This window comes from Mesorhizobium sp. BR115XR7A (genome assembly GCF_020165315.1).
In the GTDB taxonomy this organism is placed as follows: domain Bacteria; phylum Pseudomonadota; class Alphaproteobacteria; order Rhizobiales; family Rhizobiaceae; genus Mesorhizobium; species Mesorhizobium australicum.
The window spans coordinates 55,855-282,237 of the sequence record NZ_JAIUHW010000009.1; the positions used below are offsets into that span (position 1 = coordinate 55,855).

Below are 226,383 nucleotides of genomic sequence, written 5' to 3' on the forward strand. Positions count from 1 at the left end.
CATGCTCGCCCGGCGCGATGTCCTGCGTGGCGCGACCGATCGCCTGAGCGTATTTGACCACGGCTTCACCCGCGGCAATCGGCTTGATCGCCACCTTGTGGCCGGGCTCGATGACGGTGGCAGCGAGCGCGCCACCCGGCAGCGCGGTGCCGATCTCGATGCGCCCATTGGCAACGGCGACATTGTCGGCGGGGGACAGAAGAATGGTATTCGAGACGTTCACGGGCGGTTTCCTGGGTGATCCTGGGATGCGCGGATTGACACGCGCCTGTTAAGAGTTAATGTCTTTTATCGTGAAAAAACAGTTTTGCGTCAATTGTTTTTTCACGGCGGTTCCGCCCTGGGTAAGTGGTGGCGCTGCAGACGATGGAACGTCATATTGCGCTTCAAGCCGGCCGCCGCAAGCGCTGGCGTGCAACGGGTCAGGGGATGTCGAAGAGCAACAACGTCTACAAGGACGCCTATAACCGTTGTCTGAGGCTGCTCGATGAGACGCGCAGCCTGCCCTCGGAACCGGAACTTGGCGCCTTGCTGGGAGTCAGCCGCACGACCGTGCGCAGCATCCTGGCGCGCATGGAAGAAACCGGGTTGATCGCCTGGAACAAGCGCGCCAAGACGGTGCTGCGCGACCCACGTGTGGATGATTTCTTTCCCGAGGAAGAGACCGACACGCTGGCCGAGATCATCGAACGGTCGTTCATGCGCAGGCTGCTGGCCGGCGGCGCCGAGGCCGGCATGCAGATCAACGAGCTCGAACTGGCGCGCGAGATCGGCGTCGGCACCACCAGCGTACGCGAGTTCCTGATCCGCTTCTCCCGCTTCGGCCTGATCGAAAAACGCCGCAACAGCCATTGGGTGCTGAAAGGCTTCACGCGGGCCTTCGCGCTGGAACTGACCGAGATCCGCGAAATGTTCGAATTGCGCTCGGCCGCCGCCTTCACGGCGCTGCCGCAGGACAGTCCGGTATGGAGCGATCTCGATCGGCTGGAAGGGGAACACCGCGTTCTGGCACGCGAGATCGCGACGCGTTTCAATGAGTTCTCGGAGCTGGACGAGCGCTTGCACCGGCTCATTCATCGCGCCTCACGCAACCGCTTCATCGTCGATTTCTACGACGTCATCGCCATGATCTTCCACTACCACTACCAGTGGAACAAGGCACAGGAACGCGAGCGCAACGAAGTCGCGATCGGCGAGCATCTGGCCTATATCGAGGCGCTCAAGTCGCGCGATCTCGGCAAGGTCGATGCCGCCTGCCGCAAGCACCTGAAGTCGGCCCGCCAGACATTGCTGACCTCCATCCCGGAAAGCCGGCCATCCCAAAAGAACTGATCCTGCCGTGTTGCCGCAGCATGGAATTGCCGATTTTCGACCTCTGGCTGCCGTGGTAGGGATAGTCATCGATCGTTTGAAGAGGCAAATGGTGAACCGCCGGGAGAGACGCTGGAGCATGCCGGTCGCGCTTGTCGCGGCCTGTCTGCTGTTGCTCCAGTCGACACTTGGTACGTTCGCCTTCAGCATCGGGCCTGATACCGCGCAGCTCGATGCCTTCGGCAACGTCATCTGTACCCACGATGGCGCCACACAGCTTCCCGGCGGCGACCAGCACCCGTCCCATCCGCCGGCCTGCTGCACACTCGGCTGCAGCATGTTTTCGCCGGCCTATGCGCCGCCGGCCGATGCCGGGCTTGCGCTTGCGTCCCTTTCCTTCGAGACCGTCGCCTTCGTCTTCCCGGCGACCACGCACCTCGACTTCGCCCGCGAACGCTCCCCATCGAACCCGCGCGCGCCGCCATTGGCGGCTTGAGCCTGCTTGCTTGCGGAACCTTTCGCGAGCGTACTCATCCAAGATCAAGCATTCGCGACCGGCGACGGCGCGATCATCACGTCATGGAGCAACCATGTCCCATTCTTTCCGTATATCGGCGGGCACTGTGTTCGGCCGCACCCTGTCTCGCTTCAAAGCCGATCTCGGCATTGCCGCGTTGGCCCTCGCGCTTGTCTTCCTGGGCGCCCAGGCCGTCCTGGCGCATGAGTTCAAGGTCGGCGATCTCGAAATCGAGCATCCCTGGTCGCGCGCCACGCCGGCCGGCGCCAAGGTGGCCGGCGGCTATTTCACCATCGTCAACAAGGGCAGTACACCGGACCGGCTGCTGTCGATTTCCTCCGACGTCTCGGAAAAGGCCGAGCTGCATCAAATGGGCGTCAAGGACGGCGTCATGACCATGCGGCCGGTGGATGGTGGCCTGGAAGTCCCGGCAGGCGGCAAGGTGGCGCTGGCGCCGGGAGGCTACCACCTGATGTTCATCGGCCTGAAGCGGCAACCCAAGCAGGGTGAAAAATTCGCCGCCACGCTGACCTTCGAGAAGGCCGGCACGGTCAATATCGAGTTCGCCGTCGAAGGGATGGGCGAAATGGGCGGCATGGACGACCACGCCAATTGATCGCGCCGATCACCAATTTTGAAATCAGAGGGACCATCATGAACAAATATCTTTTGGCGGCCGGAGCGTTTCTCGTGCTGGGGACAAATGCCGCCTTCGCGCACATCACGCTGGAGACCCAGGAGGCGGCAGTCGGCTCGACCTACAAGGCTGTGCTGCGCGTGCCGCATGGCTGCGACGGCAAGGCGACGACGGCCGTGCGCGTGCAGATCCCGGAAGGGGTGATCGCGGTGAAGCCGATGCCGAAGCCAGGCTGGACGCTGCAGGCCAAGAAGGGCAAATATGAAAAATCCTACCAGCTCTATGGTCAGGCGGTTGCCGATGGGGTCAAGGAAATCGACTGGAGCGGCGGCAATTTGCCGGATGAATTCTACGACGAGTTCGTCTTCCGCGCGACGCTGACGGCCGACCTGCCCGTCGGCCAGAAGCTGTACTTCCCGGTGGTGCAGGAATGCGGCGATGCCGCGGCCCGCTGGATCGAGATTCCGGCGGCCGGACAGGATGAGGACGCGCTGGAGAACCCGGCGCCCGGCATCAAGCTCACGCCGAAGAAATAGCTTTTCTCCCTGGCGCTCTGCCTGTCGGAGCGCCGCATCCCATGGCACGGCATGATCGCAATACCTTCCTGGATGGTCGATACGAACAGCAAGCTCGTCGGCTGGATTGCCGGCGGGCTGCTCGCCGCGGCCATGGCGCTCATCGTCATGGCCTCGACAAGCCAGGCCCTTGCCCATGCGGCGCTGATCAAGACCGATCCGGCCGACGGTGCGGTGCTGGCGCAGGCCCCGGCGCGGTTCTCGCTGACCTTCAGCGAGCCGGTCTCGCCGCTGGTGCTGACGTTGGTGATGCCCGACGGCACCCCGGTTCCGCTGACCGACTTCCGTCTCAGCGACCAGACGGTCGAGATCGACAATCCGCGGGCGCTCAAATCCGGCACGCATGTGCTGAGCTGGCGTGTCATTTCCGCCGACGGCCATCCGGTCGGCGGCTCGCTGCTGTTTTCCGTCGGCGCGCCAAGCGAGCCGCCGGCCGTCTCCGAGGCGATTGACTGGCCGCTGCGGTCGGCGATCTGGATCGGCAATGTTTTTCTCTACATGGGCCTTTTCTTCGGCATTGGCGGCGCGTTCGCCTTTGCCTGGCTGGCCGGGGATGGCCGTGCCGGCCGTCGCTTTGTCACGGCCGCGATCTTGTGCGGGCTGGTGGCGGCACCCTTGTCGCTGGGCTTTCAGGGTCTCGATGCGCTGGGGGCGCCGCTCTCCCATCTGGCGCAGCCGGTGATCTGGCGCACCGGGCTCGGCACCAGCTTCGGCTGGACGGTGCTGATCGCCCTGGTCGCCTTGGGACTTGGCCTGCTGTCGCTGGCCGGACCGCGCGCGGCCGCCAGGCCGCTTGCCCTTGCCGGACTGGCTGGCGTCGGCGTCGCACTCGCCGCCAGCGGCCATGCCAGTGCCGCCGAACCGCAATGGCTGACACGGCCGCTGGTCTTCGTGCATGGCGTCGGCATCGCTTTCTGGGCGGGCGCTTTGGTGCCGCTCGGTCTCGCGCTGAAACGTCAAGCGGCGGGCGCCGTCGAATTCCTGCACCACTTCTCATGGGCAATCCTGCCTGTGGTGGCCTTGCTTGCCGCGGCAGGCATCGTGCTGGCCGTGATCCAGGTGCAGATACCCTCGGCGCTGCTCGACACAGCCTATGGCCGGCTGCTGCTGGTCAAGCTCGTGCTGCTGGTCTTCCTGTTCACCCTTGCCGCAGTCAATCGCTGGAAGCTCACCGCTTCGGCCGAGGCGGGAGCGACCGAGGTGCAACGCAGGCTCACCCGCTCGGTCAGCGTCGAAGTGCTGATCGTGCTGGCGATCTTCGGAGTCGCCGCGGGCTGGCGCTTCACGCCGCCGCCACGAGCACTGGCGATCGCGGCGGCGCAGCCGGTTTCGGTCCACATCCATGCGCTGCAGGCGATGGCCGATCTCAGCATCACGCCAGGCCATGCGGGGCCGGTGGTCGCCTCGATGATCATCATGACCGGCGATTTCGGACCGCTCGACGCCAAGGAGGTGACGCTGGTGCTGTCGAAGCCCGATTCCGGCATCGAACCGCTGAAGCGCGCGGCGACCAGGCCCGGCGACGGCAGCTGGCGTGTCGACAACCTCATCATCCCGGTACCCGGCCGCTGGATGGTGCGCATAGACATCCTGGTCTCGGACTTCGAGATGGTGAAGATCGAGGCGCCGGTCGACATCAGACCGTAACGCCCCAGCCACACAATCGGGCGAGGCGGTTGACGCGGGCCTGAAGGGCCGTCAATCATTCAAGCAACAATGAGCGCAAGCTCGAAAACACCAGATCCGAAAGCAGGGAAGAAACGATGGAAAAAGCCGAAATCGGCCTGATCGGCCTTGGCACTATGGGCTCCAACCTGGCGCTGAACATCGCCGAGCACGGGCACCGCATCGCCGTCTTCAACCGCACAAGGGCACGCACCGACGCTTTCGTCGAGAATTCCGGTGCGCTCAGGGACATGGTCGTCCCCTGCTACAGCCTGGAGGAACTCGCCGCCGCGATCCGGCCGCCGCGTCCGATCATCATCATGGTGCTGGCCGGCAAGCCGGTCGACGAGCAGATCGAAGCGCTGCGTGGCGTGCTGTCCGACAACGATATCGTCATCGATGCCGGCAATGCCAATTTCCGCGATACGATGCGGCGCTTCTCCGAGCTCTCTGGCTCGGGTTTGACCTTCATCGGCATGGGTGTCTCCGGCGGTGAGGAGGGCGCGCGCCACGGACCCTCGATCATGGTCGGCGGCACGGAAGACTCCTGGAAGCGCGTCGAGAAGGTGCTGACCGCGATCTCCGCCAAGTTCAAGGAGGAACCTTGCGCCGCATGGCTCGGCACCGACGGCGCCGGGCATTTCGTCAAGACCATCCATAACGGCATCGAATATGCCGACATGCAGATGATCGCCGAAATCTACGGCATCCTGCGTGACGGCCTGGGCATGGGGCCGAAGGAGATCGCCACGGTATTTTCCAACTGGAACAAGGGCCGGCTCAATTCCTACCTGATCGAGATCACCGCCAAGGTGCTCGCCGCCGACGATCCGAAGACCGGCAAGCCGGTGGTCGACATCATCCTCGACCGCGCCGGCCAGAAGGGCACCGGCAAATGGTCCGTCATCGAGGCGCAGCAGCTCGGCATTCCGGCAACCGCGATCGAAGCGGCGGTGGCGGCGCGCGTGCTGTCGTCGATCAAGGACGAGCGGCAGGCGGCGGAAAAGGCCTATGGCAATATCGGCGTGACCAGGATTTCCGGCGACAAGGACGCGCTGCTGAAAGACCTCGAACTGGCGCTGTTCGCCGGCAAGATCGCCGCCTACGCGCAGGGCTTCGTGGTGATGAGCGGCGCTTCGAAGGAGTTCAACTGGAACCTGCCGATGCCGACGATCGCCAAGATCTGGCGCGCCGGCTGCATCATCCGCTCGCAGATGCTCGACACGATGGCCGAGGCTTTCAGTGGCGGCGCTTCGACCAACCTGCTGATGGCGCCTGCCTTCGTCGGCCTGATGCAGGAGGCGCATCCGTCGCTGCGGCGCGTCGTGGCGAGGGCTTCCGAAGCCGGCGCGCCGGTGCCTGCACTGTCTTCGGCTCTTGCCTATTTCGACAGCTACCGCCAGGGCCGCGGCACCTCGAACCTGATCCAGGCGCAGCGCGACTTCTTCGGGGCGCATGGTTTCGAGCGCATCGGCGAGCAGGGTGCGTTCCACGGACCGTGGGGCAGCGGCGCGGCTGGCTAGATCACGCTCATGGAGACATCCGGCTTAGCTTGGCTGCCGTGCCGGAATACTTATCGCTCCACATGCGGCTTCTCGATCCCGGGGATGCCGCCGACCTGTTGGGCAAGAAAATCGACCAGCAGCCGGACCCGGGCGATGCCCGCCCGTTCGGGGACGATCAGCATGCTGAGCGGAACCGAAGGCAGCGCATAGTCCGGCAGAATCGCTTCAAGCCGGCCGGACGCCAGGAGATCGCCGACAAGCCATTGGTGGGCGGGCGCAATGCCGCGCCCGGCGAGCAGGGCTTCGCGTGCGGCAAGCCCGTGGTCGACCCGGAGGCGCCCTGCAAACGGCACTGTATGGCGGTTGCCGTCTGGTCCTTGCAGCACAAGGGTGTCGCTGCCGGCAACGTTTGACATCCGGATACCTTCGTGATCGGCCAGGTCCCCGGGACCTTCAGGCCTGCCGCGTTCAGCGAGATAGTCGGGCGCCCCCACGAGCAGTCGCCGGGATTGGCCGAGCGCTCGCAATTTCATGGAACTGTCGGTGAGCGGGCCGAGACGAAGCGCGATGTCGACGCCTTCCATGACGAGGTCGATGCGTTCGTCGGTGAGGCTGAGATCGACGCCGATGTCGCGATAGCGGTCCTGAAACGCGAAGATAAGCCGGCTGACATGCAGCACCCCAATGGCGGCGGTGCAGGAGAGCCGGATCGTGCCCGCGGGCGCCGCGCGCGTGCCGCGAACCTCGTCGCCCGCCTGTTCGACAAGGCGCAGGATCTGCACGCTGTCTGCATAATAGCGGCTGCCCTCATCGGTCATCGTGACACGCCGGGTGGTCCTGCTGAGCAGGGCGACGCCGACGGCCTCCTCCAGTTCCCTCAAATGGCGCGTGACTGTCGACTGGCCGATCCCGAGTTCACGCGCGACCGCCGACAGACTGCCTCGTTCAGCAACGCGCACAAAGGTGCGCATGCGCTCGAGCGTGACAGCTGATTTATCCATTAATCGGCAGAATATTATGCATTCTCGACATGTAGCGGATGATGCGGCTGTTGGCTATCTCAGGGTCAATGTTTCCAACAGAGGATCGACGAATCATGAAAGTCCTACTTGTCTTTGCCCATCCCGAGCCACGGTCGCTCAACGGCACGCTGCGTGACGTCGCCGTCAAGGAACTCACAGCTCAAGGCCACGAGGTTCGGGTGTCCGACCTCTATGCGGACGGTTGGAAATCGGAGGTCGACCGCGCTGACTTCCCCGAGCTTTCGCCAGACGCGCGGCTGGTGCCGGTGGGGGCCTCCAAACAAGCATACGAGTCCAATGCTCTGACCGCAGACGTCAAGACCGAGATCGAGAAGCTGCTTTGGGCCGATGCGCTGATCCTGCAGTTTCCGCTGTGGTGGTTCACCATGCCGGCGATTTTGAAAGGCTGGGTCGATCGGGTCTTCGCCTACGGCTTCGCCTACGGCGTCGGCGAACATAGCGACAAGCGATGGGGTGACCGGTACGGCGAGGGCACACTCGCGGGCAAGCGAGCGATGCTGATTGTGACAGCCGGCGGCTGGGAGGATCATTACTCCCCGCGCGGCGTCAACGGACCGATCGACGACCTGCTGTTCCCGATCAATCACGGAATCCTCTATTATCCGGGCTACGACGTGCTTCCGCCGTTCGTGATGTACAGTGCGGACCGTCTCGATGCGGCGGGCTTCGAGCTTGTCGCCGAACGCCTGCGCGAACGGATGCGGACACTGGCGACCACGGCGCCCATTCCCTATCGGCGGCAGAATGGTGGCGATTATCTGATCCCGAGCATGCGGCTTCGTGCCGAACTAGCCGATCCGGGAGCAACCGGCTTCGGACTTCATGTGAACCGCGGGGCTACCGACCAGAACGGTTCCTGGTTTGACGGGATGCATGTGGACTTGCCCGATCAGATCCGGGCAGACGCTCAGTCAGAGCGCCGATAGGCCACGACGCCCTTCGGTTCGCTCAGGCTCTGCAGCGAGCCGGGCGCGGCGCCGCCGATCCAGCCGAGCACCGAGCGGGCGAGTTCGGACCCGGCCAGGCGGAAGTCTTCGTTGACGACCAGCAATTCATGCCTGAACAGATGCAGCAGTTCCGACGACTGCTTCGACACCACGTCTACGTCGCGGCCGAGCTTGAGGCCGGCGTCCTCGATGCCGGCGACGATGGCGAGGGTCGCGGCGGCGGCGCTGCTGACGATGCCGTCCGGCCTGATGTCGCGCCGCATCAGCTGCGCGGTCCTCCTCCTGATCTGTTCGATCGAGTGGTCGATCGAAACGGTGTTGAACGGTACCTCGCTGGCGCCGACTTCGCTCAGAGCGTCGGCAAAGCCGTCGACCGTGTGGCGGTAGTAGCTCAAACCCACCGGCGGCGTCACCAAAGCGAGCCGGCGGCGGCCCAGGCCGGCGAGATGGCGCACCGCCTCGGCCGCGAAGGCGTAATTGTCGAAATCATGATAGGGATGCACGAGCCCCATATCGGTGCGGCCGTGGGTCGCGAAGGGAATGCCGCGCTCCAGCATGTAGCGGGCCCGGGGATCGTTCGGCTGCGTGCGTGAAATGATGACGCCGTCGGCGGAACCGGTCTCCACGAGATAGCGCACCGGATCCAGCGGATCCTGCGAGCGCGAATAGGGCGTGACGATCAGGTGGTAGGGCGTGTCGGCGATGACTTCCGTGACGCCATAGATGATGTCGGAAACAAAGCTCATGAGTTCGTGCTCGGTGTTGAGCACGAGGCTGATGACATTGGTCTTGCCGGTCCTGAGGCGCACGCCGGCGCGGTTCGGCCGATAGCCGATCTGCTTGGCCACGAGCTGGACTCGGCGCCTAGTCTCGGCGCCGATCTCGGGCGCGTCCTTCAAGGCCCGCGAGACGGTGGTGACACCGAGCCCGGTCATGAAGGCAAGCGTCCTCAGCGTCGGCCGCTCCTGTGCCGTCGCCTCGTCACCCTTGGCCGTGCGCTGTCTGTTCATCCGTCCCGCCCATCAGGCGCATAGCAGCCGCCGGGCAGCCCGGCAATGTTGCGGCCGCTCCCCATGGCGCGTCACCTACAGTGGAAGTAGTATACTGAAACGTTACAGCTTGTCACGATCGGTGTAAACGGGCGCGGGCGGACGCAAAAAGACGCCGTCAAACCGCAGGCCGAAAAAACGTTGGGATTCAGAGGGAAGCGTACTCCTGGCAAGTTTCTTGCTGCTTTTGCCTAGAGAGCGGTGCAGTTTTGCATATTGCGCCGCACAACGCCGCAGCAGCGAGATGATTTTGTTCGCAGCTCGAAAAATGTCAAAGTGACACTTGCCGGAAGGGTTGCGTATGGTCTTCAATTGCCGTATCGAAAATCTGTAACGTTTCAGATTTCTGGGAGGAAGCCGAAATGCGATACAAATTCCTGACCGCTGCCTTTGCCGCGACGGTTACTTTCAACTTTGCCGGGCCGGCGGCCGCGACCGATCTGGAAGTCACCCATTGGTGGACCTCCGGCGGCGAGGCGGCGGCGGTCGCCGAACTCGCCAAGGCATTCGACGCCACCGGCAATCACTGGGTCGACGGCGCCATCGCCGGATCCGGCGGCACGGCGCGGCCGATCATGATCAGCCGCATCACCGGCGGCGATCCGATGGGGGCCACGCAGTTCAATCATGGCAGGCAAGCGGAAGAGCTGGTTCAGGCTGGCCTTATGCGCGACCTCACCGATGTCGCCACCAAGGGCAAGTGGACGGAAGTGGTACGGCCCAAGAGCCTGCTCGATTCTTGCACCATCGACGGCAAGATCTATTGCGTGCCGGTCAACATCCATTCCTGGCAGTGGCTGTGGCTGTCGAACGCGGCGTTCGAGAAGGCCGGCGTGCCGGTGCCGAAGAACTGGAACGAGTATGTGGCCGCCGCTCCGGCGCTGGAGAAGGCAGGCATCGTGCCGCTCGCGGTCGGTGGGCAGGCCTGGCAGGCATCGGGCGCCTTCGACGTGCTGCTTGCCGCGGTCGGCGGAACCGACACCTTCCTCAAGGTCTACAAGGACAAGGACGCCAAGTTCGCAGCCGGTCCCGAAGTCGCCAAGGTGTTCAAGGCGGCCGACGATGCACGCAAGATGGCCAAGAACACGAATGTGCAGGACTGGAACCAGGCCACCAACATGGTCATCACCGGCAAGGCCGGCGGCCAGATCATGGGTGACTGGGCGCAGGGCGAGTTCCAGGTCGCCGGCAAGACCGCCGGCAAGGACTACACCTGCCTTCCCGGCCTCGGCCTGAACGAGGTCATCGCAACGGGCGGCGACGCCTTCTATTTCCCGCTGCTCAAGGACGCCGACAAGGCCAAGGCGCAGGAGGTGCTGGCCGAGACGCTGCTCGATCCCAAGACCCAGGTCGCCTTCAACCTCAAGAAGGGCTCGCTGCCGGTGCGCGGCGACGTCGACCTCAACGCGGCCAATGACTGCATGAAAAAAGGCCTCGCCATCCTGGCCAAGGGCGCGGTCATCCCATGGACGGACCAGCTGCTCTCGCAGGACAGCCAGAAGCAGAAGGAGGACCTGTTCTCGGAGTTCTTCGCCAAGCCCGACATGAGCCTCGAAGAGGCGCAGAAGCGCTTCGCCGACATCATCGCTTCGGCTGATTGACGACCGACGAGCCGCCCGCTCCCGACCTTGCCAGACAGGGCCGGGAGCCAAGGCGTGCTGACTTTCCGCCCTTATCCGATCCAGCACGGCTGTACCGATGAGCAAGAGCGAACGCCCGAGCCAACTCTTCCGCAATCTCAACGCGAAGGTCGCTTCGATCCCGATGATCCTCACCGCAATGGTGGTCTTTGTCGGCGGCACCGCGTGGACGGTGCTCTATTCCTTCACCAATTCGAAGCTGCTGCCGCGGCTGAATTTCGTCGGGCTCGACCAGTATTACCGGCTGTGGGCGACGCCGCGCTGGCTGATTTCGATCGAGAACCTCTTGATCTACGGTGTGATCTCACTGGTGTTCTCGCTGGTGATCGGTTTTCTGCTGGCGGCCCTGCTCGACCAGAAGATCCGTTTCGAGGACACGTTCCGCACCATCTTCCTCTACCCCTTCGCGCTCTCCTTCATCGTCACCGGCCTTGTCTGGCAATGGCTGCTCAATCCGGATTTCGGCGTCCAGGGCGTGGTACGAAGCCTCGGCTGGGCCAGCTTCGATTTCAATCCGCTCTACAATTCCAGCATCGTCATCTACGGCATATCGATCGCGGCGCTTTGGCAAGGCACGGGGCTGATCATGTGCCTGATGCTGGCGGGCCTGCGCGGCATCGACGAGGACATCTGGAAGGCCGCACGGGTGGACGGGATTCCCATGTGGAAGACTTATCTGTTCATCATCATCCCGATGATGCGGCCGGTGTTCATCACCACGCTGGTGATCATCGCGTCGGGCATCGTCAAGGTCTATGACCTCGTCGTCGCGCAGACCAGCGGCGGGCCGGGCATCGCCTCCGAAGTGCCGGCCAAATACGTCTACGACTACATGTTCTTCGCCCAGAATCTCGGCCAGGGCTTTGCGGCCTCGACCATGATGCTGCTGTCGGTGATGATCGTCATCGTGCCGTGGGCCTATCTCGAATTCGGAGGCCGCAAGCGTGTCTGATCATGCCGTCTCCTTGTCCGCCACGTCGTCAAACCTCCGGGCTGGCGCCTCCGGCCCGAGCGGACCAAAGCCGCGGCACGTGTTCTCGCGCCGGAACATTTTCCTGTACGGCACGCTCATCGTGGTGGCGCTCTACTATCTCCTGCCGCTCTATGTGATGGTCGTCACCTCGCTGAAGGGCATGCCGGAGATCCGCCTCGGCAACATTTTCTCGCCGCCGCTCGAGATCACCTTCGAGCCCTGGGTCAAGGCGTGGTCGCAGGCCTGCACCGGACTCAATTGCGACGGGCTCTCGCGCGGGTTCTGGAATTCGGTGCGCATCACCGTTCCCTCGGTGATCCTGTCGATCGCAATCGCCTCGGTGAACGGCTACGCGCTGGCCAACTGGCGCTTCAAGGGCGCCGACACCTTCTTCGTCATCCTGATCGTCGGCGCCTTCATTCCCTACCAGGTGATGATCTATCCCATCGTCATCATCCTGCGCGAGATCGGCCTCTATGGCAGCCTTACCGGCCTGGTGATCGTGCATTCCATTTTCGGCATGCCGATCCTGACGCTTCTGTTCCGCAATTATTTCACCTCCATGCCGGAGGAACTGTTCCGGGCGGCGCGCGTCGATGGCGCCGGCTTCTGGGGCATCTACCTGCGCATCATGCTGCCGATGTCACTGCCGATCTTCGTCGTCGCCGTCATCCTGCAGGTGACCGGCATCTGGAACGACTTCCTGTTCGGCGTCGTCTACACCCGTCCCGACACCTATCCGATGACGGTGCAGCTCAACAACATCGTCAATTCGGTGCAAGGCGTGAAGGAATACAACGTCAACATGGCCGCCACCATCCTGACCGGGTTGGTGCCGCTGATCGTCTATTTCATTTCCGGCAAATTGTTCGTGCGCGGCATCGCCGCCGGCGCGGTGAAAGGGTGATGGCGATGGCGGCGAACGGCACCAGCGTTTCGATCCAGGACCTGTCGCTGAACTTCGGCGCGGTCTCGGTGCTGCAGACGCTCAATCTCGATGTCGCCGAAGGCGAGTTCATCGTGCTGCTCGGACCCTCCGGCTGCGGCAAGTCGACCTTGCTCAACTGCATCGCCGGCCTGCTCGACATTTCGGAAGGCCGCATCTTCATCAAGGGCAAGAACGTCACCTGGGAAGAGCCCAAGGACCGCGGCATCGGCATGGTCTTCCAGTCCTATGCGCTCTATCCGCAAATGACGGTGGAGAAGAACCTGTCCTTCGGGCTGCGTGTCGCCGGCATCGCCAAGGACGAGATCGCCAAGCGCATCGCGCGCGCCGCCGAGATCCTGCAGATCGAGCCGTTGCTGCAGCGCAAGCCGGCGGCCCTTTCCGGCGGCCAGCGCCAGCGCGTGGCGATCGGACGGGCGCTGGTGCGCGATGTCGACGTCTTCCTGTTCGACGAACCGCTGTCCAATCTCGATGCCAAGCTGCGTTCAGAGCTGCGCGTCGAGATCAAGCTTCTGCACCGCAAGCTGCAGAACACGATGATCTATGTCACCCACGACCAGATCGAGGCGATGACCCTGGCCGACCGCATCGCGGTGATGAAGGGCGGCGTCATCCAGCAGCTCGACGCGCCGCAGACCATCTACAACCGCCCGGTCAACCGGTTTGTCGCCGGCTTCCTCGGTTCGCCTGCGATGAATTTCGTCGAGGGGCAGCTGGAGACCGGCACGACGGCGGTGTTCAAGACCGGGGATTTGACCATACCGCTCGAGCGCTATGGCTTCGATGGCGCCGGCAACAAGAGCGGGCCTTGCGTGTTCGGGATTCGCCCCGAGCACGTTGCCTTTGGCGAGGCCGCGAATTCCATGCCCTTCGCCACCGATGCCGCCGTCGAGATCGTCGAGCCGATGGGCTCCGATACGCTGGTGTGGACGAAGCTCGGCGGCCGCATTTTTTCCTTCCGTGTCGAGGCGGAAAAAACGCTGCGCAATGGCGACCCGATCAGGATCGGCTTTGATCCTGCCCGCGCCTCGCTGTTCGATACTCCATCCGGCAACCGCATGTAGCTCCCAAGAAAACCATCCTCCCAAGGACAATCCCCAAGCAGAACGGACAAAGACGATGAACTGGTCATTCCAACTTTACAGCGCCCGCAATTTCTTGCCCTGGACCGATGTGCTCGAAATGCTCGGCAAGCTCGGCTATGCCGAGGTCGAAGGGTTCGGCGGCGTCTATGACGATCCCAAGGCCTTCCGCGCCGAGCTCGACAAGAACGGCCTTGCCATGCCGACCGGGCATTTTTCCATCGATGCGCTGGAGAATGATTTCGACGGCGTGCGCCGGATCGCCGAAACGCTCGGCGTCAAGCTTTTGATCTGTCCCTATCTGATGGCCGAGGACAGGCCATCCGACGCCGCCGGCTGGCGCGCCTTTGGCGAGCGCCTGGCCAAGGTCGGCGAGGTCGCGTCGAAGGCCGGCTATGGCTTCGCCTGGCACAACCATGATTTCGAGTTCAAGACACTCGCCGACGGCTCGGTGCCGCAGGACCATATCCTGTCGTCCGCGCCCAATATAGGCTGGGAAATGGACGTCGCCTGGGTAGTGCGCGGCGGCTCCGACCCGCTGCCCTGGATCGAAAAGCAGGGCCAGCGCATCGTCGCCGTCCATGTCAAGGACATGGCGAAGGCGGGCGAGGGGCTGGATGAGGATGGCTGGTCGGATGTCGGCCACGGCACGATCGATTGGGCCGGCCTGATCAAGGTGCTGCGGGCCAAGAGCGCGGCGAAATACTTTGTCATGGAACAGGACAATCCCAACGACATCGAGCGCTTCGCCCGCCGCTCGATCGCAACCGTCAAGAGCTACTAGGAACAACCACCATGGCAAAGAAGCTGGGTACTGGGAAATTGGGTGTTGGCGTCATCGGCTGCGGCAACATCTCGAAGGCGTATTTTTCGCTGGCGCCGTTGTTTCGCGGCATCGAGATGCGCGCCTGCGCCGACATCAACATGGACGCGGCCAGGGCGCGGGCGAAGGAATTCAAGCTGCGCGCCGAGACCGTCGAGGATCTGCTCAAGGCCGACGATATCGACATCATCGTCAACCTGACCATTCCGGCCGTGCATTACGAAGTCTCGAAGCAGGTGCTCGATGCCGGCAAGCATGTCTATTCCGAAAAGCCGTTCGTGCTGTCGCTCAAGGAGGGTCAGGACCTCAAGGCGCGGGCCCAGAAGAGGGGGCTGCGCATAGGCTCGGCGCCGGACACGTTCCTCGGCGGCGCGCACCAGCTGGTGCGCGAACTGATCGACGAGGGGAAGCTTGGCAAGATCACCAGCGGCACTTGCCACGTCATGGGCCACGGCATGGAGCATTGGCACCCCAATCCCGACTTCTTCTTCCAGCCCGGGGCGGGACCAGTGCTGGACATCGGACCGTACTACATCACCAATCTGATCCAGCTGATCGGGCCGGTGAAGCAGGTGGCGGCCTTCGCGACGACCCCGGCCAAGGAACGGACCATCAGCTCAAAGCCGCGCGCAGGCGAAAAAATCCCGGTCAACACGCCGACCACCATCCATGGCCTGCTGGAATTCGAGAACGGCGCCGTGGTCACGCTGAACACCAGCTGGGATGTGTGGGCTCACGGCCACGCGCCGATGGAACTCTATGGCGAGGGCGGGACGGTGTTCGTGCCGGATCCGAACTTCTTCGGCGGCGACGTGCGCTTCACCGAAGAAGGCAAGCCGGTCAAGAAGCTGCCGAAATGGAAGCATCCGCTTGGCGTTCCCAATGAGATGCATGGCCAAGGCATGATGGCCAATTACCGCACGGCGGGCCTGGCCGACATGGCGCTGGCGATCGCCGAAGGGCGGCCGCACCGCTGCTCGATGGAACTCGCGCTGCATGCCGTCGATGTCATGACCGGCCTCCTGCGCTCCGGCGAAACCGGCAAGTTCGTCGCCATGCAGACCACTTGCGAGCGTCCGGCCGCGCTTGGCGTCAAGCAGGCCAAGGAGCTGCTGGCCAAGAAGACGTAGTCGCATGGATTATCGATAATTTTGCCTTACCCCTCTCCCCGTTCCTCCGGGGAGGGGGTAAAGGATGGGGTACGGGCATGCTCATCGCCTCTGCGATGACGGTGCCCTGTCCGTTCAAATTCGAGGATTTCCCCATGCCCTATATCGCCGCTGAAAACCGCTACGAGAAAATGATCTACAACCGCTGCGGTCGGTCCGGCCTCAAGCTGCCGGCGATCTCGCTCGGGCTGTGGCACAATTTCGGCGACGACACGCCGCATCGGACCAAGCAGGCGATCGTGCGAAAGGCCTTCGATCTTGGCATCACCCATTTCGACCTCGCCAACAATTATGGGCCGCCGCCCGGCTCGGCCGAGACGGCTTTCGGCGAGATACTGCGTACTGATTTTGCCGCCTATCGCGACGAACTGATCATCTCGACCAAGGCCGGCTACGAAATGTGGGCCGGCCCCTACGGCGAATGGGGCGGGCGCAAATACATGCTGGCCAGCCTCGACCAGAGCCTGAAGCGGATGGGCCTCGACTATGTCGACATCTTCTATTCGCACCGCTTCGATCCCGATACGCCGCTCGAAGAAACCATGGGCGCGCTCGACCATGCGGTGCGTTCGGGCAAGGCGCTCTACGCCGGCATCTCGTCCTACAATTCGCAGCGCACCCGCGAGGCCGCCGACATATTGAGGCAACTCGGTACGCCCTGCGTCATCCATCAGCCGAGCTATTCGATGCTGAACCGCTGGGTCGAGGAGGACGGACTGCTCGACACGCTCGAGGGGCTCGGCGTCGGCTCCATCGTGTTCTCGCCGCTGGCGCAAGGCATGCTGACCGACAAATATCTCGGCGGCATTCCCGATGGCAGCCGGGCCTCCCAAGGCAAGTCGCTCAAGACAGCTTTCATCAACGACCGCACCATTGCCAACATCAAGGCGCTCAACGCGATCGCCGGCAAGCGCGGCCAGACGCTGGCCCAAATGGCCTTGGCCTGGGTGCTGCGCAGGGGCCGGGTTACCTCGGCGCTGATCGGCGCCAGCCGGCCCGAGCAGGTCGAGGATTGCGTCGGGGCGCTGAAGGTGCTCGACTTCAGCGACGCCGAACTGGCCGAAATCGATACATACGCGCGCGAGTCCGACATCAACCTGTGGGCTGCTTCCGCCGAGCGCAAAGGCCCGCCGAGGAAATAGCTGAAGCCGGCTAATGAAGGCTGGCGGAATTGCTCGCGCCGGCCTTCGCGGATGAAGTCAAGTCAGGGCGTGGCCGGCCTCCCTGAGGCGGCGTTGATCGCCGCATGGGTCGGCAGGCCAAAGGTGCCGGGCACACCCTTGGCTACCCTCGTCGAGATTTCTGCCAATATGCCCGCGCGTCATCGATCGGCCCGGGACAACAACAGAAGAGTAGCAAAGACGGCGGTTCGTCGCTATCTGAATGGGATCGGGCCGTTTGCACGCGCGGACAGCCCGCCAACGGCGCAGGACAAGTGGAACAGGACCATGGCGGCAAGGGATGTGCTGACGAAAAACCAGTTGTGCGTGCTCGAGAAACTCGAGATCGCCAGCGGGCCGCTCAGCGCCTACACCTTGCTCGATCAGCTTCGCGAGCGCGGTTTTCGCGCCCCATTGCAGGTCTATCGCGCGCTCGACACGCTGGTGAAATCAGGTTTCGTGCACCGGCTGGAAAGCATTAATTCCTTCGTCGCCTGCGCCGAGCCGCACGACCATAGCCACTCGATGACCGCCTTCGCCATATGCGATACTTGCGGGCAGGTGACCGAAATGTCCGATCACGACGTCGATCACCGGCTGAACGAATGGGTCAACTCGACCGGCTTCGCCGCCAAGAAGGCGGTGATCGAATTTCGCGGGACCTGCGCGAAATGTTTGGCGCAAGCGGCCTGAGGGCCTTCGCCAGCGCGTCAGTGTGCCTCGTCCCAGTTGCTGGCGGCCCGCGCGTCGACATGCAGCGGCACCGACATCGAGACCGCCGGCATCGCCGCGTTTTCCATGACATGGCGCACGACGGGGATCGTCGCCTCGACTTCGGCCTCGACCGTTTCGAAGATCAGTTCGTCATGCACCTGCAGGAGCATGCGGGCCGACAGCTTGGCCTTGTCCAAGGCTTCCTCCATGCGGATCATGGCGCGGCGGATGATGTCGGCGGCGGTGCCTTGCAGGCGGGCGTTGATCGAGGCGCGCTCGTTGAACGCGCGCAGCGACGGGTTCGAGGACCTGATGTCGGGATAGTGGATGCGGCGGCCGAAGATCGTTTCGACGAAGCCGTGCTCGCGGGCATAGGCCTTGGTCTCCTCGATATAATCGCGGATGCCGGGAAAGCGCTCGAAGTATTTCTTGATGTAGGCGCTCGCCTCCTCGCGCGGGATCGACAGCTGGTTGGCGAGACCGAAGGCCGAGATGCCATAGATGATGCCGAAATTGATCGCCTTGGCACGGCGGCGCACTTCCGACGGCATACCCTCCACGGGCACGTTGAACATTTCAGACGCTGTGATGGCGTGGATGTCGGCGCCATCCGCAAAGGCCTGCCGCAATTGCGGGATTTCAGCGACATGGGCGAGCACGCGCAGTTCGATCTGGCTGTAGTCGGCTGACACCAGCCGGAGGCTCTTGTCGGTGATGAAGGCGGTCCGGATCTTGCGGCCTTCAGCCGTGCGCACCGGAATGTTCTGCAGGTTCGGGTCGGAAGACGACAGACGGCCCGTCGTCGTCGCGGCGAGCGCGTAGGAGGTGTGGACGCGTTTCGTGTCGGGATTGACGAAGCCGGGCAGGGCGTCGGTGTAGGTCGATTTCAGCTTGGTCAGCTGGCGCCAATCGACGATCTTACGCGGCAGTTCGTGCCCTTCCGCGGCAAGGTCTTCGAGCAGCTGCGCCGAGGTCGACCACTGGCCGGTCTTGGTCTTGGAGCCGCCGGGCAGGCCCATGCGGCCGAACAATATGTCGCCGAGCTGCTTGGGCGAGCCGATGTTGATGCGCTCGCCGATGAGCAGGTAAATTTCTTCTTCGAGCCGGGCCGCACCTTGCGCCAGTTCCCCCGACAGCCGCGACAGGATCTGCCGGTCGACCGAAATGCCGCGCTGTTCCATGCGCGCCAGCACCGGCACCAGTGGCCGCTCCAGGCGTTCATAGACCGAGACCAGGCCCTTGGCGGCAAGCCGGGGCTTCAGCACCCGCCACAGCCGCAACGTCACGTCGGCATCCTCGGCGGCGTGAGCGGTCGCCCTGTCGATATCGACCTGGTCAAAACCGACAGAGTTCTTGCCGGAACCGGTCACGTCCTTGAGTTGAAGGGGTTTATGGCCAAGCCATTTGTCGGCAAGGGCATCCATGCCGTGGCCATGCGGCGTGCCGGCGTCGAGCACGTAGGAGATCAGCATGGTGTCGTCGAACGGCGCGACATCGATGCCATAGCGGCTCAGGATGACCAGATCGTATTTCAGGTTCTGCGCGATCTTCAGGACCGACCTGTCCTCGAACAGGGGTTTGAGGACCGCCAGAGCCTCGCGAAGCGGAACCTGGTTTTCGAGCGTGCCGCCGCCAAGCAGGTCGCCATTGCCGCTCTTATGGGCGAAGGGAATATAGCCGGCGCGGCCAGGCGCTGTGGCCATGGCCAAGCCGATCAGTTCGGCCTGCATCGGATCGGCCGAGGTGGCCCTGACGTCGAAGGCAGCGATACCGGCCTCCCGCGCCTCCGCGACCCAGGCTTTCAGCGTCGCGATATCGCGGATGCACTGATAGGCCGCGGTATCGATCTTGGCGGTCGCCGCTCTCTCCAGCCGCAATGCGGCCAGGAGGGAAGGGGTGTCACCTTGTTTTGGCGTCTCCGTCGCCTCGGTTTCAGCAACCTGCCTAGGCTCGGAGCCCGTCCCGTTCCGGGCAACGGGCGGTGTTCCGGCGCCGACATCGGGGCCATGTGCATTATCGGCGCGTTCGACGGGCACCGCGACGGCCTGGACGTCGCCGGCCTCGGTGCCGGTCGCTTCCGCCACACGGCGGGTCAGCGAGGTGAATTCCATGGTCTTGAGGAAGCCGATCAGCTTCGGTCCGTCGGGGGCATGCAGGACGAAATCGTCCAATCCTTCTGCCACCGGCACATCGTTCTTCAGCGTCACCAGCTGGCGCGAGATGCGCGCCTTGTCGGCGTTGGCGATGATCGATTCCCGCCTTTTCTCCTGCTTGATCTCGCCGGCGCGGGCGAGCAATCCGTCGAGGTCGCCGAACTGCTCGAGCAGTTGCGCCGCGGTCTTTGGCCCAATGCCGGGCACGCCAGGCACATTGTCGACGGAGTCGCCGGTCAGCGCCTGCAGGTCGATCATCTTTTCCGGCGGCACGCCCCATTTCTCGACGACTTCGGGGATGCCGATCTGCCGGTCCTTCATCGGGTCGTACATGCCGACCGTTTCGCCAACCAGCTGCATCAGGTCCTTGTCGGAGGAGATGATGGTGGTGTCGCCGCCGGCCTCGCAGGCCAGCCGGCAATAGGTGGCGATGAGATCGTCGGCCTCGAAGCCTTCCATCTCGACGCAGGGCAGGTTGAACGCCCTGGTAGCCTGGCGGATCAGGCCGAACTGCGGGATCAGATCCTCGGGCGGAGCCGAACGGTTGGCCTTGTATTCGGGATAAAGGTCGTTGCGGAAGGTTTTCGAGGAATAGTCGAAGATGACGGCGAAATGCGTCGGCACAATGCCCACATCGGTGTTGCGGGCGTCCTGCATCAGCTTCCACAGCATGTTGCAGAAGCCGGAAACGGCACCGACCGGCAGGCCGTCCGACTTGCGGGTCAGCGGCGGCAGCGCGTGATAGGCGCGGAAGATGTAGCCGGAGCCGTCGATGAGAAAGAGATGATCGCCTTTTTTCATGCGGGCAGGGATAGCGCGGCGCGATGGCTTGGTCCATGCCAAAGACAGCGCCAGATACAACACCCTGACAGATCGCGACCCTGACGGATCAAAGGCATACAGGCCCGCTCACGGGCACGTTACAAAAGTGTAACGTTGACGCCCTTGAATCGCCACGTTCACAGACCCAAATACACGTCATCGGCAGTTTTCGCCGAAGTCCGGAGCAAGGCCCGTCCCCCGCCTATACCGGACAATTGCGGCAGCCTATCCCCCCTCTCCGGGCTGCCGCATCGTTTCGAGTAAAAGGCCGCCGTGGTTCCCCCTCCACCACGGCGGCATTTTTTTGCCCGCGGCGGCCATCCGGGTCGTGGTCCAATCGTCCCGGGCTTTTCGTTTCGCCGCTCTGCCTTTACGGTTCCGACACTGAACCGAAAGGCTATTGCAAATGTCCGCAGTCTCCCCCGTCCTCGACCGTCTCGACAAGAATCTCGACCAGAGCCTGGAACGGCTCTTCGGCCTGCTCGGGATCAAGTCGATCTCCACCGATCCAGCCTACGCCGCCGACTGCCGCAAGGCGGCGGAATGGCTGGTGGCGGAACTCAAACTGATCGGCTTCGACGCCAGTGTGCGCGACACGCCCGGCCACCCCATGGTGGTTGCGCATCATGATGGGCCGGCTGGCGCGCCGCATGTGCTGTTCTACGGCCACTACGACGTGCAGCCGGTCGACCCGATCGAATTGTGGGAAAACGATCCCTTCGCCCCCGGGATCAAGGAGGTCGGACCTGGTCACAAGATCATCACCGGGCGCGGCTCGGCCGACGACAAGGGCCAGCTGATGACCTTCGTCGAGGCATGCCGTGCCTGGAAACAGGTGCACGGCAGCCTGCCGTGCCGGGTCACCATCCTGTTCGAAGGCGAGGAGGAATCCGGCTCGCCCTCGCTGAAGCCGTTCCTGGAGGCCAATGCCGAGGAGCTCAAGGCCGACTTCGCGCTGGTCTGCGATACCAGCATGTGGGACCGCGACACGCCGTCGATCTGCGTCGGGCTACGCGGTCTGGTCGGCGAGGAGATCACGGTGAAGGCCGCCGACCGCGATCTGCATTCGGGCCTGTATGGCGGGGCTGCCGCCAACCCGATCCGCATCCTAGCCAAGGTACTGGCCGACATCCACGACAAGGACGGCCATATCACCATCCCGGGCTTCTATGACGGCGTCGAGGAAACGCCCTCGCAGGTGCTGAAATCATGGGAGACGCTGGGCGAGACGGCCGAGACCTTCCTCGGGCCTGTCGGCTTGTCCATCCCATCGGGCGAAAAAGGCCGCTCGGTGCTGGAACTGACCTGGGCGCGACCCACCGCCGAATTCAACGGCATCATCGGCGGCTATACCGGCAAGGGTTTCAAGACCGTCATCGCGGCGGAAGCCTCGGCAAAGATCTCGTTCCGCCTCGTCCACAAGCAGGATCCGGCCAAGATCCGCGCGGCCTTCCAGAAATTCGTCAAGGAACGCATCCCGGCCGATTGTTCGGTCGAATTCCACGCCCATGGCGGCTCACCGGCAATCCAGCTCTCCTACGACTCGCCCTTCCTGGCCAAGGCCAAGACAGCGCTTTCCGACGAATGGCCAAAGCCCGCGGTGACGACCGGCAGCGGCGGCTCCATTCCGGTGATTGGCGACTTCCAGACCTATCTCGGCATGGAATCGCTGCTGGTCGGGTTCGGCCTCGATGACGACCGCATCCACTCGCCCAACGAGAAATACGAGCTCAGCTCCTTCCACAAGGGCCAACGCTCCTGGGCGCGCATTCTGGATGCGCTGACACGCTGAGCGCGGAAAACACGTTTTCTTGTTGATTTTTCACCGGATCGCGGCGAGGACGGGTAACGCCGCGCCCCGGAGAAAACGATGAGCGATATCCGCTTCCATAAAAACGATCTGCCCGACCTTTCGCATTACGATGTCGCGGCGGTGGCGATCGATACGGAAACGCTTGGCCTGAACCCGCACCGAGACCGGCTCTGCGTGGTGCAGATCTCGCCCGGCGACGGCAGCGCCGATGTCATCCAGATCGCGCCGGGCCAGAAGGAGGCACCGAACCTGGTCAAGCTGCTGGCAAACGACAGGGTGACCAAGCTGTTCCACTACGGTCGCTTCGACCTCGCCGTGCTCTACCATGCGTTTGGCGTGATGGCCGAGCCGGTGTTCTGCACCAAGATCGCCTCGCGGCTGACGCGCACTTACACCGACCGGCACGGGCTGAAGGACATCTGTTTCGAGCTTCTCGGCGTCGGTCTGTCCAAGGCGCAGCAATCGTCGGATTGGGCGGCCGAAACGCTGTCGCCCGAACAGCTCGAATACGCCGCCTCCGATGTGCTCTATCTGCATCGTTTGCGCGATGCGCTGGCGGGACGGCTGGCGCGCGAGGGCCGCACGAAGGAGGCGGACGCCTGTTTCCGCTTCCTGCCGACGCGGGCCAAGCTTGACCTGATGGGTTGGGACGAAGAGGATATCTTCGCTCACAGCTGAGAAAAGGGATGAGATGGCGGACAGAAAGCCGATATCGACCGCGCCGACCGATGGCTCCAAGGTCACCGTCACCTGGAAGGACAGCGACGGAGTCCTCAATGAATCCTTAGCGCAATACCGCGACGGCGGCTGGTGGGTCTACACCGACAGCCATACGCAGAAGAAGGTCGAGCCGACCAGCTGGCGGCCCGCTGCCAGCGACGACGACGACCAGTGAGCGCCGCTGGCGAGGCCGGCTGCTTTCGACTAGCCTGAAGCCGTTGATATCGGGGCCGATTCGGAGCCTTCCGCTCCGCACCCGCCCTCTTGCACGGAGGAACCCGCCATGGGCGTCGAAAGCCTTCTCGTCTTCATCCTCATCGGTGCCATCGCCGGCTGGCTCGCCGGTCTCATCGTTTCGGGTTTCGGCTTCGGCCTGATCGGCAACATCATCGTCGGCATTATCGGCGCGTTCATCGCCGGCTGGCTGTTTCCGCGCATCGGCTTCTCGATCGGTGGTGGCATCATCGCCTCCATAATCCACGCCACGATCGGCGCCATCATCCTTTTGGTTCTGGTCAGGGTGCTGAAACGAGCCTGAGGTTCGGCACGACAAAAGGCGCGCCATGAAGCAGAATACGCTCTATCTCATCATTGGCGCGCTCATCGTCGTGGTCGTCGCGCTGGGCGTCTACGTCTACCGCGAGCAGGCCAGGCCGAAAGGCGTCGAACTCAAGATCGACGACAAGGGCATTTCAATCCAGCAGAACTGAACCCGCCGGGATCCAGGAGCGTGACATGGGGGCTTCCGACGCGTGGCAGAGCGGAGAGCGGCCCAGGATCACCGTGGCGGAATGGGAGAGGCTGAACCGGCCGCCACGACGCGAGGCGTTGCTGCGCTATTACTGGCGGACTTTTCGCTTCCTGAGGACATCCGCGCCGGTCAGCGAATTGCAGGGACGACAGCAATCGTTCCGTGACGCGATCGTCGCCACCGTTGCCTTCAACCGGCCTGATGTGATCGCATGGCAGATCCACCTCGTGCGCAGACACCTGGCCGAGCACGAGAGCTATATCGTCTTCGACAACAGCAAGAAGGAGGAGGCGAGGGAAGCCATCCGCGACCTCTGCCTGCGCCAGCACGTCCCCTATGTAGCGTTGCCGAGAAACAGGCTGACGGTCAGCAGATCGCACGGCCAGGCGCTCAACTGGATCGTGCGCAATTTCATGACCGGCTTGGCCCCGAAGGTCTTCGGCTTCATCGACCATGACATCTTTCCGACGGAATCTTTTTCAATCCGCGACCGGCTGAAGGGCAAGAGCGTTTACGGCAGTGTCCGGCGCGACACTCCGACGCCGGGCGGCTGGTTCTTGTGGCCGGCCTTCTGTTTTTTCGACGGAAGCCTGTTGCGGCAGCGGCTGGATTTCGCGCCGAGCTACAAATTCCGTATGGACTCGGGTGGCGGCAACTGGCCGCTGCTCTACCGCACGATCGACCAGGCGCTGGTCAGATTTACCGAGAACAAGTTGCTGCGCTGCGGCGAGGGCGATGACGAGCACGAGGATTTCTTCATGTCGGTCGACGGCTGGCTGCATGTAACCAATGCCTCGAACTGGCGAAGGCAGCCGGTTGACAGGCGCGAACAACTTGTCGCCTTGTTGCGGCAAGCTGCGGGTCCTGACCAGCTGGATGTGAAGTTCGAGCCGATCTAGAAGGATCGGGGTCCGTCGACCGCTCGAACAATGTCGTTGCGGTCACCTGCGAGGAGCAGGCGCTGGCCTTCTATCCGTCGGCTTCGATTGTCGGAACGGCAAGCTCGGGGATCGAGCCAGGCTTGGCGCGCTTTTAAGCGCAGGCTAAGCGCCGGCCGTTTCCCGGTGGCGAACCGACAGTGTCGGAGAGAAGAGGATTAACAAATTCCTAACGGAATTCAGAGGTTTGGCCGAAGGCCTGCTTAACCCGCCCTTAAATCGCCGCATCTACTCTTCAACCCGAGCGCCATTGGCACCGGGGACATCAAGCGCAGCGCATGGCGAACCGCAGAGACAGTCGCATCGAGCCCAGCTTCGAGGGACCGCCGCGAGCGAGATCCCAGACGGGTCTTTCGGTGAGCGAGGAGGACCGCGTCGTGCCGAGCAACCGCAAAGCCTCCGCCAGACGCAAATCATCGAAGGCGAAATCGTCGCGGGGGAGGCGCGGCGGAGGCGGGCGCGGGCTGTTCGGCGTGCTCGGCCGGCTGTTCTACTGGTGCTTCGTGCTCGCCATCTGGGGCGGCATCGCGGTGGCCGGCGTCGTCATCTACTATGGCGCCAAGATGCCGGCGGCCACGACCTGGTCGATTCCCGATCGTGCGCCCAACATCAAGATCGTCTCGGCCGATGGGCAATTGCTGGCCAATCGCGGCATGAGCGGCGGTGAGGCGGTCGGCCTGCACGAAATGTCCCCCTATATCCCCGAGGCGGTGATCGCCATCGAGGACCGCCGTTTCTATTCGCATTTCGGTGTCGATCCGATCGGCCTGTCGCGCGCCATGGTCACCAACCTCATCGGCGGGCATTTCTCGCAAGGCGGTTCGACGCTGACGCAGCAATTGGCCAAGAACCTGTTCCTGACGCCGGATCGTACGCTGGAGCGTAAAGTGCAGGAGGTGCTGCTGGCCCTATGGCTCGAGCACAAGCACAGCAAGGACCAGATACTCGAAATGTACCTCAACCGGGTCTATTTCGGCTCCGGCGCCTATGGCGTCGAGGCGGCCTCGCGGCGCTATTTCGGCAAGAGCGCGCGCGACGTCACGCTGTCCGAAGCCGCCCTGCTTGCCGGCCTCTTGAAAGCGCCCTCGCGGCTGTCGCCGGCGCGCGATCCCAAGGCCGCCGAGGAGCGTTCGCAGCTGGTGCTCGGCGCCATGCGCGAGGAGGGCAAGATCAGCGAAAAGGAGCTGAAAACGGCGCTCAGCGCGCCGGCGACGCGCTCGCCATCCTACTGGACCGGTTCGGAAAACTATGTCGCCGACACCATCATGGAAGAATTGCCCGACCTGATCGGCGACGTGCGCGGCGATATCGTCATCGATTCTACCGTGGACCTGAACCTGCAGAAGCTCGCCGAAAAATCGATCCGCCGGCTGATCGACGACAGCGGCAAGAAGCTCAACGTCACCCAGGGCGCGCTGGTGTCGATCGACGATTCCGGCGCGGTACGCGCCATGGTCGGCGGCTACGACTATTCGACCAGCCAGTTCGACCGTGCCTCGGAGGCGCGCCGGCAGCCGGGCTCGGCGTTCAAGCCGTTTGTCTATATGGCGGCACTTGAGGCCGGCCGCACGCCTGACAGCATCCGCAACGATGCGCCGATCAAGATCGGCAACTGGACACCGGACAATTACGGCGGCAAGTACTTTGGCAAGGTCACCTTGGCGACAGCGCTGGCAAAATCGCTGAACTCGGTTGCCGCGCAGCTGACCATGGAAGTCGGCCCGAACGCGGTGGTGGAAGCCGCGCACCGCATGGGCATCCAGTCCGACCTGCAGGCCAACACCTCGATCGCGCTCGGCACCTCGGAAGTGACGCCACTGGAGCTGACTTCGGCCTATGTGCCCTTCGCCAATGGCGGCTACAAGCCGGACATCCATTTCATCCGCCGCGTGACGACGTCAGACGGCAAGGTGCTCTACGACAGCGCCGGCGGCAGCGCACCGCGCGTGATCAAGCCTGAGATCGTCGGCATGATGAATTCGATGATGACCGGCACGGTCGAGGTCGGCACCGCCAGGAAGGCGGCTTTCGCCTGGCCGTCGGCCGGCAAGACCGGCACCAGCCAGAATTCGCGCGACGCCTGGTTCGTCGGCTATACCGCCAATCTGACCACCGGCGTATGGTTCGGCAACGACGATGGCACGGCGATGAAGAAGGTCACCGGCGGCGCGCTGCCGGCGCAGGCCTGGCACGAGTTCATGGTCGCCGCGCATGAGGGCGTGCCCGTGCGGCCGCTGCCCGGCACCTGGAAATCGACGCCGGCCGACACCATCGTCCCCGACGAGATTCCCTCTGCCAGCAACAACCAGCCGGCACCGGTTCCGTCGGCGTCCGTCGGCCAGCAGCCGCCGGCCGCGCAGGCGACAGCACCGGCAACGCCGGTCCGTGCGGCGCGGCCTGCCCAGACCGTCGATGCCGATGGCTTCGATATGCCGGCGGATGACGGCACCACCGCTTCGGTCGGACATCCGGTGCCGCCAGGCAGCGTCGGCGGTCGGCTCAAGAAACGGCAGACGTCGATCCTGGATATCCTTGGCGGCGGCTGAGCAGCCGGCTGGCGGCGTCAATCCGCCTCTCGCCACCTCGGCGGCATTCGGCTACATGTCCAGCCCGGAGACCGCGACATGACCGAGACCGACACCAGAAAAACCATCGTGCTGACCGGCGCCAGCCGCGGTATCGGCCATGCCACTGTCAAGCGCTTTTCGCGCGAGGGCTGGCGCGTCATCACCTGCTCACGCCAGGCCTTTGCCGAGGATTGCCCGTGGCCAGCCGGTCCCGAGGATCACATCAAGGTCGACCTCGCCGATCAGGAAGATGTCGGTATTGCGGTCTCGGAAATCCGCCATCGGCTGGAATCCCATGGTGGCCAGTTACACGCGCTGGTCAACAATGCAGGCATTTCGCCCAAGCTCAAGGACGGCAACAGCCGCATGAACTCGATCGACACGCCGATGCATGTCTGGCGCGACGTGTTCCAGGTCAATTTCTTCGCGCCGATCATGCTGGCGCGCGGCCTGTTCAAGGAATTGGCGGCGGCCAAGGGATCGATCGTCAATGTGACGTCGATCGCCGGCACCCGCGTCCATCCCTTCGCCGGCACCGCCTATGCGACGTCGAAGGCCGCGCTCGGCTCGCTGACGCGCGAGATGGCGCATGATTTCGGCCCGCACGGCATCCGCGTCAACGCCATCGCGCCAGGCGAGATCGACACCGCGATCCTGTCGCCGGGCACGGAAAAAATCGTCGAGACCATCCCACTGCGGCGCCTGGGCACCACGGCTGAGGTGGCCGACATCATCTTCTTCCTGTGCTCGAGCCAAGCGTCCTACGTGACCGGCTCGGAAATCCACATCAATGGCGGCCAGCACGTGTGAACTGATCGAGCCAAGGCCCGCTCATCTGGCCAGGGTGACAACAGCCTTCGCAGTTCATTCGTGGCTTGATCAACGCGCCTGTGGGCAGCGCCGGCTCAGGCAGCGGACGGTTCAGCGACCCGCGGCTTTTGGCCAAGCACCTCTTCGACAATGCCGCGCGCGATCTCGCGTTCGCCCATGATCACCGTATCGGCGCCGAGCCCCTTGAGATGCTCGACCTCGGCGTCGGAATGGGCGCGGGCGACGACGTTGATATTGGGATTGGCGGCGCGTGCCCGCAGCACGATCTGGCCGGCCTCGAACGCGTTGGGAATCGCAAGGATCAGCCGCGTGGCGCCTTCGGGATTGGCGGCGGCGAAGACTTCGGCGTTGGCGGCGTTGCCGGCGACGGTTTCGATGCCGTCTGCTTTCAGCTTCGCCAGGGTCTTGTCGGCATCCTCGATGACCAGGAAAGGCCGTGCTGCTTCTTTCAACGCGGCGCCGACGAGGCCGCCGACGCGGCCGTAGCCGATCAGGATGGCATGACCGGTGAGCGCCGTCCTGGGTGGCGGGCCGTCTTCCTTTTTGGGCGCTACGGCGACCGAGGCGACATGGCCCGGTTCCGTCGCCGGGCCAACCGGCTTGGCGTCCGCCGGCGGCGCCGTCCTGGCGGCGCGGGCCTCGAGCCACGGCTTCATCCAGTCGATGGTCAGGAACATCAGCGGGTTGAGCACGATCGACAGGATGGCGCCGGCCAGGATGAGGTCCCGTCCCTGTTCGGGCAGAAGTTTCAGCCCGACGCCGAGTTCGGCCAGGATGAAGGAGAATTCGCCGATCTGGGCGAGGCTGGCCGAAATCATCAAGGCCGTGGCCAGCGGATAGCCGAAGGCGACGACGATGACGAACGCCGCCAGCGACTTGCCGATGACGATGATGGCCAGCGTCGCCAGGATCGGCAGGCCGTTGCTGAACAGGCTGAACGGGTCGAACAGCATGCCGACGGAGACGAAGAACAGCACCGAGAAAGCATCTCGCAGCGGCAGCGATTCTTCCGCGGCACGGTGGCTGAGCTCGGATTCGCTCATGATCATGCCGGCGAAGAAGGCGCCCAGCGCCAGCGAGACGCCGAACAGTTTTGCCGCGCCGAAGGCGACGCCGAGCGCTATTGCCAGCACCGAGAGGCGGAACAGTTCGCGCGACCCGGTATGGGCAACGTAGTGCAGGATCCAGGGAATGACCCTGCGGCCGACCACCAGCATGACGACGACGAAGGCGGCGACCTTCGCCAGCGTCATGCCGACGACACCCCAGATGCCGTAACTGGCCGGCAGCGCCAGCAGGCCGCTCGAATGGGCATCGGCCGGTTCTTGGCCGCCGAGTACGCCGGCAAGGGCCGGCAACAGCACCAGCGCCAGCACCATGGCCAGATCCTCGACGATAAGCCAGCCAACGGCGATGCGGCCGCGCTCGGTCTCGATCAAGCGGCGTTCCTGAAGCGCGCGCAGCAGCACCACGGTCGAGGCGACCGATAGCGCCAGGCCAAACACCACGCCCGCCCCCATCGACCAGCCGAGCATCCAGGACAGCCCGGCGCCGAGCGCCGTGGCAAAGCCGATCTGGACAATGGCGCCCGGCACGGCAATGGCGCGGACCGACAGAAGGTCCTTCAGCGAAAAATGCAGGCCGACGCCGAACATCAGGAGGATGACGCCGATTTCGGCCAATTCGTTGGCAAGGCCGGCGTCGGCGACAAAACCGGGTGTGTTCGGCCCAACCAGCACGCCGGCCACGAGATAGCCGACCAGTGGCGGAATGCGGAACCGATTGGCGAGGGCGCCGAAGACGAAAGCCAGCCCCAGACCGGCGACGATGGTGGCGATAAGGGGCGTGTCATGCGGCATTGTCTATGGAGCGCCTTTCAAGCCAGCGATGTCGGATATGCGCCGCCCTAAGCCGCCGCCTGTTTGCAATATGGTGGACGGGGTGTCGGCGATGCAACCCGCAAAGCCGCGAATCAACGTCGAGACGGCAAAAACCTGACCGGCAGCTGAGTGACTGCCGGTCAGGTGCTTGGGTCAGTGGCGACCGTGCTGCGACCCGATAGGCGCCTTCGCCGCGCGTGGTCAGGCTGCCTGCAGCAATGCCTCGATCTCGAAAATGGCGTGGTTGGTCATGGTCTTCGGGATTTCGGCCGTGACCTTGTCGCCAACCTCCTTATGCAGCTTCTTGCGCATCGCGCCGAGCACCATGGGCGGGGCGACAAGCACAAGACTGTCGAATGCACCCTCATGTGCAAGCTTGTAGAGGCGGGCGGCAATCTCCTCGGCGAAGCGTTCCTTGCCGATGCGATGCCAGTCGGTCTCCTCGACCGCGCTGCGATGCACGGATGGGCCGTCATTGTATCGACCGGGGCTGTCGCTTCCCTGTTCGCGTGTGGGCGGGTTCTCCTGTTCCATCACCTGCACGACTTCAAGGTTGGGAAACTTGGTGTCGCCGGCGTTCTTGAGCAGGAGCGCCTTTTCGCCGTCGGCCACCAAAACCCAAATGCCATGCTTCAGTTTGACCGTGTTCATAGGGACGCTCCTTGTTGAGTGGTGGCTATACCGGGAACGCATTTTGACCCGTCAACGTTCCCCCCGAACGGAGGACCGAGTGGCCGTGCAGGCAGGCGCTGAAGACGAAATCACCACCGGACGACTTTAATCTACTGAATTGGTAGAAATTAGAAAAAACTGTTTTGTGGGATAGGTAGCCGGCAGCTAAAAGTGCTTGAAATCAAGGCGCGTTTCAGCAGCCCGGGCGCTCCCGGTGCGTGGGCATGGAATATTTTTCTCCCGCCCTTCGCGGTTGCGGAAAAGCGATTGCCTGCCATCACCGGATGCGCGAGTGCTTTGCTTCTGCTTTTTTGCGCTTGGGCGTAAAACTGCGACCCTGTTCCCGGATCTGCTTTGTCATGTCGCAAGCCACCACCAAGCTCAACGCCTTCCCCGTCTTCATGCGGGTCGAGGGCGAAGCCGTGGCCATTGTCGGCGGCGGCGAGGAGGCTTTGGCCAAGGCGCGGCTGATCGCCCAGTCGAGCGCGGTCCTGCACATCATCGGTGGGGATGCCGAACCGGATCTGTTGGCCTTCATCGCCGAGACGGGCGCGAACCATATGCCCGGCGCGTATGATGCTTCGCAGCTTGAAGGCGCCGTGATGGTGTTTGCCGCCAGCGGCGACGAGGCGCTCGACCGTCGCGTCGCCGCCGACGCGCGCCGGCTGGGCATTCCCGTCAATGCCGTCGACCGGCCGGACCTCTGTGATTTCTTCACTCCGGCGCTGGTCAACCGCGCACCGGTCGCCGTGGCGATCGGTACCGAAGGCGCGGGCCCCGTGCTTGCCCAGATGCTGCGCAGCCGCATCGACCGCATGCTGTCGCCCTCGCTCGGGCCACTGGCAGCGCTTGCGGCGTCGTTCCGCAATGCCGCCGAGAGATTGCCCAGGGGCAATGTACGTCGCCGTTTCTGGAGCGACTTCTTCGGCGGAGCGCCAGCACGCGCCGTCGAGGCCGGCGAATTTTCACAGGCGCGCGAAGCCGCCACCGATCTGCTGTTGTCCGACGCGCCCATTCGCGGCCACATCGCCCTGGTGGGCGCCGGTCCCGGCGCCGAGGACCTCCTGACCCTGCGGGCGCATCGTCTGCTGATGGAGGCCGATGTCATCGTCCATGACGCGCTGGTGCCGGAGGCGGTCGTCGCCATGGGCCGCCGCGATGCCGAGCGCCTGCCGGTGGGAAAGCGCAAGGGCTGCCATACCAAGAGCCAGGCCGAAATCAATGCGTTGCTGGTGGATCTCGGTCGTCAGGGCAAGCGCGTCGTGCGGCTGAAATCGGGCGATCCGCTGGTGTTCGGCCGCGCCGGCGAGGAGATGGCCGCGCTTCGTGACGCCGGCATTGCCTATGAGGTGGTTCCAGGCGTCACAGCGGCCTTTGCCGCTGCCGCCGATTTCGAACTGCCGTTGACGCTGCGCGGCGTTTCCTCCTCGATGGTGTTCACCACCGGCCACGATCTCAAGGGCAATTCACTGCCGGATTGGGCCAAGCTCGCGATTTCCGGCGCTACCGTTGCCGTCTACATGGGCCGCTCGGTCGCGGCCGAAGTTGCCGGCCGGCTGATCGAGGCGGGCTTGTCGCCGGACACGGCGGTCGCCGTGGTCGAGAATGCCAGCCTGGCGAATCGCCGACGCTTCCACGGCACGCTTGCCGACCTGCCGTCGCTGGAAGCGCGCGCCGATCTGTCGGGCCCGGTCATGACCATCATCGGCGACGCCGTCGCCGGCGCCAATTTCGAGCGGTCTGAGCCGCTCGCGGCACACAGGCACGAGAGCGTGCCCGTAGCAGCCGCCGAGGGAGTTCAGCCATGAAGATACTGACCGCCAATCGCCTCGGCGACGGCATTGCCGTGTGGTACGCCGATAGCGGCTGGGCCGAGACGGTGGACCATGCGGACCCTGCCCACGACAAGGCGGCCGAGGATCGGCTGGAGGCGATCGGCGCCAAGGCCCATGCCGACAATGAAGTGGTCGACGTCAATCTGATCGACGCGGACATCGTCGACGGCGTTGTCGAGCCGGTGCGGCTGCGCGAGAAGATCCGCGCCGCTGGCCCGACCATCCGCAACGACCTCGGCAAGCAGGCCGAGCGGGCGGCATAGCCAGGACACCAGGTGAACGGGCGGACGCGCCCTGAAAGACGAAGCATGTACCGTTACGATGAGTTCGACCACGATTTTGTCCAGGCCCGCGTCGCCGAGTTCAGCGACCAGGTCGACCGCCGGCTGTCCGGCGAGATTACTGAGGACCAGTTCCGGCCGCTCCGGCTGATGAACGGCGTCTATCTGCAGCTGCACGCCTACATGCTGCGCATCGCGGTGCCCTACGGCACGCTGAACGGCAAGCAGTTGCGCATGCTCGGCCACATCGCCCGCAAATACGATAAGGGCTACGGCCATTTCACCACGCGCCAGAACATCCAGTTCAACTGGCCGGCGCTGTCGGACATTCCAGCGATTCTGGCGGACCTGGCCAGCGTGGAGATGCACGCCATCCAGACCAGCGGCAACTGCATCCGCAATGTCACCGCCGATCATTTTGCCGGGGCTGCCGCCGACGAGGTCGCCGATCCGCGTCCCTATGCGGAAATCCTGCGGCAGTGGTCCTCGGTGCATCCGGAATTCTCGTTCCTGCCGCGCAAGTTCAAGATCGCGGTGACGGGAGCCGAGCGCGATCGTGCCGCCATCCAGACGCACGATATCGGCCTGCACCTGAAGAAGAACGCCGCCGGCGAACTCGGCTTCGCCGTCTATGTCGGTGGTGGCCAGGGCCGCACGCCGATGGTGGCGAGGAAGATCCGCGACTTCTTGCCCGAAGCCGACCTTCTCTCCTACTGCACGGCGGTCCTGCGTGTTTACAATCTCTATGGCCGCCGCGACAACAAGTACAAGGCGCGCATCAAGATCCTGGTCCACGAGACCGGCGCCGAGGAAATCACCCGGCAGGTCGAGGCCGAGTGGCAGGAATTGAAGGACGCGGAGCTGAAGCTGCCCGAGGCGGACATCCGCGCGATCGAGGCCTATTTCGCACCGCCGGCGCTGACCGGGCGGCCGGACGGCGACGCTGCCGTCAAGGTGGCGCGGCTGGATTCCAAGGGCTTCTCGGACTGGCTCGACCAGAACGTGGTGACGCACCGCCACCCCGACTACGCGGCGGTGACGATCTCGCTCAAGGGTATCGGCGAGGTGCCGGGCGATGCGACCGACAGCCAGATGGAAGCGGTCGCGGACATTGCCGAGAAATATGCCTTCGACGAGCTTCGCGTCAGCCACGAGCAGAACCTGATCCTGCCGCATGTGGCGCGTGCCGACCTCAAGGCGGTCTATGACGCGCTGGTCGACATCGGGCTGGCGACGGCTAATTCCAACCTGATCTCGGACATCATCTCGTGCCCGGGCCTCGATTATTGCGCGCTGGCGACGGCACGCTCGATCCCGATCGCACAGGAAATCTCGCGCCGCTTCGCCTCGCTGGAGCGGCAGCGCGAGATCGGCGAATTGAAGCTGAAGATCTCCGGCTGCATCAATGCCTGCGGCCACCACCATGTCGGCCATATCGGCATCCTCGGTGTCGAGAAGAAGGGCTCCGAACTCTACCAGGTGACATTGGGCGGTTCGGCCGACGAGAACACTTCGGTCGGCGAGATCATCGGCCGTGGCTTCTCTTCGGAAGAAATCACCGACGCCATCGAGCAGATCGTCGACACCTATCTCGGCCTTCGGCTCAACCCGCAGGAAAAATTCATCGACGCCTACCGCCGTGTCGGTCCCGCGCCGTTCAAGGAGGCGCTCTATGCTGGCGAAGCCAAGGCCGCTTGACCATATTGCCGATGTCGATGACGGCATCGCCGCCAAAGCGGCGGGGTTTGACGCGCTCTACGGTCATCTCAGCCCGATCGAGATCATCGAACGATCGGCCAACGATCTGTTTCACGACGAGATCGCCGCCGTGTCTTCGTTCGGCGCGGATTCGGCAGTGCTGCTGCATATGATCGCCAAGATCGACCGCACGCTGCCGGTCATCTTCCTCGATACCGGCAAGCATTTCGAGGAGACGCTCGGCTATCGCGACGCGCTGGTCGCCGATTTCGGATTGACCAACATCCGGGTGATCAAGCCGGACGAAGCGGCGCTCGAACGGATCGACCCGACCGGCAATCTGCACCAGAACAACACCGATGCCTGCTGCGACGTGCGCAAGGTCGAGCCGCTGGCACGTGGCGTCGCACCCTTTCGCGCCTGGTTCACGGGCCGCAAACGCTTCCAGGCCTCGACACGGGCCGCACTTCCGGTGTTCGAGGCGGTCGGCCCTCGCATTCGCATCAATCCGCTGGCGCACTGGACGACGTCGGACCAGGCCGACTACATGCGCGCGCATGCGCTGCGCGAAAACCCACTGGTCGCCTATGGTTATCTGTCGATTGGCTGCTTTCCCTGCACGCAGCCGGTGCAGCCGGGTGAGGATGCGCGCAGCGGCCGCTGGGCCGGCCACGCCAAGACCGAGTGCGGCATTCACCTGTCGGGACTGGAAGTGTCGCTGACCGACGCATCACTATAAGGTATGTTGCCATTCAGGTGAGGCCGGGCTGCAAACGGCGGCTTCCTGCGCTTCCGGTGCTCACGGACTGCAAGTGCGTTCCGCTCCGGTTCTCGCAAGCCGCCGTTTTCGACACAGCCTGACCTGAATTTCAACACACGCTCGAGCTCTTCGAATTTTAGGAATTTTAATGACTGGACCGACGACACCGGAGACCCGGCTCTGGACCCCGGAGGGTTTTCGCGAGGACGAGTGGAGCCATGCCGAGAGCGCCGACGCGCTTTCCGGCAATGGCCGATTCATCCTGCCGCTGCAGGCGTTCCTCGATCTCGACCCGGAGGTGCGCCGCTCGGCGAAGGAGCGGCTCGGCGTCGTGCTGCAGCCCGGCGACCAGCTCGAGAAGATCGCCGACCTGCTCGACCAGCTATCGCTGGTGGCGCTGGCCTTCCCGGCTTTCGGCGACGGCCGCTCCTTCTCCAAGGGCGAACTGCTGCGCAGCCGTTATCATTTCACGGGCGCGCTGCGTGCCACCGGGCAGGTCTTGGTCGACCCGTTGCCGCACATGCTGCGGCTTGGCTTCGATGAATTCGAGATCTCGAATCCAGTGCTCTTGAAGCGTCTGGAAGAAGGCCGCACCGGCGGGTTGGGGCTTTATTACCAGCCGGCCGCCATAACGGAGACCAAGGGTCCGAAATATTCCTGGCGGCGCCTTCGCAACAGCTGACGCTTTTTCCAGCAAGGTCGAAGGCCTCTACTCCAAAAAACTGGTCGTACCAATTATGCGATTTGCGCTTTTCCTTCCGGCATCTTGCCCTTAGGATACCGCTGTTATTTCGCGACCCGAAATAAATGGCCACAAAGGGAGGAACCGGGAATGGCTGGCAAGAAGATATTGATGCTCGTTGGCGAGTTCAGCGAGGAATACGAGATTTTCGTCTTTGAACAGGCCATGCATGCCGTTGGCCATACAGTGCATGTCGTTTGCCCGGACAAGAAGGCGGGCGATGTGCTGAAGACATCGCTGCACGATTTCGAGGGCCACCAGACCTACACCGAGAAGCCCGGACACGATTACATTCTCAACAAGACGTTTTCCGAGGTGGATCCGGCCCAGTACGATGCCGTCTACGCGGCAGGCGGGCGTGGTCCCGAATACATCCGTATCGACAAGCGCGTGCAGGCGCTGGTGCGGCACTTCCACGAGACAGGCAAGCCGATCTTCACCATCTGCCATGGCGTGCAGATCCTGATCGCGGTCGACGGCGTGGTGCGGGGCAGGGAAGTGGCGGCGCTTCACTATTGCGAGCCGGAAGTCACGCTGGCCGGCGGCATCTATATCGACGTCGCGCCGAACGGGGCCCATGTCGACGGCAATCTCGTTTCGGCCAAGGGCTGGCCGGGCCTGTCCAATTTCATCCGCGAATGCCTGAAGGTGCTGGGCACGGAGATCCACCATGGCCAGATCCTGATGCGCGACGAGCGGCAAGCGGCCTGAGAAAGGTTGGGAAATACCGCCGCGCTGGCGCGGCGGTATGCTCTACGCCGCCATCCGCGCTTCGCGGAACGACACCAGTTTGTGGCTGCTTTCGTCCCACAAGGCCAGTTTGACGCAGCGCAGGCTCTCGAGGAGCGTGACGCGGCCGATGCCGCGCAACTCGGGATAATCCCGCAGCACTTCCTGCAGCCGGTAGCCGGGCACCTTGGCGGAGAGGTGGTGGACGTGGTGAACGCCGATATTGCCGGTGAACCAGTTCAGCACCGGCGGGAGGTCGTAATAGGACGAGCCATGCAGGGCGGCGCGCTGGAACTCCCATTCCTCATCCTTCGCCCATTCGGTCTCCTCGAACTGGTGCTGGACATAGAACAGCCAGATGCCGGCCGAACCGGCGAGAATGACGATCGGCAGATGGACGATCAGGAACGCGCCGGGGCCGATGACCCAGATGAGGATGGCCGCGGCAAGCGCGATGCCAAGATTGGTGGTCATTGACGACACCCAGGGCGTCAGGCCGCCGCGCATCATGCCGATAGGCAGCCTTTGCGAGAAGATGAACAGCCAGATCGGCCCCAGGCCGAACATCACCAGGGGATGACGGTAGAGGCGATAAGCCAGGCGACCCCGCCAGGACATCCGCCGGTATTCGGCGACGGTCAGTGTCCTAATGTCGCCCATGCCGCGTTCGTCGAGATTGCCGGCGCTGGCATGATGGGTGGCATGGGCACGCCGCCAGCAGTCGTAGGGGGTGAGCGTCAGGATTCCCAGCGCCCGGCCGATCCAGTCATCGGCAATGCGATTGGCAAAGAAGGAGCCATGGCCGCAATCGTGCTGGATCATGAAAATCCGCACCAGGAAGCCGGCCGCGGGCAGGATCAGCACCAGTCCCCACCAATGACCATAGGCATAGGCAGCGGAAGACAGAGCCCACAGCGTGGCGAAAGGAACGAGGGTGATGGCGAGTTCGAGTGTGCTACGCCGCCTGTCAGGCTTCTTGTAGCGCGCCAGGATCTTGAGCCAGGCACGCTTGCTGTTGGCAGCTGCCTCGGGGGAAATCATGTTCATCAGGAAGCATAGGCAGGGTGCGCCGCCACCGCAAGCCAGGGATCACGCAAAGTTACTGTGCGTAATTGTCGCGTAAGGTCCGGGCGATCCTACTGCCGTCGCCAGCCGGCGTCGCCATCCTCGACCCGGTCGAGATGCTCGAGCAATTGCTCAAATCTGTCCGGAATGTCGGGTTCGATGCGGAAGGCTGGCAAGGTGCGCAGAAAGCGCGTCACTGCCTCGGCGCCGAACTGGCGCCGAACCTCCGCAGCGAGCCTTTCTCCTTTTTCAAGCTTGTTGCGGGTCATCATTTCAAAAATCCTGCGTCGGCTCCGAAACTCCCCCAGCAGCGGAATGGTTCCCACATCACCGCCTCGTGGCAAGCAAAGCCGGCAAGTACGGTAAAATTTGAATTAAAATCGAAGCGTCCCCACCGTGCTTTCCTGGTCGGGTCGCAGGCGCCTGCGGTCGCTTTCCCCTTGATTTTTGGCCTGCGAACCTCGATATCGGGCACAAAATCCATGCCATTCGAGATGACGGGAAACGGCGATGAGCGACCAGGCAAAAGACGAACGCACGCCCAATGAAGCCGAGGCGGCCGAGGCCAATGCCGAGCGCACGGAAGGCAGCACCGATGGCGACTACGAAGCGCTTGTGCGGCTGCTGAAGGAAAATGAAGAGCTGAAGGACCGCGCGCTGCGGGTCGCGGCCGAGATGGAAAACCTGCGCCGCCGCACCGCGCGCGACGTGCATGACGCGCGCACTTATGCGGTGGCGAATTTCGCCCGCGACATGTTGTCCGTGTCGGACAATCTGCGCCGCGCCCTGGATGCCATTCCGGCCGAGGCCAAGGCATCGGGGGATGCCGGCTTCAAGGCGCTGATCGAAGGCGTCGACCTGACCGAGCGCGCCATGCTGTCGGCGCTGGAGCGGCATGGGGTCAAGAAACTCGCTCCCGAGGGCGAGAAGTTCGATCCCAATTTCCACCAGGCAATGTTTGAAGTGCCCAATCCCGATGTTCCGGCCAACACCGTGGTCCAGGTCGTGCAACCGGGCTATTCGATCGGCGAGCGGGTGCTGCGCCCGGCCATGGTCGGCGTCGCCAAGGGCGGTCCGAAAATCGCCGCCGACGCGCCGGTCGAGCCAGGGCCGGTCAATGAGCAGGCCGAGAAGGATGCGTGATTAGTGGGGTAGCGATAGAGAGTTGTGAGTAGCAGGGACCGGGCCGGGGAGGCGCCTGCTTCGCCAATTGCCATTCACTACTGACTGCTTCACTACTCACTCCATGAACCCGATCGCTCTCCTCGACTATGCCGGCGTTGCCGTCTTCGCGGCGACGGGGGCGTTGGCGGCGTCGCGCAAACAGCTCGACATTATCGGCTTCCTGTTCCTGGCCAGCGTCACCGGCATCGGCGGCGGCACGCTTCGCGACGTCATCCTCAATCTGCCGGTTTTCTGGGTCGCCAACTCCAGCTACGTGCTGATTTGCGCGGCGGCCGCTGTGCTGGTTTTCTTTGCCGCGCACCGTATCGAATCCCGCTGGAAATGGCTGCTCTGGCTCGACGCCATCGGGCTGGCCGCTTTTTCGGTGATGGGTGCGGCCAAGGGACTGGCCATTACCGGTTCGCCGGTCGTCTCCGTCATCACCGGCGTGCTCACCGCCACGTCCGGCGGTATCCTGCGCGATCTGCTGGCCGGCGAACCCTCGGTGCTGCTGAGGCCGGAAATCTATGTTACGGCCGCTCTCACGGGCGCTGCCATCTTCACGGCTGGCGACGTCACAGGATTGCCGCCGATCGTTTCAGAGCTGGCCGGCTTCGCCGCGGCGTTCGCGGTTCGCGGCGGCGCGCTCCGTTTCGGCTGGACCTTTCCAGCCTACAAGAGCCGGCCCGGCCGGCGGCCGGAAGACATTCCGTGAGGAGAGGGAGTAGGGGAGTGGTCAGTAGTCGCCGAAGCGCGAATCGTGTCGTCTTGACTACTGACTACTGCCTAATCGCTCACGCGGCGAAGCGCTGCGCTTCCCCGCCATAATAGTTGACGTAGCGGGCACCGATCTCCTTGACCGGCATCACGACGAAAATGTCGACCGTGGAGAATTCGCGGTCGATGACGCAACCATCGCCGATGCGAGCGCCGACCCGCAGATAGCCCTTGACCAGAGGCGGCATCGCCGCGATCGCCGCCTTGGTGTTGACCGCCTCGATTGGCATCAGGTCCATGGAGCAATAGCGCCCCGACACAGCGCGCACGTCCCAGGCCGAGTTGGTGCGGCAGTGATGGGCAAGATAGGTGAGCGCCTCCGCATGCGCGGCCGGCACGGTGCCATGGAACGAGGCGCAGCCGGTCATCACCCCGATCTCGTAGTGATTGATGTAGGCCCAGATGCCTTGCCATAGCGCTTCGATGGTGCGCTTCGAACGGTATTCCGGCAAGACGCAGGAACGGCCGAGTTCAAGGAAACGCTGGCTGGGATGGCGGGCGATGAGCTTGGTCAGCTCGAATTCGCCTTCGGAATAGAAGCCTCCGGCGGTTGCCGCGATTTCTTGCCGCAGCAACCGATAGGTGCCGACGATGCGACGGTGCTCAGGGCCGGAAAGCGTGGTGTCGAGGACGAGCAGATGGTCGCAGAGCGGGTCGAAGCGGTCGGCGTCGCGGCGGTCCTGCGCCTGGAACAGATCCTTCCTGGCGCCAAGCTCGTCATAGAATACACGGTAACGCACTTCCTGCGCGGCCGCGATCTCGGCCTCGTTGCGGGCGAGCCGCACTTCGAGATTGCCGATACGGCCGAGCGCCGCGCCCTTTATGACGGAATCGACATTACGTCCGGCGAGCAAGGCGCTGCTGGCGTTCGGCCGAGTGTCACATTCCGGCATAACTGTATGCACGAGTGATTCTCCTTCGAGCCATCCCTCTTGGCACGGGGATACGGTGTAGGTGCAACAGGATTGTGACAGTACCGTGATACGGCGTCGCGGGCAATACTTCGTCGGCTGGCGAAAACGGTCAACCGGCTACGTTGCGTCACAAGACCCCAGGCGCGTCGCGTTCGCGGGCGCCGAAAATGGGCTGGTTTTTGGCGGCCTTGACCAGCCACGCACCCGGAAAAAGCTGGCTCAAGCGGCGACCTGGCCCTCGACGGCACTGACCAGCGCATCGGGGTCGAGCGGCTTGGTGACGAAGCCGCTGGCGCCGTGGGCGAGCACCGCATGGCGGGTCTTTTCCTGGCTGTCGGCCGACAGCACCATGATCGGCACCGGCGGCACGGAGGCCTCCTCTTCATGGCGGCGGATCGCGGCAATGGCGTCCAGTCCGTCCATGACCGGCATATGAAGATCCATCAGCACCACGTCGAAGCGGTGCTTGTGGCCGGCACCGGTGACCGCCTCGACGGCGGCCTTGCCGTTGCCGACCACCTTGACGCGATGCCCGGCCTTCAACAGCGTCGCGCGGGCCAGCATGGCATTGATGTCGTTGTCCTCGGCGATCAGCACGGACAGGCCCTGCTGGCGTTCGCCTGAGGCACGAAGCGCCGGTGCGCGGCGTTTTTCCGGCTGCGGCTGGGCTAGGACCGGTGCGTGGCTGCTCAAAAGGACACGCAAAAGTGTTCCTCCGCGCACTGGCCGGGCAAGGAAAGTCGCGTAGCCGCTGGCACGAAACTCGCCCAGCATGCCGCGGTCGGTGGGTGCGATCAGCGTGACGGCTTCGCAATCGGAAAACCCATGCTGGCGAAGCCGCTTGAGCAGCCTTCCGTCACTCTCTTCCATGGCCGCGTCGACCAGAAGCACGTCGCAGCCGTCGGCAAAGGATGCGGCCTGAGCCACGGTGGTGGCGATTCCGGCCGCTCCGCCATTGGAGCGGATGGTGCGGGCGATGGCGTCGGCCTCGACGGTGTTCTTGGAGACGATCACGGCGCGTCGTCCGGCAAGCGCGTTCAACCGGCCCTGCGGCGGCTCGGTGGCTGATGTGGCGGGAATCTCGAAGACGAATTCCGATCCCTGGCCAAGCCGGCTGGAAACCGAAATCGTGCCGCCCATGGCGGCCACCAGGCGCTTGGAGATGGCAAGTCCCAGTCCAGCACCGCCATGCGTGCGCGTCGAGGTGCCGTCGGCCTGCTCGAACTCCTCGAAGATGCGCTCCATGTCCTCGTCGCGTAGGCCGGGACCGGTATCGGCGATGGTGAAGCAGATGCGGTCGCTGGTCTCGGTTCGGGCGCGCGCTACGCTGACCAGCACGCCGCCACTGTCGGTGAACTTGATGGCGTTGCCGATAAGGTTGAGCAGCACCTGCCTGACCCGGCCCGGATCGGCGGTGATCAATTGCGGCACATCCGGTTCGACATGGCAGCCAAGGCCAATGCTCTTGGCAAAGGCGCGCGCGGCCATCAATTCGATGATGTTGTCGGCGATCTCGCGCACCGACATGGGCTGCGGTTCGGGATCGAAGCGTCCGGCCTCGATCTTGGAATAGTCGAGCAGGTCCTCGATCAGGGCAAGCAAGGCGCTGGCCGAGGTCGAGATGGCGCCGACATAGGTCTGCTGCTCCGGCGAAAGGCTGGTGTCGGCGAGCAGCCTGGCCATGCCCATGATGCCGTTCATCGGCGTGCGGATCTCATGGCTGACGGTGGCGAGGAAGCGCGACTTGGCCTGGCTCGCGAATTCGGCCCGCTCGCGCGCGGTGATCATGGACGATTCTGCGCGCTTGCGTGCTGTGATGTCGCGGGCGATGGCTCGATGCGAAACGGCACCGCTGTCCTTTTCGCGCACCGACAGCTCGATCCAGGAGAACCAGCGCGGGCCCGTCGGCGTGCGGATGGCAACGTCGGTGGAACTCAGGCATTCATGATCCGAGAAAGCCGCATCGGGAACGATACCGACCTCGATGCCGAGTTCGGCCAACGTCTTGCCGGCAAGATCGCGCGGATCGGTTTCGACGAGGTCGGCGAACACCTTGTTGGCGTAGACGATGTAGCCGTCGCGGTCGCGATGGATGACGAGATCGCCGAGCGCGTCGATGAGACCGCGAAAGCGCTCCTCGCTTTCCTGCATCTCCCACATGCGGTCGGCCAGCGTCTCGATCTCGGCGCGGTTGCGGGCGGTGGTTTCGTCGAGCAGGACCGCGGTGCGGCGTACGCTGCGTCTGGCGCGCAGATGCATGGCCAGGCCAGCAAGGCCGGTTGCCAGCAAGGCAAGGCTGATGAAGACTGGCGCCCCGGTCAGGGATGAGAGGCCGGCCAGCAGCATGACGGCAACGAAGGTCAGGATCGGCAGGCCTTCGCGCTTGGCCGGTTGCTGATCAGGGACCAGCGGCGGCGCGGCGATAAACCGCCGCGCCGATACCGGCGGTTGCGCCGATGCCGCATCGATGTCGTCGCCGGCGTCGGCCTGTTGGCTGTCGGATTCCGCGATCATGCGAAATCCTTTGCCAGACAGAGATTATGGAAAATTGCGGGGGATCGTTCGAATTTTAGCGGATCGGGCGTTTTTGGCCCGGCGGCGACGGATTTGCCAGCCAATGTGGCAATTCCGCCCGGCGCCTGCCACCCCTGAGCCGGGTCACATGTCGACGACGACGCGGCCACGGATCTTGCCGTCGACGATGTCGTGTGCCGCACCGATGATGCCGTCGAAGCCGATGGTCGTGGACAGGCTGGCGAGCTTGTCCACATCGAGATCGGAGCCGATGCGCCGCCAGGCCTCGAGGCGCACGGCTTTCGGCGCCATCACCGAATCGATGCCGAGCAGGGAGACGCCGCGCAGGATGAAGGGGGCGACACTCGACGGAAGATCCATGCCGCCGGCCAGGCCGCAGGCCGCGACCGCGCCGCCATAGGAGGTCATCGACAGCACATTGGCCAGCGTGTGGCTGCCGACCGAATCGATGCCGCCGGCCCAGCGCTCCTTGGCCAACGGCTTGGCGGGTTGGTTGAGCGCGTCGCGCGATATCACCTCGGCGGCGCCGAGGTTGATCAGATAGGGGCTTTCGGCGTTGCGGCCGGTTGACGCGATGACATGGTAGCCGAGGCTGGACAGGATCGAGACCGCGACCGAACCGACGCCGCCGGCAGCACCCGTCACCACGACAGGTCCGCGCTCAGGCAGGATGCCGTGCCGCTCCAGCGCCATGACGCAGAGCATGGCCGTGTAGCCGGCGGTGCCGACCGCCATGGCATCATGCGCGCTCATGCCTTCCGGCAGGGGCACCAGCCAGTCGCCCTTGACGCGGGCGCGCCCGGCATAGGCGCCGAAATGGGTTTCGCCAACACCCCAGCCATTCAGGATGACCTTGTCGCCCTTGCGCCAGTCGGGATTGGAAGAAGAGATGACGGTGCCTGCAAGGTCGATGCCCGGCACCAGCGGCCATCGACGGATCACCGGCGCCTTGCCCGATATCGCCAGTCCATCCTTGTAGTTCACCGTCGTCGCCTCGACCGCGATGGTGACGTCGCCCTCCATCAGATCGGCGTCGGTGAGATCGGTCACGGCGACCGACTGTTTTTTCTCGGCATCGCGCGAAACGAGGATGGCTTTGAAGGTTTCGGTCATCTTTTTCTCCGCGAACTTGCTCGGCGTGACTGTGCGGCGATGGCCGCGCGGGGTCAATCCTCGGAAGGCTTGGCGTTCGGAGGCGTGGGTTCACGCCGCCAGCCGATGAGTTCGTCGAAGACGACCAGGGCCGCGCCCACCGAAATGAAGGCATCGGCAAGGTTGAAGACGGCGAAGGACCAGACCGGCGTGTGGAACAGGATGTAATCGATGACGTGGCTATAGACGGCGCGGTCGATCAGATTGCCCAGCGCGCCGCCGATGATCAGGGCAAAGCCGGTGCGGGCGATGACATGGCCCGATGGCGTGCGCGTGGCGAGGTAAAGCACGAAAGCGACGACCAGCACCGCGATGACAACCAGGCCGATGTCACCGAAGGAGGAGAACATCGAGAAGGCGATGCCGGTGTTGTAGGTGCGAAACAGCGCCAGGAAGGGCAGGAGGTCGAGCTTTTCCTGGAAGGGCAGTCCGGCTTCGACCCGCGTCTTTATCCACTGGTCGAGCGCGATGGCCACGATGACGAGCAGCGCGTAGGGAGACCATGATTTCACGATTGGGCAACCCTCATTGCTGGTCCGAAATTGGTTCGAGCTTCAGCGCGCCGCGCCGGATCTCGAACAGCATGATGCCGGTGGCGACCGCCAGATTGAGCGAATCGGCACGGCCCGCCTGCGGAATCCTGAGCAGCCTGTCGCAGCTTGCCGCCAGGCTTTCGGGCAGGCCCTGCTGCTCATTGCCCATCATCAGCAGCACCGGCCCGCGGGAAAAATCGACCGAGCGATAGTCGACCGCGCCTTTCAGATGCGTGCCGGCAACCAGCCCTGAAAAGCCGCCACGCCAGGCAAGGAATGCCTCCGTAGTTGCCTTGGCCACCGGGATGGCGAAGATCGACCCCATGGTGGCGCGCACCGTTTCCACCGAAAACGGATCGGTGGTGTCGCCGACCAGGATGACGCCCTTGGCGCCGACGGCATCGACGGTGCGGATGACGGTGCCGAGATTGCCGGGATCGCGCACCCGGTCGAGCGCCACCCAGACATCGCCATTGTCGGCACGGATGTCCTTCAGGGCCAGGAATTTCTGCGAGAAGACGCCGACCACCATTTGCGGATTGTCGCGGCGGGTGATGGCGACAAGCACCTTTTCCGATACTTCGAGCACGGTGCCCCCGGCGGCGACCGTGCGTGCCGCGACCTTTTCCACGGCCGCGTTGCCGCGTCCTGCCTTGGCGAAAACCAACGTCCTGATCTGCCAGCCCAAGTCGAGCGCATCGATGACCAGCTTCAGCCCCTCGGCCATGAAGGCGTTCTGCTGGTCGCGGAATTTCTTCAAGGCAAGTGCCTTGATGTCCTTGACCAGCGGATTGGCAAGGCTGGTGACTTCCTTCACCTGACCGGGCGCGCCGGCATGCCGTTCGTTCATGTCAGGCCACCCAGCGCGAAAACAGTGACGTCGAAAGCGCCCGGCCGGCGGACTTTTCACGGATGATCAGCTCACCCGATTCAACCTTGCCGCCCATGCCGGCGAACGTGTCGCGCACCAGAGCGTGGATGGCGAAGAAGGAGGCACGGATCGAATAGGCGGTCAGCACCACGGCAAGCGGTCTTGGGGTCAGGATCGAGCGACAGAGGTCCGTCAGATCGGGAAGATCTTCGAACAATTGCCAGACCTCGCCCTTGGGGCCGCGGCCATAGGCCGGCGGATCGAACAGGATGATGTCGTAGCGGCTGCCGCGACGCTCCTCGCGCTCGGCGAACTTGACCGCGTCGTCGACGATCCAGCGGATCGGCTTGCCGCCAAGTCCGGATATCTCCTGGTTTTCGCGAGCCCAGCCGATCGCCTTCTTCGAGGCGTCGACATGGGTGACCTCGGCGCCGGCGCGCGCCGCCACCAGCGAGGCAAGGCCGGTATAGCCGAACAGGTTGAGTACCTTGACTGGCCGCCTGGCGGCCGCGATCAGCCCGGCCATATGGTCCCAGTGCGACGCCTGCTCGGGAAAGACGCCGACATGGCGAAACGAGGTGAAGCGGCCGAGATAGTCGATGCCGTCATGCTTCATCGGCCAGGTTTCGCCGAGCGGCGTCCTGGGAAAACGCCAGCGACCGATGCCTTCCTCGTCGGTGTCACCGGTGAAGATCGCGTCGGCACGCTCCCAGTCCTTTGCCGGCAGAGCTTTCTGCCAGATCGCCTGGCCCTCGGGCCGCACGATGCGGTAGGGGCCATATTGTTCAAGCTTTTGTCCCGCGCCGCTGTCGAGCAGCGCGTAATCCGCGTTGGGTGCCACTTCGAGGATTACCGGAAGTTGCTCAGCGGGCAGGACGCCGTCGCGACGGGCAAGGTTGCGGGGCGTGGATTTCGGTGCGGGCTGGTCCGGCTTCAGGTCTTGCCGCGGCCTGAGCTCCGGCCTGGCCACGCCGCGGCCTTCCGGTGGACGCGATTGCGCGGCTTCGCCTTTACCCGGCTGGTGCGGGCGGCCGTCGCGGCGTTTGTCGCGAAAAGACTTCAAGAGACAGCTTCTCCGGCGGTTCGGCCCGCTTCTGCCACAGCTATGCCCATCTGCGCAACAAACCCGCGCGACATTGCGACTGCGCGATTGGGGCAATTGCGGCGATTGCGGATGGCTTAGCCGCCACGCCCGATCGAAAGCAGTGCGACAACCAGCGAAACGAAGCCGGCAGCCTTGGCCGCCGTGACGGCCATGTGGCCGGTTTCCCAGCGCAGCCGTATGGCGTCGAAATTGTCTGGAATCGGCCCTGGCACCCAGGTGGCGAGAACTTTATTGGCCGGTTTGACGAGAACGAACCAAAGTACGAGGGATAGCGCATACAGCAAGGTGGCGGCGAGTGCGAACCAGAACGCCGACCGATCTTGGCGCAGCAGCCACGCCAGCAGTCCCGGGCAGATGATTGCAGCGACATCCAGCGGCGCGCCAATGATTGCGAAGAGCAGGAACTGGCCGTTGAAAACGGTGGCCTCGCGCCAAAGCGCCGGGGACCATCGGGTGAGCCGGGGCACCGATTCCAGGACATGGGCGAAGGACGGCCCGAGGCTGAGCGCAGCGATCATGGTGGCCAAGACAGACCAGAACAGCAGGAAGCCATATAGTCGCATGACGCAACAACGGTTCCGGGCCGAAGCCGTTCCGAACGGCCGCACTTGCCATTGCCGCGGCCCCAGCCCTATCGTTTGGCACTCCGGCACTGCGGGCCGATTAGCGGGCAAGCGTTGGCCGACGGACAACTGGCCAATTAGGAACAGAAATGAGCGCGTATTGGATCGCCGTGGCGTCGGCCGAACATGTCCGGCGCGGCCGCAAGGGCGGCTTCATGCAGGTCAACCATGGCAAGGCGGCACCGCTGCGCCGCGTCAGGCCCGGTGATGGCATTGTCTATTATTCGCCGACCACGGTTTTGGGGGAGAAAGACGGTCTGCAGGCGTTCACGGCGATCGGCATGGTGCGGGAAGGAGACCCCTATCAAGGCGACATGGGCGGCGGCTTCACACCGTTCCGCCGCGATGTCGACTGGGCGCAGGCACAGGAAACGCCGATCAAGCCATTGCTTGAGAGGCTGGAGTTCACCTCAGGCAAATCGAACTGGGGTTACCCGTTGCGCTTTGGCTTGTTCCCGATCAGCGTGGCCGATTTCGCTTTGATCGCGCAGACGATGGGCGCCAAACTCGCTTCGACTAGCCCCTGAGCGCCTTGTAGACGGCAATGCCGGCGGCCAAGTCCTCCAGCGCGGCACCGACCGACTTGAACAGCGTAATCTCGTCCGGGCTGCCGCGACCTCCCTTTTGGCCGCGCGCCAGTTCGTGCAGGTCGGCGACGATGGCTTGTGGTTTCAGCACGCCTGAGGCCAGTGGCTGGACGATGTCGCCGGCTTCCTTGGTGGCGCCGGCACGGGTGTCGACATAGACGCGGGCGCGCATGATCGCGTCGTCATCGCTTTCGCGCATCGCAGGCGTAAAGCCGCCGACCAGGTCGACATGGGTTCCGGGCCGCAGCAACGTGCCCTTGATCAGAGGCGTGGTGGTGATTGTCGCCGAGGAGACGATGTCGGCCTGGCCAAGCTCGGCATCGAGATCGGTCGCGACGCTGGCCGCGAAGCCCTCGGCGCGCAGATCGGCCGCGACTTTCTCGGCGTTGGCCGGGGTGCGGTTCCAGATGCGGATGGTCTTGATTGGCCGCACGGCGCTGTGCGCCTTGGCCAGGAAGGGCGACAGCGCGCCGGCGCCGACCACGAGCAGCCGCGAGGCATCGTCGCGGGCGAGATAGGACGCCGCCAGCGCCGAGGCGCACGCCGTGCGCCACTGCGTCAGCCGCTGGCCGTCGATCAGGGCTTCCGGCTCGCCGGTGCTGCCATCGAGCAGGAGATAGAGCCCCATCACGGCGGGCTTGCCGACGGCGTTGTTGTCGGGCGAGACGGTGACGATCTTGACGCCGATATGGCCGCCGGCGGAACGGCCCGCGGCGTGAAAATCGGTCCATGCGGGCATCAGCAGCAAGGTCGACGCCGCGCCGTCAGGCCTTTCGACCGTGTGATGATGCCTGACCGGCTGCACCGCGCCCTCGCGAAATGCCGTGCGCAATGTCTCGACCAGTCCAGGAAAGGTCAGCGCACGATCGACCTCAGCGGCCGAAATGGTCAGCATGAAAAGCTCCGTGAAAAGAAACGCGCCGACCTGCGGCTCAATTGGTCGGCTTCGGCAACGCCGACCCTTGGGCCGGTGCTTGGGCTGATGCCTGCGGCACCGAGGGCGTGCGGCTGACTGCCTGGCGCAGGTTTTCGGCCTCGACACCGCGCTGGCGCGCCAGTTTGCGGTAGTGGCCCTGCTTCACCCATGTCGCCAGGCTGCCGACGACCATGCCGATGGCGAGCGCCAGGAACAGGAAGATGAACAGCGGCAAGGTGAGCGTCAGCTTCGGATTTCCGGGATTGAACGGGTCCAGCGTGAAGGCGACGAGTTCGCGGTTGGCGACTGCCAAAGCGATCAGGATGATCGCCAGGGGCACGAAGACCACGATGAGTATGAAGCGATTGAGCATGATGTTTTCCGTCGCAAGCGGGCCGATAAAGCCGTCCAGCGCTGACGCGCCTACTTGCCGCCGTTCAGCCTTTCACGCAACTCCTTGCCGGTCTTGAAGAACGGCACCCATTTCTCCTCGACCTCGACGGATTCGCCGGTGCGCGGGTTGCGGCCGGTGCGGGCAGGTCGGTTCTTCACCGAAAAAGCGCCGAAACCGCGCAATTCGACCCGGTTGCCCTCGGCAAGCGCGTCGGTGATTTCATCGAAGATCGCGCCGACGATGTTTTCGACGTCGCGCAGGAAAAGATGCGGATTGCGCGTGGCAATAATCTGCACAAGCTCGGACTTGATCATCAGACGGGTCCCCGTGAAAGCAGTTCGGCCAAAATTATCAGGATGATTTTATTTGCTTTTTCAGCTGTCCCAACGCGTCTCAAGGGTGCCAGACGGAAACGAGACCGTCAAGAAACAAGCGGTCGGCGCCAAGTTCATGGATCACGTCGCCGCCGGAGTCCGGCAGGCCGAGCGCGCCGGCGATCGTGCGTGCCATCGCCTTCGAGAACAGGAAACCGCCACGCCGTTCCGTGTCCTTCCAGTCGACCACCTTGAGCTTGGCATCGACACCCTTGGTCGCCAGCCAGTCGATCGCCACGGACTCGCCGCCGACGGCGTCGATCAGCCCGTTGGCAACACCCTGGCGGCCAGTGAAGATCGAACCGTCGGCCAGCGCCAGCGCCTGTTCGTGGGTCATCTTGCGACGTTCGGCGACGATGCCGACGAACCAGTCGTAGCTGTCCAGAATGAGCTTGCGGACCATGGCGCGCTCGTCGTCATTGGTCGGCTTGAAGGGCGAGGGTGAGGCTTTCAGCGGCGAGGACTTGACCTCCTCCAGCTTGACGCCGAGCTTGTCCATCAGGCCGCTGACGTCGGGATACTGGATCAGCACGCCGATCGAGCCGACGATCGAGGTCTTGCGGGCGACAATATGGTCGGCGGCACTGGCGATCATGTAACCCGCCGACGCGGCGAGCGTGCCGACCTCGGCCACGACAGGCTTGTCGGCGGCCAGCTTGCGCACCTCCTCGTAGATCGATTCCCCGCCGACGGTGGTGCCGCCAGGAGAATCGACCACAAGGATCACGCCTTTTACTTTCGGCGACTGGCGGATAGCCTCCAGCCGCTTGATCAGTTCGTCGTCCTCGGTGATGGTGCCTTCGATCCTGACCTTGGCGATGTGGTCGACGGCGGAGCCGCCGAAATCGTCGCCATAGAACCAGGCCGACACCGCAATCACCCCGAGCGCCACGATGCCGAAGGCCGCGACACGCCAGAAAGTCAGCTTGCGCCGCAAGCGGCGGCGGTCGATCAGGTCGTCGGCTCTCAATGCCATCGTCAGCCTCACAGTCATCGGGAAGAGACGCTTTTAGACCATGATGTCTTGATCGGGAAGCAGTTCCGTCCCGCACATGGCGCGGCAATCCGCGCGCGGCGGTCCGTGTTGTCTGTTTTGTGACTGGCCTGTGCGGGCGACGCAAGGTAAGTGGGAAGAACTTCGGTGGTGAAAAAAGACGCAAGGGCGTCTATTTCTGCTATGAAGCACTGGCTGTTGCGCTGACCCGGGTTTCGTTTGTGCACGGCAGCTGTCACATTTTTGCGGTTTTCGTCGGCTTGTGCTTGCGCGAGGGCGCTGGCGTCCCACCTATAGGCGGTGCTCCCGGGGCAGGGTTTTAGAAGAAAGCAGTCATGTTAGCGCGACCGAATGAACCGACCAGCCCGGAGACGGAGTTGGCTCCCCCGGCGGATGACTGGACGCGGGGCGAAGCTTTCGACCGCGCCCAGCGTCATTCACGCCGCGTGCGCGTGCTCAAATTCGCCGTGCCCTTGGCCGCGGCATTGATCGCCGTCGCCTTCCCAGTCTATTCCTACCTCGCCGCGCCCGTTTCCGTCGCGGTGCAGGCCGAAGGCACCGCCTTCTCGAACGGTAAGCTGGTGATGGCCAATCCCAAACTCAATGGTTTCACCAAGCAGAAGCAGCCCTATTCGATGACGGCGCTGCGCGCCATCCAGGATGTGAGCACGCAAGGCATCATCGAACTCGAAGGCATCGACGCCAAGGTGCCGATCGCCCCCGACAATGTCGCGGCGATTAAAGCCTCGCGCGGTACCTACGATCGCGACGGCAATACGATGAAGCTGAACAGCGACGTCACCATCAGCACCACCGACGGCATGCAGGCCAAGTTCAAATCCGTCTTCCTCGACATGGGCAAAGGCACTATGAAGACGGATGATCCCGTCGATGTCAGCCGTGGCGGGTCGCAGATCAGGGCGGATTCGATGTCGGTCCAGGACAATGGCAAGATCCTGGTGTTCGAGAACAAGGTTCGTGTCAACATCGATCCCGCCGTTCTGAAGGCGGCTGAGGCAAAGGGCGAAGAAGCGAATGTGGCTCAATAATTCGACACGGCTTGCGGCCGCAACTTCGGCGCTGTTCCTGCTCAGCCTGGCGCCGTCGCTGGCGCAGTCGGGAGCGGCCAGCCAGGTGTCGGGTCTCAAACTGGCCGGCGACAAGCCGATCCAGATCGAAAGCGACAAGCTGGAAGTCCACCAGGCCGACAGCGTCGCGATCTTCACCGGCAATGTCACCGTCGTCCAGGGGCCGACGCTGATGAAGGCCGGCAAGATGATGGTCTACTACGTCAAGGACCCCAATGCGGGCGCCAAGGGCGCCGAAGCCGCCGGGGCGGCAGCCATGACCGGCTCGGCCAACATCGATCACCTGGAGATCTCCGACAAGGTCTACATCAAGTCGGATCAGCAGGTCGCGACTGGCGATCAGGGCAGTTTCGACATGAAGAGCCAGGTGCTGGTGCTTTCGGGCAAAAAGGTCGTCCTTTCGCAAAACGACAATGTGCTGGTCGGCTGCAAGCTCACCGTGCAGATGAAAACCGGGCTGGCCCAGGTCGATCCATGTGCTGGGCAGCGTGTGCAGATGTCGATCACACCGCCGCCGAAATCGGGAGCGACGAACCCCTGATGGTCAGCCTGTCGTCGCTGACGGCGCGTCTTCCGGGACGGGCCGCAGGCAAGCTTTCGGCGCCGGCCACGGTCGACAAGGCGAAGTTCAAGGGAACCTTGATCGCCAAGGGTCTGACCAAGAGCTACAAGGGCCGCAAGGTCGTCAGCGGCGTCACGCTGGGCGTGCGCGCCGGCGAGGCCGTCGGGCTGCTCGGCCCCAACGGCGCCGGCAAGACGACCTGTTTCTACATGGTCACCGGCCTGGTGCCGGTGGATGAAGGCACGATCGAGATCGACGGCTTCGACGTCACCTCGATGCCGATGTATCGTCGCGCGCGCCTCGGCATCGGCTATCTGCCTCAGGAGGCCTCGATCTTTCGCGGCCTCAATGTCGAGCAGAACATCCGCGCCGTGCTCGAAGTGGTCGAAAAGGATCGCAAGATCCGCGAGCGCAACCTCGACGAACTGCTTGAGGAATTTCACATCAGCCATCTGCGCAAGGCGCCATCCATGTCGCTCTCGGGCGGCGAAAGGCGGCGCCTGGAAATCGCGCGCGCGCTGGCGACGCGCCCGGCCTACATGCTGCTCGACGAGCCCTTCGCCGGCATCGATCCGATCGCCGTCGCCGATATTCAGCAATTGGTGCGTCACCTGACGGCGCGCGGCATCGGGGTCCTCATCACCGACCACAATGTGCGTGAGACGCTCGGCCTGATCGACCGCGCCTACATCATCCACGCCGGCCAGGTGCTCACTCATGGCCGCGCCGACGAAGTGGTGGCAAATCCCGACGTGCGGCGGCTTTATCTCGGCGAGGGTTTTACGCTCTGAGCGTGAAATTTGTTTCCTGATACGATTTTTTGCGCGCCGGCGACCTGTTTTCCGCGATTTTGCTCCGGGATAACGCTCCGGTAAGCGGGTTTTGCTAGGCTTTGCCTTGACAAGCAAAAGCCGGGCCAGTTTCTATGGCCGGCCGTGAAATTGATTTCCGGAAGTTGGGGACGCGTAGAGGAGGCGTTTGAAACCGAACCATGGCATTGGCGGCCAAACTACAGCTCCGACAGTCGCAGTCGCTGGTGATGACGCCGCAGCTGATGCAGTCGATTCGGCTGCTGCAGTTCACCCATACCGAGTTAGAGCATTTCATCGACGAGGAGATCGAGCGCAACCCGCTTCTGGAGCGCGCCGAGCCGCAGGATGATGCCGCGAGCGACCAGGCGCAGAAGCTCGACGTAGAGCCGCAAGCGGCCGCCGATGGCGACTGGTTCGAGAACGAGGCGGGATGGAGTGCCGAAGCCATCTCGGAAAAGCTCGATACGTCCCTGGAAAACCTGTTTCCCGACGATCCCGGCACCAGCGAGCGGTTGGGCCCCGACCTGACGGCGCAATGGAAATCGGCTTCGGGCAGTGGAAGCTCCTCGTCCGAGGGGCTCGACGCCGGCGACATGGCTGCGAGCGGGATCACGCTGCGCGACCATGTCGGCGAGCAAGTCGCGCTCGCCTTCATCGATCCCGTCGCGCGGCTGATCGCCGGAGAACTTGCCGATGGGCTGGACGAGACCGGCTATGTCAGGGCCGACCTGGCGGAGATCGCCGCGCGGCTTGGCACCGACGAGGTGGCGGTGGGCGAGGTGCTGGCGGTTTGCCAGACCTTCGAGCCGGCCGGCCTGTTTGCCCGCGACCTCGCGGAATGCCTTTCGCTGCAGCTTGCCGTGCGTGACCGTCTCGATCCGGCCATGAAGGCCCTGGTCGCCAATCTCGAACTGCTGGCGCGCCGCGATTTCCAGACGCTGAAGCGGCTCTGCGGCGTCGACGAGGAGGATTTGCTGGACATGCTGGCCGAAATCCGGGCGCTCGACCCGCGGCCGGGCATGGCGTTTTCTGGCGGCGCCAGCGATGCGATCGTCGCCGATGTCGAGGTGCGGGCGGCCAATGACGGCAGCTGGACCGTCGAACTCAATGCCGAAACGCTGCCGCGCGTGCTCGTCGACCACATCTATTTCGCCCAGGTGTCGCCGCACGCGAAGAACCAGGCGGAAAAGGATTTCCTGGCCGAGTGCCTGCAGAACGCCAACTGGCTGACACGGAGCCTCGACCAGCGGGCCAAGACGATCCTCAAAGTGGCCTCGGAAATCGTGCGCCAGCAGGACGCCTTCCTGGTCCATGGCGTGCGCCAGCTGAAGCCACTCAACCTGCGCACGGTGGCAGACGCCATCGGCATGCACGAATCGACGGTCAGCCGGGTGACCGCCAACAAATACATGCTCACCCCGCGCGGCGTGTTCGAGCTGCGCTATTTCTTCACGGCCTCGATCGCGGCATCGGGTGGTGGCGATGCGCATTCCTCGGAAGCGGTGCGTGATCGCATCAAGCAAATGATCGACGAGGAGAAGCCCGTCGATGTGCTGTCGGACGATGCTATTGTCGACATGCTCAGGGAAAGCGGCGTCGATATCGCCCGGCGCACGGTCGCCAAGTACCGGGAGGGCATGAATATTCCCTCGTCGGTACAGCGCCGGCGCGAGAAACGGGCGCTCGCCAGCGCCGGCCGCTAGGCGTTCACGATTTCCACAGCTTTCAAGTTTCATTGACAAGCCACGGTGAAGTGGCTAGAAGCCCGCCCGCATGAGACGGGCTCGATGCCCGCTAGCGGATGGTCCGTCACGACAATGACCCGGGACGGTCAAGAAGGCGGCTTGTGATCAACCGGAAAGTTCGGATTTAAATCGGCGCGAGTGACGCCGCAAAGCTTGTGCGCACGGATCACGAGTATAAACTCGGGCCAGTTTGAAGCCTGAGCAAGGAAGGTCAGTTTTCAGATGAATCTGCGCATTTCGGGAAAGCACATGGATATCGGCGATGCGTTCCGTACACGCATCAACGATCGTGTCGGTGAAGCGATCGGCAAATATTTCGATCGCGGCTTCGCGGGGCATGTCACCGTCATCAAATCGGGCTCGCGCTATTCCGCGGATTGCATGATCCGGCTGGATTCCGGCGCCTCGCTGCAGGCCACCGGCGATGCCCAGGACCCGACACTCGCCTTCGAGGCCGCGGCCGATCGGCTGGAGACCCGGCTTCGGCGATACAAGCGCCGTTTGAAATCGCACAATTCAGGCAATGGCAACGGCGAGTTGACCGACATCGCTTACACGGTGATGGCACCGCTTGCCGATGACGATGAGGAAATCCCGGAGGATTTCGCACCGGCCATCGTCGCCGAATCGACCATGACGCTGAAGACCATGTCGGTGGCCTCGGCGGTCATCGAACTCGATACCAAGGACAGTCCCGTGCTTGTTTTCCGCAATGCCGGAACCGACCATCTCAACATCGTCTATCGCCGGCCCGACGGAAACATCGGCTGGATCGATCCGTCCACGACCAAAGTCGCACAGGGATAAAAGCCAGCCGCACGAGGGGTGGGGACTGGCGCGGCAGGCGAACAAGGATTTTCAAGCATGGATCTGAGCGATCTTATCAGCGTCCCGGCGATTTTGCCGGCGTTGAAGGCGAACTCCAAGAAGCAGCTACTGCAATTGCTGTCCGAGCGGGCAGCGACGATTTCGGGCATTCCGGAACGGGAGGTGTTCGACACCATCCTGCAGCGCGAGCGCCTGGGCTCGACCGGCGTCGGCAACGGCATCGCCATCCCGCACGGCAAGCTCGCCGGCGTGAAGCGCATCGCCGGCGTTTTCGCCCGGCTGGAGACGCCGGTCGATTTCGAATCACTGGATGACCAGCCGGTCGATCTGGTGTTCCTGCTGCTGGCGCCCGAAGGGGCGGGTGCCGATCATCTCAAGGCACTGTCGCGCATCGCGCGCGTGCTGCGCGACGCCGACACCGTGGCCAAGGTCAGGGGCACGCGCGACGCCGCGGCGATCCATGCGCTTTTGTCGGATACGCAGGCCTCGCACGCGGCCTGAAGCCATCTTTTTAAATATTGCACCAAGGGCCGCCATGAGCGGCCCTTTTCAGTTCAGCCAACCAATTGTCTTTAATGAATGGCGACGGTGGTCAGGTCGTTTTCCATGGCGCCGGCCAGCGCGCGGTCACGCGCGTCGGAAAGCAGGATCGGCTGGCCATTGGCTCCAAACAGGGCCCACAGCTCCATGCCGGGCGCGATTTCACCGATGTTGGGGAAGCGGCCGAGCAGTTCGTCGCTCGAGACCTTGCGCAGATAGGCGACAGAGCCTTCGCCGAGATGGGCGAATTCGCCGCTGGTCATGGTGATGGTTTCGTCAGTTCTGGTCATTTCAAGCCTCCTTGGCGCGAGGACGCCGCTCAAGGCCATCCCGCATGAGAGCCATCGGTAAAGATCAGTCTTTCACCGATATGTTTATTTTCCGTACCAGCCGTTCCGACTCCGGCCGATCAAGGTCGATCGACAAAAGGCCGTTCTTCAGCTCCGCCGCGATCACACGCATGCCGTCGGCCAGCACGAAGCAGCGCTGGAACTGGCGTGCGGCAATGCCGCGATGAAGGAATTCGCGCTCGGTATCGTCGGTCTGGCGACCGCGCACGACCAACTGGTTTTCCTCCGTTGTCACATCGAGATCGCTTTCGGCGAAACCGGCGACGGCAAGTGTAATGCGCAGCCTTTCGGCCTTGCCGTCGGCACCGCTCAGGCGCTCGATGTTGTAGGGAGGGTAGCTGTCACCGGACTTCGCCAGACGCTCCAGGGTCTTTTCCATGGCGTCGAAACCCAGGAGAAGCGGGCTGGAGAAAGGCGTCATTCGGCTCATGTTACACTGTCCTCTCAAGAGCGACATAAACTGGAAAAACCCAAATGGCATTTTTCCCGATGGCCTTGATATGGTCCGCCCCGCGACCAAGTTCAAGCCACCAAAAGACCCGCCCAAGGAGACCATGTCGCGGACCTACGGAAATAGCCCAGGATCAGGTCGTGGACTCACAGGAATAATCGACATGGCGCTTGAATCGACGCGCGGATGCAAGGAGAAGCGCGCAGGCCGGAACCGTCCCCCGTCAAGCGGTTCAGCAGCTTTGCAGCCGGTTGGCGTCTTTCGGGCGCAGGACCGGCCCGGTGAGCTGATGGCCAGCCAAACAAGGAATTGAAATGCCCCAACCACGCAAGATCATCATCGACACCGATCCCGGCCAGGACGACGCCATCGCCATTCTGCTGGCGCTTGGCAGTCCTGAACTGGAGATCGCCGGCATATCGGCCGTCGCCGGCAACGTGCCGCTGAAGCTCACCGAAAAGAACGCCCGCAAGATCTGCGAACTGGCCGGCCGGCCCGAAATCAAGGTCTACGCCGGCGCCATCCGTCCGTTGGCGCGCGAACTGGTCACGGCCGAGGAGGTCCATGGCAAGACCGGCTTGAACGGACCGGATTTGCCCGAACCGACAATGAAGCTGCAGGACCAGTACGCCGTCGATTTCATCGTCGAGACGCTGATGAAGGAGGAGAGCGGCACCATCACGCTCTGCCCGCTCGGGCCGCTCACCAATGTTGCGCTGGCGCTGATCCGAGAGCCCCGGATTGCGCCGCGCATCAAGGAAATCGTGCTGATGGGCGGTGGCTTCTTCGAGGGCGGCAACGTCACGCCCACGGCCGAATTCAACATCTATGTCGATCCGCATGCCGCCGACGTCGTCTTCCGGTCCGGCATCCCGATCGTGATGATGCCGCTCGATGTCACCCACAAGGCGCTGACCACGTCCAAGCGCATCGAGGCGTTCCGCAAGCTCGGCACCAAGGTCGGCATCGCCGCCGCCGAGATGTTGGAATTCTTCGAGCGCTATGACGAAGGCAAATACGGCACGGATGGAGGGCCGCTGCACGACCCCTGCGTCATCGCCTATCTCCTGAAGCCCGACCTGTTCAAAGGCCGCCATTGCAACGTCACCGTGGAAACCGCCTCCGAACTGACCATGGGCATGACCGTGGTCGACTGGTGGGGGGTCACCTCCAGGGAAAAGAACGCCATGGTGATGCGCGACATCGACCATGATGGGTTTTTCGCGCTGCTGGTGGAAAGGCTGGGGCGGCTTAACTGACGTTTGGAATCGCCGACAAGCGCGCGGTGTCACCGGCGCGCGTTGTCACCCATTGAGCAATCGATAGGTGTCGACGCCGCGCTTGTGGTGTTGACGTTCAATAGGAACGAGTGAGCCAACAAGATGCGGTCGCTCGACGTCGTCGTCGATCGAAATCCGCGTGTTGCCGTCATCAAGGCGCACGTCGTAGGTGTAGTATAGATTGTGACCTACCATGGCATACGGGCTGACAGGTTTCACTCTGATGTATTCTACCACGGCCATCACGCGTTGAGTGGTGACGACCGGATTGGCCTGGAGCCCTACAACCGCAATGGATTTCATCAGCGCAAAGGCGCAAAAGAAAGCGGTGCCGATCACTGCGTCGCTGTACTCGTATTGCCAAATAAGCAAGCGATCCCGAAAGGAAACGTTTGATTTGCGCATAGTGAAGAGTTGTGCAGCAGCGTACAATTCTTCAATATGTCTCCGCAAAAATTTATGGAGAAGGCGCTTTCGCCGTTACTTTGCCTTCGAAAACGCCAGCCACAGGCCGCCGCCGACCATGAAGCTGCCGCTGATCCGCGACAGGAGCTTGATGCGGCTGGCTGACAGCATGCGCCCGGCGCGGCCGGCGGCGAGCGCATAGGTCGAGTCCGACATGGCGGCGAAGATCATGGCGGTCAGGCCCATGATGACGATCTGCAGTGGGTAGTTGCCGGCGGGAGAGATGAACTGCGGAAAGAAGGCGCCGAAGAAGATCAGCGTCTTTGGATTGCTCAGCGCCACGGCCAAGCCCTGCAGGAAGAAGCCGCCGCGTGGTTTGCGGGCGGTTCCGTCGGCGTTCAGCGTGCCCTTCGAGCGGAACATCTGCACGCCCATCCAGATCAGGTAGGCCGCGCCGATCAGCCTGACCCACTCGAACCAGTGGCCCATGCCCGAAATCAGCGTGTTGAGGCCGATGCCGACGATGACGATCATGACTGCTAGGCCGGCTTGCGTGCCGGCGACATTAGCGAGACCGGCGCGAGTGCCGTGGCGGATGCTGTTGGCGATGATCAGCGTCACCGTCGGTCCCGGCACCAGTATGATGACGATGCAGGCAAGGACATAGGCGGCGTAGAGTTCCAACGACATGATTTTTCCTCGCAATGCCGCTATCGCGGCCTAGCATGCAACAATCAATGCATGACGGCGAGGACGACGCAAGCCGGCGCGCCGGTCTGGCTCAGGCTCCGGCGGGCCAGGGCAGCGTCGTCTCATAGGCAGCCGCAGCCTTCAGCACGGCGAGGTCGCCGCGTGGCCTGCCGACCAGCTGCATGCCCATCGGCCGGCCCCTGTCGTCGAAGCCGACGGGAACATTGACCGCCGGGCAACCGCCCAGGGTGGCGAAGGCCGAAACCTGCATCCAGCGATGATAGCTGTCCATTGCCCGCCCCCCGACCTCGCGCGGCCAATGGGTGCCGACATCGAACGGAAAGACCTGCGCGGTCGGCAGCGCGATGAGGTCGAAGCGGTCGAAGATCGACAGCAGCGTGCGGTACCAGGAGGTTCGGACGACCGAGGCCCCGCGTATCTGCGGCGCCGTCAGCCGCATCGCGTTTTCCACTTCCCATACGGCTTCCGGCTTCAGCAGGCCACGCCTGGCGGGGTCGTCATAGTGTACTTTCAGGGCGCAGCCGCTGCTGGCCTGGCGCAGCGTCACGAAGGCCTGCCAGAGTGCCTCGAAATCGAAATCCGGTCGCAAGGGCTCGGTCAGGAAAGATACATCCGTGAACCGTGCGAGTGCTGCCTCGCATAAGTCGAGGATGCCGGGCTCGATCGGCAGATGGCCGCCGAGATCGCCGAGCCAGGCGATACGGCCACCGGTCGCCGCCGTCGCCAGGCCTTCGAGGAAGGAGCCTTGCTTCTCATAGGAGAGAGGCGCCTGCGGATGGTAGCCGGCCTGCACGTCGAGCAAGAGCGCCATGTCGGCGACGTTGCGGCCCATCGGCCCCTCGACGCCCATCTGCGCGTGGAAGACCTCGAAGTCGGGACCGCTGGGCACGAGCCCCTGTGACGGCCGGAAACCGTAGACATTGTTCCAGGCCGCCGGGTTGCGCAGCGAGCCGCCGAAGTCGCTGCCATCGGCGACGGGCACCATGTCCAGCGCCAGCGCCACCGCCGCTCCGCCGCTTGAGCCGCCCGCGGTCAGCGCCGGATCGAAAGCGTTCAGCGTCGGCCCGAAAACATTGTTGTAGGTGTTGGAGCCGAGCCCGAATTCGGGAACGTTGGTCTTGCCGATGATGATGGCGCCGGTGTCGCGGATGCGTTCGACGAAGAAATCGTCTTCCCGCGGCACGAAATCGGCGAAGATCGGCGAGCCGAACGAGGTCCTGAGGCCGGTGGTCGAGGCAAGGTCCTTGATGGCGATGGGTAGGCCAAAGAGCGCGCCGGTGCCATCGGTCCGGCTGATATCGGCGGCATCGGCCTCGCGCAGTATGTCGGCACGGTCGCGCAACGAGACGATGGCGTTGACCAGCGGGTTGACCGCATCGATGCGATCGAGGAACGCCGTCACCACCTCGCGCACGGAGAGCTTCTTTCGGCGGATCGCGTCTGCAAGTTCGACAGCCGACAGGCGGCAGATGTCGCTGGCCGCCGGTACGGCATGCTTCGTGCGGGGACGCATCATTTCAACCGGCCTCTTGCAGCGCCTGGTCGACATCCTTGGCCAGTGGGATCGCCGGTTGGGCGCCGGGCTTAAGGCAAGCCAGCGAGCCGGCGGCGCCGGCACGCGCCAATGCCTGTTCGAGCGTGAGGCCCGACGACAGGCCGGCGGCGAAATAGCCGCAGAAAGTGTCGCCGGCCCCGACCGTGTCGACCGGCGTGATCTGCAAAGCAGGGAGGGTCAGGAATTCGCCTGGCGTTGCCGCCATCACGCCGTCGCCGCCGAGCGTGACGACGATGATGCGTCCAGTCTTGCTGGCATAGTCGCGCATGCGCGCTGCACGATCGCGGCCTTTCAGGGCAAGGGCTTCGCCATAGAGGTCGAATTCGGTTTCGTTCGCGACCGCATAGTCGGCCTTGCCGAGGAAGGCGGCTGCCCCGCCATGGAAAGGGGCCGTGTTGAGGACAGTGATCGCGCCGGCCACCCTTGCCTGGTCGAGGGCCGCATCGACCGTCGCGAGCGGAATCTCGTGCTGCAGCAGCACGACGTCGCCCTTTGTCAGAAAAGCCTTGGAGAGGTCGCCGGGCACCACGGAAGCGTTGGCGCCGGGCACCACGGCGATAATGTTTTCGCCGTCATCGCCGACCATGATCAGCGCCGTGCCGGTCGAGGCAAAGGTCTCTCCCACGCCCGACAGGTCGACCTTGGCCTCGCGCAGCAAAGCCAGTGCCTCGGGGGCGAAATTGTCCTTGCCAACGGCGCCGACCATGCGCACCTGAGCGCCGGCACGCGCGGCGGCGAGTGCCTGGTTGGCGCCCTTGCCGCCGGGGGCCGTCGTAAAGCTGGAACCGCTCACCGTCTCACCGGGGCTCGGCAAGCGGTCGACACTGGCGATAAGGTCGAGGTTGATCGAACCGACTACGATAATCAAGAAGTGCCTCCTGCTGATGCGCGGAAGCTATCCTGCCAAGCCGTTCGATGCCAGACCACGCGAATGGTCCAGCGTGATTTGCCGCGTCATTCACAAAGCACAGTGACGATGCCCTGATAGTTGCCGGCGGGAAAGATACCGCTCGACTTGGTGGCGGTGAGGTCGATCTGCATGGCGTGGGTGCCATTGGCGACCCTTTGCGGCACGCCCCCATTATTGTCGACCCCCGAGCCATCGAGGCGGAAGACCGAGGCGAAGGTCACGTTGGTGCCGCCGCCGCTCGGCGCGGACGAGAATGCGGCAGGCGCCGATGCTGAAACCGAATAGCAGTCCAGCAAATTGAGCAGCGAGCACAGCAGGGAACTTGCCACCACGGTGGCGCTGGCGCTTGATCCGCCTGCCTGCTTGGAGCCCAGTATGCCGATGGCCGGATTTGCGGTCATCGTGCCCGATGCCCCGACCATGATGGTGCAGGTGCCGATGATCGCGGCCTGCGCCGGAAGGCAGCAGCCGGCGAGCGCGGCCATCGCGAGCAGCGCGCGGCTATTTCTTCTTCTTTTTCTTGCCATCGCCGCTTCCGGTTCTGATGCTCCAGCCTTCGTTGGCCCATCCGGGTGACGCGGCCACGGGCGTAGGTGCGCTGGCGGCCACGCTCGCGGTCGGCCCGTCACCGCCCAGCCCCATCTTGAGGAGCTTCAGCTCCAGCTGCAGGCGCTCGACCTCAAGCTCGTAGAGGCGGCTGCAATCGACGCGCTTCGGCGTACGCCCGATCGGAATCACCACGCGGCCGTAGGTGGCGATGTCGTTGTTCGCCTGATTGTTGCCTCTGATGACGCCCAGGTCGAGATAGGCACCGGTGCCCGATACGGCGGAGCGGCAGGTGGTTCCGTCGGAAGCGTGGACCTCATCCTGCCCTTGCGGCAAGGTCACGCCGGGCAGGTTGAAGCCGCTCTCATTCTGATTGAGGTTGTAGACATCCTCGGCCAGAACCGGCGAGATCCCTGCCCAGGTTGCCGCAAACGCGACTGTCAGGACTTGCGGTGCCCAAAAAACTTTCCGCATATCTGTGCCCTTATCTGCGTCTGTTGATTGGGAAAGGGGATGCTCTCGGTACAGATACGCACTTTACGCTCGGCAGCGCCGCCGAAGGGCACGACCACAAGGACAGGACGGGAAGCCTGCGAGCCCAGTTGGAAAACGCTCGGAGAGATCTTGGCATCCACTGGCTGAAAATTCTGATCGTAGACGTGGATTTCGACCTTGATCTTCTGGCCGTAGGGATTGGCGGGAAACACGCGGATCGCGAAGGCGTCGGTGAAACTGTTGACCTCACCCCGCATCGGCGACATCGACTGGGCGTTGGCGGCAAGGGCCGGCAGGCCGACGGCCAGCGCCGCCGCCAGGATTCGTGCATGTTTCAAGGATCCCTCCTTCGCGACGGCTATTCGCAGCGCAGTGTTACCGTTGCCTGATAGTTTCCGGTGGCGAAGCGGTTGCTGCCGCCCTTGGTGCCAGCGAGATGGACCGAGACAAGGTCGGCGCCGGGGACAGCGAGGGCGGTGGCGGCCCCCGTTTCAGCGGTCGTGTGGGCGCCGCTGGCCGAATAGGTCGGTGTCCAGGTGGTGGCGGTGCTGTCGGCGGCGGGCACGGTGGTGAGGGTCACCGGATCGACGCTAAGTGAAACACCTCCGGTGGTGGTGAGCGTGACTGTTCCAGCCGAACCGCCGCTGTTGTGGGAGCTCAGCGACTGAAGGTCGGCGCTCACCGTCATGGTGCCGTTGGTGCCGACGACAAGCGTACAGGTCGCGGTGACCGTGCCATTGAAGATGACATTCTGCGTTGTGGCCATCGCCGCGTGGTCCAGGCACGTGACCAGCAAGGCTGCACCAAACACGGTGCGGAACAACTTCATCGAGATTCTCCTATTAAGTCGGATCGCCCGAATTAATATGGGTCATCATCGCTTTATCGTGGTTAATTTAGCGTAAACTTAAATAAGATATCGAAATAACGCTCGTGAAGAAACCGGCGGTTGTCCACGGTTGTATCCAGAAGTTCCAAAATCAAGCGCAATAATACTGCGTATTTCCAAATACTCATATATTTTCTGTGGCAGAAAGCAAAAATCGACATTTCACGACGAAATCTGCCCCGCCTCCCAGCCGAGGATGGCGCGCTTGCGGGTCAGGCCCCAGTGATAGCCGGTGAGATCGCCTGATTTGCCGATGGCGCGGTGGCAAGGCACCACGAAGGAGAGCGGGTTGGCGCCGTTGGCGGCGCCGACCGCGCGGCTGGCGCTCGGCGCACCGATGCTGGCCGCGATCGAGGAATAGGTACGGGCCTTGCCCATCGGAATCTGGAGCAGCGCCTCCCAGACGCGGACCTGGAAGTCGGTCCCGATCATGACGATATGAAGCGGCTGATCGGCGCGCCACAGCGTCGGCTCGAAGATGCGCGCGGCATAGGGCCCCGTCGCTTCCCTGTCCTCGATATAGAGCGCGTTCGGCCAGCGGCCTGACATATCGGCAAAAGCGGTGCGTTCCTCGCCTGCGTCGCAGAAGGCGAGGCCGGCAAGCCCGCGGTCGGTGGCCATGATCAGGGCAGTGCCGAACGGGGAGGTGTGATAGCCGTAGCGGATGGTGAGGCCGGCGCCGCGCGTCTTGTAGTCGCCCGGTGACATCGCCTCATGGGTGACGAACAGGTCGTGCAGCCGGCCGGGGCCGGACATGCCCAGTTCGAAGGAGGTTTCGAGCAGAGGCATGCCGGAATCGAGCAGCCTGCGCGCATGATCCAGCGTCACCGCCTGCAGGAAAGCCTTGGGCGACAGGCCGGCCCAGCGGGTGAAGAGTTTTTGCAAGCCGGTCGGCGTCTCGCCGACCTCCTCGGCCAGTTCTTCCAGCGATGGCTGGTCGCGATAGTCGAGACTGATCTTTTCGATGGCGCGGCGTACGATTTCGTAGTCGCTGCCCTCAGGCGTGATGTCCTTCTTGAGGACTGCCGTGTGTGTGCTCATGGACTGTCTCCTTGGGCTGGAATATCGCCCCTCGGGGCGCCGATCGCCACCCGAAACCTGCCTTCTTGCAGCACTTGCCCAGATAGACTCGGGATTCGAGCCAGGGAGCCGCTGATGGCTGGCGAAAAAGTCCATCTGACAGGGGCAAAAGAGAGCTTGCTCATGACACTCTACGGCAAGGCTTTCCCAACGGAAATTTCCTGGAATTGCTTTTAGCGCGCCTTGGCGGTCGCCAGCGCGCGCGAGAAGGCGGTGGCGAAGCTCTCGCGCGAATCGGGGTCGAGGAAGCCGCCGATCGGCACGTTCTGGCCTTGTGCTTCCACGGTCATTTTGGTGATGCCGATCTCGGCGTGCCGGGCGATCGAAAACCGTACCCAGAACGGATTGAAGCGATGCGCTTCCGACTTTCCCGAGGGGGCCGTCTTGCGAATGTCGAGGCTGGTGCGCGAGACCGACACTTCCTCGCGGGCGCGTGCAGCCCGGTAATTGACGCGGAAGGCGATGTAGACGGCCACCACGTCGAGGCCGAAGAAGCCGAACACCGGCCAGGCACCGCGCGACAGGAAAAACGCACCCGTCACCAACCAGCCGAACATCAGTGCGCCCATCAGGATCAGGAAGCCCGTCCTGCCCAGCGACCGGTGCGGGGTCAGCAACGCATGAAAGAAGGGCTCGTCAGCCTGAAACGAGGCGTTTGTGTCACTCATGACAGACTATTATAGGAGGGAAATGGCGCGTCCCAAGTCCAATGAGTCTTCCATGCCCGAAAAAGAGCTGCCGGCCGGACGGCGTGATGGCTCCAATGCCAAGCCGCGCCCTCGGCCGGCGCGGCGCTCGTCCCGCTACAGCCCGGCTGAAGTGCATGAGATTTTCCGGCGTTTTTCGGTGCAGCGGCCGGAGCCGAGGGGCGAACTCGAACACGTCAATGCCTTCACGCTGCTGGTGGCGGTGGTGCTTTCGGCGCAAGCGACCGATGCCGGTGTCAACAAGGCAACGCGGGCTCTGTTCAAGGTTGCGGACACGCCGCAAAAGATGCTGGCGCTCGGTGAAACCAAGGTCGGCGACCATATCAGGACCATCGGTCTCTGGCGCAACAAGGCCAAGAACGTCATCGCCCTATCGCAGGCGCTGATCCGCGACCATGGCGGCGAGGTGCCGGATGACCGCGATGAACTGGTCAATTTGCCCGGTGTCGGGCGCAAGACCGCCAATGTCGTGCTCAACATGGCCTTCGGCCAGCATACGATGGCGGTCGACACGCATATCTTGCGCATCGGCAACCGGCTTGGCCTGGCGCCCGGCAAGACGCCGGAACAGGTAGAGCAGGGGTTGTTGAAGATCATCCCGGACGAATATATGCGCCATGCGCATCACTGGCTGATCCTGCACGGACGCTATGTCTGCAAGGCGCGCAAGCCGGATTGCCCGGCCTGCGTCATTGCCGATATTTGCAAGGCAGAGGTGAAGACGACCAGCATTCCGGCGCCCCTGGTGCCGATCGCCCCGCTTGAAACTGTCGCCGCCGAAGATCAGGCGCCGTAGCCGCGCGCCATCGCCGCCGCGAACACCGGGATCAGGCTCGGCCGGACTATCAGAAGAACGACTATCTCGGCTGGATCGGCCGCGCCAAGCACCCGGATACCAGGTGAAAGCGGCTCGACCAGATGCTGGATGAATTGCAGCGTGGTGGTGTCTACATGAATATGGTCTGGCAGGCTGAAGTTCTGCTTCGATTACTAGGCCTTCCCTGGATGATGGCGCGTATCCCCCTGGCCCTTGCCCCGCACCAGCGATTTGCTAAGCGCTGAAGATCAGCGAGGCATATCGTCATGAAAAATCCGCACGGTGTTCCGGTCATCGAGACCCAGCGAACCATTCTAAGGGCGCACCAACTGGAGGATTTCCACGCCTATACCGCCATGTGGGCCGACCCCGTCGTCACCCGCTTCATCGGCGGCAAGCCGCGCACGCGTGAGGAAAGCTGGATGCGCTTCCTGCGCCATGCCGGCCTGTGGTCGCTGCTTGGCTACGGCTTCTGGGCCATCGAGGAGAAAGCGACCGGCCGTTTCATCGGTGAGGCCGGGTTCCACGATCTGAAGCGCGACATGGAGCCGTCGATCGAAGGCATTCCCGAGGCGGGGTGGGCGCTCGCACCGGCCGCGCACGGCGCCGGTCTTGCCACGGAGATCGTCAGTCGCGTGCATGGCTGGGGCGACGAGACGTTCGGAGGTGCCAGAACCGTCTGCATCATCGATCCCGAAAATTCGGCTTCGCTGAACGTCGCCAGGAAGTGCGGCTATATCGAGCTGACGCAGACCCTCTATCATGATGCGCCGACCATGCTGCTGGAGCGGCTGCCCTGAGGGGTGTCAGGCGAGGCGAGGGCGCCGACAATCACCCGGCCAGGCGCTACAAACGCGCAATCCGGACGGAAAACCGCTGCACACCTTGACCTGCCGCAGCCGGCCTTGGGGGCAGCTTCCCTACATGGGCGGCGAACGGAGGTTGGAGGCCTTTCCGACGCCATCACCGCGGGAGCTAGGGCAAAGCCGCCGTCGCGAGGCTCGCCTGCTCCAGCATGGAGGCATCCTCGCCGAAGGCGCGAGTGGCGCGGGCCGCCGCCTCGAGCAGCGGGCGCTTCATGCGCTCAAGGAAGGCAGCGTCGACGCGCGTGCTTGGACCAGCCAGCGTCAAGGCGCCAAGCAGCGCGTGTCCCGGCCCGAAAACCGGCGCCGAGACGCCTGCCGTTTCGGGGTCGCGGTCACCCACAGCGAGACAATTGCACGTTTTGCGAATGGTTTCGTAGGGTTCGCCCTGCTGTCCCGAAAACGCCGCCAGCACGCGCCCGCCCGAGCCGGCCAGCAGAGGCAATACGTCGCCTTCGCGTATCGTGTAGCGGATCGGATGCTTGGATTCGACCCGGTAAAGACAGGTGCGCACGTCTCCTGAGCGGACGTAGAAGGCAACACTCTCCCAACTTCGTTCGGAGAGATCGCGCATGATCGGCAACAGGATGTCCACCGCCACCACCGAACGCTGGTAAAGCGCGCCCAGCCGAAAGGCGGCGGGTCCGACGCGATAGCGCCCATCGTCCAGGCGCTCGAGCAGTTGCCCGCGCAACAGCGAATTGGCGAGCCGCAGGATCGTGCTTTTGTAAAGACCGGTGCGCATCGCGATTTCAGCAAGACTTAGCGAGCGTTCGGCCGTGCTGAAGGCATCGAGGATGGCGATCGCCCGGTCGAGTGCCGCAACACCTTCGACGGAGGTGCGCCGGATTTCCGCATCAGCCGAGTTGCCTGGTAGGTCCATTGCGGTTCCCAATTCGGTGAAGCCCGAGCGGAACCACTCTGTCGCGCGACCGGACCGTTCTGTCCAGCAGAATGTCGTTCCTGTTGACGGAACAAGGTAAAATCTGCTTGAACTTGATCACGGGTCTGTGAACAGGCGCGTTTTGGCAGGCACCGGAGGAGGTGTCGTGATCTGGAGGAATCCCATGCTGAACAGACGCAGATTTTTGATGAGTACGGCGGCGGCTGGCGCGGCCGGGCTGGTGGCATCGCATTTCTCACCCGCCTTCGCCGAAGGTGCGCCTCAAGTCCAGATCTTCGTGCCGGCGGCGCCCGGCGGCGGCTGGGACCAGACGGCGCGCACGATGGATCAGGTGCTGCGCGGCGAGAAGCTCATCTCCGGCTCGCAGATCACCAATGTCGGTGGTGCCGGCGGAACGGTAGGGCTGCCGCAGTTCATCAATCAGTGGAGCGGCAAAGGCAATGCGCTCATGGTCGCGGGCATGGTCATGGTGGGCGCCATCATCGCCAACAAGGCGGCCAACAACCTGACCCAAGTCACGCCCATCGCCCGTCTCACCGGGGAGTTCGAGGCGCTGGTGGTGCCGGCGGACTCGCCGTTCAAGACGGCCGCCGATTTCGTCGCGGCACTCAAGGCCGATCCGACGAAGGTTCCTGTCGCGGGCGGCTCGGCCGGTGGGTCCGACCACATCCTGTTCGGCCTGATCGCCAAGACGGTCGGCGTTCCGGCTCCCAGCCTCTCCTATGTACCGTTCGCGGGCGGCGGCGAAGCTCTGTCGGCATTGCTCGGCAACCAGGTGGCGGCCGGCATTTCCGGCTTCGGCGAGTTCTCCGAGCAAGTCAAGGCGGGCGCGCTCAGGCTGCTCGCCATTTCGGCCGACAAGCGTCAGGACGGCATCGACGCGCCGACGCTCAAGGAAGCCGGCATCGATGTGGAACTGTTCAACTGGCGCGGCGTCTTCGCGCCGCCCGGCATTTCCGACGCCGACAAGGCGGCGATGATCACGCTGGTCGAAACCATGGCCAAGAGCGATGCATGGGCGACCGAATGCAAGAACCGCAACTGGACGTCCATCCTGCTCACCGGCGACGACTATGCGAAATTCGTCACTGAGGATTCGGCTCGCATCGAGGCCATCCTCAAGGATCTCGGTCTCGCCTGATTTCCCCAAGGGGGCGGCTCGTGCCGCCTCCTCCTTTTCTCGACGCATCGATCGCATGCGGCCATGCAGCGTGAAGGTACGACGAAGCCGGCTGCTGGAGGCGGCTGTTTTGGCCACCAGATCGTAGCCATCCATAGCGGGGAGGACATTCATGAGCACCACCGACCAGCAGGCAGTGCCGCCGCGACTTGCCGTACCGGAATTGTTGATCGGCGTCGGCCTCCTGGCCTGCGCCGGGGCCGTCGCCTGGCAGACGCTGGCGATCCCGGTCTCGCCGCTCTATTCCAAGGTTGGTCCGACCGTCTTTCCCTATCTGACCATGGTCGGCCTGATTGTGCTTTCCCTGCTGCTCATCCTCGCCGCGCTTCGCGGCGGCTGGCAGCCGGAGGAGGAAAAGGAAACGCCGACCGACTGGAAGGCGATGGGCTTCGTCGTCATCGGTCTGCTGGCCAATCTTGTGCTCATCCAGCCGCTCGGTTTCACCGCCGCGTCGGTCATCATGTTCGTTCTCGTCTGCTACGGCTTCGGCAGCAGGCATACGCTGCGCGATGTGCTCACCGGCCTGGTGCTGGCGCTGGCTGCTTATTTCGGCTTTGCCAAGGCGCTCGGCGTCAACATCGGCGCTGGTGTCGTCGAGAACCAGCTGAACATGGTGATCGACGCGTTCACCAGCACGCTGGGAGGCTGACGCCATGGATACGCTCGGCCATCTCGCACACGGTTTCGCGGTCGCTTTCAGCCCGACCAATCTTTTGTGGTGCCTGCTCGGGACGACGCTTGGCACCGCCATCGGCGTGCTGCCTGGCCTTGGGCCAGCACTGACCATCGCGCTGCTCCTGCCGATCACCTATCAGGTGGCGCCGGAGGCGTCCTTCATCCTGTTCGCCGGTATCTATTACGGCGCCATGTATGGCGGCTCGACGACGTCGATCCTTCTCAACACGCCCGGCGAGAGCGCAACCATCGTGACGGCGCTGGAAGGCAACAAGATGGCCCGCTCCGGCCGCGGCGGCGCAGCACTCGCCACCTCGGCGATCGGCTCGTTCGTCGCCGGCACACTCGGCACGCTCGGCGTCGCCTTCCTGGCCCCGGTCGTGGTCAAGTTCGCGCTGGCCTTCGGCCCGGCGGAGTATTTCTCGCTGATGGTGCTGGCATTCATCACGGTTTCGGCGGTGCTTGGGTCGTCGTCGGTGCGGGGCCTGACCAGTCTGTTTGCCGGCTTTGTAATCGGGATGATCGGCGTCGATCTGCAGACGGGCCAGCCGCGCTTCACCTTCGGCATGACGGAATTGCTCGATGGCGTCGACGTCATCATCGCCGCCGTCGGCCTGTTCGCGGTTGGCGAGACGCTCTACATGGCCTCGCGCCGCTATGCCGGCAAGGACGAGATCGTGCCGCTAAAAGGCTCGCTCTACATGACGGCGGCCGAATGGGGCCGCTCGTGGAAGGCCTGGCTGCGGGGAGCGGCGATCGGCTTCCCAATCGGCGCCATGCCGGCCGGCGGCGCCGAGATCCCGACCTTCCTGTCCTATGCCATCGAAAAGAAACTGTCGAAGCACAAGCAGGAGTTCGGTACGGTCGGCGCCATCGAAGGCGTTGCAGGGCCGGAAGCCGCCAACAACGCGTCCGCCGCCGGCGTGCTGGTGCCGATGCTGACGCTTGGGCTGCCGACCTCGGCGACGGCGGCGATCATGCTCTCGGCCTTCCAGAGCTACGGCATCAATCCGGGGCCGTTGCTCCTGACGACACAAGCCGACCTTGTCTGGGGCCTGATCGCCAGCCTGTTCATCGCCAATGTCATCCTGGTCATCCTCAACCTGCCGCTGATCGGCCTGTGGGTGCGGCTGCTGAAGATCCCGGCGCCGCAGCTTTATGCGGGGATCCTGGTGTTCGCCACTGTCGGCACCTATGGCATCTCGCAGTCGCCGATCGATCTCGTCATCCTCTATCTCCTGGGCGCCGCGGGCTTCCTGATGCGGCGGTTCGATTTTCCGACCGCGCCCGTCATCATCGGCATGATCCTGGGACCGCTTGCCGAAACCCAGTTCCGCCGGGCGATGACCATCTCGAACGGCGACTGGTCGGTGTTCTACAAGCATCCGTTGTCGCTGACCCTGCTGACGCTCGCCTTCATCGGCCTGGTCGGGCCGCATGTCTGGGCCTTCATCGAAAACCGGCGGCGGCGCGGTCCCGAACATGTGCCGGGCGATGCCTGAGCGATCTGAAAAGATATGACAGACTTGCTTTCCGGTATCCGCGTCCTCGACCTGACCAATGTGCTCGCCGGGCCGTACTGTGCCTATCAGCTGGCCTTGCTGGGAGCCGACGTGATCAAGGTCGAGGGGCCGCAAGGCGGCGATCTGGCGCGCCAGCTCGGCGGCTCTCCAAAGCTCAACAATGCCGGCATGGGCGCATCCTTCCTGGCTCAGAACGCCGGCAAACGATCGGTCATGCTCGACCTCAAGAAGGACACGGATCGCGGGCGCTTCCTCGACTTGGTCGCCAGCGCCGATGCGCTGGTGGAGAATTTTCGGCCCGGCGTGATGAAACGCCTCGGGCTTGACTACGAGATGCTGAGGGCGGTCCGCCCGCGCCTCGTCTATTGCGCGATATCGGGTTTCGGGCAGAGCGGGCCGATGCGCGACAACCCGGCCTATGACCAGATCATCCAGGGTCTTTCCGGGATCATGAGCATAACCGGCACGCCGGAAACCGCGCCGCTGCGCGTCGGCTATCCCGTCGCCGACACGCTGGGAGGCTTGGTCGGCGCGTTCTCGATCGCCGCGGCGCTGGTCAGGCAGAAGACATCGGGCGAGGGCGCGTTCCTCGACGTGTCGATGCTCGAATGCACGCTTTCCGCGCTTGGCTGGCCTGTTTCCAATTACCTGACGGCAGGGGTCGATCCCAAGCCGATGGGCAATGAGAACATGACCGCGGCTCCCTCGGGTGCCTTCCGCACCGGCGACGGGCTCATCAACATCGCCGCCAACAAGCAGGAGCAGTTCGTGACGCTGTGCCGGCTGATCGGACGGCCGGAACTGGCGTCGGACCCGCGCTTTGCCGAGCGCGAGACCCGCAAGCAGAACCGTGCCGCGCTCAAGGTCGAGATCGAGGATGCTCTGGCAAGCGATCCGGCGGCAATTTGGGAAGAGACGCTCAACCGAGCCGGCGTGCCGGCGGGCCGGGTACTGACGATCCCGCAAGTGCTGACCGAACCACAAGTGCTCGAACGCCAGGTGACGGCTCGTTTCGAGGATGTGGCTGGCATGGATGGGCCGCTGACCGTCCTGCGCGGCGGGTTCATGGTAGACGGTACGGCACCGTTGCCGACGCGGCCGCCGCCTGTGCTGGGCGAGCACATGGACGAGGTGTTCGCCGGCCTGCCGCCGCGCGCCAAGGCAAAGGCCCTGACATGAGCGGCGTGGAGAAGAAAACAGGCCGCGCGCGCGGCGAGGAATGGTGGCAGACCGGCATCATCGAGATGAGCCCCGGTGTGATCCGGCTGCGCGGCTACGAGATCCAGGACCTGATCGGCCGCGTCAGCTTCCCGGCTGTCATCTGGCTGATGCTGCGTGGCGAATTGCCCAGCGAAGACGAGGCGGCACTGCTCGGCATTGCCTTGGGGGCGGCCGTCGACCACGGGCCACAGGCGCCGTCGATCGCCATCGCCCGCATGGCGGCCACCTGTGGCGTCGGCATCAACAGCGCCATGGCCTCGGCCATCAACGTGCTGGGCGACGTGCATGGTGGCGCCGGCGAGCAGGCGCTTTCCTTCTATGGCGATATTGCCGTGGCGCTTGATGGCGGCATGGGCCTCAACGAAGCGGTTTCGACACGTCTCGACCGGTTCTTCGGGCAGGAGAAGGGCTATGTGCCGGGGCTTGGCCATCGCTTCCATCCTGTCGATCCGCGCGCGCCGCGCCTGCTGGAACTGGTCAGAGATTTTGCCGCGCGTGGCGTGGTCAACGGCCGCTTTGCCGACATTGCCGAGGCGATCGAGGCCGACGTCGCGCGGCGCAAGGGCAAAAAAATCCCGCTCAACATCGATGGCGCCACCGCCGTCATCTATGGCGAACTCGGCTTTCCGCCGCCGCTGACGCGCGGACTCTTCGTGCTGTCGCGTTCCGTCGGCATCCTGGCGCATGCCTGGGAGCAATCTCAGCAGTCCGAGCGCAACAAGGGGCCGCTGCCGCGCGAATGGCTGTGGGCCTATAGCGGCCCGCCGGCACGGCCGCTTCCTGAAGATGAGGGCGCGGACAATTGAGGCTTATGCCTGCTCGAGCGGCGCGGGCCCGGGAAGCTTCAAGGTGTTCACCAGCGTCGAGAGATCGGGCTCGTCGATGAGCATCGCGGCGTCGGCCGGCGCCAGCCAGGCCCGCTGCCGCCGCTTGGCTTCCTGCCAATCGGCAAGCTCTTCCGTCACTTCCAGCAGAAACACGACGACGTCGACGCGGACAAAGCGGTTGGCCAAGCGTTTCCAGTAGGAATAGGTGCCCGCCGGCTGCTTCAGCGTCTTGCCGAGCACACCGGCTTCCTCCAGTGCCTCGATGGTGGCTGCCTTGCGTCCGCTCTTGCCTTTCATCGGCCATCCCTTGGGCACGATGAAGCGTCTCGTGGTTCTCGATGTGACCAGCATCACCTCGATGCCGCCATGCGCGTTCAGCCGGAAGGGGATCGCCGCCACCTGGCGGATCCTCTCGCCTTTCTCGGCTTGGCGTACGGCCTTTTTCTTGGTGGCTGCCATCTCGATAATCCAGTCGCTGCAATGCCCCTTAGCGTGCTGCGACGCCTTTGCAAAATCCAAACTGCCGCAGGGGCACCTGAAGTGCCCTATCATGTAAGTCGGCTAAATAAAAGAAGCTGCCGTTCGTCAGCGGCAGGTGCTCACGGCGGTGTTGCCGATTATCTGCGTCTGGCAGCTCGGCCTAACCTGCGGCACGACCGGCGGCGGTTGCTGGACGATGATGCGATCCTGGGCACGATACTGCTGTTGCTGCTGCTGAAACTGCTGCCGCTGAACCCGGTTTTGCAACGCCTGCAGATCGTTCTGCTGGATGACTGTGTTGTTTCTGACCGTGGGATTGAGCTCCTGCGCGGAAGCGGGCATCGCAAAGCCGGCGCAAACCGCTCCAGCCAGCACCACCAAGGTTGATATCATCGATGAACGACGCGCACACATCCATCTATTCCTGCAAAAAAATCTCATCACACCAGATATATAGGGCTTTTGCCCGACGATGCCATGCGAGAATGCCGATCACCCTCACACCAACCGCGCCCGCTCAAGGGCTGCCACCCGCGCTAGCTGCGTGTTTCCGGCAAGGAAGAAGGGTCGGTTGCCGGCTTCACTTTTTTCCACCAAGGAGTGGGAGATCGAAGCTGCTTCGGCGTGGCGGAGAATCTGCTCGCAACCCCGCATTGCACTTGACGGAAACGATCGATTCGCCGCTCTATCGGGTCGACGCTGCCTCGAGCTGAATGGCGTCAATGGCGTAGGCATGCCCGTCGGGTATAATGGCGCCTTCGAGGAAATGGTCAAACAGAATGCAGTCAGCGCGTCTCTCAAGGTCAGTTTCTGGCTCGAGGCGGAGCCGGGCGGGAGAGATCTTGATGAGGAAATACGCGTATATCGCAGCAGTGCTGGGTGCTGCCTGCATCGCAGGCCTGCCGGCCATGGCGGCGCAAACCAAGAGCGACAAGGTGGCGGCAACGCCCGCCGCAGCTGACGTGCCGCAACTGCCGGGTGGTGCTTCGGCCTTGTCCGAAACCCATGGCGACTGGACGGTCAATTGCCAGATATCGGGCACGAACAAGGTCTGCAGCCTGTCGCACCAGCAGTTCAACAAGCAAAGCAACCAACGGCTTTTGGCGATCGAGCTGTCGAGCAAGACCGGCGAGGATGCGACCGGAACGCTTGCCCTGCCTTTCGGTCTGGCGCTTGCCAAGGGTGTCGCGCTGACCATCGACGATCAGAAGCTCGACGGCAGCCTGCCGTTCAGCACCTGCCAGGTGGTCGGCTGCCTGGTGCCGGTGGCGTTCGATGCCAATGTCACGCCGCTGCTCAAGAACGGCACCACGCTCAAGATCGATGCGTTCGCGGCCGATACGGGGCAAGTCGTAAGCTTTTCCATCCCGCTCAATGGCTTCGGTGGTGCGCTTGCCCGCACGGCGGAGCTTTTGGCCAACTGACGGCTTGGCTCACCGCAAGCGACAGGATGTTGGCGGCAAACGCTTCCGCCGGCACTTGTCAGACGACGATGATTTTCAACCGCTCGGCGATGAGCGCGGCAAGCCGTGCCGCTACCTCGTCCTTGGTCATTTCAGGCCATTCCTCGACGCCGGCCTTCGACACGATCCGCACCCGGTTGCGATCACCCCCCATCACGCCTGAAGGACCGATGCCGCTTTGGTGCGACACATCGTTGGCGACGATGAGATCGGCCCCTTTCTTCGTGAGCTTGGCCTCGGCGTTGCGCAAGAGATCCTGCGTCTCGGCGGCAAAGCCGACGACCAGGCCTGGTCGCTGCTTGTGATGGCCGACACCCGCCAGGATGTCGGGGTTTTCGACCATGCGCAGCACCGGCGGGCCTTCGCCCGCGACCTTCTTGATCTTCTCACCGGCTGAATTCTCGGTCCGCCAGTCGGCAACGGCGGCGACGAACACCGCGGCGTCGGCGGGCAGAAGCTGTTCCACCGCGTCGCGCATCTCCTGCGCCCGTTCGACATGGAGGGTCTTCACTCCGGCCGGATCGGCGATGGTGACGGGACCGGAGACGAGGCGCACATCGGCGCCGAGCCTTGCCAATGCCGCGGCGATGGCGTGGCCCTGCTTGCCGGACGAGCGGTTCGCGATATAGCGCACCGGGTCGATCGGCTCGTGCGTCGGGCCTGACGTGACGATGATCTTGCGCCCCGCCAGTGGCCTGGGGCCGGCATCGAGCAGCGCCTCGACCGCGGCGACGATCTCAAGCGGTTCGGCCATGCGGCCTTCGCCGGCCTCATTGCTCTCAGCCATCTCACCCTTGGCGGGGCCCACGAAGGTGATGCCGTCCTTGCCCAAGCTCGCGCGGTTGCGGCGGGTGGCGGGATGCGACCACATCCTGGGGTTCATCGCCGGGGCCATCAGCACCGGCTTGTCGGTGGCGATGAGCACGGTCGAGGCCAGATCGCTGGCATGGCCATTGGCGAGCTTGGCCATCAGGTCGGCAGTGGCGGGCGCCACCACCAGGAGGTCCGCCTCGCGTGACAGCCTGATGTGGCCGACATCGTGCTCATCATTGCGGTCGAACAGGTCGATGAAGACATGGTCGGCGGAGAGCGCACCGACCGAAAGTGTGGTGACGAACTCCTGCGCCGCCGATGTCATGACGACGCGCACCGCCGCGCCGCGCTCGCGCAGCCGGCGAATGAGATCGAGCGCCTTGTAAGCGGCGATGCCGCCGCCGATTATAAGCAGGATGCGCTTGTTGGAAAGCGTGCCTCGCGGCAAGCTCTTGCCTGCTAATGCTGACGCCGGGGTCGGGGTGCCTTGCGAAGTGGCCAGTTTGTGCAGCGCTTTCTCGATCTGGTCGAGACGGCCAACAGGGCCGACCTGGCCGTCGACGGCGGCCCGGATCATCACCCGCGCCTGTTCTTCCATGGAGCGATCGTTTTCCGCCGCCAGGCGGCGCAGCAACTCCTTGACCTCATCGTCCAGGTTGCGGATCGTGATGCTGGCCATGTGATTGCACTCTACTCATCTTGCTTGATAGCGATGATAGCAACGCAATCAAATTGCTGCAAGCTACGGCGAACACGGCCCTAATGAAGCTTCCAGGCAATGTAGACCAGCGTCAGCGCGATCACCCACAATGCGACACGGCCGGAACGGCTGTAGCGCGCTTCGGCCTTGCCTATGGCGCGGGCAGTCGCCTCATCGAAGCGCAGGCCGTGCTCGGCCATCAGGTCGATCTCTCGCGACAACCGTTCCGTACGGGCCGCGAGTTCCGGCGCCTGGCGGATCAGCGCCAGCATCGCCTTGCCGCCGTCGCGCGCGTCGGCCAGCAGGCCGCGTGGCCCAAGGTTCCCGGCTATCCAGCCGCCGACCACCGGTTCGGCGGTCTTCCACATGTTGAAAGCCGGATCGAGCGTGCGCGCCACGCCCTCGACAACCACCATGGTCTTCTGCAGCAGGATCAATTCCGGCCGTGTCGCCATGTCGAAGAGTTCGGTCACCTCGAACAGCAGCGTCAGAAGCTTGGCCATCGAAATGGTTTCGGCGGGTTGGCCATGGATCGGCTCGCCGATGGCGCGGATCGCCTGCGCGAAGGCAGAGACATTGTGCTGGCGCGGCACATAGCCGGCCTCGAAATGCACCTCGGCGACGCGCAGATAGTCGCGTGTGATGAAGCCGTAGAGGATTTCCGCGAGGAAGCGGCGCTCCTTCTTGCCAAGGCGTCCGGCAATGCCGAGATCGACGGCAACGATGGTGCCGTTCGCCTCGACGAACAGATTGCCCGGATGCATGTCGGCGTGGAAGAAGCCGTCGCGCAGCGTATGGCGCAGGAAGGACTGGATGAGGTTGGTGGCGATTGCCTTCAGGTCATGGCCGGCGCTTTGCAGGCCGGCGATGTCGTTCATCTTGACGCCGTCGACCCATTCCATGGTCAGCACGTCGCGGCCGGTGCGTTCCCAGTCCACCGAAGGGACGCGAAAGCCAGGGTCTTCCCTGGTGCTTTGGCCAAGTTCCGAGAGCGCGGCCGCCTCGAGGCGCAGGTCCATCTCGATCCTGGTGGTCTGCGCCAGCGTCTCGGTCACCTCGACCGGCCTCAGCCGGCGCGACGACGGTATGTATTTCTCCTGCAGGCGGGCGGCGAGGAAATAGCTTTCGAGGTCCTGGAAGAAGCGGCGGCGCACGCCCGGCCGGATGACCTTGACCGCTACCTTCCTGGCGACGCCACCATCGACGGTTTCAGCGGCATGGACCTGGGCGATGGAAGCCGCGGCGACCGGGTCGCCGAACTGCTTGTAAAGATCGCCGAGTTTGCGCCCGAGCGAGGCTTCGACGGCGGCCACCGCTTCGGCCGTCGGGAAGGTGTGCATCTTGTCCTGCAGCATGGCGAGATCGAGCGCCATGTCGTTGCCGACGACATCGGGCCGCGTTGCCAGGAACTGACCAAGCTTGACGTAGGATGGGCCGAGCCGGACCACCGCCTTGGCCAGCCGATCGCTGCGCTCATAGGCGAGCGCGCGGCGGCGGGTGAACAGCCGCGCCAGCCGCCAGCCGAATTTCGGCAGGCCGGATAGTTCCTCGCCGGGCAAGGCGGCAACGACGCCCTCGCGCACCAGCACCCAACCGGCCCGTACGAGCCGGAACGCCGCGCTGACGGTGCTCATGGCCACGTCCGCCCTACCGGTTCATCGAACTGGCGCAAGGCTCGTCGCGTGAGGAAGATCGGCGACGGCTTCAAAGCTTCCAGCCCGAATGCAGGGCCGCTATGCCGCCGGAATAGTTGCGGAAGGAGACGCGGTCGAAGCCGGCCCGAGAAATCATCGCCGCGAAGTTTTGCTGATTGGGGAATTTTGCGATCGATTCGACCAGATAGGAATAGGGCTCGCCGTCCCCGGTGACCAACTTGCCGATCCTGGGGATGGCATTGAACGACCAGGCTTCGTAGACCTTGTCGAGCAGCGGCATCTCGACCTCGGAGAACTCCAGGCACAGGAGACGGCCGCCGGGCTTCAGCACGCGGAACGCCTCGCCCAGGGCCACGTCGATATGCGGGACATTGCGAATGCCGAATGCGATGGTGTAGGCGTCGAAACTGGCGTCGGGGAAGGGCAGTTCCTCGGCGTTGGCCTCGACGAAATCTGTGTTGCCGGACAATCCCTTCTTTTCGGCCCTGTCGCACCCGACGGCGAGCATCGAGCCATTGATGTCGAGCACGGTGGCATGGGCATGGCCATGGCTCGCATCGACGATGCGAAAGGCGATGTCGCCGGTACCGCCGGCAACATCGAGCACGCGCCAGCCCGCGCGCTTGGGCGGATTGAGCCAGGCGACCATGGCATCCTTCCACAGCCGGTGCAGGCCAGCAGACATCAAATCGTTCATCAGGTCGTAGCGGTCAGCGACCTTGTGGAAAACATCGTTGACCAGGGATTGCTTCTCGCCTTCCCCTACACGCTTGAAACCATAGGAGGTTTCCATGCCGCCGGCGGCCGTGGTTCTCTCAACTGACATTTTTTTGATCCGTCATAAAACCGGCGGGACCATAGCCGATCGATGATGCGGGCGCTATTGTTTAAGGCGCGGTGTTCAGCCGCGCTTCCAGGTGGTGGGTTTCAAGACCTGGACTGACCGACGGGATGTTTGAATGCCTCTGAAAGCGGAACTGCACTGCCACATCGAAGGGGCAGCGGCGCCCGATCTCGTCATCCGCCAGGCGCAGAAATACGGCAAGGACACCTCGCCTTATATCCAGAACGGTTCCTTCGTCTGGCACGATTTCACCTCCTTTCTCGCGGCCTATGACTTCTCCGCCGACCTGTTCCGGACCGAGGAGGATTATGCGCGGCTGGCCGACCACTATCTGACCAGTCTGGCCCGCGATGGCGCCATCTACTCCGAGGTATTCACCTCGCCGGACCACGCGGCGAAAGCCGGGCTGTCACCCAAGGCCTACACCGATGCGCTCGGCGAAGGCATGCTGCGCGCCAAGGCAAAAACCGGCATCGAGGGGCGCATGATCGTCACCGGCGTGCGCCATGTCGGTGTCGAGTCGATCGAGCGTGCGGCACGCTTCGCGGCGCGTTGCGGCCATCCGCTGGTCACCGGGTTCGGCGTCGCCGGCGATGAGCGCATGGGCGAGATGGAGGACTATGTCAGGGCTTTCGAGATCGCGCGCGAGGCCGGGCTCGGCATCACCGTCCATGCCGGCGAACTGACGGGCTGGGAAACCGTCCAGGCGGCACTCGACCATATCCGCCCGTCGCGCATCGGCCATGGCGTGCGCGCCATCGAAAACCCTGACCTTGTCCGGCGCATCGCCGACCAGGGTGTCGTGCTGGAATGCTGCCCCGGCTCCAATATCGCGCTCAAGGTGTTCGACAGTTTCGCCGACCATCCCTTTCCCGCCCTGCAGGCGGCCGGCTGCAAGGTGACGCTCAACTCCGACGACCCGCCCTATTTCTGGACCTCGCTGAAGCACGAATACGATATCGCCGCCGAACATTTCTCGATGAGCGAAAAGGCGCTTGCCGCTGTCACCAGAACAGCCATCGAAGCCGCCTTCGTCGACAGGAAGACCAAGACAGCGCTGCTCGGTCGGTTGGACGCGAAAGTTCGGTGAACAGTCAGTAGTCGGTAGTGACGGTGCACGCATCGAGCGGTTGAAGGCCGGCGCTTTCACTGACGCAGGGACTCGCAAATCGGCTCACTATTCACTACTCACTGTTCACCACTCACTATTCCGTCGGAGCACATCATGAAGGGCGTCACCGTCGTCGATCATCCGCTTGTCCAGCACAAGCTGACCATCATGCGCAAGAAGGAGACCTCGACGGCCGGCTTCCGGCGGTTGCTGCGTGAGATATCGCTGCTGCTCGGCTATGAGGTCACCCGCAATCTCGAACTGACGACGACAACGATCGAAACGCCTATGGAGACGATGGAGGCTCCGACGCTGGAGGGCAAGAAGCTGGTCTTCGCCTCGGTGCTGCGCGCCGGCAACGGCCTGCTCGAAGGTTTGCTCGACCTGGTGCCGGCGGCCCGCGTCGCCCATGTCGGCCTCTACCGCGATCATGAAACGCTGGAGGCCGTCGAGTATTTCTTCAAGGCGCCGAGCGACCTCGCCGACCGGCTGGTCATCGTCGTCGACCCGATGCTGGCGACAGCCAATTCGGCGATCGCGGCGATCGACAAGTTGAAAGAGCGCGGCGCCACCAACATCCGCTTCCTGTGCCTGCTGGCGGCGCCCGAAGGCATCGAGCGCTTTACCAAGGCGCATCCGGATGTTCCGGTCTTCACCGCGTCCATCGACCGCCAGCTCAACGAGAAGGGCTACATCATGCCCGGCCTTGGCGATGCCGGCGACCGCATGTACGGGACGAAGTAATACCCGAGCAATGTGCTTGGTATTTTTTACCAGGCGTTTACGCAAAGACGTGGTTCCGGCGCGCGTCAAAGCGGCAAACACCATCCGGCGCTAATGATCAGCTCTTCACAAAGGCCGATCCATGCTGCGCAAGCTTCTCATTCTCAGCGTCTTTGCCGGTGCGTCGGCATCGATCCCGGTCGTCTACCAGTCGAATCCGCGAATATTCGAAAACCTGCTGAAATCGGCGGTGACGGCCAAGCCAGCGGCCGAGACGCAACCGGATGTCAGCCTGGCCTCCGTTCCCGACAAGCCGGTAGCGCCGCTGCCGACCGGCCGGAAGGTCGTGGTCGCGGCGGACGGGCGCGGACACTTCTCGTCGACCTTCAGGCTCAACGGCCGTCAAGTCGACGGCATGATCGACACCGGTGCGACGCTGGTCGCGGTCAATATGTCGACGGCACGCCGGATCGGACTGTCGCTCAATCCCTCCGATTTCAGCCACGAAGTCAACACCGCCAACGGCACCATCAAGGCAGCCGTGGTGACGATTGATCGCTTGCAGATCGGCAGCATCAGCGTCGAGGGTGTGCAGGCGATCGTACTCGACGACAGGGCACTGCGCACCAACCTGATCGGCATGAGCTTTCTCAACAGACTCGGCAAATACCAGGCCGAAAACGGCACATTGCTGCTGGTTCAGTAGGTCCACTCAGCCACGCGGCAGAATCCGCCGGATGACCGACTTGTCGGCGGCCGGCTTCGAAGCACCGATCGCATACGCTGAAAGCACGGTCGCGGCTGCCGTCTCGGCATCTAACGGTGAGCGGGCGTGGATCAGAGCCAGCGCATCTCCGGCGTGTACTTCCGCGCCTATGGGCAGCAGCCTGGTGATGCCGACCGAGGGGTCGATCCTGTCCTCGGGCCGGGTGCGCCCGCCGCCCAGGCCGACGACCGCGAGACCGATGTCGCGGGTGGCGATGCCAGTGACGAACCCCTCCGACGTCGCCTTCACCGCGATTTCCGTTGCTGCTTCCGACAGATATTTCTCTGGCTTCTCGATGAAATCGGCGGGGCCGCCAAGCACCGTCACCATGCGCGCGAAGGTGGCGGCGGCGCGGCCGCTGGCGAGCGTCTCGGTGGCGCGGCGCATGCCGTCCTGGTTCGACGACACCAGTCCCGCCGACTGCAGCATTTCGGCGGCCAGCGCCAGCGTCACGTCCTCCAGCCGCCGGTCGCGCAGGCGGCCGGTCAGGAAATCGACGGCATTGCGCACCTCGACGGCATTGCCGGCGGCGGAGGCAAGCGGTTCGTTCATGCCGGTGATCAGTGCCGAGACTTTCAGTCCGGCGCCGCTGGCGACCTCGACGAGGCTGTTGGCAAGCGCGGTCGCATCCCGGGATTTCTCCATGAAGGCGCCATTGCCGACCTTGACGTCGAGCACCAGCGATTGCAGGCCCGCCGCGAGCTTCTTCGACAGGATCGATGCGGTGATCAGCGGCACGGACTCCACGGTTCCTGTCACGTCGCGGATGGCGTAGAGCCGGCGATCGGCAGGTGCCAGGTCGGCGGTCTGGCCGATGATGGCGCAGCCGGTTTCCAGCACGGCTTTGCGGAACAGCGTGATGTCGGGTTGGCTGATATAGCCGGGAATGGCATCCATCTTGTCCAGCGTGCCGCCGGTATGGCCGAGGCCACGGCCCGAGATCATCGGCACATAGGCACCGCAGGCGGCAACGATCGGCGCCAGCATCAGCGAGACATTGTCGCCGACACCGCCCGTCGAATGCTTGTCGGTGACAGGGCCTGGCAAATCCGACCAGTCGAGCACGTCGCCGGAATCGCGCATGGCCAGCGTCATCGCCACCGCCTCGTCGCGGTTCATGCCGTTGAAGAACACCGCCATGGCAAAGGCCGCGACCTGGCCGTCGGTGACGGTACCGGACGTCACGCCGTCGATGAAGGCGGCGATCTCGTGAGGCGCCAGCCTGTGGCCGTCGCGCTTGTGACGGATGATTTCCTGTGGAAGCATCAGCTCTCCAGCAGCCCGTCACGGAACACGCGCTGCAGCACCGTTGCCAGCCGCGATCCGCCAACCGGCGCCATGTCCTTGGTTTCCTGGTGCGAAAGCTCGGCTCCGGTCATGCCGGCGGCCAAATTGGTGATGACCGAACAGGCGGCGACGCGAAGGCCGAGGAAACGCGCGAGAATGACTTCCGGCACGGTCGACATGCCGACGGCGTTGGCGCCCATGATGCGCGCCATGCGGATTTCGGCCGGCGTCTCGAAGCAGGGGCCCGAGAACCACATGTAGACGCCCTTGTGAAGCGCAGTGCCGGTCGCCTTCGCCGCGCCTTCGATCGCGTCGCGAATGCCGGCATCATAAGCTTCGGTGAGGCCGACGAAACGGCGGTCGCTGGGCTCGCCGATCAGCGGGTTGGTGCCGGAGAAGTTGATATGATCGGTGAGCAGCATCACCGAACCCGGCGGCATATCCGGATCGACCGAGCCGGCCGCGTTGGTGAGGATCAGTTTCGTGATGCCGATGCCGGCGAGCACTTCCAGTACCGGACGCATCGCCGCGGCATTCCCATGCTCATAGTAGTGGGCGCGGCCGGACAGCATGAGCACCGGAACGCCGGCAAACAGCCCGGCGACCACTTGGCCGGCGTGGCCGCTGACACCGCTCCTGGGAAAGCCGGGCAGGTCGGCATAGGAGACGCGGATCGGATTCTCGATCCGGTCGACCAAGCCGCCCAGGCCCGAACCCAGCACAAGCGCGGTCGACGGCGCCAGGCCGTCCAGCCTTTCGATAAGGTGGTCGACCGTTTTTTGCGTCATATCAGCCAGCTCTTCATTTCAGAATGTCGCCGCGGAAGCCGTAGGGCAGCATGTCGCTCATGGTCACGGTTTCGGCCACGCCGGTGTTGTCGCAGAGATAGAGCTTCGTTTCCGGGCGGCAGAATTCGGCCAGTCGCTGGCGGCAGCCGCCGCAAGGCGAGCATTTGGCCATGCGTTCGGCAAGGACGGCGATTTCAACGATCTTGCCGCCGCCGCCCATGATATAATGGCCAAGCGCGGTGGTCTCGGCGCACCAGCCTTCCGGATAGGAGGCGACCTCGATGTTGGCGCCGGTGAAGACGCGTCCGTCCTCGGTGCGTATGGCGGCACCCACCGGGAACTTGGAATAAGGCGCATAAGCCTTGGCCATGGCAGCCTTGGCCGCTTCGAACAGATCATGCGACATTCAGGTGTTCTCTCCGATGATCATGTCCAAAACCCGGCGCTTCGTCTGCGCCGAACTGTCGACCGTTAGCGTTCCTTGACATAGGGCACGCCGCCGGCGCGCGGCGGGATGGCCTTGCCGATGAAGCCGGCAAGCAGGATGACGGTGAGGATATAGGGCAGGGCCTGCATGAACTGCACCGACACCTTGCCGACAATGGGCAGCGGCGTTCCCTGCAGGCGGATCGACGCCGCGTCGAGGAAGCCGAACAGCAGACAGGCGAACATGGCGTTGACCGGCTTCCATTTGGCGAAGATCAGCGCGGCCAGCGCGATGTAGCCCTTGCCCGCGGTCATGTCCTTCACGAAGCCGCCATTCTGCACCATAGAAAGATAGGCGCCTGCAAATCCGGTCAGGATGCCCGTGCAGATCAGCGCGCGATAGCGCAGCCAGGCGACCGAGATGCCGGCGGTGTCGACCGCGGCCGGATTCTCGCCGACCGCGCGCAGCCTGAGGCCAAAACGCGTGCGAAACAGCACCCACCAGGTGAACGGCACCATCGCAAAGGCGAAATAGACGAGGATCGAATGGCCGGAGATCAGTTCGGCATAGATCGGACCGATGATCGGCACGCCCCTGATTGCATCGGCGCCGGGCCAGATGATCGCCTCGAATCGTTCGCCCGGTTGCAGCGCCGGCGTGCGGCCACCCTGCTGGAACCATGCCTGGCCGAGAATGATGGTCGATCCGGCGGCGACGAAGTTGATCGCAACGCCCGAAACGATCTGGTTGCCGCGATGGGTGATCGAGGCAAAGCCGTGCACCAAAGCGAAGGCGACAGAGATCAGGATCGCCATGCCGAGACCGATAAGCGCCGAATGGAACACGGAGGCAGCGGCAGCACCCGCGAAGGCGCCGACCAGCATCTTGCCTTCGAGGCCGATGTCGAAAATGCCGGCCCGCTCCGAATAGAGGCCGGCGAGGCAGGCAAGCAGCAGCGGCACCGACAGGCGGATGGTAGAGTCCAGCACCTGGATGATCGCGTTGAAGATATCCATCTCAGGCGCCCTTCCCGTTGACAGCCTGCATGCCCACCGATTTCGGGCTGAACGAGGCGAACAGAGCCTGGATATAGGGCCTGAACATATGCTCCAGCGCGCCGGCGAAGAGGATGACCAACCCTTGAATGATGACGATCATGTCGCGGCTGATTGCCGGCATCTCGAAGGCGAGTTCGGCGCCGCCCTGGTAAAGCATGCCGAACAGGATCGCCGCCAGCACGATGCCGACCGGATGCAGGCGGCCCATCAGCGCCACGGCGATGCCGACGAAACCGGCGCCCGAAACGAAGTCGATCGCGACATTGTGCTGGTCGCCCATCACAGGGTTGAGCGCCATCATGCCGGCCAGCGCGCCCGAGATCATCATCGCTGTGATGATGATGCGGGTTTCCGAAATACCGGCATAGCGGGCCGCCTTCGGGCTGTGGCCATAGGTGCGCATCTCATAGCCGAGCTTGGTGCGCCAGATCAGCAGCCAGACCAGGAAAGCCATCACCAGCGCCAGCAGGAAACAGATGTTGAGCGGGGCCGAGCGGATCTTGGCGCCGAACAATTCGATGATCCAGTTCAGTTTCGGCAGCTCCGCACCGGCGAGGAAGTTGCGCGTCTGCGGCGCCTGCGACCCTGCCGGCTTCAGCGGACCGACCAGCAGGTAGACCATGATCGAGGCGGCGATGAAGTTGAACATGATTGTCGTGATGACGATGTGCGAGCCGCGCTTGGCCTGCAGGTAGGCGGGGATCAACGCCCACAATGCGCCCACGAGCGCCGAAGCGACGATTGCCAGCGGAAATGTCAGCCACCAGGGCAGTGTGCTGTCGAAGGAAAGGCAGACGATGGCGATGCCGAGGCCAGCGATGTAGGCCTGTCCCTCGGTACCGATGTTGAACAGGCCGCAATGCGCCGCCACCGCCACCGAAAGCCCGGTGAATATGAAGGTCGTGGCGTAGAAGAGGGTGAAAGCGATGCCGGTGCCCTTGCCGAAGGCGCCTTCGACCAGGATGACGGCGGCACGGAAGGGGTTTTCGCCGACGAGCATGACGACGAAGCCAGCGACGATGAAGGCGACCGACAGGTTGATCAGCGGGATCAGCCCGTAGTCGGCCCAGGCCGGCAATTTGGCGTAAGGCGTGCTCATTGCGCCGCCTCCCGATGCTCGACACCGGCCATCAGCAGGCCAAGCTCGCCTTCGGTCGCGTCGGGGCCGCGCTCGCCGACGACCCGGCCGGCAAACATCACCAGGATGCGGTCGGAGAGCGAGCGGATCTCGTCTAGCTCGACCGAGACCACCAGCACCGCCTTGCCCTGGTCGCGCATGGCGATCAGGCGCTTGTGGATGAACTCGATGGCGCCGACGTCGACGCCCCGCGTCGGCTGGCCGACGATCAGCACGCCGGGGTCCTGCTCGATTTCACGCGCGAGCACGATCTTCTGCTGGTTGCCGCCGGAAAAATTGGCCGTCTTCAGGCGCGGATTGCCGGGACGAATGTCGTATTTCTCGATCTTGTCCCTGGCATCGGCCATGATGGCATCGATGTTGAGAAACGGTCCCCTGAGGTAACGGGGATCGTCGTGGTAGCCGAGGATGGAATTCTCGTTCTCCTCGAAGGCCAGCACCAGCCCGACATGGTGGCGGTCTTCCGGTACGTGGGCGAGGCCACGGTCGCGCAATTCGCCGGGATCGGCCTTGCCGGTGAGATCGATCGGCTTGCCGTCGAGCGTCACGGAACCGGAAACGGCGTGCCTGATGCCGGAAATCGCCTCAAGCAACTCGGATTGCCCGTTGCCGGCAACGCCGGCGATGCCGACGATCTCGCCGGCGCGCAAATCGAAGGAGACGTCGTCGACCATGGTGACGCCACGGGAATCCCTGACCGTCAGGTTCTTGACCGCGAGCTTGACGGCACCGGCCTCGGCTTCGCCCTTTTCGACCCTCAAGAGGACACGCCGCCCGACCATCAGTTCGGCCAGTTCCTCGACGGTGGTTTTCCTGGTCTCCCGGGTCGCCACCATCGTGCCCTGACGCATCACCGACACGGTGTCGGTGATGGCCATGATCTCGCGCAGCTTGTGGGTGATCAGCACCACCGTCTTTCCCTGTTCCTTCAACTGCCTGAGGATGCGGAACAGGTGGTCGGCCTCGGCCGGCGTCAAAACGCCCGTCGGCTCGTCGAGGATCAGGATTTCGGCGCCGCGATAAAGCGCCTTCAGGATTTCCACACGCTGCTGCAGGCCGACCGGCAGTTCTTCGATGATCGCATCGGGATCGACGTCCAGCCCGTATTCGCGCTCCAGCCGGTCAAGCTCGGAGCGCGCCTTGGCGATGCTGCTCTTCAGAAGCGCATCGGTTTCGGCGCCGAGGATGATGTTCTCCAGCACCGAGAAATTGTCGACCAGCATGAAATGCTGGTGCACCATGCCGATGCCGAGCGCGATCGCGTCGTTGGGTGTCTTGATCGATGCCGGCTTGCCGCCGACGCGGATCTCGCCGCTGTCGGCCTGGTAGAAACCGTAGAGGATCGACATCAGCGTCGACTTGCCGGCGCCGTTCTCGCCGACGATGCCGTGGATGGTGCCGCGCGCGATCTCCAGATTGATGTCGCGGTTGGCGCGCACCGCGCCGAAACTCTTGTTGATGCCGATCAGTTCGATTGCGGCTTGCGCCATGCAGCCTGTCCCACTCTTATTTTTTTATCGCTTGGTCAAAACGCCTAGCATGGCGCTCCGCCCATGCCAATTGTCCGGAGCAGCATCCACTCTCGACAAATCCCCGCGCGCTTGTCAATTTCGAACGTGGCCGAAGCTCTCACATTCGCTACTATGGCGAGGTCGATTTGACGTTGCGGCGCAAGGTGTCGCGGTACAAACTGGGGACTTTGCATGATCATGCCCGCCGACCGGCTGACGACGCTGGAAATCCGCGCAGCGGAGCAGGAGAAGACCATCGAGGAACTGTCGGGCCAGATCGCCGAGCAGTGGAAGGTGATCGACCGCATGCAGCGCAAGCTTGATGCGCTGACAGACCGCTTCCTCGCGCTTGAAGAGCAGGCGGCACCGGATGTGCCGGTGACCAAGCCGCCACACTGGTGAGGAGAGGGGGAGGGCACGGATCATGGCCGGTGAGAGCGATCGTATCGCAAGGGCCGGCGACTATGTGCTGGGCCTGATGAACGATGCCGAGCGCGAGCGGGCCGAGCGCGATCTCGAGATCGACCCTGCGTTCCGCGACGCGGTGGTGCAGCTGGCCGAGCGCATGCATGTCTTCGATCGCGCCGAAAAACCAGCCGGCGTCAATCATTGGGAACTGGTTACGCAGCGACTCGCCGAATTGCCGCAGATGCGAGGCGTTGGCTTGGGCGGCAACGATGCCAAGTCGCCGACAGTGATCCGAAGCCTGTCCCGACAGCCGTACGGCGTTGGCGTGCATTCGCTCGGCGGTAGGCGTGGACTTGTCGTCATGGCCGGGCTGATTGCGGCCTTCGCGCTCGGCTATCTCCTGGGCACATTGTGATCGAGCCGGCGCGACATCAGCATCATCGTTTCGCCGTCCTGTTCGCACAGCTCGATCGCGTCCCAGCCGAGCGCCACGTAGAACTCGCGCGCTTGCCAAGTGTAGAGGTAGAGCGTCTCGACGCCGGCTGACGCCGCATGCGCTTCGATCGCCTTGACCAGCGCGGTGCCGGTTCCCTTGCCTCGATGGCCGGCATCGACGACAAGCCCGGCCAGCCACGGTGTCAGATCATGCGCCGGTTCCAGTTCGTGGCGGACCAGCAGGCAGGTGCCTATCGGCACATCGTTCACACGGGCAACCAGAGCCTTTTCGAGGCCGTCGCTGGTCAGCAGGTTGCGGAGCCCTGCCGCATCCTCTTCCAGCGTCCTTCCCGTGCCCTCGAAGAAGGCGGCAATCCGCAGTCGCGCGACGACTTCGATGTCATGCCCGCGGATGGGTTCGATCGTTGGCTGCATTCCTCGCTCCATGCCTGCTTCGTTCGATCGGCAAAAGCAAAACCGCCGGGCTTTCGCCCGGCGGTTGCAGATCATGGCCGTACGGTGCCGCCGATCAATAGGGGCAGGAGTTGTCGGCGGTGTAGTCGTGCACCTTGACAGTACCGGCGATGATGTCGGCCTTGGCTTTTTCGACGGCCGCCTTCATTTCGTCGGTCACCAGTGCCTTGTTGTTGTCGTCCATGGCGTAGTCGACGCCGCCTTCCTTGAGGCCGAGATTCTCGACGCCACCCTTGAAGGTGCCGTTCTTGCCATCCATGAAGGCGGTGTAGACGGCAACGTCGACGCGCTTCAGCATCGAGGTCAGCACCTTGCCGGGCTGCAGGCCGTTCTGGTTGGAATCGACGCCGATGCCGAGCTTGCCGGCATCGGCCGCCGCCTGCAGCACACCGACGCCGGTGCCGCCGGCGGCCGCGTAAACCACGTCGGCGCCCTGGTCGATCTGCGTCTTGGCGATCTCGCCACCCTTGGCCGGATCGTTCCACGCCGCCGGCGTATCGCCAGTCATGTTCTGGATGACGTCGGTCGCGCCAGCGGACTTGGCGCCGCCGACATAGCCGCATTCGAACTTGCGGATCAGCGGGATGTCCATGCCGCCGACGAAGGCAACCTTCTTCGACTTCGACGCCATCGCGGCCATGATGCCGACGAGATAGGAGCCTTCATTCTCCTTGAACACCAGCGAGCGGACATTGGGCAGGTCGACCGCATCGTCGATGATGGCGAAGTTGAGGTCCGGGTATTCGGCCGCGACCTTCTTCAGCGCATCCTCCCAGGCAAAGCCGGCCATGACGATCGGGTTGTGGCCGTCCTCGGCGAAGCGGCGCAGCGCCTGCTCGCGCTGCGAGGCATTGGACACTTCGAACTCGACATAGGCGACGCCGGTCTCGGTCTTGAATTTTTCGGCGCCATGGTAGGCAGCCTCATTGAAGGATTTGTCGAACTTGCCGCCCAGATCATAGAGGATGGCCGGCTGGACATCTGCGGCGAAAGCCGGAAGAACGATTGCGGTTGCGGCCAGAAGGCCGAGAACGATACGTTTCATGTGATCCACACCCTGTCGGTTATTTTTTCCGTTGCACACCGCCTGCTGCCCGGTTCTCCGGCAAGCAAACGACGTTAGCCAGGAGTGTATTGCCCTCCCGCTCCCGGGCAATCTGGCACGGCCCGAAACAAAATTCACGCGGAATTTTGACCTTTTGGAAAAGCGTGCCACGGGCAAGCCACGCCGCGATCCGATCTTGCGCGCAGCTTTCAGCAGCCGGCCGGAATGGTGCGGGAGATGGGTTCAGTTCGCGGCGAACTGTCCCGTGCGCCGCTGCCGCCGATAGCCGATGGCGTACAGCAGCAAGGCCAGCACCGCGAAGACGGCAAAGCCCGGCTGGTTGAGCACCCAGGCGATGACCGTGTCCCACAGCAGCGGACTGGCCTTGGCGCGCACGAAGGTTTCGAAGGCGGCCCGCGTGTCCGGCGAGACGGCCAGCCAACTGGCGTTGAGCGGGGTCAGCACAAGGGCCGAAGCCGCCACCGTGCGCGTCGTGTCGAGCACCGCCATGATGACGGAAACCGACAGCGCGACCATGGCCGCAAGACGAAAGACGAAGCGAAACATCAAGGCTCTCCCCCGGTTCCCCCTGGACGCTGACCAGAAGACCACCGGCACATGTCCGAAACAGAAATAGAATGCGTGCGGTTCAGCTGCAATCGCGATACGCGAATTTAAGGCCCGCGCTTTTCCTGGGCCCTATGCGACCGGCTCGCGCCTGGGGCGGTGAACGAGCCAGACGGCAAGAATGCCTCCGGCAATGGCGCCGACCACCAGCCCGGCCAATCCGATGAAGGCGGCAAAGTAGCCGCAGCCGCCCTCGAAGCAACTGACCTCGGCGACATCGGCGATCACCGAGCCAGCCAGGAAGCCGCCAACCGCGCCAATGATCGCGCCCAGGACGATGCCGAGCAAGGCAGCCACGATGGAAACGAAGACCGACGGCGCTTCGATCCGCGATCTGGCATAGACGCCCTCGGCGCCGGCCCCACGGCGCAGCAGATAGATGCAGAGCAGGCCGATGGCGATTTCGGCGCCGCCGATAAGCAGGCTCCTGGCGGAAAAGACGAAATCGGGCACGGCGAGCACATAGGCCTGCCTCGCCAGCACCCAGGCGATGGTCGCCACCTGCCAGATGATGAACTGGCGCGGGAAGCGCGCCGAGCGGCCAAAGGCAAGGCCGAGCAAATAAAGCCCCCACAGGATGGTGATGATGTCGACGGCAAGCCCGCCAAGGAGGAAATAGAAGATCCTGTCCGGCAGGCCGGAATTGCCGGTCAGCCACCAGGCCGAGGCCAGGCCGTAAACCGACCACGCCATGACGAAGATGAGCCAGCCCACCGGCACGTAGGACAGCCCGCTGTCCGGGCGCCCGGTTGGCGCCTGCCCCGGCATCCCGCCGCCCGGTTGTTCACTGCCTGATGTCATGCCCGGACGATGCCCCCCCGCAAAGCCTCCGTTTCACTCGACAGGTGGCCCGCGACGAAGTCAAGCGCGGCCGGCCTTGCCGGCCCGCCTGTGCACATCATTTGGGGCGTCGGCACCTTGAAACGGATGACGCCGCGCCCTCGCGAAGCGCTGTATGGCCGGCAAAGCGAATAGACTGTCGTTATGGCTTGGCATTCGGCGCGGGATCGACTAGATGAGCCCCGCGCCTGTTGCTTTGACGGCTCAGGTGCCGGGGAGAGGTGTCCGCTGGTTGGCGGCACCCATAGCGCGGAAATCGCTACTCCTCCCTGAAGGGACTGCATTGTCCCCAACCCGCGCGGCGAAACCGGCCGTCGCGAAAAATGCAAGGACGGAGAGGTGGCCGAGTGGTTGAAGGCGCACGCCTGGAAAGTGTGTTTACGGGAGACCGTAACGCGGGTTCGAATCCCGCTCTCTCCGCCAGTTTCCCTTTTCGCCGGGCGCTTCTGGGTGCAGTCTAGCATACTAGCATCTCGACTATCGAACCTTAATCCGTCTTCTCGCCGGTCCGACGGAGTAGCAGCCATGGCCGGTGGATCAGGATGCAAGATTTCCGGCGCACTCAGGCGTGCGTTCCGCAAACGGTCCTGTTTGCTCCGGAACCTCCCGGCTCGCGATGCGTTACCCGGCGTCTCATCATAGATCCCCGCCAGGATTTTCTCCGAGAACCCGCGTCCAATCAGGAGCCCGCTTCATGCATGACAAGCTGTTTCATTCGCCCGTCGCACTGACCGTCGGTCTCGGCTTCAAGCGCGAAATCGCCTCGCTGGCCGAAATGCACGATTTCCTGACCAACTGGACGACCTCCCGACGTGGTCCGCTTTATCGCAATGCCGTCGAGGCGTGCAGCCTGGCCCTGGAAGGCTGCATCACGAGGGACGAGGCGCGCCATGCGCTTGTTGAATTCGCGGAACCCACCGGTATTCTCTGGCCCGAGATCGAGCCGGTCATCGTGGCGCGGGCCGTCGCACGCGGCCATGGCGGCTACGCCGCCTGATCGTTCGAGCTGCCATCGCGATGGCCAGTTCGTACGGCCGCCCCCCCCCGAAAGCCCGGCTTGGCCGAGCCGGGCTTTTCCATTCCATCTTGCGGAGGGTCCGCAGATCAGGCCGCGGTCAATCGCACCAGCTCGACGAGATGACGAGCGATGCCTCGAAGACCTGGCGCCCGCTCTCGTCGCGCACCTTAACGGTAATGGCCGTTCGGTCATTCTCGATCATCTCGTCGCGAATGATGTCGGGCAGGATGAGGATTGCCTCGCGCCGCAGACGCTCGCGCGTGTCGAACACCTGACCATGGTCGTCCACCGTCAGGCCATCGCCATTGTAAAGGTCGAGAAAGTATCTGGGCATGATGCGGCCGGACCCCGAGCTGATGAAATTCCAAAAGAGACTGCTCGACAATTCGCGGGCTAAGCCGTTGTTCCATCAGAGATGATCTTCGTTGGCGAATAAGCGCCTTCTAACAAATGTTAATGCCCGCCAGCGCCCGAGGACATAGTGCTTCGGCAGCCGCCCCTTGCTTCGACAGAACAGTTGGCGATCGGCTCTGAGCCCTTTCGCTGGAGATAGCGGTGCTGGAATCCCTGTATCTGAATCTCGCCCAGCACGACGCGCTTTCCGATGCCGAAAAGGCGCTGCTGGCGGAAGCCATGACTTTCGAGCGGCATTTCGCGGTCGGCCAGGATATCGTCGCCTCGGGTGCGCGGCCGACCCATTCGACCCTGATCCTCGACGGATTGGCGGCGCGCTACAAGGTGCTCGAGAATGGCGGCCGGCAGTTCACCTCGCTGCAGGTACCTGGCGATTTCGTCGATCTCCACGCGTTCCTCCTGAAGACGATGGATCACGGCATCGTTGCCATGTCGCCCTGCCATGTCATGTTCGCCGATCACAGCCGGCTTCGTGCCATCACCGAGGAAGCGCCGCATCTGACGCGGCTGCTGTGGCTGGACACGCTGGTCGACGGCGCCATCCATCGCGAGTGGATCGTGGCGATGGGCCGCCGCTCCAAGACCTCACACCTGGCCCATCTCCTCTGTGAGCTTTTCGTACGGCTGCAGGTGGTGCAGCGCACCAACGGCATGAGCTTTCACCTGCCGCTCTCCCAGGCCGAGCTGGCCGATGTGCTCGGTCTTTCCGTCGTACACATGAACCGCGTCATCGGCGCCTTGCGCAAAGTCGGCGTCGTCACTTGGGCAAATCACACGGTGACCATCCTGGATTGGCACAGGCTCCAGGAAATCGCCGAGTTCGATCCGACCTATCTCAGCTTGACGCGGGAGCCGCGGTAGAGCGTTCCCAGCAAGGCCGCAAAGCGCGGCTGCATATCCTTCGCGGCAATCCGCGTCGAGGAGCTGCTCTTCGACGGTGAGCCGCGCCGGAAACCTTTATAGAATTCCTATTTCTTTCCCATCCGCCCCGTCTCGAACCTTTATGGCGATCGGGTCCATATTCACGTCGAGCAAAAGCCGTCGGACGCCGCCCAGTGCGGCGCGCCGTCTCACGGTATTGCCGACCTGTCTTTTGGCGGGCGAACAGTAGAACTGGAAGTAAGGAAAAGCACAATGGACATTATTGTTCTTGGGATCGGGGTTTTGTTCTTCGGCCTGTCCATCGTCTACGTCAAAACTTGCGACAGAATTTAAGCTGAAGGATCGAACCCATGCTTGTCGATTACATCCTCGGCGGTGGCGTGACCTTGTTCCTGCTCGCCTACCTCACCTACGCGCTCATTCGTCCAGAACGCTTCTGAAGGCACGGAAAGCCACAGCCATGACACTGAACGGATGGATACAGATCCTCCTCTATTGCGGGATCCTCGTTTTGCTGGTGAAGCCGCTTGGCTTCTACATGCACCGCGTCTTCAATGGCGATCGCACGCCGCTTTCGCCGATCCTCGGCCCGCTCGAGCGCGGGCTCTACCGCATTTGCGGAACCAGCGAGCGCGAGGAGCAGCACTGGACCACCTATGCGGTGGCTCTCCTGCTGTTCAACCTGGCGGGCTTCCTGGTGCTCTATGTCCTACAACGCCTGCAAGGCAGTCTGCCCTACAATCCGGCCGGCATGAGCGCGGTCGACCCAGCGCTCGCCTTCAACACCGCCGCCAGCTTCATGACCAACACCAACTGGCAGAACTACGGCGGTGAAAGCACGATGTCCTACCTCGTGCAGATGGCCGGGCTGACGGTCCAGAATTTCGTTTCGGCCGCCACCGGCATCGCCATTGCAATCGCGCTGATCCGCGGCTTCGCCCGCGCTTCCGGAAGATCGATCGGCAATTTCTGGGTCGATATAACGCGCGCCACGCTCTATGTGCTCTTGCCGCTCTGCGTCGTGCTCGCCCTGGTCTATGTCTGGCTCGGCATGCCGCAGACGCTGGGGCCTTACGTCGACGCCACGACGCTTGAGGGCGCCAAGCAGACCATCGCGCTGGGGCCGGTCGCCTCGCAGGTCGCCATCAAGATGCTCGGCACCAATGGCGGCGGTTTCTTCAATGCCAACGCGGCACATCCATTCGAGAATCCCGACGCCGTCTCCAACCTGATCCAGATGCTGTCGATCTTCGTCGTCGGCGCCGCATTGACCAACGTCTTCGGCCGCATGGTCGGCAACCAGCGCCAGGGCTGGGCGATCCTCGCCTCAATGGGCGTGCTGTTCATCGTTGGCGTCGCCGTCTGCTACTGGGCGGAAGCCGCGGGCAATCCGCTGGTGCATGCGCTGGGCATCGACGGCGGCAACATGGAAGGCAAGGAGACCCGCTTCGGCATCGCGCTCTCGGCTTTGTTCGCCGTCATCACGACGGCCGCTTCCTGCGGCGCGGTCAACGCCATGCACGATAGCTTCACCGCGCTCGGCGGCATGGTTCCGCTCATCAACATGCAACTCGGCGAGGTCATCGTCGGCGGCGTCGGCGCCGGCTTCTACGGCATGCTGATGTTCATCCTGATCGCCGTCTTCGTTGCCGGCCTGATGGTCGGCCGCACGCCCGAATATCTCGGCAAGAAGATCGAGGCGAAGGAGGTCAAGATGGCGATGCTGGCGATCCTATGCCTGCCGCTGGCGATGCTGATCTTCACGGCGATCGCGGTGGTGTTGCCGAGCGCGGTGGCGTCGATCGCCAATGGCGGGCCGCACGGCTTCTCCGAGATTCTCTACGCCTACACCTCGGCGGCGGCCAACAACGGTTCGGCTTTCGGCGGCCTCAGCGGCAACACGCCCTGGTACAACATCACGCTCGGCATCGGCATGCTGATGGGCCGCTTCCTGGTCATCATCCCGGCGCTTGCCATCGCCGGCGCGCTGGCGGCGAAGAAGACCGTCCCCGCCTCAGCCGGCACCTTCCCGACCGACGGCCCGCTGTTTGTCGGGCTGCTGGTCGGCGTCATCGTCATCGTCGGCGGCCTGACCTTCTTCCCGGCGCTCGCCGTCGGACCTGTCGTCGAGCACCTGGCGATGATCCATGGACAGACATTCTGAGGCAGACATGTCCTGGTTCAGCAACAAGCGCCGCAGTATCAGGCATCGGGCCAATCCGGGGAAGGAGGGGCTGCCGCCTCCCTTCCCGACCATGTCGACGTTTCTTGGGCTTGCCGCCGCCATGATCGCGCCTTGGCTGCTGGCCTACGGGCTTCCTCATCTTTTTTCGGTATCCGACCAATCGCCGCCGCACACCAACACTGAAGCCGGAGCTTCAAAATGAGCCAGTCAAAGTCAGCCAGCATCATGGATGCCGGCATCCTGTGGCCCGCCATCGGCGGCGCCTTCCGCAAACTCGATCCGCGCACGCTGGCCCGCAACCCGGTGATGTTCGTCGTCGCCGTCGTCTCGGCGCTGACATCGGTGCTGTTCGTCAAGGACCTCGTCACCGGCGGCGGTGATTTGCTGTTCACGCTGCAGATCATCATCTGGCTGTGGTTCACGGTGCTGTTCGCCAATTTCGCCGAAGCCGTCGCCGAAGGGCGCGGCAAGGCGCAGGCGGATTCGCTGCGCAAGGCTCGCACCGAAACCCAGGCCAAGCTTTTGACCGGCGAGCACCGCACCAGGTTCAAGCTGGTACCCGGCACCAGCCTGAAGGTCGGCGATATCGTTCTCGTCGAGGCCGGCGACATCATCCCGTCCGATGGCGAGGTGGTGGAAGGCGTCGCCTCGGTCAACGAGGCGGCGATAACAGGCGAATCCGCGCCGGTGATCCGCGAATCCGGCGGCGACCGATCGGCCGTCACCGGCGGCACGCAGGTGCTGTCGGACTGGATCCGCGTGCGCATCACCGCCGCCGCGGGCCACACATTCCTCGACCGCATGATCTCGCTGGTCGAAGGCGCCGAGCGCCAGAAGACGCCCAACGAGATCGCGCTCAACATCCTGCTCGTCGGCATGACGCTGATCTTCGTGCTGGCCACAGCGACCATCCCGAGCTTTGCCCACTACTCGGGTGGCTATATTTCGGTGACCGTGCTCGTCGCGCTGTTCGTGACGCTTATCCCGACCACGATCGGCGCGCTGCTGTCGGCCATCGGCATTGCCGGCATGGACCGGCTGGTGCGCTTCAATGTGCTGGCCATGTCGGGTCGCGCCGTCGAAGCCGCCGGCGACGTCGACACGCTGCTCCTCGACAAGACCGGCACCATCACGCTCGGCAATCGCCAGGCGACGGAATTCCGCCCGGTCAAGGGCGTCAGCGAGCAGGAACTGGCGGACGCGGCACAGCTTGCCTCGCTCGCCGACGAGACGCCGGAAGGCCGCTCGATCGTGGTGCTGGCCAAGGAGAAGTATGCCATCCGTGCCCGCGACATGGCGACATTGCATGCTACTTTCGTGCCCTTCACCGCGCAGACCCGCATGAGCGGCGTCGACATCGACGGTTCGTCGGTACGCAAGGGCGCAGTCGATTCCGTGCTCGCCCATGTCAGCCAGGCGACATCGGCCAGCCGCGCGACGCGCCCGAACAGCGACACGATCAGGGATTTGCAGGCGATCGCCGACGAGGTCGCGAAATCCGGCGGCACGCCGCTGGCGGTCGAGCGGGGCGGGCGCCTGCTGGGTATCGTGCACCTCAAGGACATCGTCAAAGGCGGCATCCGCGAGCGTTTCGCCGAGCTGCGCAAGATGGGCATCCGCACGGTCATGATCACCGGCGACAACCCGATGACAGCAGCCGCCATCGCGGCCGAAGCCGGCGTCGACGACTTCCTTGCCCAGGCGACACCGGAGGACAAGCTGAAGCTGATCCGCGACGAGCAGTCCAAGGGCAAACTGGTCGCCATGTGCGGCGACGGCACCAACGATGCGCCAGCCCTTGCGCAAGCCGATGTCGGCGTCGCCATGAACACCGGCACGGTCGCTGCTCGCGAGGCCGGCAATATGGTCGACCTCGACAGCGATCCGACCAAGCTTATCGAGATCGTCGAAATCGGCAAGGCGCTGTTGATGACCCGCGGCTCGCTGACTACCTTCTCGATCGCCAATGACGTGGCCAAGTATTTTGCCATCATCCCGGCCATGTTCGCCGTCTTCTACGTCGCGCCCGGCCAGACCACAGGTCCGCTGCAAGCGCTCAACATCATGCATCTGGCGACACCGCAGAGCGCCATCCTGTCGGCCATCATCTTCAACGCGCTGATCATCATCGCGCTGATCCCGCTGTCGCTGCGCGGTGTGAAGTACCGGGCGATCGGCGCGGGTGCGCTGCTCAGCCGCAACCTTCTCGTCTACGGTCTCGGCGGCATCGTCGTGCCGTTCGTCGGCATCAAGACAATCGACATGGCCGTCACCGCCCTTGGCCTTGCATAAGGATCATTCCGATGCTCAAGCAGATCAGACCCGCGATCATCATGATCGTTTTCTTCACCGTGCTGACCGGGCTCGTCTATCCCATCGGCATGACCGGCATCGCCCAGGCGCTGTTCCCGCGCCAGGCCAATGGCAGCCTGATCGAGAGGGGCGGCAAGGTGATCGGCTCCGAACTGATCGGCCAGGCTTTCGCCAGCGACACGTATTTCCACGGACGGCCGTCGGCTGCCGGCAACGGCTACGATGCCAGCGCCTCCGGCGGCTCCAACCTCGGTCCGACCAACCCGAAGCTGATCGAGCGCATCAAGGGCGACGCGGAAAAGCTGATGGCTGAGAACCCGGACCAGCCGGTGCCGATTGACCTGGTGACGACGTCCGGCAGCGGCCTTGATCCGCAGATCAGTCCCGAGGCCGCTTATTTCCAGGTTCCGCGCGTGGCCAAGGCAAGGCGCATCGACGAGGCCAAGGTCAAGGCGCTCGTCGACGGCCAGGTCGAGGACCGGGAATTGGGCGTGCTCGGCGAGCCGGCGGTTAATGTGCTGGCCCTCAACCTGGCGCTGGATGCCGCGAAGTAGGTGATGTCCGGCGCCGGGGATCGACACGGTCCCCGGCGCCATTCATGATCGGACCCGATGCCGGACGACAGAAGCTACGTCGAAAACAGACCATCTCCCGACGCGCTGCTAGAGCATGCCGTGCGGGAAGGGCGCGGCCGTCTGCGCATATTCCTGGGCGCGGCACCTGGTGTCGGCAAGACTTACGAGATGCTGATGTCGGGTCGTGCCAGGGTGGCCGACGGTGCCGACGTGGTGATCGGCGTGGTCGAGACGCATGGCCGCAAGGAAACACAGGCCCTGGTCGAGGGGTTTGAAGTCATTGCCCGCCGCAAGGTCGACTACAAGGGGCGCGTCCTCGACGAGATGGATATCGATGCCATCCTTGCCCGGCGTCCGGCGCTGGTCCTGGTCGACGAACTCGCCCACACCAACGCGCCCGGCAGCCGCCACCCCAAGCGCTATCTCGATGTCCAGGAAATCCTGGCTCGGGGCATAGACGTCTATACGACGCTGAACATCCAACATGTCGAAAGCCTGAACGACGTCGTCGCCCAGATTACCCGGGTCAGGGTGCGCGAGACGGTTCCAGACTCCATCATCGACCAGGCGGATGATGTCGAGATCATCGATCTGACGCCCGACGACCTGATCAAGCGGCTGGAGGAGGGCAAGGTCTATTTCCCCAATACCGCGCAGCGTGCCGTCGAGAACTATTTTTCGCCGGGCAATCTGACGGCGTTGCGGGAACTGGCGCTGCGCCGAACCGCCCAGCGCGTCGACGAGCAACTGCTCAACCACATGCAGTCCCACGCCATCCAGGGTCCATGGGCGGCGGGGGAGCGAGTTCTTGTCTGCGTCGATGCCCGTCCGGGTGGGGCAGCCCGCATTCGCTACGCACGCAGGCTGGCCGACAGGCTTCGTGCGCCATGGACGGCGCTTCATGTCGACACGCCTCGCTCCGCCGGCATGTCCGAGGACGACAAGGACAGGCTCGCCACACTGCTGCGCCTCGCCGAGCAGCTCGGTGCCGAGGTGACGACCATCCCTGGCCAGAGCGTCGCGCAGGACATCGTTCGCCATGCGACGGCCAACAATTTCACCCACATCGTGGTCGGCAGGCCGACCCGGTCGCGCTGGCGCGAACTGATCGAAGGGTCGCTCACCTACGATCTGATCCGCAATGCCGGGGACATCAGTGTCCATGTCATCTCGGGAACGGAGCGGGACATCGAAACGTCTTCCAGGAGAGTGAACGCGGCAGCCGAGGAAAGGCATTTTCAGGCCAAGCCGTATTTGCTCGCCACGGCTTACGTTGCCGGATCATTGGCCGTCAGCACTGCTCTCGACCAGTTCCTCGACGTTCGCAATCTGGCGATCGTCTTCCTGCTCTCCGTGCTGACATCGGCGGTGGCCGGTGGTCTCTGGCCGGCGCTTTACGCCTGTTTCCTCAGTGTCCTTGCCTTCAACTATTTTTTCCTCGAGCCACGCTACACGCTGACGATCCGCGATCCCGAGAGCATCGTCGCGATTGCCGTCTTCGCCGCCGTTGCCGTCATCGCCAGCAACCTGACGGCGCGCGTGCAGCGTCAGGCCGCCGCCGCCCGCTCGCGGGCGCGGGCAACCGAGGATATCTATCTGTTCTCCAAGAAGCTCGCAGGCGCCGGCACACTCGACGACGTGCTCTGGGCCACCGCCTTCCAGATCGCCTCGATGCTGAAGCTGCGCGTGGTGCTGCTGCTGCCGGAAGACGGCACGATCACCGTCAAGGCAGGCTATCCGCCCGACGACACGCTGGCCGAGGCCGACATTGCCGCCGCACGCTGGGCCTGGGAACACAACCGTGCCGCCGGACGCGGCGCCGACACGCTTCCTGGCGCCAAGCGCCTCTATCTTCCCTTGCGCACGGGACGCACCGCAATCGGCGTCGTCGGCCTCGACAATGACAAGCAGGGCCCGCTTCTGACGCCCGAGCAGCAGCGGCTGCTCGACGCGCTGGCCGATCAGGCGGCGGTGGCGATCGAACGCATCCAGCTCGTCGCCGATGTCGACCGCGCCAAGCTCGCGGCCGAAGCCGACCGGCTGCGCTCGGCGCTGCTGACCTCGATTTCGCATGACCTGAAAACGCCGCTCGCCGCCATCATGGGCGCGGCCGGCACGCTCAAGGAATTCGCGCCCGACCTCCCCGAGCAGGACAGGGCGGAGCTCCTGTCGACCGTGATCGACGAATCGGAGCGGCTGAACCGCTTCATCGCCAACCTGCTCGACATGACCAACATCGAATCCGGGGCGATGGAGCCGAACTACGCCCTCCATTATGTGGGCGATATCGTCGGCACGGCGCTCGACCGTGCCCGCAAGATCACCAGCGAGCACAAGATCGAGGTCGATATTCCGCCCAACCTGCCGATGCTGCGGCTCGATCCCGTGCTGTTCGAACAGGTCCTGTTCAACCTTCTCGACAATGCCTCGAAATATTCGCCGCCCGGCTCGACGATCCGCATCCAGGCCTGGGCGGACAATGGCTCCGTCATCGTGCGGATCATGGACGAGGGACCGGGCATTCCGGCGCAGGACCTGGAACGTGTCTTCGATACCTTCTACCGGGTGCGCAAGGGCGATCAGGTGCGCGCCGGCACCGGGCTCGGCCTGTCGATCTGCCGTGGCTTCGTCGAGGCGATGGGCGGCACGATCGCGGCCGCCAACCGGACCGACCGCCCCGGTGGCGCCTTCACCATCAGGATGCCGGTGCCGGCGCAGGCGCGCGATATCGGCAACCGCGGCGACGAGCCCGGCATGGATCGGCCTCGATGACCAATTCGAATGTCAGGATACTGGTTGTCGACGACGAGCCGCCGATCCGCAAGCTGCTGCGGGTCGGCCTCGCCAGCCAGGGCTATGCGGTCGGCGAGGCGCCGAACGCCAAGGCGGCGATCGAGCTCATGGTTCAGGAAAAGCCGGATCTCGTGCTGCTGGACCTCGGCCTGCCCGGCATGAGTGGCCACGAACTCCTGCGCAAATGGCGTGAGGAGGGCGTCGACGTTCCCGTCGTCATCCTCTCCAGCCGCACCGACGAGGCCGGCATCGTCAGCGCGCTCGAACTCGGCGCCGACGACTATGTCACCAAGCCGTTCGGCATGAACGAACTGGTGGCGCGCATCCGGGTGGCGCTGCGCCACAAGTTCCAGCAACAGGGTGAGAAGCCGGTATTCCAGAGCGGTGACCTCAGCGTCGATTTGGTCAAGCGCGTCGTCAAGGTCGAGGACAGGGAGGTGAAGCTCTCGCCGAAAGAGTACGACATACTGCGCATCCTGGTGCAGCATGCCGGCAAGGTGCTGACACACCACTTCATGCTGAAGCAGATCTGGGACGATTCGACCGACGTGCAGTACCTCAGGGTCTATGTCCGCCAGCTCAGGCAGAAGATCGAAAAAACCCCCGACCAGCCGCGCTACATCACCACCGAGACCGGTGTCGGCTATCGCCTGCGTGTCGAGTGAAATAGCCTGTCCGATAAACCTGCGTCAGCCGATCGCCTCCAGAGGCCGATTTGCCGCCGCCGATATCCGCAAGGCGGCGAGACAGCCCAGAATGCCGAGCGGCACGAAGGCAAGGAACAGCCAGCTCGCGACATTGGCCGCCGCGTCGTGATTCAGGCCTTGCGAAAAGCCGCTGGCATTGGCGACGATGCCGGCAATAGCGGCGCCCACGGCATAGCCGAGGCGCTGCATGGTCGGCACCGCCGCCGAGGCGATGGTCTGCTCGTCGTCCGGTGCGGAGGCGACGATGACGCGGGTCAGGAACGGCCAGGCAATGCCGAAGCCGCCGCCCTGCAGCAGGGCGCAGACCAGGATCAGCGGGATCGAGCCCAGCGGTATCGTGTAGGCGAAGCCGGCGATGCCCGCCGCGATCATCAGCGCGCCGCAGACGATGATCAGCCTTTCGTGTCGCGGCGGCGCGTTGGCGACGAGGATCGACAGGATCGACCAGGCGATCGATTCGGCGGCAATGATGTAGCCGGTGGTCAGCAGCGGAATGTCGTGCAGGCTGGTCAAGAGCAGCGGCCCGTAGACGCCGAAGGAGCAGGTCGCGATGGAAAAGGCGGCGACCATCGTCATGCCGGCGCCGACCGGCGTGCGCCAGGAGAACAGCCGCGCGGGGAACAGCCTGGAGCGCGGCTTCAGCGCATCGACGTAGAAAAACAGCGCGAGGCCCGTCAGGCTTAGCACGATCAGCAGCGAGGAACGCAACAGGGCGATGTCGACGCCGGCCGAGGCGATCAGCACCACGGCGACGGCAAGGCAGCCAAGCGCCACGAAAGGGAAGGGCGGCGCCTTGCCGGCACTCGTGCTGGGTTTCTTCGCCTCCGGCGTGTTGAGTACGAGGAAGCTTGCCAGCGCCATGGCGGTGCCGCCGAGTGTGAAGACGCCGAAGGCCCAGCGCCAGGACAGCAATTCGGTCATAACAGCGCCAAGCAACGGGCCGCTGAAAGCAGCAACGCCCCAGATAGCCGACATGATACCGAAAAGCTGCGGCCAGATGGCACGCGAAAACAGCCGCTCGACCGATACGAAGGCCAGCGACACCAGCGCGCCGCCGCCGAGGCCCTCGATCAAGCGGCCGGCAAGGAACAATTGCATTGAGGGCGAGGTGGCGCAGATCAGCGCCCCGGCGGCATAAAGCAGGGCCGCGACCACCATGTTGGTGCGCAGCGGAACATAACTCACCAGGCGTCCGGCGGCGGCACCGGCGACGATGGCGCCGAGTTCGTAGATCGCCAGGGACCAGCCGACGAGCTGTACGCCGGCCAGTTCGCCGACCATGGCCGGCATGACCGTCGCCACCATCGTCTCATTGGTGGCGTGCAGCAGGATGCCGAGGCTGATGAAGCAGAAGCGGGCGAGGTCGCCGCTTGCCCACAATGCGCGCCAGTCTACCTTGTTGCTGGTGATTTCAGTCATGTTCACCCCTGCCTTTGCCTATCTCGCTTGTAGCGCATGGTGCCAGAGGCCAGTGCGGGCTTCCGGCAGGACCATAAGGATCGACAGCGCCGTATCCAGGCGCTGTCTACCCAAGGGCAGGCCTCTAAAACCTCAAGCATGGTTGAGTTCAAGCGGCTTTTTTGCAGACGTTCGCGAAGCCTCTCAATTTCGTCATCTACGGGCGAAGCAGCCGCGTAGCGGCGTCGCGAAGACCCGAGGATCCTGTGTGTCGGTTCCTGTGTGTCGGTTCCGGTGTATGGTTTGAAGTGGGAAGGAGACCGAGTGGATCCTCGGGTCTGCGCCGCGTCGCTACGCTCCTAGCTCCGCCCGTGGATGACGAATCGCCGCGGAAACCGCCCTCATGGCCCAGTCAATTCTCGGTGCTGCGCAACTGGAACTGGCTGACGCCGATGGCGAGATTGATGCCGGTCTGCGTCTGCAGGCTGAGCGGCTGCAGGGTAAAGGCGTGCGAGGAGCCGCCGACCAGGAGATTGGCGCCGGCGCCGACGGCGGCGGTCACTTCGGCGCTGGCGCCGATATAGTCGCCCGCCAATGCACCCGGCGCGTAGATGTTCTTCAGCGGCGTCAGCACCAGCCAGCGCATCACCGCCTGCTTGGTCGTGCCGATGTCGAGGCCGTATTTGTTGACGGCGCCGAAATAGGCTTCCGGCGCGAAGCTCCTGTCGGCCGGGGTGAAGGTGCAGCTCAAATCCTTGCTCGAGCCGAAGATGAAGCCGGTGCCGCCCGATATGGCGCATTCAAGCGCACCGAGTTCGATACCCTGGTCCTGCGCTCGTGCGGCGCCCGCAAGCATGATCGTGGTCGCGGCAGCGGCGATGGCTGTCCTGAACATGGCGGTCCCCTCAAAATCAAACAGCGCGGAACCATACTATCTGGTTCCGCGCCGCAGGGTGAGGGGTCGTGGAGCGCGTGGCTCCGTGCAATCACTTGAGCGAGTGGATCAGCTCCAGCGAGGTGACGGCGACCGCCAGGTTGACGCCGGTCTGCGCCTGGACGCTGAGCGGCTCCAGCATGAAGGCGCTGTCGAAGCCGCCGACCAGCAGGTTGGCGCCGCCACCGGTGATGACGCTCGCCTCGGCGTTGACGCCGTAGTAGCTGCCGGCAAGGTCGCCCGCGTCACGGTCGCGGGTCGCGGCAAACACCGCCCAGACCAACTGGCCCTGGTGCGTCTTGCCGAGATCGACGCCGAGCTTCGAGATGACGCCGGTGTAAATTTCAGACGGCCCGTGATGATAGGGCCGGAACACACAGGACACGCCCTTGTTGGAGGTCACGAGATAGCCGGTGCCGCCATCGATGGTGCAGTCGAGCGTGCCGAGCTGCAACCTGCCGGCGCTGGCCGGGGCAGCGAACATAGTCGTTGCAAGGGCGGCGGCGCAGACGAGTTTCTTGATCATGGGAGGGTCCTTTCGCAATCAGTCTTCAGTAACGTCTCGAGCGCCGCGACCGTTCCGCCGAAAACTTGGCGCGAACAAGGCGAGGGTTAACGGCTTGTCGCGGGGGTTAATACAGGGTTGCCGGATTGGCGGCGATCTTCAACGCCGCGTGTCCTTTCGGATACGCACGATGCAGTGCGCACCTTGCCGTGGGCCTGATGAGCCGACGTCAGCTGACGCGGGCGAGGCCATCCTTGGCCGGCTGGTAGCTGGGGTTGAGGCGCACAGCCTCGCGATAGGCCTTCGCCGCCTTTGCCTTGTCGCCGCGCCGTTCGTAGATCAGCGCCTGGTTGGCCCAGGCCTCGGCGTTCTGGCCGTCGAGCTTGATGGCCATGTTGAAATCGGAGAAGGCGTTATCCTCGTCGCCGGTCGCCAGATAGGAGAGGCCGCGGCCGTTATAGGGCTCGGCGGCGTCAGGAGCCAGCGAGATGGCGGTCGAGAAATCCTCGATGGCGAATTTGTGCTGGCCCTGGCTCTGGTAGATCAGGCCGCGATTGTGATAGGCGCGGGCGTCCGTCGTGTCGAGCTGGATCGCCTTCTGGAAGTCGTTGAAGGCATCCTGGGTGCGGCCGGCCTTGCGGTAGAGATTGCCGCGGCCGATATAGGCGGCGTCGTAATTGCCGTTGATCTGGATTGAGCGATTGTAGTCGGCAAGGGCTGCTTCCTGGTTGCCGAGGAAACGCTGGATGAGGGCCCGGTTCGAATAGGCCTGGTAGAAATTCGGATTGAGCTGGATGGCCTGGTTGAAATCCTTGAGCGCCGCCTGGTACTGGCCGCCGCGGCCATAGGCCGAGCCGCGGACATTATAGCCTTCCGGATCCTGGGGATTGCGCTGGATGACCGCCGACAGTGAGGAGATGTTCTCGCTCGACCCTTGCGCCTTGTCGATGTTGTTGAATTCACCGGCCGGGCCCGATGTCTGGCAGCCGGCAAGCACCAGTCCAGAAAGCAGGGCCGCTGTCAGGGCGAAACCACGCAATGCGGTCCCGCGCTCCACGCTTGTTGCGTTCATGTCTGCCCTGTCCTCACTTGCGCCGTCGTTCAGGTCCGGTTCCCCCTCCGGGCCGGGTCACATCAAAATAAAAGGGTGGCGGCGATTCCGCATCGCGCCACCCTGGTATCCTTCGAAAAGGACGAAATATTGGCGATAATCAGCGCGGCGGACGCGCTGCACCGGCGGCACCGCCAGCAGCGACCGGACGTGGGGTCATTGGCAGCAGGCCTTCGCGCTGTGCGCGCTTGCGGGCCAGCTTGCGGGCGCGGCGAACGGCTTCGGCCTTTTCACGGGCGCGCTTCTCGGAAGGCTTCTCGTAGTGGCCGCGCATCTTCATTTCGCGGAAAATGCCTTCGCGCTGCATCTTCTTCTTCAGCGCGCGAAGCGCCTGATCAACGTTATTGTCGCGGACGAGTACCTGCACGGGCAATCCTGTCTTTCGGGTTTGATATCAACAGGCAAGCAGCCATAGCCGCAAGCCTCCGCGGCGCTCGACACCACGAATTGTGGCGGCTGATAGCAGAATCAAGCCTCGCTGTCCACAGTCGAAATGAGAGACGACAGCCAAATTGCCACGTCGCCTTGAGATAGTGTGCCCGTTACGCCGTCGCCAGGTGCAGCCGCTCGAAATCCTCGAAGAACTCACCGTAGTCGCAGGTGATCTCCTCGTCGACGGCGATATCCCGGGTCGCGGTCGCACCGCCATATTGCGAAAAGTCGGTGTTCGGTGTCGCCGAATGGTTCATGAAGCGGCCATTGTCGACCTCGTAGACCATGAAACCGGGCTTGTCCGGGCTCGGATAGGCATAGCGGTCGAGCAATTCCTTCAAGGGCTGGGGTGCGGCCTCATATTTGTCCATCGGAATCAGCCGGTCGAAATCCGGATCCAGGCGCCAGATCGAGGCGCCCTTCCGGATTGGTTCGGCGGCGAACATGCCGACGCCTTCGATTGCGCTCTGGGCGACATAGGTTCGGACCAGCATCATGGTTTCACAACCCGTCTTGGCAAGAAGACCCGTTTCGACAGGAAACGGAATCGCCAAATCGCGCCGAAAAAGCAAGAGCGGCGGCCTGCGTCACAACGACGAACAGGCAGTTCTCCGTAAAAATCCTTCACGTCCGGTTGATCGACACACCGCCATCGGCAAACAACGCGGTACCCGTGGTGAAGCTCGAGGCGTCAGAGGCAAGGTAAAGCGCCGAGCGGGCGATCTCTTGCGGCTGGGCCATGCGTTTCAGGGCATGGAGGCCCTCGACGAAGGCGCGGGCCTCGGGTGTGGTCGTCGTCGCACCCGGTGTGTCGGTGCCACCCGGCAGCAGCGCGTTGACGCGCAGTCCCTTCGGTCCATATTCGGCGGCCAACACCTGCGTCAAACCGATCAGGCCTGCCTTCGCGGCAGCGTAGGCGGCCATGCCGGGCATGCCGGCGGTGTAACCGACAAAGCTCGATGTGAAGATCAGCGAGCCGCCGCCGCGCTCCAGCATGGCCGGTATCTGATACTTCGCGCCGAGAAAGGCGCTGGTCAGGTTGGTATCCATCGTCCCGTGCCATGTCTGTGCCGACATGTCGGGGACGGAGCCCATCAGTCCGACGGAGCCGGCATTGTTCAACGCGATGTCGAGGCCGCCGAAGCTGCCGACCGCCAACTCGACGAGGGCTTTCGCATAGGTCTCGTCGGTGACATCTCCCGCGAGAGCGACGGCCGTGCCGCCGGCGTCCTCGATTTCGACTGCGAGTGCATCAAGCTCCGTTTGGCGGCGAGCGGAAATGACGAGCCTGGCGCCTTCCTCGGCGAACAGCTTTGCCGTGGCGCGGCCGATGCCGGAACTGGCACCGGTGACGATGGCGATCTTGTTGGCGAGTGCGAGCATGTTTGGCATCCTTGTCCTTCGCGCCAGCTTCGCCGGCGATCGGATGCTTGGTCGCAAATCGGCAGAACAGCAGCCACCCGAAAGCTGCAGAGATTCGCGCCACTACCGCCGCAGCAGCCATGCCAGACGATCCAGCGAGAACGCGTAGCTGATGACGATCAGCAAGGCCATGATGATGGCCGTAATGGTATGGCCCGCCAAATGGAAACCCGCGGCGCCGCCGAACAGGACGATGAATTCCAGCGCCAGCCTGACAGCGCCCGGTACAGGCACCGGTGCCCGGCCCGACCGGCTTGGATCGTTGAGGACCGCGAAGATACCCCATGCCGCGGCTGCGGCGAGCGGCAAGGCAATGGCGAGGACCCAACGCCACGCTTCGTCCGAAAGGCTCCAGCCTGCCATGCCGAGGCCGAGCAAGGCGGCAAGCTCCAGCAGGAAGCGCAATGTGAGATTCCACCATGCGTTGCCCATTATCATTCTCCGAATCCCAGCGCCGAGAAGTGTGACTGAAGGCAATCATCGGGGCCAGCCGGATAGCTCTTTTTCAGCGCGGCGCAAAACGGCAAGCGCCGTCGCAAACAGCGCAAGGGTGGCAGCGCTGTTTCGCTAGTGATACACCTCGCGCGCCGGGGCTTGATGATGAACGCCCGGCTGCCATTTGCGAGGCTGGAACGTGAAGAAATATTCGGTATTCGCCATCGCCCGCGAGGCCATGCGCGGCCACAAGGGCTGGGAGGAACAATGGTCCTCGCCGGAGCCGAAGAAGGAATACGACGTTATCATCGTCGGCGCCGGCGGCCATGGGCTGGCAACCGCCTATTACCTCGCGACCGTGCACGGCATCACCAATGTCGCGGTGCTGGAAAAGGGCTGGCTGGGCGGCGGCAATACCGGCCGCAACACCACCATCATCCGTTCCAACTATCTCTATGACGAGAGCGCCGGGATTTATGACCATGCGCTGAAGCTCTGGGACGGGCTCTCCCAGGAGCTCAACTACAACGTCATGTATTCGGCGCGTGGCGTCATGATGCTGGCGCACAATGTGCACGACATCCAGGTGCTGAAGCGCCATGTGCACGCCAACCGGCTCAACGGCATTGACAATGAATGGCTGACACCCGAGCAGGCGAAAGCATTCTGCCCGCCGCTCAACACCTCCAAGGACGCACGCTATCCGGTGGTCGGTGCGGCGCTGCAGCGTCGTGGCGGCACCGCGCGCCATGACGCGGTCGCCTGGGGTTATGCGCGCGGCGCCTCGGCGCGCGGCGTGCACATCATCCAGAACTGCGAGGTGACCGGCGTCAAGCGGGCCGCCAATGGCGCGGTGACGGGCGTCGACACGACGCGCGGCTTCATCGGCGCCAAGAAGGTTGGCGTCGTCGCCGCCGGACACTCCTCCGTCATCATGAACATGGCCGGCGTGCGCATGCCGCTGGAAAGCTATCCGCTGCAGGCGCTGGTGTCGGAGCCGATCAAGCCGGTCGTGCCTTGCGTTGTGATGTCGAACACGGTGCACGCCTATATCTCGCAGTCCGACAAGGGCGAACTGGTGATCGGCGCCGGCACCGACCAGTATGTCTCCTATTCGCAGACCGGTGGGCTGCACATTCTTCAGCATACGCTCGACGCCATCTGCGAAATGTTCCCGATCTTCACGCGCATGAAGATGCTGCGGTCGTGGGGCGGCATCGTCGACGTCACACCCGACCGCTCGCCGATCCTGGCCAAGACGCCGGTGCCCGGCCTTTACGTCAATTGCGGCTGGGGCACGGGCGGCTTCAAGGCGACGCCGGGGTCCGGGCATGTCTTTGCCCACACCATCGCCAAGGACGATCCGCACCCGATCAACGCGCCCTTCACCATCGAGCGCTTCCGCACAGGCCGCCTCATCGACGAGGCGGCGGCCGCGGCGGTGGCGCACTGATGATGATGGCCGAGGTGGCAGTCGCGGTGCCGCTGATGCTGGCGGGGGAACAGGGCATGTTCCATGTTCCGACGGCGCAGGAAGTGCGGCTGCAGCCGATCAGCCGTGCGGGAAACGAGACCGGCTGGCCGTTTTCTGTCGACGAGGGAATGCTCGCCTGCGTCTGGAGTGTCGGCCAGAAAGTGGTGATGTTCTTCGAAGGCAGGCCGCATGGGCTGGATGAAGACGAGGATTTCCAGCCGCGTGGCGTCATCGTTACGACAGATCCGATGCAGCTGACGCTCGGCAACATGGCCAACCGCGATCTGTTCAGCGCGGCGACGAGCGTCGAGGAGCGGCTGCGGCTCGTCGCTCCCTTCATGACCATGGGCCAGAAGCTTTGCGATCAACCGGCTGGCGCGCGCGTCGGCCACGGCGAATTGTAGGAACAAACACGATGCTTCTCATCCGCTGCCCCTATTGCGAGGAAGAGCGCCCGGAACTCGAATTCCGCAACGCCGGCGAGGCGCACATCGCACGCTCGGCCAACATATCAGGCGAGAGCGACGACGACTTCGAGAAGTTCTTCTTCATCCGCTCCAATCCAAAGGGCATTATCTATGAGCGCTGGCGCCACATGCATGGCTGCGCGCGCTTCTTCAACGCGGTGCGTGACACCGTCACTGACAAGTTCGTCATGACCTACAAGGCCGGCGAACCGAAACCCTCCAAGCTGCCCGGAGTAGCGAAATGAGCGGCGCGTTGCGCATTCCCGGCGCCGGACGCCTCAGCCAGGCCAAGACCGCGCGGTTCAGCTTCGACGGCCAGTCCTACGCGGGCATCGAGGGGGACACTCTGGCCTCGGCGCTGCTCGCCAATGGCGTGCATCTGGTCGGCCGATCGTTCAAGTACCACCGCCCGCGCGGCATCCTGTCGGCCGGCGCGGAGGAGCCGAACGCGCTGGTGCAGATCGTGCGCGACGACGCGCGCAAGACGCCGAACGTGCGCGCCACCGTGCAGGAGCTCTATGACGGGCTCGCCGCCAATTCGCAGAACCGCTGGCCGTCGCTGTCCTTCGATGTCAGCGCGGTCAACGACCTGGCCTCGCCGCTGTTCTCGGCCGGCTTCTACTACAAGACCTTCATGTGGCCGAAGGCGGCCTGGAAGAGCCTCTACGAACCCAAGATCCGCAAAGCCGCCGGCCTCGGTGTTTCGCCCGACAAACCCGATCCCGACCATTATTCGTCGCGCTACGCCCATTGCGACGTGCTGGTGCTGGGCGGCGGCGCGGCCGGCATCGCGGCGGCACTTGCCGCGGCGGAGACCGGCGTGCGCGTCATCCTGGCCGACGAGCAGGCCGAGTTCGGCGGCAGCCTGCGCTTCGAATCTGGTGCGAAGATCGACGGCCAGGACGGCTTTGCCTGGGCACAAGCGGCGATCGCCAGACTGAGCGCGATGGACAATGTCCGGGTGCTGCCGCGCACCACGGCGTTCGGCTATTACGCACAGAATTTCGTCGGTCTGGTCGAGCGCGTCAGCGATCACCTGAAGGTCCCCGGCCACGATCTGCCGCGCGAACGGCTCTGGCAGGTCCGCGCCAAGCGCGTGGTGCTGGCCTCCGGCGCCATCGAGCGTCACATGGTGTTTGCCAACAATGACAGGCCCGGCATCATGCTGGCGGGTGCGGCGCGCACCTTCCTCAACCATTATGGTGTCGCGGTTGGCCGGAATGTCGGCGTCTACACCGCCAACGATTCGGCTTACGGCGCCGCGATCGACCTGAAGAAGGCCGGCATCAACGTGGCGGCGATCGTCGATTTGCGTGACAACCCGACCGGCCCGGTGATCGATGAGGCCAGGGCCCTCGGCATCGAGATCAATTTCGGCCGTGCAGTGATCCGCGCCGGCGGCAAGCTACGCGTGTCGTCGATAACGGTGCAGCCGAAGAATGGCGGCGGCGAACGCACTATTCCCGTCGATGCGATCCTGATGTCCGCCGGCTGGACGCCGTCGGTGCATCTGTTCTCGCAATCGCGCGGCAAGGTTGCCTTCAACGACGAGACCAAGCGCTTCGTGCCTGGCACCTACGCGCAGGACTGCGTGTCGGTCGGCGCCTGCAACGGCACCGACGGCCTGACGGCGACCGTGGACGAGGCCTATGCGGCGGGCGCCAAGGCGGCGAAAGAAACAGGCGGCAAGGCGTCCAAGGGCGCCAAGCCGAAGGTCGAAGCCTCGGAAAGCTGGTCGCGCGGCATGCTGGGTGCTGGCCCCGGCGCCGGGCCGGACACGACGGTGAAAGCCTTCGTCGATTTCCAGAACGACGTGACCGCCAAGGACATCCGCCAGGCGGTGCATGAAGGCATGCGCTCGATCGAGCATGTCAAGCGCTTCACCACCAACGGCATGGCGACCGACCAGGGCAAGACCTCTAACATGCACGGACTGGCGATTGCCGCCGAAACGCTGGGCAAGCCGATCCCGGAAGTCGGCCTGACCACGTTCCGCGCGCCCTACACGCCTGTCACCTTCGGCGCGATCGTCAGCCACGCGCGTGGGCCGCTGTTCGACCCGACACGCAGAACCGCGATCCATCCCTGGGCCGAGGCGCAAGGCGCGGTGTTCGAGGATGTCGGCCAGTGGAAGCGCGCCTGGTACTTCCCCAAGGCAGGCGAGGACATGCATGCGGCGGTCGACCGCGAATGCGTCGCCGTCCGCAACCAGGCCGGCCTGTTCGATGCGTCGACGCTGGGCAAGATCGAAGTGGTCGGCCCCGACGCGGCGAAGTTCATGGAACTGCTCTACACCAATCCGTGGGAGAAGCTGGAGCCCGGCCGCTGCCGCTATGGCATCATGCTGCGCGAGGACGGCTTCATCTATGATGACGGCGTCGTCGGCAGGCTGGCGCCGGACCGCTTCCATGTAACGACGACGACGGGCGGCGCGCCGCGCGTCATGAACCACATGGAGGATTACCTCCAGACCGAGTTCCCGCATCTTAATGTCTGGCTGACCTCGATCACCGAGCAGTGGGCGGTCATTGCCGTCCAGGGGCCGAAGTCGCGCGAGATCATTGCGCCGCTGGTCGAAGGCATCGACATGTCCGACGAGGCGCTGCCGCACATGTCGGTGCGCGAGGGCAAGATCTGCGGCGTGCCGACGAGGCTGTTCCGCATGTCGTTCACCGGCGAGCGCGGTTTCGAGGTCAATGTGCCGGCCGACCATGGCCAGGCGGTCTGGGAAGCGTTGTGGGCCGAGGGCCAGAAGCATGGCGCCACCGCTTACGGCACCGAGGCGATGCACGTGCTGCGCGCCGAGAAGGGCTACATCATCGTAGGCCAGGATACGGACGGTACGGTGACGCCAAACGATGCCGGCCTGGACTGGGCGGTCGGCAAGAAGAAGGCCGATTTCGTCGGCATTCGCGGCCTGACGCGGCCTGATCTCGTCGCCAAGGGGCGCAAGCAACTGGTCGGCCTGAAGACCAAGGATCCAAAGGTGGTGCTGGAAGAAGGCGCGCAGATCGTCGAGGATCCCAAGCAGGCGATCCCGATGAAGATGCTCGGCCATGTCACGTCGAGCTATTGGTCGCAAAATTGCGGCCGTTCCATCGCGCTGGCGCTGGTCGCCGGCGGGCGTGACCGGATGGGCGACACGCTCTATGTGCCGATGCCGGACGGGGTGATCGAAGTGGAGGTTACCGGCATGGTGTTCTTCGACGAGACGGGAGGGCGCCTCAATGGCTAAGGCTGCTGCAAAGACGGCCACGATGGCTTCATCATCAGCAGAGCGGCGTCCGGCATTGGCCGGGCGCACTGTCTCCGCAACGAGTGTCAAGGTCGAAGTGCTGCCGCCGGCCGAGCGTATCTCTCTGCGCGCCCCGGAGGCTTCAGTCGCCGCTTTGTCGAAGGCGCTCGGCCTGACCTTGCCGAAGAAGCCGAAAACCTCGGCGTCGAAGGGCGGGCGTACGGCGTTGTGGCTTGGCCCGGACGAGTGGCTTGTCATCGACGAGGCCGGCAAGGACCCACTCGCCGATTGCGCAGGAGTTTCCGCCTTGCATTCGTCCGTCGGTATCTCGCATCGCAACATCGCGATTTTAGTCGCCGGTCCGGCGGCGGAAGCCGCGATCAATTCGGGCTGCCCGCAGGACCTGTCGCTCGGCGCCTTCCCGGTGGGCGCCGCTTCGCGCACCATTCTCGGCAAGGCCGAGATCGTGCTGCTGCGCACGGCCGACGAGGCCTTCCGGGTCGAGTGCTGGCGTTCCTTCTCGGACTATGTCTTTACTTTCCTGTCCGAGGGAGCCCGCGACGCCGCCGGCTGACCCCGGAACGTTTGCCGCCCGCGTCCGTTGAGCGGCGACAGTCGAGGGAGAGATGCCGATGCCGTCGAAGTCCGCGCCGAAATCGCCGAAAACCGCGGCGGTCCGTTCGCTCGAACATGAGCGGCATTACGAGGCCGACGCCGAAGAGGAACTTGAGGAAGGCCTCGAGGACACGTTCCCGGCCAGCGATCCCGTGTCGATTACCGGGTCGTCCATTCCTGGAGCACCGGCGAAACCCGGCAAGGCCAAGACCGTCCCCGGCCGCAAGACCCGCAAACCCTGATTTCAGAATTTTTGGCTGACGGCCTCTTCCCAAGACCTCCGTGGATGCGATATTCAAAGCGCTTTGGAGAGGAAAAATGCCTGTTAGAGCCGTTGTCTGGGGTGAAAACGTCCATGAACAGACCAATGCCGCCGTGCGCGACCTCTATCCGCTGGGTATGCATGGCACCATTGCCGCCGCACTCAACCAGGACAAGGGCGTCGAAGCGACCACCGCCACCTTACAGGAACCCGAGCATGGCCTGAGCGAGACGCGCCTAGCCGCCACCGACGTGCTTTTATGGTGGGGCCATGCCGCCCACGGCGAGGTCAAGGACGAGATCGTCGAGCGCGTGCAGAAGCGGGTCTGGGAAGGCATGGGGTTGATCGTGCTCCATTCCGGCCACTACTCGAAGATCTTCAAGCGGCTGATGGGCACGCCCTGTTCGCTGAAATGGCGTGAGGCGGGCGAGCGCGAGCGTGTCTGGGCGATCAACCGCGGCCACCCGATCGCGCAAGGCATCGGCGAATGCCTGGAGATCGGCGAGACGGAAATGTATGGTGAGCCGTTCGCGGTGCCGGAGCCGCTGGAGACGGTATTTATCTCCTGGTACGAAGGCGGCGAGGTGTTCCGATCGGGGCTGACCTATCAGCGCGGGGCGGGAAAAATCTTCTACTTCTCGCCGGGCCATGAGACCTATCCGATCTATCACAATGAAGGCGTTCAGCAGGTGCTGCGCAACGCCGTGCATTGGGCGCACAACCCGGCCCCGGCCTGGTCCGGCATCACCAATGCGCCAAACGTGTCGACGGACAAGGCCAAGGAGAAGATCGTCCAGAAAGGCCTGCGCCTGCATGCGGACGGTGACAGGGGACTGAGCTGATGCACCGCCTGCTTTTGCTCGGCACCGGTTGGATCGCGGCGCATCATATCGAGGAGTTCGGTCAGGTCCCGGGCTGCGCCATCGTCGCTTGCGTGGACCACCTGCCGGGCCGCGCGGCGGCGTTCGCAGCCGCCAACAAAATAGGCACTTTCTTTGAAAGCCTCGATGCGGCGATCGCTTGGGGTGAGTTCGATGCCGCCATCAACGCCACGCCCGACCAGGTTCACAAGGCGACGACGCTGGCCCTGCTGGCCGCCGGGAAACATGTGTTCTGCGAAAAGCCGCTGGCGCCGAACCACGCCGATGCGCTTGCGATGAGCGATGCCGCCGAGGCGGCCGGGCTCGTCAACATGGTCAACCTGACCTATCGCAACACTCCGGTGATCCAGGAGGCGCGGCGCATGGTGCAGGCCGGCGAGATCGGCGAGTTGCGCCATGTCGAGGCGGGCTACCGGCAAAGCTGGCTGGTCAGCAAGTTCTGGGGCGATTGGCGGATCGACGACAAATGGCTGTGGCGCCTGTCGGGCCGGCACGGTTCGACAGGTGTTTTGGGCGATGTCGGCATCCATATCCTCGACTTCGCGACCTATGGGGCGGCCGAGGATATCGTCAGCCTGCATGCCGATCTGGTGACGTTTCCGAAGGCGGAGGGCGACCGCATCGGCGACTATGTGCTCGACGTCAATGACAGCTTGGCGATAACGGCGCGGCTCGGTTCAGGCGCGCTGGCCACGATCATGGCCAGCCGCTACACGACAGGCCACGGCAATGATTTGTCGCTGGCCCTGCACGGTACCAAGGGCGCGATCAAGGTCGAGACCGACGGCAAGGTTTCGAAAGTGTCCGCTTGCCTGGGTGACGACGTCGATCAGCACCGTTGGCGGACGCTGACGCCTCCAGGCGTCAAGCACAACGCCCAGCGCTTTGTCGATGCGCTGGACACGGGACAGAACGGTGATCCGTCGTTCCGGCGGGCCGCCGACATGCAAAGGCTGATCGACGCCGCCTTCGAAAGTTCAGCGACCAAACTGCCGGTCTCGATCGGCTGAAATCACCATCCGGCCGGCTGAGCCGGCCCGAACCTACTTTCGAAAAATCTCAGTAGGCGCTCGGCATGATCCACGGGTTCACCGTGATGCCGAGCCGGGGACCCTTCCCGTCGGTCGTGGCTTCCGTGGAGGCCTCCTTGTCGACTGAGCCGGTCGAAGCGCAATCGAGCTTCATATTGGTCTTGGTGTCGACGCAGGTCGCGGCGGGAACGTGCTTGACCGCGTGGGTGGCGTTGGCGGCAAAGGCCGAGCCCGAAAGTGCCAGCACGGCGGCGAGGGTGAGGAGTGTCTTTTTCATGGTCTGTCTCCGGTTTCGGCGGGTGAATTTTTTCCGTACATGTACGTTATCTCGTACAGATACGTCCGTCGATCGCGAAGTTCAAGAAAAAATCGTACGCGTACGGTAGTTTTTTGTTAACCAAGAAAGTCGCCGCGGAAGGCTTGGAGGGGCGGTGCGGAATCTGGGAGAACAAAGGATATAGCGCTCAGCAGTTGACCGGTGTCTCGGTCAGTGGCGGCACATATTGCGTGCTGAGCGTGGCAAGGGTGAAGTCGCACATCCGCTTCACGAAAGCCTGCGGGTCGCCGAACGGGTAGAAGGGGAAGGTGATCAAAAGCGAGATCGTGCCATGGCCGACGGCCCACAATATGGTGGCGATGGCGCGTGGATCGCCATGCAATTTGCCGGCGGCGACACAGGCCTCGACCCTGCTGATCAGCGCCTTCATTGCGGGGTTGCTTTCCTCCATGTCCTCGTAGCTCCTGCCTTCCGGCAGCTTGGTCTTTTCGGTCATGAAGACGGTGCGGTATTCGTTGGGGTTGCCGAGCCCGAAGGCGGCATATTCGGTCATGACCGCCTGCAAGGCCTCGATCGGATCGTCGGACGGGTGCTCCTCGATGCGTCGGGCGAGCGTTTCGAACGCGTCCTCGGCCAGGGCGAACAGGATGTCCTGCTTGTCGGCGAAGTAGGAATAGACCGACATCGGCGCATAGCCGACCCGCTTGGCCAGCTTGCGGATGGTCAAGCCTTCATAGCCTTCTTCCTGGACGAGCTTGTGCGCGGCCGCGACAAGCTCCGAGCGCAGTTCGGCCTTTTGTTTCTCGCGGCGTTTCTGGACGCTCAGCGGCAAGTCTGTTGCCCTTGTCTGGTTGGTGCCTGGCTAAATTATATACGCTGTACGGAAACGGACAAGGGCGCCGCGGGTTCCCACGCGGCAGGCGTCAGATCGCGCCGACACCGCCATCGATGGCCAGCGCATGGCCGGTCATGAAGGAATTGGCCGGGTCGGCGGCAAACAGGATGGCCGTGGTGATCTCGTCGACTTCCGCCACGCGCTTCATCGGTATGCCACGGGTCAGCTCGGCCAACGCCTCTGCCTCCGGAATGCCGGAGACGCTCACGAAACCGTCTATCATGCCCGTTCTGGTGTGGGCGGGGCAGATGGCATTGATGCGCAGACCCTTGCTGGCATATTCGACCGCCGCCGACCGGGTCAGGCCGATCACGCCATGCTTGGCGGCTGCATAGACCGAAAGCTTCGGCGCGCCCGAAAGGCCGGCGGCCGAGGCAATGTTGACGATGGCGCCGCCCTTGCCGGTCGCCTTGAACTGCCGCTCCATTTGCGGGATCTGGTGCTTCATGGCGTAGAAGACGCCGAGCAGGTCGATCTCGAGCACCCGGCGGGCTTCGTCCGATGGAACCTGCGGCAGGCGCACGAAACTCTGAACGATGCCGGCATTGTTGACGGCGACATCCAGGCGGCCAAATTTTTCCAACGCCAGCGCCACCAGTGCTTCCGACAGTGCCTCCTCGGCAATGTTGCCTGCCAGCATCGCGGTCTCGGTATCGAGCGTCTCGGCGAAACTCATCAGGGCCGTTTCATCCAGGTCCGAGAGAACCAGCCGGGCGCCTTCGGCGGCAAAGCCCTTGGCGGCGCCACGGCCGAGGCCGCCGGCCGCGCCCGTGATCAGCACCGTGGTTCCATCAAAGCGGCCCATTGCTTAGTCTTCCTTGTCGATCAGCTCGGCGGCGAAGTGCGACAGCAGCTTCACCGCCTCGCCATAGGTCCTGGCTTTTTCCGGATTGGAAGCATTGCCGTCCAGCGCCCGCCTGTAGACACCCTGGCAGATTGCAGCCAGGCGGAAGAAGGAGAAGGCGAGGAAGAACGTCCAGTTGCCGATGCCGGCGAGGCCGCGCCGCCGGCAATAGGCAGCGACATAGTCTTCTTCCAAAGGCAGGCCGAGGGCCGGGCGATCGATGCCGCCAAGGCCGCGAAAGCCGGAGGCATGCGGCAGGCGCCATTGCATGCATTGATAGGCGATGTCGGCGAAGGGATGGCCCGATGTCGACAATTCCCAGTCCAGCACTGCCAGTACCCTCGGCTGGTCCGGTGCAAAGATCAGATTGTCCAACCGATAGTCGCCATGCACCAGCGATATCAGGCCGTCATCGACCGGCAGGTGGGTTTCCAGCCAGGCGATCAGCCGGTCCATGTCGGAAATGATACCGGTTTCGGAAGCACGGTACTGGCTGGTCCAGCGTGCCAGCTGCCGCTCGAAGTAATTGCCGGGGCGTCCGAAATCGCCAAGACCCACGGCCTCGACATCGACATCGTGCAGGGCGGCGAGCGTGGCGTTCATGGCGTCGTAGATCGCGGCGCGTTCCTCGTTGCCGTGCGTCTCCGGCAGTGCCGGATCCCAGAAGATGCGGCCGTCGAGGAAATCCATGACGTAAAACATGCGGCCGATGGGCGAATCCTCGGTCGACAGGTGCAGCATTTCGGGCACTGGTACGGCGGTGCCGGAAAGCGCCTTCATCACACGGAATTCGCGGTCTACCTGGTGAGCCGATTTCAGGAGTTGGCCTGGCGGCTTGGCGCGCAGCACGTAACGGCCGCTTGCCGCCGTCAGGAGATAGGTCGGGTTGGATTGGCCGGATTTGAATTTTTCGATGGCCGCGAGTCCGGAAAAACCCGGGATATGCGCGTCGAGGTAAGGCGCGAGCGTCGCCTGGTCGAGCGCGTTGGCGTCGTTCATGCTGTCTCGGGCTGGCGTTCAAGCAAGGTCAGCGTCAGCCAACGGGCGGTGAGCGCCGGTTTTTTGGAGCCTTCGATCTCGATGGTCACGTCGTGCGCCGTCTGCACCCAGCCCGACGGCCTGACCTTGACGTCGGCCAGCACGAAACGGGTGCGGATGCGCGCGCCGGTCTTCACCGGGGCGAGGAAGCGCAGCGAATCGAAACCGTGATTGACGCCCATCTTGCCGTTTTCCAGCGGCGGCATGGTCTCGAACGTCATCGCCGACAGCAGCGACAGCGACAGGAAGCCATGCGCGATGGTGCCGCCGAACGGCGTTTCGCGCTTGGCCCGCTCCGGATCGCAGTGGATGAACTGGTGGTCGTCGGTGGCGTCGGCGAACTGGTCGATCATGCGTTGCGTGACCACCCGCCAGGGCGAAACGCCGACCTCCTTGCCGACACTGGCCAGAAGCACATCGAGACTGATTGGTTCCACGCTCATGTCCTCCAGTTCACCTCCGGCTTCTGCGGCCGGCAAATGTTATTCCTTGAACAAGGTCAACCCATGCTGCACCGACTGTCCGCCGTCGATCGGCAGGATGGCGCCGGTGACATAGCTGCCTGCACGGCTGCACAAATAGAGCGTTGCGCCGGCAATGTCATCCGGTGTGCCGATGCGGCCGATCGGGACATGGCCGCCGACATGCCTGGCCTGCTCGTCCGTGCCGGTGGCAAATGCGGTCATACGGCTCTGGAAGGGACCGGGGGCAAAGGCGTTGACGGTGATGCGGCGGCCGGCGAATTCGAGCGCCAGCGTGCGTGTCAGGTGATGAACGGCCGCCTTGGAGGCGGTGTAGGAATAGGCGTCGTCGGCCAGCGGCTGCGTTCCCATCACCGAGCCCAGATTGATCACGCGGGCAGGATCTTCGTCGCTGGCGGCGGCATCGAGCAGCGGCAGCAATTCGCGTGTCAGATGGAAAACCGCGGTGACATTGACGCCGAACACCTTGGCCCATGCCGAATAAGGGAAGCTCTCCAGCGGCGCACCCCAGGACACGCCGGCATTGTTGATGAGGATATCGAGTTTGCCGGTGCGCGCCTTGACTTCGCCGACCAAGGCGGCAATGGCGGCCTCGCTGGAGACGTCGCCGGCAAAGCCTTCCGCTTGGCCCGAAGCGCCAAGCCCGTTCAACTCACTGGCCACCTTGATGCAGTCCTCGCCCTTGCGCGAGGCGATCATTACGCTGGCGCCGGCCTTGATCAGCGCGGTCGCCGCCATGCGGCCGATGCCGGTCGCGGCTCCCGTCACCAGCGCGGTCTTGCCGGTGACCGAAAACAGCTCGTCCAGATAGCTCATCACAATCCTCCGCACGGCCTGCGGGCAAACAGTTCGCGTTGACAAGGCTATCCGAAGTACGGTCATCCTTGCCACTGACAAAATGCCCGGCCTGCATGAAGGGTTAGCGACCGATGACGGAGATGAATCTCGGCATGACCGAGCGGTTGAAGCCGATCCACGCCCGCGTCGCGGCCATGGTGCGCGACGAGATCATGCCGCTCGACAAGGAATTCCTGAGCGAGGTCGGCAAGGCCGGCGACCGTTGGGTCTACAGCAAGCGCCAGGGGGAGATCCTTGAGGGGCTGAAGAAGACCGCACGGGAGCGCGGCCTGTGGAACTTCTGGCTGACCGGCTCGGAGCGCGGCTACGGCCTGTCCACCGTCGAATACGCCTATTTGGCCGAGGAGATGGGCAAGGCCCATCTGGGCGCCGAAACCTTCAACTGCTCGGCACCCGACACCGGCAACATGGAGGTTCTGGAACGCTACGGCTCGGCCGAGCACAAGCGGGAATGGCTCGAGCCGCTGCTGGACGGAAAGATCCGCTCGGCCTATCTCATGACGGAGCCGGACGTCGCCTCCTCCGACGCCACCAACATTTCCATGCGCTGCGAGCGGCAGGGCGGCGACTATCTGCTCAATGGCGAGAAATGGTGGGCGTCGGGTGCCGGTGACCCGCGCTGCGCCATTTACATCGTCATGGTGCGGACCGCCGGCGATGAAGAGCCACAGCACCGCCGCCATTCGATGATCCTGGTTCCCTCGGGCGCGAAGGGCGTAACCAAGGTCCGGGCGATGCAGGTCTATGGCGACGATGACGCGCCGCATGGCCACATGCATCTTCGCTTCGACAATGTGCGGATATCGACGTCGAACCTGATCCTCGGCGAGGGTAGGGGCTTCGAAATCGCGCAAGGCCGGCTCGGCCCCGGCCGCATCCATCACTGCATGCGCGCCATCGGCCAGGCCGAGATGGCGCTGGAGATGCTGTGCCAGCGTTCCCTACGCCGCGAGGCCTTCGGCCAGAAGCTGGCGAAACTCGGCGCCAATTTCGACATCGTTGCCGAATGTCGCATGGAGATCGAGATGGCCCGGCTGCTCTGCCTCAAGGCGGCATGGATGATCGATCAGGGCGACGCGCGGGCCGCGGCCCCCTGGATCAGCCAGACCAAGGTTATCGCGCCGCGCGTGGCGCTCAAGGTCACCGACGAGGCGGTGCAGATGTTCGGTGCCCAAGGCATCAGCCAGGATACGCCTCTCGCCCGCTCGTGGACGCATCTCAGGACGCTGCGCCTCGCCGACGGGCCGGATGCAGTGCATCGGCGGCAGGTGGCACGCATGGAGCTGAAGAAATACACGCACGAAAAGCTCTGAGCGCTGCCCGGCCGCGTTGCCGCCGACAAACAAGGAATACCGTCAATGACGATCCCCTCCGAAATGAAGGCGCTGCTCTTGGTCGGTGACGGCTATACGAGGACGCCGAGCGGCAGTGCGCTCGAGGCGATGGAGCCGTATCTCGAGCCGGGAAGCATCGGCGTGCCTGCGCCCGGACCTGGCCAAGTGCTGATCAAGGTCAGCCTCGCTTCGATCAATCCATCGGATGTCGCCTTCATCAAGGGCCAGTACGGCCAGCCGCGCGCCAAGGGCCGTCCGGCCGGCTTCGAGGGTGTCGGCACGGTCGTCGCGGGCAGCGAGGAGCCCTATCCCAAGAGCCTTGTCGGCAAGCGCGTCGCTTTCGCCACCGGTCTGAGCAATTGGGGGTCGTGGGCTGAATATGCCGTCGCCGAGGCGGCGGCCTGCATACCGCTTCTCGATACGGTTCGAGACGAGGATGGCGCCGCGATGATCGTCAATCCGCTGACCGCGATCGCCATGTTCGACATCGTCAAGCAGGAAGGCGAAAAGGCCTTCGTCATGACCGCCGGTGCGAGCCAGCTCTGCAAGCTGATCATCGGGCTGGCGAGGGAGGAAGGGTTTCGGCCTGTTGTCACGGTGCGCCGTGACGAGCAGATCGCGTTGCTGAAACAACTTGGAGCGGCGCATGTCCTCAACGAGAAGGCGCCTGATTTCGAGGCCACGCTGCGCGAGGTGATGAAGGCCGAACAGCCGCGCATCTTCCTCGATGCCGTCACCGGGCCGCTGGCGTCAGCCATCTTCAACGCGATGCCAAAAAGGGCGCGCTGGATCATCTACGGCCGGCTTGATCCCGAGGCAACGATCATCCGCGAGCCTGGCCAGCTGATCTTCCAGCACAAGCACATCGAAGGCTTCTGGCTGAGCGAGTGGATGCGGCAATCCAGGGATCGGCGAGGTCCGGCGGTCCTCGAGGCACAGAAGCGTTTTTCCGACGGACGCTGGTCGACCGACGTGACGGCGGTCATTCCGCTGGCCGAGGCAATGGCGCTAATGCCGGCGGAACTGGCCAAGCCCAACGGCAAGGTGTTCATCCGGCCCTGATGCCGTCTTATGCGGCGCCGGAAGGGCGATCGCAGGCTTTCTGGACGCTTTTTCCAGTTCGGTCGACCATCCTTGACGATCCCCGAAATTGATCGCCGCGTCTTTCGGCCCCTATGCCTCGTCGCTTTGTCCGTGATATGTCGCCGCCATCGAATGCCGGGACGGCGCCAAGGCTGAGGCGTCTTCCCCAATGGCGTGCGGGGTGAATTGATGACGATTTCCAAGCCGGTTTTCGATCGTTTGGGGCTGGGCATATGGATCGGGGCATTCCTGATCGTTCTCGGCCTGGTGCTATGGTCGCCCGGCACGCGCACGGTGACGCAGGCCTATGGATATGGCAGCGAAGCGTTCCTGACCGGGCGGCCGCTGTACAATCTTCAATCCGAGATGGGGTACCTGTATGCGCCAGCCTTCGCCGCGCTTTACCTGCCGGTGCTGAAGCTCGGACCCTATCTGGGCGGCGTGGTGTGGCATGTGGTGGGCTTCGCAGCGCTCACCTTCGCGGCGATGCGGCAAGTGCGCAAAATCGGCGGTGAGGAATTGCCATGGCTGCTTTCCTTCGGCCTCTTCCTTGCCCTGCCGATGGCACTGGGTGCGATCCGCAACGGCCAGGCGACGATCCTTTTGACCGCGGCCTGCTGGCTTCTGACCCTGTCGGCGCTCGAAGGGCGGCGCGCCGAAACCTTCTTCTGGGCTTCGGTCGCCATCATCGCCAAACCGACCGCGATCATCATGCTTTTGCTGGTGGGAGCCCTGCGCCTGCGGCTGATACCCGTGCTCGTGCTGGCAGTGCTGTTGGTACTGGCCATACCGTACGCGTTCGCGCCTGCCGGCTACCTCAACCAGCAGTACGGTGATTTCGCCCGCATGTTGACCTCCATGGCCGTCGACAAGTCCGGCCACTTTGTCCCTACCGACTTCACGGCGCCTTTCACCTCGGCCGGGCTGCCCATGCCTGAGTTCGCCGCCACGATCGTGCGCATCGTCGTGGCATTGCTTACGCTGTCGACCGTCCTCTGGTTCGACCGCAAGCTCCAGCCTGGAATAGCCGGACTGGCGATCTTCCTGGCGGCTGCCTTCTACATGTGCGTCTTCAATCCGCGTGTCGAGCCAAATACCTATGCCATGATCGCCGTGCCCGCCGGCCTCGCTATCGCCACACTGTGGCGGGAGGAGCGTGGCGGCGTCCTGGCCTCGGTGCTGTCGACGGTATTGTTCCTCACAGGTTTGACCAGCGTCGAGCGCCACATGCATGATTTCTTCTATCCTTGGTTCCGGCCGATCGCGGTCACCCTCATCGCCTGTTCGCTGATCTGGTGGTTCTGGGCCAAGGCGCGCGAAAAGATCGTGAGCGTCGGGCCCGTTGCACATGGCTGATCCGCGTCAAAAACTCGACATCGTGGCGCCCTTCTTCAACGAGGCGCAATCGGCGCCGGCCTTTGCCGCCCTGCTCGACAGGCTCGAGGAAGCGGTATCAAGCCGTTTCGGCATGGCCGTCCACAAGATCCTGGTCGACGACGGCAGCCTCGACGATGGCGCCAGGCGATTTTCGCAAGCCCTGTCGGGATCGTGGGAGATCGTTCGCCTCAGCCGCAATTTCGGCAAGGAGGTCGCGGTGCTCGCCGGCCTCGACCAGTCGCGGGGCGACATGGTGCTGATCATGGATTCGGATCTGCAGCATTCCATCGATATCAGCTTGAAGATGATCGCCGAGCTGGTGGAAAGCCCAGACATCGACGTCGTGTACGCGCAGAACGACCGCCGCGAGGCGAGCTGGCGGCGCAGCCAGCTGGCGCGTCTTTTCTACAGCCTGATCAACAGCAGCCAGCGTTTCGACATTCCGGAGAACGCCGGTGATTTTCGCGTCATGCGGGGTCCCGTGGTGCGTGCGCTGACCAGCCTGCGCGACAAGCGGCGCTTCAACAAGGGCCTGTTCGCCTGGGCCGGTTTCCGTCAGAAAGCCATACCCTATTCGCCGGAAAACCGCGCCATCGGCACGTCGAAATGGAGCCGGCTCAACCTGATCGCCTTTTCGCTGGAAGGGTTTACATCGTTTTCCGTCATTCCGCTGCGCATCATCAGCTTGAGCGGGATGCTGGCGGCGCTGGCGGGCGTCGTTTACGGCGCCAAAGTGTTCTTCGAGGTGATGTTCTACGGCGTTGCCGTGCCTGGTTACCCCAGCCTGATGGTCGCCGTCGTGCTGCTCGGCGGCCTCAACCTCACCTTGCTCGGCCTGATCGGCGAATATGTCTGGGTCACGCTGTCGGAGAGCAAGGACCGGCCGGTCTATCTGGTGCGCGATGTGGTGCTCAGCGAGACCGCTCGCGACAAGCCGCCGGGCGCGTCCCGCGGATGACGCGGCGCATTCGCCTGATCGCCGACGACTACGGGCTGGCACCAGGGGTTTGCGCCGGCATTCTCGACCTGCTCGACCGCAGACGCCTGACCGGCACCAGCTGCATGACCGGTTTTCCGGAATGGGCCGAGGCGGCGGCGCGCATAAAGCCGCTGCGCGGCCGCGCGGCGATCGGGCTGCACCTGACCCTTACGGACCAGCCAGCGGTCACAGGCAAATCGAGCCTGGCGCCCGGGGGCCGGTTGCCGCCGCTTCGTTCGCTGGCCCTGCCGGTCCTGCGCGGGCGGGTCGACGAGCGCGACGTCCATGCCGAACTCGACGCGCAATATAGCCGTTTCGTCGAGGCGCTGGGCCGCAAACCCGACTTCATCGACGGTCATCAGCACGTGCATTTCCTGCCTGTCGTGCGCGGCTGGCTGCGGACACGTTTTCCCGACACTGCCGGCAGGCCGGTGCTGCGAGGCGCTCCGGCGCTGAGCGATGCCGCCGCCGCACCGAAAATCGCGGCAATCGCTGCCGTGGCCGCCGGCTTCAACCAATCGATGCAGCGTGCCGGCTTTGCCGTTTTGAAGCCGCTCGCCGGCATCTATGACTGGCGGCAACCCGAAAAGTTCGCCCCCTTGCTGGAGGCTGCCGTCGAAGCGCTGTCGGACCGTGGGCTGTTCATGTGCCACCCCGGCCATGTCGACCAAACGCTGTGCGCGCGTGACCCGATGCAAGGCGTGCGCGAAGTGGAATTCGGCGTTCTGGCTTCGGATGTGTTCGGCGCGAGCCTGGCCCGAGCCGGTGTCGAGATCTTGGACGGCCGGGAATGAATGGCGTTCAGCCACGGCGTTCGACCGGCAGCAAGATCGTCCGTTTTGCGCTGGTCGGACTGGCAAATACGGCCATCGACCTTGCCGGTTTTTTCCTGCTGCTCAAGCTGCACGCCCCGCCGCTGTCCGCCAATGTCATCTCTTGGTCGATTGCCGTCGTCTTCTCTTTCGTGGCGAATGGCTTCTGGTCGTTCGAACGCAATCACGCCATTCGGCTGCATGATGCCTTCCTGCGCTTCGTCTCGGCTGGGGCGTTGATTTCGCTCGGCGTGTCCAGCCTGTCGATCGCACTCTTCGCCGGCATCGGCGGTGTGTGGCCGGCAAAGATCGGCGGGGTCATCGTGGCGGCCGTGCTGAACTTCCTTGCCGCGCGTTGGTCGATCGAGGGCCGGCTGCTGAAATAGGTATCTCTATTCCGCCGGTTCCACGTTGGTGTAGGCGGCTTCCTCGAGTTCGCGCTTCAGCCGTGCTTCCTCATGGGTCTTCGGCGTGACGAAGCGGCCAAGCAGGAGATAAGCGACCGGGGTCAGGAACAGTGTCGAGATGGTGGCCAGGCCAAGCCCGCCGACAATGACCCAGCCGAGCGCCACGCGTGCCTCGGCGCCCGCGCCGGCGGCCAGCACGAGCGGCACACCGCCAAGTATGGTGCAGATCATCGTCATCATCACCGGCCGCAGGCGGATGGTGGAAGCCTGCTCGATCGCTTCGCGCACGCCCAGGCCCCGATCTCGCAGCTGGTTGGCGAATTCGACGATCAGGATGCCGTTCTTGGCCATGACGCCGACCAGCAGCACCAGGCCGATCTGGCTGTAGGCGTTGAGGCTGGTGTCTGAAAGCAGCAGCGCGAAAATGGCGCAGGCAAGGCCGAGCGGCACCGTCGCCATGATCATGACGGCGCTGACGAAACTCTCGAACTGAGCGGCCAGCACCAGGAGGATGATGACCAGGGCGAAGCCGAAGATGGTGACCATGGCGCTGTTGGTTTCACCCAAAGTCGCTGCCTCGGCCAGGGGCAGGATGCGGCTTCCAGGCGGCAGGAGCGGCGTGGCGATCTGCTCGGCGCGTGTCAGCGCATCGCCAAGCGCGAAATTGCCAGAAAGGTTCGAGGTGATCGCCACCGAAGGCTGCTGCTGTTCGCGCGACAGCGACGGTGGTACGGCGCGCTCGGTCAGGGTGGCGATGGTCGACATCGGCACGAAGCGGCCATCCGCCGTCTTGAGGAACACATTTTCCAGATCGGTCGGATCGTTGATCGGATTGGTGGTCGAGACCAGTTTCACCCCGTAGCTGCGGTCGGCGATGTAGACATCGACGACGTCGTTGCCGTCGAGCATGGCTTGCATGGTGTTGGCGAGCCCCGTGATGTCGATGCCGAGATCGGAGGCGCGCTCACGATCTATCGCTACGGCCAGTTGCGGCTGCGTCGGGTCGATCGACAGGCGCGGCGTCTGAAAGCGCTCATCCTTCTGCATCTCGGCGATGATCTTGACCGCTGCATCGCCAAGCGCCTTCCGGTCGTTGCCAACCAGAGCGAATTGCAGGCCGTTGCCGGCGCCGCGGATGCCGAGACTGTTGGGTTGGACCGGGAAGATCCGCACGCTGGGCACCTGCCTGGTCAACTGACTGATCTCGGCCATGATCTCCTGCTGGCTGCGGCTGCGCTCGTCCCACGGCGCCAGCGTCATCACCATGAAGCCCGAATTGTAGGAACCGTTCTGGCCGGCGTTTTCGAAGGTCGAGCGGATCTCGCCGGAATCGCGCATCGGCTGGATCAGCCGCTCGATCTTCTGCATCTGCTGCGTCGTGTAGTCGAGACTGACGCCTTGCGGGGCGTTGATGCGCAACAGCACGGCGGCGCGGTCCTCGGTCGGCGTCAGTTCCTGGCGGATGGTGCCGAACAGCGCGAAGGCGACGCCGGCAAACAGCACCGCGACCAGAACCACGATCCAGGGCGCGTCGAGGCAAGCGTGCAGCGCGCGCTTGTAGCCGGCATTCAGGACGCCGCCGATGCGAGCGCCGATGCCTTGGCCGCCTTCGTGGTGAAGCGGCGCGCTGGTCAGCATGCGCGAGGCAAGCATCGGGCAAAGCGTCAGCGCGACCACGCAGGACAGAAGCACCGACATCGCAAGCACGAAACCGAATTCGCGGAACAGGCCGCCGGTCTGGCCGGGCAGGAACGAGATCGGCACGAAGACGGCGACAAGCGTCAGTGTCGTGGCGACGACGGCGAAGAACACTTCCTGCGCGCCGAGCACGGCCGCCGCACGCGGCCCCATGCCTTCATTGCGCCGTCGCACGATGTTTTCCAAGACGACGATGGCGTCGTCGACCACAAGGCCGGTGGCCAGCACCAAAGCGAGCAGCGTCAGGATGTTGACCGAGAAGCCGGCTAGATAGATGGCGGCGATGGTGCCGATCATGGCGACCGGCATCGACAGGCCGGGGATGAGCGTGGCGCGCCAGTCGAGCAGGAAGATGTAGATGACGATCAGCACCATGGTGACCGACAGGCCAAGCGCGATCTCGACCTCGTGCACCGCACCCTTGACGAAGACAGCGTCGTCGCTGGTGATCTTGATCGACATGCCCTTGGGCAGGTTCTCCTGCAGCTTGGCGACGGCGGCCTGGACGCCCGTCGAAATGTCCAGCGTGTTCGATTCCGCCTGGCGGATAATACCGAGGCCGATTCCGGTCTTGCCGTCCGAACGCAGCGTCGTCTGGCCAACATCGGGGCCGAGCGTGACGGTCGCGACATCGCGGATGCGCGTCGTGCCGCCGATGATGATGTTTTCGAATTCCTCGGGCGTCGTCACGTCGGCCGTGGTGCGGACGATCAGGTCCTGGTTGGTCGTTGTGATCGACCCGGCCGGGGAATCGAAGGCGACGGAGGCAAGCGCCGCCCGGAGGTCGGCGACCGTGAAGCCGAGGCTGGCGAGCTTGTTCTGGTCGACATCGATGCGAAAGATCTTGTCGCGGTCGCCATAGACCTGGACGTCGGCGACGCCGGGCACGGCGGCCAGTTCGTCCTCGATCTGGTCCTGGACCACCACCGTCATGTCCTGGATCGACATGGTGTCCGAAGTCACCGCCAGCCGCATCACCGCGTCGGAATTGGCATCGGCCTTGACGATGCGCGGCGGATCGGCGGTATCGGGCATCTGGTTGGCGACCCGGCCGACGGCATCACGCACATCCGAGGCGGCGACATTGAGATCGACACCGTCGTTGAATTCGATGGTGACGCGGCTCGAGCCGAAGGAGGAGGAAGACGAGATCGATTTGACGCCGGAGACACGAGCGACGGCGCCCTCGATCGTGTCGGTCAGTTCGCGGTCGACGGTTTCGGCGGCCGCGCCTTCGAAGGTCGTGGAGACCGTGACGACGGCGCGGTCGACGTCGGGCAATTCGCGGATTTCGACACCGTAGAAGGCAGCGAGGCCGGCAACGGCTATAAGGGTGTTCAGCACGAACGCCATGACCGGCCTGCGGATGAACAGTGCGGTGAAGCCGGTATCGCTGGCGGCGTTGACGGAGCCGGTCATGAGCCTTCCGCGGCGTTGGCGGCGCGCTGCTCCTGGCCCGCGATGCGAACCTCGCCGCCTTCGCTGACACTTTGGGTGCCTTCGGTGACCACCATGTCGCCGCTGTCGATCTCCGCGTCGATCAATACGGTCTCGGTGTTGCGCTGGATGATGCGCACCGGCACGCGCCTGGCCTTGCCGTCCTCGACTTGCCAGACATAGGCGCCGTCCGAACCCCAGAGGATCGCCAGCGGGCTGACGGCCGGATAGGTCTCGCCGGGGAATTTCATGGTGATGGAGAACGACATGCCGGCGCGCAGCGAATCGGCCGGATTGGCGATGGTGGCCTTGACCAGAAGTGTGCGGCTCTTTTCGTCGATATGATTGTCGATCGCCGAAACCGTGCCGGTGTACGCGTTGCTCGGATTGGCGATCGGCGTCGCCGTCAATTGCGCGCCGACCTTGACGGCGGCGGCGAAGCGCTCGGGTACCTGGAAATCGACCAGGATAGAGGACCGGTCGTCAAGCGTGGCGATCGCCGACTGGTTGGTGACGTAATTGCCGGCCGAGATCGGCAGGATGCCGACCGTGCCGGTGATCGGCGCCAGGATCGAGCGGCGCTGCAGTGCAAGCTCGGCATCCTGAAGCGCCAGCTTGGCGCCGGCCAGAACCACTTCGGCATCGGCGACCGCGACCGGTGTCGCCGCGTTGGAGGCACGCAGCGACTTGACGCGGTCGAGCTTGGACTGAGCATCCTGCAAGGCAAGCTTGGCGCGGTCCTGTGCGATGATCTCCGTCTCGGAATCGAGCGTTGCGATGATCTGTCCCTTGTCGACATGAGTGCCGGATTCGACCAGCAACTCGGCAAGACGGCCGGAACTGTAGGGATTGACGGTCACCGAGGCGTTGGCACGGCCGGTGCCGATCGCTTGCAGGCGGTCGTTTATGGTGGCCGTACCGGCAGGCAAGGCGACGACGTTGACCTGCCGGACTCCATTGCGATTGCCAGCCTGTTTCGCGCCGTCCGCACCGCTTCCGGCGGGAGGCGTTGCCGCGTAGGCCCAATCCATCCCCCAGCGCGCCAGCACTGCCGGCGCGCCTGGATAGAAGCCTGCCCAGGCGGCCGCGGCGGCGACCACGATCACAAGCGCAACGACAATTTGCTTCCAGGTCCGCATCGACACTCCGGTTTCAGAAATCGTCGGCCATTCGCAAAGGAACGGCACAGCGACGATGCGGGCGGGCGGCAAAAATCCGGCCACGCCACACCCCGATATCAGCGGTTTATGGCAATTATCACGCAATCGTGCACATTAAATCTCGGTAACGTGAAACCGAGACGGTCGCGAAGCCGATGCAGTGATCCGGAGGATTCTGCTTATCGCAGGCCTTCCATCTCGCGGATGCGCCGGGCGCCGTCGGCCTCAAGTTGCCTGGTGACGGCGCCGATCAGCGTTTCGGCGACGACGAAAAGTGCCGCCGAGGAATCCCATGCGGAAGGCACGGCGGTTCGTCCGGCGATGACATGGCGAGCAAAGCGGGCGATCGGCGACAGCCACTGGTCGGTGAACAGTACGATCTGAACGCCGCGCTGATGCGCCTTCTCGGCGAAGCGGACGAGGCTGTCCTGGTAGCGCCTGATGTCGAAGATCACCAGCACGTCGCGCTTGCCCATGTCAATCAGCCGGTCACGCCACATGCTCTCCTGGCCGGCGAGGTGAAAGACATCGGGCTGGATGACGGCGAGATGGGCGGCCATGTAGCGCGCCAGCGGGTCGGTAAAGCGGCCGCCGATCAGGAATGTCTTGCCACGCCGCTCGGCCAGCCTGGTGGCAATGTCGGCAAGCTGCTTGTCGGACAGGTGCCTGAAGGTCTCGCGCATATTGTCGAGCGTTGCTTCCAGCATGGGCGACACCGTGCCGCCACTAGGCGAGGGCGGGTTGAGCGTTCGTATCGCCGGCGATTGCAATTGCGCCGCCAGTTCATCCTGCAGGCTCGACTGGAACTCGGGGTAATTCTGGAAGCCCAGCCGGGCGACGAAACGCAGGATCGTCGGCGAGGAGACGCCGGCCGCGGATGAGAATTCGGCGACTGTCTTGAGGCCGATCATCGGATAGCTCGCGATCAGCGTCTGCGCTGCGCGCCGTTCGCCGGCGGGCATCGCGCCGATACGGTCGGCAATCAATTCGGCAATGTTGGAAATCATCTTTTCCCCACCCTTGGCCCGCCGACCGTCTTTTCCCCAGATCGCATTTGACAAAGCCAAACAAACTGTATGAAATCATCCACCGGGACGCAATGAAACAAAATACGTAACATACGATACAGCGCTCCCAGGGGACGGCAGGACTATGGAGACAGCGCGGCCCGCCAGCCTTGCATCGTCTGATACCGTAGGGGTGACGAACCCCGGCGGATCGAGCCCCTTCGTGCTGACCTGCGATCACGCTTCCAATTTCCTGCCGGCTGAATTCGGCACGCTCGGCCTCGCCGCCGACGACCTGTCGCGTCACATCGCCTGGGATCCCGGCGCACTGCCGGTTGCGCTGCGGATGGCGCAGGCGCTTGATGCGACGCTGGTCGAAAGCCGCATTTCGCGTCTCGTCATCGACTGCAACCGGCCGCTCGACGCGCCGGACCTTGTGCCGCCGGTCAGCGAAACCACTGCCATACCGGGCAATACCGGCTTGTCGGAAAAACAGCGCGCGGCGCGGGTCGCCCTGTCATGGCAACCGTTCCATGGCGCCATCGAGCGCATCGTCGAGGACCGGTTGGCGCGCGGCCAGGAGACCCGCCTGGTTTCCGTTCATTCCTTCACGCCGGTCTATAAAGGCCGCAATCGGCCCTGGCATATCGGCATCATCCATGACGATGATCGCCGGCTGGCGTCGCCGCTGATATCGGCGCTGCAACGGCTCTCAGGCATCACCGTCGGCATCAACGAACCCTATTCGCCGGCCGACCGCGTCTATTTCACGCTGGAACGGCATGCGCGCTCGCGCGGGCTACCCTGCGCGATGATCGAAATCCGCAACGATGAAATCTCCGGCGAAACCGGGCAGCGGAAATGGGCGGATATGCTCACGGGCATTTTTTCGGATCTGGAGCCAGAGGGCCAAGGGCTCTCGACGAAGCGCAGTCGGAAAGTCAGTTCAATCGGCCAGCTAAGAACCAATAGGGGAACTCTGACATGACAACACCTGATCACTCTGACAAGTCGGAGGACACAAAAATCCTCCACAGTATGGGCTACGCCCAAGAACTAGCGCGCCGCATGAGCGGCTTCTCCAACTTCGCCATTTCCTTCTCGATCATCTGCATTCTGGCGGGCGGCATTACGTCTTTCCCACTGGCCATGGCGACCGGCAGCGGTTTCGAGGCGACCATCGGCTGGGTCATCGGCGGCGTCTTTGCGCTCGTGGTCGCGGCGTCTCTCGGCCAGATTGGATCGGCCTATCCGACAGCCGGCGGCCTCTATCACTGGTCCTCGATCCTGGGCGGACGCGGCTGGGGCTGGGCCACGGCCTGGATCAACTTGCTCGGCCTGATCTTCGTCGTCGCTTCGGTGAATGTCGGCGTCTACCTGCTGTTTCAGGGGCTCGTTGCTGGCCCGATCTTCGGCTGGGACACATCGGCCTGGGGCTTCTGGCAACAGACGGCGGCAGTCGTCTTGATTACAGTTACCCAAGGTTTGTTCAATCATCTCGGCATCAAGACGACGACGATGTTGACCGATTTTTCCGGCTACCTCATCCTCGTTGTCGCGGTCGTGCTGACGCTGACATTCCTGATCTGGGGCGCGCATGGCTTCGATCTCGCGCGGCTGACGACTTTCGTCAACACGACCGGCGATCTCGGTGGTGGCTATGTTCCGACGGCCCGCACCGCACTCGTGGCCTTCCTGATTGGCCTTCTCTACCCGCTTTACACGATCACCGGCTTTGACGCCTCCGCGCATACCGCCGAGGAAACGCACAATGCCCGCGTCGCTGTGCCCAGAGGCATGATCCACGCGGTCCTCTGGTCTCTCGTCTTCGGTTTCGTCATGGCGGTCTCCTTCGTCCTTGCCAGCCCCGATCTCGTGGCGACCGCCAAGGACGGCGGCAATGCCTGGTTCAACCTGTTCAACAATCTGCCGGCGCCAACCTGGCTCAAGGCTCTGCTCGGCATCGCCATCGTGCTGTCGAACTATCTGTGCGCGCTAGCAGGGCTCACTTCGACCTCGCGCATGATCTTTGCCTTTTCGCGTGACGGAGGTCTGCCAGGGTCTTCTTTATGGAAGCAGGTTTCGCCGACCTGGCGCACGCCCGTTCCGGCCATCTGGCTCGGCGTCGTTCTGTCGATTGCCGCCACGCTCTATTCGCCGGCTTTCGCGGCGCTGGCAGCCGGCTGCGCACTCTTCCTCTACGTCTCCTACGCCATGCCGATCGCGGCCGGACTTCTTGCGGAAGGAAAGAGCTGGACCGAGTTCGGGCCATTCCGGCTCGGCATCTGGTCAAAGCCGTTCGCCGTCATCACCGTGCTTGGTGTTCTGGTGTTGATGTATGCCGGCATCCAACCGCCCTTCGACATCTTGATCAACTATGCGATCGGATTGATCGTTCTGCTTGTCGTTTTGTGGTTTGCCGTCGAGAACCGCCGCTTCCAGGGGCCGCCCATCGGCGAGACGGCAATCGCCAAGCGCAGGGCGATCATCGCAGCGGCCGAAAAGGCCGTCGGCGAATCCGCCTAAACAACCAATCAAGCCGTGGCGGGTTCGCTCGCCACGGTTTTTTGTTCTCGTTCAATATGACAAGCCCGAAACGCCAAGCACTGGAGTGCCAAAGGAATGGCCGGAAGTTTCTCGTTCGATCAGTTGAAGAAAGCGGTCTCCAGCGGCGAGATCGACACGGTGCTGGCATGCATTGTCGACATGCAGGGCCGGTTGGCGGGAAAGCGGTTCCTGGCGCAATACTTCGTCGATTCCGCGCATGACGAGACGCATGGCTGCAATTACCTGCTGGCGGCCGACATCGATATGGAGCCGGTGCCGGGCTACAAGGCGGCAAGCTGGTCGAAGGGCTATGGCGACTTCGTCATGAAGCCGGACCTGGCGACGCTGCGGCGCATTCCCTGGCTGGAAAAGACGGCGCTCGTCATTTGCGACGTGCTCGACCACCACACCCATGACGACCTGCCGCATTCGCCGCGCGCCATCCTGAAGAAGCAGGTCAAGCGGCTGAGCGAGCGCGGCTATATCGGCTATTTCGCTTCCGAGCTCGAATTCTATCTGTTTAACGAAACCTACGATTCCGCCCGCAAGAAGCATTGGCAGGGGCTCGATACAGCCTCGCCCTATATTGGCGACTACCAGATCGGCATCACCACCAAGGAAGAAGGCGTCATGCGCCGGCTTCGCAACGAGATGGAAGCCGCCGGTATTCCAATCGAGAATTCCAAGGGCGAGTGGGGTCCGGGCCAGGAAGAGATCAATGTGCGCTACGCCGAGGCGCTCGACATGGCCGACCGCCACGTCATCCTGAAGAACGGCGCCAAGGAGATTGCCGAGTCCGAAGGCAAGGCGATTTCCTTCATGTCCAAGTATAATTACGGTCTCGCCGGCAATTCGAGCCACATCCACAATTCGCTGTGGAGCGCGGACGGCAAGACGCCGCTGTTCTTCGACAGACAAGCCGACTGGACCTTGTCGACGCTCGGCCAGCAATGGGCGGCCGGGCAGCTGAAATACGCCAAGGAATTCACCTGGTTCCTGGCGCCCTACATCAATTCCTACAAGCGCTTCCAGGCCGGCACTTTCGCGCCGACCAAGATCATGTGGAGCGAAGACAACCGCACCGCGGGCTTCCGCCTGTGCGGCGAGGGCACCAAGGGCATCCGCATGGAATGCCGCATCGGCGGCGCCGACCTCAATCCCTATCTCGCCTTCGCGGCGCTGATCGCGGCCGGCCTCGCCGGTATCGACGAGAAGCTGGAATTGCAGAAGCCTTTCGTCGGCGACGCCTATCAGGCTTCTCGTTTGCCGGAAATTCCAAAGACGCTGCGCGATGCGACCGAGACGCTGGCGAAATCGAAGATGCTGAAACAGGCGCTCGGCGAGGATGTGCTCGAGCACTATGTCCACACAGCGAAGTGGGAGCAGTTCGAATACGATCGGCGTATCACGGATTGGGAACTGCACAGAGGGTTCGAGCGCTACTAAAGCTTTATGCAGCTTTATGTTGACAATGTAGTTAATGTAGCTCATATGAAGGCTGCAAGCTGCAATTGTTGGGGAGTTCGCAATGTCCAAATATGCGCCGCTGAAGGAATTTCTGGTCGCCCAGAATGCCGACCGTGTGCCTATGTCGTTCGATCAGATCGAAAGCGTGCTTAGTCTGCCGTTGCCGGCATCGAAGCGATACCCCGCGTGGTGGAGCAACAATCCGAGCAACAATCCCATGACCAGGGAGTGGCTCGAGGCCGGGTTCGAAACCGAATCCGTCAACGTAGGCGCTGGCAAGCTTGTCTTTCGCCGCGTTCGCAAGATGCCGACCGGTGACGCCGCACCCGCTGTGCGTACGCACCGTCACCCTGGATTTGGTTTCATGAAGGGCTTGATAGCAATCGAGGCCGGGTTTGATGTCACCAAACCGTTCGATGATGAGCCTTGGGATCGGGGTTATCTGGGCGGTGAAACTCAGGCGCAGCATGGTAAACACGTGATGCGCAAATGAGTGAAGAGCCGAGCCTGCTGCTGGACACGTGCGCGATGATCTTCATTGCAAACGACAGCAAAATCGACCCTCAGGCAAGTCAGGAGATTTCCGACGCGGCCTATGATGGCCGCCTCTATCTCTCGCCGATGTCAGCATGGGAGATCGGCATCGGTGTGGCCAAGGGCCGGCTCAACTTGCCCATAGCGCCGCTCGATTTCGTAGAGCGATTCATTGAGCGCATGTCCGCAAAACTCAGCGCGATTTCGCCGGCTATTCTGATCGCGTCCTCCAACTTGCCGGGTTCGCCCCATGGCGATCCTATGGATCGAATACTGATTGCCACTGCAAGGGCCTTGGACATGGTTCTTGTGACGCGAGACGAGCCCATCCTTCGCTACAGCCGCAACGGCCATCTGCGTACATTAGCCTGCTAAATGGAGCACCTTTTGGAAACCGTAAAACTCAAATCCCCCATCGACGGCTCGATCTATGCGGAGCGGCCGGTCGCTATCGACCAGGCGATCAACGCCGCGGTCGAGCGTGCCAAGGCGGCGCAGGAGAAGTGGGCGCAGACGCCGATCGTCGAGCGCGGCAAGTACATGCTGGCGATGCTGGAAGCACTGGTCGCGATGACCGACGAGATCGTGCCGGAGATCGCCTGGCAGATGGGGCGTCCCGTTCGTTATGGCGGCGAGTTCGGCGGCGTCAAGGAGCGTACCAACTACATGGTCGAGATCGCGGAAGCGGCGCTCAAGTCCGTGCCGGCCTCCAACCCGAAGGACGGCTTCCGGCGCTATGTGAAGAAGGATCCGCTTGGGGTGGTCATGGTGATCGCGCCATGGAACTATCCCTATCTGACAGCGGTCAACACCATCGTGCCGGCGCTGATGGCCGGCAACGCCGTCATCCTGAAACATGCCGCGCAGACGTTGCTGGTCGGCGAGCGCTTTCAACAGGCTTTCGACAAGGCCGGCCTGCCAAAGGGCGTGTTCCAGAATGTCGTGCTCAACCATGCACAGACGGAAAAACTGCTGGGTTCCGGCAAGATCGACCATGTCAATTTCACCGGCTCGGTCGCTGGCGGCCGTGCTATCGAAAAGGCGGCGGCAGGCACCTTCATGACGCTTGGGCTCGAACTCGGTGGCAAGGATCCGGCCTATGTGCTGCCCGACGCCAAGATGGACCATGCCGTGGCCAATCTGGTCGACGGCGCCTTCTTCAATTCCGGCCAGTGCTGCTGCGGCATCGAACGCGTCTATGTGCACGAAAAAGTCTATGACGAGTTCGTCGAAGGCTTCATCGCCGAGACCAGGAATTATGTCGTCGGCAATCCGCTGGAGCAGGCGACGACGATGGGACCGATGGCGCAGGCGCGCTTTGCCGACCTGATCCGCGAGCAGAAGGCCGAAGCGCTGCGCAAGGGTGCCAAGGCGCACATCAACATGAAGGTGGCTAACGACAAGGCCGGCTCGCCTTACCTGGCGCCGGAGGTGTTGACGCAAGTCGACCATCAGATGAGCGTCATGCGTGAGGAAAGCTTTGGCCCGATCGTCGGCATCATGAAGGCGCGCAACGATGAGGAGGCGATCGCTTTGATGAACGACAGCCCCTACGGGCTGACGGCCTCGATCTGGACGCGCGACACCGAGCATGCGGTGGCGATCGGCGACCGCGTCGAGACCGGCACGGTGTTCATGAACCGCTGCGACTATCTCGATCCCGCGCTGGTCTGGACCGGCGTCAAGGACACCGGCAAAGGCGTTGCCCTGTCGGCGCTGGGCTATGACAATCTGACCCGGCCGAAATCCTTCCATCTGCGTGAAGCCATCTAATTTTCGAAAGACAAAAATGTCCAAGCTCATCTCCAAATGGAACTACCCCACCACCGTTCGCTTCGGCGCCGGGCGCATCAAGGAACTGCCGGAGGTGCTCGCGGCCACCGGCATCAAGCGGCCGCTTTTCGTCACCGATCCGGGATTGGCGAAACTGCCGGTCGTCGCCTCGACGCTCAGGATTCTCGACGAGGCCAAGGTGCCCTATGGCGTGTTCTCCGAGGTGAAGCCGAACCCGGTCGAGTCCAACCTCACCGCCGGCATCGCGGTGTTCAAGAGGGGCAAGCATGACGGCGTCATCGCCTTCGGCGGCGGCTCGGCGCTCGACCTCGGCAAGCTGATCGCCTTCCAGGCCGGCCAAGTCAGGCCGGTCTGGGACTTCGAGGATGTCGGCGACTGGTGGACGCGCGCCAACTCCGACGCCATCGCGCCAATCATCGCTGTGCCGACCACCGCCGGCACCGGCTCGGAGGTCGGCCGCGCCGGCGTCATCACCAACGAGGAGACGCATACCAAGAAGGTCATTTTCCATCCGAAGTTGTTGCCGGCGATCGTCATCGCCGATCCGGAGCTTTCGGTCGGCATGCCTTCCTTCATCACCGCCGGCACCGGCATGGACGCGCTCGCCCATTGCCTCGAGGCCTATTGCGCGCCGGGCTACCATCCGATGGCCGACGGCATTGCCGTCGAAGGCATACGCCTGGTGTTCGAGAACCTGCCGAAGGCTTATGCCAATGGCAAAGATCTCGTCGCCCGCGCCCACATGATGAGCGCGGCCGCCATGGGCGCCGCGGCCTTCCAGAAGGGGCTGGGTGCCATCCACTCGCTGTCGCATCCGATCGGCGCGCTCTACGACACCCATCATGGCATGACCAATGCCGTGTTCATGCCATATGTGCTGGCCTTCAATCGCGACTCCATCGAGGAGCGTATCGCCCGGCTCGCCGCCTATTGCGGCATCAAGGGCGGTTTCGACGGCTTCGCCAAGGCTGTTATCAAGCTGCGCAAGGAGTTGAAGGTGCCGCACGCGCTGCCGGGCCTGATCAAGGGGCTCGACATGGACAAGAAGCGCAAGGGCCTGATCGCCGACATGGCGGTGGTCGATCCGACGGCCGGCGGCAACCCGGTCAAGCTGACCAAGAAGGCGGCGCTGACACTGCTCGAAAACGCCATCGCCGGGACGGTCTGAGGCCGGTTCCTGGATGCGGAAGTTGATCGGGAAACGAGGGGAAAGGAGAGGGGAAGGGGCGATATAGGGGCGGATTAATGATTAGCCGGAAAATTAAGTGATGGCTAATTGCTACAGTCCGTTAAAAAGAGTTAACTTTTCACGCTGCGAGGCGCCGGTTTCACAAAGCTTTCATCTGGCTGTCACACGAAAACGATACCGCATCGCAGACGTCCAACGGCGTCAGTTCAATGGAGAGAACACATGTTCAAATTCACGGGGAAAGTGCTTTCCCTTTCGGCCGCGACCCTGATGGTGTCGTCGGTGATTTCGTCCGCCGCTTCGATGGACGATCTCATCAAGGCCGCCAAGGCCGAAGGCCAGCTCACCACGATCGCCTTGCCGCATGACTGGTGCGGCTACGGCGACGTCATCGCCGGTTTCAAGGCGAAGTATCCGGAAATCACCGTCAACGAACTCAACCCCGACGCCGGCTCCGGCGACGAAGTCGAGGCGATCAAGGCCAACAAGGACAACAAGGGCCCGCAGGCTCCTGATGTCATCGACGTCGGCCTGTCCTTCGGCCCGACCGCCAAGGCCGATGGCCTGTTGATGCCATACAAGGTGTCGACCTGGGACTCGATCCCGGACAGCGCCAAGGATGCCGATGGCGCCTGGTACGGCGACTATTATGGCGTGCTGTCGTTCATGGTGAACAAGGACCTGATCAAGGAATCGCCGAAGGACTGGGCCGATCTCCTCAAGCCCGAATTCGCCAACGCGGTCGCCGTCGCCGGCGATCCGCGCGCTTCGAACCAGGCCATCCAGGCCGTCTACGCCGCGGGCCTTTCCGGTGGCGCGGCTGCTGGTGAAGCCGCTGGCACCGCCGGTCTCGACTTCTTCAAGAAGCTCAACGCCGCCGGCAATTTCGTGCCGGTCGTCGGCAAGCCGGCAACGCTTGCCCAGGGCCAGACCCCGATCCTGATCAACTGGGACTACAACGCGCTCGCCGGTCGCGACACGCTGAAGGGCAACCCGCCCGTCGACGTCATCGTGCCGAAGACCGGCGTTGTCGCCGGTGTTTACGTGCAGGCGATCAGCGCGTTCGCGCCGCATCCGAATGCAGCCAAGCTGTGGATGGAATATCTCTATTCCGACGAAGGCCAGGTCGGCTGGCTGAAGGGCTATTGCCACCCGATTCGCTTCAACGATCTGGCCAAGAACGGCAAGATCCCCGCGGACGTTCTGGCCAAGCTGCCGCCGGCGGAATCCTACGCCTCGGCCGCCTTCCCGACGCTCGACGAGCAGGGCAAGGCGAAGGAGACCATCAGCAAGAATTGGGACGCCGTTGTCGGCGCCAACGTCAAGTAAGGCTTGAAATCCACCGGGCGGCCGCGAGGCCGCCCGGTTTCCCCTCGAAGACGGTAGCCGGCGCATGACCGATCTTACGCTTTCAAATCAGTCCGTCACCACCAAGCCCGCGCCGCCGAACGAGGCGACCACTTTCCGCTTTCCGATGCAGTGGATTGGCGTGGCGCCTTTCTTCATCTTTGTCCTGATGTTCCTGATCCTGCCGACGATCTATCTCGTCCTGGGCGCTTTCCAGAATGGCGACGGTCAGCTGACGCTTGATAATATACTGCAGCTGGTCAGCGATCCCTCGATCAGCGCTTCCTACTGGGTTTCGATCAAGATCAGTTTCTGGTCGGCTGTCATCGGTGCCTTTGCCGGGCTCGCGATTGCCATCGCCATCGTGCGCGGCGGGCTTCCCAACTGGACCCGCTCGGCGACCCTGACTTTTTCGGGTGTCGCCTCGAATTTCGCCGGCTTGCCGCTGGCCTTCGCCTTCCTGGCGACCCTCGGCCGCGTCGGCATCGTCACAACGCTTCTGCGTGACGTTCTCAATGTCAACATATACGCGATGGGCTTCAATTTCCTCACGACATCGGGCCTGATCGCGGTCTATCTGTTCTTCCAGATTCCGCTGATGGTGGTCATTATCGTGCCGGCCATCGACGGCTTGAAGAAGGAATGGGGCGAGGCCGCCGCCACGCTCGGGGCCACCCAGTCGCAGTATTGGCGCATGGTGGTCATCCCGGTCTTGTGGCCGAGCTTCCTCGGCACCGTCATCCTGTTGTTCGCCAATTCCTTCGGCGCCATCGCCACGGCTTATGCGTTTGCCGGCCCGGCACTCAACATCGTTCCCATCAAGCTCTATTCGCAGATCAATGGCGACGTGCTGCACAACCCGCAACTTGGCTATGCCATCGCCTTCGGCATGATCGTCATCACGGGCTTGGCCAACGTCTTCTACATCTGGTTCCGGACCCGGTCCGAAAGGTGGCTCAAATGAAGTCGGGCAAATTCTGGGCCTGGGTCGTCTTCATTGTCGGCGCGGCCTATTTCTTCATTCCGCTGATGGCGACTGTCGAGTTCTCGTTGCGCATGCGGCGCGGCGTCCATTCCTTCGACGCCTACCAGATCGTGCTGGGCGACGCGCGCTTCCAGTCGACCTTCCTGTATTCGGTGGTCGCGGCCGTCTTCACCATCATCCTCGGCGTGCTGATCGTGGTTCCGGCCGCCTACTGGATCCGGCTGCGTCTGCCGCAGCTCAGGCCGATCGTCGAATTCATCACGCTGTTGCCGCTGGTCATTCCGGCCATCGTCATCGTGTTCGGCTATATCAGGATGTACGGCTCGAATTCCCCGCTGCCGTTCCTGGGCAGCAATATGGGTGCGAATGCGCTGCTGGTGATCGGCTATGCGACGCTGGCTCTGCCCTACATGTATCGCGCCGTCGATACGGGGCTGCGCACCATCGATGTGCGGACATTGACCGAAGCAGCGCAGATTCTGGGCGCCGGCTGGAGCACGATCATTGGCCGGGTGATCTTGCCTAATGTCCTGATCGCCGTGCTGTCGGGCGCCTTCCTGACCTTCGCCATCGTCATCGGCGAGTTCACCATGGCGAGCCTCCTCAACCGTCCGGCCTTTGGCCCGTATCTGCAAAACGTCGGCGCCAACCGCGCCTATGAACCGGCAGCCCTTGCCATCATCGCCTTCGCCATTACCTGGGGCTGCATGTCGCTCATCCAGATTCTGTCCCGCTTCGCGCCGAAATCGGCGAACCGCCCGAATTGACCTGAGAGAAAAAGCCATGGCCGAGCCATTCCTGTCCATCCAGCATGTGCGAAAGTCCTACGGGTCCAACACCGTGGTGCAGGATTTCAGCCTCGACGTCGAGCCGGGCGAGTTCGTCTCGTTCCTGGGGCCATCCGGATGCGGCAAGACGACGGTGCTGCGCATGGTCGCCGGCTTCGAGGAGCCGTCGGCCGGCAAGATCGTCGTCGCCGGCAAGGACATCACGCGGCTGAAGCCCAACCAGCGCAACGTCGGCATGGTGTTCCAGGCCTATGCGCTATTCCCGAACCTGACGGTGGCGCAGAACATCGCTTTCGGGTTGAAGGTTGCCGGCATGCCGAAGGCCGACGCGGACAAGCGCGTCGCCGAGATGCTCGACATGATCAGGCTGCCGCAGATGGCGGACCGCTATCCCTACCAGCTCTCCGGAGGCCAGCAGCAGCGCATCGCGCTGGCGCGTGCTATCGCGCCGAAACCAAAGCTCCTGCTGCTCGACGAGCCGCTGTCGGCGCTGGACGCCAAGGTGCGCGTGTCGCTGCGCGAAGAAATCCGCTCGATCCAGAAGAAGCTCGGCATCACCACCATCTTCGTGACCCATGACCAGGAAGAGGCGCTGTCGATCTCCGACCGCATCGCCGTCATGTATGGCGGCAAGGCCGAGCAGGTCGCGACGCCGTTCGAGATCTACAACCGGCCAGCGACCAAGTTCGTCGCCAATTTCGTCGGCACGCTGAACGTGCTCGAAGGCAAGGTCACCGACGCCGCCTCCGGCAAGGTGCAGGTCAACACGCAGGAAGTCTCGCTCAAGGGTAAGCTCAACGGCTCGAAGTCCGGCGACACGCTGTCTCTGGCGCTGCGACCCGAGGCGATTTCGCTCGGCCGCCAGCCCGGCCGCGACTCCAGCCTGACCGGAGAGATTTCCGAAGTGCACTTCCTCGGCTCGGTTATCCGGGTCCGTGTCGGCATCGGCGGCAACACGGTGTCGCTCGACACGTTCAACAACTCCGCCACCCCGCCGCCCGCAGTCGGGGAGAAGGCCGAGATTTCGTTCTCGTCGAGCGATATGCTGGTGCTGCACTAGGTAGTCCGCTGTCGGAAGGCGTCCCAAACGGGCGCGCTCCAGCCATTGGGATTTCTCATGCTGCCGGCGGCGACACGGCCCGTGCCAGAGATGTCCCTGTTGTTTCACGACCATGACTTTGGCACTGCCAATCGCCTCGTTCGGCGGCTACGATAGAGCATGGCTCTTTTCGAACTGACGCTTATCCTCCTGTTGATTGCAGTCGCGCTGACGGCGCTGTCGCGGCGGCTGCAAGTTCCTTATCCGTCGCTGCTGGCGCTGGCGGGCGCGGGCATCGCCTTCCTGCCCGGCATGCCCACCATCGAAATCGACCCGGAACTGGCGCTGGCCTTGTTCATCGCGCCGGTGCTGCTCGACGCCGCCTATGACACCTCGTTGCGCGATCTCAATCGCAACCGGCTGCCGCTCGCCCTGCTGGCCTTGGGGGCGGTCGTTTTCACCACCGCAGTGGTTGCGCTGCTCGGCTGGAAGATGGCAGGCCTGCCGATCGCCGCGGCCGTCGCCCTTGGCGCCATCGTAGCGCCGCCCGATGCCGTCGCGGCGTCGGCCGTGCTCGGACAATTCAAGGTGCCGCATCGCATCACCACCATCCTGCAAGGCGAGAGCCTGCTCAACGATGCAACCGCGCTGCTGATCTACCGTATCGCTGTCGCCGCCGCACTCGGTCCGTTCCTGTTGAGCAGCGCCGCGCCCATGGTCGTCCTGTCGACCGTTGGTAGCCTGGTGGCCGGCTATGTACTCGGTCGGCTGTCGCTTGCCACGCTGAGCCGCATCGAGGACGCGGCCAGCGGTACCGTGCTGCAGTTCGCCGGTACGTTCGGTGTCTGGATCCTGGCGGACAGGTTGGGTCTGTCGGCGATCATCACCATCGTCGTCTACGCCATGACCATCGCGCGGACCGCGCCACGCCGAATGTCGGCGAGAAAGCGTGTCAGTTCCTATTCGGTCTGGGAGACGGCGGTGTTCGTGCTCAACGTGCTGGCCTTCGTGCTGATGGGTCTGCAGGCGCGGTCGATCGTCGGACGGCTCGCCGGTACGGGAGAGCTCGACGCATTCGTCTTTGCCGCGGCTGTGCTGGCGGTCGTCATCGTTTCGCGCCTGATCTGGGTGCTGGGCTGCGGTGCAGTCATCAGGTGGTTTGCCCGCTTTGGCGGCGCCGAGCATCAGCCGGATACGCCGTCCTTTCGCGGCGGCGTGCTCATCGGCTGGTGCGGCATGCGGGGACTGGTAACCCTTGCCGCGGCATTCGCTTTGCCGGTCGAATTTCCTGCTCGCGACCCGATCGTGCTCGCCGCCTTCACGGTCGTGCTCGGCACCCTGGTGCTGCAAGGAATGAGCCTGAAGCCGCTGCTGCGCGTCCTGAAGCTGGATCCCGACGAAACGGTCGACCGGGAGGTAGCGAAGGCGCGCGTCGTGGTCATGCAGGCCGCGCTTGATGTATTGAGCGGCAAGACCTCGAGCGCCGCAGCCGCGGTGCGCGAGCAATATGCCGCCCAGCGCAAGATCGCCAAAAATCCCGAGGATGCCCAGGCCGCGACCGAATATGACAGGCTGCGTCTCTATGCCATCAAAAGCCAGCGCGATGCCCTGGAGGAGCTGCGCCGCAACGGCACCATCGGTGACGAAGCCTATCACCGTCTGGAGGAAGAGATCGACTGGACGGAACTTGCGGCATCGCCGGCAGGCCGGTTCCAGCCGCTGACCACCGACTAGCAGATACCGCGTCTCGGCCGCTGCCCTGCTGGCCCAAGCCCCGTCCGTCCTCCTGCACATTGCAAGCGATCGGCCGAACCGTTACTGCCAACATCGAAAAGTGAGCCGGATAAGCAATGAAGCTGGTCAGCTACAACATCCAGTACGGATTCGGCAGCGACGGGCGCTACGATCTTTCGCGTGCGGCACGCCTTGTCGCCGGCGCCGACATCATCGCCTTGCAGGAGGTCGAGCGGCACTGGCAGCGCAGCGATTTCGATGACCAGCCGGAGCTGCTTTCCCAATTGCTGCCTGGGTATTACTGGGTCTACGGCCCAGCCTTCGACATGGATGCGAGCGAGCTGCGCGACGGCCGTCTGGTCAATCGCCGCCGGCAGTTCGGCACCATGGTTATGTCGAAGCTGCCGATCGTCTGGTCGCGACTGCACGCGCTGCCGATGCGCCGCACGCTGCGGCCGCTCAACACCCGCAACGCCGCCCTCGAGTGCATGATCCGCACGCCGGCCGGGCCGGTCAGGGTGCTGTCGCTGCATCTCGCGCACATCGCGGCGGAAGAGCGGCTGGAGCAGATCGATTATCTCATGGCCGAGCATCGCCGGGCACCATCGGAAGGCGGACCGTGGAGCGGAGCGGACGATGAACCTTCGCGTAACTGGACACATGGGGAAGTCGAGCCGGAAAATCCGCTGGCGACGATCTGGATGGGCGATTTCAACATGGAACCCGGCAGCGCCGAATATCGCCGCATTGTCGGCAGCACGCCCTATCATCGGGGCGCTGCCTATCTCGACGGCTTCGTCGATGCCGCTTCTGTCGCCAGCGAGCCGGTAGCGGATTTCCATACGCATGAGAAGATCATCGACGGCAGGCTGGCAAAGCGCCGGCTTGACCATTGCTTCGTCGGCGGCATGTTGGCCGGGCGTGTGCGTTCGGTTGGATCAGACATGGGCGAGGTGGCTTCCGACCACTTCCCGGTCCGGGTCGACATCGATCTCGAGACGCCCTTCGGCTTGGGAGGTCGATGAGCTCCCCATGACGCTTTTCGTCTTCTTCGCGGTGCTTGCCGCGGCCGCCATGCACGCGATCTGGAACGCACTGGTCAAGGTGCATCTCGACCGTTTTCTGTCGATCACGCTGATGACGCTCGGCATGGGCACTGCTGCCATCGTCGTGCTGCCATTCGTCGAGATGCCGAAGGCGGAGGTCTGGCCCTACATCATCGCTTCGGTGATCTTCCACATGGGCTATCGCACCTTCCTGATCGGCGCCTACCAGGCCGGCGATTTCGCCCAGACCTACCCGCTGGCGCGTGGCACGGCACCCCTGCTGGCCGCGATTGGCGGCATGTTCGTCGTCGCCGAAGTGCCGGCGCCGCTTGCCATCCTTGGCATCCTGCTGTTGTCGGCCGGCACGCTGGTGATGTCGTTTCGCGGTGGCGCGCATCTGGAGAAGCTGAATCTGCGCGCGGTCGGCTATGCGCTGGGCACGTCGATCTTCATCGCCAGCTACACGCTGTCCGACGGCAGCGGCGCGCGGCTGGCGGCAACGGCGCAGAGCTATGCCGCCTGGCTGTTCATCTGCGATGCATTTGGGGCGCTGGTGCTGTGCCTCGTTTTCCGAGGGCCCAAGGCGCTGCCCGTTCTGGCGCGCGACTGGAAAACGGGACTGTTCACCGGTGTGCTTTCCGGCGCCGCCTACTGGATCGTCATGTGGGCGATGACCAAGGCGCCGATCGCCTCGGTGGCGTCGCTGCGCGAGACCTCGATCCTGTTTGCCATGATGATCTCGGTCTACGCCCTCGGCGAAAAGATGACAGGCTGGCGCGGCGCCGCCGCGCTCAGCATTGTTGCGGGCGTCATCGCGTTGAGGATGGGTTGACCTCTCAGCCGAGCACCGTCATTACCTGGCCGCGCCGCTCCGGACTGAAGCGGATGACGACGATGATGCAGACGGCGACCACGCCGGCAAAAAGCGCCAGCGCATAGCCATAGCTGCCGCCGGGGGCTTCGGCGATCCCGGCCTGATATGGACCGCCATAGGAAGCGGCGAGATTGCCGGCCTGGTAGATGAAGCCGGGCAAGGTGGCGCGCACCGCACCCGGCGAAAGCTCGTTGAGGTGGACCGGGATGACGCCCCAGGCGCCCTGGACCGCGACCTGCATGACGAAGGCGCCGATGGCCAGCATGAACGGCGTTGAACTGTAGGCCCATAGCGGGATCGCCGGCAGGGCGATGATGCAGGCGAGTGTAATGGCGTTGACGCGGCCGATCTTCTCTGACAGCGCACCGAATGCCAGGCCGCCGACGATGGCGCCGATGTTGGCAACGATGGTGATCCAGCTCACCGTATGCGGATCGAAGCTATGCTGCTTCTTCAAAAAGGTCGGGTAGAGATCCTGCGTGCCATGGCTGAAGAAGTTGAAGAACATCATCAGCACGACAGCATAGAGCGCGACGCCCCAGTGCTTCTGCAAGGTCTCCAGCATCCCCGGTCGAGCGGTTTTCTGTGCCTCGACGAAGGCAGGAGATTCCGGCACATGCGAGCGGATGAACAGGACGACCAGCGCCGGGACGAAGGAGAGCAGGAACATGGCGCGCCAGCCGATCGTGTAGCCGCCGATCGTCTGCTGGTAGAGCAGGCCATAGACCACCGCCGCCAGCAGGTAGCCGGCCGGATAGCCGCATTGCAGGATGCCCGAGACGATGCCGCGGGCGCTCGGCGGGACGGATTCCATGGCGAGTGAACTGCCGAGGCCCCATTCGCCGCCCATGGCGATGCCGAACAGCGCGCGCAGCGCCAGGAAGATGCCGAGATTGGGCGAGAAGGCGGCCAGCGCCCCGATCACCGAATAGCTGACGATGTTGAGCATGAGAATGGGCTTGCGCCCGTATTTGTCGGCTAGCATGCCAAAGAAGAACGCGCCGATGAAGCGCGTGGCCAAGGTCAGGAACAGTGCCTTTGACACTGCCGGGACATCCGTCTGGAATTCAGTCGCAATATCGGTGAGCAGGAATGTCAGAAGGAAGAAATCGAAAGCATCGAGCGTCCAGCCCAGGAATGAGGCCAGGACGGTTTTCTTCTGCTCGGTAGTGAGGTTCAAGGCGTCCTCCTTTTGCATCCCCAAAGGAACGATATGTCGCCCTGTCGGCAAAAGAGAACAGCGATCAGCCGGCTTTCGAAAGGCCGGCGGTCACTTTTTCGTAAGATCGAGATCGAAGACCATCAATCCGTCCGCGCCGCCTTCGAGAGCCGCGAGCAGCCGGGCGCCGGCACGCTGATGCGCCTCATGGACGAGATAGGCGTCGCGCGCCGCGGCATCGCGGAAATCGATGGTGAAGCCATAGGTGAACCCGCGCGCGAAAGGCTCTGGGCTGACATTGGTGCTGAACTGGACGGTGTCCATGCCTTCGACCACCTGTCGCAACGCCTCGAGGCCGGCGTGGATGGCCGTGCGCTCGGTCGACGACACATCGCTACGAAATCTGGCGAAAACGCAGTGCCTGATCATTTTACCACTCCCTAAGCAGCACGATTGCCGGAAAACACCGCCGGCGGCAGCGGCTCGCGGCCGAGGATCAGGTCGGCACCCTTTTCGCCGACCATGATCGTCGGCGCATTGGTGTTGGAGGAAGGCACGCGGGGCATCACAGACGCGTCGCAGACGCGCAGCCCCTCGATGCCGCGCAGTCTCAGGTCCGGCGTCACCACCGCCATCTCATCATGGCCCATGCGGCAGGTGCCGACAGGATGGTGATCGGTCTTGGAGGTGCGGCAGGCATAGTCGATCAGCTCATCGTCGCTGGCGAGCGACGGGCCGGGCAGCACCTCGCGCAGCACGTAAGGGGCAAGCGCCTTCTGCCGCATGATCTCGCGCGCCAGCCGCAGCCCTCTCAGCGACATGTCGCGGTCATAGGGATCGGACCAGTAGTTGGGGTCGATCAGCGGGTGGTCGGCGGGATCAGCGCTTTTCAGCCGCACCGTGCCGCGCGAGCGCGGGCGCAGGAAGGCCGAGTTCAAGGTGACGCCCGGGTTTTTCAGCTTCTCGACGCCAGCCTCGATGCCGGAGCCGAGGCCCAGATGGAACTGGATGTCCGGCGAGGCGGCGGTCGGGTCGGCGTACCAGAAGCCGCCGGTCTCGAACAGGCTGGACGCCACCGGCCCCTTCTTCAACAGCAGATATTGCAGGCCAGCCCAGGCCGTGCGGTGCAGCTTGGCGTAATTGTCGTAGGTGTGGTCGCCGGTGCATTCGGCGATGACGAACAGGTCGAGATGGTCCTGCATGTTGGAGCCGACGCCGGGCAGGTCATGCACGGGCGTGACGCCGACCGATTTCAGATGGTCGGCCGGGCCGATGCCCGACTGCATCAAAAGCTTAGGCGAACCGATGGCGCCGGACGAGACGATCACCTCGCGGTCGGCGCGCAGGATTTTTGTCTCGCCGCCCGGCCTGTCGACCACCTCGACGCCGATGGCGCGGCCGTTCTCGACGACGATGCGGGTGACCAGTACGTCTGTCCTGACGGTGAGGTTCTTGCGAGCGCGGATCGGCCTGAGATAGGCGACCGAGGCGGAGGAGCGCCGGGCATCCTTCTGGGTCAACTGGTAATAGCCGACGCCTTCTTGGGCAGCGCCGTTGAAGTCCGGATTGAAGGGAATGCCCATCTCCTGGCCGGCGCGGAAATAGGCTTCGCAGATCGGCAGCGGCGCAATCGGGTTCGAAACGCCGAGCGGGCCCTGGTCGCCGTGGAAATCGTTGGCGTAGCGCTGGTTGTTTTCGGCCCGTTTGAAATAGGGCAGCACGTCGCGGTAGCCCCAGCCGGCCAGCCCTTCCTCCTTCTCCCAGGCGTCGTAGTCGCGCGCATTACCGCGCGTGTAGATCTGGGCGTTGATTGAGGAGCCGCCGCCGACCACCTTGGCCTGCGTGTACCAGAAGACGCGGTCGTTCATGTTTCTCTGCGGCACCGTCGACCAGCCCCAGGACGCAATGCCCTTGGTCATCTTGGCAAAGCCCGCCGGCATGTGGATATAGGGATGCCAATCCTTGCCACCGGCTTCGAGCAGCAGCACGGAGTTGGAGGGATCCTCGCTCAGCCGGTTGGCCAGCACGCAGCCGGCAGGGCCGGCGCCCACGATGATGTAGTCGGTCATTGTCTCATCCACTCACAGCCGAGGCACGGAAAGCGCGCCGTCGACATTGATGATCGAACCGGTCGAAAAGCCCAGTCTCCCGGCAGCGAGCGCGGCCACCATGGCGCCGATGTCGGAAACTTCGCCCCAGCGTTTCGCCGGCACCAGGCCGCTGTCTATCAAAGCGTCGTATTTGGCGGTCACGCCCGCCGTCATGTCGGTGCGGATAATGCCCGGCCGCAGCTCGAACACGCCGATGTTTTCCGGGGCGAGCCTGAGCGCCAGATTCTTCACCCACATCGAAAGCCCTGCCTTCGATATGCAATATTCGGAGCGTTCCGGCGAGGCCATCTCGGCGCTGACCGAGGTGATGGTGATGATCGATTTCGCTTCATCGCTGGGCTGGCGGAGCATCGCCTTGGCGACCGCCTGGCTGAGAAAGACGGTGCCCCGCAGGTTGACGCCGATCGCGCGGTCGAAATTGTCGGGTTTGAGGTCGAGCAGGTCGCCCCGCACCACGGCGCCGACGCCGGCATTGTTGACCAGGCAATCGATGCGGCCGAAGGCGCGCATGGCGGTTTCGACCAAGGCGGCGTGGCTGGAAAGATCGGCGATGTCGCAGCTGACATAGGCGAATTTGGCGCCGCGTTTGGCGACGTCTTGCGCAAGCTCGTCAGCGGGTTTCGCGGCAACATCGGCGACAAGGATGTCAAAGCCGGCATCAGCGAGTGCCTGAGCGCAGGCAAGACCAATTCCGCGCGCGCCGCCGGTGACGATGGCTGCGGGGCGGGTCATCGGATACTCATCCTTATGTCAGCGCCGCCCCTCATCGCCCTGCCGGGCACTTCTCCCCGTATAGTGACGGGGAGAAGGACGCTGTTATCGCCTGCTTCACCATGCGCCAGCATTGCAGAAAAAGCGCCGAGATTGCGGCCAGCGTGCTTCTCCCCGTTTACGGGGAGAAGGTGCCGGCAGGCGGATGAGGGGCGGCGCTGACCGATCATGCGGCGAGGTCCGTTTTGCGAATGTGTTCGGCGACACGCAGCGCCTGGGCGGCGATCGACAGCGCCGGGTTCACGGCGGCCGAGTTCGGCAGAAAACCGGCGTCGACGACGAACAGGTTCCGGTGATCGAAGGCACGGCACAACGGATCGAGCGGCGACGTCGCCGGATCCTCTCCGATTTTCACCGTGCCGCACTGGTGCGAGGGCGTGCGTTTGTCGAAAGGGCGCGACAGCACCAGGGGATAACCGCAGGCGCGAAAATTCTCGCGCATCACCTTGGTCAGCCCGTCGAGCGACTGCATGTTGGAGCGCCGCCATTGCATGACGATGTCCTTGCCGTCGGCCATGATGCGGCTTTCGGGATCTGGCAGGTCCTCGCACATCAGGTACCAGTCGACCGCATGGCCGGCCATGAAATCGAGCGCGAATTTCGGCACTCGTTTCACATTGGCCTTGAGCATGTTGCCGTCGATCTTGCCGAGAAGCTGGACATTGCCGAGCGGTTTGCCGCCCTTGCCGTCGGAGAGGTAATAATCGTTGAGCATCAGCGTCTTCTGGTAGACGGCATCGTTCCGGCGGCGCGGATCGATCGCCAGCATGGCGCTCGAATTGTGGTTCATGAAGTTGCGGCCGACCTGGTCGGAGCGGTTGGCCAGGCCCTTGCCGCCCCCCTTGCCATTGCTGGGTGAGGGCGAGCGCAGCAGGATGACCGCTGAATTGACCGCGCCGGCCGACAGGATGACCAGTTTTGGCGACAGCTTTTTCAGCTCGCCGTTCTGGCGGTAATGAACCGCTGATACGGTTTTACCGTCCGGAGCAGTCTCGAGATATTCGACATGGGCGCCGGTTTCGAGCTTGATGTTAGGATCGTTCAGTGCCGCCGCCAGCGGTGCGGTCTGGGCGTCCATCTTTCCCTGGCCAGTGTTCGGAAAAGCGTCCCAGCCGGTCCTGCCTTCCCTGAGCCAGGTGTCGATATCGACGCCGAGCGGCAGCGAGGCCGGATGCAGGCCCAGCTCCTTGAGCTCGGCGCGGGCACGGGCGATCGGCGCCTCGTCGGGCACGGGCTTGTAGGCGTAGGGGATCGAGTGGAACGGCTCGGTCGGGTCCTCGCCAAGCGTGCCGCGGACGCGGAACAGTTGCTCAGCCTTGGAGTACCAAGGCTCGAATTCGTCATAGGAAAACGGCCAGGCCGGAGAGACGCCGCCGAAGTGCTCCATGGCGGAGAAATCCTCTTTGCGATAGCGGATCAGCACCGCGCCGAAGAATTTCGAATTGCCGCCTACATAGTAGTAATTGCCCGGGTTGAATGCGGCGCCACCGGCCTCACGCCACATCTCCTTCGGCCGGTAGTGGCCATCAACGAAAATCGAGCGCGTGTCGCGTGCATGCGGCGTTGCCGGCAGCGGCTCGCCGCGTTCCAGCATCAGGATCGAGGCGCCGCTGCCGGCTAAGCCGGAGGCGATCGTGGCGCCGCCGATGCCGGAGCCGATGATGACGATATCCGGGTTTGTCATGGCCTAAAGCGCGCCGCTTTTGAATGGACACATGCGACGCGCTTTAGGTCTATTGTCTTGATGCATGTCGTTGCCCCAAAACCGGACCCACTTTTGGGCGACGCACATCAGCGGATACGGCTCTCGGTCGCCGGATCGAAGAACACCGCCTTGGTCAGGTTGAAGGCGAGCGGCGTGTTGGTGCCGGGCTGGATGTTGGCATCTGCGCGCAGCCGCGCCACCACGCCTTTACCGCCGAGGTTGGTGACGGCGAAGGTATCGGAACCGGCCGGCTCCACAACCTCGATATGGCAATCGGCGGTGGCGATTTGCGAGGCGTTGCGCTCGGCGCCTTCCGGATCGGTGAGCGCCTCCGGACGAACGCCGAAGATGACCGGCTTGCCCTTGAACGCCGACAATCCGGCGGGGGCATTGGCCATCGGCAGAGTGATCGGCTGGCGTGCCTCGCGATCGAGCACGACGGCCAGGTCGCCGCCATTGCCGTCGATGGTCGCCGGGATCAGGTTCATCGCCGGCGAACCCATGAAGTCGGCGACGAAGACATTGCTGGGGTTGTTGTAGATCTCGGCCGGCGTGCCGAATTGCTGCACCTCGCCATCGCGCATGACGGCGATCTTGGTCGCCAGCGTCATCGCCTCGATCTGGTCGTGGGTGACATAGACGATGGTTGTGCCGGTGGTGGCATGCAGGCGCTTGATCTCGATGCGCATGTCGACGCGCAGCTTGGCGTCGAGATTGGACAGCGGCTCGTCGAACAGGAACAGCTTGGGGTCGCGCACCAGCGCCCGGCCCATGGCGACGCGCTGGCGCTGGCCGCCCGAAAGCTGGCTCGGCTTGCGGTTCAGCAGATGGCCGATCTGCAGCACCTTGGCCACCTTGTCGATCGCCTTCTGGCGTTCGTCGGCCGGCACGCCGCGCATCTCCATGCCGAAGGAGATGTTCCCGGCGACCGTCATGTTCGGGTAGAGCGCGTAGCTCTGGAATACCATGGCGATGTCGCGCTTGGACGGGTGCAGATCTGTGATGGTGCGGCCATCGACGCGGATATCGCCAGAGGTGATCGTCTCCAGTCCGGCGATGGTGTTGAGCAAGGTGGACTTGCCGCAGCCGGAAGGACCGACCAGCACCAGGAAGCCGCCCTTTTCCAGTTCGAGATTGATCCCCTTCAGGATCTCGACCTGGCCGAAACGCTTCCTCAGACCATCAATTTCCAGAAAAGCCATTGGGTTATCCTTTGACCGCGCCCGCCATCAGGCCACGCACGAAGTAGCGGCCGGCGAGCACGTAGACGAGAAGGGTGGGCAGTGCCGCGATCATCGCGGCCGCCATGTTGACGTTGTATTCGACGACGCCTGTCGAGGTGTTGACGACGTTGTTGAGCGCCACCGTCATTGGCATGGCGTCGCCGGTGCCGGCATAGGCGGAGGCGAACAGGAAGTCGTTCCAGATGTTCGTGAACTGGTAAATGACGGTGACGACGAAGATCGGCATCGAATTCGGCAGCATGATGCGCCGAAAGATCTGGAAGAAAGAGGCGCCGTCGACCTGCGCGGCCTTGACCAGTTCGGTCGGGAACGCCTCGTAATAGTTGCGGAAGAACAGCGTGGTGAAGCCGATGCCGTAGACGACGTGGACGAACACCAGGTTCACCGTCGGGTTGCCGAGGCCGAAGCTGGTTCCGACCGTGTTCTGCAGCGTCACGCCGAACCGTCCGAGACTGCCCAGGATCGTCGCCATCGGCAACAGTACCGACTGGAACGGGATGAAGCAGGCAAACAGCATCAACCCGAATACCAGGGTCGCGCCGCGAAAACGCCATTTGGTCAGCACGTAGCCATTGAGCGCGCCGAGCATGGTTGAGATCAGCACGGCCGGAACCACCATCTTGATGGAGTTCCAGAAATAGCCCTTGATGCCGGCGCAGGTGAGGCCGACGCAGGTCTCGCCCCAGGCCTTCAGCCAGGGATCGAAGGTCGGCGCCTTTGGCAGCGCCAGCATGTTGCCGTTCTGGATCTCGTCCATGGTCTTGAACGAGGTCACCAGCATGACGAACAGCGGCATCAGGTAGAACAGCGCGAACAGCGCCAGAAGCCCGTAGATGACGATGCGGTTGACGATCTTGACGTTCATGCCGCCGCTGGCCTGGCGGGCGGGAGTGGTCACGGCGCTCATCGCGACTTCTCCCTGAGTTCCGAATAGAGATAGGGCACGATGATGGCGACGATGGTCATCAGCATGATCACGGCGCTGGCCGAGCCGACGGCCATTTCGTTGCGCTTGAAGGTGTATTCATACATGAAGTTGGACGGCAACCAGGCCGAGCCGCCGGGGCCGCCGCTGGTCAGTGCCACGACCAGGTCGTAGGATTTGATGGCTAGGTGCGCGAGCACGATGAAGGCCGACAGGAAGATCGGCCGCAAGAGCGGAATGACGATGCGGCGATAGAGCTGGAAGGTGGTGGCGCCGTCGATCTGCGCCGCCTTCATGATCTCGCCGTCAATACCGCGCAGGCCGGCCAGGAACATCGCCATGATGAAGCCGGAGGCCTGCCAGACGCCGGCGATGACCACGGTGTAGATGACGAAATCCTTGTTCTTGATCCAGTCGAAATGGAAGCTCGTCCAGCCCCATTGATGCAGCGTCTGTTCGAGACCTAGGCCGGGGTCGAGGAACCATTTCCAGGCAACGCCGGTGACGATGAAGGAGAGCGCCATCGGATAGAGGTAGATGGGGCGCAAAACGCCTTCGCCGCGAATCTTCTGATCGAGCAGGATGGCCAGGAACAGGCCGAGCGCCAGGCAGATCAAGATGTAGAGAAAGCCGAAAATGCCCATATTGGTGATCGACGTGTACCAGCTCGATGGCGGGTCGGTGTCGAAGGTCCAGCCCCACAATCGCTGATAGGCGCGTGCGCCTGTTATGGCATAGGACGGGAAGGTCTTGGAGTTGGTGAAGGACAGATAGATCGTCCACAGGATGAAGCCGTAGACGAAGACGATGGTGATGGCGAAGCTCGGCGCCAGCACGATCTTGGGCAAGGCATCCTGCAGGCGCGAGCGCACCGAGGTGCGCGACCGCTCCGGCGTCAGCTTGATCTGGGTTGTCGCTACACTGCTCATGGGGTTCCTCCCGTCGGCATCCGGCCGATCGGCCTCACGGACCGGAAACCTTCCCCGCCGGAGCGGGGAAGGTGTTTGTGGCCGGCGCTTACTTGGCGTCGTCGATCGCCTTGACCAGTTCGGTCACGGCTTCGTCCGAGGTCTTGATCTGACCGTGGACAAACTTCGAGATGACGTCCTTGTAGGCATTGGCGACAGCCGGAGGCGCGCCATAGCCCTGGGCCAGCGAGCCGAACAGCGTGCCGCCTTCATTGGCCTTCTTCAGGTCGGCGATACCCTTCTTGCCGCAAGCGTCGAAGTCGGTGTCAGGCACGTCGGTGCGGGCCGGAACCGAACCCTTGACGACGTTGAAGGCCGACTGGAAGCTCTTCGACAAGGTGGCGGTGGCCAGAGCGATCTGGGCGGCCTTGCGGTCGTCCGGAACGTTGAACATGCCGAACATGTCGGAGTTGTAGATCACCGAGCCGTCGGTGCCCGGGAAGCGATAGCAGAGGAAGTCCGTACCCGGTGTCTTGTTGGCGGCGTGGAACTCGCCCTTGGCCCAGTCGCCCATGACCTGCACCAGCGCATCGCCCTTGATGACCATCGCGGTGGCCAAGTTCCAGTCGCGGCCAGAGAAGTTCGGGTCGACATAGGTGACGAGCTTGGCCAGATTGTCGAACGACTTCTTCATCGTGTCGGACTTGAGCGACGCGTCGTCGAGGTCGTTCATCGCCTTCTTGTAGAACTCAGGTCCGCCGGTCGACAGCACGACGGAATCGAACATGGTCGCTTCCTGCCAGTTCTGGCCACCAAGCGCGAGCGGGGTGACCCCAGCCGCCTTGGCCTTGTCGAGCAGGGCGATGAAATCGTCGAAGGTCTTAGGCTCGGTGCCGCCGATCTTGTCCATCACCGCCTTGTTGATCCACAGCCAGTTGACGGAGTGGACGTTGACCGGAGCGGCAACCCACTTGCCGTCATAGACGGAGAACTTCTGCAGCGCGGCCGGAACCGACTTGTCCCAGCCTTCCTTCTTCGCCGTCTCTGTGAGGTCGCCCATCACGCCGGCAGCGGCATAGTCGAGCACGGTGTAGCCGAGCATCTGCGAGGCGGTCGGATAGTTGCCGGCCGCGACCATCGCCTTCAGCGCGGTCATGGCGGCATCGCCGCCGCCGCCGGCCACGGGAACGTCCTTCCAGGCATAGCCTTCCTTGGCCAGATCGCCCTTGAGCACGTTGAGAGCAGCCGCTTCGCCGCCCGACGTCCACCAATGCAGCATCTGCACTTCCTTGACGTCCTCGGCATGGGCCGCGAAAGCCAGGCCCGAAGCGAGCGCCGTTCCGATAAGCAGTTTGCGCAACATGTACTTCCTCCCTTGTTGCATTACACGACCGGTGGCAGCCCACCGGGTTCTTCCCAACTCAGCCGACCCACCAACCGGTGCGCTGGCCGCGATGAAACTGGATTGTCTTTTCCTCGGTATAGTCCTCAACAGCGCGCTTGCCGAGTTCGCGGCCCAAGCCCGACTGCTTGTAGCCGCCGAACGGCAGTTCTGGATAACCTTCCATGAACGTGTTCACCCAGACAGTCCCCGAACGCACGCCCCGCGCCACCGACATGCAGGTGTCGATGCTGGCGCTCCACACACCCGCCGACAGACCATAGGGCGTGTTGTTGGCGATGCGCAACGCCTTTTCAATCGATTCAAAAGTCAGCACCGAGAGCACCGGCCCGAACACTTCCTCGCGCGCGACCGTCATGTTTTCGGTGACGTTGCGTAAGATCGTCGGATCGAGATATTGGCCGGCATTGGAAGGGCGTTGCCCGCCGCCGCTGTAGATACTGCCGCCTTCACTCGCGGCAGCCGCGACGTAACCCGTCACCTTGGCCAGATGGTCTGACGAAATCATCGCGCCGACCTTGGTTAGGTCGTCGAGCGGATCGCCCACGGTTACCCTGGCGGTCAATGCCTTCACGGCGCCCAGGAAGTCGTCGGCGATCGCCTCATGCACGATCAGCCGGCTGCCGGCATTGCAGCACTCGCCGGCGTTGAAGAAGCCGCCGAATACCGCGGCATCGGCAGCGGCTTTAAGATCGGCATCGGGGAAGACGATCTGGCCGTTCTTGCCGCCGAGTTCCATCGAAACTCTCTTAAGGGAATTCGAGGCCGCAGCCATGGTCATCTTGCCGACGCGGGTGGAACCGGTAAACGAAACCATCTCGACCAGCGGATGGCTGACCATCGGCGCGCCGACATCGGCGCCGAGACCTGCGAGGATGTTGACGACTCCAGCGGGAACGCCGGCTTCCAACAGGATATCGCCAAGCACGAAAGTCGAGGCCGACGTCATTTCGCTTGGCTTGACCACGGCCGTGCAGCCGGCGGCGAGCGCGAAAGGCAGTTTCTGGCTGACGATGAGGAAGGGGAAATTCCACGGCGTGATGATCGAGACGACGCCGATCGGCTCACGCAGGACGATGCCCAGCATGGCATCGCCAAGATTGGCGTAGCTTTCGCCGTGCAACGTTCGGGCCAGTGAGGCGGCATAGCGCCAGATGTCGACGGCGCCGCCGATTTCGGCGCGCGCCTGGGCGATCGGCTTGCCGGATTCCAGCGCATCGAGCCGGGCGATGTCTTCCAGCCGGATCTCGATCAGGTCGGCGGCCTTAAGCAGGATCGCGGCGCGTTCGGACGCTTGCATGCGCGGCCAGGGGCCGGTCTCGAAGGCCCTGTGCGCCGCCTGCACCGCGGCTTCCACTTCGGCGGCACCCGCCTGAGCATAGTGTGAAACCATGAAGCCGTGGCCGGGGCTCTTGCGTTCCAGCATGCGGCCATCGCGGGCATCGACATGCTTGCCGTCGATCAGAAGCTTGTATGCCTTGGGGGCCACGGAGGCCTCGGCAGGCATGGAAATCTTCAGAGGTGCATTCATGTGATTTCCACTCTGTCCTACGAACGCGAAAACACGGGCTTCTGCTTGGTCTTGAAGGAGCCCACGCCGGCCTTGAGATCGCCGGTGAGCGCCATGAAGCCGCTGGCCAAGGCTTCTGTCGCAGCGGCACTTTCCTCGCCTTCCGCCACCGCAATCATCAGCTTGGCGGCTTCGGTGGCCAGTGGTCCGCGTTCGGCGATTTTTTCAGCCCAGATCCTGGCTTCATCCGACGCCTTGCCGGTTTCGACGACGCGATCGACGACGCCTAGCGCAAGCGCTTCCGGCGCCAGAAAAATCTCGCCACCGACAGCCATGCGACGCACCGTCTGGGCGCCGAAGCGACGCACCGCGCGCTGCGTGCCGGACCAGCCGGGGACAACGCCGATCGAGGTCTCGGGGAAGCCGAGCTTCACCTGCGTTTCCGCGACGCGGAAATCACAAGCCACGGCCAGTTCCAGCCCGCCGCCGAGCGCATGACCGGACAGAACGGCGATGGTCGGTTGCCGCAGCCGCGCCAGCCGGTCGAAGACACGGTGGCCGTAGCGCACCCATTGCACCTGGAAATCGGCGGCACTCATGCTCCCCCAGGCCTCGACGTCGCCGCCGGCGCAAAATCCCTTGCCTTGGCCGCATATGAGGACGACGCGGACATGCTGAGCGCTTTCCGCCTCGTCCAGCGCCGCTTCCAGCGCGCGCAGCATCGGGATATCGAGCGCATTGAACTTTTCCGGACGGCGCAAGGTGACAATGCCGATCGCGCCATCCTGCTCGAAGGTGACGAGGCGCTCAGCCATGCGCGCCTCCGAGCGAGGCGCCGCCATTCAGCGACAGGCCGATCGGCCGATCCTGGTAGAGTGCCGCCGGCGTCACCTTGAGGTCGTTGGCTACGTTGAGCGGGATCTCGGCCTGCGCCAGCACATCGCGCTCGAGGTCGATGCCCGGCGCCAGTTCCATCACCATCAGCCCATCGGGCGTCAGCTTCATGACGCAGCGCTCGGTGACATAGGTGATGTCCTGTCCCTGCGCGACGGCGCGCTTGCCGGAGAAGGAGATGTGCTCGACCTCCTCGACGACTTTCTTGACCTTGCCTTCCGCGTCGATGCGGATGCCGCCATTGGCGAGCGACAGCTTTGCCCCGGCATTGAAGAAGCCGGAAAAAACGATCTTCTTCGCCCGTGACGTGATGTCGACGAAGCCGCCGGCGCCGGCGGTGACATGCGGCCGCGCCGAAAGCCTGGACACGTTGACCGAGCCGTGGCGGTCGATCTGCAGGAAGGAGAGCAGCGAAGCGTCGAAGCCACCGGCCTGGAAATAGATGAACTGGTGCGGCGAGGGCATGATCGCCTCGGCGTTGGAGGCGCAGCCGAACTTGAAGTCGAGCAACGGCACGCCGCCGACCGCGCCCTGTTCGATCAGCCAGGTGACCTTGCCGTGCTGGCCTTCTTCCAGAAGAATACGAGGCACGTTGGCCGAAATGCCGAAGCCGATGTTGACGGCCATGCCGTCGCGAAGCTCCATGGCGACCCGGCGCGCGATCACCTTTTGGACATTCATTTCGGCATTGCGGAAGCTCGACAGCGGCCGGAAGATCTCGCCGGAGATTGCGGGATCGTAGGGCGTCAGCGTCGTCTGCAACTGATCCGGCGCAATGACGATATGGTCGACCAGCACGCCCGGCACGCGCACATCATGCGGCTTCAACGTGCCGTTCTCGACGACGCGTTTGACCTGCGCGATGACGATGCCGCCATTGTTGCGGGCGGCGAGCGCCTGCTCCAGCCCGCCGAGATAGGCCCCCTCATGCTCGTAGGTAAGGTTGCCGCGCTCGTCAGCCGTGGTGGCACGGATGATCGAGACCTGCGGCACGATGGCGCGGAAATAGAGCCATTCTTCGCCGTCGAATTGCTGCACCGACACGATCGGCTCGGCGGCGGCGGCGTTCATGGCGCAGCCCTGGTGGCGCGGGTCGGCGAAAGTGTCGAGGCCGACCTTGGTCAGCACGCCCGGTCGCTTGGCGGCGGCCTCTCGGTGCATGTCGAACAGGATGCCGGACGGCACGTTATAGGCGGCAACCGCATTGTCGCCGATCATCTTCCAGATTTGCGGCGGCTCGGCGGAGGAGGGACCTGACGGATAGGAGCCGCACAGCGTACGCTTCAAGAGGCCGGGCTTCGCCAGATGATCGATTCCCTTGATGCCATACATGTCGCCGGCGGCGATCGGGTGCAGCGTGGTGATATCCTTCGGATGGCCCTCGCCATCGAAGCGTTCGCCGATCGCGGCGAGCACGGCGTCTGGACAGCCGAGGCCGCTCGACGAGGACACCGAGACGACCATGCCGTCCTTGATCAGGCTGGCGGCCTGCGCCGATGAGACGACCTTGCTCAATTCATGCTCCCGAGTTTCGGGTCGATCTTGACGGTCTTGCCGGAAGCCGCCGATTGCAATGCCGCCTCGGCCGCGGCGAGCGACCAGATGCCGTCTTCTCCGGTGGCGGAAGGCTGGCCCTCGCCACGGACCGCGGCATGGAACCCGCGTACCGACCTGGCGTATAGATCCTCGCGGTCGAAGCTCAACTGTTCTTCGCCGCTGGCGGTGCGCAGGAGGACCGAGCCGGCCGGCTTCTGCGTCATCACATCGCGGGCGATGAGCGAGCCCTGCGAGCCGTGCACCTCGAAGCCGGTGTCGGCAAACCTGGTGGTGAACCCCTCATGCGATTGCGCGATAAGGCCCGATTTGAAGCGCCAGACGCACATGGCGCCATCTTCCAGCCCGCTCCCGGCCATGCCTGCGGATTGCGTGAAAGCGGAAACCTCGACCGGATCGTCGCCAAGCACGAAGCGCAGCGTGTCTGCATCGTGCACGGTGATGTCGAGCACCACCCCGCCGCCCGCCTCGGGCCTGGCGATGCGCCAGCCCTGCAGGTTTTCGGGCAGGTAGACGGAATGGAAGACACGCGCGGCAATGGGGTTGCCGATGCGGCCCGCGGCAACGGCGTCGCGCATGGCACGGTGCGCGCCGGCATTGCGCAGATGATGATTGGTACCGAGCACGATGCCAGCCTCCTTGGCCGAAGCGACCATCTTGCGCGCGTCATCGCTGGTCAGCGCCAGCGGCTTCTCGCACAGCACATGCTTTCCCGCATTGGCGGCGGCCAGCGCCTGTTCGAAATGCAGTTCATTGGTGGTCGAGATGTAGACGGCGTCGATGTCGGATCCGAGCAAGGCGTCGAGATTCGATACGGCGGCTGGAATGCCATTTTCCCTTGCATAGGCCGTGGCGCGTTCCGCGCTGGAACTCATGACAGCCGCGATCTCGCCATCGGGTTGAGCGCGAATGGCATCGATCATGAATTGCCGGGCGATCGTGCTGGCGCCGATCAGCCCCCATTTGACGCTCATGTCGCGGTTCCCGCTGCCACGGGCCTTTTTCGCGTGCGGCGATCCGGGCCGCAGCTTTCCCTGACCACGAGATTGACGGCGCCGACATGATCCTCGGCCCGCGTGGTGCGCGACTGGATCATCTTGATCATGACGTGGGCCGCGCGTTCGCCGAGACCGGCGGAGTCCACCGCTACGCTGGTCAGCGGCGGCATATAATGTTCGGCCTCGACCACATCGTCGAAGCCGACGACAGCGAAATCCGCGCCCGGCTCAAGTCCGCGCTTGCGCAGCGCCAGCATGACGCCAAAGGCAACGGCATCGTTGAAGCACAGCGCCGCGGTCGGCGGCTCGGCCATTGCCAGCGACGTTTCCAGACAGGCCATGCCGCCCTTGCGGTTGGTCTCGCCCTCGATGATAAGCGCATCGCGGGCGTCGATGCCGAGCGTCTCGCAGGCCTCGCGAAAGCCGCCCAGGCGCTCATGATAAACGACGAGGTCGGACGAACCGCCGAAGAAGGCCAGGCGGCGATGCCCCTTGCCGACGAGATGCGAAGTCGCGAGATAGGCGCCCCGATGATTGTCGGGAGCAATCACCGGAATGCGGCTTTCAGGCAGCCGGCGCATGGCGAAGGCAATCGGCAGACCGGCTATTTCCAGCCGCCGGAACGCCCCTGGCGTCGTGCCGCGCGCCGGGGAAACGATGAGCCCGGCGACGCCCTGTTCCATCAGAGACTTCAGCACTTCTTCCTGGCGCACCGGATTTTCGGCAGTGTTGGCGATGAAGGGCACGATGCCGGCCGACTGGAAGACCCGCTCCATGCCGACCGCCATCTCGGCGAAGAACGGATTGGTGAGGTCGTTGATGACCATGCCGATGACGTTGGAGTGGGCCTTGCGCAGATTGGCGGCGCCGCGGTTATAGACATAGCCGACATCCTCGATCGCCTTGCGCACCTTGACCGCGGTTTCGGGGCGGATCAGGCCGCTGCCCTGGAGCACGAGCGACACCGTCGATTTGGACACGCCTGCTTCGCGGGCGATGTCGAAGATCGTCGCCTTCGGCCGGCTGGCCATCCAGATATCCTCCCCGGTTTTTTCAATCGAATTTATTGGAACGTTCTAATCCTTGCTCCGAGGATGAGTCAATCAGGATTTTTCTCTAGCAAGAGCAGCAGGTCATATGTGGTCAAACGATATGCTACCCAAGGGGTCGTTGTGTTGCAACGCAGCATCGCTGGCCGTCCATCTCAAACCTTAAAGGTTCTTGATTTATTGGAACGTTCCATTTAGGAGACACGAAAGGGAGAGATCCATGGACATTGCCTTGCCTGGCGAGGGTGGCCGCAGCACACCCTACGCGCTTGTCGGACAGCCGGTCCAGCCGGTGACCGGCGCGCGGTTTTCGCGCATCGCCTATGCCGCCGCGCATGTCGTCGCCGATCCGCTGGGAATGACAGATCCATGGTCGCGGCCCGTTGTCGATTGGGACAGGACGATGGCGTTTCGTCATCATCTATGGCGGCTCGGCTTCCGCATCGCCGAGGCAATGGACACGTCGCAGCGCGGCATGGGTTTCGATTGGACGAATGCGCAGGAATTGATCCGCCGTTCAATCGCGGAGGCGCGGACCGCCGCTGGCGCCGATCTCGCCTCGGGTGCGGGCACCGACCATCTGGCACCGTCGAAGGCCAGGACGGTCGACGACGTTGTCGCCGCCTATGAGGAGCAGTTCGCTTTCATCGAAGGCCAGGGCGGCAAGGCGATCATGATGGCCAGCCGCGCGCTGGCGGCCGTGGCGAAGGGGCCAGACGATTACGCCCTGGTTTACGACCGCATATTGGGCCAGGCCTCCGGCAAGGTCATCCTGCACTGGCTGGGCGACATGTTCGATCCGACCTTGAAAGGCTACTGGGGCAGTGACGATTTCGAGACCACGCTCGATACGGTGATCGCCATCATGGAGCGCAATGCTGGCAAGGTCGAAGGCATCAAGATATCGCTGCTCGACGCCGGCAAGGAAGTGGCGCTCAGGAACCGGCTGCCAGACGGCGTCATGATGTTCACCGGCGACGACTTCAATTATCCCGAGCTGATCGCCGGAGACGGCAAGCGGCACTCGCATGCGCTGCTCGGCATTTTCGACGCGATCGCACCGGCCGCCAATGCCGCGCTGGCGAAGCTGGCTGCCGGCGATCGTGCCGGCTACGACGCGTTGATGGCGCCGACCGTGCCGCTGTCACGAAAAATCTTCGAGGCGCCGACTGAATATTACAAGGCCGGCATTGTCTTCATGGCCTGGCTCAACGGCCACCAGGACCATTTCTCGATGGTCGGCGGCATGCAGTCGGCGCGCGGCATCCGCCATTATGCCGACGTCTTTCGCCTCGCCGACCAGGCAGGATTGCTGGCCGACCCCGACCTTGCCATTTCGCGGATGAAAAGCCTGTGTGCTGTCGCGGGGGCCTAAAACGCGTTTCGCGATCGGATCACCCGTCGTCCATTCCGGTGAGCGCCAAGACGCTCGCGTATTGATGCAAGGTCCGAATATCTGGGTTGGATGGTGGGCGTGACAGGGATTGAACCTGTGACCCCTGCAATGTCAATGCAGTGCTCTCCCGCTGAGCTACACGCCCATCCGAAGCCGCGCATACACCATTTTTGGTCAGGCGCGTCAATAGCAGGAAAAGAGGAAAAACACGTCGTCCCGCCGCGGCTGTGGACCGACGCCGGCGGCTTGCGAAAGGCGGTTCAAGCCGCCTGCAGCATCTTCTCGACCTCGTTGACCAGATCGCGCAGGTGGAAGGGCTTGGACAGCACCTTGGCGTCTTTCGGCGCCTTGGAATCCGGGTTCAGCGCGACGGCGGCAAAACCGGTGATGAACATGACCTTGAGATCGGGATCGATCTCGGTGGCGCGACGCGCCAGTTCGATGCCGTCCATCTCCGGCATGACGATGTCGGTCAGAAGCAGCGAGAACGGTTCCTCACGCAGCCGCTCATAGGCGCTGGCGCCGTTGTCGAAATCGCTGACCTGATAGCCGGCGCGCTCCAGCGCCTTGACGAGGAACCGACGCATATCGTCGTCGTCTTCCGCCAGAAGAATGCGTGCCATGTTATCCCGTCCGAATCACCCGCCGGAGACTGCCGTGGGGCAGGCCCGTTAACCATCCTGTATATGAGGAGGTGAGAGTAAACATCAAGTGAACGCGGACGCGCCTGACCCACATTTGCCCAGCGGCACGACCGCCGAAATGCTGGACATGCGGCCAGCAAGGTGGCAGTTTCATGCCATGATGCACTGGTGTTTTCGGGTTCGTTCAAATTGAAGACGGCAGCCGAGGATTTTTCGGTCTTTCCACCCTTCGAAATCCGGTCGGGCGCCGAGCAGCGCGTCCCCTTCCTTTTCAACTCGCCGCATAGCGGCCGCTACTATCCCGAACGCTTCCTTGCCATGGCAAGGCTCGATCGCAATGCGATCCGCCGCTCGGAGGATTGCTATGTCGACGAGTTGTTCGGCGGCGCCGTGGCGCTCGGCGCGCCGCTGCTGGCGGCGAATTTCCCGCGCGCCTATCTCGACGTCAACCGCGAGCCCTGGGAACTCGACCCGCGCATGTTCGCCGAGCCTGTGCCGTCCTTCTGCAACATCCGCTCCGCGCGCGTGGCCGGCGGGCTCGGCACCGTGCCGAAGCTGGTGGGCGAGGGGCTCGACATCTATTCGGGCCGCTTGCCGCTCGCCGAGGCGGTTGCCCGCATCGAGGCCGTCTACAAGCCCTATCACGAAACGCTGAAGCGGCTTTTGACCAGGACCCACGCCCGGTTCGGCTTTGCCGTGCTGATCGATTGCCATTCGATGCCGGCGAGCATCCGTGTCGGGGACAACGGGCTGCGGCCGGATTTCATCATCGGCGACCGTTTCGGCATCTCGGCCACCGCGGCCCTGACCGAAACCGCGATCGGCCTGTTGACCGCGATGGGCTATACGGTTGCCCACAACAAGCCTTACGCCGGCGGGTTCATCACCGAGCATTACGGCCGTCCGGCGCGTCATTTGCACGCGCTGCAGATCGAGGTCAATCGCGGGCTCTACATGAATGAGCGGACATTCGAGAAAGCCGCCGGCTTCGACGCGCTGGCCGACGACCTGACGCGGTTTTCAGCCGACCTGATGGCGATGCCGGACCATCATTTCATCGATCTGCCGCTGGCCGCGGAGTGAAGACCACGCCTTGTCTCATGCGTGCCACCGCCCAAGATTTTTTGTGTGCTTCTTTGGACGGCCCGCTCCAGGAGCGGCCGTGAAAAAAAGACCGCATCGTTTGCACGATACGGTCGAAGTCTAGGGAGGAAACGCCCAAGGAGGGCATGGACAGGAAACCCTGTCCGAGATTGAGGGTATTGTGCAGCGCACAAATGTCAAGCGACGTTTAGGCTTTTTTAATTCAGAGTGATGTGGAAATTGCGTTTCGATGACGTTGGAGTGACATTCCGGCAACAATTGTCGCGGCGGATAAATCGATAGACAAGCTTGTCTTGGCGGGGAAGTCGCGGCAAGCCCCGGCTCGGGCGCGCTGCAAAGCGGGAGAATCAGTTGGACATCAGCATCGATTTCATGCGCCGTATCGCGCAAGCGGCGGCGGCGGAGACCTTGCCGCGCTTCCGCGCCCAGGGCGCGGTCGCCAACAAGGAAAAAGGCAGTTTCGATCCGGTCACGGAGGCCGACCGCGAGGCCGAGCGCGCCATCAGGACGCTGATATCGGCCGAGTATCCCGACCACGGCATCCTGGGCGAAGAGCATGGCAGCGAGAACATCTCCAGCCGGCATGTCTGGGTGATCGATCCGATCGACGGCACCCGTGCCTTCATCTCCGGCCTGCCGGTGTGGGGGACGCTGGTCGGGCTGACGGTCGATGGTGACGCGGTCGCCGGCATGATGGCCCAGCCCTTCACCGGCGAGCTGTTCTACGCCAACGCCTCCGGATCACATTATGAGGGGCCGGGAGGCCCCCGCAAGCTGACGACCCGCAAGACGACGAAGCTGGCCGAGGCCACGTTGTTCACCACAACGCCGGCGCTGTTCAAGGGCGAGGCACGCAATCGCTATGACGCGTTCGAGCGGCAAATCCAGCTCGCCCGTTACGGCGCCGATTGCTATGCCTTCGCCATGATCGCCTCGGGGAGCGTCGACATCGTCGCCGATCCTGGATTGAAGCCCTACGACATCGTGGCGCTGATCCCGATCATCGAGAAGGCAGGCGGGGTCGTCACCACTTTCGACGGCGGACCGGCGGAGAATGGCGGCGACGTTCTAGCGGCCGCGACACCGGAGCTTCATGCCGCCGCCATGGCTGCCCTGCGCGGCTGACATCGCCTCCGGTCGGCGGCTCTCGACCGCTGGAATGCCGCCGGCGTACGCCCATAGGTCTGCCTGAACGCCGCCAGCGCCTCCTTCCTGAAAAAGGGAGTGTCAGCTACGCCCTCTCGCGGAAGAGCCGCGGCCCGTCAGGCTGTCGGGTCATCTGAGCCGGGGACGAAGGCGTCGAAGGCGGCGAGGAATTGTTCGCGGTAGAGATCGGCTTCCTGCAGGATTTCGTGCTTGGCACCGTCGATCATCAACAGCGAACCCAGCCGTAGATTTCTCGCATATGCCTCCACCGCCCTGGTCGAGACGACCTGGTCGGCGCCGGCGGCGATGATCAGCAGCGGCACCTGAATGCGGGCCATGAAGTCGGGGTCGCTGATGGCTGCCGACGCCTTCGCCGCCGCCTGCAGCCAGCGGATCGTCGGGCCGCCGAGCGCCATTTGCGGATATTCTTCATAAATGCGCGTGTTACGGCGATAGCGTTGCGGATCCGATGTCACCTTGTTGGCTTCGAAGGGCAGCGTGTGTCTCGGCCTTGGACCCCAGGCGGCATAAAGCCAGCCGAGCCCCAGGGCGCAGAAAAACGAACAGATCCGGCGCACCGTCCCTATCGAGACCGGCAGGTCGGGCAATGTCAGGAACGGCGCGATCAGCACCATGCGCCGCACGCGGTTTACCATCGACGGCGCGGCAAGCAGCGCGATCACAGCGCCGGCCGAATGGGCGAGGATATAGTACGGTCCGCGGCAGTCCGGCAGCACGATCTCTTCGAAGAACTGCTCCAGGTCAGCCGTATAGTCGCGGAACGACCTGACATAGCCACGCTGGCGATCGCGGATCAGCCTGTCCGAACCGCCCTGACCGCGCCAGTCCAGGATGGCGACACCAAAGCCACGCGCGGCAAGGTCACGGATGGTCTCGAAATATTTCTCAATGCACTCGTTGCGGCCGCCAAGCAGCACCACGGTGCCCCGCATCGGCCGCGCCACCGCCGCGAACAGGCCATAACGTATTTTCTTGCCGTCGCGCGTGGTGAAAAAGCCGCCCGTGGCGTTTTCCGGTCGCGGATTGCCCTCGGTTTCGTGGAAGAGCGGAGTGTCGTAGAAAAGATCCGTCATTCGGCGCTTTGTGCTCGGCGTCCTTGCGCGCCAGCTGGTCGCGGCTGGCCTCGTCACGGTGATAGACGCCAACACATCAAAAGCAAAGCAAATCCGGGTTATTGAGGGCTGAGACGGGTCAGGCCGGAAGCGGCTTTGAGCGCGCTTCCGGCCCCTGTCGATCCGGGAGGAAGGGACGTTAACACCCGGTTCGGCCTCGTTGCGGCACCTTCGCAGATCCGGCGCCGCCAATCCTTGATCTTGAAAGCCACTTTAGCGCGGGCTGTCTGAACGGGCGCCGAAGCACCGGTTCATCTGCCGTTCATCAGGTTGGCCGCCTCGTTCTTTTTTGCCGTCAAACGAAACTTGAAATGCTTTCGAGCGCTCCCCAGATGTGGGTTGCGGTCGCCAATCGGGGCCGCTGGTCCTCCCGAAACGCCGCTCGCGGGTTTCGCACCGACCATACGCAAACCATGTTGCTCAACAGGAGAACACCTCATGCGTCACGTTGATTTTTCCCCGCTTTACCGTTCGACCGTCGGCTTCGACCGTCTCTTCACCATGTTGGATTCGCTTGCGCAGCCCGACGGCGCGCAGACCTATCCGCCCTATAACATCGAGCGCACCGGCGAGGACTCCTATCGGATTTCGATGGCCGTCGCCGGCTTCTCGGACGAGGAAATCTCGATCGAAGCTCACCGTAACGTGCTGACCGTGAAGGGCGAGCGCAAGGACGAGGGCACCGGCGAGGGTTCCGAACTGCTCTATCGCGGCATTGCCTCCAGGGCCTTCGAGCGCCGCTTCCAGCTTGCCGATCATGTTGAAGTCGTCGGCGCCGCGCTGAAGAACGGCCTGCTCTTCGTCGACCTCAAGCGCAACATTCCCGAAGAGCTGAAGCCGCGCAAGATCGCCATCACCTCGGCTCCGGCCAAGGCCAAGCAGATCGAGGCCAAGACGGCAGCCTGACGACCGCATAAAATCTAAAGTCTCCTCCCGAGACGGAAGCGGCGCCGCGAGGCGCCGCTTTTTTGTCCGAAGATTGACTGTTATCCGGCGATCAGCTGGCCAAAGCGGTCGACTTCCTCAGTCGTCGTGGCAAAGCTGGTGACGAAGCGATAGAGCAGTTCGTCCTCGCCGATATGGCCGTCAAAGCCATGCGGCCTGTGCCAGTCATAGAAGGCCGCGCCTGCCGCCTGCAGCCTGTCTGCTTCGGTTTTCTCGATCACCGCAAACACCTCATTAGCCTGCGGCAGCCAAGCGAGCTTTGCCGTGGCCGAATCCTCGATCGCCGCCGCCAGGCGCGCGGCCATGGCATTGGCATGCCTGGCGGTGTCGAGCCACAGCCCGTCCTTGAAATAGGCTTCGAACTGCGCCGCGACGAAACGCGACTTCGAAAGCAGCTGTGCGGCACGCTTGCGTAGGAAGGCCAATTCCTTGGCACGGTCGAGGTCGAACAGCACGATCGCCTCGGCACACCAGCAACCGTTCTTGGTACCGCCGAAGGACAGGACATCGACCCCGCGTTTCCAGGTCATTTCGGCCGGCGTGGTGTCGAGCGCGGCCAGCGCATTGGCAAAGCGGGCGCCATCCATGTGCAGTGGCACGGAATGCTGTTTGGCGATGGCCGAGATCGCATCGATGTCGTCCAGACCATAGACGGTGCCGACCTCGGTCGACTGGGTGATCGAGACCGCCATCGGCCGGCCCCAATGGACGACCTCGCTTGCAAAACGGCCGATCGCCCTGTCCAGATTGGGCGGGTCGATCTTGCCCAGCGGACCGTCGACGGCGTGCAGCCGCGAGCCGCCGGAAAAATACTCCGGCGCGCCACATTCATCCTCGATGACATGCGATTCTCGGTGAGCGAAGGAAATGCCGCCCGGCTTGTTGAAAGCGGTCAACGACAGCGAATTGGCGGCGGTGCCGGTTGCCACGAAGAACACCGCGACCTCGCGTTCGAATATTTCACTAAAGCGCCGATAAACCGCCTCGTCGAGGGCGCTGTCACCATAAGCGGTGGCAAAGCCGCCGGCCGCGGCCGACAGGCCGGCAACGATATTGGGATGGGCGCCTGCCCAATTGTCGGAAGCGAAGAACATGCATCTGCCTGTGTTGGGGAAATCAGCCGGAGTTGACCGGTTTAACGCGCCGACCGCAAGGGCCAGGCGCCGGAAAACCGTTAAAGCCAGCCAACGTGGCGGCAAGCGTGGGCGACTTAAGCTTACGTTTTTCCTCAACTCCGCGTAATTTTATGTCGCCAAAACTCCAAGTTTTTTGTGAATCGGTCTTGTGCGCGTTTAGGAATTCTGCCATAAAAATTTAGGACAGTAGTGCTGTCTTATTTTGTCGCACAAAACAGACTGGATTGGCGTAACATATTGGCCTCTCCGGCTGTTGCCGCGAGCGACAGGTGGACGGCCGGACGCTGGCCTGTACGATACCAGATGCGAAGCATGCGAAAAGCCGCATGGTTCGAAAAGCATTTCGCAAGACGTGCCGCAAGGATCAGGGTGAGCCAAGCGCTTGCCGAGGCAAACCAGCGCCTGAAGGGCTGGAATGGAGGACAGGACAATGACGGAATTGACGCTCTCTGCGACGAACGGCCAGGCCGCGCAGACGAAAGCGGCCGCCGTCAAAAATACCTCCACCAAAAATGTCGCGACTGCCGGCGGCTTGACCGCCCAGGGCCTCTATGATCCGCGCAACGAGCATGACGCCTGCGGCGTCGGCTTCATCGTCAACATGAAGGGCGTGAAGTCGCATCAGGTCGTCAAGGACGGGCTTGCCGTGCTCGAGAACCTGACGCATCGCGGCGCCGTCGGCGCCGATCCGCTGGTCGGCGATGGCGCCGGCGTGCTGGTACAGCTTCCGGATATTTTCTTCCGTGAGGAGATGGCGGCACAAGGTATCGAACTGCCACCGGTAGGCCAGTACGGCGTCGGACACTGGTTCATGCCGCAGGATGCTGCCCTTCGTGCACATATCGAGGAGATCATCGCCGAATCGGCGCAGTCCGAAGGGCTGCCACTGCTCGGGTTCCGCGACGTGCCGGTCGACAATTCGTCGCTATCGAAGGCGCCTGACATCGTCGCGTCCGAGCCGTTCCACCGCCAGGTCTTCATCGGCCGCACGGCCGACATCACCGATGACGAGGAATACGAGGCCAGGCTCTACCTGCTGCGCAAGGTCATATCGGGCCGCATCTACGCCGAGAACGACAACAAGGACATCGGCGCCTACTGTGTGTCGCTGTCGGCGCGCACCATCGTCTACAAGGGCATGTTCCTGGCTTATCAGGTCGGGGCCTACTACAAGGACCTCAAGGACCCGCGTTTTGAGACCGCGCTGATCCTTGTCCACCAGCGCTTCTCGACCAACACCTTCCCGTCGTGGAAGCTGGCGCATCCCTACCGCATGGTCGCGCATAATGGCGAGATCAACACGGTGCGCGGCAACAACAACTGGATGGCGGCGCGCCAGGCGTCGGTCGATTCCGAACTGTTCGGCAACAACATCTCGAAGCTCTGGCCGATCTCCTATGACGGCCAGTCCGATACTGCCTGCTTCGACAATGCGCTCGAGTTTCTGTTCCAGGGCGGCTACAGCCTCAGCCACGCCATGATGATGCTGATCCCGGAAGCCTGGGCCGGCAACAAGCTCATGGATGCCGATCGCAAGGCCTTCTACGAATACCACGCCGCGTTGATGGAGCCTTGGGACGGGCCGGCGGCGGTCGCCTTCACCGACGGACGCCAGATCGGCGCCACGCTGGACCGCAACGGCTTGCGCCCGGCACGCTATATCGTCACCGATGACGACCGCGTCATCATGGCTTCCGAGGCCGGCGTGCTGCCGGTGCCGGAGGAGAAGATCGTCCAGAAGTGGCGGCTGCAGCCCGGCCGCATGCTTTTGATCGACCTTGCCAAGGGCCGCATCGTCCCCGACGAGGAAATCAAGTCGGAGATCGCGACCAAACACCCCTACAAGACCTGGCTTGCCAATACGCAGCTCATCCTGGAAGATTTAAAGCCGGTCGAGCCACGCGCGCTGCGCAAGGATGTCAGCCTGCTCGATCGCCAGCAGGCGTTCGGCTACACCCAGGAAGACACCAAACTATTGATGTCGCCGATGGCGACCACCGGCCAGGAAGCCGTGGGCTCGATGGGCACCGACACGCCGATCTCGGCGATGTCGGACAAGTCGAAGCTGCTCTACACCTACTTCAAGCAGAATTTTGCCCAGGTCACCAACCCGCCGATCGACCCGATCCGCGAGGAACTGGTGATGAGCCTGGTGTCGTTCATCGGACCGCGGCCGAACATCTTCGACCTGGTCGGCAATTCGCGCCGCAAGCGGCTCGAAGTGCGCCAGCCGATCCTGACCAATGGCGATCTCGAGAAGATCCGCTCGATTGGCCACACCGAGGACCGTTTCGACACCAAGACGATCGACATCACCTATGGGTCGAGCGAGGGTGCTGCCGGCATGCAGGGGGCCATCGACCGGCTGTGCGAGCGGGCGGAGGCGGCAGTCGCCGGCGGCTACAACATCATCATCCTGTCCGATCGCCAGCTCGGACCGGACCGCATCGCCATTCCGGCGTTGCTGGCCACGGCCGCCGTGCACCACCATCTGATCCGCAAGGGGCTGCGCACCGCGGTCGGCCTGGTCGTCGAATCGGGCGAGCCGCGCGAGGTGCATCATTTCTGCTGCCTTGCCGGCTACGGCGCGGAAGCGATCAATCCCTATCTCGCCTTCGACACCTTGCTCGACATGCACAAGCGCGGCGAACTGCCCGAGGAGGTCGACGCCTACGAAGTGGTGTCGCGCTACATCAAGTCGATCGGCAAGGGCATCCTCAAGGTGATGTCCAAAATGGGCATCTCGACCTATCAGTCCTATTGCGGCGCGCAGATCTTCGATGCCATCGGGCTGAAGACCGATTTCGTGCAGCAATACTTCACCGGCACCGCGACACTGATCGAAGGCGTCGGACTGGATGAGGTCGCAGGCGAAACCGTCAGCCGTCACACGGACGGTTTCGGCAGCGATCCGGTGCTGCGCAACAGCCTGGAGGTCGGTGGCGAATACCTGTTCCGCATGCGCGGCGAGGCGCATATGTGGTCGCCCGACGCGGTCGCCACCTTGCAGCACGCCGTGCGCCAGGGATCGTGGGAGACGTTCAAGGACTATTCGGCGCAGATCGACAGCGAGACGGCCCGCGCCCAGACCATACGCGGCTTGTTCAAGATCAAGCTGGCGGATGAGACCGGCCGCACGAAGGTCGCCCTTGACGATGTCATGCCGGCGGCCGACATCGTCAAGCGCTTCTCGACCGGGGCGATGTCGTTCGGCTCGATTTCCAGGGAAGCGCACACCACGCTGGCGCGTGCCATGAACCAGATCGGCGGCAAGTCGAACACCGGCGAGGGTGGCGAAGAGGCCGATCGCTATCTGCCGCTGCCAGGTGGCGGCAAGAACCCCGAACGTTCGGCGATCAAGCAGGTCGCGTCGGGGCGTTTCGGCGTGACGGCGGAATATCTCGTCAACTCCGACATGATGCAGATCAAGGTGGCGCAGGGCGCCAAGCCCGGCGAGGGCGGCCAGTTGCCCGGCCACAAGGTCGACGCAACCATCGCCAAGGTTCGGCATTCGACGCCGGGCGTCGGCCTGATCTCGCCGCCGCCGCACCACGACATCTATTCAATCGAGGATCTGGCGCAGCTGATCTACGATCTGAAGAACGTCAATCCGGCGGCCGACGTCTCGGTCAAGCTGGTGTCGGAGGTTGGTGTAGGCACGGTCGCGGCCGGCGTTGCAAAGGCGCGCGCCGACCACATCACCATCTCTGGCTATGATGGCGGCACCGGTGCGTCGCCGCTGACCTCGCTCAAGCATGCCGGCAGCCCGTGGGAAATGGGTCTTGCCGAAACGCACCAGACGCTGGTGCTGAACGGCCTGCGCTCGCGCGTGGCGCTGCAGGTCGACGGCGGCCTGCGCACCGGGCGCGACGTCATCATCGGCGCGCTGCTCGGCGCCGACGAGTTCGGCTTCTCGACCGCGCCTTTGATCGCGGCCGGCTGCATCATGATGCGCAAATGCCATCTCAACACCTGCCCGGTCGGCGTCGCGACGCAGGATCCGGTGCTGCGCAAGCGCTTCAAGGGTACGCCCGAGCACGTCATCAACTTCTTCTTCTACGTGGCGGAAGAGGTGCGGGCGCTGCTCGCCGAAATGGGCTTCACCCATATCGACCAGATCATCGGTGACGCCGACCTTCTGGAAAAGCGCGACGTGATCCAGCACTGGAAGGCGCGCGGGCTCGATTTCTCGAAGATGTTCTACAAGCCCGATGCGCCGCATGAAGCGGTGCACTGGACCGAGCGGCAGAAGCATCCGATCGACGATGTGCTCGACCGCAAGCTGATCGAACTGGCCAAACCCGCGCTGGAGGCCAAGCAACCGGTCAAGATCGAGGTCGACATCCGCAATGTCGACCGTTCGACGGGCGCCATGCTGTCGGGCGAGGTCGCCAAGCGCTTCAAGCACAAGGGCCTGCGCGAGGACACGATCCAGGTAAAACTCACCGGCACGGCCGGCCAGTCCTTCGCCGCCTTCCTGGCACGTGGCATCTCGTTCGAGCTCGTCGGCGCCGCCAATGACTATGTCGGCAAGGGCCTGTCGGGCGGGCGCATCGTCATCCGGCCACCGGAAGAGGCAAGGATCGTCGCGGCCGACTCCATCATCGTCGGCAATACGGTGCTCTATGGCGCGACCGAGGGCGAGGCCTATTTCGCCGGCGTCGCCGGCGAGCGCTTCGCGGTGCGCAATTCGGGCGTCGCCGCGGTCGTCGAGGGCGTCGGCGACCATGGCTGCGAATACATGACCGGCGGCGTCGTCGTCGTCATCGGCAAAACCGGCCGCAACTTTGCCGCCGGCATGTCGGGCGGTGTCGCCTATGTGCTGGACGAAGCAGGTGATTTCGCCGAGCGCTGCAACATGGCCATGGTCGAGCTGGAGCCGGTCCCAGAAGAAGACGATCTGATGGAAAAGCTGCTGCACCATGGCGGCGACCTCGACCACAAGGGCCGCGTCGACGTGTCTGGCGACATGACCAGTCATGACGAAGAACGGCTTTACCAGCTGATCTCGAACCACGTGCACTATACGGGTTCGGTGCGCGGCCGCGAGATACTCGACGACTGGGCTATTTTCCGGCCGAAATTCCGCAAGATCATGCCGGTCGAATACCGCCGCGCGCTGATCGAGATGGAACGCATGCGCATGGGCGTCGCGGCCGAATAGATTTGAGAATTGCCGGGGGGCCCGGGCTTCCCGGCCCCTTCATCGACAGTTTGACCTCGGGCTCAAGGTTGCCACGGCTGCCTCAAGAGGTTAACGGGTGCGGCGAAAACCGCACCATCTGGACAGCAGGAACTGGACTATGGGCAAGGTAACAGGCTTTCTCGAAATCGACCGGCAGGTGCACAAGTACCAGCCGGCCTCCGACCGCATCCGGCATTTCCGCGAATTCACGCTGCCGATGTCGGACAAGGAAGTCGAGAAACAGGCCGCGCGCTGCATGGATTGCGGCATTCCGTTCTGCCATGGGCCAACGGGCTGTCCGATCCACAACCAGATCCCCGACTGGAACGACCTCGTCTACAACAGGGACTGGGACAACGCGATCCGCAACCTGCACTCGACCAACAATTTCCCGGAGTTCACCGGCCGCATCTGCCCCGCGCCTTGCGAGGAAGCCTGCACGCTGAACCTTGAGGACATTCCGGTCGCCATCAAGACGGTGGAGCAGGCGATCGCGGACAAGGCTTACGAGACCGGCCACATCAGGCCCTATCCGCCGGAGAAGAAGACCGGCAAGCGGGTCGCCATCATCGGCTCCGGCCCAGCCGGCATGGCGGCCGCCCAGCAGCTTGGCCGCGCCGGTCACGACGTGCATGTCTATGAGCGCGAGAGCCGCCCCGGCGGGCTGATGCGCTACGGCATCCCCGACTTCAAGATCGAGAAGCATTATATCGACCGGCGCATCGAACAGATGCAGGGCGAGGGCGTCACCTTCCATTGCGGCGTCAATGTCGGCATCGACAAGCCGGTGGCTGAACTCCTCGCCGAACATGACGCCGTGCTCTATTGCGGTGGTTCGGAAACGCCGCGCGCTGCCGGTATTCCCGGCGACGATCTCGGCGGCGTGCATGACGCGATGCCCTATCTGGTGCAGCAGAACCGCCGCGTCGGCGGCGAACCGATCCAGTCGGTGGCATGGCCGTCGCATCCAATCATCGCCGGTGGCCAGCACGTCGTCGTCGTCGGCGGCGGCGACACCGCGTCCGACTGCGTCGGCACCGCCTTCCGCCAGGGTGCGGTGCGCGTCACCCAGCTCGACATCCGTCCGCAGCCGCCCGAGAAGGAAGACAAGCTCTCCGTCTGGCCCTACTGGGCGACCAAGATGCGCACCTCGTCCTCGCAGGCCGAGGGCGCCGAACGCGAATTCCAGGTGGCGACGCTCGAATTCATCGGCGAGGAAGGCCAGCTTACAGGCGTGAAGTGCTGCGAGGTCGACGACAAGCGCAAGCCGATCGCCGGCACTGAATTCGTCATCCGCGCCGATCTCGCCTTCATCGCCATCGGCTTTGCTGGCCCGGCGATGGCGGGCGTTGCGGCGGAACTCGAGGGGGAGATGAAGATCACCACCGACAGCCGCCGTTCCAGGAATGTCGAGGCCAATGACCGCGATTACAGGACGAGCGTCGACCGGCTCTACGCGGCGGGCGACGTACGCCGTGGCCAGTCGCTGGTCGTCTGGGCGATCCGCGAAGGCCGCCAGGCGGCACGCTCGATCGACGAGGCGCTGATGGGGACGACCGTCCTGCCGCGTTAAGGGCTGATCGCCGTGGTGGTGTCGGACGCTGCCGCTGTCGCCGGACTTGCCTTCGGCGGCCGGGAAAAGTCGTCGGCGCGGCCTGGGGAAGCCTCCGGCGCCTTGCCCTCGATCACCAGCCTTTCGCCAGGAAGAGCCGGATTGGCCTTCGGCGGTGGGGCGGCGCCGAGCAATTCTGTGCCGCCGTCGAGCGCGGGATCGCTGAGCAGCATGGGTTGGGTGCGATCGATGACGATAGGCGCGGCCGCCGGAGCGGGGGTCTCGACCGGTGCGCCCGCCGGCGCCGTCGTCGGTGCCACGCTTCCCGGCGCGGCCAGTCCAAGGATCTTAAGCAGCGGCTTTTCGGTGTAGAAGGCGAGCTTGCGCTTGCCGGCTTTGGACACGTTGATGCCGTCATCGGCGCGCAGTCGCACCGGCTGACCGTTCATGTCGGGGCCAGAGGTGACGAAGGCGCCGTTCTCGTCGACGAAGCCGTCCCAGACATCGACGAATTCGCCGCCGTGGCTTTCGGCGGCCTTGTGGTAGATGTCGTTGAAGGCCAGCATGTCGGAGGTCATCTTCGGCACCCGGAAGGCAGGCATGCCGACCCACAGGAAAGGCACCTTGGCGGTGGCGATTGCCTTGCCGAGCTCATCGGTGCGGCGCTCGTATTCCTTCGTCCAGTTTTCGGAGCGGGGCTGTTCGCGTACGTCGCCGACCTTCATCTGCTGGCGGTCGTTCGACCCGAGCATGACGACCACCGCGGCGGGTTTTTCGGTGTCGATCAGCGATTTGATCTGTTCGGGCCAGTTGTAGAAATCATCGCGCACGAAGCCTGACGAGCCATTGCTGCGGACCACGATCCTGACGCCGGTATTCTCGGCGAAGGCTTCGTCCAGACCCTCGGCGAGGCCGGCCGCCATGAAGTCGCCGACCACCAGGACGGTGCGGGCGTCCGGCGCTTTTTCGACCACGGGCGTTGCCGGCTCCTCTGGTGGGCGAGGCGCACGCGGTTTCTTCTTCGGCTTAGGTCTCGCCTTCTGGATGTCCTGCGGCGGCTCGACCCGCTCGCTGCGGCGCGGAAACAGAAGGTCGCGCAATGACCAGCCCCGGCTTTGCTGCGGCTGTTCCTGCGCCATGGCTGGGGCATGGACAGCTCCGGCCACGGCAATGGCGAGCACGGCGAAGGCCAGGATCAGCACCGGCATGCGACGGACGAACGTCCCGATGCGCGTAGGCCAAACCAATCGCTCCCTCCCTACTCAACTTCGTCAGGCTCTATTTCTGCCTGAGCCATTTCAGCACTTCCAAGCTCGGATAGCCATCCTGGGTCAAGCCAACCTTGGCCTGATAAGCCATGATGGCCGTCTTCGAGCCGTCGCCGATCTTGCCGTCGAATTTGCCGTCGTAAAGGCCGTGCTGGGAAAGTCGCTTCTGCAACTCCTGCCGTTCCTCGAAGCTGAGCTTGGTAAAAGGCCGGTTCCAATCCTGGACCAGGCCGCTGCCACCCGCGATCTCATCGGCAAGCAGACCGACGGCGAGCGCGTATTTGTCGGCATTGTTGTAGGCCTTGATGACCGAAAAATTCCTGACCATCAGGAAGGCCGGCCCGCCACGGCCGTCCGGCACTTTCAGCGTTGCCTTGTCGGTGAGGTTCTTGAACGGCTTGCCGCTGGCGCGGCCCACGCCGAGCGCCTGCCATTGCGCCAGGGTCTTCGACCCGGCGGGAAGTTTGCCGGCCGGCAACGCGACCTCGTAGCCCCAGGTCTTGCCGGCCTGCCAGCCATTCTTCTTGAGCAAATTGGCTGATGTCGCCAGCGCATCGGGAATGGAATTCCAGATGTCGCGCTTGCCATTGCCGTCCATGTCGACGGCATAGTGCTGGTAACTGGTCGGGATGAACTGGGTCTGGCCCATGGCGCCCGCCCAGGAGCCCATCAGGTGGCTTTCGTCGATATCGCCGGTCTGCAGGATCTTCAGCGCCGCTACCAGCTGGGTGCGGGCGTATTTCGACCGTTTCGCGTCGCCATAACCCAAAGTCGCCAGCGAACGGATGACGTTGCGCATGATGTCGTCGCGCTTGAGAATTTCGCCATAGTTCGATTCCATCGACCAGATGGCCAGGAGAACGTAGCGGTCGACGCCGAATCTCGCCTCGATCCTGTCCAGCCAAGGCTTCCATTTCTTCGCCATCTGCTGCCCGACGGCGACGGACTGGTCATGGACGCGGTTGTCGAAATAATCCCAGGCGGGCGCGGTGAATTCGGGCTGGGTGCGGGCCTTTTCCAGCACCACCGGATCGGGCTCGTTGATGCCCCGGAAAGCCTGGTCGTAAACGGCGCCGGAAACGCCACCCGCCACGGCGGTGGCGCGGAAGCCGGCGACCCATTGCCGGAAACCGGCGTCGGCGAAGGCCGGCCCGGTGGGGACAAGCAAAGCGAGCGAGAGGCTGGCCGCCGTCATGACGCTGGCGAAACGTTTTGCGGCATTGCGAACGGACATTTTTTCCTCCTTCTCTGTCCCAGGAAAGACCATTCTTCGCCGAACCGGGTTAGGAATTAGTTTACCATAGGCGTCGCCTGGAACGAAAAGACACCTCGATGCTTTAACCGGCGGGAGTTTCCCTCAGCCGCCCCACTAATCTTCAATTCCGGCGCGAAAATGTCGTGGGACGGGGATTGCGGAGCTGGCCAGCAAACGGATAATTTAAACTATGAAGAGAGTTCGCAAGGCAGTTTTCCCGGTCGCCGGTCTCGGCACGCGGTTTCTCCCGGCCACCAAGGCTGTTCCCAAGGAGATGCTGACCGTCGTCGACAGGCCAGTCATCCAGTATGTCGTCGATGAGGCGCGCGAGGCGGGCATCGAGCATTTCATCTTCGTCACGGGCCGCAACAAGGCGGTCATCGAGGACCATTTCGATATCCAGTTCGAACTCTATGACACGCTGGCACAACGCGGCAAGGACGAGCAGCTTGCCCGCCTGCAGCGGCTGCAGCCGGCACCGGGGCAGACCAGCTTCACCCGCCAGCAGGTGCCGATGGGTCTTGGCCATGCCGTCTGGTGTGCGCGCGAACTGGTCGGCGATGAGCCGTTCGCCCTGTTGTTGCCCGACATGATCATGCAGTCGGAAAAGAGCTGCACGAAGGCGATGGTCGAGCTCTACGAGGAGACCGGCAACAACATCATCGCGGTGCAGGAATGCGACCCGGCGGAGGCTCATAAATACGGCATCGTCGGGCGCGGCGAAGACACGCATCACGGCTTCCGCATCACCGAGATGGTCGAGAAGCCGAAGTCGGGCACCGCGCCGTCCAACCTCTACATCAACGGCCGCTACATCCTGCAGCCCGAGATCTTTAGGATTCTGGAAGGCCAGGAAAAGGGCGCCGGGAACGAGATCCAGCTGACCGACGCGATGCTGAAGCTGGAGAAGCAGCAGGCCTTCTACGGCTACCATTATAAGGGCCGCACCTTCGATTGCGGCTCGCCGGAAGGTTTCGTCGAGGCCAATGTCGCCTTCGCGCTGTGGCGCAACGACATGAACCAGAGCATGGCCGGCGTTATCCGCACACTGCTCGACGAGATGAAGCCATCAGAACGGCGCGGGGCAGCCTTTTAGGGCATGCCGATATTCAGGTGATGCCGGCCTGCGAATGGCCGCTTCCTACGCTTCCCCATTCTACCGCGCCGCAGTAGAACTGTGCTCACGTAAATAAAGGCTCTCGGTATCAGCCATTCTCGACTCGGCCCGACCCTGACTCTCGCCATACCTTGGCGCACACGCCTTCAGCGCTGCACCTTCACGCCGACGAAGATGCTGTTGGCGGTGTAGTCGCGGCCGGGCAGGTTACTGGTCAGCTTTTCGGTCCTTACCCTGCTGGTGAGGCCCGCATAGCGGTTCAGCCACCAAGTCAGCCCGGCCTCGGCGCTCAAGATCCTGTCATGGCCGTCAATGCCGACATAATCGCGCCAATCCAGGCCCAAGGCCGCATTCGCGGTAAGATTGGATCGGATCACGCGCTCGCCCGTCAGGCGTCCGGAATAGAGGATATCGCCGCTTTCACCCGATGTGGTCGTGGTCTCGACGGTAGTCTTGCCGGTCAAGCCGATGGTGGTGCCGCGCTGCGGCGACCATTTGAGGTCGGCATTGAGGGTGGCCCCCGAAATCGCTTCCAGGCTGTTGTCGTCGATCGCCTCTCTGAGCCAACCGGCCGAGAATTCGCCCGACAGCTTCTCGCCCATGTCGAGTTGCAAGCCGGCGCGGGCGCCAAGACGCGTCGAGGAGCGCTCGAAGCCTTCATTGTCGATGCGCTGGTCGTAGGCCCGGCGGCCGACCTCGATCTCGGTGAAGGGCGTGAGCGCGGGGGAGATCTCGTAGCCGGTGCGCAAGGTTGCAGTGTAGAGCGTATTGTCCTGATCTTTCTGCGACAGCGAGGTGCCGTCCGAGAGCTTGGCGTCACCATAGAAGTCGTGCGAGACCGCCCCGGTCAACGTATACTGCATCTTGCCGACGGCCTTTTCGACGCCGATGCTGCCGTCGATGGTCTGCCGCAGCGGCTGGGTGCTGACGCCAGCGATGGCATCGGGCGAGGACGCGGATTCCGGCACGGCTTCGTAGCCGAGCTTGGCGATGGCACGCAAGTCATTGTCGAGGTCGACATTGAGCTGGCCTTCGATGCGCCCCTGCGCATCGTGAACCTGGTAGCCCGACACGGTTTCACGGAAAATTCCGTAGCCGTCGATGGTCGCGGCGTTTTCACGCCAGTCGGAAGCGGCGGTAAAGCGCAGCGCCGTCTCGGACAGCAGCGCCGATGTGCCGGCACTGCTCGAATCGCCGTTCGTCGTCGCCGTCAGCCCCTGTTCGATGGTCGGCCGGATGATGAAGGAGCCCCATTTGACGCCGGTGGCGGCGAACGGATCGTCCTCGGCTTTCTTGTTCTGGCCCTCGATTGCAGCGGTGCGCTCGGCGCCAGGGTCGAGTTTCTGCCTGTCCACACTGTCGATGGTGAGTGCACGGCGATTGGCCGCTTCCTGATCCGCCGCGATATCGGCGGTGTCGTCGGTCGCGGCCGTCGTGGCGGTGGTGGTTGGATCCGTAGCCGCCATGGTGTTCTTTTTCTTCTTCTTTTTGTCGGCGACCTTGTCCTTTGCCTTGTCGGCCGCATTCTGCCTGGCGGTCGAAGCGCGGCGTGGCTTGGGCGGCGTGGGCGCGTCGGCGGTGGCATCGTCGCCGGCCTGGGGCGGGTCGAAGACGCTGGTGGTCGAGTTCGCGGCGTCCGCGTCGTCAGGCACGGCGCCGGCGCTGGCCGGCAGATAGGTTCGCGCCGGCGCATTGTCCTGCGCGGCCGCGTTGGCCGCCGCTTGCTGTGCAAGAACCAGGTTTCTCGCCTTGCGCTGCTGGTCGGACAGAATCGCCGATTCCGACACTTCTCCGCGCAATTCCGTTTCCTGGGCATGGAGTGGCGTGGAACGCAGCAAGGCAAGGATGCTGGTCGCCAGCAGCAAGGCGCAGATCGCCTTGCCCTGTCGTCCTCTCAATTTTTCTGGCTGGACCCCGGACATCGCCACCACTGCTTGCGCGGCGCACGCGCGCCATACTTACCGAACCGTAAATGGGGATGGTTAACGGAGGGTTGAGGGCGCGCGCAGGACTGGCTCCAAACGCGGATTTCCGCGGGCGCCAATGCGGGTCCGCCTCGTGCCTTCTATTTTGATCCTTGTCGTCGTCCCCAACGACCGCACACATCCGGCCGTCATGCAGAGGCCATTTCTGTTGGACAGGCGGGCGGCAAAGCGCTAATCGCATCACCCATGCATGCGAGATCTCTCGATAAGAAGCCTCTGGACAGGCAAGCGTCGATCGAATCGGCGCTGAGAACGGTAACAACCGAACAGGCGGGAATCGCGGCCCTTGCCGAGGCGCTTGAGAACGGACTGGCGGCACCCTTTGCCCAGGCCGTCGAGACGATCTCGAAGATCGAGGGCCGGCTCATCGTCACCGGTGTCGGCAAAAGCGGCCATATCGGTTCGAAGATCGCCGCGACGCTGGCCTCGACCGGCACGCCGGCCTTCTTCGTCCATCCCGTCGAGGCCAATCATGGCGATCTCGGCATGATCGCCAGGGACGACGCCATCGTCGCGATCTCATGGTCGGGCGAGAGCAAGGAGATGATGGGCATCGTCGCCTATTCCAGGCGCTTCTCCATTCCACTCATCGCCATCACCTCCGGAGAAACCTCGGCGCTGGCGCGCGCGGCCGACGTCGTGCTGCTTTTGCCGCGCACCCCGGAAGCCTGCCCGCACGGCCTGGCGCCGACGACGTCGACGCTGCTGCAACTGGTCATCGGCGATGCGCTGGCGATCGCACTGCTCGAGGCGCGCGGCTTCACGCCGGACCATTTCCGCACCTTCCATCCCGGCGGCCAGCTCGGCGCCAACCTGACCATGGTCTCCGAGATCATGCGGGTCGGCGAGCAGATGCCGCTGGCTTCGCTCGGCACCAAGATGCCGGAAGCGGTGATGACGCTGTCGCAGAAGAAGGTCGGCTGCGTGCTGATCGTCGACGCCAATGGCGAGTTGGCCGGGATCATCACCGATGGCGATGTCGCGCGCAACCTGCACCGCAACCTGGCCGACGTCATCGTCGACGAGGTGATGACCCGCACACCCAAGACGGTCGACCCGCAGACGCTTGCAGGCACTGCGATCGCGCTGCTCAACGAGCACAATGTCGGTGCGCTGGTGGTGACCAGGAACAACATGCCGCTGGGCGTGGTGCATTTCCACGACCTGCTGCGCATCGGCGCCGCCTAAGATATTGATCTTCAGGTGAGGCCGGCCTGCGAGCGAAGGCTTCCTGCGCTTCCGGCGTAGGCCGGAGCGCACGGACTTAATGTCCGCCCTGCTCGTCGCAACAGCGACCCGAAACCAATCGTTCACGACTTGGCCTGACCTGAATCTCAATACTTTAGCGCGTTGGCACTCGCTGGAATTCAGACCCGCTCCACCGTCAGTTCCAGATCCGTGTCCGCGGCGCTTGTCACACGAACCTGAGTGCCGGCGGGCAGATCGGGGCCGGAGACACGCCACAGCGTGTCGCCGAGCTTGATGCGGCCACGACCGTCGCGGATCGGTTCGGCGAGCGTCGCCATCCTGCCGACCATCTGGGCGCCACGGCGATTGAGCAGCGGCTGATCGGTTGGCTGGTCGTGTCCGCCCATGAGTTTCTTGCCGACAAAGGCTGAAACCAGCGACAGCACGAGGAATAGCAGCACCTGGACCTGCCATGTCCAGATGGCGACATCCCAGATCAGCAGCGACACCGCGCCGACGATCAGAGCGGCGATGCCGATCCAAAGCATGAAGAAACCCGGTGCGATGACCTCTACCACCAGCAGCACGAAGCCCAGAACCATCCAGTTCCACGGCCCGAGTTCAGAAACGATGCGGTCGATCATGAGAGTGGCCTATCTCAGTTGTCGGAGGGCCTGACGACGGGCGGACGTGCCGCCTGCCTTTGCGCGCCGGTCGTGCCTTCGCTGCGAAAGACTTCCTTGGCGATTTCGCCGATACCCCCGAGCGAGCCGATCAGCGACGATGCCTCGAAAGGCATCAGCACGATCTTGCTGTTGGTGGCGGTGCCGATCTTGCCCAGCGCCTCGGTGTATTTCTGGGCGACGAAGTAGTTCAGTGCCTGGACGTCGCCCTTGGAGATCGCTTCCGACACCACCTGGGTGGCGCGGGCTTCCGCTTCGGCGGAGCGTTCGCGCGCCTCGGCGTCGCGGAAGGCGGCTTCCTTGCGGCCCTCCGCTTCGAGGATCTGCGACTGCTTGAGGCCCTCGGCGGCCAGGATCTGCGCGCGCTTGTTGCGCTCGGCGGTCATCTGGCGGCCCATCGATTCGATCAGGTTGGCGGGCGGGTTGATATCCTTGATTTCGACGCGGGTGATCTTGATGCCCCAAGGATGCGCGGCCTCGTCGACGACGCGCAGCAGGCGCTCGTTGATGGCGTCGCGGTTCGACAACAGCTCATCGAGGTCCATCGAACCCATGACGGTACGGATGTTGGTCATCGTCAGGTTGAGGATGGCGTTCTGCAGGCCGGCAACCTGATAGGCGGCCTGTGCCGCATTGAGGATCTGGTAGAAAGCGATGCCGTCGACACCGACGATGGCATTGTCGCGGGTGATGATCTCCTGGCTCGGAACGTCGAGCACCTGTTCCATCATGTTCATCTTGGCGCCGATGCGATCGACGAACGGAAAGATGAGGTTCAGGCCGGGGCTCAGTGTCTTGGTGTAACGACCAAAGCGTTCGACGGTATAGTTGTATCCCTGTGGGATTGTCTTGATGCCCTTGAACAGCACCAGTACGACAAGCGCCACCAGAACAACGACCGCAATATCGAAACCACTGAAATCCATTTGGCCCTCCCTCATGGGCAGGCCGCGCGAGCCATTCCCGCGCAACCGGCTTCACCAAAGACTTAAGTGTGTTTCAGGAACGTTACAATCAGGTGATGAGGGATTGTTTGTGGGTATGCACTCAGCGGTTGAAGGCAAACAGGCTTGCATCCGTGTCTTCAAGCCCGCCGATCGAAGCAGAGATGATCTCGGCGGCGATGCGCGAGAAGGTAATGCCGTTGCCGCCATAACCCATCACGGCATGGATGCGCGGGTGCCTGGGAATGGCGCCGATGTAGGGGAGGCCAGTGGTCGTGGTGCCGAAGGAGCCGGTCCAGGCAAAGTCGGGCCGGGTGTCGAGGTGCGGAAACATCAGGTCGAGTTTTGCGGCAATGCGGGCGCTTTTGTCGGCTATCAGCTTATCGCGCCGCGTCTCGTCAAGGAATTCCTCGTCCTCGCCGCCGCAGATGACCCGGCCATCGGCGGTTGCCCTGACATAGAGGTAGGGATCCGACGCCTCCCAGATGAACGCCGCACCCGGCCAGAGCTTCCGTGGTTGCGGACATGTCGCAATCGCCCATGTCGAGATGACCCGGTGAGCGGCCGCCGGCACGATGTCGATCAGCTCGTAACCGGTGGCCAGGACAACATGCCGTGCCGTGATGGTGGGGCCGTCCGTGGTTGCCACCACCACCTCATCGGCGCTGTCCTCGATCGCCGTCGCTTCGACGGGTGCGTATAAACGTGCCTTGCGCTCCAGCGCCTTGAGCAGCAGCCCTGCCGTCAGCTTGCGAGGGTCGAGCGCGATGTTGCCATGGCTCAGGATGGCGCCACCCCGATCGATGCCGAATGCTCCGGCCAATGGCGCCGATGTAAGATAGGTCGCGCCGATGCCGGCCATCTGCCGCGCCTCGGCTTCGTCCCGGAGTTCCGATGGGCCGAGCACGGTGCCAGCCAGATAAAGCGATTGGGTGCGGCTTATGCCGCAGTTGATGCCGAGTTCGGCGATGCGGGCGGCAAGGTTGGAAACGGCTAGCCGGGAGCGTCGCCAGGCCTGCCGTGCCTGGCCCTTGCCGATCATCCTCGAGAGCGTTGAAAGCGGCTGGTCGATCTCGAATTGCACAAGCGCGGTTGTTGCCGCCGTCGATCCTTTCAGCGGGCCACGCCGGTCGATGCAGATCACGGCGTGAGCGCCGGCTGTCAGCGCCTCGGCCATCATGGCGCCGCTGATGCCCATGCCGACGATCAGCACATCGGTCTTGACGTCCCGGGTCAGACTGCCAGTCGGTACCGCGGGCGCCCGATAGGCGGACCAGACGGGCCGGCCAGTGCTGAGGTCAAGTTTGCGGAGCATTGAGTTCTCCGGAGGCGCTGCTCAACGCTCCGGAGCTGGTGTTGTTCCGGCATCAAGCCCAGCCTGACAGCTCGCGCCGTACCATCGCTTCGATCACCGCCATGCCTTCAGGGCTGTCATTCAGGCATGGTATGTGGGCGAAGTTCTTGCCGCCGGCATGGTGGAAGGTCTCGGCCGCTTCGCGGCCAATCTCATCCAGCGTCTCGATGCAGTCGACTGAAAACCCCGGATTGACGATGGCGATCGACTTGACGCCGTCCTTGGCCAGTTTCTCCACAGTCTTGTCGGTGTAGGGCTGCAGCCATTCTTGCGCCCCGAAGCGTGATTGGAAGGTGGTGATCAGTTTTCTTTCGTCCCAGCCGAGCCTGTCGCGCAGCAGCCGCGTCGTCTTCAGGCAATGGCAATGATAGGGGTCGCCCTTCTCAAAATAGGGTTTTGGAATGCCGTGATAGGAGGCGATGACCACCTCCGGCTGGAAATCCAGGGTCGCCAGGTGCCGTTCGATCGAACTGGCCAGCGCCTCGATGTAGACTGGCTCATCATAATAGGGCGGCACGCTGCGGACGGCAGGTGCCGCCCGCATCTTCATCAAGGCGCGAAACAGCTGGTCGTTTGCGGTGGCGGTCGTCGTCGCCGAATATTGCGGATAGAGTGGAAAGCTCAGGATGCGATCGCAGCCTTGTGCGACCAGCCTTTCGGCGACGCTCGACGTCGAAGGGTTGCCGTAGCGCATCGCCCAGTCGACGACCACGTTGGGCAGATCGCGTAGCGCCTCGGCCAGTTTTTCACCTTGTGCGCGGGTATAGGTTCGCAAAGGCGACTCGTTCTTCTCCCGGTTCCAGATCCTGGCGTAGTTGGCGCCCGACTTCTTCGGTCGCGTGGTCAGCACCAGTCCATAGAGGATGGGATACCAGATCGCCTTGTTGAGTTCGATGACGCGTGGATCAGACAGGAACTCCCTGAGATAACGCCACATCGGCCTGAACTCGGTGCCGTCGGGTGTTCCAAGGTTGACCAGCATGACCCCTATCTTGCCGGTCTTGACGGGCGGATGCCCGACCGGTCGTGGGCCAGGGGCTTTCGCGGCTTTGGGATCGACAATAGTGGAAAGCGGCATATGGGTCTCCGAGACGTGAACCTAACGATCCTGCAGGAGCTTTCAATGCCGCGTCTGGCCGCACCTTACAGCATGTCGCGGCGGATAGGATTCGCCCGACCTGCCGTAAGCTTCTGATAATCGAGGACACCTCCGGGCGACATGCATCAGGCCATGGAAATATAAACCCGCCCGGTTCCCCGGGCGGGCGATGTGGCGGAGCTGGACGAAATTACTTCGCCGGGATGGTCAGTGTCGCGCCCGGCATAAGCCGATGCGGCCTTTGGCCCTTGTTCGCCTCATAGATGAGCTTCCACTTGGTCGCATCGCCATAGGCCTTCTTCGCCAGATCCCAGTAGGTATCGCCGGTCACGACGACATGATTGCCGGTGGCTGGTGTGGCTTCAGCGGGCTTTGCCGGCTCGGCGGGCGCGGGCGTCGCAGGCGCAGGAGTGGCCGGCGCGGGAGTGGTCTCGGCAGGCTTCGCCGGTTCGGCAGGTGCCGGCGGGGCCGGTGGTGCAGGCGCGTTTTCCGTCGATATGGCTGGCGGCGTGTTGGCGATATCGCCTGAGTTGGCAGGCAATTCCGGCATTGCCGGTGCAGCCGGTTTGGCAGCCTCGGCCGGTGCCGGCGCTGCCGGTGCGGTCTCCGCCGGCTTTGCTGGTTCGGCGGCGGGAGCTGCCGCTGTCGTCGCTGCGATCTCGGTGATGCGGCCGTCGAGCTTCGGCGTATAGGGCCGGTGCGCGCCGAGATAGTCGGCCATGACCTGTTCGAGGCCAGGGCCGTAATCATAGGCGTTCTTGGCCTTTTCGGCGAAGACCTTGTAGCCATCGCCGCCCTGGCGGACATAGTTGTTGGTGGCGACCAAATAGTCCTTGGTCGGACTTATCGGCGTCCAGGCGCCGTTTTCCATCACCTCCACCGACTTGACGCGGCCGGCATTGGGCGCGACCGATTTGTCGAAGGAATATTTGAGGCCCGCCACCTGCGGGAAGCGGCCGGCGCCGTCCTCGATCTGGCTGAGCCCGCCTTCGAGGCCGGCGACCAGGTCCTTGCCGGAAATCTGGAAGGTCGCCAGCGTGTTTTGAAACGGCAGCACGGTCAGCACCTCGCCCATGGTGACGGTGCCCTTGTCGATGGAGGCGCGCAGGCCGCCGCCATTTGAGATGACGATCTCGACGCCCTGTCCCTTGACGCGGTCGAGGATGGCGTCGGAGACGAGATTGCCCATCGCACATTCCTTGGCGCGGCAGCTTTCGCGGCTGCCGTCGATGACGTCGGTGGTCTCGGCCACTTCCTTGTTCTTCAAGGCCTCGATCGGCGCGCCAAGCTCCTTGATGCGGGCGAGCACGGCCGGGTCCGGCGTGATCGATTTGTCGAGATAGATCGGGTCGCCGCTTGCCGATTTGACGACGCCGTTGTCGTCGAACACCACCTTGAACTCGCCGAGATATTTCGAATAGGACGCCGCCTGCACCACCGGCACCCTGTAGCCGCCGGGGTTGTCGACCATGGTCGGGTAGGGGCCAGCCGCCTTCGGATCGGTATTGGACAGAAGCGTGTGGCTGTGGCCGCCGACCACGATGTCGATGCCAGGGATCTTGGCGATAACGTCGCGCTCCCTGTTGTAGCCGATATGGGTCACGGCGATGATCTTGTCGACGCCTTCTCCCTTGAGTTTCTCGACCTCGGCCGTGATCGACTTGACGTCGTCCTCGATTTTGATGTTGGGGCCGGGGGAGGCGAGTTCGGGCGTGTCGTTGGTGACGGCGCCGATGATGCCGATCTTCTGTCCACCGACCTCGACGACGATCGACGACTTGACGCGGTCGCCGAGCTTGGACTGCGCGTTGGCCTTGACGTTGGCGCCGAGCACCGGGAACTTGATCATGTCGAGGAACGGCGCCAGCGCCGCCTCGCCGTCGTCGAATTCATGGTTGCCGAGTGCCATGGCGTCGAACTTCATGTCATTGAGGAACTCGCCTTCTACCTTGCCCTTGTATGTCGTGTAGAACAGCGAACCCTGGAAATTGTCGCCGGCGCTGAGCAGCAACACGTTCTGGCCTTCCAGCTTCTTGCGTTCCTGGGCAATGGCGGTGATCAGCCGGCCGGCGCCGCCGATGCATTCGCCCTTGGTCTCCTCCTCGGCCGAGCAGGTCGATTCGTATTTGTTGTTGCCTTCGATGCGGCTGTGCCAGTCATTGATGTGCAGGATGTTCAGTGTATAGTCGGCAAAGGATGCGCCGGCCGACAGGCCAAGCGTCGAAGCGGAAAGGGCGGCAATGGCGGCAAGCTTCTTCATCTTCGTCTCCCGGTAGGCTGATCAGAGGCGTCTGGCGCCCTTGCTTGACTGGGTATTACAGCCAGCCTTTCGATCATGTTCCCATCGCGTTCGGGCCGACGCAAGCGGAAATGCGGCGGTATCTCCAGGCGCGAAACCCGGGATTGCCGGTACAAAAAAGAACGGCGGCCGAGGGGCCGCCGTTCTTTGTGACTGGAATGTTCGCCGAGTTCAGGTGCGCCGCGTCAGCACGAAATTCTGGCCGGCGGAGCTGGTGCAGTTGAGCTGGCTGGTCGACACCATCAGGCAATTGAAGCTTACCGGGGTTTGGCGGATCAGCGAGGTGCCGCTGATCTGCACCGACGTGGCGCCGGTCATCGTGTAGCTGCCATCGGCAAGCTTCTGTCCCGTGTCGGTGGCGACGGTCGTGAAGGTGCCGCCCGTGAAGGTCGACAGGCCGGTGCCCTTGGCATCGATCCAGGAACCTTCGACCCCTTTCGGGGCGGCGGCCATGGGCGGCGTATCTGGGCCGCTGGTGGCACAGGCAGCAAGCATCGAGGCAAGGGCGCCCGCCAGGCCCGTCGAAAGAACTTTGCGCGCAATCATCATATGAAATCCTCTCCAAACGCGTCGTCCCAGAAATCGGGCCGATTTCTGGGAATTGACGCGAACGTCCAAAGTGCCGGGGTATGCTTTAGGCGTTCAACGGACGCACATCGCCACCCCAGGCCGCCTCCCTTCAATCGCCCGATTTCCGGGCGATTGCAAGGCAATGGCGCATGGTCCGGGTGGTGCTATCGGACGAGGATGTTGCGGAATTGCCACGGGTCGCTGCGGTCGAGGTCCTCCGGGAAGAGACCCGGGCGTCTGTCGAGCGGCGTCCAGTCGGTATAATAGCCCTTGACCGGCCCGAGATAGGGCGACTGCACGTCCAGGCAGCGTTTGTAATCCATCTCGTCGGCCTCGACGATGCCGGCGGCGGGATTCTCCAGTGCCCAGACCATGCCGGCCAGGACAGCCGAGGTGACCTGCATGCCGGTGGCGTTCTGGTAGGGGGCCAGCTTGCGCGCTTCGGCGAGCGACAGCTGCGAACCATACCAGTAGGCATTCTTGTCATGGCCGTAGAGCAGGACGCCGAGTTCGTCGACACCGTCGACCAGTTCGTTCTCGTCGAGCACGTGGTGCACCGGCTGCGGCTTGCCGGCGGCACCGAACATCTCGTCCAGCGACAGCATCGCATCGTTGCAGGGATGGTAGGCGTAGTGGCAGGTCGGGCGGTATTGAACCTTGCCCTTCTTGGAGCGCACGGTGAAGAAATCGGCGATCGAGATCGCCTCGTTGTGGGTTACCAGCAGGCCATATTGCGGTCCCGGCGTCGGGCACCAGGAGCGTACGCGGGTGTTGGCGCCGGGCTGCTCCAGGTAGATCGCGGCCTTTGAACCATGCTTGTGCTTCTTGCCGTTCTTGGGCATCCAGGTCTCATGCGTGCCCCAGCCGAGCTCGGCTGGCTGCAACCCCTCGGAGATGAAGCCCTCGACCGACCAGGTGTTCCAGAACACATCCATCGGCTTGGGCTTCTTGGTCCGCTGGGTGTCGCGCTCGGCGATGTGGATGCCCTTGACGCCGGCCTTCTTCATCAGCTTGGCCCAGCCCTCGCGGTCGTCCTGCGATGGCTCGGAGAATTCCATGCCAAGATCGGTGGCGAGGTTGACCAGCGCCTGCTTGACGAACCACGACACCATGCCGGGATTAGCACCGCAGGTGGATATCGCGGTGGCGCCGCCCGGCTTGTCGTGCTTTTCCTTGATCAGCGCCTCGCGCAACGCATAGTTGGTGCGGCTGGCGTTGTCGGCCTTGGCGTCGAAATAGAAGCCAAGCCAAGGCTCGACGACGGTGTCGATATAGAGCACGCCGAGCTTGCGGCAGAGCCGCATCAGGTCCACCGAGCCGGTATCGACCGACAGGTTGACGCAGAAGCCCTGGCCACCGCCATTGGTCAGAAGCGGCGTCAAAAGCTTCTTGTAGTTCTTCTCGGTCACCGCTTCCTGGACGAAGGCGATGCCGCGCTCGTCGAGCAGCTTGCGATCGGTATCGCGCGGGTCGAGGACTGTCATGCGCGACTTGTCGAACTTGAAATGGCGCTCGATGAGCGGCAGCGTTCCGCGTCCGATCGAGCCGAAGCCGATCATCACCACGGGGCCGGTGATCTCACCGTAAACGGGCCAGTTTTCGTTCGCCATTTTATCGAGCACTCCTTCAACTACGTCCAAAAGCCGGGCAACTGCGTTCAAAAGCTGGGCAACTGCGTGCAAAAGCCCGGCATTTTCGCCCAACGGCCATGCGCTACATCACAGATCATTGTCACAAACCAGCGAAAAGCGCCAACCAGCGACTACGCGTCCTTGGCCATTTGGTTAAGGACGGCGATCAGCCGATCGCGATCCGATGTCAGGCCCTTGTAGTCGAGCTGGGCGACATCGAGTGCTTCGAGCTGCGCGGCAAAGGACGCTGCCAGCGTCGCCCGGTCCGGGTGCCGCGCCAGCACGGCGAGCGGGTCGAGATGGATGCGGATGGTGAACAGGATGTCGCGTGAGGCGGGCAGTTTGCGCAGCGTCTGGCGCTCGACCCGGATGAAGGCGTGCGTCTTCACGTCACCGTCGGGGAAACGCGTCGGCCGGCTGGTGGCGCGGTCGATGCGCTCGATGTTGGACAGCGGATGGTAGAGTGCATCGCCTGATTGGATCGACCAATTGTAACGTTCGACGGCCTGGCCCTGCAGGCCATCGAACATCCGGTTGATCAGATCGGCCGGCCTTGTGCCTGGGCCGAAGCCCGGCACCGGCTCGTGGATCTGCTGCAGCGGCTTGCCGAATTTTTCGACAAGCGACCAGGACGAGGGAAAGCACAGCGAACCCGCGGCGAGCCGCCAGCCGTCTTCGCCCCGCCGCATGAGGATCAGGTCCTCCTGGACCAGCAGCGAGGCCGCGACGAGGGGGGCGCCGGCGAGGCTGGAGGGGATCGTGGGACGGCTCGTCGCACCCACGACCGCAACGCCCGCATCGCTGCGCCGGTGGGTGTCGGGAAATCTTTCCGGCAGGTAAGCGCCGAGCAGTTCGAGCACTTCCTGCTGGGCGTCACGCGTACCGTCCTGCTCGACGAAGACGCATTCAGGGATTTCGGCATAGAGCCGGCGCTTTTTAGCGAGGTAGGGCAGCAAATGGCCGTCTACCTCGATCCAGTTCGCGGGGTCGAGCGGCTTCAGCCCGATGGTGAAGAGTTTCGACGAGCCGTCATACGGCGTGTGGGCGGGTAGGGACGTCATGCCTCAGATCAGTTTGACTTCAGATTAGTTTGGCCGGGATCAGCCCGCGCAGCGAATTGCCGACGAACAGCGCCTTGGCGGATTTCAGGTCATTCAAGCTGTAGATCGCTTCACTGGCGCCGCCTTCATCCAGAAGCGCGCCGCGCAGTACGCCAGGCAGCAGGCCGCAATCGAGCCGGGGCGTTGCCAGCACGCCGTCGCCGAAATCGGCGAAGACATTGGTGATCGTGCCTTCGCAGATCTCGCCGCGCTCATTGGCCAGCAGCACCTCATCGGCCTGGGTGACGAGGTATTCGGAGCGGGCATGGGTGTAGGGCTGCCGCCGGCTGGTCTTGTGGCGCAGCAGCATGTTGCTCGAATCGAGCCTCGTCCGCGCCAGCCGCAGTGCCCACACCTTGTCGGCGGCAAGCGGTTCATAGGGCTGCGCCGAGGCGTTGGCCTGGCCATTGCGCGACAGGGCGAGCCGCGTGCGCATGGCGACGGGCGATCGATCGACCGCGTCGCTCAGGGCCTCGCCAACCCTTTGCGGATCATAGCTGAAGCCCAGTTCCGCCGCCGAGCCGTAAAGGCGGGCAAGATGGCGATCGAGGCGCAGGAAGCCCGAGGCGGGCTCCCAGCGCATGGTCTCGATCAGCTCGAAACCGGCGGTGTCCCCGTCGCGAAACGGGCTTTGAGCAGACACTCCTGGTACTCCTCTTCCGCGACCGAATCGAAGACGATGCCGCCGCCGACATTGTAGACGGCTTCGCCGCTGGCAAAGAGCGAGATGGTGCGGATCGCCACGGAAAAGCGCATCGTGCCGCCGGGCGCGATCCAGCCAATGGCGCCGCAATAGACATCGCGCGGCGTGGCCTCCAGATCGTGCAGGATCTCCATGGCGCGGATCTTCGGCGCGCCGGTGATCGAGCCGCAGGGAAACAGCGCCGCGAATACCTGTCGTATCGAGAGGCCGGGCAGCAGCTTGGCCCTGACGTCGCTCACCATCTGGTGCACGGTCGGGTAGGTCTCGATGCGGAACAGTTCCGGCACCTCCAGCGTGCCGACCTCGCTGATCAGCGATATGTCGTTGCGCAGGAGGTCGACGATCATCCGGTTCTCGGCCTGGTTCTTCTCGTCATTGCGCAGGAAATTCTTCTGCCGCTCGTCCTCGTCCCCGGTTGCGCCGCGCGGTGCGGTACCCTTCATCGGATGCGTCTCGATCATCCCCGCCGCATCGATCTCGAAGAACAGTTCGGGCGAGCGCGACAGGACGATCGGGTCGCCCAGCGCGATCAGGGCGCCATATTTCACGGGCTGGCGTTCGGTCAGCGCGTCGAAGGCGGCGAGCGGATCGCCGGACCATTGCGCGTGCACCGGAAAGGTCAGGTTGCCCTGGTAGCAATCGCCTTGCCTGATGTGCCGATGCAACCGCGAGAACCGCTTCTCGTAGTCCTCGAACGACCACGTTGCCCTTGCGTCGAAGATCGGGCCGTTGGTCGGCGTGCCTAGCGGCGGCACCGCTTCTTCATCAGGAGCATCGAAGACCCCGAGGCAGACCAGCGGGGCCCGGCGCCGGCCCGGCAGCAAGGGAACGAGTTTCGGTTCGAGCAGGTAACCGGCCTCGTAGGAGAAATAGCCGGCCAGCCATTTGCCGGCATCGTGCGCGGCCTGCGCCGCTTGCAACGCCGCCGGGAAGTCTTTGGGCTCATGCGCAACGATGACATCGGCCGGCCGCTTGAAAACGAGCTGGCGCGCGCTTTCGTCGTTGCGGAAAATTGCTGCGGGCAGGGACATGGGAACCGGGATCGATGGAGCTGACGATCGCTCTATATAGGGGGCCGGGCGCGCGCAATCGAGGGAACGGCACCCTGTCCCTCAAAGCCGACCTTTGCCGGATCGAACCTTGCCGACAAAAGAAAGCGGCGGCGCCCTTGGCGCCGCCGGTCGCATGGCCTCTGTATCCGTCGTTCAGGTATTGCTGGCGGTTCCGGCCGTCGGAAACTGCTTGGCGAATTCGGCCTCGTTGCCAGCGGCGAGCAGCTTGGCCTGCTCGATCCAGCGTTCGCGCGCGATGCGGCCGTCGAAGTTCATCACCTCCTCGATCCGCTTGATGTCGGCTGGTGTCCAGCCGGCGATCTGGGCGTATGTGGTCACGCCTTGCGCCTTGAGCAGCTTTTCGTTGACTGGGCCGATGCCGATCAACCGGCGCAGATTGTCGGGCTTGCCCGACGCCGGCTTGGCCGCTGCCGGTGCGGTCTTCTTTGCAGCGGGTGCTGCCTTGGGCACGGTCGAAGTCTTCGCCGGAGCCTTGGTCGCCGGAGCCTTGCTCTGCGAAGCCATGGCTGCCGGTGCCGAAGCAGTTGCGAGTTTGGCGGCCGCGGGCTTCGGTGCTGCCTTTGCCGGGGCCGCCTTCGCGGCGGCTGGCTTGGCTGCCGCCGCACCGGATTTTGCAACGGCTGGCGTCGACATCAGGGCTGCCGGTGGCTGACTTGACGCCTTTGCTCCGCCGGTGCCCGACGAGGCCTGGGCCTCGCGCAGCTGACGCTCGAGGTCGGAGCGGCTCTTGCCGCATGCACTGAGTTCGCCGGTCAGGCGGTCGCTGTCGGCGCGCAGCTTGTCGCGCTCGCTGCGGGTGCGATCGAGGTCGCCGCGAAGACTGTCGAGCTCACCGCGCAGGCGCCCCCAGATGAACCAGCCGACCAACACGCCTACCAACAACGCCAGGACCACGTAGAAAAAAGTGCCCATTGTCTCTCTCCAGTCAGATCCGTCTGCCGTGGGTCATGGCCTTCGGCGCAGGACTACTCGGTGATGGTTCCGCGGTTCGCGGAACAGCCGGCTTCGGTCAAGCTGTCGGCGATCGGCTTTGCCTGCCCATGGCCAACGGCCGTTGTCGCGTTCGCCTGATCGCCACGGCCGGCTGAGATTTCCCTCGCCGATCCGCATGCGCTCCGGCTGAGCTTAAACGGAAAGCTACCATAGAGCTTGCGGAAAGCTATGGGAAAACGTCGATGTAGAGTTCTTCAAGAACAAATATTTAGGGCAAGAAAAGTGCGGCCCGAACATGCATTCCGGCTAAACTGTTCTTGCCGGGCGAGAGGCGTCTCAATCGTCGAGCGTTTCCAGTTCGTCAATCAGACCGCCGATGACGCCGAGCCCGATCTGCCAGAAGGCCGGATCGGTGGCGTCGAGGCCGAAGGGCGCCAGAAGCTGCGAATGATGCTTGGTGCCGCCGGCACGCAGCATCTCGAAATATTTGTCCTGAAAGCCGCGTTCGGCATTCTGGTAGACGGCATAGAGCGAGTTCACCAGGCAGTCGCCGAACGCATAGGCATAGACGTAGAAGGGCGAGTGGATGAAGTGCGGAATGTAGGTCCAGAACACCTCGTAGCCCTCGCGCAACTTGATCGCCGGTCCGAGGCTTTCGGCCTGCACCTCCAGCCAGAACTCGCCCAGCCTGTCGGATGTCAATTCGCCGTTGCGACGCTCGGCATGCACCTTGCGCTCGAATTCATAGAAGGCGACCTGGCGCACCACGGTGTTGATCATGTCCTCGACCTTCTGGGCGAGCATGGCCTTGCGCTCGCGCCGGTCGGTGGTCCGCTCGAGCAGCGAGCGGAAGGTCAGCATCTCGCCGAAGACGGATGCCGTCTCGGCCAGCGTCAGCGGCGTCGAGGCCATCAGCGCGCCCTGGCCGGCGGCCAGCACCTGATGCACGCCGTGCCCAAGTTCATGCGCCAGCGTCATCACGTCGCGCGGCTTGCCCATGTAGTTGAGCAGCACATAGGGGTGAGCCGAGGGTACGGTCGGATGTGCGAAGGCGCCCGGCGACTTGCCCGGACGCACCGGCGCGTCGATCCAGTTGCGGTCGAAGAAGGTGCGCGCGATCTCGGCCATCTCGGGCGAGAAGCGGTGATAGGCCGACAGAACCGTGTTCCTGGCCTCATCCCAGCCGATCACCGCCTGCGGCGTCTCCGGCAAGGGCGCGTTGCGGTCCCAGTGGTTCATCACCTCCATGCCGAGCCAGCGCGCCTTCATCGCATAATAGCGGTGCGACAGGCGCGGATAGGCCTCGCGCACGGCGGTGGCGAGCGCATCGACCACGCCGCGTTCGACGCGGTTGGCGAGGTGGCGTGAATCGGCAATGTCCTCGAAGCCGCGCCAGCGGTCCGAAATTTCCTTGTCCTTGGCAAGCGTGTTGGTGATCAGCGTGAAGGTGCGCAGGTTCTTGCGGAAGGTCGTGGCCAACGCCTCCGAGGCGCGGCGGCGGACCTCGCCGTCGGCATCCTGCAAGCGATTGAGGGCCGGCTCCAGCGTCAGTTCCTCGCCGTCGATATCGAAGCGAAGATCGGTCATCGTCTCGTCGAACAGGCGGTTCCAGGCGCCGCGCCCGGTTATCGATTTCTCGTGGAAAAGCTGCTCGACACGGTCCTCGAGCTGATAGGGCTTGTCCATTCTGAGATCGAGCACCCACGGGCGGTAATGCCCGAAGGCGGGATCGGCGGCCAGCGCGCCCTCGATCGCCGCATCGTCGATCAGGTTCAGCTCGAGCGCGAAGAACAACAGATGCGCGCTGGCGTCGGTCATCTTCTCCTGGATGTCGCCATAGAGCTTGGCGCGCTGCGGATCGGCGGTATTGCCGGCATAGACGAGGCCGGCATAGGAGACGATACGGCCGATCAGTTCCTCGAGCGCCTCGTATGCGGCCAGTGCCTCGCCCAGCCTGCCGGTAGTTCCGCGCCCGGCCCCGGCGGCGAGCGTGCCTTTCCAGCGGGCCTCGAATGCGACGGCGTCGGCCGCCGCCTTGGCAATGTCACGCTTCAGTTCCGGCGCCTCCATGCCGGCATAAAGGTCGGCGAGGTTCCATTCCGGCAGATCGCCAAGCCCGGCAGCGCCCTGACCGGACGCTGGCGCTGCAATCCGCCGATCAAACATCATGCGCATCGAGATACCTTCTTTGAATCAAATGGCCTGGGTTGAATCACGTGGCCGCAATCACGGAGCCGGACTCAACGGGAATGGAGAAGCCGGTCAAATCCTAAGGAATTCGTTCACCGGGTTTTTTGAAACCTTATTTAGAACCCTGTGCCAAGATGATCCATGGGGTTTTCGGGCGCGGGCGAAGCAAGACAGTCATGACAGGTTCCATACTCATAGTCGATGACGATCCCGTGCAGCGCCGGCTGCTCGAGGCCGCGGTGACGCGGTTCGGCCATACCGCGATCGTTGTGGATGGCGGTACCGCCGGCCTCGAAGTTCTCGACGGGCCTGGCGCCCGCGATGTCTCGGTCGTGATCCTCGACCTGGTCATGCCCGGTCTCGACGGCATCGGCGTGCTGAAGGCGATGCGCGAGCGCGACATCAGCGTGCCGGTCATCGTGCAGACCGCGCAGGGCGGCATCGAGACCGTGGTTTCGGCGATGCGCCACGGCGCTTTCGATTTCGTCGTCAAGCCGGCTTCGCCCGACAGGCTGCAGGCCTCGATCTCCAATGCGCTCAAGGTCGAGGCGGTAGAGGGCGAGGTCAAGCGCACGTCGCGCAAACGCGGCGGGCTGCTGACCTTCAGGGACATGATCACCCATAGTCCGGCCATGGACCGGGTGATACGTCTCGGCCAGAAAGCGGCGGCCTCTCACATCCCGATCCTGATCGAGGGCGAGTCGGGCGTCGGCAAGGAACTGGTGGCGCGTGCCATCCAGGGCAGCGGCGACCGCCGCTCGAAACCCTTCGTCACCGTCAATTGCGGCGCCATTCCCGACAATCTGGTGGAATCCATCCTGTTCGGCCATGAGAAAGGCTCGTTCACCGGCGCCACCGACAAGCACACCGGCAAATTCGTCGAGGCGCATTCCGGCACGCTGTTCCTCGACGAGATCGGCGACCTGCCGCTCGACGTCCAGGTCAAGCTGCTGCGCGCCGTCCAGGAAGGCGAGGTCGATCCGGTCGGCGGCCGCTCGACCGTCAAGGTCGACATCCGGCTGATTTCGGCGACGCACCGCAACCTCCTGCAACAGGTCAAGGACGGCAAATTCCGCGAGGATCTGTTCTACCGGCTGAACGTCTACCCGATCTTCGTGCCGCCGCTGCGCGACCGCCGCGACGACATTCCCCATCTGGTCACGCATTTCATGGAGAAGGTGGCGCCGGCCGACCCGCGCCATCGGCTGAAAGGCATTTCGGCGGCAGCACTTGCGGTGCTGCAGGCTTATGACTGGCCCGGCAACATCCGGCAGCTCGAAAACGCCGTCTTCCGCGCCTCGGTGCTGTGCGAAGGCGATGTGTTGACCGCCGATGACTTCCCGCAGATCCGCGCGCAGGTGGAAGGCACCGTCAATCTCGACGCGGACGACACGTTGGAAGCAAGCAGCGTTGCGCCGCCGCCGTCGCTGGAGCCGCGCGACGAGGACGTCGTGCCCGACGAGACCGCTCCGGCGGCTGTGCCGCCGGCCGGGGTCCAGGCCCGCTTCGGCACGCTGCGGGCGCTCGACGAGCGCGGCAATGTGCGTGCGCTGGCCGATGTCGAGCTCGAAATGATCAAGCTCGCCATCGATCACTACAATGGCCAGATGAGCGAGGTCGCCCGCCGGCTCGGCATCGGTCGCTCGACGCTTTACCGCAAGCTCAAGGAATATGGCATCGACCCGGAAACCGGCCGCGTCGACAGGCTTGCTTCCTGAGCCGCAAGGCAGGCACCAGTTTCCCTCGTTATTATATGGTTCGACAGAGCGCCGTCGCCGGATAATGGCGGCGCTCGACGGGGTATTGTTCACGCATTGAGGCCGGCGGTAACAGATTGTGTTCGGCCCAAGCCGGAATCCTGATCTAAACCAGCGGTTTACCAAGAAACCTTGCGGACAATTTTTGACGGGATATCGCCATGGTCTTACCGCATTTTGGCTTCAATAAGCGATGATTAACCATTAGGATCGATATTCGGATGTGAAAACGACACGTCCGTTTGGGCAAATCCGGGGACAAACGGCAGCCTGCAAGGCCTTTTGATTTGAACAGAATCGAACGACTCACAAACGGGCGGCACTATCATTTGAGCGTCTGGCCGAGATGGTTGGCGGCGGTGATTGTCGCATTTGGTTTTGTTGCCGCGGCCGCCACGGGCGCCCAGGCCGAAGTTCGTTCACTGAAGCTCTACCATCTTCACACGCATGAGAAGGCGGAGATCGTCTACAAGCGCAATGGTCGCTACGTTCCCGAAGGCCTGAGGAAGATCAACATCATTCTGCGCGACTGGCGTCGCAACGAGCCGACCAAAATGGACCCGCGTCTGCTGGATCTGGTCTGGGAGGCGTATCGGGAAAGTGGCGCCACCGATTATATCCAGGTCGTCTGCGGCTACCGTTCGCCGTCCACCAATTCGATGCTGCGCAGCCGCAGCCGCGGTGTCGCCGAGAAGAGCCAGCATATGCTTGGCAAGGCGATGGATTTCTACATTCCCGGCGTACCGCTGAAGAAGCTGCGCAACATCGGCCTCAAGATGCAGGGCGGTGGTGTCGGCTATTACCCGACCTCCGGTTCGCCATTCGTCCACATGGATGTCGGCAATGTGCGCCACTGGCCCGGCATCAGCCGCCAGGAACTGGTCAGCCTGTTCCCCAATGGCAAGACGCTGCATGTGCCGAGCGATGGCCGGCCGCTGCCCGGCTATGAACAGGCGCTGGCCTCCTACAAGTCGCGCAAGGGTTCGGGCACACCGAATATCGAAGTGGCCAGCGCTGGCGGCAGCGGCAAGAAATCCGGCGGGTTCCTCGCTGCCTTCTTCGGCGGCGGTGGCGATGACGAGGCCGACGACAGCGCAGACGTCGAGACCGCTTCGGCCGCACCCGCGCCCAAGGCTAGAAATCTGAAGCCGGCCGCGACAGCCAAGAGCGGCAACCTGCCTGGCATCGCCATCGTGGCCCCCGAGAATGCCCAGCGCGCCGACATTCCGCAGATTGCCGACGAGCAGGCTCCGGAACCGGAGAAGGACACGCCGGAGACAATCATCGCGGCGCTGCCGGCCAAGGAAATCCCGCTGCCCGATTTCGCGCCTCGGCCGAAGGCCGATGTCGGCGCACAGACGCCTGAAAACGTTCCCTTCGCCACGGCGGATGCGACGACCACCACGGAACAGGCCGTGGCGACCGCGCAGGCGCCGGCGAACATGCCTTTCGGCAAGGCCGATCCGGCGGCGCTGGCAGCGGCGGCCGATCCGGCGCAGGTCGCCGTCAACAATATCCCCTTGCCGACATGGCGTCCCGAACGCACGCTGCCGGCGGATCTCGCGCCGCCGCCCAGCAAGGATGTGCTGATGGCGCTGGCCGAAACGGCTGACCAAGGCAAGACCGCGACGGATGCGTTCTCCGTGCTGCCGACGGCGCGTCCCGAGCCGGCCAAGCCGGATGCCGTCAAGGCCGTGCTCGACGAGGCCAATGCCAAGGCCGGCGCCGCCGACGAATATCAGCTGGCCTCGCTGTCCGTAGAACCGCGTTCGGCCTTCAACGATCCGTCCGGTGTCGATGCGGCGTCGCCGCGCCAGGCTGTTGCCGGCCGGCCGGCCGGTTCGGATCCGGCCGCCGCGATCGGCGCCGGTGTGAAGACGACCCGCAAGGAAGCCAGGGCCACCGCCCGCGATCAGAAGCCTGGCCCCAGGGCCGTAGTGGTTGCCGCAGCGCCGCAGGCCGCCCGCTGGGCGCTGACCAGCGGCGAGAACGTCGCCACCGTTTCGAGTGCGACGACCGCGCCGGGTTACGCCTACAACATCGTGCATACGCCGCCGAGCGAGGTCTATACGGCCGGCTTCCAGCAGGACAATCAGGTGGCCGACGCCAATCGCTTTACCGGCAACGCCGTCAAGTTCCTGTCTGTCGCCCGCTTCCAGACGAAGTAACGAACAGGCCGCAGTATGCCGAGGCCGCGCCGGGGGACCCGCGCGGCTTCTTGCTGTCCCAGCGTGTGATGCATGCGGCCTCCGACCCCCTGAGGATCACGCGCGGCTGAACTTCTCGTGAAGCGGGAAACGGCCCACTCATTTCCGGTTTAGTGTGGGTACGCTCCAACCCGAGGATACTCATGAAAAAGATTATACTGGCATCAGTTATGGCGCTGGCGGCAGCATCAGCCGCCATCGCGCCATCACAGGCGGAGACCGTTGTCGTCAAGACCGACAATCATATGCATATGATGAAGAAGCACTGCCGCACCAGGGTGGTGACGCACTGGCGGCACCATCGCAAAGTGACGGAGACGGTCAAGGTCTGCAACTGATCGCAGTCTGGATTAGCCAGTCAGAAAGGCCCGGTCGACGCTCGTCGGCCGGGTTTTTCATGCCGTGCGGAAAGACGCTATTTCCCGAGTTCGCTGGCAGCGCGTGCGAGCGCTTCGATCTGGTCCCACTTGCCGGCCTTGACCATGTCGTCGGGCGCCACCCATGAGCCGCCGACGCAGATGACATTGGACAGGCTGAGATAATCGGCCGCGTTCTTGCCGGTGATGCCGCCGGTCGGGCAGAACTTGACGTCCGCCAGCGGCGAGGCAAAAGCCTTGAGCGAAGCGATGCCGCCGGACTGTTCGGCCGGGAAGAATTTCAGGAAGCGCAGGCCGGCTTCGCGCGCGGCCATGATCTCGCCGGGCGTGATGGCGCCCGGCAGCAGCGGAACCTCGCTGTCGGAGGCGGCAGCCAGAAGCTCGCGGGTGATGCCGGGGCTGACGATGAAGCGCGAACCGGCCGCGGCCGCTTCGTCGAACTGGCTGGCATCCAGAATGGTGCCGGCGCCGACGATGGCTTCCTCGACTTCGCCCGCCACGCGACGGATCGCTTCGAGCGCATCCGCGGTCCTCAGCGTGATCTCGATCGCCGGCAAACCGCCACGCGCCAGGGCACGGGCCAGCGGCACCGCATCGGCAACGTTGGCGATCTTCAACACCGGAATGACCGGCTGGCCATTGAGGAGCGACAGGAGGTTCTCGGTCTTGCTGGACATTCGGTTTCTCCTTGTCGGGGGCGCATCGAAGGGAATTTCAACCGATTAGCAGACAGGTATTGCCCTGTCCACGGAACCCATCGCGGCGCGATGTCACGCGTTGCCGCTCAGCTTAAAGGTTCTTTCCCGACAGGGCCATGACAGACGGATCGAACCCGTTTCACTTGAATCGGCTTCTACTAGCGTCTAGTTGCTCTGGCAATGACAACACTGCCCGCGCCATCCCAGCCAGCCCGCGTCGCCGCGCTCTACCGTTTTGCCCGGCTCGATGCTTTCGAGGCGTTGCGCGCGCCGCTTGCGGCCTTCTGCTGCGGGCGCGGCATCAAGGGCACGCTGCTCCTGGCGCATGAGGGCATCAACGGCACCGTCGCCGGCAGCGACGAAGCGATCGCCGCGCTGATCGAACACATCGAAGCGATCGACGGCCTGTCGGGTCTCGAGGTCAAGTACAGCAGTGCCGCGGCCATGCCTTTCCACCGCATGAAGGTGCGGCTGAAGCGCGAGATCGTCACCATGGGCGTCGAGACCATCGACCCGGCGGCAAGTGCGGGCACCTATGTGGAGGCGGGCGACTGGAATGCGCTGATCTCGCAAGCCGACACGATCGTCATCGATACGCGCAACGCCTATGAGGTCTCGATCGGCAGCTTCAAGGGCGCCGTCGACCCGGCGACGGCGAGCTTTCGCGAATTCCCGGCCTGGGTGGAAGCGCATCGGGCGGATCTCGAAGGACGCAAGGTGGCGATGTTCTGCACCGGCGGCATTCGCTGCGAAAAGGCGACCGCCTATGTGAAGTCACTCGGCTTCGAGGACGTGTTCCACCTCAAGGGGGGCATCCTCAAATACCTTGAGGAGGTTCCAGCGGAGCAGAGCCTGTGGCAAGGCGAGTGCTTCGTCTTCGACGAGCGGGTTTCGGTGTCGCACGGCCTCACCGAGGGTGATGCGGAGCTTTGCCGTGCCTGCCGCCATCCGCTGACGGCAAGCGAGCTGGCTTCGCCTCGATATGCCGCCGGCGTTTCTTGCCCGCATTGTTTTGACGCCCGCTCGGACGAAGACCGGAAGCGCTACGCGGAGCGGCAGCGACAGGTCGAGCTCGCGCAAGCGCGGGGCAGGGGACCGCACATCGGGTCCTGATCGAGGGCGCCGGGGCCGGGCAAACCGGGGCACTGTCATTGCAATGTCAAACTTCGGGACCTACGTCTTCGGCGTTCGAAACCTGCCCGTTCGGCTGGGCAAATCCTGGAGGCATCGATGTTCGATCCCAAGAAGCTTCTCGACGATCTGCTCGGCTCGCAAGTTCCCGGTGCTAGCGACACGGTCCGCGACAAGGCCGGCCAGGCGGTGCAGATGGCCAAGGACAATCCGCTGGCCGCCGGTGCGCTGGCCGCCGTGCTGCTTGGGACCGGCGCCGGCCGGCAGGTGACGGGTGCCGCGGTGAAGCTCGGCGGACTGGCCGCCATCGGTGGTCTCGCCTACAAGGCCTACCAGAACTACAAGGCCGGCAACGCACCGGAACAGGCGCCCGCGGCTGGCGAGCCGGAATTGCTGCCGCCGCCCAAGGACACCGCCTTCCACCCGTCGCAGGCGCCGCAAGGCGAGGATGAGTTCACGCTGACCTTGGTGCGGGCGATGATCTCGGCGGCCAAGGCCGACGGCCATGTCGACGACGAAGAACGGCGGAAGATCGCCGGCAAGCTCAGCCTCGCCGGGATCGACACCGATGCGGAAAAATTCCTGATGGCGGAACTGGAGAGCCCACTCGACCTCGACACGCTGGTGGCGGGTGCTCATACTGATGCGCAGAAGCTCGAACTCTACACGGCGTCGCGCCTCACGATCGACCCCGACACGCGCGCCGAGCGCGGTTACCTCGACCTGCTTGCCGGGCGGCTCGGCCTGCCGGACTCGCTGATCGACCATGTCGAGGCGACGGTTTCGGCGGCGAAAGTGCCCACGGCCGAGGGTACGCCACCCAATCCGCAGTGGTAACCCGGATTGGCACACAGGCCGTGGAGGCGTTAACCTTTCGTTAACTCAGGAAGCGCATGATTCTACACAGTCGGATCGGCTTTTCCTCCTCCCAAGCCCGGTTCAGATCAGGGCGGTCGCCAATGACCGCCCTTTTTGTCCGTCCTCGCCGGCTGCCCTCCAAACAAATGGGTTCACTTTTCGAGGCCATGTCCCAGTGGCCGCGCTTGCCATCGCTGCCATCATTTGCGATGCCTTCTCCACCCGAACCAAATTTGTAGATCAGGCGAGCACGCACATCGCTGCCGGAGGACATCAGCCATGACCGAGCAAAAGACCGCCATCGTCACCGGGGCCGGCACCGGGATCGGCAAGAGCGTAGCCACGGCATTGCTCAAGGCCGGCTGGAATACGGTGTTCTGCGGGCGCCGCAAGCCGGTGCTGGATGCCGCGATCGCCGAGATCGGGCCGACCGAGGCCAAGGCATTGGCGGTTGCCTGCGACATCAGCAAGGCCGGTGAGGTCGACGATCTGTTCGAGACCGTGGCGGAGGCTTTCGGGCGGGTCGATCTGCTCTTCAACAATGCAGGCATGGGCTACAAGTCGACGCCGATCGACGAGATCCCGGTCGAGGTCTGGAACGATATCGTCGGCGTCAACCTCACCGGATCTTTCTTGTGCGCGCGCGCGGCTTTCGGCGCCATGCGCAAGCAGAAGCCGATGGGCGGCCGCATCATCAACAATGGTTCGGTGTCGGCCTATGCGCCGCGCCCGGGCTCGGTGCCCTATACGGCGACCAAGCACGCCATCACCGGGCTGACCAAGACGCTGGCGCTCGATGGCCGCCCCTATGACATCGCCTGCGGACAGATCGACATCGGCAATGCATTGACCGACATGGCGCAGCCGATGACCGTCGGCGTGCCGCAGGCCAACGGCTCGATATCAGCCGAAGCGGTGATGGATGTCCAGCGCGTCGCCGACGCGGTCGTGCACATGGCCAGCCTGCCGCTCGACGCCAACGTGCTGTTCATGACCGTGATGGCGACCAAGATGCCGTTCGTGGGGCGTGGGTGAGCAGCGCGTGCCGGCAGCGCTTTCGCCCGGGCCTCATTTTTCCGCCAGCGGCACGCCGGGCTTGAAGAGTAGAATGGGCCTGATCTCGTAAACGGCGGTCGGATTGACACGACGAAGATCGCGGGCGATCGCGATGGCGTCATCCCTGGTGACGCAGTCGACGACATAGAGGCCGAGCAACTGTTCCTTGGTCTCGGCAAAGGGCCCATCGATGATCATACCGTCGCCCGGGCCGCGCAAGGTGCAGGCATCCGCCGTCGCGCCCAAACGCGCCGACGGCCCAAGCGTGCCTTCCGCATGAAGCCTGGTGTTGATCTTGAGCAACTCGGCCATCAGCGCCGCATCTTCCTGCGGCGTCAGCGCCTCGATCGCATCTTCCACGTGATAGGCAAGGATTGCATAGAACATGCGAGATTCCCCCATTGGTCCTGATACGGGAATTCGTAGCCGTTTTCGGTATGCCCGCACAGCCTTGGCTACGCGCCTCCGGACGGCTCATGACACCGTCATGGAATGCGGTGGCAAGCTATCCGGCTCGCGCGGCGACGCTGAGCCTCACTTGGCCAGAAACGCCCCGATCCGCTCCAGCGCGCGCAAAATGTTTTCCTCGGAATTGGCGTAGGAGAGCCTGATGTAGCCTTCGCCGAGAATGCCGAAATCGGGGCCGCCGATCAGCGCCACACCGGCCTCGTCGAGCAGGGCCGAGGCGAGTTTCTTGGCCTTCCAGCCGGTCTTCGAGACATTGGGGAAGGCATAGAACGCGCCCTTGGGCGTGATGCAGGAGATGTTTGGCAGGGCATTCAGGCCCTCGACCACGATTTTCCGGCGGTTGTCGAAGGCGCGCATCATGGTGTCGACGTCATCCTGCGGGCCGTCGATCGCCGCGATGCCGGCGAACTGGCTTGATGCGTTGACGCAGGACCAGCAATTGACCGCCAGCTTGCGCACCTTGTCGTAGAGGTGGGCGCCCTTGTCGCCGTTCGGCCAGATCGACCAGCCCATGCGCCAGCCGGTCATCGCCCAGGTCTTGGACCAGCCGTTGAGCACGATCAGCCGGTCACGGATCTCGGGAAAGCCAAGCAGCGAGCAATGCGTCTCGCCGTCATAAGTCATGACATCGTAGATTTCGTCGGAGAGAATGGCCACGTCTGGATGCTTCTCAAGCCCCTTGACCAGCTTCTCGATCTCGGCGCGCGGGGTGACGCCGCCGGTCGGGTTGGCCGGCGAGTTGAGGATCAAGAGCCTGGTCTTCGGCGTGATCAGCCCCAGCGTCTCTTCGGCCGAGAAGGCGAAGCCGTTCTCCTCGCGCATCGGCACCGGAATGGGGGTTGCACCGGTGAACTCGATCATCGAGCGGTAGATGGGAAAGCCGGGGTCGGGATAGAGGATCTCGGCGCCGGGCTCGCCGAACATCAGGATGGCGGCGAACATGGTTGGCTTGCCGCCGGGCAGGATCATCACCGCCTCCGGCGAGACCTCGACGCCGGTGGTCGTCAGCGTGCGCCGCACCACCGCCTCGCGGGTCGCCAGCAAGCCATTGGCCGGCGTGTAGCCATGGTGGCCGTCACGCAGCGCCTTGATCGCCGCCTCGACGATGTGTTGCGGCGTCTTGAAGTCGGGCTGGCCGATGCCGAGATTGACGATGTCGCGGCCCTGGCTCGCCAGCGCCGTCGCCCGGGCCAGCACGGCAAAAGCGTTTTCCTCGCCGAGACGGTCGAAGGCCGAAATCGTGTGGAGCATTTTTCCCGTCCCTGTGGTTCTTACTGTTGGCGAGCGTTTTTGTGAGCGTCCGCCCGCAAAAGTCAAACGGATTGGAGTTTTCGGTGTCGGAAAATCTCAAAGACTGGCAGCCGCGCCCGCGCCCGGAGCGCAAGGTTCTGGAGGGCCGCTATGTCAGGCTCGAGCCATTGAGTGCCGCAACACATGGCGACGGCCTCTACGAGGCGTCCTCCGCGGCCGACGTCGACGGCCGCTTCGCCTGGCTGCCCGACTATCCGCCGGAAACCCGCGCCGCCTTCCAGCCCTGGCTGGACAAGGTGGAGGCGAGCGAGGATCCGCTGTTCTTCGCTATTGTCGACAAGGCAAGCGGCAAGGTCGCCGGCCGCCAGACGCTGATGCGCATCGATCCGACCCATGGCGTCATCGAGATCGGCAACATCTACTGGGGACCCCTCATCTCGCGCAAGCCGGCGGCGACGGAAGCACAGTTCCTGTTCATGAAATACATCTTCGACGAACTCGGCTATCGCCGCTACGAATGGAAGTGCAACAACCGCAACGGGCCGTCGAAGCGCGCGGCGGAACGGTTCGGCTTCAAGTTCGAGGGTATTTTCCGCCAGCATCTCATCGTCAAGGGTGAAAACCGCGACACCGCGTGGTATTCGATCATCGACAAGGAATGGCCGGCTCTGCGCAAGGCTTATGAAGCCTGGCTCGATCCGGCCAACTTCGACGCCAATGGCCAGCAGAACCGCCGGCTCGAGGATTTTCGCGCGGAATTCGGCGCCTAACGGGAGTTTGCCATTTGGCGCATATCCACGATCACAGCGGGCACGATCACGGCGGCGGCCATGTGCATGGGTCGACGGACCAGAAGCGCGTCCTGATCGCGGCCTGCCTGACCGCCGGCTTCATGGTGGCCGAGGCGCTCGGCGGCCTGTTTACCGGGTCGCTGGCGCTGCTGGCCGATGCCGGCCACATGCTCGCCGACGCCATTGCGCTCGGCCTGGCCTGGTATGCCTTCCATCTGGCGGGCCGGCCGGCAACCGGCCAGCTCACCTACGGCTTCGGCCGCGTCAAGACGCTGGTGGCCTACACCAATGGCATCGCCATTTTCGTCATCGCTCTGTGGATCGTCTACGAAGCGTGGGATCGCCTGCTGACACCGGCGCCGGTGCTGGGCGGGCCGATGCTGGTGGTGGCGATCCTCGGCCTGCTGGTCAATATCGGCTCCTTCCTGGTGCTGCATGGCGGCGATCGAGACAACCTCAACATGCGCGGCGCCATCCTGCATGTGCTCGGCGATCTGCTCGGCTCGGCAGCCGCGATCGTCGCGGCACTGGTCATCCTGGCGACTGGCTGGACGCCGATCGACCCCATCCTGTCCGTGCTGGTCTCGCTGCTGATCCTGTCCACCGCGTGGTCGCTGATGCGCGCCGCCGCCCACGTCCTGCTCGAAGGCGTGCCGCCAAGCCTCGATCGCGACCTGATCGCCGGGGACATTCAGGCAACGGTCCAGGGCGTGCGCGAGGTGCACCATATGCACATCTGGTCGCTCGACGGGTCGAGCAGCATGGCGACGCTGCATGCCTGCCTCAACGAGGGCGTCGATGCCCATCAGGCGGTCAGCGCCATCAAGAAGCGGCTTGCCAGCGAGCACGGCATCAGCCATGCCACCGTGGAACCGGAATTCGGCCGGTGCGCCGACGATGGCGACGACCATCATCACGAGCATGAGCACGATGCGGCCGCGCATCACGGCCACTATCACTAGGATCGATCGATGACCATTGATCGGACCTGCCTCAGGAGTCCTCCAGCTTTGCAACTCAGCTCGATGAACGACCGCCGTTCCGGTGCGGCATGATGGACCGTGACACGCGCAATGCGGCCATTGCGGCGGTCTGGATCATGCTTCTGTTCGGCATTACCGCTTTCTACCTGCCGACCGTGATGTTGGCACTCGGCAGTTATTCGACCGTGCTGGCGGGTATCTTCGGCACCGTCTTCGTGCTGGCGTTTTTCCTGGTGTTCTGGTTGCGCGCGCGCACCCAGCGCAAAAATCGGAAGTAAGGGATATCGGACATGCGCATTTTGATCACCGGCGCCGCGGGCATGGTCGGCCGCAAGCTCATCGCCCGGCTGGCCAAGGACGGCACGCTGCGCGGCGAGAAGATCACCGCGCTCGACCTGCACGACATCGTGCCGCCGCAGGCGCCAGCCATGGACGGCGTCAGCGTCGCGCTGCACACGGGGGACCTTGCCGAAGCAGGCGCCGCGGAAAGCCTGGTTGTGTCGCGCCCCGATGTCGTCTTCCACCTCGCCGGCATCGTGTCGGGTGAGGCGGAAGCGAATTTCGACCTCGGCTACCGCGTCAACCTCGACGGCACGCGTGCGCTGTTCGACGCCATCCGCCTGGCAGGGTTTGCGCCGCGCGTCGTCTTCACGTCGTCAATCGCCGTTTTCGGCGCGCCGTTCCCGGATGTCATACCGGACGAATTCCACCCGACGCCGCTGACCTCCTACGGCACGCAGAAGCAAATGAGCGAAGCGCTGCTGGCAGACTATTCCAGGCGCGGCTTCTTCGACGGCATCGGCATCCGGCTGCCGACGATCTGCGTGCGGCCCGGCAAGCCCAACAAGGCGGCGTCCGGCTTCTTCTCCGGTATCATTCGTGAACCCTTGAGCGGGCAGGAGGCGATCCTGCCGGTGCCGCGCTCGGTCGTGCACACCCATGCCAGCCCGCGCTCGGCGGTGAGTTTCCTGATCCATGGCGCGGAGATCGAGGGCGCAGCCGTGGGGCCGCGCCGCAACCTGACGATGCCGGGTGTCGCCGTCACCGTTGGCGAGCAGATCGAGGCGCTGGAACGGGTGGCTGGATCGCAGGCGACAAGCCTGATCCGCGAGGTGCCCGACGAGACGATCTGGGCAATCGTCAAGGGCTGGCCGACCCGCTTCGAGGCGCGGCGGTCAAGGGAACTTGGCTTCAGTGCCGAAAAGAGTTTTGACGAGATCATCCGCGCGCATATCGAGGATGAGCTGGGCGGCAAGATTCCCGGTCAGTAGCGCACGGTGCCTATCCCATTCCAACGGAATGGTAGGGTCTAAACGCTGCCCGTCAGGCTCGCGGACAGCAGCAGCAGTCCGAACAGGAAGACGAAGGCCGCGCCGCCGATCTCGACGATCGAGTGGATGCGGTTGCCCATGCGGCCGTCGCCGGCGAAATACACCGCCCAGTTCTTGGCGGTCACCGCCAGTGTGGCCAGGGCCGAGACGGTGATCGCGGTTCCGAACGACATTGCCAGCACCGACAGCAGGCCGCCGAGCCAGAGCCCGTTGAGCAGCGCGAAGCTGAGAACGATCAACGCACCGGAGCAAGGGCGGATGCCGACGGCGGCCACCGCCGACCAGGCGGTGCGCCAGTCGAAGCGGTCACCCGACAGCAGCGCCGGATCGGGCGCATGCGAGTGGCCACAGGTGTCGCAGACCTCGCCGCTGGCGTGGTCGTGATGCGCATGATCATGCGCGCCGTGGCCGTAATGATCGTGCGAATGGCCATGCCCATGGTCGTGATCGCCATGCCCGTGCAGTGCGTGGGAATGAGCGTGCGCCGCATGGTCGTGAGCGCCATGCGAATGGCCGGCATGGGAATGACCGGCGTGAGCCGCCGACAGGCTGTAGGCCGGGCCCTTGCCAAACAGGCGCAGGACGGCTGGGCCGAGCTTGCGCCACAAAAGCCAGGCGCCAAAGAGGGTGACCAGGGCAAAGCTCATGATCTCCATGAACCAGGCCGCATCGGTCATCGAGATGGTGGTGCCGCGCAGGACGAAATAGGCCAGCAGCATCACCAGGATCGCCGTCAGGCCCTGCAGCAGCGCCGAGACGAAGGACAACAGGATGCCGCGCTTCAGCGCCAGTTCGTTGGCCACCATATAAGACGAGATCACCGCCTTGCCGTGGCCGGGGCCGGCGGCGTGGAAAATGCCATAGGCGAAGGACAGGCCGATGAGTATCCAGATCTTGCTGTTGTCCTGGCGCATTGCCTTCATGGCGGTCGCCAGCGCGCGGTAGAATTCCTGCTGCCTCAGATTGATCCACATCAGGATATGGGCGAACGGACCGGTGGTGGGTGCCATGCCGTCATTGACGCCGATGCCGAGCGAACTCTGGGCGTGCGCGGCATTGGCGAAATGCATCATGGCAAAGGCAAGGGCCAACAGGCCGACTGCCAAACGCAGGGACGGTTTCGAACAGTTCCCGATCGGGTTCACCGGATCTATCCTTCTGGCTGACAGGTCAGTTCAAGTTTGGTGGCAAAGATCTTGCTCATGTCGGTGCCTGTCGGATCGTTGAAGAAGGCATCCGTCAGGGTCTTCTGGTTTTCCTTGATCGCTTCGTCCGGGTCCGGCCGGACGACCTTGCTCGTGCAGTTCGACGGCAGGCCCTCGACGGTGATGTTGGAATCCTCGGTGAAGTCGATCGCCGTGTAGAAGGTCGGATCGTAGACGCCGATGTCGATCGTGCCGGACAGCTTGATCGGCGCCTTCGGTTCGGATTCAAACAGGATGATCAACTGGTCGTTGTCGAAATTGGCCATCAGATGCGGCGGCGGCGTCATCGCCACGTCCTTGCCGTCCTGCGTGACGAGCTGGAAATAATTGAACTCGGCCAGCGAGGCATGGACGGTGTCGGCGACCTCCTTCAGCTCCTTGTCGTCAAGCTTCAGGTCGGAGTTCTTGTCGAACTCCATCATCACCGTGCTCGAAAACAGATCGTCGAAGCGCCACAGATGACGCAACGCTTTCACACTTTGGTGATCCGGGGACAGGACCACGTCGAGGCGCGCCTCGGCGAAGACGTGCGGATGCACCTCGGCCGGTCCTGTCGCGGCAAAGATCGCCGCCAAGGCCGAGGCCAGCATGATTGCGTGCCGTTTCAGATGCATTCGCGGTCGCGATTCCCTTGGCTTTCGAGAGCGTGGTCGAAGGTTACCAGAAAGGGGGCGAAATTGGGACTGCGGGCGCATGTCACCCAAAAGTGCGCGAGGCTTTGGATAGCGCCACGCATGCAGGAGAGCTCAAAAGCGTGCGGTATCCGGGCTGCTGGGGCAGGTCAGGCGCTCTCGCGCGTCCTGAACCACTGCACCAGGAAATCGACGAAAACGCGCACCTTCGCCGGAAGGTAACGGCGATGCGGATAGACGGCGAAGATGCCGCCGCCCGACAGGATGCGGTCGTCGAGCACCGCCACCAATTGGCCGCTCTTGAGGTCTGGGGCGGCGATGAAATCCGGCAGGATGCAAAATCCAAGCCCCGACAAGGCCGCGGCGCGCGCCGCCATCGGGCTGTTGACCTCGATCGGGCCGGAGACGGCGATGCTTACCGGATCGCCATTGTCGCCCTTGAAGGGCCAGTTGTTCAGTCCGCGGCCATTGGTGTCGACGATGCAGGGCATGTGGCCGAGATCCTGCGGTCGTGTCGGCATGCCATGCTTGGCGATCAGTTCTGGAGAGCCGCAGAGCTTGATCGAAAACGGCGCCAGCCGCCTGGCGATCAGCGACGAGTTCTCCAGCCGCGAGATGCGCACGGCAAGGTCGAAGCCTTCCTCGACCAGATCGACAAAGCGGTCGTCGAGCTGGATGTCGAGCACGATGTCGGGATACTGCTTGGCGAAGTCGATCAGCGACTGGCCGATCGGCGCGTCGGCGAAGGTGCGCGGCGCCGACAGCTTGATGCGGCCGCGCACGTCGCCGGAGGACTCGCGCACGGCGTCGGCCAGGCTGTCGACCTCGCGCACGATTTCCGAGGCGCGGCGGTAGTAGGTGTGGCCGGCCTCGGTCATCGAGAACTGGCGCGTGGTGCGGTTCAGCAGCAGAGCGCCGAGCTCGTCCTCCAGCTCGCGCACATATTTCGACAGCAGCGCCTTGGAGCGGCCGATCTTGCGCGCCGCCGCCGAAAAGCCTTCGGCCTCGACGACGTCGATGAAGGCGCGCATGCGGGTCAGTGTGTCCATTGTTCAGGCTCTTTGTGCTGCGTCGAGAAGTTTTCGGCCGAGCCGTATCAGGGCAATGTCGCTGCCGGAAGGGCCAAGCAGCGACAGGCCGAACGGAGCGCCGGCGACCGAGCCGATCGGCAAGGTGATCTGCGGAAAGCCGGAGAGCCCGGCCAGGCATAGAAGATGGAGCGCGCGTTCGCGGTAGGCCTGGAATTGCTCCGGTGTGCTGTCGACATAGGGTGCCGGACCCGGCACCGTCGGCAGGACAAGGAGGCCGTCCTTGCCAAGCAAGGCGCTGAGTTCGCCGCGAAAGGTCAGCCGGCGCACCTTCTCGGCCTGTGCTGTCCGGTCGTCGACCGCACGGCCAAAGCCGAACCGTTCCTCGACGCCGGGCCCGAGCTCGCGCTCCCCGCTGGTGATCCATTCGCCATGCACTGTCCAGGCCTCCTTGGCCTGCAGGCGGCGAAAGCACCAGTAGAGTTCGTCCGGGGACGAGCTGAAGCGCGTCGCTGGCGTCGCCGGCGTGCCGAACACCGTGCCCACCAGCGCCTTCATTCCGGCATATTCGGCGGCCGCCGGCCGGGCGACCATCTCGTCCAGCCAGCCGAGCGCCAGCGGGCGGTCCAGGGAATGCTGGTGCGGATCGCGGCCAAGCAACAGCTTGCCGACAGTCTCATAGGTTTCGATGTCGTCGGCGAACCAGCCGAACGTGTCGAGACTCGGCGCCAGTTGCATGGTGCCGTCGAGGGAAATGCGACCATGCGTGGTGCGCAGCCCGATCAGCCCGCAGAAACTAGCCGGCGCGCGGATCGAACCCCCGGTGTCTGACCCCGTGGCGATGTCGGCCAACCTGCCCGCCACCGCCGCCGCCGACCCCGACGACGAGCCTCCGGTGACACGGTCGGGAGCCGCGGGGTTCACCGGAAACGGAAAATGCGCGTTCTGGCCGAACAGAGCGAAGGCGAGTTCGTCGGTCTGCGTCTTGCCGATGAAGCGCGCACCGGCGTCGAGAATTGCCTGCACGGCCGGCGCCGTGCGCGAAGCGGCGTGGCCATTGGCGAATTTCTGCAAATTGCCGCAACCGGTACGGTAGCCGGCAACGTCGTAAATATCCTTGACCGCCAGCCGCAGGCCGGCCAAGGGTCCAAGTTCGGCATGCGCCACCGGCATCTGGCGAAGGTCGAGAAAGGCGTTGAAAGGGCCGTGCGTGCCTGTCATCGTTCGATATCCGTATACGGTTGGCCAACATTGTTCGATGCCAGAAATTTTACAACCTGCGATACGATTTTTATTGATTGTGAAATGCTTCGCTCTTATATCGCGCTTGCCCAAAGTCGCACGTGCCTGTGGGTGTCCGCCGATCCTCGAATGGTGAGGGAAATCGGTAAGGTAACTGGAGCTAACCCCTCCAGTCGGTTTAGCGGCCAACCGCCAGACCGAGGACACCTTGAAGCAACGACGGTGCGGGCCTTTCTGGTTCTCTGCCGGTTGTCCAAAGACCGGGGTTACTGAAGAGGCACACCTTCATTGCCGGCAGTGCGGAACGGGGTTCTCCCAATCCAAGCCAAGGCAGACAAAGCGAACCGAAGCCGGGCAAGGCTAAGGTTCATCGCCGCGAGACGGCGTTTCATGGTTCCGGGGTCTCCACCGGCTGGTTCCATGGATTTCCGTCCCGCCTTTGTTTGACCGCGTGTTCGCGAGGCCGACAGCCCGCGCCCGCACCCTTGTGCGCGCCGAAAGGCGCGATGGAGAAACCCGATGGCCACACAGCGCATCCTCGACTTCCTCGCCACCCGACGTCCGTCCGGCCCCTGCCTCGTCGTCGACCTCGACGTCGTGCGCGACAATTTCCGCGCCTTCGAGAAGGCTCTGCCCGATTCCAAGATCTACTATGCGGTGAAAGCAAACCCGGCGCCGGAAATCCTGCGCCTGCTTGCTGCGATGGGCTCGTCCTTCGACACCGCTTCCGTTGCCGAAGTCGAGATGGCGATGGACGCCGGTGCGCCGGCGGACCGCATCTCCTTCGGCAACACCATCAAGAAGGAGCGTGACATTGCACGCGCCTACCAACTCGGCATCCGGCTGTTCGCGGTCGATTGCGTCGAGGAAGTCGAGAAGATCGCGCGCGCCGCTCCAGGCTCCCGCGTGTTCTGCCGCGTGCTGACCGATGGCGAGGGCGCCGAGTGGCCGCTGTCGCGCAAGTTCGGCTGCGTGCCCGACATGGCCGTCGACGTGCTGCGCCATGCCAGGGGCCTCGGCCTCGCCGCCCATGGCGTGTCGTTCCATGTCGGCTCGCAGCAGACCGACCTGACCGCGTGGGACCGTGCTCTGGCCGACGCCAAGAAGGTGTTCGCGACGCTCGCGGAAGAAGGCATCGTGCTCAAGATGGTCAATATGGGCGGCGGCTTCCCGACGCGCTATTTGCGTGACGTGCCGGCGGCCCAGGCCTATGGCCAGGCGATCTTCTCGGCGCTGCGCAAGCACTTCGGCAACGCCATTCCCGAGACGATCATCGAGCCGGGCCGCGGCATGGTCGGCAATGCCGGGGTCATCAAGTCGGAAGTCGTGCTGATCTCGAAGAAGGCCGACAACGACAATGTGCGCTGGGTGTTCCTCGACATCGGCAAGTTCGGCGGTCTGGCCGAGACGATGGACGAGGCGATCCGCTATCCCCTCGTCACCCGCCATGACGGCAGCGAGACCGCGCCTTGCGTGCTGGCCGGCCCGACCTGCGATTCGGCCGACGTGATGTACGAGAAGACGCCGTATCCGCTGCCCTTGTCGCTGACCATCGGCGACGAGGTGCTGATCGAAGGCACCGGCGCCTACACGACCACCTACTCGGCGGTCGCCTTCAACGGCTTCGAGCCTCTCCGATCCTACGTGATCTGACGGCTCATTAGAGCTGTTCAGATCATCCCAGGTGGGCGCCCGTCGCCCACTTGGGCTCGCCTGTGGAACATATCTCCGCTCGTGAAGGGATCGCGGAAATGGAAATGTCAGTCGAATTCGTAGCTCATGCGCCGGCCTTCGCCATGGTCGCCGAAACCGCTGCCGACGTGGCGGCGCGCGAAGCCTTGCTCGATCGCGCCATGGGGCCGAAGCGCAAGACCAAATCATCGGAGAAGCTGCGCCGCGGCCGCCGGCCCTCGGAGGGGCTTGCCTTCGTCGCACGCGATGCCTCGGGCGGCGTGGCCGGCACCGTGCGGCTATGGGATGTCACGCTGGGCGAGGGCGGTCCGCCAGCGCTGCTGCTTGGCCCGCTCGCCGTCGACCCGTCGCTCAAGAGTGCCGGCATCGGCTCGGCGCTGATGCGGCATGCCATCGCGGAAGCCGCGCGCCTCGGCCACGCTGCGATCCTGCTGGTTGGAGACGAGCCTTACTATGGCCGCTTCGGCTTTTCGGCCGCCAGGACCGGGGCGCTCGCCATGCCGGGGCCTTACGAACGGCACCGTCTGCTGGCCTTGGAACTGGTGGAGGGCGTGCTTGACGGCGCCAGGGGCACGCTGAAGGCGTCCGGCCGCAAGCTCAAGGCACAGGCGCCGACCTTGGCCGCATGAAGCCTTAAGCGCGACTGCCCTTCAAACGAAACGCCGCCTGAAAAGGCGGCGTTTCGTTTATCTCGAAGTCGTGCCTGTCAACCGATCAACTGGCTCAGCGCCATGGCGACGGTCATGTCGCCCTCGACCTTTATCTTGCCGGTCATGAACGCCATGGTCGGGTTCAGGTCGCCCGCGATCAGCGAATCCAGATCGTCGAGTGACAGCTTGATGGTGCAGTCGGCGGGAGCGTCCGTGGTCGAGACGGCCGCGCCGTCGATGACGATGACGCCGTCGCTGCCGGTGTCGAACTTCACGGAACGGTCGAAGCCGCTGCTGGCCACGCGCGACTTGATCTTCTCGGCTATATCCTGAACGCTCACGCTGTTCTCCCTGTCTGGTTGCATCTGTCACGCTACGCACTTCGGTCCAGCCGAAGTTCATGCGGCATCACTGGCGATCATGATCGCTGCCGCATATAGCTTCGGATTGACGTTTACGTCAACGCGAATTGCAGGGATTGGCCCCAACGCCGACTGCTCTAGGGCCACCGGCACTGGGCCGATGGCTTAGTGCGCGCTGACCGGCTTGGGAGTCTCGGTCGCCTGGGTGCTGGCATCCTGCCGCCGACGCAGCCAGTTGTCGCGGATCTCATCCTTGCTCAGGAAATTGACCTGGTCGATCAGGACCTCATGGACCAGGGTTGCGCCGACCCGGGTGTTGATCGTGTCGCGGATCGCGGCGCGAAAGGCATCGAGGTCGAGCGTCGCCTTCTTGGTGAAGTCGATCTGGGGGTTGGCGTAGAGGTAGGTGTAGACCTGGTCGGTGATGAGCGCCTCGGCCGGGATCGACAGCTTCTTTATCTGCTCCGGCTCGACGGTGTAGACGAGCTTGGCCAGAAAATAGCCGTCGATCTTGGAGTCGTGGATCAGCGGCACCGAAATGATGTCGGTCTTGACGTAGTCCAGCCCGCCCAGCATCGGCTTGGGTTTCTCACCGACGCCCTGTTCACCGGCGGCCTGGAACGAATAGAACACCGCGCCGAGCGTGGCGGCGCAGATCCAGACCGCTATGGCGATGACCTTGATCATTCTGAACGCGAGCTCGGCATTGCCGCGCTCTAACCTTTCATCCTGCCGAACTCGCCGGCGGAGTAGGTGCCGTCGGTCTCGGCGCGCTGGATGGCACTGCGCAGCAGGCTGGCGACCTCGTTGACGGCGCTCAGATGCGCCAGGATAGCGGCTTCGTTCTTCGCCAGCTTCTGGCGCAGCCGGGTCAGGCCCTCGCGGTGCTGCTCGAGGAATTCGGCTTCGCTGCCGCCCTTCATGGCCCGGGTCAGCTCGTAGAGATAGCGGCTCTTGCGGGCGTTCGACGCCTTGAGGTCATAGCTTGTATCGCTGCGGATGCCGGCGGTCTCTTCCTCGACCACCTCCTCGATGCGGCCGATGATGGCGGCAAGGTTTCCAGGCCGCGCGAAAGGAGTCGGTGCGTCCGACGCGGTGGTGCGCGCGGGCAGCTTGGCGGTGAATTCCGAAGAGTCGGCCATGTGTTTCCCAGTCCTAGATCTTGATGTCTGTTTTTTTGGTTGTCTCGTCGCCGGTCATCGACTTGGCGGCTTTGCGCTGCAGCTCCTGGACGAGCGACGTGGACAGACGGGTCTGCTGATCGATCTCGGTTTTTTCCGGCCCATTCGAGACCGGGCCGATCGGAATCTTGCGCTTGCCGTCCATGTAGTGGTCGGCGAGCAGCGACTTGGCGATGCCGATGCCGCCGCGGTCAGCCATGACGTCGGCGACACGCTCGGCGAGCTGCGATTTCCACATGTCGCCTGCGAGACCCGTGCCATAGACGCCCTCGGTGTCCTTGGGCAGCATGTTCTGGATGAAGGTCTGCAGGACCATCGCCTCGAACTTCTTGAACTTCTTGGCCGGGTCGGCTGTTGCGGCGGCCTTGTCCGCCGTCGCGCGCGACAGGATCGAGCCGGCATCGACCGAAGCCGCGGTGCCGACCGAAAACGTGCCGGCGACGCTGCCAGCGCGCTTGGTCAGCGCGGCGCGGGCAGCCTCGATATCCATCGGATCGGCAGCTCGGGCGACATCCATCACGATGTCGCTGGGTGGAGAAATCGCCAAGAAGGTCCGCCTTTTGCCGGGTTTCCTTAGCCAGGACCATGCCTCAACAAGCTTGTGGCAGGCTTGCGGGGAATGGGAAACCTATTCACCTGCTTTCGGATGCCGCTTCTGCGCGATCAGGTCCAGCCGCTCGCGGTCTGATCTCTCGCGCTCGTCGCGGTTGCGCAGGTCCCTGTAGGCGCGCTCGACCATGTTCGTGCGGGCGGTTGCCGCGGCGATGAGGGCGGCTTCTTGTCTCGCGCCTTCCAGGCTCTCCTCCTGGCGCACGACGGCCTGGGCGATGCGGCGATGATAGAGATCGGGGAACAGGCTAGAGAGGGAATTGTCCTGGTCGAAATGGCCGATCAATTCGCGGGCCTCGGTCTCGGCGGCGCTTGCCGCGGCGACGAAGGTGGCGTGGCGGGTTTCGTGCAGGGCTTTCAGCTGTCCCTGCACCTTGACCAGTTTCCTCAGACGATCCTTGCGCGTGCTCATGTCACCTCGCCAGCGTGAGGTCGACGAAGCCGTCGACGAACAGCGACAGCATGGTGCCGGCGGCGAAATAGAAGATCAGCATGCCGCCGGCCATGACGAAGGGCTGCGAGATGAAATAAATCGGGATCTGCGGCGTCAGCTTGTTGACGAAGCCGATCGTCAGATTGACGAGAATGGCATAGGCGACGAACGGGCTGCCGAGGCGGATGACCAGGAAGAATGTGTCCGACACGGTGTCGGTGATGTCGACCAGCGCCGCCTGCGGGTTGAAGAAGACGTTGACCGGCGCGACCGTGTAGGACGCCACCAGGGCGCGGACGATCTCGTGATCGAAGTCGAAGACGAACAGCATCAGCAGCGCCGAGAACGAAATGATGGCGGCAAGGGCCGCCTGCGGCTCCGGTTCCTCGATCGCCGGCCCGCCGGAACCGCCATAGCCGATCAGCATGGCGATGGCCGAACCCATGAAGCGAAGCGCCTCCATGTAGAGCCTGGTCATGGCGCCGATCAGTCCGCCGACCAGCAACTCCGAGATGATCATCGGCACCAGGATCTGCGGACGCGGATCGACGAAGGGAAAGATCTTGTCCCACAGGAAGGCGAGCAGGCCGCCGGTGGCGGCGACCGCGACGAACAGCCTGACCTGCACCGGGACGCGGGCGCTAGACAGGCCAGGCATCAGCATGAAACAGGCGCCGATGCGGCAGAAGGCGAGGAACGCCGCGATGACGACGGCCTGCGAGAGAACGCTCACGATATGGTCCCGAGCACCCTGATCTCGACGCCTTTGGCGATTTCGACATGGGAGAGCACCGGCAGCGTGGTGAACAGGCGCTCGATGATCATGCGCACATAGGGGCGGGCGTCGGGCGCGGTGACGAGGACAAATCGCTCGCCGGCTTCGAGGTGTTTCTTGATCGCCTTGGTGGCGTCCTGGCCGAATTCCTCCAACTGGCGCGGATCGATGTCGAATTCGCGCACCTCGCCCTTGGCGTCGCGCTTGAGGCTCTGATGGAAGGCAAGGTCCCAGCGGTTGCCGAGGCGCAGCACCTTGAGCACGCCGCCTTCGGACAGGTCGCCGCAGATCTGCTGGGCCATGCGGATGCGCACATGCTCGACGATCTGCTCAGTGCGGCGCACATGCGGCGCGATCTCGGCAATGGCCTCGATGATGAGATGCAGATTGCGGATCGAGACGCGTTCGGCAAGCAGCAGCTTGAGCACCGCCTGCAGGCCGGGATAGGAGATGTGGGTGGTGCAGATCTCGTCGGCGAGCTTGCGGTATTCCTGGTCCTGGCGTTCGAGCAGCGCCTTCATGTCCTTGTAGGAAAGCAACTGCGGCAGGTTGTTGCGGATGACTTCCGAGAGATGGGTGAGCAGCACCGACATGTTGTCGGCGAAGGTGAAGTTCTCGCGCTTCAGATCCTCCGCGAAGGTTTCCATGACGGAGTAGGCGCGCATGCCGAAGGCGGGCTCGCGAATCTCCTCGCCGGGGATTTCGGGTATGTCGCGGTTGCCGAGCAGCACCATGATCTCGCCGACGCGCATCGAATACTCGGCGACCACGGTGCCGTGCACCTTGATCTGATAGCTTTTCGGCGGGATGGCGAAGTCATCGGCGACACGGACTTCCGGCACGACGAAGCCGTATTGCTGGGCGAATTTCTTGCGCATCTTGGACATGCGGAAGACCAGTTCCTGATGCGAGACCAGGAGCCGGGTGGAAAGCTGCTTGCCGATCAGCAATTCGATCTCGGCGGTGGCGAGCGAGGCCTTGACCGAGTTCTTCTCTTCCTCGGCCTTGCTCGCTTTTTCCTGGCTCTTCAGCGCCTCGGCCTCAGCGACTGCCCGGTTGTGGCGCATCGGTATGACGTAGCCGAGGCCGGCCATGCCGGCGGCGAGCGCGAAGAACGGGAACAGTGGCAGGCCGGGCATCAGGCCGAGCAGCACCAGCAGTGCGGCCGCCACGTAGAGCGCGCGCGGATGGGCGCCGAGCTGGCCGAACACGGCCTGGTTGGTCGAGCCACGCGTGCCGCCCTTGGAGACCAGCAGGCCGGCGGCGAGCGAGACGATGAGCGCCGGGATCTGGGTGACGAGACCGTCGCCGACCGACAGCTTGATGAACACGTCGGCGGCCTCGCCCATGCCCATGCCGTGCCTGATGTAGCCGATGGCGATGCCGCCGACGATGTTGATGGCGGTGATGATGAGGCCGGCGATGGCGTCGCCGCGGACGAATTTCGAGGCGCCGTCCATCGAGCCGAAGAAGGAGGATTCCTCTTCCAATTCGCGGCGGCGCAGTTGCGCGGTCTTGTCGTCGATCATGCCGGCGGAGAGGTCGGCGTCGATCGACATCTGCTTGCCGGGGATGGCGTCGAGGGTGAAGCGCGCGCCGACCTCGGCGATACGGGTGGCACCCTTGGTGATGACGATGAAGTTCACCACGATCAGGATCATGAAGACGATCAGGCCGATGACGAAATCGCTGGCCATCACCAGCTTGGAGAAGCCGGCGATGACATAGCCGGCGGCGTGCGTGCCCTCATTGCCATGCGACAGGATCATGCGCGTGGTGGCGATGTTGAGCGACAGGCGCAGCATGGTGGCAATGAGCAGCACGGTCGGGAAGGACGAGAAATCGAGCGGCCGCTGGATCCACAGCGCCACCATCAGGATCAGCACCGAAAGCGCGATCGAGAAGGCAAGCCCGATGTCGATGAGAAAGGCCGGGATCGGCAGGAACAGCACGGCCAGGATGACGACGATGCCGAGCGCGAAGAAGACGTCGCGGCCGTTCTTGGCCACCGCGCCGGGCTGGATGCTTTCGCTGATCGCCATTCTCGTCCTCGAACCCCTGGGCTGCCGAGCATGCGACAGCCCGGCGAGGGTAGCTGGCCAAGCTTGCGCGAGGGTGGGAGAGTGACGGGATCGACTCTCTCGCGAAGGACACTTCATGCTGCTGATCATCGGAACGATCCGCCTGCCGCCCGACAGGCTTGACGAGGCAAGGCCGGTGATGGATCGCATGGTTCGCGCCAGCCGCGCCGAGGACGGCTGCCTTGAATATTCCTATGCGCAGGATGTGCTTGATCCCGGCTTGATCCGGATCACCGAGGTGTGGCGCGCCAGACCGGCACTGGATGCGCATTTCCGCTCGCCGCATCTTGCCGACTGGCGCGCGAGCTGGCCGGGGCTCGGCATCGGCGAGCGCAATCTCGTGCTCTACGAGGCCGGCGAAGCCATGCCGACCTGAGCGGTCCGGCGCCCGGATCCTTGCCGCGCTCCGGCTCGGTGTACGCATTGTGCTGAAAGGGCACGGTTAGTTCGCAACTGGCGGGCGGCCCCGTCGGCCCAAAGCGGGAAAGGCCGGATCGGGCGGTTTCGCGGCCATAATGGCGCCTTTGATGTCGGCATTGTGGTTGTCACGACGTGCCGCCCGGCGTATCAGGCGGGTCTTCCTTTGCCTTGATATCGGCGAGCCGCCCCGGTGCTTTCCAGAAACCAACCCCAAGTCTACGCCCGCCGGCTGCGCGCGGTTCTTTTGAGGTCAGTCCCTCTGCTGGAGGCACGCGGCATCGCCGTGGTCATGCTGGCGGGTGTTGTCGGCGTCATGGCTGGCATACTGGTCACCGCGATGAGCCAGATCGTACAGGACCTGCACGGGCTGCTGTTCGGCGTCCAGCCCGGCGGGCGCCTGTCTGGCATGTTCTCGCTCGCCAATCCGATACAGGCGCTGATCCCGGCGATCGGCGGTATCCTGCTCGGGATATCGGTGGTCTGGCTGAGGCTCCGGAAATTCCGCACGCCGGTCGATCCGATCGAGGCCAACGCGCTCTATGGCGGGCGCATGTCTCTGACCGACACCTTCATCATCGTCGTGCAGACGATGATTTCCAGCGGCTTCGGCGCTTCGGTCGGTCTGGAGGCGGGCTATACACAGGTCGGCTCAGGCGTCGCCTCACGGCTGGC

223 protein-coding genes and 2 tRNA genes (2 of these 225 cut by a window edge) are annotated in these 226,383 nt (G+C 63.6%); 112 read left to right on the top strand and 113 right to left on the bottom strand.

Features of this window, described 5'->3' with window-relative positions; all coding sequences use genetic code 11:
* Window positions 1-223, bottom strand: partial view of a UxaA family hydrolase gene (locus LB557_RS19635; protein WP_015315665.1) — the 5' end (the start) only. The gene continues 1,283 nt to the left of window position 1, outside the view; 223 of the gene's 1,506 nt are visible here — the first part of the coding sequence; it begins with the start codon at window positions 221-223; its stop codon lies beyond the left edge, outside the window.
* Between the two features lie 206 nt (window positions 224-429).
* Between LB557_RS19635 and LB557_RS19640 the strand changes: the two genes are divergently transcribed.
* From LB557_RS19640 to gndA, 6 genes are all read left to right on the top strand, one after another.
* A complete protein-coding gene (locus tag LB557_RS19640) occupies window positions 430-1,332 on the top strand; it encodes a GntR family transcriptional regulator (protein WP_224642535.1) in 903 nt (300 codons plus the stop codon).
* 118 nt (window positions 1,333-1,450) lie between these two features.
* Window positions 1,451-1,807 carry a DUF2946 family protein gene (locus tag LB557_RS19645; RefSeq protein WP_224642514.1) on the top strand — a complete coding sequence of 119 codons (357 nt, stop codon included), beginning with the start codon at window positions 1,451-1,453 and terminating at the stop codon, window positions 1,805-1,807.
* Between the two features lie 94 nt (window positions 1,808-1,901).
* Window positions 1,902-2,444, top strand: coding sequence for a copper chaperone PCu(A)C (locus LB557_RS19650; protein WP_140713174.1), 543 nt, complete (start codon window positions 1,902-1,904; stop codon window positions 2,442-2,444).
* Between the two features lie 38 nt (window positions 2,445-2,482).
* The gene (locus tag LB557_RS19655; RefSeq protein WP_140661681.1) at window positions 2,483-3,001 is read left to right on the top strand and encodes a YcnI family protein; all 519 of its coding nucleotides are present in this window, start codon (window positions 2,483-2,485) and stop codon (window positions 2,999-3,001) included.
* 51 nt (window positions 3,002-3,052) lie between these two features.
* The gene (locus tag LB557_RS19660) at window positions 3,053-4,687 is read left to right on the top strand and encodes a copper resistance CopC/CopD family protein (RefSeq protein WP_224642512.1); all 1,635 of its coding nucleotides are present in this window, start codon (window positions 3,053-3,055) and stop codon (window positions 4,685-4,687) included.
* Between the two features lie 116 nt (window positions 4,688-4,803).
* The gene (gene gndA, locus LB557_RS19665; protein ID WP_224642510.1) at window positions 4,804-6,228 is read left to right on the top strand and encodes an NADP-dependent phosphogluconate dehydrogenase; all 1,425 of its coding nucleotides are present in this window, start codon (window positions 4,804-4,806) and stop codon (window positions 6,226-6,228) included.
* Window positions 6,229-6,278: 50 nt separating this feature from the next.
* Here gndA and LB557_RS19670 read toward each other — a convergent pair whose 3' ends face one another.
* On the bottom strand, window positions 6,279-7,211 hold the full coding sequence (locus LB557_RS19670) for a LysR family transcriptional regulator (protein ID WP_015315672.1): 933 nt from the start codon (window positions 7,209-7,211) through the stop codon (window positions 6,279-6,281).
* Window positions 7,212-7,306: 95 nt separating this feature from the next.
* Here LB557_RS19670 and LB557_RS19675 point away from each other — a divergent pair, with 95 nt between their 5' ends.
* On the top strand, window positions 7,307-8,179 hold the full coding sequence (locus tag LB557_RS19675) for an NAD(P)H-dependent oxidoreductase (RefSeq protein WP_224642508.1): 873 nt from the start codon (window positions 7,307-7,309) through the stop codon (window positions 8,177-8,179).
* Here LB557_RS19675 and LB557_RS19680 read toward each other — a convergent pair.
* A complete protein-coding gene (locus tag LB557_RS19680; RefSeq protein WP_224642506.1) occupies window positions 8,161-9,210 on the bottom strand; it encodes a LacI family DNA-binding transcriptional regulator in 1,050 nt (349 codons plus the stop codon). The genes LB557_RS19675 and LB557_RS19680 overlap by 19 nt on opposite strands.
* Window positions 9,211-9,312: 102 nt before the next feature.
* Window positions 9,313-9,561, bottom strand: a complete 249-nt coding sequence (locus LB557_RS19685) for a hypothetical protein (protein ID WP_140787855.1) — start codon at window positions 9,559-9,561, stop codon at window positions 9,313-9,315.
* Window positions 9,562-9,611: 50 nt separating this feature from the next.
* Here LB557_RS19685 and LB557_RS19690 point away from each other — a divergent pair, with 50 nt between their 5' ends.
* From LB557_RS19690 to LB557_RS19725, 8 genes are all read left to right on the top strand, one after another.
* Complete coding sequence (locus tag LB557_RS19690) at window positions 9,612-10,850, top strand: ABC transporter substrate-binding protein (protein WP_140787861.1); 1,239 nt, start codon at window positions 9,612-9,614, stop codon at window positions 10,848-10,850.
* Window positions 10,851-10,947: 97 nt separating this feature from the next.
* Window positions 10,948-11,841 (top strand): carbohydrate ABC transporter permease, encoded by an 894-nt coding sequence (locus LB557_RS19695; RefSeq protein WP_140661686.1) that lies wholly within the window; start codon window positions 10,948-10,950, stop codon window positions 11,839-11,841.
* Window positions 11,834-12,769, top strand: a complete 936-nt coding sequence (locus LB557_RS19700; RefSeq protein WP_140661687.1) for a carbohydrate ABC transporter permease — start codon at window positions 11,834-11,836, stop codon at window positions 12,767-12,769. The genes LB557_RS19695 and LB557_RS19700 overlap by 8 nt, the downstream gene beginning before the upstream one ends.
* The gene (locus LB557_RS19705) at window positions 12,769-13,872 is read left to right on the top strand and encodes an ABC transporter ATP-binding protein (RefSeq protein ID WP_411969424.1); all 1,104 of its coding nucleotides are present in this window, start codon (window positions 12,769-12,771) and stop codon (window positions 13,870-13,872) included. The genes LB557_RS19700 and LB557_RS19705 overlap by 1 nt, the downstream gene beginning before the upstream one ends.
* Window positions 13,873-13,927: 55 nt before the next feature.
* Entirely contained in the window at window positions 13,928-14,674 is a 747-nt protein-coding gene (locus tag LB557_RS19710) for a sugar phosphate isomerase/epimerase family protein (protein ID WP_015315679.1), read from the top strand.
* A gap of 11 nt (window positions 14,675-14,685) precedes the next feature.
* A complete protein-coding gene (locus LB557_RS19715; protein ID WP_140713182.1) occupies window positions 14,686-15,843 on the top strand; it encodes a Gfo/Idh/MocA family protein in 1,158 nt (385 codons plus the stop codon).
* Between the two features lie 134 nt (window positions 15,844-15,977).
* Window positions 15,978-17,024: an L-glyceraldehyde 3-phosphate reductase gene (gene mgrA, locus LB557_RS19720; RefSeq protein ID WP_140661851.1), complete on the top strand. Its 1,047-nt coding sequence runs from the start codon at window positions 15,978-15,980 to the stop codon at window positions 17,022-17,024.
* A gap of 306 nt (window positions 17,025-17,330) precedes the next feature.
* A complete protein-coding gene (locus LB557_RS19725; RefSeq protein WP_015315682.1) occupies window positions 17,331-17,735 on the top strand; it encodes a Fur family transcriptional regulator in 405 nt (134 codons plus the stop codon).
* A 17-nt stretch (window positions 17,736-17,752) separates the two neighbouring features.
* On the opposite strand, the gene polA is transcribed toward LB557_RS19725, so the two are convergent.
* Window positions 17,753-20,710: a DNA polymerase I gene (gene polA, locus LB557_RS19730; protein ID WP_224642504.1), complete on the bottom strand. Its 2,958-nt coding sequence runs from the start codon at window positions 20,708-20,710 to the stop codon at window positions 17,753-17,755.
* Between the two features lie 427 nt (window positions 20,711-21,137).
* Here polA and LB557_RS19735 point away from each other — a divergent pair, with 427 nt between their 5' ends.
* The 8 genes from LB557_RS19735 to LB557_RS19770 all read left to right on the top strand — a co-directional run bounded on the left by LB557_RS19735 (window position 21,138) and on the right by LB557_RS19770 (window position 28,330).
* A complete protein-coding gene (locus LB557_RS19735; protein ID WP_224642502.1) occupies window positions 21,138-22,523 on the top strand; it encodes a M20/M25/M40 family metallo-hydrolase in 1,386 nt (461 codons plus the stop codon).
* 78 nt (window positions 22,524-22,601) lie between these two features.
* Window positions 22,602-23,222, top strand: coding sequence for a ribonuclease D (locus LB557_RS19740; protein WP_224642501.1), 621 nt, complete (start codon window positions 22,602-22,604; stop codon window positions 23,220-23,222).
* A 13-nt stretch (window positions 23,223-23,235) separates the two neighbouring features.
* The gene (locus LB557_RS19745) at window positions 23,236-23,439 is read left to right on the top strand and encodes a hypothetical protein (RefSeq protein WP_015315686.1); all 204 of its coding nucleotides are present in this window, start codon (window positions 23,236-23,238) and stop codon (window positions 23,437-23,439) included.
* Between the two features lie 108 nt (window positions 23,440-23,547).
* Window positions 23,548-23,802, top strand: a complete 255-nt coding sequence (locus LB557_RS19750; RefSeq protein WP_015315687.1) for a GlsB/YeaQ/YmgE family stress response membrane protein — start codon at window positions 23,548-23,550, stop codon at window positions 23,800-23,802.
* Between the two features lie 25 nt (window positions 23,803-23,827).
* On the top strand, window positions 23,828-23,974 hold the full coding sequence (locus tag LB557_RS19755; RefSeq protein WP_015315688.1) for a hypothetical protein: 147 nt from the start codon (window positions 23,828-23,830) through the stop codon (window positions 23,972-23,974).
* 25 nt (window positions 23,975-23,999) lie between these two features.
* Window positions 24,000-24,914, top strand: coding sequence for a hypothetical protein (locus LB557_RS19760; protein ID WP_224642499.1), 915 nt, complete (start codon window positions 24,000-24,002; stop codon window positions 24,912-24,914).
* 317 nt (window positions 24,915-25,231) lie between these two features.
* Window positions 25,232-27,499 (top strand): transglycosylase domain-containing protein, encoded by a 2,268-nt coding sequence (locus LB557_RS19765; protein WP_224642497.1) that lies wholly within the window; start codon window positions 25,232-25,234, stop codon window positions 27,497-27,499.
* 78 nt (window positions 27,500-27,577) lie between these two features.
* The gene (locus tag LB557_RS19770; RefSeq protein ID WP_015315691.1) at window positions 27,578-28,330 is read left to right on the top strand and encodes an SDR family NAD(P)-dependent oxidoreductase; all 753 of its coding nucleotides are present in this window, start codon (window positions 27,578-27,580) and stop codon (window positions 28,328-28,330) included.
* Window positions 28,331-28,425: 95 nt separating this feature from the next.
* Here LB557_RS19770 and LB557_RS19775 read toward each other — a convergent pair whose 3' ends face one another.
* Window positions 28,426-30,210, bottom strand: a complete 1,785-nt coding sequence (locus LB557_RS19775) for a cation:proton antiporter (protein WP_224642495.1) — start codon at window positions 30,208-30,210, stop codon at window positions 28,426-28,428.
* A gap of 222 nt (window positions 30,211-30,432) precedes the next feature.
* Complete coding sequence (locus LB557_RS19780; protein WP_224642493.1) at window positions 30,433-30,882, bottom strand: host attachment protein; 450 nt, start codon at window positions 30,880-30,882, stop codon at window positions 30,433-30,435.
* A 380-nt stretch (window positions 30,883-31,262) separates the two neighbouring features.
* On the opposite strand from LB557_RS19780, the gene cysG reads away from it, so the two are divergent.
* The 6 genes from cysG (at window position 31,263) to LB557_RS19810 (ending at window position 36,930) form a co-directional block, all read left to right on the top strand.
* Window positions 31,263-32,711 (top strand): siroheme synthase CysG, encoded by a 1,449-nt coding sequence (gene cysG, locus LB557_RS19785; RefSeq protein ID WP_140787879.1) that lies wholly within the window; start codon window positions 31,263-31,265, stop codon window positions 32,709-32,711.
* Window positions 32,708-33,001: a DUF2849 domain-containing protein gene (locus LB557_RS19790; protein WP_224642491.1), complete on the top strand. Its 294-nt coding sequence runs from the start codon at window positions 32,708-32,710 to the stop codon at window positions 32,999-33,001. Before cysG ends, LB557_RS19790 begins: the two co-directional genes overlap by 4 nt.
* A gap of 45 nt (window positions 33,002-33,046) precedes the next feature.
* Window positions 33,047-34,717, top strand: a complete 1,671-nt coding sequence (locus LB557_RS19795) for a nitrite/sulfite reductase (protein ID WP_224642489.1) — start codon at window positions 33,047-33,049, stop codon at window positions 34,715-34,717.
* Window positions 34,692-35,456, top strand: coding sequence for a phosphoadenylyl-sulfate reductase (locus LB557_RS19800; protein ID WP_023770638.1), 765 nt, complete (start codon window positions 34,692-34,694; stop codon window positions 35,454-35,456). The genes LB557_RS19795 and LB557_RS19800 overlap by 26 nt, the downstream gene beginning before the upstream one ends.
* A gap of 169 nt (window positions 35,457-35,625) precedes the next feature.
* Window positions 35,626-36,159 carry a DUF934 domain-containing protein gene (locus LB557_RS19805; RefSeq protein WP_140618888.1) on the top strand — a complete coding sequence of 178 codons (534 nt, stop codon included), beginning with the start codon at window positions 35,626-35,628 and terminating at the stop codon, window positions 36,157-36,159.
* 150 nt (window positions 36,160-36,309) lie between these two features.
* The gene (locus LB557_RS19810) at window positions 36,310-36,930 is read left to right on the top strand and encodes a DJ-1/PfpI family protein (protein WP_224642487.1); all 621 of its coding nucleotides are present in this window, start codon (window positions 36,310-36,312) and stop codon (window positions 36,928-36,930) included.
* 42 nt (window positions 36,931-36,972) lie between these two features.
* Here LB557_RS19810 and LB557_RS19815 read toward each other — a convergent pair whose 3' ends face one another.
* Window positions 36,973-37,995, bottom strand: coding sequence for a fatty acid desaturase (locus LB557_RS19815; RefSeq protein WP_140713196.1), 1,023 nt, complete (start codon window positions 37,993-37,995; stop codon window positions 36,973-36,975).
* An 89-nt stretch (window positions 37,996-38,084) separates the two neighbouring features.
* The gene (locus LB557_RS19820) at window positions 38,085-38,285 is read right to left on the bottom strand and encodes a hypothetical protein (RefSeq protein WP_023781176.1); all 201 of its coding nucleotides are present in this window, start codon (window positions 38,283-38,285) and stop codon (window positions 38,085-38,087) included.
* A 238-nt stretch (window positions 38,286-38,523) separates the two neighbouring features.
* Between LB557_RS19820 and grpE the strand changes: the two genes are divergently transcribed.
* Together grpE and LB557_RS19830 are read left to right on the top strand one after the other, a co-directional pair.
* Window positions 38,524-39,156 (top strand): nucleotide exchange factor GrpE, encoded by a 633-nt coding sequence (gene grpE / locus LB557_RS19825; RefSeq protein ID WP_015315702.1) that lies wholly within the window; start codon window positions 38,524-38,526, stop codon window positions 39,154-39,156.
* Window positions 39,157-39,259: 103 nt separating this feature from the next.
* On the top strand, window positions 39,260-39,892 hold the full coding sequence (locus LB557_RS19830) for a trimeric intracellular cation channel family protein (protein ID WP_140618884.1): 633 nt from the start codon (window positions 39,260-39,262) through the stop codon (window positions 39,890-39,892).
* 79 nt (window positions 39,893-39,971) lie between these two features.
* Here the strand turns inward: LB557_RS19830 and LB557_RS19835 are convergent, their stop codons facing one another.
* From LB557_RS19835 to LB557_RS19865, 7 genes are all read right to left on the bottom strand, one after another.
* Complete coding sequence (locus LB557_RS19835; RefSeq protein ID WP_041163320.1) at window positions 39,972-40,847, bottom strand: GNAT family N-acetyltransferase; 876 nt, start codon at window positions 40,845-40,847, stop codon at window positions 39,972-39,974.
* 240 nt (window positions 40,848-41,087) lie between these two features.
* Complete coding sequence (locus tag LB557_RS19840) at window positions 41,088-43,382, bottom strand: PAS domain-containing hybrid sensor histidine kinase/response regulator (RefSeq protein WP_140823893.1); 2,295 nt, start codon at window positions 43,380-43,382, stop codon at window positions 41,088-41,090.
* 144 nt (window positions 43,383-43,526) lie between these two features.
* Window positions 43,527-44,516 carry an MDR family oxidoreductase gene (locus LB557_RS19845; protein WP_140721152.1) on the bottom strand — a complete coding sequence of 330 codons (990 nt, stop codon included), beginning with the start codon at window positions 44,514-44,516 and terminating at the stop codon, window positions 43,527-43,529.
* 53 nt (window positions 44,517-44,569) lie between these two features.
* Complete coding sequence (lspA, locus tag LB557_RS19850; RefSeq protein ID WP_015315707.1) at window positions 44,570-45,067, bottom strand: signal peptidase II; 498 nt, start codon at window positions 45,065-45,067, stop codon at window positions 44,570-44,572.
* A gap of 13 nt (window positions 45,068-45,080) precedes the next feature.
* A complete protein-coding gene (locus LB557_RS19855; RefSeq protein WP_015315708.1) occupies window positions 45,081-45,938 on the bottom strand; it encodes a TrmH family RNA methyltransferase in 858 nt (285 codons plus the stop codon).
* 1 nt (window position 45,939) lies between these two features.
* A complete protein-coding gene (locus tag LB557_RS19860) occupies window positions 45,940-47,022 on the bottom strand; it encodes a class I SAM-dependent rRNA methyltransferase (RefSeq protein WP_224641210.1) in 1,083 nt (360 codons plus the stop codon).
* 116 nt (window positions 47,023-47,138) lie between these two features.
* Window positions 47,139-47,627 (bottom strand): DUF1772 domain-containing protein, encoded by a 489-nt coding sequence (locus LB557_RS19865; RefSeq protein ID WP_140661705.1) that lies wholly within the window; start codon window positions 47,625-47,627, stop codon window positions 47,139-47,141.
* Window positions 47,628-47,776: 149 nt separating this feature from the next.
* Between LB557_RS19865 and LB557_RS19870 the strand changes: the two genes are divergently transcribed.
* Window positions 47,777-48,214: an EVE domain-containing protein gene (locus tag LB557_RS19870; RefSeq protein WP_224641208.1), complete on the top strand. Its 438-nt coding sequence runs from the start codon at window positions 47,777-47,779 to the stop codon at window positions 48,212-48,214.
* Here LB557_RS19870 and LB557_RS19875 read toward each other — a convergent pair.
* From LB557_RS19875 to sppA, 4 genes are all read right to left on the bottom strand, one after another.
* On the bottom strand, window positions 48,204-49,169 hold the full coding sequence (locus LB557_RS19875) for an ornithine cyclodeaminase family protein (RefSeq protein ID WP_224641206.1): 966 nt from the start codon (window positions 49,167-49,169) through the stop codon (window positions 48,204-48,206). The two genes, LB557_RS19870 and LB557_RS19875, sit on opposite strands and share 11 nt — an antisense overlap.
* Before the next feature lie 37 nt (window positions 49,170-49,206).
* Window positions 49,207-49,563, bottom strand: a complete 357-nt coding sequence (locus LB557_RS19880) for a DUF1049 domain-containing protein (RefSeq protein ID WP_224596142.1) — start codon at window positions 49,561-49,563, stop codon at window positions 49,207-49,209.
* A 50-nt stretch (window positions 49,564-49,613) separates the two neighbouring features.
* Window positions 49,614-49,898, bottom strand: a complete 285-nt coding sequence (locus tag LB557_RS19885) for an integration host factor subunit beta (protein ID WP_006200394.1) — start codon at window positions 49,896-49,898, stop codon at window positions 49,614-49,616.
* A gap of 79 nt (window positions 49,899-49,977) precedes the next feature.
* On the bottom strand, window positions 49,978-50,934 hold the full coding sequence (gene sppA, locus LB557_RS19890; RefSeq protein ID WP_224596145.1) for a signal peptide peptidase SppA: 957 nt from the start codon (window positions 50,932-50,934) through the stop codon (window positions 49,978-49,980).
* 353 nt (window positions 50,935-51,287) lie between these two features.
* Between sppA and lptC the strand changes: the two genes are divergently transcribed.
* From lptC to ptsN, 6 genes are all read left to right on the top strand, one after another.
* Complete coding sequence (gene lptC, locus LB557_RS19895) at window positions 51,288-52,001, top strand: LPS export ABC transporter periplasmic protein LptC (RefSeq protein WP_140661709.1); 714 nt, start codon at window positions 51,288-51,290, stop codon at window positions 51,999-52,001.
* Window positions 51,988-52,581 (top strand): LptA/OstA family protein, encoded by a 594-nt coding sequence (locus tag LB557_RS19900; RefSeq protein WP_015315716.1) that lies wholly within the window; start codon window positions 51,988-51,990, stop codon window positions 52,579-52,581. The genes lptC and LB557_RS19900 overlap by 14 nt, the downstream gene beginning before the upstream one ends.
* A complete protein-coding gene (gene lptB / locus LB557_RS19905) occupies window positions 52,581-53,393 on the top strand; it encodes an LPS export ABC transporter ATP-binding protein (protein ID WP_140713210.1) in 813 nt (270 codons plus the stop codon). Before LB557_RS19900 ends, lptB begins: the two co-directional genes overlap by 1 nt.
* Window positions 53,394-53,593: 200 nt before the next feature.
* On the top strand, window positions 53,594-55,117 hold the full coding sequence (gene rpoN, locus LB557_RS19910) for an RNA polymerase factor sigma-54 (protein ID WP_224641204.1): 1,524 nt from the start codon (window positions 53,594-53,596) through the stop codon (window positions 55,115-55,117).
* 264 nt (window positions 55,118-55,381) lie between these two features.
* Entirely contained in the window at window positions 55,382-55,966 is a 585-nt protein-coding gene (gene hpf, locus LB557_RS19915; protein WP_015315719.1) for a ribosome hibernation-promoting factor, HPF/YfiA family, read from the top strand.
* 57 nt (window positions 55,967-56,023) lie between these two features.
* Entirely contained in the window at window positions 56,024-56,488 is a 465-nt protein-coding gene (gene ptsN / locus LB557_RS19920; protein ID WP_015315720.1) for a PTS IIA-like nitrogen regulatory protein PtsN, read from the top strand.
* A gap of 71 nt (window positions 56,489-56,559) precedes the next feature.
* Here ptsN and LB557_RS19925 read toward each other — a convergent pair whose 3' ends face one another.
* Together LB557_RS19925 and LB557_RS19930 are read right to left on the bottom strand one after the other, a co-directional pair.
* A complete protein-coding gene (locus LB557_RS19925; protein WP_015315721.1) occupies window positions 56,560-56,817 on the bottom strand; it encodes a DUF1150 family protein in 258 nt (85 codons plus the stop codon).
* A 64-nt stretch (window positions 56,818-56,881) separates the two neighbouring features.
* A complete protein-coding gene (locus LB557_RS19930; RefSeq protein ID WP_013893014.1) occupies window positions 56,882-57,307 on the bottom strand; it encodes an Hsp20 family protein in 426 nt (141 codons plus the stop codon).
* A gap of 335 nt (window positions 57,308-57,642) precedes the next feature.
* Between LB557_RS19930 and LB557_RS19935 the strand changes: the two genes are divergently transcribed.
* Window positions 57,643-58,587, top strand: a complete 945-nt coding sequence (locus LB557_RS19935) for a nucleoside hydrolase (RefSeq protein ID WP_015315722.1) — start codon at window positions 57,643-57,645, stop codon at window positions 58,585-58,587.
* A gap of 45 nt (window positions 58,588-58,632) precedes the next feature.
* On the opposite strand, the gene LB557_RS19940 is transcribed toward LB557_RS19935, so the two are convergent.
* The 10 genes from LB557_RS19940 to LB557_RS19985 all read right to left on the bottom strand — a co-directional run bounded on the left by LB557_RS19940 (window position 58,633) and on the right by LB557_RS19985 (window position 65,867).
* The gene (locus LB557_RS19940; protein WP_181173958.1) at window positions 58,633-59,040 is read right to left on the bottom strand and encodes a hypothetical protein; all 408 of its coding nucleotides are present in this window, start codon (window positions 59,038-59,040) and stop codon (window positions 58,633-58,635) included.
* 48 nt (window positions 59,041-59,088) lie between these two features.
* Entirely contained in the window at window positions 59,089-59,703 is a 615-nt protein-coding gene (locus LB557_RS19945) for a LysE family translocator (protein WP_140661711.1), read from the bottom strand.
* Between the two features lie 91 nt (window positions 59,704-59,794).
* Window positions 59,795-61,240, bottom strand: coding sequence for an amidase (locus tag LB557_RS19950; RefSeq protein ID WP_224641202.1), 1,446 nt, complete (start codon window positions 61,238-61,240; stop codon window positions 59,795-59,797).
* A gap of 1 nt (window position 61,241) precedes the next feature.
* Window positions 61,242-62,147, bottom strand: a complete 906-nt coding sequence (locus tag LB557_RS19955) for a ribokinase (protein ID WP_140721175.1) — start codon at window positions 62,145-62,147, stop codon at window positions 61,242-61,244.
* 86 nt (window positions 62,148-62,233) lie between these two features.
* Window positions 62,234-62,716: a hypothetical protein gene (locus LB557_RS19960; RefSeq protein ID WP_224641200.1), complete on the bottom strand. Its 483-nt coding sequence runs from the start codon at window positions 62,714-62,716 to the stop codon at window positions 62,234-62,236.
* The gene (locus tag LB557_RS19965; protein WP_140661714.1) at window positions 62,691-63,209 is read right to left on the bottom strand and encodes a hypothetical protein; all 519 of its coding nucleotides are present in this window, start codon (window positions 63,207-63,209) and stop codon (window positions 62,691-62,693) included. Before LB557_RS19965 ends, LB557_RS19960 begins: the two co-directional genes overlap by 26 nt.
* Window positions 63,176-63,568 (bottom strand): hypothetical protein, encoded by a 393-nt coding sequence (locus tag LB557_RS19970; RefSeq protein ID WP_140618856.1) that lies wholly within the window; start codon window positions 63,566-63,568, stop codon window positions 63,176-63,178. The genes LB557_RS19965 and LB557_RS19970 overlap by 34 nt, the downstream gene beginning before the upstream one ends.
* Before the next feature lie 20 nt (window positions 63,569-63,588).
* Window positions 63,589-64,059, bottom strand: coding sequence for a hypothetical protein (locus tag LB557_RS19975; protein ID WP_015315729.1), 471 nt, complete (start codon window positions 64,057-64,059; stop codon window positions 63,589-63,591).
* A 222-nt stretch (window positions 64,060-64,281) separates the two neighbouring features.
* Complete coding sequence (locus LB557_RS19980; RefSeq protein WP_140661717.1) at window positions 64,282-65,160, bottom strand: methylated-DNA--[protein]-cysteine S-methyltransferase; 879 nt, start codon at window positions 65,158-65,160, stop codon at window positions 64,282-64,284.
* A 212-nt stretch (window positions 65,161-65,372) separates the two neighbouring features.
* Window positions 65,373-65,867 (bottom strand): DUF2244 domain-containing protein, encoded by a 495-nt coding sequence (locus LB557_RS19985; RefSeq protein ID WP_023770603.1) that lies wholly within the window; start codon window positions 65,865-65,867, stop codon window positions 65,373-65,375.
* Window positions 65,868-65,889: 22 nt separating this feature from the next.
* Here LB557_RS19985 and nth point away from each other — a divergent pair, with 22 nt between their 5' ends.
* On the top strand, window positions 65,890-66,702 hold the full coding sequence (gene nth / locus LB557_RS19990; RefSeq protein WP_224596167.1) for an endonuclease III: 813 nt from the start codon (window positions 65,890-65,892) through the stop codon (window positions 66,700-66,702).
* Window positions 66,703-66,989: 287 nt separating this feature from the next.
* Window positions 66,990-67,523 carry a GNAT family N-acetyltransferase gene (locus LB557_RS19995; RefSeq protein WP_224641198.1) on the top strand — a complete coding sequence of 178 codons (534 nt, stop codon included), beginning with the start codon at window positions 66,990-66,992 and terminating at the stop codon, window positions 67,521-67,523.
* A 175-nt stretch (window positions 67,524-67,698) separates the two neighbouring features.
* On the opposite strand, the gene LB557_RS20000 is transcribed toward LB557_RS19995, so the two are convergent.
* Window positions 67,699-68,469, bottom strand: a complete 771-nt coding sequence (locus LB557_RS20000; protein ID WP_224641196.1) for an IclR family transcriptional regulator — start codon at window positions 68,467-68,469, stop codon at window positions 67,699-67,701.
* 184 nt (window positions 68,470-68,653) lie between these two features.
* On the opposite strand from LB557_RS20000, the gene LB557_RS20005 reads away from it, so the two are divergent.
* From LB557_RS20005 to LB557_RS20025, 5 genes are all read left to right on the top strand, one after another.
* Window positions 68,654-69,631, top strand: a complete 978-nt coding sequence (locus LB557_RS20005) for a Bug family tripartite tricarboxylate transporter substrate binding protein (RefSeq protein WP_140661721.1) — start codon at window positions 68,654-68,656, stop codon at window positions 69,629-69,631.
* Between the two features lie 151 nt (window positions 69,632-69,782).
* Window positions 69,783-70,319, top strand: coding sequence for a tripartite tricarboxylate transporter TctB family protein (locus tag LB557_RS20010; RefSeq protein WP_015315737.1), 537 nt, complete (start codon window positions 69,783-69,785; stop codon window positions 70,317-70,319).
* Window positions 70,320-70,323: 4 nt separating this feature from the next.
* A complete protein-coding gene (locus LB557_RS20015; RefSeq protein WP_015315738.1) occupies window positions 70,324-71,847 on the top strand; it encodes a tripartite tricarboxylate transporter permease in 1,524 nt (507 codons plus the stop codon).
* A 15-nt stretch (window positions 71,848-71,862) separates the two neighbouring features.
* Entirely contained in the window at window positions 71,863-73,047 is a 1,185-nt protein-coding gene (locus LB557_RS20020) for a CaiB/BaiF CoA transferase family protein (protein WP_224641194.1), read from the top strand.
* Entirely contained in the window at window positions 73,044-73,895 is an 852-nt protein-coding gene (locus LB557_RS20025) for a citryl-CoA lyase (RefSeq protein WP_140618843.1), read from the top strand. Before LB557_RS20020 ends, LB557_RS20025 begins: the two co-directional genes overlap by 4 nt.
* 3 nt (window positions 73,896-73,898) lie before the next feature.
* On the opposite strand, the gene LB557_RS20030 is transcribed toward LB557_RS20025, so the two are convergent.
* Together LB557_RS20030 and LB557_RS20035 are read right to left on the bottom strand one after the other, a co-directional pair.
* Window positions 73,899-74,375, bottom strand: coding sequence for an NUDIX hydrolase (locus LB557_RS20030; protein ID WP_224713090.1), 477 nt, complete (start codon window positions 74,373-74,375; stop codon window positions 73,899-73,901).
* Between the two features lie 126 nt (window positions 74,376-74,501).
* The gene (locus tag LB557_RS20035; RefSeq protein ID WP_224641190.1) at window positions 74,502-74,810 is read right to left on the bottom strand and encodes a hypothetical protein; all 309 of its coding nucleotides are present in this window, start codon (window positions 74,808-74,810) and stop codon (window positions 74,502-74,504) included.
* 431 nt (window positions 74,811-75,241) lie between these two features.
* Here LB557_RS20035 and LB557_RS20040 point away from each other — a divergent pair, with 431 nt between their 5' ends.
* Window positions 75,242-75,820: an invasion associated locus B family protein gene (locus tag LB557_RS20040; RefSeq protein ID WP_224641189.1), complete on the top strand. Its 579-nt coding sequence runs from the start codon at window positions 75,242-75,244 to the stop codon at window positions 75,818-75,820.
* A 58-nt stretch (window positions 75,821-75,878) separates the two neighbouring features.
* Here LB557_RS20040 and coaBC read toward each other — a convergent pair whose 3' ends face one another.
* The 3 genes from coaBC to ubiE all read right to left on the bottom strand — a co-directional run bounded on the left by coaBC (window position 75,879) and on the right by ubiE (window position 79,853).
* A complete protein-coding gene (gene coaBC, locus LB557_RS20045) occupies window positions 75,879-77,351 on the bottom strand; it encodes a bifunctional phosphopantothenoylcysteine decarboxylase/phosphopantothenate--cysteine ligase CoaBC (RefSeq protein ID WP_224641188.1) in 1,473 nt (490 codons plus the stop codon).
* An 80-nt stretch (window positions 77,352-77,431) separates the two neighbouring features.
* Complete coding sequence (gene ubiB / locus LB557_RS20050) at window positions 77,432-79,006, bottom strand: 2-polyprenylphenol 6-hydroxylase (protein ID WP_224641187.1); 1,575 nt, start codon at window positions 79,004-79,006, stop codon at window positions 77,432-77,434.
* A 70-nt stretch (window positions 79,007-79,076) separates the two neighbouring features.
* Complete coding sequence (ubiE, locus tag LB557_RS20055) at window positions 79,077-79,853, bottom strand: bifunctional demethylmenaquinone methyltransferase/2-methoxy-6-polyprenyl-1,4-benzoquinol methylase UbiE (RefSeq protein ID WP_224641186.1); 777 nt, start codon at window positions 79,851-79,853, stop codon at window positions 79,077-79,079.
* Window positions 79,854-79,986: 133 nt separating this feature from the next.
* Between ubiE and LB557_RS20060 the strand changes: the two genes are divergently transcribed.
* The 3 genes from LB557_RS20060 to LB557_RS20070 all read left to right on the top strand — a co-directional run bounded on the left by LB557_RS20060 (window position 79,987) and on the right by LB557_RS20070 (window position 82,411).
* Complete coding sequence (locus tag LB557_RS20060) at window positions 79,987-80,961, top strand: adenosine deaminase (RefSeq protein WP_140721207.1); 975 nt, start codon at window positions 79,987-79,989, stop codon at window positions 80,959-80,961.
* A gap of 135 nt (window positions 80,962-81,096) precedes the next feature.
* Window positions 81,097-81,726, top strand: coding sequence for a uracil phosphoribosyltransferase (gene upp, locus LB557_RS20065; protein ID WP_015315749.1), 630 nt, complete (start codon window positions 81,097-81,099; stop codon window positions 81,724-81,726).
* A 121-nt stretch (window positions 81,727-81,847) separates the two neighbouring features.
* On the top strand, window positions 81,848-82,411 hold the full coding sequence (locus LB557_RS20070; RefSeq protein WP_015315750.1) for a TIGR02281 family clan AA aspartic protease: 564 nt from the start codon (window positions 81,848-81,850) through the stop codon (window positions 82,409-82,411).
* Between the two features lie 6 nt (window positions 82,412-82,417).
* Here the strand turns inward: LB557_RS20070 and deoA are convergent, their stop codons facing one another.
* The 6 genes from deoA to LB557_RS20100 form a co-directional block, all read right to left on the bottom strand.
* Window positions 82,418-83,737 (bottom strand): thymidine phosphorylase, encoded by a 1,320-nt coding sequence (gene deoA, locus LB557_RS20075; protein ID WP_224641185.1) that lies wholly within the window; start codon window positions 83,735-83,737, stop codon window positions 82,418-82,420.
* Window positions 83,737-84,546: a purine-nucleoside phosphorylase gene (locus LB557_RS20080; RefSeq protein WP_140713251.1), complete on the bottom strand. Its 810-nt coding sequence runs from the start codon at window positions 84,544-84,546 to the stop codon at window positions 83,737-83,739. Before LB557_RS20080 ends, deoA begins: the two co-directional genes overlap by 1 nt.
* Before the next feature lie 13 nt (window positions 84,547-84,559).
* Window positions 84,560-84,952 carry a cytidine deaminase gene (gene cdd, locus LB557_RS20085; protein ID WP_224641184.1) on the bottom strand — a complete coding sequence of 131 codons (393 nt, stop codon included), beginning with the start codon at window positions 84,950-84,952 and terminating at the stop codon, window positions 84,560-84,562.
* Between the two features lie 65 nt (window positions 84,953-85,017).
* Window positions 85,018-85,989, bottom strand: a complete 972-nt coding sequence (locus LB557_RS20090; RefSeq protein ID WP_015315754.1) for an ABC transporter permease — start codon at window positions 85,987-85,989, stop codon at window positions 85,018-85,020.
* 1 nt (window position 85,990) lies between these two features.
* A complete protein-coding gene (locus LB557_RS20095; protein WP_015315755.1) occupies window positions 85,991-87,130 on the bottom strand; it encodes an ABC transporter permease in 1,140 nt (379 codons plus the stop codon).
* The gene (locus LB557_RS20100; RefSeq protein WP_140661734.1) at window positions 87,127-88,659 is read right to left on the bottom strand and encodes an ABC transporter ATP-binding protein; all 1,533 of its coding nucleotides are present in this window, start codon (window positions 88,657-88,659) and stop codon (window positions 87,127-87,129) included. Before LB557_RS20100 ends, LB557_RS20095 begins: the two co-directional genes overlap by 4 nt.
* A 216-nt stretch (window positions 88,660-88,875) precedes the next feature.
* Between LB557_RS20100 and LB557_RS20105 the strand changes: the two genes are divergently transcribed.
* Window positions 88,876-89,082 (top strand): SlyX family protein, encoded by a 207-nt coding sequence (locus tag LB557_RS20105; protein ID WP_181166420.1) that lies wholly within the window; start codon window positions 88,876-88,878, stop codon window positions 89,080-89,082.
* Between the two features lie 22 nt (window positions 89,083-89,104).
* A complete protein-coding gene (locus LB557_RS20110) occupies window positions 89,105-89,503 on the top strand; it encodes a hypothetical protein (RefSeq protein WP_015315757.1) in 399 nt (132 codons plus the stop codon).
* On the opposite strand, the gene LB557_RS20115 is transcribed toward LB557_RS20110, so the two are convergent.
* The 4 genes from LB557_RS20115 to LB557_RS20130 form a co-directional block, all read right to left on the bottom strand.
* Window positions 89,482-89,958, bottom strand: coding sequence for a GNAT family N-acetyltransferase (locus LB557_RS20115; protein WP_224528850.1), 477 nt, complete (start codon window positions 89,956-89,958; stop codon window positions 89,482-89,484). The genes LB557_RS20110 and LB557_RS20115 overlap by 22 nt on opposite strands.
* A 94-nt stretch (window positions 89,959-90,052) precedes the next feature.
* Window positions 90,053-91,042 (bottom strand): BMP family protein, encoded by a 990-nt coding sequence (locus LB557_RS20120; protein WP_224641183.1) that lies wholly within the window; start codon window positions 91,040-91,042, stop codon window positions 90,053-90,055.
* Window positions 91,043-91,285: 243 nt separating this feature from the next.
* Window positions 91,286-91,609 carry a hypothetical protein gene (locus LB557_RS20125; protein ID WP_140661735.1) on the bottom strand — a complete coding sequence of 108 codons (324 nt, stop codon included), beginning with the start codon at window positions 91,607-91,609 and terminating at the stop codon, window positions 91,286-91,288.
* A gap of 132 nt (window positions 91,610-91,741) precedes the next feature.
* The gene (locus LB557_RS20130; protein ID WP_224583232.1) at window positions 91,742-92,470 is read right to left on the bottom strand and encodes a DUF2569 domain-containing protein; all 729 of its coding nucleotides are present in this window, start codon (window positions 92,468-92,470) and stop codon (window positions 91,742-91,744) included.
* Between the two features lie 372 nt (window positions 92,471-92,842).
* On the opposite strand from LB557_RS20130, the gene LB557_RS20135 reads away from it, so the two are divergent.
* Both LB557_RS20135 and LB557_RS20140 read left to right on the top strand, forming a co-directional pair.
* Window positions 92,843-92,932, top strand: a tRNA-Ser gene (locus LB557_RS20135).
* Between the two features lie 271 nt (window positions 92,933-93,203).
* On the top strand, window positions 93,204-93,506 hold the full coding sequence (locus tag LB557_RS20140) for a DUF982 domain-containing protein (protein WP_224641181.1): 303 nt from the start codon (window positions 93,204-93,206) through the stop codon (window positions 93,504-93,506).
* 118 nt (window positions 93,507-93,624) lie between these two features.
* Here LB557_RS20140 and LB557_RS20145 read toward each other — a convergent pair whose 3' ends face one another.
* Window positions 93,625-93,861: a DUF6894 family protein gene (locus tag LB557_RS20145; RefSeq protein ID WP_224641179.1), complete on the bottom strand. Its 237-nt coding sequence runs from the start codon at window positions 93,859-93,861 to the stop codon at window positions 93,625-93,627.
* Window positions 93,862-94,082: 221 nt separating this feature from the next.
* Between LB557_RS20145 and LB557_RS20150 the strand changes: the two genes are divergently transcribed.
* From LB557_RS20150 to LB557_RS20185, 8 genes are all read left to right on the top strand, one after another.
* Window positions 94,083-94,802 (top strand): Crp/Fnr family transcriptional regulator, encoded by a 720-nt coding sequence (locus LB557_RS20150; RefSeq protein ID WP_224641177.1) that lies wholly within the window; start codon window positions 94,083-94,085, stop codon window positions 94,800-94,802.
* Window positions 94,803-95,173: 371 nt separating this feature from the next.
* Complete coding sequence (gene kdpF / locus LB557_RS20155) at window positions 95,174-95,263, top strand: K(+)-transporting ATPase subunit F (protein WP_015315765.1); 90 nt, start codon at window positions 95,174-95,176, stop codon at window positions 95,261-95,263.
* Between the two features lie 20 nt (window positions 95,264-95,283).
* Complete coding sequence (kdpA, locus tag LB557_RS20160; protein WP_224641176.1) at window positions 95,284-96,987, top strand: potassium-transporting ATPase subunit KdpA; 1,704 nt, start codon at window positions 95,284-95,286, stop codon at window positions 96,985-96,987.
* A gap of 7 nt (window positions 96,988-96,994) precedes the next feature.
* Window positions 96,995-97,210, top strand: coding sequence for a hypothetical protein (locus LB557_RS20165; protein ID WP_224641173.1), 216 nt, complete (start codon window positions 96,995-96,997; stop codon window positions 97,208-97,210).
* Window positions 97,207-99,300, top strand: a complete 2,094-nt coding sequence (gene kdpB / locus LB557_RS20170) for a potassium-transporting ATPase subunit KdpB (RefSeq protein WP_224641171.1) — start codon at window positions 97,207-97,209, stop codon at window positions 99,298-99,300. The genes LB557_RS20165 and kdpB overlap by 4 nt, the downstream gene beginning before the upstream one ends.
* 11 nt (window positions 99,301-99,311) lie before the next feature.
* Window positions 99,312-99,875, top strand: a complete 564-nt coding sequence (kdpC, locus tag LB557_RS20175) for a potassium-transporting ATPase subunit KdpC (protein ID WP_015315769.1) — start codon at window positions 99,312-99,314, stop codon at window positions 99,873-99,875.
* 57 nt (window positions 99,876-99,932) lie between these two features.
* Window positions 99,933-102,668, top strand: a complete 2,736-nt coding sequence (locus tag LB557_RS20180; RefSeq protein ID WP_224641170.1) for a sensor histidine kinase — start codon at window positions 99,933-99,935, stop codon at window positions 102,666-102,668.
* Window positions 102,665-103,354, top strand: coding sequence for a response regulator transcription factor (locus LB557_RS20185; RefSeq protein ID WP_224641168.1), 690 nt, complete (start codon window positions 102,665-102,667; stop codon window positions 103,352-103,354). Before LB557_RS20180 ends, LB557_RS20185 begins: the two co-directional genes overlap by 4 nt.
* 24 nt (window positions 103,355-103,378) lie before the next feature.
* On the opposite strand, the gene LB557_RS20190 is transcribed toward LB557_RS20185, so the two are convergent.
* From LB557_RS20190 to LB557_RS20225, 8 genes are all read right to left on the bottom strand, one after another.
* A complete protein-coding gene (locus LB557_RS20190; RefSeq protein ID WP_224641165.1) occupies window positions 103,379-104,815 on the bottom strand; it encodes an MFS transporter in 1,437 nt (478 codons plus the stop codon).
* Window positions 104,816-105,206: 391 nt separating this feature from the next.
* Window positions 105,207-105,689, bottom strand: coding sequence for a DUF992 domain-containing protein (locus LB557_RS20195; protein WP_224641163.1), 483 nt, complete (start codon window positions 105,687-105,689; stop codon window positions 105,207-105,209).
* Window positions 105,690-105,780: 91 nt separating this feature from the next.
* On the bottom strand, window positions 105,781-106,254 hold the full coding sequence (locus LB557_RS20200; RefSeq protein ID WP_224641161.1) for a DUF992 domain-containing protein: 474 nt from the start codon (window positions 106,252-106,254) through the stop codon (window positions 105,781-105,783).
* Between the two features lie 208 nt (window positions 106,255-106,462).
* The gene (locus tag LB557_RS20205) at window positions 106,463-107,305 is read right to left on the bottom strand and encodes a tetratricopeptide repeat protein (protein ID WP_127275461.1); all 843 of its coding nucleotides are present in this window, start codon (window positions 107,303-107,305) and stop codon (window positions 106,463-106,465) included.
* A gap of 139 nt (window positions 107,306-107,444) precedes the next feature.
* Entirely contained in the window at window positions 107,445-107,711 is a 267-nt protein-coding gene (rpsU, locus tag LB557_RS20210) for a 30S ribosomal protein S21 (RefSeq protein ID WP_010911429.1), read from the bottom strand.
* Between the two features lie 175 nt (window positions 107,712-107,886).
* A complete protein-coding gene (locus LB557_RS20215) occupies window positions 107,887-108,273 on the bottom strand; it encodes an SET domain-containing protein (protein WP_140661742.1) in 387 nt (128 codons plus the stop codon).
* Window positions 108,274-108,400: 127 nt separating this feature from the next.
* Window positions 108,401-109,159 carry an SDR family oxidoreductase gene (locus tag LB557_RS20220; protein WP_140618784.1) on the bottom strand — a complete coding sequence of 253 codons (759 nt, stop codon included), beginning with the start codon at window positions 109,157-109,159 and terminating at the stop codon, window positions 108,401-108,403.
* A 102-nt stretch (window positions 109,160-109,261) separates the two neighbouring features.
* On the bottom strand, window positions 109,262-109,603 hold the full coding sequence (locus LB557_RS20225) for a DUF2568 domain-containing protein (protein ID WP_224528819.1): 342 nt from the start codon (window positions 109,601-109,603) through the stop codon (window positions 109,262-109,264).
* Window positions 109,604-109,832: 229 nt separating this feature from the next.
* Here LB557_RS20225 and LB557_RS20230 point away from each other — a divergent pair, with 229 nt between their 5' ends.
* From LB557_RS20230 to LB557_RS20265, 8 genes are all read left to right on the top strand, one after another.
* Window positions 109,833-111,086: a sarcosine oxidase subunit beta gene (locus LB557_RS20230; RefSeq protein ID WP_140661744.1), complete on the top strand. Its 1,254-nt coding sequence runs from the start codon at window positions 109,833-109,835 to the stop codon at window positions 111,084-111,086.
* A 2-nt stretch (window positions 111,087-111,088) separates the two neighbouring features.
* Window positions 111,089-111,511: a hypothetical protein gene (locus tag LB557_RS20235; protein WP_140619005.1), complete on the top strand. Its 423-nt coding sequence runs from the start codon at window positions 111,089-111,091 to the stop codon at window positions 111,509-111,511.
* An 11-nt stretch (window positions 111,512-111,522) separates the two neighbouring features.
* Window positions 111,523-111,819 carry a sarcosine oxidase subunit delta gene (locus LB557_RS20240; RefSeq protein ID WP_015315781.1) on the top strand — a complete coding sequence of 99 codons (297 nt, stop codon included), beginning with the start codon at window positions 111,523-111,525 and terminating at the stop codon, window positions 111,817-111,819.
* Window positions 111,816-114,809, top strand: coding sequence for a sarcosine oxidase subunit alpha (locus LB557_RS20245; RefSeq protein WP_224641159.1), 2,994 nt, complete (start codon window positions 111,816-111,818; stop codon window positions 114,807-114,809). Before LB557_RS20240 ends, LB557_RS20245 begins: the two co-directional genes overlap by 4 nt.
* Entirely contained in the window at window positions 114,802-115,383 is a 582-nt protein-coding gene (locus LB557_RS20250; protein WP_224641157.1) for a sarcosine oxidase subunit gamma, read from the top strand. The genes LB557_RS20245 and LB557_RS20250 overlap by 8 nt, the downstream gene beginning before the upstream one ends.
* A gap of 58 nt (window positions 115,384-115,441) precedes the next feature.
* A complete protein-coding gene (locus LB557_RS20255; protein WP_041163323.1) occupies window positions 115,442-115,666 on the top strand; it encodes a hypothetical protein in 225 nt (74 codons plus the stop codon).
* A gap of 76 nt (window positions 115,667-115,742) precedes the next feature.
* Window positions 115,743-116,528 (top strand): ThuA domain-containing protein, encoded by a 786-nt coding sequence (locus tag LB557_RS20260; protein WP_224641156.1) that lies wholly within the window; start codon window positions 115,743-115,745, stop codon window positions 116,526-116,528.
* Window positions 116,528-117,577: a Gfo/Idh/MocA family protein gene (locus tag LB557_RS20265; RefSeq protein WP_224641154.1), complete on the top strand. Its 1,050-nt coding sequence runs from the start codon at window positions 116,528-116,530 to the stop codon at window positions 117,575-117,577. The genes LB557_RS20260 and LB557_RS20265 overlap by 1 nt, the downstream gene beginning before the upstream one ends.
* 49 nt (window positions 117,578-117,626) lie before the next feature.
* Here LB557_RS20265 and LB557_RS20270 read toward each other — a convergent pair whose 3' ends face one another.
* The 6 genes from LB557_RS20270 to LB557_RS20295 form a co-directional block, all read right to left on the bottom strand.
* On the bottom strand, window positions 117,627-117,875 hold the full coding sequence (locus LB557_RS20270) for a DUF680 domain-containing protein (protein WP_140661748.1): 249 nt from the start codon (window positions 117,873-117,875) through the stop codon (window positions 117,627-117,629).
* Between the two features lie 187 nt (window positions 117,876-118,062).
* Window positions 118,063-118,707: a TetR/AcrR family transcriptional regulator gene (locus LB557_RS20275; RefSeq protein ID WP_140618770.1), complete on the bottom strand. Its 645-nt coding sequence runs from the start codon at window positions 118,705-118,707 to the stop codon at window positions 118,063-118,065.
* A gap of 91 nt (window positions 118,708-118,798) precedes the next feature.
* Window positions 118,799-119,575 carry an SDR family NAD(P)-dependent oxidoreductase gene (locus LB557_RS20280; RefSeq protein WP_015315789.1) on the bottom strand — a complete coding sequence of 259 codons (777 nt, stop codon included), beginning with the start codon at window positions 119,573-119,575 and terminating at the stop codon, window positions 118,799-118,801.
* 3 nt (window positions 119,576-119,578) lie between these two features.
* Entirely contained in the window at window positions 119,579-120,613 is a 1,035-nt protein-coding gene (locus tag LB557_RS20285) for a phosphotransferase (protein WP_224641151.1), read from the bottom strand.
* Window positions 120,610-121,095 carry a MaoC family dehydratase gene (locus LB557_RS20290; RefSeq protein ID WP_023770549.1) on the bottom strand — a complete coding sequence of 162 codons (486 nt, stop codon included), beginning with the start codon at window positions 121,093-121,095 and terminating at the stop codon, window positions 120,610-120,612. Before LB557_RS20290 ends, LB557_RS20285 begins: the two co-directional genes overlap by 4 nt.
* A 39-nt stretch (window positions 121,096-121,134) precedes the next feature.
* On the bottom strand, window positions 121,135-121,950 hold the full coding sequence (locus LB557_RS20295; protein WP_015315792.1) for an SDR family oxidoreductase: 816 nt from the start codon (window positions 121,948-121,950) through the stop codon (window positions 121,135-121,137).
* A 113-nt stretch (window positions 121,951-122,063) separates the two neighbouring features.
* Between LB557_RS20295 and LB557_RS20300 the strand changes: the two genes are divergently transcribed.
* From LB557_RS20300 to LB557_RS20325, 6 genes are all read left to right on the top strand, one after another.
* Window positions 122,064-123,305: an acyl-CoA dehydrogenase family protein gene (locus tag LB557_RS20300; RefSeq protein WP_224641149.1), complete on the top strand. Its 1,242-nt coding sequence runs from the start codon at window positions 122,064-122,066 to the stop codon at window positions 123,303-123,305.
* 45 nt (window positions 123,306-123,350) lie between these two features.
* The gene (locus LB557_RS20305) at window positions 123,351-124,388 is read left to right on the top strand and encodes a zinc-binding dehydrogenase (RefSeq protein ID WP_224641147.1); all 1,038 of its coding nucleotides are present in this window, start codon (window positions 123,351-123,353) and stop codon (window positions 124,386-124,388) included.
* A 210-nt stretch (window positions 124,389-124,598) separates the two neighbouring features.
* Window positions 124,599-125,765, top strand: a complete 1,167-nt coding sequence (locus LB557_RS20310; protein WP_224641145.1) for a glycosyltransferase 87 family protein — start codon at window positions 124,599-124,601, stop codon at window positions 125,763-125,765.
* Window positions 125,758-126,744, top strand: coding sequence for a glycosyltransferase family 2 protein (locus tag LB557_RS20315; RefSeq protein ID WP_224641143.1), 987 nt, complete (start codon window positions 125,758-125,760; stop codon window positions 126,742-126,744). Before LB557_RS20310 ends, LB557_RS20315 begins: the two co-directional genes overlap by 8 nt.
* Window positions 126,741-127,559, top strand: coding sequence for a ChbG/HpnK family deacetylase (locus LB557_RS20320; RefSeq protein WP_224641141.1), 819 nt, complete (start codon window positions 126,741-126,743; stop codon window positions 127,557-127,559). Before LB557_RS20315 ends, LB557_RS20320 begins: the two co-directional genes overlap by 4 nt.
* Window positions 127,556-127,963, top strand: coding sequence for a GtrA family protein (locus tag LB557_RS20325; RefSeq protein WP_140661756.1), 408 nt, complete (start codon window positions 127,556-127,558; stop codon window positions 127,961-127,963). Before LB557_RS20320 ends, LB557_RS20325 begins: the two co-directional genes overlap by 4 nt.
* 6 nt (window positions 127,964-127,969) lie before the next feature.
* Here LB557_RS20325 and LB557_RS20330 read toward each other — a convergent pair whose 3' ends face one another.
* The 3 genes from LB557_RS20330 to LB557_RS20340 form a co-directional block, all read right to left on the bottom strand.
* On the bottom strand, window positions 127,970-131,101 hold the full coding sequence (locus LB557_RS20330; protein ID WP_224641138.1) for an efflux RND transporter permease subunit: 3,132 nt from the start codon (window positions 131,099-131,101) through the stop codon (window positions 127,970-127,972).
* Complete coding sequence (locus LB557_RS20335) at window positions 131,098-132,258, bottom strand: efflux RND transporter periplasmic adaptor subunit (RefSeq protein WP_224641136.1); 1,161 nt, start codon at window positions 132,256-132,258, stop codon at window positions 131,098-131,100. Before LB557_RS20335 ends, LB557_RS20330 begins: the two co-directional genes overlap by 4 nt.
* Before the next feature lie 200 nt (window positions 132,259-132,458).
* The gene (locus tag LB557_RS20340; protein ID WP_015315801.1) at window positions 132,459-133,286 is read right to left on the bottom strand and encodes a MurR/RpiR family transcriptional regulator; all 828 of its coding nucleotides are present in this window, start codon (window positions 133,284-133,286) and stop codon (window positions 132,459-132,461) included.
* A gap of 145 nt (window positions 133,287-133,431) precedes the next feature.
* Here LB557_RS20340 and LB557_RS20345 point away from each other — a divergent pair, with 145 nt between their 5' ends.
* From LB557_RS20345 to LB557_RS20410, 14 genes are all read left to right on the top strand, one after another.
* A complete protein-coding gene (locus LB557_RS20345) occupies window positions 133,432-134,274 on the top strand; it encodes an N-formylglutamate amidohydrolase (protein ID WP_224641134.1) in 843 nt (280 codons plus the stop codon).
* Window positions 134,271-135,812 carry an amino acid permease gene (locus LB557_RS20350; RefSeq protein WP_015315803.1) on the top strand — a complete coding sequence of 514 codons (1,542 nt, stop codon included), beginning with the start codon at window positions 134,271-134,273 and terminating at the stop codon, window positions 135,810-135,812. The genes LB557_RS20345 and LB557_RS20350 overlap by 4 nt, the downstream gene beginning before the upstream one ends.
* Before the next feature lie 96 nt (window positions 135,813-135,908).
* Window positions 135,909-137,279: a glutamine synthetase family protein gene (locus tag LB557_RS20355; RefSeq protein WP_015315804.1), complete on the top strand. Its 1,371-nt coding sequence runs from the start codon at window positions 135,909-135,911 to the stop codon at window positions 137,277-137,279.
* 82 nt (window positions 137,280-137,361) lie between these two features.
* On the top strand, window positions 137,362-137,793 hold the full coding sequence (locus tag LB557_RS20360) for a hypothetical protein (RefSeq protein WP_140618744.1): 432 nt from the start codon (window positions 137,362-137,364) through the stop codon (window positions 137,791-137,793).
* On the top strand, window positions 137,790-138,209 hold the full coding sequence (locus LB557_RS20365) for a type II toxin-antitoxin system VapC family toxin (RefSeq protein WP_015315806.1): 420 nt from the start codon (window positions 137,790-137,792) through the stop codon (window positions 138,207-138,209). Before LB557_RS20360 ends, LB557_RS20365 begins: the two co-directional genes overlap by 4 nt.
* Entirely contained in the window at window positions 138,210-139,607 is a 1,398-nt protein-coding gene (locus tag LB557_RS20370) for an aldehyde dehydrogenase family protein (RefSeq protein ID WP_224641132.1), read from the top strand.
* Between the two features lie 16 nt (window positions 139,608-139,623).
* Window positions 139,624-140,796 carry an iron-containing alcohol dehydrogenase gene (locus tag LB557_RS20375; protein WP_224641130.1) on the top strand — a complete coding sequence of 391 codons (1,173 nt, stop codon included), beginning with the start codon at window positions 139,624-139,626 and terminating at the stop codon, window positions 140,794-140,796.
* Window positions 140,797-141,039: 243 nt separating this feature from the next.
* Window positions 141,040-142,146, top strand: coding sequence for an ABC transporter substrate-binding protein (locus LB557_RS20380; RefSeq protein ID WP_224528774.1), 1,107 nt, complete (start codon window positions 141,040-141,042; stop codon window positions 142,144-142,146).
* A 64-nt stretch (window positions 142,147-142,210) separates the two neighbouring features.
* Window positions 142,211-143,128, top strand: a complete 918-nt coding sequence (locus tag LB557_RS20385) for an ABC transporter permease (RefSeq protein WP_140619323.1) — start codon at window positions 142,211-142,213, stop codon at window positions 143,126-143,128.
* A complete protein-coding gene (locus tag LB557_RS20390; RefSeq protein ID WP_140721305.1) occupies window positions 143,125-143,916 on the top strand; it encodes an ABC transporter permease in 792 nt (263 codons plus the stop codon). The genes LB557_RS20385 and LB557_RS20390 overlap by 4 nt, the downstream gene beginning before the upstream one ends.
* A gap of 16 nt (window positions 143,917-143,932) precedes the next feature.
* Window positions 143,933-144,997, top strand: a complete 1,065-nt coding sequence (locus LB557_RS20395; RefSeq protein ID WP_015315812.1) for an ABC transporter ATP-binding protein — start codon at window positions 143,933-143,935, stop codon at window positions 144,995-144,997.
* 159 nt (window positions 144,998-145,156) lie between these two features.
* The gene (locus LB557_RS20400) at window positions 145,157-146,710 is read left to right on the top strand and encodes a cation:proton antiporter (RefSeq protein ID WP_224641128.1); all 1,554 of its coding nucleotides are present in this window, start codon (window positions 145,157-145,159) and stop codon (window positions 146,708-146,710) included.
* A 116-nt stretch (window positions 146,711-146,826) separates the two neighbouring features.
* The gene (locus tag LB557_RS20405) at window positions 146,827-147,735 is read left to right on the top strand and encodes an endonuclease/exonuclease/phosphatase family protein (protein ID WP_224641127.1); all 909 of its coding nucleotides are present in this window, start codon (window positions 146,827-146,829) and stop codon (window positions 147,733-147,735) included.
* Between the two features lie 7 nt (window positions 147,736-147,742).
* A complete protein-coding gene (locus LB557_RS20410) occupies window positions 147,743-148,588 on the top strand; it encodes an EamA family transporter (RefSeq protein ID WP_015315815.1) in 846 nt (281 codons plus the stop codon).
* A 4-nt stretch (window positions 148,589-148,592) separates the two neighbouring features.
* On the opposite strand, the gene LB557_RS20415 is transcribed toward LB557_RS20410, so the two are convergent.
* The 14 genes from LB557_RS20415 to LB557_RS20480 form a co-directional block, all read right to left on the bottom strand.
* Entirely contained in the window at window positions 148,593-149,828 is a 1,236-nt protein-coding gene (locus tag LB557_RS20415; RefSeq protein ID WP_411970560.1) for an MFS transporter, read from the bottom strand.
* 72 nt (window positions 149,829-149,900) lie between these two features.
* Entirely contained in the window at window positions 149,901-150,218 is a 318-nt protein-coding gene (locus LB557_RS20420) for a Dabb family protein (RefSeq protein ID WP_224641126.1), read from the bottom strand.
* 11 nt (window positions 150,219-150,229) lie between these two features.
* On the bottom strand, window positions 150,230-151,858 hold the full coding sequence (locus LB557_RS20425) for a GMC family oxidoreductase (RefSeq protein WP_140721316.1): 1,629 nt from the start codon (window positions 151,856-151,858) through the stop codon (window positions 150,230-150,232).
* Between the two features lie 12 nt (window positions 151,859-151,870).
* On the bottom strand, window positions 151,871-152,632 hold the full coding sequence (locus LB557_RS20430; protein WP_015315819.1) for a 3-ketoacyl-ACP reductase: 762 nt from the start codon (window positions 152,630-152,632) through the stop codon (window positions 151,871-151,873).
* Between the two features lie 205 nt (window positions 152,633-152,837).
* Window positions 152,838-154,355, bottom strand: coding sequence for an FAD-dependent oxidoreductase (locus tag LB557_RS20435; RefSeq protein WP_224641125.1), 1,518 nt, complete (start codon window positions 154,353-154,355; stop codon window positions 152,838-152,840).
* Window positions 154,356-154,462: 107 nt separating this feature from the next.
* Window positions 154,463-155,578 carry an ABC transporter ATP-binding protein gene (locus tag LB557_RS20440; protein WP_023781265.1) on the bottom strand — a complete coding sequence of 372 codons (1,116 nt, stop codon included), beginning with the start codon at window positions 155,576-155,578 and terminating at the stop codon, window positions 154,463-154,465.
* Window positions 155,579-155,582: 4 nt separating this feature from the next.
* A complete protein-coding gene (locus LB557_RS20445) occupies window positions 155,583-156,527 on the bottom strand; it encodes a carbohydrate ABC transporter permease (RefSeq protein ID WP_140823108.1) in 945 nt (314 codons plus the stop codon).
* On the bottom strand, window positions 156,524-157,474 hold the full coding sequence (locus tag LB557_RS20450; protein ID WP_015315823.1) for a carbohydrate ABC transporter permease: 951 nt from the start codon (window positions 157,472-157,474) through the stop codon (window positions 156,524-156,526). The genes LB557_RS20445 and LB557_RS20450 overlap by 4 nt, the downstream gene beginning before the upstream one ends.
* Before the next feature lie 88 nt (window positions 157,475-157,562).
* Window positions 157,563-158,816, bottom strand: a complete 1,254-nt coding sequence (locus LB557_RS20455; RefSeq protein ID WP_140789006.1) for an ABC transporter substrate-binding protein — start codon at window positions 158,814-158,816, stop codon at window positions 157,563-157,565.
* A 58-nt stretch (window positions 158,817-158,874) separates the two neighbouring features.
* Window positions 158,875-160,386 (bottom strand): aldehyde dehydrogenase family protein, encoded by a 1,512-nt coding sequence (locus tag LB557_RS20460; protein ID WP_224641124.1) that lies wholly within the window; start codon window positions 160,384-160,386, stop codon window positions 158,875-158,877.
* 17 nt (window positions 160,387-160,403) lie between these two features.
* The gene (locus LB557_RS20465) at window positions 160,404-161,180 is read right to left on the bottom strand and encodes an enoyl-CoA hydratase/isomerase family protein (RefSeq protein WP_140875191.1); all 777 of its coding nucleotides are present in this window, start codon (window positions 161,178-161,180) and stop codon (window positions 160,404-160,406) included.
* The gene (locus tag LB557_RS20470) at window positions 161,173-162,774 is read right to left on the bottom strand and encodes an acyl CoA:acetate/3-ketoacid CoA transferase (RefSeq protein ID WP_140619356.1); all 1,602 of its coding nucleotides are present in this window, start codon (window positions 162,772-162,774) and stop codon (window positions 161,173-161,175) included. The genes LB557_RS20465 and LB557_RS20470 overlap by 8 nt, the downstream gene beginning before the upstream one ends.
* On the bottom strand, window positions 162,771-163,787 hold the full coding sequence (locus tag LB557_RS20475; protein ID WP_224641122.1) for a Gfo/Idh/MocA family protein: 1,017 nt from the start codon (window positions 163,785-163,787) through the stop codon (window positions 162,771-162,773). Before LB557_RS20475 ends, LB557_RS20470 begins: the two co-directional genes overlap by 4 nt.
* Window positions 163,784-164,842 (bottom strand): LacI family DNA-binding transcriptional regulator, encoded by a 1,059-nt coding sequence (locus LB557_RS20480; RefSeq protein ID WP_140875197.1) that lies wholly within the window; start codon window positions 164,840-164,842, stop codon window positions 163,784-163,786. The genes LB557_RS20475 and LB557_RS20480 overlap by 4 nt, the downstream gene beginning before the upstream one ends.
* Window positions 164,843-165,080: 238 nt before the next feature.
* Here LB557_RS20480 and LB557_RS20485 point away from each other — a divergent pair, with 238 nt between their 5' ends.
* Entirely contained in the window at window positions 165,081-166,235 is a 1,155-nt protein-coding gene (locus LB557_RS20485; protein ID WP_015315830.1) for a dihydrodipicolinate synthase family protein, read from the top strand.
* A 91-nt stretch (window positions 166,236-166,326) separates the two neighbouring features.
* On the opposite strand, the gene LB557_RS20490 is transcribed toward LB557_RS20485, so the two are convergent.
* Both LB557_RS20490 and cpdR read right to left on the bottom strand, forming a co-directional pair.
* A tRNA-Val gene (locus tag LB557_RS20490) sits at window positions 166,327-166,401 on the bottom strand.
* A gap of 115 nt (window positions 166,402-166,516) precedes the next feature.
* A complete protein-coding gene (gene cpdR, locus LB557_RS20495; protein WP_006199474.1) occupies window positions 166,517-166,879 on the bottom strand; it encodes a cell cycle two-component system response regulator CpdR in 363 nt (120 codons plus the stop codon).
* Window positions 166,880-167,041: 162 nt separating this feature from the next.
* Here cpdR and LB557_RS20500 point away from each other — a divergent pair, with 162 nt between their 5' ends.
* A complete protein-coding gene (locus LB557_RS20500; RefSeq protein ID WP_140721345.1) occupies window positions 167,042-167,983 on the top strand; it encodes an N-formylglutamate amidohydrolase in 942 nt (313 codons plus the stop codon).
* Window positions 167,984-168,355: 372 nt separating this feature from the next.
* On the top strand, window positions 168,356-169,129 hold the full coding sequence (hisN, locus tag LB557_RS20505; RefSeq protein ID WP_224641120.1) for a histidinol-phosphatase: 774 nt from the start codon (window positions 168,356-168,358) through the stop codon (window positions 169,127-169,129).
* 137 nt (window positions 169,130-169,266) lie between these two features.
* Here hisN and LB557_RS20510 read toward each other — a convergent pair whose 3' ends face one another.
* Window positions 169,267-170,244 (bottom strand): alpha/beta fold hydrolase, encoded by a 978-nt coding sequence (locus LB557_RS20510; protein WP_015315833.1) that lies wholly within the window; start codon window positions 170,242-170,244, stop codon window positions 169,267-169,269.
* Between the two features lie 477 nt (window positions 170,245-170,721).
* Here LB557_RS20510 and LB557_RS20515 point away from each other — a divergent pair, with 477 nt between their 5' ends.
* Window positions 170,722-171,189: an Hsp20 family protein gene (locus LB557_RS20515; protein WP_013893124.1), complete on the top strand. Its 468-nt coding sequence runs from the start codon at window positions 170,722-170,724 to the stop codon at window positions 171,187-171,189.
* A gap of 80 nt (window positions 171,190-171,269) precedes the next feature.
* Here LB557_RS20515 and LB557_RS20520 read toward each other — a convergent pair whose 3' ends face one another.
* Window positions 171,270-172,322 carry a threonine aldolase family protein gene (locus LB557_RS20520; RefSeq protein WP_224641118.1) on the bottom strand — a complete coding sequence of 351 codons (1,053 nt, stop codon included), beginning with the start codon at window positions 172,320-172,322 and terminating at the stop codon, window positions 171,270-171,272.
* 472 nt (window positions 172,323-172,794) lie between these two features.
* On the opposite strand from LB557_RS20520, the gene gltB reads away from it, so the two are divergent.
* Together gltB and LB557_RS20530 are read left to right on the top strand one after the other, a co-directional pair.
* Window positions 172,795-177,528, top strand: coding sequence for a glutamate synthase large subunit (gene gltB / locus LB557_RS20525; protein ID WP_224641116.1), 4,734 nt, complete (start codon window positions 172,795-172,797; stop codon window positions 177,526-177,528).
* A 139-nt stretch (window positions 177,529-177,667) separates the two neighbouring features.
* Window positions 177,668-179,122 carry a glutamate synthase subunit beta gene (locus tag LB557_RS20530; RefSeq protein WP_015315836.1) on the top strand — a complete coding sequence of 485 codons (1,455 nt, stop codon included), beginning with the start codon at window positions 177,668-177,670 and terminating at the stop codon, window positions 179,120-179,122.
* Here LB557_RS20530 and LB557_RS20535 read toward each other — a convergent pair.
* Both LB557_RS20535 and LB557_RS20540 read right to left on the bottom strand, forming a co-directional pair.
* The gene (locus tag LB557_RS20535) at window positions 179,119-180,309 is read right to left on the bottom strand and encodes a DUF459 domain-containing protein (RefSeq protein ID WP_083882972.1); all 1,191 of its coding nucleotides are present in this window, start codon (window positions 180,307-180,309) and stop codon (window positions 179,119-179,121) included. The two genes, LB557_RS20530 and LB557_RS20535, sit on opposite strands and share 4 nt — an antisense overlap.
* Window positions 180,310-180,379: 70 nt before the next feature.
* A complete protein-coding gene (locus LB557_RS20540) occupies window positions 180,380-181,603 on the bottom strand; it encodes a lytic murein transglycosylase (RefSeq protein WP_015315838.1) in 1,224 nt (407 codons plus the stop codon).
* A gap of 211 nt (window positions 181,604-181,814) precedes the next feature.
* On the opposite strand from LB557_RS20540, the gene galU reads away from it, so the two are divergent.
* On the top strand, window positions 181,815-182,720 hold the full coding sequence (gene galU, locus LB557_RS20545; protein WP_015315839.1) for a UTP--glucose-1-phosphate uridylyltransferase GalU: 906 nt from the start codon (window positions 181,815-181,817) through the stop codon (window positions 182,718-182,720).
* 167 nt (window positions 182,721-182,887) lie between these two features.
* On the opposite strand, the gene LB557_RS20550 is transcribed toward galU, so the two are convergent.
* The gene (locus LB557_RS20550) at window positions 182,888-184,663 is read right to left on the bottom strand and encodes an outer membrane beta-barrel protein (protein ID WP_224641113.1); all 1,776 of its coding nucleotides are present in this window, start codon (window positions 184,661-184,663) and stop codon (window positions 182,888-182,890) included.
* A 249-nt stretch (window positions 184,664-184,912) separates the two neighbouring features.
* Here LB557_RS20550 and LB557_RS20555 point away from each other — a divergent pair, with 249 nt between their 5' ends.
* Window positions 184,913-185,914 carry an SIS domain-containing protein gene (locus LB557_RS20555; RefSeq protein ID WP_015315841.1) on the top strand — a complete coding sequence of 334 codons (1,002 nt, stop codon included), beginning with the start codon at window positions 184,913-184,915 and terminating at the stop codon, window positions 185,912-185,914.
* 179 nt (window positions 185,915-186,093) lie between these two features.
* On the opposite strand, the gene LB557_RS20560 is transcribed toward LB557_RS20555, so the two are convergent.
* The 12 genes from LB557_RS20560 to LB557_RS20615 form a co-directional block, all read right to left on the bottom strand.
* The gene (locus tag LB557_RS20560; protein ID WP_015315842.1) at window positions 186,094-186,558 is read right to left on the bottom strand and encodes an NfeD family protein; all 465 of its coding nucleotides are present in this window, start codon (window positions 186,556-186,558) and stop codon (window positions 186,094-186,096) included.
* Between the two features lie 14 nt (window positions 186,559-186,572).
* Entirely contained in the window at window positions 186,573-187,523 is a 951-nt protein-coding gene (locus LB557_RS20565; RefSeq protein ID WP_015315843.1) for an SPFH domain-containing protein, read from the bottom strand.
* A 121-nt stretch (window positions 187,524-187,644) separates the two neighbouring features.
* Window positions 187,645-188,856: an NAD(P)/FAD-dependent oxidoreductase gene (locus tag LB557_RS20570; RefSeq protein WP_015315844.1), complete on the bottom strand. Its 1,212-nt coding sequence runs from the start codon at window positions 188,854-188,856 to the stop codon at window positions 187,645-187,647.
* Between the two features lie 52 nt (window positions 188,857-188,908).
* Window positions 188,909-189,973, bottom strand: a complete 1,065-nt coding sequence (gene hemH, locus LB557_RS20575; protein WP_140661787.1) for a ferrochelatase — start codon at window positions 189,971-189,973, stop codon at window positions 188,909-188,911.
* Window positions 189,974-190,184: 211 nt separating this feature from the next.
* Window positions 190,185-192,254 carry a bifunctional metallophosphatase/5'-nucleotidase gene (locus tag LB557_RS20580; protein ID WP_224641111.1) on the bottom strand — a complete coding sequence of 690 codons (2,070 nt, stop codon included), beginning with the start codon at window positions 192,252-192,254 and terminating at the stop codon, window positions 190,185-190,187.
* 210 nt (window positions 192,255-192,464) lie between these two features.
* Window positions 192,465-192,842, bottom strand: coding sequence for a hypothetical protein (locus LB557_RS20585; protein WP_224641108.1), 378 nt, complete (start codon window positions 192,840-192,842; stop codon window positions 192,465-192,467).
* A 185-nt stretch (window positions 192,843-193,027) separates the two neighbouring features.
* Window positions 193,028-194,473 (bottom strand): homospermidine synthase, encoded by a 1,446-nt coding sequence (locus LB557_RS20590; protein WP_140661790.1) that lies wholly within the window; start codon window positions 194,471-194,473, stop codon window positions 193,028-193,030.
* Between the two features lie 152 nt (window positions 194,474-194,625).
* Window positions 194,626-195,555 (bottom strand): heme-dependent oxidative N-demethylase family protein, encoded by a 930-nt coding sequence (locus LB557_RS20595; RefSeq protein ID WP_224641106.1) that lies wholly within the window; start codon window positions 195,553-195,555, stop codon window positions 194,626-194,628.
* A 19-nt stretch (window positions 195,556-195,574) separates the two neighbouring features.
* On the bottom strand, window positions 195,575-196,237 hold the full coding sequence (locus LB557_RS20600; protein ID WP_224641103.1) for an aminotransferase class IV family protein: 663 nt from the start codon (window positions 196,235-196,237) through the stop codon (window positions 195,575-195,577).
* On the bottom strand, window positions 196,186-197,340 hold the full coding sequence (locus tag LB557_RS20605) for an aminodeoxychorismate synthase component I (RefSeq protein ID WP_411970561.1): 1,155 nt from the start codon (window positions 197,338-197,340) through the stop codon (window positions 196,186-196,188). Before LB557_RS20605 ends, LB557_RS20600 begins: the two co-directional genes overlap by 52 nt.
* A 162-nt stretch (window positions 197,341-197,502) precedes the next feature.
* Window positions 197,503-198,282 (bottom strand): proton-conducting membrane transporter, encoded by a 780-nt coding sequence (locus LB557_RS20610; protein WP_140789040.1) that lies wholly within the window; start codon window positions 198,280-198,282, stop codon window positions 197,503-197,505.
* A gap of 357 nt (window positions 198,283-198,639) precedes the next feature.
* On the bottom strand, window positions 198,640-200,478 hold the full coding sequence (locus LB557_RS20615; RefSeq protein ID WP_224644326.1) for a M3 family oligoendopeptidase: 1,839 nt from the start codon (window positions 200,476-200,478) through the stop codon (window positions 198,640-198,642).
* 191 nt (window positions 200,479-200,669) lie between these two features.
* On the opposite strand from LB557_RS20615, the gene LB557_RS20620 reads away from it, so the two are divergent.
* The 3 genes from LB557_RS20620 (at window position 200,670) to LB557_RS20630 (ending at window position 204,795) form a co-directional block, all read left to right on the top strand.
* Complete coding sequence (locus LB557_RS20620; protein ID WP_140875214.1) at window positions 200,670-202,211, top strand: sigma-54-dependent transcriptional regulator; 1,542 nt, start codon at window positions 200,670-200,672, stop codon at window positions 202,209-202,211.
* A 368-nt stretch (window positions 202,212-202,579) separates the two neighbouring features.
* Window positions 202,580-204,418 carry a DUF882 domain-containing protein gene (locus LB557_RS20625; protein ID WP_140619397.1) on the top strand — a complete coding sequence of 613 codons (1,839 nt, stop codon included), beginning with the start codon at window positions 202,580-202,582 and terminating at the stop codon, window positions 204,416-204,418.
* A 182-nt stretch (window positions 204,419-204,600) separates the two neighbouring features.
* Window positions 204,601-204,795 (top strand): hypothetical protein, encoded by a 195-nt coding sequence (locus tag LB557_RS20630; protein ID WP_224641090.1) that lies wholly within the window; start codon window positions 204,601-204,603, stop codon window positions 204,793-204,795.
* 77 nt (window positions 204,796-204,872) lie between these two features.
* Here the strand turns inward: LB557_RS20630 and LB557_RS20635 are convergent, their stop codons facing one another.
* Window positions 204,873-205,511, bottom strand: a complete 639-nt coding sequence (locus LB557_RS20635; RefSeq protein WP_140823126.1) for a 2-dehydro-3-deoxy-phosphogluconate aldolase — start codon at window positions 205,509-205,511, stop codon at window positions 204,873-204,875.
* 201 nt (window positions 205,512-205,712) lie between these two features.
* On the opposite strand from LB557_RS20635, the gene LB557_RS20640 reads away from it, so the two are divergent.
* From LB557_RS20640 to LB557_RS20650, 3 genes are all read left to right on the top strand, one after another.
* Window positions 205,713-206,645, top strand: coding sequence for a rhodanese-related sulfurtransferase (locus LB557_RS20640; RefSeq protein ID WP_015315859.1), 933 nt, complete (start codon window positions 205,713-205,715; stop codon window positions 206,643-206,645).
* 117 nt (window positions 206,646-206,762) lie between these two features.
* Window positions 206,763-207,500 carry a tellurite resistance TerB family protein gene (locus LB557_RS20645; RefSeq protein ID WP_224641088.1) on the top strand — a complete coding sequence of 246 codons (738 nt, stop codon included), beginning with the start codon at window positions 206,763-206,765 and terminating at the stop codon, window positions 207,498-207,500.
* 300 nt (window positions 207,501-207,800) lie between these two features.
* Window positions 207,801-208,556, top strand: coding sequence for an SDR family oxidoreductase (locus LB557_RS20650; protein ID WP_224641087.1), 756 nt, complete (start codon window positions 207,801-207,803; stop codon window positions 208,554-208,556).
* Window positions 208,557-208,589: 33 nt separating this feature from the next.
* Here LB557_RS20650 and LB557_RS20655 read toward each other — a convergent pair whose 3' ends face one another.
* Together LB557_RS20655 and LB557_RS20660 are read right to left on the bottom strand one after the other, a co-directional pair.
* Window positions 208,590-208,964: a YciI family protein gene (locus LB557_RS20655; RefSeq protein ID WP_141906232.1), complete on the bottom strand. Its 375-nt coding sequence runs from the start codon at window positions 208,962-208,964 to the stop codon at window positions 208,590-208,592.
* Between the two features lie 147 nt (window positions 208,965-209,111).
* Window positions 209,112-210,296, bottom strand: coding sequence for a pyridoxal phosphate-dependent aminotransferase (locus LB557_RS20660; protein WP_224641085.1), 1,185 nt, complete (start codon window positions 210,294-210,296; stop codon window positions 209,112-209,114).
* A gap of 83 nt (window positions 210,297-210,379) precedes the next feature.
* Here LB557_RS20660 and LB557_RS20665 point away from each other — a divergent pair, with 83 nt between their 5' ends.
* The 4 genes from LB557_RS20665 to denD all read left to right on the top strand — a co-directional run bounded on the left by LB557_RS20665 (window position 210,380) and on the right by denD (window position 213,341).
* Window positions 210,380-211,066, top strand: a complete 687-nt coding sequence (locus tag LB557_RS20665; RefSeq protein WP_224641083.1) for a GNAT family N-acetyltransferase — start codon at window positions 210,380-210,382, stop codon at window positions 211,064-211,066.
* A 14-nt stretch (window positions 211,067-211,080) separates the two neighbouring features.
* The gene (locus tag LB557_RS20670; protein WP_015315869.1) at window positions 211,081-212,049 is read left to right on the top strand and encodes a cation diffusion facilitator family transporter; all 969 of its coding nucleotides are present in this window, start codon (window positions 211,081-211,083) and stop codon (window positions 212,047-212,049) included.
* A gap of 89 nt (window positions 212,050-212,138) precedes the next feature.
* The gene (locus LB557_RS20675; RefSeq protein ID WP_140661799.1) at window positions 212,139-212,348 is read left to right on the top strand and encodes a hypothetical protein; all 210 of its coding nucleotides are present in this window, start codon (window positions 212,139-212,141) and stop codon (window positions 212,346-212,348) included.
* A 12-nt stretch (window positions 212,349-212,360) separates the two neighbouring features.
* Window positions 212,361-213,341: a D-erythronate dehydrogenase gene (gene denD / locus LB557_RS20680; protein ID WP_015315871.1), complete on the top strand. Its 981-nt coding sequence runs from the start codon at window positions 212,361-212,363 to the stop codon at window positions 213,339-213,341.
* 38 nt (window positions 213,342-213,379) lie between these two features.
* Here the strand turns inward: denD and LB557_RS20685 are convergent, their stop codons facing one another.
* The 4 genes from LB557_RS20685 to LB557_RS20700 form a co-directional block, all read right to left on the bottom strand.
* Window positions 213,380-214,474, bottom strand: a complete 1,095-nt coding sequence (locus tag LB557_RS20685; protein WP_224641098.1) for a nickel/cobalt transporter — start codon at window positions 214,472-214,474, stop codon at window positions 213,380-213,382.
* Window positions 214,475-214,551: 77 nt separating this feature from the next.
* Complete coding sequence (locus tag LB557_RS20690; protein ID WP_140619413.1) at window positions 214,552-215,220, bottom strand: DUF1007 family protein; 669 nt, start codon at window positions 215,218-215,220, stop codon at window positions 214,552-214,554.
* A 167-nt stretch (window positions 215,221-215,387) separates the two neighbouring features.
* Window positions 215,388-216,287, bottom strand: a complete 900-nt coding sequence (locus LB557_RS20695; RefSeq protein WP_015315874.1) for a LysR family transcriptional regulator — start codon at window positions 216,285-216,287, stop codon at window positions 215,388-215,390.
* Between the two features lie 3 nt (window positions 216,288-216,290).
* Window positions 216,291-217,487: an amidase gene (locus LB557_RS20700; RefSeq protein WP_224641082.1), complete on the bottom strand. Its 1,197-nt coding sequence runs from the start codon at window positions 217,485-217,487 to the stop codon at window positions 216,291-216,293.
* Between the two features lie 540 nt (window positions 217,488-218,027).
* Here LB557_RS20700 and odc2 point away from each other — a divergent pair.
* On the top strand, window positions 218,028-219,161 hold the full coding sequence (odc2, locus tag LB557_RS20705) for an ornithine/lysine decarboxylase (RefSeq protein ID WP_224641081.1): 1,134 nt from the start codon (window positions 218,028-218,030) through the stop codon (window positions 219,159-219,161).
* A 98-nt stretch (window positions 219,162-219,259) separates the two neighbouring features.
* Window positions 219,260-219,829, top strand: a complete 570-nt coding sequence (locus LB557_RS20710; protein WP_015315877.1) for a GNAT family N-acetyltransferase — start codon at window positions 219,260-219,262, stop codon at window positions 219,827-219,829.
* Window positions 219,830-219,906: 77 nt separating this feature from the next.
* On the opposite strand, the gene LB557_RS20715 is transcribed toward LB557_RS20710, so the two are convergent.
* From LB557_RS20715 to flhA, 7 genes are all read right to left on the bottom strand, one after another.
* Complete coding sequence (locus LB557_RS20715) at window positions 219,907-220,191, bottom strand: SCP2 sterol-binding domain-containing protein (protein ID WP_140661803.1); 285 nt, start codon at window positions 220,189-220,191, stop codon at window positions 219,907-219,909.
* Window positions 220,192-220,377: 186 nt separating this feature from the next.
* Complete coding sequence (locus LB557_RS20720; protein ID WP_015315879.1) at window positions 220,378-220,899, bottom strand: hypothetical protein; 522 nt, start codon at window positions 220,897-220,899, stop codon at window positions 220,378-220,380.
* 29 nt (window positions 220,900-220,928) lie between these two features.
* A complete protein-coding gene (locus tag LB557_RS20725; RefSeq protein ID WP_015315880.1) occupies window positions 220,929-221,354 on the bottom strand; it encodes a hypothetical protein in 426 nt (141 codons plus the stop codon).
* A 13-nt stretch (window positions 221,355-221,367) separates the two neighbouring features.
* A complete protein-coding gene (locus LB557_RS20730; RefSeq protein ID WP_224641080.1) occupies window positions 221,368-221,940 on the bottom strand; it encodes a rod-binding protein in 573 nt (190 codons plus the stop codon).
* Between the two features lie 81 nt (window positions 221,941-222,021).
* Window positions 222,022-222,414, bottom strand: coding sequence for a hypothetical protein (locus LB557_RS20735; RefSeq protein ID WP_224641079.1), 393 nt, complete (start codon window positions 222,412-222,414; stop codon window positions 222,022-222,024).
* Between the two features lies 1 nt (window position 222,415).
* Window positions 222,416-223,168 (bottom strand): flagellar biosynthetic protein FliR, encoded by a 753-nt coding sequence (fliR, locus tag LB557_RS20740; RefSeq protein ID WP_224641078.1) that lies wholly within the window; start codon window positions 223,166-223,168, stop codon window positions 222,416-222,418.
* Entirely contained in the window at window positions 223,165-225,252 is a 2,088-nt protein-coding gene (gene flhA / locus LB557_RS20745; protein ID WP_015315887.1) for a flagellar biosynthesis protein FlhA, read from the bottom strand. The genes fliR and flhA overlap by 4 nt, the downstream gene beginning before the upstream one ends.
* Window positions 225,253-225,367: 115 nt before the next feature.
* Between flhA and LB557_RS20750 the strand changes: the two genes are divergently transcribed.
* Both LB557_RS20750 and LB557_RS20755 read left to right on the top strand, forming a co-directional pair.
* Window positions 225,368-225,667, top strand: coding sequence for a putative quinol monooxygenase (locus tag LB557_RS20750; RefSeq protein WP_224641077.1), 300 nt, complete (start codon window positions 225,368-225,370; stop codon window positions 225,665-225,667).
* A 234-nt stretch (window positions 225,668-225,901) separates the two neighbouring features.
* A protein-coding gene (locus LB557_RS20755) for a chloride channel protein (RefSeq protein ID WP_224641076.1) crosses the window boundary here: on the top strand, window positions 225,902-226,383 show its start. It continues 1,300 nt past the right edge of the window; the window shows 482 of its 1,782 coding nt (coding positions 1-482); it begins with the start codon at window positions 225,902-225,904; its stop codon lies off the right edge, out of view.

Bases quoted from the DNA above. Each gene is read 5' to 3' on its own strand.
- LB557_RS19640 (WP_224642535.1), top strand. From the start codon at position 430: ATGTCGAAGAGCAACAACGTCTACAAGGACGCCTATAACCGTTGTCTG.
- LB557_RS19645 (WP_224642514.1), top strand. From the start codon at position 1,451: ATGCCGGTCGCGCTTGTCGCGGCCTGTCTGCTGTTGCTCCAGTCGACA.
- LB557_RS19650 (WP_140713174.1), top strand. From the start codon at position 1,902: ATGTCCCATTCTTTCCGTATATCGGCGGGCACTGTGTTCGGCCGCACC.
- LB557_RS19655 (WP_140661681.1), top strand. From the start codon at position 2,483: ATGAACAAATATCTTTTGGCGGCCGGAGCGTTTCTCGTGCTGGGGACA.
- LB557_RS19660 (WP_224642512.1), top strand. From the start codon at position 3,053: ATGATCGCAATACCTTCCTGGATGGTCGATACGAACAGCAAGCTCGTC.
- gndA (WP_224642510.1), top strand. From the start codon at position 4,804: ATGGAAAAAGCCGAAATCGGCCTGATCGGCCTTGGCACTATGGGCTCC.
- LB557_RS19670 (WP_015315672.1), bottom strand. From the start codon at position 7,211: ATGGATAAATCAGCTGTCACGCTCGAGCGCATGCGCACCTTTGTGCGC.
- LB557_RS19675 (WP_224642508.1), top strand. From the start codon at position 7,307: ATGAAAGTCCTACTTGTCTTTGCCCATCCCGAGCCACGGTCGCTCAAC.
- LB557_RS19680 (WP_224642506.1), bottom strand. From the start codon at position 9,210: ATGAACAGACAGCGCACGGCCAAGGGTGACGAGGCGACGGCACAGGAG.
- LB557_RS19690 (WP_140787861.1), top strand. From the start codon at position 9,612: ATGCGATACAAATTCCTGACCGCTGCCTTTGCCGCGACGGTTACTTTC.
- LB557_RS19695 (WP_140661686.1), top strand. From the start codon at position 10,948: ATGAGCAAGAGCGAACGCCCGAGCCAACTCTTCCGCAATCTCAACGCG.
- LB557_RS19705 (WP_411969424.1), top strand. From the start codon at position 12,769: ATGGCGATGGCGGCGAACGGCACCAGCGTTTCGATCCAGGACCTGTCG.
- LB557_RS19710 (WP_015315679.1), top strand. From the start codon at position 13,928: ATGAACTGGTCATTCCAACTTTACAGCGCCCGCAATTTCTTGCCCTGG.
- LB557_RS19715 (WP_140713182.1), top strand. From the start codon at position 14,686: ATGGCAAAGAAGCTGGGTACTGGGAAATTGGGTGTTGGCGTCATCGGC.
- mgrA (WP_140661851.1), top strand. From the start codon at position 15,978: ATGCCCTATATCGCCGCTGAAAACCGCTACGAGAAAATGATCTACAAC.
- LB557_RS19725 (WP_015315682.1), top strand. From the start codon at position 17,331: ATGGCGGCAAGGGATGTGCTGACGAAAAACCAGTTGTGCGTGCTCGAG.
- polA (WP_224642504.1), bottom strand. From the start codon at position 20,710: ATGAAAAAAGGCGATCATCTCTTTCTCATCGACGGCTCCGGCTACATC.
- LB557_RS19735 (WP_224642502.1), top strand. From the start codon at position 21,138: ATGTCCGCAGTCTCCCCCGTCCTCGACCGTCTCGACAAGAATCTCGAC.
- LB557_RS19740 (WP_224642501.1), top strand. From the start codon at position 22,602: ATGAGCGATATCCGCTTCCATAAAAACGATCTGCCCGACCTTTCGCAT.
- LB557_RS19745 (WP_015315686.1), top strand. From the start codon at position 23,236: ATGGCGGACAGAAAGCCGATATCGACCGCGCCGACCGATGGCTCCAAG.
- LB557_RS19750 (WP_015315687.1), top strand. From the start codon at position 23,548: ATGGGCGTCGAAAGCCTTCTCGTCTTCATCCTCATCGGTGCCATCGCC.
- LB557_RS19755 (WP_015315688.1), top strand. From the start codon at position 23,828: ATGAAGCAGAATACGCTCTATCTCATCATTGGCGCGCTCATCGTCGTG.
- LB557_RS19760 (WP_224642499.1), top strand. From the start codon at position 24,000: ATGGGGGCTTCCGACGCGTGGCAGAGCGGAGAGCGGCCCAGGATCACC.
- LB557_RS19765 (WP_224642497.1), top strand. From the start codon at position 25,232: ATGGCGAACCGCAGAGACAGTCGCATCGAGCCCAGCTTCGAGGGACCG.
- LB557_RS19770 (WP_015315691.1), top strand. From the start codon at position 27,578: ATGACCGAGACCGACACCAGAAAAACCATCGTGCTGACCGGCGCCAGC.
- LB557_RS19775 (WP_224642495.1), bottom strand. From the start codon at position 30,210: ATGCCGCATGACACGCCCCTTATCGCCACCATCGTCGCCGGTCTGGGG.
- LB557_RS19780 (WP_224642493.1), bottom strand. From the start codon at position 30,882: ATGAACACGGTCAAACTGAAGCATGGCATTTGGGTTTTGGTGGCCGAC.
- cysG (WP_140787879.1), top strand. From the start codon at position 31,263: ATGTCGCAAGCCACCACCAAGCTCAACGCCTTCCCCGTCTTCATGCGG.
- LB557_RS19790 (WP_224642491.1), top strand. From the start codon at position 32,708: ATGAAGATACTGACCGCCAATCGCCTCGGCGACGGCATTGCCGTGTGG.
- LB557_RS19795 (WP_224642489.1), top strand. From the start codon at position 33,047: ATGTACCGTTACGATGAGTTCGACCACGATTTTGTCCAGGCCCGCGTC.
- LB557_RS19800 (WP_023770638.1), top strand. From the start codon at position 34,692: ATGCTGGCGAAGCCAAGGCCGCTTGACCATATTGCCGATGTCGATGAC.
- LB557_RS19805 (WP_140618888.1), top strand. From the start codon at position 35,626: ATGACTGGACCGACGACACCGGAGACCCGGCTCTGGACCCCGGAGGGT.
- LB557_RS19810 (WP_224642487.1), top strand. From the start codon at position 36,310: ATGGCTGGCAAGAAGATATTGATGCTCGTTGGCGAGTTCAGCGAGGAA.
- LB557_RS19815 (WP_140713196.1), bottom strand. From the start codon at position 37,995: ATGAACATGATTTCCCCCGAGGCAGCTGCCAACAGCAAGCGTGCCTGG.
- LB557_RS19820 (WP_023781176.1), bottom strand. From the start codon at position 38,285: ATGATGACCCGCAACAAGCTTGAAAAAGGAGAAAGGCTCGCTGCGGAG.
- grpE (WP_015315702.1), top strand. From the start codon at position 38,524: ATGAGCGACCAGGCAAAAGACGAACGCACGCCCAATGAAGCCGAGGCG.
- LB557_RS19830 (WP_140618884.1), top strand. From the start codon at position 39,260: ATGAACCCGATCGCTCTCCTCGACTATGCCGGCGTTGCCGTCTTCGCG.
- LB557_RS19835 (WP_041163320.1), bottom strand. From the start codon at position 40,847: ATGCCGGAATGTGACACTCGGCCGAACGCCAGCAGCGCCTTGCTCGCC.
- LB557_RS19840 (WP_140823893.1), bottom strand. From the start codon at position 43,382: ATGATCGCGGAATCCGACAGCCAACAGGCCGACGCCGGCGACGACATC.
- LB557_RS19845 (WP_140721152.1), bottom strand. From the start codon at position 44,516: ATGACCGAAACCTTCAAAGCCATCCTCGTTTCGCGCGATGCCGAGAAA.
- LB557_RS19855 (WP_015315708.1), bottom strand. From the start codon at position 45,938: ATGAACGAACGGCATGCCGGCGCGCCCGGTCAGGTGAAGGAAGTCACC.
- LB557_RS19865 (WP_140661705.1), bottom strand. From the start codon at position 47,627: ATGCGACTATATGGCTTCCTGCTGTTCTGGTCTGTCTTGGCCACCATG.
- LB557_RS19870 (WP_224641208.1), top strand. From the start codon at position 47,777: ATGAGCGCGTATTGGATCGCCGTGGCGTCGGCCGAACATGTCCGGCGC.
- LB557_RS19875 (WP_224641206.1), bottom strand. From the start codon at position 49,169: ATGCTGACCATTTCGGCCGCTGAGGTCGATCGTGCGCTGACCTTTCCT.
- LB557_RS19880 (WP_224596142.1), bottom strand. From the start codon at position 49,563: ATGCTCAATCGCTTCATACTCATCGTGGTCTTCGTGCCCCTGGCGATC.
- LB557_RS19885 (WP_006200394.1), bottom strand. From the start codon at position 49,898: ATGATCAAGTCCGAGCTTGTGCAGATTATTGCCACGCGCAATCCGCAT.
- sppA (WP_224596145.1), bottom strand. From the start codon at position 50,934: ATGGCATTGAGAGCCGACGACCTGATCGACCGCCGCCGCTTGCGGCGC.
- lptC (WP_140661709.1), top strand. From the start codon at position 51,288: ATGTTAGCGCGACCGAATGAACCGACCAGCCCGGAGACGGAGTTGGCT.
- LB557_RS19900 (WP_015315716.1), top strand. From the start codon at position 51,988: ATGTGGCTCAATAATTCGACACGGCTTGCGGCCGCAACTTCGGCGCTG.
- lptB (WP_140713210.1), top strand. From the start codon at position 52,581: ATGGTCAGCCTGTCGTCGCTGACGGCGCGTCTTCCGGGACGGGCCGCA.
- rpoN (WP_224641204.1), top strand. From the start codon at position 53,594: ATGGCATTGGCGGCCAAACTACAGCTCCGACAGTCGCAGTCGCTGGTG.
- hpf (WP_015315719.1), top strand. From the start codon at position 55,382: ATGAATCTGCGCATTTCGGGAAAGCACATGGATATCGGCGATGCGTTC.
- ptsN (WP_015315720.1), top strand. From the start codon at position 56,024: ATGGATCTGAGCGATCTTATCAGCGTCCCGGCGATTTTGCCGGCGTTG.
- LB557_RS19925 (WP_015315721.1), bottom strand. From the start codon at position 56,817: ATGACCAGAACTGACGAAACCATCACCATGACCAGCGGCGAATTCGCC.
- LB557_RS19930 (WP_013893014.1), bottom strand. From the start codon at position 57,307: ATGAGCCGAATGACGCCTTTCTCCAGCCCGCTTCTCCTGGGTTTCGAC.
- LB557_RS19935 (WP_015315722.1), top strand. From the start codon at position 57,643: ATGCCCCAACCACGCAAGATCATCATCGACACCGATCCCGGCCAGGAC.
- LB557_RS19945 (WP_140661711.1), bottom strand. From the start codon at position 59,703: ATGTCGTTGGAACTCTACGCCGCCTATGTCCTTGCCTGCATCGTCATC.
- LB557_RS19950 (WP_224641202.1), bottom strand. From the start codon at position 61,240: ATGATGCGTCCCCGCACGAAGCATGCCGTACCGGCGGCCAGCGACATC.
- LB557_RS19960 (WP_224641200.1), bottom strand. From the start codon at position 62,716: ATGGCAAGAAAAAGAAGAAGAAATAGCCGCGCGCTGCTCGCGATGGCC.
- LB557_RS19965 (WP_140661714.1), bottom strand. From the start codon at position 63,209: ATGCGGAAAGTTTTTTGGGCACCGCAAGTCCTGACAGTCGCGTTTGCG.
- LB557_RS19975 (WP_015315729.1), bottom strand. From the start codon at position 64,059: ATGAAGTTGTTCCGCACCGTGTTTGGTGCAGCCTTGCTGGTCACGTGC.
- LB557_RS19980 (WP_140661717.1), bottom strand. From the start codon at position 65,160: ATGAGCACACACACGGCAGTCCTCAAGAAGGACATCACGCCTGAGGGC.
- LB557_RS19985 (WP_023770603.1), bottom strand. From the start codon at position 65,867: ATGAGTGACACAAACGCCTCGTTTCAGGCTGACGAGCCCTTCTTTCAT.
- nth (WP_224596167.1), top strand. From the start codon at position 65,890: ATGGCGCGTCCCAAGTCCAATGAGTCTTCCATGCCCGAAAAAGAGCTG.
- LB557_RS19995 (WP_224641198.1), top strand. From the start codon at position 66,990: ATGAAAAATCCGCACGGTGTTCCGGTCATCGAGACCCAGCGAACCATT.
- LB557_RS20000 (WP_224641196.1), bottom strand. From the start codon at position 68,469: ATGGACCTACCAGGCAACTCGGCTGATGCGGAAATCCGGCGCACCTCC.
- LB557_RS20005 (WP_140661721.1), top strand. From the start codon at position 68,654: ATGCTGAACAGACGCAGATTTTTGATGAGTACGGCGGCGGCTGGCGCG.
- LB557_RS20010 (WP_015315737.1), top strand. From the start codon at position 69,783: ATGAGCACCACCGACCAGCAGGCAGTGCCGCCGCGACTTGCCGTACCG.
- LB557_RS20015 (WP_015315738.1), top strand. From the start codon at position 70,324: ATGGATACGCTCGGCCATCTCGCACACGGTTTCGCGGTCGCTTTCAGC.
- LB557_RS20020 (WP_224641194.1), top strand. From the start codon at position 71,863: ATGACAGACTTGCTTTCCGGTATCCGCGTCCTCGACCTGACCAATGTG.
- LB557_RS20025 (WP_140618843.1), top strand. From the start codon at position 73,044: ATGAGCGGCGTGGAGAAGAAAACAGGCCGCGCGCGCGGCGAGGAATGG.
- LB557_RS20030 (WP_224713090.1), bottom strand. From the start codon at position 74,375: ATGGCAGCCACCAAGAAAAAGGCCGTACGCCAAGCCGAGAAAGGCGAG.
- LB557_RS20035 (WP_224641190.1), bottom strand. From the start codon at position 74,810: ATGTGTGCGCGTCGTTCATCGATGATATCAACCTTGGTGGTGCTGGCT.
- LB557_RS20040 (WP_224641189.1), top strand. From the start codon at position 75,242: ATGAGGAAATACGCGTATATCGCAGCAGTGCTGGGTGCTGCCTGCATC.
- coaBC (WP_224641188.1), bottom strand. From the start codon at position 77,351: ATGGCCAGCATCACGATCCGCAACCTGGACGATGAGGTCAAGGAGTTG.
- ubiB (WP_224641187.1), bottom strand. From the start codon at position 79,006: ATGAGCACCGTCAGCGCGGCGTTCCGGCTCGTACGGGCCGGTTGGGTG.
- ubiE (WP_224641186.1), bottom strand. From the start codon at position 79,853: ATGTCAGTTGAGAGAACCACGGCCGCCGGCGGCATGGAAACCTCCTAT.
- LB557_RS20060 (WP_140721207.1), top strand. From the start codon at position 79,987: ATGCCTCTGAAAGCGGAACTGCACTGCCACATCGAAGGGGCAGCGGCG.
- upp (WP_015315749.1), top strand. From the start codon at position 81,097: ATGAAGGGCGTCACCGTCGTCGATCATCCGCTTGTCCAGCACAAGCTG.
- LB557_RS20070 (WP_015315750.1), top strand. From the start codon at position 81,848: ATGCTGCGCAAGCTTCTCATTCTCAGCGTCTTTGCCGGTGCGTCGGCA.
- deoA (WP_224641185.1), bottom strand. From the start codon at position 83,737: ATGCTTCCACAGGAAATCATCCGTCACAAGCGCGACGGCCACAGGCTG.
- LB557_RS20080 (WP_140713251.1), bottom strand. From the start codon at position 84,546: ATGACGCAAAAAACGGTCGACCACCTTATCGAAAGGCTGGACGGCCTG.
- cdd (WP_224641184.1), bottom strand. From the start codon at position 84,952: ATGTCGCATGATCTGTTCGAAGCGGCCAAGGCTGCCATGGCCAAGGCT.
- LB557_RS20090 (WP_015315754.1), bottom strand. From the start codon at position 85,989: ATGGATATCTTCAACGCGATCATCCAGGTGCTGGACTCTACCATCCGC.
- LB557_RS20095 (WP_015315755.1), bottom strand. From the start codon at position 87,130: ATGAGCACGCCTTACGCCAAATTGCCGGCCTGGGCCGACTACGGGCTG.
- LB557_RS20100 (WP_140661734.1), bottom strand. From the start codon at position 88,659: ATGGCGCAAGCCGCAATCGAACTGATCGGCATCAACAAGAGTTTCGGC.
- LB557_RS20110 (WP_015315757.1), top strand. From the start codon at position 89,105: ATGGCCGGTGAGAGCGATCGTATCGCAAGGGCCGGCGACTATGTGCTG.
- LB557_RS20115 (WP_224528850.1), bottom strand. From the start codon at position 89,958: ATGCAGCCAACGATCGAACCCATCCGCGGGCATGACATCGAAGTCGTC.
- LB557_RS20120 (WP_224641183.1), bottom strand. From the start codon at position 91,042: ATGAAACGTATCGTTCTCGGCCTTCTGGCCGCAACCGCAATCGTTCTT.
- LB557_RS20125 (WP_140661735.1), bottom strand. From the start codon at position 91,609: ATGTTTCGCTTCGTCTTTCGTCTTGCGGCCATGGTCGCGCTGTCGGTT.
- LB557_RS20130 (WP_224583232.1), bottom strand. From the start codon at position 92,470: ATGACATCAGGCAGTGAACAACCGGGCGGCGGGATGCCGGGGCAGGCG.
- LB557_RS20140 (WP_224641181.1), top strand. From the start codon at position 93,204: ATGCATGACAAGCTGTTTCATTCGCCCGTCGCACTGACCGTCGGTCTC.
- LB557_RS20145 (WP_224641179.1), bottom strand. From the start codon at position 93,861: ATGCCCAGATACTTTCTCGACCTTTACAATGGCGATGGCCTGACGGTG.
- kdpF (WP_015315765.1), top strand. From the start codon at position 95,174: ATGCTTGTCGATTACATCCTCGGCGGTGGCGTGACCTTGTTCCTGCTC.
- kdpA (WP_224641176.1), top strand. From the start codon at position 95,284: ATGACACTGAACGGATGGATACAGATCCTCCTCTATTGCGGGATCCTC.
- LB557_RS20165 (WP_224641173.1), top strand. From the start codon at position 96,995: ATGTCCTGGTTCAGCAACAAGCGCCGCAGTATCAGGCATCGGGCCAAT.
- kdpB (WP_224641171.1), top strand. From the start codon at position 97,207: ATGAGCCAGTCAAAGTCAGCCAGCATCATGGATGCCGGCATCCTGTGG.
- kdpC (WP_015315769.1), top strand. From the start codon at position 99,312: ATGCTCAAGCAGATCAGACCCGCGATCATCATGATCGTTTTCTTCACC.
- LB557_RS20180 (WP_224641170.1), top strand. From the start codon at position 99,933: ATGCCGGACGACAGAAGCTACGTCGAAAACAGACCATCTCCCGACGCG.
- LB557_RS20185 (WP_224641168.1), top strand. From the start codon at position 102,665: ATGACCAATTCGAATGTCAGGATACTGGTTGTCGACGACGAGCCGCCG.
- LB557_RS20190 (WP_224641165.1), bottom strand. From the start codon at position 104,815: ATGACTGAAATCACCAGCAACAAGGTAGACTGGCGCGCATTGTGGGCA.
- LB557_RS20195 (WP_224641163.1), bottom strand. From the start codon at position 105,689: ATGTTCAGGACAGCCATCGCCGCTGCCGCGACCACGATCATGCTTGCG.
- LB557_RS20200 (WP_224641161.1), bottom strand. From the start codon at position 106,254: ATGATCAAGAAACTCGTCTGCGCCGCCGCCCTTGCAACGACTATGTTC.
- LB557_RS20205 (WP_127275461.1), bottom strand. From the start codon at position 107,305: ATGAACGCAACAAGCGTGGAGCGCGGGACCGCATTGCGTGGTTTCGCC.
- LB557_RS20215 (WP_140661742.1), bottom strand. From the start codon at position 108,273: ATGATGCTGGTCCGAACCTATGTCGCCCAGAGCGCAATCGAAGGCGTC.
- LB557_RS20220 (WP_140618784.1), bottom strand. From the start codon at position 109,159: ATGCTCGCACTCGCCAACAAGATCGCCATCGTCACCGGTGCCAGTTCC.
- LB557_RS20235 (WP_140619005.1), top strand. From the start codon at position 111,089: ATGATGGCCGAGGTGGCAGTCGCGGTGCCGCTGATGCTGGCGGGGGAA.
- LB557_RS20240 (WP_015315781.1), top strand. From the start codon at position 111,523: ATGCTTCTCATCCGCTGCCCCTATTGCGAGGAAGAGCGCCCGGAACTC.
- LB557_RS20245 (WP_224641159.1), top strand. From the start codon at position 111,816: ATGAGCGGCGCGTTGCGCATTCCCGGCGCCGGACGCCTCAGCCAGGCC.
- LB557_RS20250 (WP_224641157.1), top strand. From the start codon at position 114,802: ATGGCTAAGGCTGCTGCAAAGACGGCCACGATGGCTTCATCATCAGCA.
- LB557_RS20255 (WP_041163323.1), top strand. From the start codon at position 115,442: ATGCCGTCGAAGTCCGCGCCGAAATCGCCGAAAACCGCGGCGGTCCGT.
- LB557_RS20260 (WP_224641156.1), top strand. From the start codon at position 115,743: ATGCCTGTTAGAGCCGTTGTCTGGGGTGAAAACGTCCATGAACAGACC.
- LB557_RS20265 (WP_224641154.1), top strand. From the start codon at position 116,528: ATGCACCGCCTGCTTTTGCTCGGCACCGGTTGGATCGCGGCGCATCAT.
- LB557_RS20270 (WP_140661748.1), bottom strand. From the start codon at position 117,875: ATGAAAAAGACACTCCTCACCCTCGCCGCCGTGCTGGCACTTTCGGGC.
- LB557_RS20280 (WP_015315789.1), bottom strand. From the start codon at position 119,575: ATGGGCCGCTTTGATGGAACCACGGTGCTGATCACGGGCGCGGCCGGC.
- LB557_RS20285 (WP_224641151.1), bottom strand. From the start codon at position 120,613: ATGAACGACGCCAACGCGCTCGACCAGGCGACGCTCGCGCCTTACCTC.
- LB557_RS20290 (WP_023770549.1), bottom strand. From the start codon at position 121,095: ATGAGCGTGGAACCAATCAGTCTCGATGTGCTTCTGGCCAGTGTCGGC.
- LB557_RS20295 (WP_015315792.1), bottom strand. From the start codon at position 121,950: ATGAGCTATCTGGACGAGCTGTTTTCGGTCACCGGCAAGACCGCGCTG.
- LB557_RS20300 (WP_224641149.1), top strand. From the start codon at position 122,064: ATGACGGAGATGAATCTCGGCATGACCGAGCGGTTGAAGCCGATCCAC.
- LB557_RS20305 (WP_224641147.1), top strand. From the start codon at position 123,351: ATGACGATCCCCTCCGAAATGAAGGCGCTGCTCTTGGTCGGTGACGGC.
- LB557_RS20310 (WP_224641145.1), top strand. From the start codon at position 124,599: ATGACGATTTCCAAGCCGGTTTTCGATCGTTTGGGGCTGGGCATATGG.
- LB557_RS20315 (WP_224641143.1), top strand. From the start codon at position 125,758: ATGGCTGATCCGCGTCAAAAACTCGACATCGTGGCGCCCTTCTTCAAC.
- LB557_RS20320 (WP_224641141.1), top strand. From the start codon at position 126,741: ATGACGCGGCGCATTCGCCTGATCGCCGACGACTACGGGCTGGCACCA.
- LB557_RS20325 (WP_140661756.1), top strand. From the start codon at position 127,556: ATGAATGGCGTTCAGCCACGGCGTTCGACCGGCAGCAAGATCGTCCGT.
- LB557_RS20330 (WP_224641138.1), bottom strand. From the start codon at position 131,101: ATGACCGGCTCCGTCAACGCCGCCAGCGATACCGGCTTCACCGCACTG.
- LB557_RS20335 (WP_224641136.1), bottom strand. From the start codon at position 132,258: ATGCGGACCTGGAAGCAAATTGTCGTTGCGCTTGTGATCGTGGTCGCC.
- LB557_RS20340 (WP_015315801.1), bottom strand. From the start codon at position 133,286: ATGATTTCCAACATTGCCGAATTGATTGCCGACCGTATCGGCGCGATG.
- LB557_RS20345 (WP_224641134.1), top strand. From the start codon at position 133,432: ATGGAGACAGCGCGGCCCGCCAGCCTTGCATCGTCTGATACCGTAGGG.
- LB557_RS20350 (WP_015315803.1), top strand. From the start codon at position 134,271: ATGACAACACCTGATCACTCTGACAAGTCGGAGGACACAAAAATCCTC.
- LB557_RS20355 (WP_015315804.1), top strand. From the start codon at position 135,909: ATGGCCGGAAGTTTCTCGTTCGATCAGTTGAAGAAAGCGGTCTCCAGC.
- LB557_RS20360 (WP_140618744.1), top strand. From the start codon at position 137,362: ATGTCCAAATATGCGCCGCTGAAGGAATTTCTGGTCGCCCAGAATGCC.
- LB557_RS20365 (WP_015315806.1), top strand. From the start codon at position 137,790: ATGAGTGAAGAGCCGAGCCTGCTGCTGGACACGTGCGCGATGATCTTC.
- LB557_RS20370 (WP_224641132.1), top strand. From the start codon at position 138,210: ATGGAGCACCTTTTGGAAACCGTAAAACTCAAATCCCCCATCGACGGC.
- LB557_RS20375 (WP_224641130.1), top strand. From the start codon at position 139,624: ATGTCCAAGCTCATCTCCAAATGGAACTACCCCACCACCGTTCGCTTC.
- LB557_RS20380 (WP_224528774.1), top strand. From the start codon at position 141,040: ATGTTCAAATTCACGGGGAAAGTGCTTTCCCTTTCGGCCGCGACCCTG.
- LB557_RS20385 (WP_140619323.1), top strand. From the start codon at position 142,211: ATGACCGATCTTACGCTTTCAAATCAGTCCGTCACCACCAAGCCCGCG.
- LB557_RS20390 (WP_140721305.1), top strand. From the start codon at position 143,125: ATGAAGTCGGGCAAATTCTGGGCCTGGGTCGTCTTCATTGTCGGCGCG.
- LB557_RS20395 (WP_015315812.1), top strand. From the start codon at position 143,933: ATGGCCGAGCCATTCCTGTCCATCCAGCATGTGCGAAAGTCCTACGGG.
- LB557_RS20400 (WP_224641128.1), top strand. From the start codon at position 145,157: ATGGCTCTTTTCGAACTGACGCTTATCCTCCTGTTGATTGCAGTCGCG.
- LB557_RS20405 (WP_224641127.1), top strand. From the start codon at position 146,827: ATGAAGCTGGTCAGCTACAACATCCAGTACGGATTCGGCAGCGACGGG.
- LB557_RS20410 (WP_015315815.1), top strand. From the start codon at position 147,743: ATGACGCTTTTCGTCTTCTTCGCGGTGCTTGCCGCGGCCGCCATGCAC.
- LB557_RS20415 (WP_411970560.1), bottom strand. From the start codon at position 149,828: ATGCAAAAGGAGGACGCCTTGAACCTCACTACCGAGCAGAAGAAAACC.
- LB557_RS20420 (WP_224641126.1), bottom strand. From the start codon at position 150,218: ATGATCAGGCACTGCGTTTTCGCCAGATTTCGTAGCGATGTGTCGTCG.
- LB557_RS20425 (WP_140721316.1), bottom strand. From the start codon at position 151,858: ATGACCGACTACATCATCGTGGGCGCCGGCCCTGCCGGCTGCGTGCTG.
- LB557_RS20430 (WP_015315819.1), bottom strand. From the start codon at position 152,632: ATGACCCGCCCCGCAGCCATCGTCACCGGCGGCGCGCGCGGAATTGGT.
- LB557_RS20435 (WP_224641125.1), bottom strand. From the start codon at position 154,355: ATGACAAACCCGGATATCGTCATCATCGGCTCCGGCATCGGCGGCGCC.
- LB557_RS20440 (WP_023781265.1), bottom strand. From the start codon at position 155,578: ATGGCTTTTCTGGAAATTGATGGTCTGAGGAAGCGTTTCGGCCAGGTC.
- LB557_RS20445 (WP_140823108.1), bottom strand. From the start codon at position 156,527: ATGAGCGCCGTGACCACTCCCGCCCGCCAGGCCAGCGGCGGCATGAAC.
- LB557_RS20450 (WP_015315823.1), bottom strand. From the start codon at position 157,474: ATGAGCAGTGTAGCGACAACCCAGATCAAGCTGACGCCGGAGCGGTCG.
- LB557_RS20455 (WP_140789006.1), bottom strand. From the start codon at position 158,816: ATGTTGCGCAAACTGCTTATCGGAACGGCGCTCGCTTCGGGCCTGGCT.
- LB557_RS20460 (WP_224641124.1), bottom strand. From the start codon at position 160,386: ATGAATGCACCTCTGAAGATTTCCATGCCTGCCGAGGCCTCCGTGGCC.
- LB557_RS20465 (WP_140875191.1), bottom strand. From the start codon at position 161,180: ATGGCTGAGCGCCTCGTCACCTTCGAGCAGGATGGCGCGATCGGCATT.
- LB557_RS20475 (WP_224641122.1), bottom strand. From the start codon at position 163,787: ATGAGCGTCAAATGGGGGCTGATCGGCGCCAGCACGATCGCCCGGCAA.
- LB557_RS20480 (WP_140875197.1), bottom strand. From the start codon at position 164,842: ATGGCCAGCCGGCCGAAGGCGACGATCTTCGACATCGCCCGCGAAGCA.
- LB557_RS20485 (WP_015315830.1), top strand. From the start codon at position 165,081: ATGGACATTGCCTTGCCTGGCGAGGGTGGCCGCAGCACACCCTACGCG.
- cpdR (WP_006199474.1), bottom strand. From the start codon at position 166,879: ATGGCACGCATTCTTCTGGCGGAAGACGACGACGATATGCGTCGGTTC.
- LB557_RS20510 (WP_015315833.1), bottom strand. From the start codon at position 170,244: ATGACGGATCTTTTCTACGACACTCCGCTCTTCCACGAAACCGAGGGC.
- LB557_RS20515 (WP_013893124.1), top strand. From the start codon at position 170,722: ATGCGTCACGTTGATTTTTCCCCGCTTTACCGTTCGACCGTCGGCTTC.
- LB557_RS20520 (WP_224641118.1), bottom strand. From the start codon at position 172,322: ATGTTCTTCGCTTCCGACAATTGGGCAGGCGCCCATCCCAATATCGTT.
- gltB (WP_224641116.1), top strand. From the start codon at position 172,795: ATGACGGAATTGACGCTCTCTGCGACGAACGGCCAGGCCGCGCAGACG.
- LB557_RS20530 (WP_015315836.1), top strand. From the start codon at position 177,668: ATGGGCAAGGTAACAGGCTTTCTCGAAATCGACCGGCAGGTGCACAAG.
- LB557_RS20535 (WP_083882972.1), bottom strand. From the start codon at position 180,309: ATGCCGGTGCTGATCCTGGCCTTCGCCGTGCTCGCCATTGCCGTGGCC.
- LB557_RS20540 (WP_015315838.1), bottom strand. From the start codon at position 181,603: ATGTCCGTTCGCAATGCCGCAAAACGTTTCGCCAGCGTCATGACGGCG.
- galU (WP_015315839.1), top strand. From the start codon at position 181,815: ATGAAGAGAGTTCGCAAGGCAGTTTTCCCGGTCGCCGGTCTCGGCACG.
- LB557_RS20550 (WP_224641113.1), bottom strand. From the start codon at position 184,663: ATGTCCGGGGTCCAGCCAGAAAAATTGAGAGGACGACAGGGCAAGGCG.
- LB557_RS20555 (WP_015315841.1), top strand. From the start codon at position 184,913: ATGCATGCGAGATCTCTCGATAAGAAGCCTCTGGACAGGCAAGCGTCG.
- LB557_RS20560 (WP_015315842.1), bottom strand. From the start codon at position 186,558: ATGATCGACCGCATCGTTTCTGAACTCGGGCCGTGGAACTGGATGGTT.
- LB557_RS20565 (WP_015315843.1), bottom strand. From the start codon at position 187,523: ATGGATTTCAGTGGTTTCGATATTGCGGTCGTTGTTCTGGTGGCGCTT.
- LB557_RS20570 (WP_015315844.1), bottom strand. From the start codon at position 188,856: ATGCTCCGCAAACTTGACCTCAGCACTGGCCGGCCCGTCTGGTCCGCC.
- hemH (WP_140661787.1), bottom strand. From the start codon at position 189,973: ATGCCGCTTTCCACTATTGTCGATCCCAAAGCCGCGAAAGCCCCTGGC.
- LB557_RS20580 (WP_224641111.1), bottom strand. From the start codon at position 192,254: ATGAAGAAGCTTGCCGCCATTGCCGCCCTTTCCGCTTCGACGCTTGGC.
- LB557_RS20585 (WP_224641108.1), bottom strand. From the start codon at position 192,842: ATGATGATTGCGCGCAAAGTTCTTTCGACGGGCCTGGCGGGCGCCCTT.
- LB557_RS20590 (WP_140661790.1), bottom strand. From the start codon at position 194,473: ATGGCGAACGAAAACTGGCCCGTTTACGGTGAGATCACCGGCCCCGTG.
- LB557_RS20595 (WP_224641106.1), bottom strand. From the start codon at position 195,555: ATGACGTCCCTACCCGCCCACACGCCGTATGACGGCTCGTCGAAACTC.
- LB557_RS20610 (WP_140789040.1), bottom strand. From the start codon at position 198,282: ATGGGCACTTTTTTCTACGTGGTCCTGGCGTTGTTGGTAGGCGTGTTG.
- LB557_RS20615 (WP_224644326.1), bottom strand. From the start codon at position 200,478: ATGCGCATGATGTTTGATCGGCGGATTGCAGCGCCAGCGTCCGGTCAG.
- LB557_RS20620 (WP_140875214.1), top strand. From the start codon at position 200,670: ATGACAGGTTCCATACTCATAGTCGATGACGATCCCGTGCAGCGCCGG.
- LB557_RS20630 (WP_224641090.1), top strand. From the start codon at position 204,601: ATGAAAAAGATTATACTGGCATCAGTTATGGCGCTGGCGGCAGCATCA.
- LB557_RS20635 (WP_140823126.1), bottom strand. From the start codon at position 205,511: ATGTCCAGCAAGACCGAGAACCTCCTGTCGCTCCTCAATGGCCAGCCG.
- LB557_RS20640 (WP_015315859.1), top strand. From the start codon at position 205,713: ATGACAACACTGCCCGCGCCATCCCAGCCAGCCCGCGTCGCCGCGCTC.
- LB557_RS20645 (WP_224641088.1), top strand. From the start codon at position 206,763: ATGTTCGATCCCAAGAAGCTTCTCGACGATCTGCTCGGCTCGCAAGTT.
- LB557_RS20650 (WP_224641087.1), top strand. From the start codon at position 207,801: ATGACCGAGCAAAAGACCGCCATCGTCACCGGGGCCGGCACCGGGATC.
- LB557_RS20655 (WP_141906232.1), bottom strand. From the start codon at position 208,964: ATGTTCTATGCAATCCTTGCCTATCACGTGGAAGATGCGATCGAGGCG.
- LB557_RS20660 (WP_224641085.1), bottom strand. From the start codon at position 210,296: ATGCTCCACACGATTTCGGCCTTCGACCGTCTCGGCGAGGAAAACGCT.
- LB557_RS20675 (WP_140661799.1), top strand. From the start codon at position 212,139: ATGATGGACCGTGACACGCGCAATGCGGCCATTGCGGCGGTCTGGATC.
- denD (WP_015315871.1), top strand. From the start codon at position 212,361: ATGCGCATTTTGATCACCGGCGCCGCGGGCATGGTCGGCCGCAAGCTC.
- LB557_RS20685 (WP_224641098.1), bottom strand. From the start codon at position 214,474: ATGATGCATTTCGCCAATGCCGCGCACGCCCAGAGTTCGCTCGGCATC.
- LB557_RS20690 (WP_140619413.1), bottom strand. From the start codon at position 215,220: ATGCATCTGAAACGGCACGCAATCATGCTGGCCTCGGCCTTGGCGGCG.
- LB557_RS20695 (WP_015315874.1), bottom strand. From the start codon at position 216,287: ATGGACACACTGACCCGCATGCGCGCCTTCATCGACGTCGTCGAGGCC.
- LB557_RS20700 (WP_224641082.1), bottom strand. From the start codon at position 217,487: ATGACAGGCACGCACGGCCCTTTCAACGCCTTTCTCGACCTTCGCCAG.
- odc2 (WP_224641081.1), top strand. From the start codon at position 218,028: ATGGCCACACAGCGCATCCTCGACTTCCTCGCCACCCGACGTCCGTCC.
- LB557_RS20710 (WP_015315877.1), top strand. From the start codon at position 219,260: ATGGAAATGTCAGTCGAATTCGTAGCTCATGCGCCGGCCTTCGCCATG.
- LB557_RS20720 (WP_015315879.1), bottom strand. From the start codon at position 220,899: ATGATCAAGGTCATCGCCATAGCGGTCTGGATCTGCGCCGCCACGCTC.
- LB557_RS20725 (WP_015315880.1), bottom strand. From the start codon at position 221,354: ATGGCCGACTCTTCGGAATTCACCGCCAAGCTGCCCGCGCGCACCACC.
- LB557_RS20735 (WP_224641079.1), bottom strand. From the start codon at position 222,414: ATGAGCACGCGCAAGGATCGTCTGAGGAAACTGGTCAAGGTGCAGGGA.
- flhA (WP_015315887.1), bottom strand. From the start codon at position 225,252: ATGGCGATCAGCGAAAGCATCCAGCCCGGCGCGGTGGCCAAGAACGGC.
- LB557_RS20750 (WP_224641077.1), top strand. From the start codon at position 225,368: ATGCTGCTGATCATCGGAACGATCCGCCTGCCGCCCGACAGGCTTGAC.